We start from the raw sequence: 230,686 nt of genomic DNA on the forward strand, positions 1-230,686 counted from the left end.
CCGTGGCGGCACAATGCGTTATGGCGGGTTTTGAAGCTGATCTGCTGGTTGAAAGTAACGTGTTTGAAAATGTTAAGAAGCCCATCGATAAGATGGATAATACATATACTGCCATTACTGCGCGGGATAATGTTTTTACCAATACTACAGGCAATACAACCGGCAGTGGTACCGCATTTACGCCTCCGTATACACTAACCATAACACCGGTTGCAAATGTAAAAGCTGCGGTTATGGCCGGCGCCGGCGCCACATTAACAGAGGATTGCCTTGGTGTATTGGATATAACGGGTACGCGTGATGGATCTACCCGGCTGGGAGACGAGCCTGCTGCCAATCGCATATCCATTTATCCCAATCCTGCTAAAGGCAAGGCCATAATAGCGGTTACATTGAAAAAGAATGAACAGGCTGTTATTAGGGTTTATGATGCAAATGGTCGCCTGGTAGATAACTTACCTGTTGTTACAGCTTTTACAGCAGGCACGCAAAAAGTTCCTTACAGCCTGGCCGGAAAGGCGCCGGGCATTTATAACGTGTTTGTAACTACCGGCAAAGGCGTACAATCAACTTACAAACTTGTTGTACAATAGAAATATGCGGATTATTCAAGCCCTCAAAACAGGCTACATGACAAAAGCCCCGATGCAAGTCGGGGTTTTACTTTTTATTAACCTTTAAATTTAAATAATAAACATAGGCTTTGCCTTCATTCACTATTACATCGCAGTGCCCGCCGATAGCCCCATCGTCTTTATCGATGCCCGGTTCTTCCAGGATCCGAGTGTCAGTCCCATTTAACCACTTTTTCACATGCTGGTATTCTAAATATATTTATTGGCAGATTTTGTCTTTAATAAAAAATAATTACCCGTCTCATTGATTTTTGTATATTGCATTAATCATTTGTTTATTGACGTTATACTATAAACGTTTAATTTGGGAGCCCACCCCAAATTTGGATTGTTCGAATCAGACAATCAAACATCCTCACTGTTAAAAGACAATTACTTTCAGCCTGCAGCCTGCACCCGTTGGGTGTGCGCTGACGTTGCATGGCATATTGCTAAAGGAATACCGCGTTGGCAGTAACGGTATCCTGCTGATGTGGCATGCCCGTACGATGCCTATTGTTAACCTTAAAAAATCAAACATGAAGTGACTCCTTTAATTACCTGTTAGCATTTTATTTCCGAAAAACTATTGATCGAACATTTTTACACCAAACACTAAACTTTATTTTTTGTATGAAAAAAGTGAATCAAACGCTTCTCCAATGCATGCTTGCCATGATGATTACTTCTTCCGGATACAGTCAGCTTGCACAAACCGAACTAACTTTACAACCCGGCGCCTGTCACGGTAAAGATTCCCGTGTTCAAACTATAAACGGTTCGCCCGCTGTTGCCAATACCAACTATGGTAACTATGATCAGTTGGTTTCTGCTGCCTGGACATTTTCCGGTGCGGTTGGTTATGTAAGGTCGCTGGTTAATTTTACCGATCTGCAATTGATCCCGCAGGGAACGGTTGTTTCTTATGCTTACCTTTCATTATATGGCGTTCCTACTTCTGCGGCTATTTCGCTGGGAAGTTATGGCGCCAATGCCTGCTATGTGCAACGGATAACTTCTGCCTGGGACGAAAGCACGGTTACCTGGAATAACCAACCTTCCACTACCACCACCAACCAGGTTACCTTGCCCGGTTCCAATGGTGTGCAATGGAACTATAATGTTATTGATTTGAACGTTACTGCAATGGTGCAGGACCTTATTAATTTGCCGCCCGCCGATCGTAATGGCTTTTTCATCAGGTTGCAAACAGAAAGCTATTACAGGTCTATGTTGTTTGCCAGCAGCGATTATGCCGATGCTACCAAACACCCCAAATTGCGCATTGGCCTTACTTTCTGTTCATCCCTCGCGGCAAAAAAGTCTGCCAATGAAACCAGTGAAATTGTCAGTGATGTTCCTGGTCAGTCGGGTAAGTTTCAAAATGGAATTGCTGCCCTGGTAAAAACCAATTTACAGGCAGGTAATGTGAAGGTAGATTATGAATTAAGTAAAGAAGGAAAGACTGTTTTGCAAATTGTTTCTATAGACGGCGCCGTTTTAAAAACAATGAATGCCGACGGAACAAAGGGAAAGCACACAACAACTATTACGCTCGATAGTGAGGTGCTGAAAAACAGGATGGCGGTTTTGGTAGTACGTCAGGGTAACAGCGTTTCATCTCATCCATTTGTTATTGCACAATAAGCAGTGGTAATTACCCTTAACCGTGTCATGGTTCGAAACCGTGGCGCGGTTAATTTTCAGGAACAGGAGTGAAAAATCGCCTTGCTCCTTCTCTCCCATTCTCTACCAATGCAGTGATCGTTTTCTTTGGCAGCTTTCGTACCCTGCCGGAGAGATTCAAATTGTTAATAGCAATTGTTCTTCGCAAACAATCCGGATGCGTAACCTCCGGGTTGGCCTTATCGATCAGTGTGTGGTACAGCGCTTTTAAATAATCACTCATGGTATAAATGGAAAACGGGTAAATGCCCGGCTGCTGTGCATTGTATTGAATTTGTTCGGGCATTTCCATCAGCAGTCCCAACGTTTCGGGGTTCTCGAACCGGGTTGTTGTAACTGCGCTATGATCATTTACATACCTGACCGAATCAAATAAAAATATCGGGTAATTGCTCAGTACGCCGCCATCTACCATAACATGCAGTAATTGCCTGTCGTTCGGTTTTTCATATACTTTGCCGTTATCATCCATCAATACGGCCCGGTAGTACAGCGGAATGGATAACGAAATGCGGACCGCATCACAAATACGCATCTGCGGATACGTCTCATGCGAAAAAACACGAAGCATCTGATAGGTAAGGTCGGTACCTGTTATATACAGGTCTTTATAACCCTTTTCGGCACTTTGTGCATGCAGTTCGGCAAATGTGATCTGGCCGTTACCGGTTTTGGCGGCAATCAGGTCTTCCATCCATTTAGCGATCTTTTCTCCTTTATACCACCCGAATTGTTTGCGCACCCGGCTGATGCCACCGACCACCGCCCAGCCGCCATCATTAAATTGTTTTAAAGGGATGTGCGAGGTTAGCTCAATAATTTCACCCGAAGTATAACCCACCGCCAGCAGGGCTCCCTGTATAGCGCCAACAGAAGTGCCGGCCACCCGCTGAATGCCTTTCAAAATGCCCATGCTGTCAAGCACCTGTAAGGCGCCTGCATAAGCAAATCCCTTCACCCCTGCTCCTTCCATTACCAGGTTGCGATATCGTATGGTTTGAGAATAGCTGATACCAAAACCAATGATCAACACAGTTAGCAGGAGAATTTTCTTCATCAGGCTGAATGTTTGAAGTACAAGATAGTTGAATCAATGGGCAATATGTAATGCGAAATACGATATAACAAGGTGTTAAGATTTCAATCGTGCGCTTTATCTCTCCAGTATTCCTTCGTTACCTTCTCTACCATTTCCTGCGTAATTGGTTTTTCCAGGCAATCCATAACCGAGGAATACGCGCGTGCCCGCTCTTTATCTTCTGCCTGCACCACACTGCTTAGCATAATGATCTTTGCGTTTTTCCATTTGTTTGTCGATTCCAGGGAATCCAGAAATTCGAACCCGTCCATCTGCGGCATTCTGATGTCCAGGAAAATGATATCAGGGCAGCCGGTTTGTTGTATCAGGTCCAGGGCCATCCGGCCATCTTCGGCCACCATTATTTCTTTAGCGGCATGAATCTTTTGAAGAAGTATCCTGGAAAGAAAATTTGTAGCCTCATCATCATCGACGAGTAAAATTTTGTTGACTGGATGCATAGCCTTTCGGGAATTAATGCTGCGCAATATGGATTTCTCTTGTTGTTGTAACGGTTCAAAGATAAGCATTGTCAGTCAACTCAATATGCTATAAAATTATTATTCACTTTGTCATGTTATTGCTTTTTTGACGCGGTAAAAAATCCGGCTATTGCTTCCGCCTCTTTAATATTAATGTTTACACCGGTCATATACCGTGAAATTATATTGTTAAGCCTGCATCCTGCTTTCCGTTCATCAAAACAGCTATTTAATTTTCACAAGAATACTTTAATGATCGGCGGGGAAAGCTGCAATTTTCAATAAACAAATCAAACGGCCATTTACTATCTTAGCTTCAAACCCTGCTATGGCTAATTCTATTGCGCAAAAATTGAAGATCAAAGATGGTTTCACCCTGCGCACCATCAACGCGCCGGATGATTTTAAAAAGCACCTCGCTCCCCTGCCGGCTGAAGTAACTATTTCTTCCAGTGCGAAAAACTTCCAGCAAATTCACTGGTTCATTCTCAATAAAGCGCAACTGGATAAAGAACTGCCCAAAGTAATGCCGCTGGTTAAAGGAGAGGTGCTGTGCTGGTGCTACTATCCCAAGGGCACCTCAAAAATTCAGACCGACCTTACCCGCGATAAAGGCTGGGACAATCTTCTTAAGAACGATCAGTTTCATTGGATCAGTCTCATCTCTTTCAACGATACCTGGTCTGCGTTTGCATTCCGCTTTAAAACTGCGGCCGATGAAAAGAAGGCGGCTCAACCCAAGGAAAGACCGGTCCTCGATTATATAGACCCCAAACAAAAGATCGTTCGCCTGCCAGATGACCTGGCAGTAGTATTGTCAAAGAATAAAAAGGCCACCGCCTTCTTTGAGTCGCTTTCGTTTAGCAATAAGAAGGAATATGTGGAATGGATTGTTACTGCCAAACGCCCCGAAACCCGCCAGGAACGCATCACTGGTACCGTGGAGAGGTTATTGAAGGGTTGGAAGAACCCGAGGAATCTCTAAAAGATTTTGAGATTTAGGAATTTCGGGATTTTGAGATTTTATCGTAATGCTCAATTCGAAGGAAATCACAAAATCTCTGGATCTCAAGATCAGAAACCTGCATCTTATCTCTTACTTCAACTCCACTTTCTTCCCGGTTTTAACAGCCTGGTAAATAGCATCAATTATCTTAAGGTCCCGCACGCCTTCTTCTCCATCTACCGGCACTATAGGCTGTTTGCCATCCAGGATAATGGCGGCCATTTCATCCATTTGTATTGTTTGATGGGTAGTATGCGGTTGTGTTAGCTCGCCTTTATTCGTTTTCCCCTTAATAGGGCCATAACCGGTTGCGGGCTGCAGTTCGCCAAATCCTTTATCACCATTTACAAAAAAGCGGTCGAGGTTATTCATATTGTAAGTGGATAAACAGGATGCTACCGCACCACCCGGAAAGCCCATTTCAAATTGTATGGTTTCATCAACCCCTGGTTTAAATTTTTGCGGATTGGTCTTTGTTTCCTGTGCCGTTATCCAAACCGGTTCCTCGCCTATCATATAACGCGCACCATTAATGGAATAGATCCCAATATCCATCATGGCGCCGCCGCCGGCCAGTTGTTTGTTCAACCGCCATTGGGTGGGATCGCCGATCGTGAATCCGCTTAAGCCCTGGAAGAAAAGTATTTTTCCCAATTCCCCGTCTTTGCGCATGCGCACTATTTCAAGCGTTTTGGGTTCGAAATGCATTCTGTACCCCACCAGCAATTTTACATTCGCTTTTTTGCAGGCGTCTACCATCTCCTGCCCTTCCTTTGCGTTCACTGCCATCGGCTTTTCACAAATAACATGCTTACCCGCTTTTGCCACGCGTATCACCTGGTCGTGGTGCAGCCCATTGGGCGTTATCACGTATACTGCATCAATGTCGGGATTATCTTTAATGGCATCGAAGTTCTCGTAGTTGTAACAATTCTTTGCCGGTATATTGTATTTCGACTGCCAGCTGGTGATCTTTGAAGGCGTACCGCTGATAACACCGGTTAGCCGGGCCCGTTTGCAATCTTTCATGGCCTCCGCAACCCGGGTGCCATAGCTGCCCAACCCCATAATAGCTACGCGCAACGGCGGGCCATCATTCGTTTCTGTTGCCTGTTTTTCAATAGATAAGTGTGCTTCGGCCGGTAGCAATGGAAAGGCAATTGCCGCAGCCGCCAGTTTTTGCAAAAAGTGCCGACGAGGATTCATAATGACAAGTTTTAAATAAATTTAAGTAACATATCAATTCAATGTGCTAATTTGATAATGTGCTATTGAGCAGATACTCTGTAATTTGTGCCTGAGGCCGTGCCGAAGGCATTAGCAAATAATGCATATTATCAAATAAACTAATTACTTTTTCCGCTCATCCCTTAAATAGGCTTTTTTCATAAACTATGCCAGGCCTGTCTTCCCTTCGGTCGTTCTGATACTTGCAAGGGGGGCTGTATTTGAATATTACCGCTGTTATACTTTAACTTTAAAAGATATGGAAGAATCTGTACAATTGGCTTATGAACCCGAGCTTTCTGCTAGTGACCATTTTTCTTTTTTTCGCTACAACCGCCATGAGCAATCCCGCCGATACAACGGTTGTAAGAAGATCGTATTTAACGCAACATATCCAGGGCGCTATTACTTTAGACGGAATTCCCAACGAAGCAGCCTGGAATTCGGTAGCATGGAGCGGTGACTTTATTCAATGGAAACCCAATGAAGGCAAAGCACCCGCACAACCCACCCAATTCAAGATCCTATACGATGAAAAGTTTCTGTACATCGCTTACCATTGTATTGATGCGAACCCTGATTCCATTATAAGACGTATGGAACGCCGCGACCAGTTTCCCGGTGATTGGGTGGAAATAAATATCGACAGCTACCACGACCTACGTACCGCCTTCTCTTTTACCCTGTCGGTGTCGGGGGTACGCGGCGATGAGTTTGTCTCCAACGACGGCAATAACTGGGATGTTAACTGGAACCCCATCTGGTTTGCCAAAACACATATTGATGAAACGGGTTGGACGGCCGAAGTGAAGATCCCGTTCAGTCAGCTACGTTATGGTAACGAAGCACAGAAAACCTGGGGCATCCAGGTTACGCGACGCATTTTCAGAAAAGAAGAATTGTCGACCTGGCAATATATTCCCCAAAATTCCGGGGTATGGGTAAGCCGCTTTGGCGAACTGAAGGGATTGAACAATATTCCCATGCATCGCCAGGTTGAAATAGCGCCATATGTAACCATCCAGGCCGATAAATACAAAAAAATTGAGGGCAACCCATTCGCCAAAGGCTTCGATACCAAATTAACCGGCGGGCTCGATGGCAAGTTTGCCGTTACCAATGACCTGATCCTTGATTTCACGGTGAACCCCGATTTCGGGCAGGTGGAAGCCGATCCTTCGCAGGTGCGTATCGATGGCTTTCAGAATTTCTTTGAAGAGCGCCGGCCGTTCTTTATGGAAAGCAGGAATATTTTCGATTACCAGTTGACCGGTTCTGAAGCCGGCGGCGATTATGATTCCGACCTGCTTTTTTACTCCCGCCGCGTTGGTAGTTCGCCGCACGCCTACCCCAACGTGAACGGAAATGAATATGTGAAAATGCCGCTGAATACCTCCATCCTGGGCGCGGCCAAGTTCAGTGGAAAGACCCGGAAAGGCTGGAGCATTGGCGTGCTGGAAAGCATTACCCAAAAAGAAATGGCCACCATTGATAATAATGGCGAAAAAAGAAAAGAGCTGGTGGAACCGCTCACCAGTTATTTTGTAGGCAGACTGCAGAAAGACATCAATGGCGGTAAAACCATTTTTGGCGGCATCTTCACCGCTGTAAATCGGGCCGATGGACTGAATGATCGACTGCATAGCAACGCCTATTCAGGTGGTCTTGATTTTTTTCATACCTGGAAGAACCGGACCTGGTATGTTCGCGGTAACATGGTGTTCAGTCATGTTCAGGGAAGTAAAACGGCTATCCTCAATACACAAACTTCCTTTGAACACCTGTTTCAACGAACCGACGCCCCCGAAGTATCGGTTGACAGTAACCGCACTGCGCTTACGGGTACCGGAGCTACTATCCGGTTTGGAAAAAGTGGTGGTACATCTGGCCCGCATGGCCGGTTGTTTAAATTTGAGACCGGCGTCACCATGCGATCACCGGAGCTGGAGTTGAATGATATTGGCTTTATGCTCACGACCAATGAGATCAATCATTTTACCTGGGCAGGTTTACAATGGCCCAAATCGTTCCTGTTCTTTCGTACGGCCAGGTTGAATTATAACCATTGGTCGAGGTGGGATTACAGTGGCAAATATATTTACCAGGCTTTCAATTTCAACTCACATGCCACCTTTGAGAATAACTGGCAAACAGGTACCGGCACCACCTGGGCTGTGTTCGGCATTTCAAACAATGCATTGCGCGGCACTTCAGCCATTCGCCGTTTGCCCGGCATTTCTCATAATATTTATGTTACCAGCGATTCCCGTAAAAAGTTTTACGTATTCCTTGGCGCCAATAATTTCTGGGGGTTTCAACGCACCATGAAAAACAATGATTTGGAGGTGTCGCTCTATTTTCAGCCCATCAATGCCATGCGCATCAGCCTGAGTGCAAACTATACCTACTCCTGGCGCAAACAGGACCAGTTTGTAAGCAATGTTTCCTTTGGCAATGCCACCCGTACCATTGTTGGTGAAGTAAAACAACATACCTTACGGTTCACCGGCCGGTTGAGTTATAACATTACGCCCGATCTTACCCTGCAATACTACGGACAACCATACATTTCACGCCCCGTATACGATCACTTTGCCTATGTAACCGACCCGCTGGCCAAAAAGCTCAACGACCGGTTCTATGTATTCAGCGATGGACAGATCAGTGAGGCAAATGGTAAATACCATGTTGATGAGCAAAAAGACGGCACGGTTGATTACAGCTTCAGTAAACCCGATTTCAACTTTGTACAGTTCAGGTCGAATTTCGTTATGCGTTGGGAGTATAAGCCAGGATCTGAATTTTACCTGGTTTGGTCGCAAAGCAATACACCCGATGCGGCTGCCGACCTAGACAAAGATGTGCCCGTTCCGAGAAGTTTATTCAGTAATGCCTTTGATAATAATGCGGCAAGAAATATCTTTTTAGTTAAATGGACGTACCGTTTCCTGAAATGAGAAATAAGAAATTAAGAATGAGGAATGAGAAAGTAGTGGTGAGCGGTGAATGGTGAGTGGTGAAATGCGCTGCTCTTACGTTGTGTGCCTGAATTTTGCGTGCAGCGTGAAGCTTTACAGCTTTCCGCTTACAGCTTACGGCTTACAGCTTACGGCTTTCTTCTTACAGCCAATGTAAGGTATTTCTACCTTGTTAATTTGGGTATTTTAACGGTTTTTCCGGTACAAACGATAACGGAGCTTTGTATATGGTTTGATAGATAAAATATTGTAAAAAGCTTAAAACCGCATACAATGTTTTTCCTGAACGTTTCTAAACCGCTTGCCGAAATTCCCACCCAGCTCGACCTCGTATACCTCATACTGGCCTGCGTGGGGCTGCTGATCCTATTGACATGTATCGGCTCCTATCTTTTTGGTTATGGACAGCATTTACAAGGCCGTGTGCAGGAGATAAAAGCATTCGGCGCCGATATGAAAATTTCAGTTATAACCGTCTGTATACTGGTAGGCATAGGCCTGGTAGTGCCAATTGTATGGAAGAGCTTTAATGATACGGTGGGCGCGCTTAACAGATCGAGGCAACAATTGGAGAGTGATAAAAGGTCCATAGAAAAAGAAAGGGACCAGATCAGGAATGAGCTGGAATCGGCCAAATCAAAGATCTCGCGCGACCTGATACTGCTGCTTGAGCTGGAAGGCATTCCCTTTAGCGAGTTCCCTAAAAAGGCAGACCTCACGGTAGGTTATTACGATCATAATTCAGAGTTCCCGCAAATTATAACCCATGATGTGGTGAATGATGGAAAAGTAAAGCGGATAAAGGTCTTTCTTAAAAATATAAACAACGAAACCGAATACCCCCGCCTGGAAGTAGTAAAAGCAAATACCGATCAGAAATGGGTGTTTGAAGATTTCAGGCCCGGCGCCATTCCCGTTTTTGTCTTAAAGAAAGAAATAGTACAATGAAAAATATCGTCCTGATCATCCTGTTATTATGGGCATGCCAGGCGTATGCTCAAAATATAACCGTAACAAATGATGCATCCCCTGCCACCAGAAAAGGGTATTATAACTGGAAGGTGTACCTGGTGGCCAGTTCCACCGTTTTAAGCACTATAAAAGAAGTGGTTTACACCTTACACCCCACTTTCAAATACCCGGTACAAACGGTAAAGGCCAGTACCCGGAACAGAAATTTTTCGTACAGTGCTTCCGGCTGGGGCGAATTTGATATCAAAGTGAAGATCGTATATAACAATTCCAAACGCACGCCGCTTTACCTGGTGCATCATTTGCGGTTCAGTAAAGCGAAGGGGTAAGAAATGGCGAAGCAAGAGGTAGGAAGTAAGAAGTAGGGCATACGAAATACGAAATTCAAGCTCATCTTACCCCCTACTTCTAACTTCTGCTATCTATTAAAACGCAACTCCCCCTAACACACCTGTCTCTTGATTAATAAACTTTCTCCTTCTGTTATAAAACACATACGATGCAGTGGCCAAGCCAAGCGGCAATACCATAAACATCCAGTCGGGTTTACCAATGGCAACAATGGAAAACGTAGCGCCAATAAGGTCGAAGAACAACCCGGCATACGCCCACTCTTTTAACCGGTGAAAACCGGGGATCAAAATAGCCGCCACACCCAACAATTTGGCTACGCCAATGAAAGGAACAAAATACACGGGATAACCCAATTCTTCATGCATGCCCTGTATGGCCATTGGATGACTGATGATATCGGGAATGGCAGAACTCAGCATTAAAAAAGCAAATAATCCGGTAAACACCCAGTAGAAAATGTTAGTTTTTTTCATAACGAATAGTTTAAAGTTGATAATCGTTTTTTGTTTTGTTTGACGGCCATCGTATCAATTGCGTTTATGGTTGGTAGTACGAACGGCCTGATTTGTTATAACAAAACTAGATTCAAAAAACGGCTTCAACGGGGTGTGTTACTGACAATTTAAGGGGTAGTTTGCGACATAGAAAACAGCTGTAAGCAAATACAGAAAACAGCTGTAAGCTATAAGCTGAAAGCAAATACAGAAAACAGCTGTAAGCTGCAAGCTATAAGCTGAAAGCAAATACAGAAAACAGCTGTAAGCTGCAAGCAAATACAGAAAACAGCTGTAAGCTGCAAGCTATAAGCTGCAAGCAAATACAGAAAACAGCTGTAAGCTGCAAGCTATAAGCTGAAAGCAAATACAGAAAACAGCTGTAAGCTGCAAGCTATAAGCTGTAAGCAAATACAGAAAACAGCTGTAAGCTGCAAGCTATAAGCTGAAAGCAAATACAGAAAACAGCTGTAAGCTGCAAGCTATAAGCTGAAAGCAAATACAGAAAACAGCTGTAAGCTGCAAGCAAATACAGAAAACAGCTGTAAGCTGCAAGCTATAAGCTGCAAGCAAATACAGAAAACAGCTTTTTCTCGTTGCCTTTATGCCTTTATGCCTCGTTGCCTTGTTGCCTTAATACAGCTGCAAGCTACAAGCTGCAAGCAAATACAGAAAACAGCTGTAAGCTGCAAGCTATAAGCTGAAAGCAAATACAGAATACAGCTTTTTCTCGTTGCCTTTATGCCTTGTTGCCTCGTTGCCTCGCTGCCTTAATACAGCGCTGATGCGGCCATATAAATAATATTGAATAAATTTATGTAAACACAAATTTTATGACCAACACATCCTCCAACTCATTTTTGGGCTCGGAAGAAGCCCCGATTTCCGCCCCCACCAGCGATGAAAGAACCCTGGCCATTCTCTGTCATGTGCTCACGTTGTTTTTCTGGATCTTTCCGCCCCTGATCATTTACCTTATTAAAAAAGATGAATCTGCATACGTAACGGCACATGCCCGGGAGTCATTAAATTTTCAGATCACCATGACCATCGCCTGCCTTATTCTCTTTATTACCATCATTGGTATTTTCTTATTATGGGTCATTGGTATAATTGTGCTGGTGCTGGTAATTGTTGCTACTATAAGGGCCAGCGAGAATAAGCTATACCGCTATCCTTTTACAATAAGGTTGATCAAATAGCATGGATATGTAAAGTTGAAAAAGCATCCGGCTGCCAGTTTCCGGAGAATGAAAAAGATAGCTTAACTATTGGCGGAAATGCTGAAGCTTAGGTTCCGGTAACCGGGACAATGCAAAAAAAAGATCGCCCTTTACAGAACGATCCGCTTCTTATTATTGATATATCGTTAATACAACAACCTTACCTTAATAGTATCTTTCACTTCCTTCAACAAATTAACGGCTGTATTGGAGATCTTGCGGTCGAGGTCAAGCACCACATAACCAATCTCGTCATTCGTTTTCAGGTATTGACCCAAAATGTTGATCTTGTTATTCGCCAATGTAGTGTTGATGGCCGATAATACGCCGGGCACATTACGGTGAACATGCAAAATGCGATGGGCGCCTTCCTGTGGCGGCAGGCTCAATGGCGGCACGGTGTGCGAACCAATGCTTACGCCCATTTCAAGGTACTGGAACAATTTATTGCTCACATCTTCCCCAATGTTCTGCTGCGCTTCTTCGGTTGAACCGCCGATGTGCGGGGTAAGAATAACGTTTGGCAAACCCTGTAACGGGGTAGTGAATTTATCGCCGTTCTTTTCAGGCTCCCATGGGTATACGTCAACCGCTGCGCCGCTCATTTGTCCTTCCTGTAAGGCCTTGGCCAGCGCTTCCAGGTCAACTACTTCACCGCGGGCATAGTTGATAAGAATAGAACCCTTCTTGAAATTCTTTATTACGTTTTTATTGATCAGGTTTTTGGTGCTGTTGGTTTCGGGTACATGCAGGGTGATGATGTCGGCCTGGCTTACCAGGTCTTTCAGCGACTTCTTTGCAACGGCATTCCCCAGCGGCAGTTTGGTAATGGTATCGTAAAATATTACCTGCATACCCAGGGCTTCCGCCAAAACGCTAACCTGTGTTCCGATATTGCCATAACCTACAATACCCAGCGTTTTGCCACGCATTTCATAACTGCCTTTGGCATCTTTCAGCCAAATGCCTTCATGCGCCGCTTTATTTTTATCCACAATGCGGCGGATCAACAAGATCGATAAACCTATCACCAGCTCTGCTACCGAACGGGTATTGGAATACGGTGCATTGAACACCGCAACACCCTGTTGTTTAGCATATTTTAGATCAACCTGGTTAACACCTATACAAAAACAACCTATGGCCTGTAGTTTTTTAGCAGCATCCAGCACCCGCGGCGTGATCTGGGTTTTGGAGCGGATACCCAATAAATGCACATCTTTCACTTCTCGTATCAGGTCTTCTTCACTTAACGCCCCCGTTATCTTTTTAACGGATGTGTAACCATTGTCTTTAAAGAACTTTACGGCTGTGTCACTGATGTTCTCAAGTAGTAGAATGTTTATCTTTTCCTTGGGATAACTCGTAATTTGTTTGTCGGTCATAATGAATCTCGCTGCTTTTACGTTATCATGTTAAAAGATTGCAAATATAGTTCATAGTTGCAGAAAGTCAGGCATGAAAATAGCATTCATGGGCTGGGTTACTGATCTGTTTTCTGTAACTTCGCAAATTACTGAAACCAAAAAATAAGATTGTCCTGGTGAAAAACTTAGTAAGGTTATTGCTGGTAGTTCTGGCATTACAGAGCTGTGCGCGTGTTAACAATAAAAAGGTTACCTCCGCCCCTGCAAATGATGATACCTCATCGTTACCCGCTCACGCCACTCCATTAACACCCGAAGAGATAAGTCGATACAAGCGGTTGGTCAGTAACCATCTTGATTCTACCCTGAATAAAACGCGGTTCAACGGCAGCGTACTTGTGGCAAAAAACGGACAAATCGTTTATGAAGAATACGCGGGTTTTGTAGATCCCCGCACCAAAAGAGATTCCATCACCCCCACTACCCCCTTCCACCTCGCTTCTGTTTCAAAGACCTTTACCGGTATGGCCACGTTGAGATTGTGGGAAGAAGGCAGGCTCAATGTAGAAGATCCCGTTTCAAAATATTTACCCGGTTTTCCGCTGGAAGGCGTAACCGTGCGGCTTTTGCTGAACCATCGCAGCGGTATTCCCAAATACGACCATTATATGGGCGAAATGGGCTGGGATAAGCATAAAATGATCAGTAACCAGGATGTGCTCGACTTCCTGATCGCCAATCACCAGAAAATACCTATTGGCACGCCCAATCGCGGTTTCAGCTATTCCAATACCAATTATGCCCTGCTGGCCCTGATCATTGAAAAAGTGAGCGGCCTTTCGTATAAAGATTACCTGAAAAAGACCTTTTTCGATCCGCTGGGTATGAAAGACACGTACGTGTTCACCCTCGCCGATTCTGCCCGCTATATGCCTTCTTTCTATTACAGCAACCGCGAATACAGATTTGAATTCCTCGATGCCGTTTATGGCGATAAAAATATTTACAGTACGGTACGCGACCTGTTGAAATGGGACCAGGCCCTGCAAACCGAAGGGTTTTTTAAAAAGGCTACCCTCGACCAGGCTTATGCCGGCTATAGCTTTGAAAAGCCCGGCACCCACAATTACGGACTGGGCTGGCGCATGTACCTGCTGAAGAATGGCAAAAAGCTCATCTACCACAATGGCTGGTGGCATGGCAACCGCACATCTTTCTACCGCATGACCGATGAAAATGCCACGATCATTGCCCTGGCTAACAACGATTGCCGGTATGTGTACAAGGTGAAGGAAATGGCCGATATTTTTGGCGATTATATGCAAAAACATAAACGCTACGATGACGACGAGCCCACCCAGGTTGCCCATGTACAAAAGCCGGTGAAGCGCCGTTCGCATGCCACCGCCTATAAAAAGAAAAGTACCAGTCGCCGCTCCACTGCCAAAAAGTAATTAATTTTCGGGATGCAAATTTTTGCTACCGAACAAATTAGAGCGTGGGACGAATACACCATGCGACATGAACCCATTGCTTCTGTTGACCTGATGGAACGCGCCGCCACGGCCTGTTACGACTGGCTGATGCAGAACAATTACAAAGGCCGGTCGTTCAGTATCTTCTGCGGCAAGGGCAACAATGGCGGCGATGGACTGGTAATTGCCCGCCTGCTGGCACAAACGAATCATGCCGTTACGGTTTACATCCTGGAATTTGGCCATAAAGGCACGGAAGATTTTCAGCTTAACCTGGCCCGGCTGCACGATACCACCGCCGAAATCCGGTTCATTTCTTCAGAAGAAAACCTGCATGCCATCCCTACTTTAGATATTATCATTGACGCCCTGTTGGGGTCGGGTATAAACCGCCCTGCCGATGGGCTCACCGCCGGCCTTATACAACATATTAATAAAAGCGGTAATGAAGTAATTGCCATAGACATTCCCAGCGGATTGTTTGTAGATCACAGCGCCAAAGGGAATATTTTAATAAAAGCCCGGCATACCCTTAGCTTTCAGTGTTTTAAGCCGGCTTTCCTGATGCCCGAAAACCAGGAAAGCATCGGCGCGGTGCACCTGCTCGATATCGGTTTGCACCCCGGTTTTCTGGCCATACAGCCTTCCCCTTTTCAGCTTATTGACCTGGCGATGGTAAGAAAGATCATTCAACCGCGCCAGCCCTTTTCCCATAAAGGCGATTTTGGCCATGCCGCCCTTATTGCGGGCAGCTATGGCATGATGGGCGCCGCCGTGCTTTGCGCCCGGGCCTGTTTGCGCAGTGGTGTAGGTAAACTTACCTGCCATATCCCGGTATCGGGCTATACCATAATGCAGGTTGCCGTACCGGAAGCCATGTGTAAAACCGGCGACAATTGGGACCATGCCGTGCACGACCTGGGAAAATACGATGCTATTGGCATTGGCCCCGGATTGGGCGCGCATGAAGACAATAGCAAACTGTTGAAGGCGGTTTTTGAGCAGAACCGCCGGCCCATGGTCATCGATGCCGATGGGTTGAATACGATAGCGCAGGAAAAAACGCTGTTGAACAGCATACCGCCGGGTTCGGTGCTTACCCCACACCCTAAAGAATTTGAGCGGTTGTTTGGCAAAACCACCAATGACTACGAACGCATACAAACAGCCTTACAGAAAGCCGCCGAATATAATTTGAATATTGTGTTGAAAGGCCGGTACACGTTTATTGCCTCGCCCGATGGCAATGGGTATTTCAACAGTTCGGGCAATCCCGGTATGGCCACCGGCGGAACCGGCGATGTGCTCACCGGCATCATTACCGGTTTACTGGCGCAAAAATATGCGCCGTTACAAGCGGCTATTGCGGGTGTGTTCCTGCATGGCCATGCCGGCGACCTGGCGGCAGCTTATACTTCGCAACCATCCCTCATTGCGAGTGACCTCATTGATTTTTTGGGGCAGGCGTACCAGTCAATGTGCTAATTTACTAATGTGATAATGTGCTAATGGAATACAGCTGAAAGCTATAAGCCTAAAGCTGCAAGCAAATACAGAATACAGATTTTTTCTCTTTGCCTCGTTGCCTTAATACAGCTACAAGCAAATACAGAATACAGCTTTTTTCTCTTTGCCTCGTTGCCTTTATGCCTTGCCTCATTGCCTTTATACCTTTTAGTTATTATGTTTGTCATTTAAAAATGTAACTGCTTCCTATGTTGAAATTGTACCCATTGCTTATTTTTTCCTTTCTTCCCTTTGCATTATTGGCGCAAGAAAAGATTGAACATGTCAAAACCCCTGTCAGCCAGGATGCTGAAACGGTACCGTTTGAACCTGCCAGGCCTATTAAAAAAAACGGCAAATTCGGATGGGTTGATAATAGTACAGGGCAAACATTGATCCCCTTTGAATATGACACCATCATCTACCCAACCGATCTACCCACCCCTTATTTTATCGTAAAGCAAAACAGCCTGTATGGCGTTTTGAATGGGAAGGGGAAAGTTATCATTGAGCCCGCATACCAGCAATTGGAGAACTGGACTGTTTCATTAAGTACTGCCGAAACCGAAAAATGGCCTGCAGGTGACCTTTTGTTTCGGGCAAAAAAAGATGAAAAGTGGGGGATTATCAATAACCATAACAAAGTGATATTGCCGTTTGATTATAGTTTCATCAGGTGCAAATGGAACCTTGTTTTCGTTGCCAGAAAGGAGGATAAATGGGGAATGGTCAATTGGAAAGGAGAAATAAAAGCGCCATTTCAATATGACGAAATGGAAGGTATTTCGATGGAAGGTTACCGGGTGCGCATGGGCAAGCTGAACGGCATTATTACAAATAACGGTAAATTTATTTTGCCCGTGCGGTATAGTACCATAAAACCCTTTATGAATAGTAAGTTGGAATTTGAATACTGGTATCTTGTTACAGGTACGAATTCAAAAAAGGGTTTCCTGAATGCTGAAAAGCTATGGCCGGCCATACCGGTTCAATATGATAATATAGCTGATGTAAATGCAGACAATATCATCATTGCCGTTTCAGCCAATAAATATGGCGTTATCAATGCGCAAAATAAAATATTGGTCCCCTTTCAATACGACCAACTGAAATTTCTTTCGATCGATTATAATAAACCCTTGCTGGCCCGGGTAAAAGGTAAATACGGATTAATTGATCTTGCCAATAAAAAGCGCATTCCTGTTGCATACGACGACCTTCAACCTATCTCCGGCGGGTTTTATAAAGCATGTAACAATGGCCAATGTAAAGTGATTAATGCTGCCGGCCAAACCATTACCAAAGAAGAATACGACAACATCGGCGTGTATATAAACGGGAAAGCCCCCGTATTTAAAAATGGTCAGTTAAGTTATATTGATACATTCGGGGTGGCTGGTAACTTCGTCCCGTCCGATGCCTGCGGTTATACCGATTTACATAAACTGCTGGCCGATCTTACAAAGGCCATGAATGCAAAGAACGATTCCCTGTTGCATGCATTTTGTAAAAACATTACACCCGATAAACATACGGTTTCGTTCCTGAAACGCAGCCGGTATAAAAACCGCACGCTTGTAAATGATATTGAAAGAATGCGGGCATATACACTGGAAAGCAGGCAGCAGGAAATATTCGATGAAATGAAAAGGATCAGCAGCACTGTGCAGGATGCGCAACACACACCCTGGATAGCAGCCTATGTACCAACACAATACGACAGGCTTACGATGCTGGAAAGCGAACCCTTCTGCATCGAGTCCATGACCTGCCTGGTATCCTTACGATCCGGGACAAAAGAAGTGACCATTGACATTGGACGTCTTACGCGCATGGATGGCTTCTGGAAAACCAGTTACGTACCATTTGTTGCAGGAATTCCCCCGGTTAATTAGGTAATATAGAAAAACAGTACCTTCGCCGCCATTTTTAAAGAACCTATTATGAAACTGGAAGAACAATTACAACAACGCAGCAACAACCAATGTGAACTGTGCAAATCGGGCGGTCCTTTAAAAATTTATGAAGTACCACCGGCTCCCCACAGCAATGCCGATGACAATATCCTCATTTGCGATACCTGCCGGGCGCAAATAGAAAAGAAAGCCGAACTGAATGCCAGCCACTGGACTTTTTTATCTGAAACCATGTGGAGCGAAATACCAGGCATACAGGTGGTATCGTGGCGGATGCTGCATCGCCTGAAACAGGAAAGCTGGGCTATGGATAACCTGGATATGATGTACCTCAGCGATGAAACCCTGGCCTGGGCCAAAGCCACCGGTGATCATGAAAACGACGACGCAGTTGAATTACATAAAGACAGTAGCGGCAACCTGTTGCAAAACGGCGATACCGTGATCCTCACAAAACACCTGGATGTAAAAGGCACTTCCATGACGGCCAAATTAGGGACCGTAGTAAAGAACATTCGCCTGGTAGAAAATAATACCGAACAAATTGAAGGCAAAATAGAAGGCCAGGTCATTGTTATACTTACGAAGTATGTAAGAATACATAATGGATAATGTGATAATTGCTAATTAGCGAATGGGCAGCGAGGCAACGAGGCAACAAGGCATAAAGGCAACGAGAAAAAAGCTGTATTCTGTATTTGCTTGCAGCTTATAGCTTGTAGCTTACAGCTGTTTTCTGTATTTGCTTGTAGCTTGAAGCTTGCAGCTTGTAGCTGTATTAAGGCAACGAGGCAAGGAGAAAAAAGCTGTATTCTGTATTTGCTTGTAGCTTATAGCTTTCAGCTCTATTCTTTATTTGCTTTCAGCTTTTGTTTCAGCGGATTTCTTAACTTGCTGTATGCATAACAGTGATCCATACTCAAAGCTTGACAACCCTGCCTGGTGGGCGCTCACGGGTGTTCAACAACAATTCGCTGTTGGTACTGCTCATGTAAAGCGGTACAAACGAGGTATATTACCTTTTGCTGTTTATGAACCCGGTTATGAAGAAAGCATACAATCATTAAATGAATGGTTTCAACCCGGAGAAACCTTTTTTCTTATTGGCGTATTGCCACCCCTTCCCGCTGGCTACACTGTGATCAAAGAATTGCCATGTGTGCAAATGGTGCTTAATAAAGAAGTTGAGCTTCCTGCCGCCGCCATTCCCATTACTCAACTAACGGCTTCTCATAGTAACGATATGTTCAACCTTATTGACAAGGTGCAACCCGGGTATTATGAAAAGGAAACCTGGCAATTGGGGAACTATTATGGTATCTGGCAGCATGATCAACTGGTAGCCATTGCCGGTGAAAGGATGCGCATTGATAATTTAACCGAAATAAGCGCCATATGTACCGATCCTGCTTTTACCGGCCGTAAGTATGCGCAATATTTAATAGCCCATCTTTGCAATACCAATTTGCAAGCAGGAAATATTCCTTTCTTACACGTATTACAAACAAACGAACGGGCGATCAGGCTGTATGAATACCTGGGATTTACAACCAGGCGCATGATCAGTTTCTGGCAAATGATGTATGAAAAGAAATAAAGGCAGCGAGACAACGAGAAAAAAGCTGTATTCTGTTTTTACTTTCAGCTTATAGCTTATAGCTTTCAGCCTGTATTCTGTATTTGCTTGCAGCTTGTAGCTTGCAGCTGTATTAAGGCAACGAGGCAAAGAGAAAAAAGCTGTATTCTGTATTTGCATGCAGCTTTCAGCTGTATTCTGTATTTGCTTTCAGCTTATAGCTTTCAGCCTGTATTCTGTATTTGCTTGCAGCTTGAAGCTTGGATTGATGGTTAGATGGCTGGCCTGCCATCAGGGTAAAAGGGTATTCGATAAAAAATAACGGGTTTGCCCGCTTATTTATATAGAAAAATCTTATCTTAAACCAAACCCGTTATATATAAATCAATTTCGGTTTAATGGGAAAGCACGTTATTGCTACAAACAACCCTCCCGGCGATGTCATTTTAGTGTCGATTGCGAAGAAAACAGGAATTATAAATGCCATCTGGCCAATGGAAGCCAGGCTGCATGGAGTGGCCGGCAGGAAGTGTATAGGTAAAAAGATCCTTTCCTTTCTAACCCCCGAATCCAAAGCGGTTTTCAAATCAACCCTTGCCAAAAAAAGCAAACCCCGCGACACCCGACTTTCCCTCGAATTCAGCTCTAAAAAATTACCTCCGATAACATATACCTGTTCTGTTTGGCATATGCGCAAACAACCGCTGGTACTGGTAATACATAACCAGCCGGTCCCCGAAGCAATAGCCGCAGAACAACCGGCGCCTGGTACAGCCTTTATAGAAAGAAGTATAGCAGAACAATTGATCAGGGAAGCAGAAGATAAATTCAGGCGCATCATTGATAAGATAACCATGCCCATTGCCGCTTATGAAATAGAACCGCCTAAACGTTTTTTGTTCATCAACCCCAAATTCACCGAATGGTTTGGGTATACGATTGAAGACATTCCGGATATTGAACGCTGGAAACAGCTTGCTTACCGAAGCGAAGCCTATTTTCTGGAAAAGCAAAGAGAATGGCGCGATGAAATAAAAAGGATCCAGAACGGTGAAAAGCGCGAATCGCATCCATTTGATATCACTATTTATTGCAAAGACGGCACTCCCAAAGACCTGGAAATGTCTTTTACCATAGATGAAGATCTTTGTTATATAACGTTTAATGATGTTACTGAAAAAAATGCTGTTACCAGAGCATTGCAGGCAAATGAAGAGAAATTCAGGAATATTTCAGAACAATTACCCATTCCCATTTTTGTATTTGATGCGCAGGGAGAAACCCGGTTCCTGAACAATGCCTTTATTGAAACGTTTGGTTATACCAAAGAAGACATTCCCACCAGGCTGAACTGGCTTAATAAGGCTTACCCGGATGTACATGTGCGAAACCATGTGATCACCGACTACGAAAAAGAAACGAAACGTCACCCGGAGAAATCAAGATCAGTGAGCCAGTATGACGTGCGCTGTAAGGACGGGTCGGTAAAGATCATAGAATTTTTTATGTCAATGGGCGATAAAAATGTTTATATCGTAGCCAATGATATTAGCGGGAAAGTAAAAGCCGAACAGGAACTGAAACAATCGCACCGGCAACTGCGCGAACTTTCCTCCCACCTCGAAAACATAAGAGAAGAAGAACGAAAACATATTTCGCGCGAGATCCATGACGAACTGGGACAGCAACTAACCCTGTTAAAGCTCGACCTGTTACAAATGAGCAAAAAGTTGCCACCGGAAGAACAGGAAGTGAAAGCGCAATTGGAACAGGCCGATCAGTTACTGGCAGAAACCATGCGATCGGTGCGCAAGATAGCCACCCAGCTACGACCCAGTATACTTGACAACCTGGGACTGGTAAGCGCCCTGGAATGGCAGAGCCGGGAATTTGAGAAGAACTTTGGCATCCGGTGTATTTTTGAAAGTTTGCTACCTGAACCGCAGTTCACAACAAATCAGTCAAATGCTTTGTTTCGCATATACCAGGAAGCTTTGACCAACGTTGCACGCCATGCAGGCGCTACGCAGGTAGACGCCGTGTTGTCGCAGGAGAAGAACAGGATCGTGCTGGAAATACGCGATAATGGAAAAGGTTTCCGGATGGAAAATATGACGGGCAAAAAAACGCTGGGGCTGAAAGGGATGCATGAAAGAGCATTGATGATCGACGGAGATTTTCGCCTTGAAAGCAGGCCCGGCGAAGGCACCTATATCCAGGTATCCACCCCTATATTCATCACTAACCAGGAAATCACCCAACTGTGACAAAATTTTTAATTGCCGATGATCACAGCCTTATCCGAAAAGGTCTGAGCACATTATTACGGGAAGAATTTCCCGGTGCCGAAATAAGCGAGGTAACCGATTCCTTTGCGTTGATCAAAGAAGCCGTTGTAAAAAAATGGGACCTGATCATTTCAGATATCTCCATGCCCGGCCGCAACATCCTGGAAACATTGCGGCAACTAAAAAAACTATTACCGGCTACGCCGGTGCTCATACTCAGTGTACATCCCGAAGATCAATATGTAGTGCGGGCATTAAAAGCCGGCGCATCGGGGTATCTGAATAAAGAAAGTCATCCCGATGAACTGTTAAAAGCAGTAAAGCAGTTGCTGCAGGGCAAGAAATATATCAGTGCCGAAGGCGCAGAGAAACTGGCCGCTTCGTTAGGAGATGATCCCAACCAGTTACCGCATGAGAAATTATCTGAGCGGGAATTTGATGTGTTAAAGCGGATCGCTTCGGGAAAAACCGTTTCAGAAATAGCCGCCTCCCTTTCCTTAAGCGTGAACACCATCAGCACTTACCGCAGCAGGATCCTGGAGAAAATGGGGATGCAGAATAATGCTGAGCTTACGCTGTATGCTGTTGAGAATAAACTGATTTGAAAAGTAAAGAAATGTCGAATATCGAATATTGAATGTAGAATGTTGAAGTAAAAGAGAAGTTTCAGGTTACTCGTTGCATTTCCTTCTACATTCAATATTGGATATTCAATATTCAATATTTTTATTCCCTTGTAGTAGAAACAACCACACCTGGTAGCCAACTCCCTTACACAAAAACGACAATTGACCCTATTTTTCCTCAAACTATTGTGTCGCATCTTTGCAATCCAAACACGGTATGAATGAACAACAACTTCGGTATCCTCTTAATTGACGATTCTGCTTTATTCATTCATCGTATCAAACAACTGCTAATTGAACGTTACGACCGGATCTCTATTGCAATAGCCGGCTGCTTTGAAGAAGGCTTAACGATGTTCGCCCGAAAAACACCAGATCTTATTTTCCTGGATATCAACCTGCCAGACAGGAGCGGTATTGATCTGCTGGTAGCTATCCGGAAGATGAACAGGCATGTAAAGATCGTCATGCTTACTAATAACGACCCTGGGGAATATTTCGAAACGTGCAAGCGCCTTGGAGCTGATTACTATGTGGACAAGTCTTTGGGTTTTGACTCCATTACAGCCATAATAGATAAGGCCCTGGAAAGCCTTGTAAAACAAAAGTAAACTAGCTATGAACATGAGTGACCGGTTGTCACCCAATGACCCAAAAGCGGGTCAGGAATCGGTGTATTATGCAATTATCGACCAGGAAGGCCGCGTCCTTTCTATGAATATGGCCATGAACAATGAGTTTGGCCCCGGTACCCGGCGGCAGTTGGATTATTTTCAATCCCTGCTTTCAGAAAAGGACCGGGATCTGTTCAATAGCCTGTTGGCAAACAATGATATTAACCTTCAATCATTTCCTATTAATCTGTATACCTATGCCGACCCGGACCGGCAGCAAGCTTTTAGATGGTCTTTTTATCAATTGATTTGCGAAAAAAAATCTAATGAATATATCCTTTGTGCCGGGTATAAAAGCGAACAGGCATTACAGGCAGAAAACGCTACCGCATTGCTGGACGGTACTACCATGTTGAGAAACCAATCCACTACCCTTTCGGATATGTTATTTAAGATGCTGGAGCATGAGCGACTGGTGATAGGACAGGAATTGCATGATAATGTGAACCAGTTGCTCTGTTCTGCAAAATTGCACCTCGATCTGTTACAGGTGTACCAGGCAGATAATCAAAAAGCAAAAAACATAACCATTCAATTGCTCAGGGAAGCGATAGAAGAGATCAAGAAATTATCGCGGGGAATGGTGTTGCAAAAGCTGCAGAAAAATACCCTGCTCGAAAGCGTAAAAGCTTTCATTGAAGACATAAAAGCGATCCACAAAATAAATATCGTTTTCGGCATTCATCATTTTAATGAAGAACCGCTTTCCGACCATAAGAAAATAAATATATACCGCATCCTTCAGGAACAGTTCAGGAATATCATAGAGCACAGCAGAGCCAAGACGGTGGTTATGACCCTCGAAACCGATGAGAAGCAGGTGGAACTTATTATTGACGATGATGGCATCGGTTTCGACCTTAACCACCAGGTAGATGGCATTGGATTGATCAACATCAGAGAGCGGGCAAAACACCTGCATGGGCAATATGAGATCATAACATCGCCAGGCAAGGGATGCCGGCTGCACATCACTATTCCTATATGAAAACCAATATGTGTACAGTGTGTAGTGTAAAGTGAGTTCGTAAAAAACTGTACGAACAATGCAGGTTCATTGAGCATTGTAAAAAATAAAGGCTCCTGATGCATGATCAGGAGCTTTATTTTTAAGTTACCAGTTACCGGGCTCCAGTTACCCGGGTTTAATTCAATAGCTACCCGATTATTGGCAGGCATTCTGCTGTAAGGTCCTGGTAACAGGGAACTGGTAACCGGCAACTAACGGAAACCTACAAGCCGGATCTTCGATTATTGTGTATTTGAAGTGTCTTTTTGGGTAGTAACTGCCTTAGCGTCCCGTGTGTTCTTCTGAACCGCAATAGCACCAAACAAAGCCAGTAAGAAAGAAAAGGCATAGTACCCTTTTTCACTCGGTAATATGGTGGCATTCCATAAACCCACTACCAGTAATACAATGGCCAGAATGGTACAAAACCAGCTTAAACCATAATAAATGTCAGTAACGGGAATGCCTTCCAGTTTATCGCGAACACTTTTTTGTACAGAGATAACGGAAAAAAGTCCGAACATTAAAACCGTAAAATAATATCCCTTTTCATTCAATTGCATTTCTGCGCGCCACAAGCCGATCAAAAAGCCAAGCATACCGGCGCCAAGGGCAATCCAGGAGGCTGCAATGAAGGCGTTTGAGGGTTTTTGGTTCATTGGTTGTTTTTTAAGGTTGATTGAGAGACAGGGGTTAATTAATAATGGTTAAAAATACCAAATTAAAGATAGATTCAAAACCTATAAAATATTCATAAAAATGAAGCGCAGGAACTAAAATACCAGAATACATTACCATGCAAATGGATATACCATATAATATTTTTACCTTTAACGCACTTGCCGTATTCTTCCTTGATAACACTGCATCCGCACTTTGAACACAGCGCCTAATCACATTAAGAAAGCCTTCAAACGGTCACGATCATGAACAAGATCATACAAATTGCAACGGTTGCCATTATTGCTTCTTCTACCCTGCTGTTATCGTGCAGAGAAAGAACGCGACCGATGTTAGCCAAAGAGATCAGCGCCATTAACCTGAAAACGGGCGATGTAGTGCTATGTGGGCCCGACGATAAATCGGTAGGCAAAGTTTCGTTTATTATTTCTGGTGATACCGGTATTGTAAAGCAATTCAATTTTGCCATCGCTTTATTGCATTCATTCGAATATGACGAAGCCGAAAAAGTGTTTGCGCAGATCATCAAACGCGACCCGCATTGTGCCATGGCCTATTGGGGCGTTGCCATGTGTAATTACCATCCGTTATGGACGCCGCCCGAAGCGCCGGAATTACAAAAAGGAAACCGGGCATTGGAAGTGGCCAGATCCATTGAACCCAAAACAACGCGCGAATCGGATTATATTAAAGCGCTATCAGCATATTATAACAATTGGGAAAGAGCAGACCATCGCACCCGCTGCCATGCATATGAAGCGGCGATGAAAGCATTGTACGAAAAGTATCCCAACGATAGAGAAGCCGCGATCTTTTATGCGCTGGCATTAGATGCAGCCGCCGACCCCGCCGATAAAATGTATACCAAACAAAAAAAGGCCGGACAGATCTTACATGGCCTGTATGCCAGTTTACCTAACCATCCGGGCATTGTGCATTATATCATTCATACGTATGATTATCCGGAATTGGCGGAATTGGCGTTGCCTGCCGCGCAGCGGTATGCATCCCTTGCACCGGCTTCCGCCCATGCGCAGCACATGCCTTCGCATATCTTTACCAGGCTGGGCATGTGGGATGAAAGCATCCAAAGTAACCTGGCATCCATAGCCGCTGCCAAATGTTATGCGGAAAGTGCAGGTATGAGAGGCCATTGGGATGAAGAATTGCATAGTATGGATTACCTGGTGTATGCCTATTTGCAGAAGAAAGAAACGAAGCTGGCCAAAGCGCAATGGGATTATCTGAACACCTTCAGTGAAGTGTCGCCGCCCAATTTCAAAGGCGCCTATACATTTGCAGCTATCCCTGTGCGGTATGTGCTGGAGAACAGGTTATGGAAAGAAGCTACGCAGTTGACAACCACACCCGCCGGTTTTCCTATGGAGAAATTCCCCTGGCAACGGGCGATCATTCATTTTGCCCGGGCGCTGGGCTTTGTGCACACCAGCCAGTTAGACAGTGCTAAAACCGAACTGGCCATCCTGAACCAGTTGCGCAATGACCTGCTGGCGAAAAAGGAAACGTATAAAGCCAACCTGGTAGATATTCAGATCAAAGCATCGGAAGGCTGGATCTTTTGGAAAGAAGGCAACACGGCCGCTGCATTGGAAAAGATGAACCAGGCAGCGCAAATGGAAGATAAGACCGAAAAGCATCCCGTAACACCCGGCGAAGTACTCCCCGCCCGCGAATTGCTGGGCGATCTGTATATGGAAGTGAAACAACCCGAAAAAGCACTGGAAGCCTACCAGAGTAACCTGGAGACCCACCGCAACCGGTACAATGGGTTGAATGGCGCCGCCAAAGCCGCAGGCTTATGCGGTAAAAAAGACCTGGCGGATTACTATACCCGGCAGTTAGCGTTTGTAACGGCAGTTAAAAATACGTCGGTGGCGAAGGTGAAGTAATTATGGTGGTGAGGTATGAGCCTAATCAACACGTTTAAATGTCACTATTACATTTTGCCCATCCATTTTAGACTTAAACTTTAGCTCCTTATCGTCGATTTTAAAAATTTTTTTGAGTACGCCGCCTGTATTTAAAGTCATGGTACTATGGGTATATGTCCATTTTATTTTAGCAGATTTATTACCCTCTTGTGAGTCAATAAAAGTTCCATCCTTTAAGAAGGTAAGAAATAGTTCATCCTCTTCTTTCTCTACGTTATATTGTTTGCCTTGAATTTCCATAATGACAGCCTTCCATTTATGACAAAGCAATTCCTTCACTTCCTGTTCTGTCAACTTTGATTGCGCATTGGCATTAAAGGACGCAGCTGCTAATAATGTAAAGAAAATAAATAGATATTTTTTCATAGTATCCGGGATAATAATATGTCGCAATTTACCCTAAAATTGTCGCATTTACAGCCTTGATTATTAAGCAGATCGTGCTAAGTTTACGACCTGAAATCAATACATTTTTATGAAGAGACCGATGAAGTCAGCAATAGGCTTTATATTTATTACATTACTGATAGATGTAATGGGATGGGGACTGATCATTCCTGTAATGGCCGATCTGATTGCTCAATTAAAAGGCATACCTGTTAACCAGGCCAGCACGTATGGTGCTTTTCTGCTATCTGTTTTTGCGATCGCTCAATTTTTGTTTGCACCGGTAGTAGGTAACCTGAGCGACAAGTATGGCCGCAGGCCCGTTCTACTGTTTTCTTTATTGGGTTTTGGCATCGATTACATTATCCTGGCCCTGGCGCCAAGCTATGGCTGGTTGTTCATAGGCCGCATCATTGCCGGTATTACAGGCGCCAGTTTTACAACGGCCACCGCCTATATTGCAGATGTAAGTTTGGATGAAAAAACAAGAGCCAAGAATTTCGGATTGATCGGAGCTGCCTTTGGGTTAGGTTTTGTGTTGGGGCCGGCCCTGGGCGCTTTACTGGCTACGTGGGGAATACGAGCGCCTTTTTATGCAGCCGCAGCGTTGTGTTTGTTGAACTGTTTATACGGATATTTTTTATTACCTGAATCATTAAGTAAAGAAAATCGCCGCCCGTTTGAATGGAAGCGTGCCAATCCATTTGGCTCATTAAGATTTTTGACAACACACCGCGAGATCAGTGGACTGGCGCTTAGCTTTTTTCTGATCTATCTGGGTAGCCAGGCCGTACAGGGCAACTGGAATTTCTTTACGATCTACCGGTTTAACTGGACTGAAAAAATGGTTGGCATCTCCCTGGCTGTGGTGGGTGTTCTGGTAGGCGCTGTGCAGGGCGGGTTAACAAGGGTAATAGTGCCTAAACTGGGTAATGAAAAAAGTATTTACATCGGTTTAAGTCTTTATACCCTGGGATTGGTTTTGTTTGCCTTTGCCACTGAGGGATGGATGATGTTTGCCTTCCTGGTACCCTATTGCCTGGGCGGTATTTGCGGCCCTTCGTTGCAATCGGTTATTTCAGTGCATGTGCCGCCTAATCAGCAGGGCGAATTGCAGGGAGCGCTCACCAGCCTCATGAGCCTTACCACCATCATTGGTCCACAGATCATGAACAATACGTTTGCTTTTTTCACTACTAACAAAGCGCCGTTTTATTTTCCTGGAATACACTTTATGATCGGGTCTCTATGCATGTTGCTCAGCCTTATCATTATCTGGAAAGTGTTGAGCCGGGAGAAGAAAGAACAACAGGAAATATCAGAAGCATTTACAGATACCCGTAAGCTGAGCGATACGCCGGTACATTAAAGTGAGATGAGTATATAAACAAAGGCGCATTTCCGCAGGTGGGATGTGCCTTTTTGTTTAATATGCTTGTTATCTTTACTTAAGTTAAATGCGGCGGTAAAGTCTTGCGTGATTGGTATCTTCGAATTATTCTTTGTATTCCAATTTACTTCTTTTAAATATATTTGTCCATTTAGCGACGAATTATAAGAGTGATATGTAAATTGAACGTTTCATGAGTACTTACTATTTTGTTACTTTCACTTACAACGAGTCTTTAATACAACGCACATACAGCCCGAATTCTTTATCTAATCCACAGCGCATCATATCCTTGTTTTCAAACTGTATTCCCCTACCCCAGATAAAAAGCTTGTTAGTTTTTTGATCTTTTTCTTCTGTTGTACCAGATATATAAATGAACTCACTTGCACCATGAAACCGGCCGTTTCTGTCGCGATAGCCGCCCGCGGGTATGCAGAAATTATTGAAGTTTTCACCATTGCCATTAGCCATCCAGCCTTTGTCGCATTTAAGCCGTAAACCGGCGACAGGGACGCCCACGTGGTTTTCCAGGGCAATCCATTCTTCGTTCGATGGCACATGCCAGCCTTTCGGCGCCAATCCCCTCGCATCGTTTACCGCATGCCAGTTGTACATACGGCCATAAGTTTTTCCTTTGGCAGCATCATTTTCATAATAGCACCACGCCGGCTTACCTTCTTTGCCCGCTTTTTCCCATTCTTCATTTGATTTCACTTCGGGTATCGGATCGCCATTCCTGAATGTTACCACATCCAGGTTGGTTGCTGCCCAAACCTGGGTTCCCATTGTAATGCCAGTTAATTCATTATCACCTGAATTACTTTTAGCTCCTTTGTTTTGGCCACATGCTGTAAGGCAGTACGAACCAAGAACAATAAAGGTTAATAGTTTAAGCAACCTGAGTTGATATGCTTGTTTGTTTGAATGTAGCATTCGGGTTGAGTTGAAGGCTCAATCTTACAACTTTTTTATTAATCTCATGTGTTTAAAAACAAAACACCTTTCGAATAAGATCTGCTCTTATCCAAAAGGTGTTCTAACGCCGGGTTGCGGCTATTAATTTAGAGCTTGTTCAATTGCCAAAGCTGGTTGTTACCATTAGCAAAAGTATATTGTTGGATCAGCGCGCCATTGCTGGTAGAGGCGGCTGTCATCAAGACACTTGCCGCTGTTACGATTGATAATTTTGAAATAACCATCGCCGGTACCTTCAATGGTCCATTGCTGGTTATAACTGCCGGCATAGCCCCATTGTTGTATAAGCGCTCCATTGCTGGTTGAACCGGCGGTTACATCCAGACACATGTTACTATTTACATTCACAATATTGTAGTAGCCATTGCCAACATCGTTTATGATAAACCGCTGGTATTATCAGGATAAAATTCTAAAAGTGTAATGGGTGTACTCACATTTGTCATTGTGAGGTTGGAATAGGTAAGATATTGAACCGTGCCACCCCGGGTGCGGTTGGTTTTCATGCGGATGCCGTTATCCTCCGTGGTTGGCGTTGGGCTGGTTGTGGTAGTGTCTGCAGGCGCCACTTTCTTACCGCAGGCTGCCATTATAAGGCAAACCGCAGGTAATGTCAGGATCGTTTTTTTCATACGTAATCGTTTTGTTCGTTGATTATAAAAAATTACCAAACCATCAATACGCCGGTCATCAGGTGTTATTGATGGTTTAGTTGCAAGCAGAACAAAGATATCCTGAGTACTAAAAAACAGGGTTCAAAAACTGGTCAATTAGGTTTAAGAATTGGTCAAAGGGGCTTTTCCGCTTTATTTACTCCTCACGCCATATGAAAATAAGGCGACCAGCGGCTGGTAGGATTTTAACAGGTGATTTGCTACCTTCAGCCCCGTTTTTGAAAATATAGTATGCCTCCACCCAACCTGAAACACATAACCGATAATGAACTCTGGCGGCTTGTCATGGACAGCGATGTATCTGCCTACGGCGAGTTATATGAACGCTACTGGGAATCGCTTTTTGAAACAGCTTACTGGCATTTGTACGATAAAGCTGCTGCCAAGGATATTGTGCAGGAGGTGTTCGTGTATTGCTGGCAGAAAAGGGAACAGATCCAGATCAAAGAATCTGTTATCGCCTACTTCCGCGCCGCGGTACGCTTTAAAATATTAAACTATCTGAAATCGGAAAGCGCCAGGGAAAAATACCAATTGCTGGCCGGCCGGGCGCTGCCTGAAATTACCAATAATACAGGCGAGCATATGGCCTCCGCCGACCTGGAGGCCAACTATCGGCGTGAGCTGGAGCGGTTGCCCGAAAAAATGCGGGAAGTTTTTATAGATAGCCGCGATTATGGCCTTTCCATTGATGAAATTGCGCATAAACGGGCCATCTCCCCGCAAACTGTTAAAAACCAGTTGTCCGCCGCCCTGAAAAAACTCCGCGAAGGGCTGGGCAATTTTTTTATGGAATAAATTTTCCCTCCGCATAGTACCAACCCTTTTTGAGCATTGTCTAATAAATAGTCAAACACATGAATAAACGGGAACAGCCAATCATAACGTCCTTGCTGGAAAAGCATGCCCTCGGTATTTGCACGCCGGAAGAAATGGCTTTGCTGGAACAATGGTATGCTGCCTTTCCCGAAAAAGAGCCCTTGTGGCGGGGTGAGGAGGAGAAAACGGAGATGAAAGATGCGCTGAAGGCTGCGATCTTTGAGGAGATAGCGCCGGAAAAGGTACACCCTATATCACCAGTAAGCGTAAAAAGATCGCGCCGGATCTTGTGGCAGGCAGCCGCCGCAGCCGCAATACTGGTAGTTACGTTTGTAATGTATAATGTTTACAGCCACAAAAGGAAACCAGACTACGTTGTTGTGTCGGCCCCCGCAGGCAAAGGCATCATCAGGCTGCAATTGCCCGACCAGTCGGAGGTGTGGCTGGAACCAGGTACCCTTATACGTTACCAAAAGGATTTTGGTAATGAAGGCCGGGTAATAGAACTGGAAGACGGGATGGCGTTTTTTTCCGTGCGGAAACATGCCGGGCAACCTTTCCTGGTAAAAACGCCGGGTGGTGTGCAAACAAAAGTGCTTGGCACCGAGTTCACGGTAAAAGCATACACACAAACCGATGAAGTGCAGGTAATGGTGAGTGGCGGCACCGTACAGGTGTCTGACAGCACCCGCATCCTGGGCATACTCAAAGCAGATCAGCAGCTCAGTTACCGGCAGGATGCACATGCCATCAAACGCACGGAAGGCGTATCGGAAGATTGGCGTACAGGCGATCTTGCTTTAAACAACGCTTCCTTTGCAGAAGTAGTCCGCATCCTGGAAAAACGTTACGGATTGACGGTAGTATATAATGTTTCGAACGTTGCATCCTGGCGTTTCACCCTTCGCATCAGCAAACATACCACCGCAGCAGATCTGCTGGAAACGCTGAAAGACATTAGCGGGCTGGCGTATACGCTCAACGATGGCAGGGTGACGATTCAGTAATTCATAATCAGGTTTAATATAATCAAGTGACTCCCGCAAAGCCCCGCTTTGCGGGGCTGGAGAAAGCTATGCCTTAACCTAAATACGATTTATGCGGTATTATTTAACCTACCTGTTGCTAACTATCTGGTTCGCTGTGAATGCACAGCCTGCCAACCCAAAGATCAGTCTCAGTTTTCCGGACACTTCTCTTGAAGCGGCACTGAAACTGCTGGAAAAAGAAAGCCACATCCCGATCTCCTATGAACTCACCCGTGTAAAGGATATCCAGGTGAAGGCGCGCGATTTCAAAAATGTTCTGCCCGAAACCATCCTGAAGGAATTGCTGAAAGGAACCCCGTTGGAATTCAAACAAAAGAACGGCAACATCCTCATCACCCCGCGCCAGCGTACAGGCAAAACAGTCAGTGGTTTTGTTGAAGATGCGGTCAGTGGCGAAAAGCTGATCGGTGTTACGCTAATGGCGCCGCAACATCAGGCAGGCACTGCCACCAATAACTATGGTTTTTATAGTATCACTGTCCCCGGCGATTCATTGTACATCCATCTGTCTTATACCGGTTACCAGTTGGTGGATACGGTAATAAGATTGCATGGCGACGCCCATATAAATTTCAGGCTTCAAACGAGTTGCAGGCAACTGGAAGAGATCACCGTATGTGCGCCGCATGCAACCCCGGTACAACTAACTTCACAAATGAGCTGCATCAACCTGCCGGTATCAAAGGTGCGTTCGATGCCGCGGCTGCTGGGCGAACCCGATCTGCTGAAAACCCTGCAAATGCTGCCCGGTGTTAAACAAGGCACAGAAGCAACCAGTGCACTGCTGGTTCGCGGCGGCACGCCAGACCAGAACCTGATACTGCTGGATGGGGCGCCGCTCTATAACCCCATGCACTATCTCGGCTTATTGTCTACGTTCAATACAAGTGTACTGAAAGATGTAACACTTTATAAAGGCGCCTTTCCTGCCCGTTATGGCGGAAGGCTTTCTTCGGTGGTAGATATTTCAACAAAGGATGGCGATCTGCATCAACTGCACGGCGACTTTTCCGTTGGGCTCCTCTCCACGCAACTAACGCTGGAAGGCCCGCTGAAAAAAGGAAAAACATCCTTCGTGGTATCGGGCCGCCGCTCGTATCCCGATCTGCCATTGGGCCCTGCTGTAAAACAATCATATGAGCTGGAGAAATTCACCCTTTTCTTTTATGATCTTAACGCTAAGCTACATCACAAGATCTCCGATAAGGACAAGCTTTACCTGAGCCTTTATATGGGTAAGGATAAATTCAGGTTCCTGCAGCGAAAAACATATGGAGGTATTCCGCCCAGGGACTACGAAATCACAGATATGGATATCCGTTGTGGCAATATTACCGGCACGCTGCGCTGGAACCATCTCTTCTCGCCCAAACTGTTTGCCAACACCATGTTGATCGGCAGCAACTATACATTCAATACCGGTGTTTTTACATTTGAAGACTTTGGCGGGAGGTATACCAATTCGATCAAATTAAATTCCGGCATCCGCGATTATGGGTTGAAAACAGATCTTGATTACCGCCCCTCTCCTATGCATGCGGTAAAAATGGGCGCCGCTTATATGCTCCGTACGTTCACGCCGGGCGTCGTTCGCAGGCGGCAAACCGACGGCGACGTGGTAACGATCGACTCCCTGAACAATAACCGCAACATCAATGCATCGGAAACAGACCTGTATGTGGAAGATGATTGGGAGATCACACGCCGCCTGAAACTGAATGGTGGTCTTCACTGGAGTTCCTTCATCGTACAGCAACGATTTTATCATTCCCTGCAGCCCCGGGCGAGCCTGCGTTTCCTGTTGCCGGGCCACTGGGCCCTGAAGGCTTCCTACAGCCGCATGACCCAATACATTCACCTGCTGGCCAACAATTCTGTTTCATTGCCAACAGACCTGTGGGTGCCGGCTACCAAAATAGTAGCACCCCAGCAGGCAGACCAATATGCGCTTGGTGTTGCACGTAACCTGTTCCAGAATAAATATGAATTTTCTGCAGAAGTGTATTATAAGAAAATGCGCCATGTGATAGAATACCGGGATGGCTCCGATTATCTCACCAGCAGCAAAGGTGATAACTGGCAGGAACAGGTAACCGCCGGTACAGGGGAAGCATATGGAATGGAACTATTGCTGCAAAAGAAAGCCGGACGGCTTACCGGTTGGCTGGCATACACCTGGGCCACAAGTGAGCGTACATTGGCCGACGTGAATTACGGCCGCACATTCCCCTATAAGTATGACCGCCGACACGATGTTCAACTGGTAACCGTGTATAAGCCATGGAAGAACGTTGAACTGACCGGGAACTGGATGTATCAGTCTGCCATGCCGTTCACCGTTCCTGTAGCGCGGTACGAAAGAGCAAATGGGCCCGGTATTATCCCAGGTCAAACCGTAGAATACGTCAGCAGCCGGAATAATGTACGACTGACCCCTTATCACCGCCTTGATGTTGGCATCAGTTTCATTAAACTAAAAAAGAACGGCAATGTGCGTACCTGGAATATCAGCGTATTGAATGCCTATAATAAACAAAACCTGTTCTTTTATAAAGTGAGTAAATATTCAGCTAACAATGCCACGCTCACGGGCACTGCCATATTACCCATTATGCCGGGTTTTTCCTACAGCTTAAAATTCTAACCATGAAACCAGCACTTTTATTTTTCATCTTACTTATACAGATGATCAGCAGTTGCAAGAAAGATATCACCGTAGCTGTTCCCGAAGAATCGAACAAGGTGGTCTTGAACATGCTTATGAATAAAGACAGTATCATAAATGCGCGGATCACTTTATCGGGCGGGCTGAACAGCACGCAACCTTTGCCAGAGATCAAAAATGCCATAGTGAACCTGTATGAGAATGGCACGTTCAAAGAACTACTTACACCCTATATAATATATGGTCGCACGTATTACCGCGGCAACACCCCGGCGCAGGCAGGCGCCACTTACCGGGTAACGGCTACGATACCCGGGTATGAAGAAGTTTCAGGTAGTGACCATATACCAGATACGGTAAAGGTTGGCGACATACAATTGACTGCTGTGCCGGTCGACAACCGGCTGTTATCCACCATCAGCGTTCAACTGCACGATGATGGGGCTGTACAAAACTACTATCGCATCCGGATGTACTGGCTAAATAGCAGTGGCTGGTATAAAGAAATGGTATATTTTGACGTAGATGATACCGAGTGGGAATTGTTTGGCGATAAAACCCGCCAGGAGTTTTATGTAACAGATGCCCTGTTCAATGGCCGCAATCCGCGGTTTACCTTCCGGCCGGCTGTAAGTGGCCAGTATAATAAGATGGCCGTAGAAATAACATCCCTTACTTATAGCAGCTATAATTACCTGAAAAGCACGTTTATGACGCTGCAGGAAAATAAATATGAGCTGGCGGAAAAAGTGATCGTGTATAACAATATAAAGAATGGCCTGGGAATTATAGGCGGCGTAGCGCAACGGGAATATGTGGTAGAGCGGTAATCCTGAACGGAAATACAACACATTATGAGATCAGTTTTCTTATTCATTGTCGTTTTATCGGGCATTATCATGTCGTTCCTGAACAAAGAGGTAAGACTTTACAAATATTTGCAGCCAGGCGCCGGTACAATGACATTCAATTGTACGTATAATACATTTCAATATAAAGGATTGCACGATACGGTAACTTTAAATTATAAGAAATTCATAGTTGAAAATGAGGCCGCCTATTGCATTGTACGCACGAACGACTCAAATTATCAATATAGTGAACCTGCCAATTTTCTTGGCTCGGCAATACTGTTCAGGAACGACTCCATTTTACTGGCGCCGCTTGGGTGGCTGAAGCCAATTGACAGTCTTACATTAAAAGACTTCAGGTACGCTATTCCGCCAGTAATGAAATTGACAGATTCTGTATTCATTTCATTAAATGACAGAGACATTGTGTTGTCGGATTTTCAGTATGATACGTTGACAATTAATGGTACCCGCCTGGACAATTGCCTGAAGATTAAAACAACTGAAAATTATATAGGCTATTTTGGCCCGTTATATGGTGCTGTGTGGTTGAGTAAGGCTTATGGCATCGTAAAATGGATACGGGCAACCGAAAGGACAGAGATCAGAGATCTTACAAAACCATAGCGGCAAGTAAAGAAAATCTGTTTTTTGCTTATTTATTATTGAATAGCTGAACCATTTTGGTGAGTTCAACTATATTCGAAACGTCTAGTTTTACCATAATGTTGGCCTTATGCGTGCTAACCGTTGAAATATGCAGAAAAAGGATCTCGGCAATTTCTGAAATAATTTTTCCATTCACCAGGTGATTCATGATCTCAAGCTCCCTGATAGTAAGGTTATCGAAAGGAGTGCTTGCCTGGTTGTCTGTATCCTCCCAGGTTAGTATATGCTTCATGTCAGGCCCAAGATATTTTTTATTGCTCAGGATGGCCGCAACGCCAAGCCTGACCTCTGAAGGTTTAGCTTCCTTATTGATAAATCCTTTCACGCCCATGGCCAGGTACTTTTTTGCATAAATGGCCACATTGCTCACCGTGAAGAGCATCACTTTCTGGTCGGGTTTATGCTTAAAGATGTTGTTCAACAGGCGAAGGGAGTCCATACCAGGCATCGCTATGTCCAGAATGACCAGGTCGTATTCTGTGCACTGTATTTTTTTCCAAACACAATTGCCGTTATTGCATTCATCTATTTCCGCGTCTGAGAACTCATCTTTTAAAATAAGACCTAGTCCTGTTCTTACTACTGGATGATCGTCTGCAAGTAAAATTTTTATCATTCGCTACCCCTTGTTTTCAAAAGTTATGGTTATTATATTACCCTGGTCATTACCCGAAACTATGTCAAGCGTACCATGCAGCCTGCCGAGGATCTCAATAATGATCTTGTACCCCCACCCCATTCCGTGGTGCGAAGGATTATAACTTTTATCAAGGATCCGTGCTACCAGTTCCTTTTCCATGGCATCGCCGGCATCGGTCATAATGATTCGGGTGGTGAATGCATCCTGAATGGCGTTAATCGTTATTTCTCCTTCAAAAGTATATTTATTGGCATTATCGGCCAGGTTTCTCAGCACCAGGCTTAACAGGCTGGCATCTGAATAGAGAACAATATGTTCAGGGACCAGGTTACTAAAAGTATTTTTTTGAATTTGAGCTCCCATTTCACCCAATGAGATAATTTCACTTATCATGTTGCGCAACACTATTTTTTCGTGGTTGATGGCAAAGCCCTCTTTTTGCATATTGGTAAACACAAAAAAGCCCTGTGTAAAATCGTATATTTCATTGGTTGCGTTGTCGAACTGGAACAGGATCTGCGACAGTTCCCCATCTGATAATTTTTTATGGTTATTGTACATTCGCCGGGCTAAAATATGCAGGAACCGAAGTGGTGACCGGAGGTCATGCAGAATAGCGGAGATCATTAACTCTTTTACCCGGTTGCTCTCTGATAATTGTTCGGTTCTTTCATCCACCTTTTGCTGCAGCAAGTGCGCTTTTTTTACCTGGTAATTGTACCGTACCCGAAAAAACAATAAAAACGCGCCTGTTGCCAGCCCACCCAGGAGGCACCTGAACCACACCTGTTCATACCAGTAAGGAAGTATGGTTAAATGGAGCGTATTATAGGTATAGTGCGCATAGGGATTCTGACTTCTCACAGTAAGGGTGTACTTACCGCTTCTCATGTTTGTTAATATGAGTTTACCGTCTTCATTCACCGGGAACCATTTATCGCTCAACTCCTTTATCGCATATTCAAGGTGCAGGTTAAACTTGTTACCGAAATAAGGAGTTGAAATTTCAAAGATCAATCGGCTCGAATCCCTTGTCACCTCCAGTTTGTCTTTCAATAGCACCCTTTTATCATCGGCCGTTACAAGGTCTACAAATATTGGTTTATCGGGCAGACTCACATGTACGCTATCAGCATTAAACCGTACCAGGCCATCCAGTGAGGGCAAAGAAAAATGGCCATCCTTTGTTTCAATGCCACAGGGTGTGCACCAACCATTAAATTCATTGGTGCTAAATCCATATGATTTATCAACATAGTAATAATAAACCTGCGGTTGGCTACCGGCTGCATAATCATCCAATTCTTTTTTCGCCACCCTGAACAAACCCTTGTTGGTAGGTATCCAGAAATAACCCTGCCGGTCCTCCATGAAACAATGAACGGTAACAAGGCTTTTCCGGGAGTCCAAAGGCATTTTGATGAAATTATTCTTATAAAATTTATAGAAACCCTGTCCATATGTACCGATCCAGATACTGCTATCCCTCGCTATATGAATAATATCTATAGACATTTTTTCCAGGCCGGGTACCGGGCGCAATGAATGTTTCGAAAGGTCATAGGCAAACAAACCTGCCGATGTTCCAATCCATAAATTATGGCTACTCACTTCCCTGAGGAGATGGATATCTGCCTTCATCAGGTCGTTATCATTGATTAAAATAGCGTCTTCTGTTCCGTGCCGCCTGAATACCTGGTGCTTATTGCTGTAGATAATATCCTTATTATCCCTTTCAATAATGCCGGTAAGATAATAGCCCAGGCTTTTAACGCTGACGAAAGATCGAAGATCCTTATCTGTTCTTTTCAGGGAATCAAATTCCGACAGCCAGATCGATCCATCGGAGGCCTGCATCAGGGCCTGTTTATCGATGGTGTGTATATCAGGGAATGCGATATGATCGTTATTGGTATAATTCAGTACACCTGTGCTGGTGAGTATGCGCCCGCCTGGCAATTCAATCTGGGAAGACTGGCTGTTGATCATAAACCTGGGATCGTTAAAAAAGAGCCTGTCAAATTCATGCAGCTTCAGTACATACAACCCATTCGTAATGGTACCTATGTAAAGCGCCTGGTAGCCTTCATCATAGATCATGCATTTGATGTCTTTGATGGGAATATCAGCCGCCAGTATTTTATAGTCCAATACGTTGTTGACCAGGCGGAGCAACAGGATCGTATCCTTACAAACCATGAGGGAGTGATTGCCATCTCTCCTTATTTTTAAAGAAGCCTGTACCGGATTGTGGTCAGCATTGGCTGTACTGATCAGCAATGGGAGCAGGTTGCCGGCACAACTGATATTTTTTTGTAATACCCCGTTTTTGTAAGCGAACAGGTGATATTGATCATCCATATAAAAATAAATATCCCCAACCATGAATTGAAGCTTCAGGATATGGCGGGAGATTTCCCGTAGTTCGGTTATACTGCGCGTGTTTTCATCCAGGAAGTAACAATGATCTGCATTGTAAAAGTAAGCTTTACTTTCATTTACTGTAGTAAGCGCATAGGACGCCTTCAGTTTTTTGAGTAGTTGTTTATAGGCACCTCCATCGTTTTTAGTTGCGTGTGCTTTGTAAATGCCGGAATAAAAAAACAGGTGATTGTTTGATGTGATCAATTCCCGGTACGGCAAGGCAGAAATAACACTGTCCGTTACGATCTGGTAATCATCGGTGAGGGAGAGAATGTGGCTGCTGTCAAATACCGGTTTAAAAAGTATGTTGCTTTTTCCAGGCTCTCTTTGTGGCAGCGAATATTCGTTCCATAATAAAGCCGGACTATTCTGCGAATTATACTCCCTGAAATTTTTACCATCAAACCTCACTATACCCATTCTCGTGGCCAGCCACAGGAACCCGTTTTTATCAAAGGCCATGGCATTGATACTGTTTTGCGGAAGGGCATTATCGCTGTTGTAATGGGTTATACTATACCCATTAGTGAGCGGTTGCTCTTTTGACGGCAGCCATCGCAACAGACAATATACAATTAATAACAGTGGCCTCGCCCAGGTGCTAATCATAGTGTTGATCAAAGTCAGTTTAGGGTTCTTACAACGGTTAAATATTATAATTAATTATTAATAAACAATGCTCATGGTTATTTTTTTTCAAAAATGATTCAATTAGTTGTTCATTATACAATTGATAAATTTTCTATATCCAAGTAATACTATGAAACAGATTCCCCGGCCTTTCCACTTTTGCACAGTTATGATCTGTTATCATAATAAATCCGTTACCTGATGAAAAACGTTTTTAAAAATGCAAAGTTAACCGCATCCTGTTTACGGTTGTATGGTGTATAGTAATATTATCAATGCATACCAAACAGGCACAAACCTGCCCGCAAAGGGAAATGGGTAATTCATCATACATTTTAAAACAATTACACCCCTAGCCCCAAAAATGAAAAGGCGGCCTCAAATTATTTTTGATGGCCGCCTTTCGTCATTTATCCGCGAGCATTTATAGAGCGTTTTGTTTTATTAATTTCTTCGTTATTGTTTGTTTCCCTGTATTTATTGTAATGAAATATAAACCTGACGAAAGGTTGGCGATATTTATCTGTTGCCCGCTTTGCACATGCGATGCAGTGTAAACGACAACACCGTTAACATCCCTTATTTTAACATCAAAATGACTATTGTGTTTACCGAATTGCAGGGTAACCTGGTTGGCTGCCGGATTAGGCGATACCACTAATGAAATGATATCTTTCGGTTTTGCCAACGGGGTAACGCCACCTTTAGGATCGTGGTCAAGCACTATATGAATGGGAACCGTACCGGAAATATTGTAGCTGCCGAGGGATGCATAGTTGGAATAACCGGTGGTTGCAGGGTCTCCTTCACCCGTACCTGTAACGGAAACGTAATAGCTTCCGGCCGCCAGTGTGGTACTGATACCGGCATTTAAACCAGCCGGATTGGATGATGTAATAACAGTTCCGGTATGGTCGTATAAGGTAGCTAAAATATCCAGCGTTGGATAATGTGCATTGGGAGTAAAGGTGAGGTTAACCGGGCCGCTACTGGTGCTGAAGGAAAACATATCCACATCAGCCGTGCGTTCAATAACACCCTTGTGGCTTACATTACCCAAAGCATTCATTGTTAACAAAGTTGCAGCCGTTGTTGAATTCGTATAATCATCAACGCGGTAGCCTACGCCGAAGCGATGACCTGTCATTATTGCCAGGTCGTTTTCCTGGTTAGTGGCATTGAGATATTCGCCTTTGCTCCATTGTACAAGAGATTTAGAATATCCAACGCCCATTACCGGCGCCCAGTTACCCTGACCGCCATAATATTCTTCACCGGGTCTTCCATCGTGATCCAAACCCAGTGTATGACCGATCTCATGGACTGCTACATCGCCGACGGCTTTGCCTCTGGTGTTGAATGCCCAGCAGGGTGTATCCTCATTCCAGGCAAACGAACCTATATAAGCTACTCCGCCGGCTCCAGGCAAAGCTGTATTCGTAGGTGTAAAGATGCATCGCATTCTTCTGTTTTTGGGATAGGTATTGAAAACGGCCTCACTGGTAGTGATATTCAGGGAAAAAGGGCGAAAGGCTTCGCTTACCAACTCCCAGGTCTCTTGCTTCGCATCTTCTGATATGGTAGCTGGTGCTGCGTTGATAGGATTACCGCTATTCCAATACCTGCTGGAAACATATTGTCCGTCGAAGTCGAGCAACACACAACCATTGCCGCCCGGATAGCTTTGCAGGTCGGCAAGGGCGGCGGCACTCGTTGCCGTAGCAACCTTCGCAGCAGCTGTTGAGGGAGTGGCAGGCTCCATGGCTTCCTGATAATCGATACAAATGATCTTATTGATGTCTGTTTCCTGTACATATACAGCACCGTTGTTATCGGAAGAATACGTATACGCTTTTTTGCTGTCTGGCAACAGGATGTGCCCCTGTACCGATTTGTTCTCAATGTCCAGGTAAAAAGATGAGTTCGGCACATTGGCAATGCTGCCGGCCAGTTTTTCCGATGCTGTTCCGTCAGCGATGCGATAAGTAACGACAGCAGGCAAACTGCGTGTTGGTGATAGTTGTAATTGTAACCGGCCATTGCCATTTGGCTTGCCAGCCAGTTGCCGGCGAAAACTACTTAGCAGGTTGGTACTGTTACCAATTGGGCAGGGCTTTTCCTGTGCATAAGTAAAGGGAGTTACTGCGAACATACATAGCAGCAATAAGAGAAGGTTTAGTTTGTACATAGTTTGGGATTAAAGGGCGAAGATAAAGTGCTGCACACGCGCCGGCTGTCCAATTAGTTGGATTTATGAAATAAATCTTGCATACAATTAAAGGTTGTCAAAATCCAATTAATACTACGATACAGGCATTTTGCAAACGTATATTGCAGTGTGGAGGCATTGAACCAGGAATAGAAATCGTCACACCTTTTCTTCAAGATCATGATCAATAATCGAAATTCACCACGCTTTACCAGCCGGATATTGATAGATGAGAAGGACAAACAGGCATTCGCCCTGGGATTTACATCGGTGGGCGGAAACTTCCAGATCCCTGACGAATATCTCCATAGAGCTTCTGCGCGTGGCTTCTTTAAAAATAACGAGATGGTTGCAGGATACCTCATTAATGATTCGGCCCCGTTTCGCTATGAAATGATCCTTCCTGAGGAGGCACGCATCGACCTTCAAAAGCGCGGTTATCTGGTTGAAGCAACATCGTGCGAGCTCACCTGTATGTGGATGCGGAAGGGCACGCTTACCAGTTTTGAAAGAAATGCTGTGTACGTTCGTTCTACTGTGGATACGTTTCGAACACAGAAACGGTATGTGATCGCCGGATCAGTTGTTGAGGCCCTGGCGCGCATGCAAAAGCAAACGCTCCCGCGAACGATCTATCATGGATTATTGGCAAAGGGAGGCATGGTTGAAATTTACGTTGCCCCGCGATACCTTATGATGATCCGCATTACTGTTGTAGCCCTTATTGCTTACCCCCGCGACCTACTGCACCTCCTAAAGAACAGTATAATTAACTTCTTTGACCTCAGAGACCCATTGTTAAAATAACGGTACCCTATTCTGCCAATCTGCTAAACCTTCAATGGTAAGGTCCGGATCACATTTTTGCTACGATCAAATACTCAACACACAATTAAGGAATTATCATTATCCAAGTAATACTAAAGACGAGTTTCTTTCAATAATTCAATTTTGCACTGCTATTGTGATTATCAAAGCGGTATGCATGCACCCTTTGGGTCTTCCGGATGGATGCAGCTATAGCCGTTAACCAACAGTCACTTTGTTTTATTCACTTTAAATTAATAATTGTACTTTATGAAATGGAAACATTATTCTTTAATGGTTTTATGTTCGACCCTTTTACTGGTCAGTTGTTCAAAAGACGGATCAAATGGTGCAGACGGCACCAATGGTACCAATGGCACTAATGGTAAAGACGGCGCCAACGGTACCAATGGTAAAGACGGTGCCAATGGTAAAACGGCTTTAACCAGAACTACCAAAGAAGCGCCAGGGGCAAACTGCAAGTATGGAGGCACCAAATTTGAAACAGGTATAGATGCCAACAATAACGGAATACTGGATGACAATGAAGTGACTGCTACCCAAACAAAATATGTATGCGATGGGGCCGGTGCTACTTATTCTTCATGGATCGATGTGAACGTGACGGATACCACTTTTAGCAACGGAGTGGCAGTTAACTTTAATCACATACAGATTATACCTGCACCAACATTAACTACCGATATAGTGGACAAGGGAATTGTTTTGATGTATTATAGAAGTAAGGACAGTACAGTAGTTCCTATAGAAAGAGACGGCGCCTATGCAATTACTGATTTGGATTCAGCAGGTACAGGTACCATTTTTTTTAATCCAGGATATGTTTTCAAAGAAAAAAAGATTTCTTTTTTAGTAAGAACCTACACTGGGTGGAATACCTATAATAGGGACGAATTGAATAAAAACGGATCGGCTGTCCGGTATGTTCTGATTCCTGGCATGACTCAGGGTCGCAGCATTGCTGACCTGCAAAAGATGCCTTATGGCGAATTAGCTAAATTATATAACATCGAGGATTAGGGGAACGGCTCAAGGATGAAAATGCCCGCTACAACATCGTGTTGTAGCGGGCTTCCCTTCGGGTTAGTTTCCATCCATTCGAAAAACAGGTTGCCCTTGAAAGTCTATTTTATTAGTGGAATCGGAGCAGATAAAAGGTTATTCTCCTATATCGAATTGCCGCTGGCGTTCGACCCAGAATATATAGAATGGATCCCTCCAGGCGAAAATGAATCGCTGTCAGCATATGCTATTCGCTTATTTACTCCGTATTATTCGAATATGCCCTTTATCCTGATAGGTTTATCACTTGGAGGAATGGTGGCTATCGAGATCGCTAAACAGTTTCCTCCGGTTTGTACCGTCATTATAAGTAGCGTTCCGCTTAGTGGTCAATTACCCCCCTATTATAAACTTGCCGGGAAATTGAATTTACAACGCCATATTCCGGCTGGCTTTTTTAAGATAACCGCCACGGTAAAAAACTCTATTTTCATGAAATCCTGGACCAATAAAAAGCTCATGTGGCGCGTCATCAGGGATGGAAATAGTCGTTTCATCAAATGGGGTATGAACGCCGTCCTTTCCTGGAGGAATGACGTATTGCCCAGGCCGCTGAATCATATTCACGGTACCCGGGATGAAGTATTTCCAGTTAAATATGCAAAACCTACGCATGTTATTCATAAAGGAGGTCACCTGCTTGTATTAAACCATGCGGAAGCGATCAACAAGATCCTTCAGGAAATATTACTCCCGTATCAGGGTGATTGATATCCAGCAATAAATTAAGTTCTTTTTTACCCAGCATTTCAGTCTCCGGAATTAATAGGGGCCCATGGTTTGCCGAAGCTATGCTTTGGATGATCTGGCCGTCGTTTTCAAACAATTTCAGCACCCAGTCAGGAGGATCCTTTTTTGTATTCGAAAAACCGGCCGACTGTATAATCTCTTCCAGTGTATTCAGTTTATCTTTTCGCCAGAAAAGGCCCCTGGTAACACCAATAGCTTTTACTTCATTTTGCTGCATAAATGTATGAACATGATAAAACCAGCGGTTATCCCACCCTGCAATTTCCACATGCATTGAAACCCTTGCGCCGCGTTTAATCGGTTTGCGGTAAATAATTTTTTGCGAACCCAGGGAGGGGGCTAACTTCCTGGTCAATACCGCACGATACAGATCTGTTCGGGCAAACTGTTCCCACCGGGCATAGTCCATATAAATAAGGTATTTATAAGCAGCCATTACCCGAAGTGCATCACAATCAAATGCTTTTACCCTGAATGTTTTAATAAAAGGCCTGTTAACATCAAGCCTCTTTTTAAAATATCGCCGCAAGAATATGCTAACAACATTGTACCAGTAAAACAGCATACATTTTTATTTTATGTGGGTCAAACAATCCCAGGGCAAAGAGGGAAAAAATGGGCGGGGGTGTAATAACGCAAAAAAGACAGCGCTTTAAAACTAAATTATAGTGGATAATTATTCGCTAGTAATAATTGGATTTTTGTCAGCAGTTGCCTTATAACAAATTTTCTATATCCAAGTAATACTAATAAACAGATTCCCCGGCCTGTCCATTTTTACAGTCGCTATGTTCTGTTACCATAGCAAAATCCGTTACCTGATGAAAACCGTTTTACAACAATGCCCGGTCATGTGTTTCCTGCTGATGTCGTATATAGCGATGTTGTCAGTAACTACCGTACAGGCGCAAACCTGCCCGCCGCCCATTACCTCTACGATCACTTCTTTTTCCAATACATATTATCCCGGGCAACAGGCAATTGTAAGCGCAGGCAGTACTGCTGTTGCTATAGGTGCGGCCAACGGAACAATCCCTATCAGTGCGGGCGATGTTTTATTGATCATTCAAATGCAGGGTGCGCAGATCAATGCAGCCAATGACATTACTTACGGAAATGGTGTAAGCGGGCGTGGTTACCAGGATAATGTGCAGTTATTCGCCGGTAATATGGAATATATAGTAGCAACAAATTCGGTTCCGCTGACCGGCGGTACGTTGACGCTGCTGACAGGAACGGTTTATAATTATAAAAAAGCCGATTTTGGCGCCGATGGTCAGTACACGTACCAGGTAATTCGTGTACCGGTATATTACGAACTCATTTTAAACAGCGACATTACAGCGCCTTCATGGGATGGGGCAACCGGCGGGGTAATAGTGATGGCAGTGAAGAACAACCTTACCATGAACGGGCATTCGATCAATGTTACCGGGGCTGGTTTCCGCGGCGGCGGCGGCATACGGCTAGGCGTCACTGGTACCGCCTCCGCCCAGGACTTTGTCATGGTGTCGCCCCCCAATGACAGCGGCTTCCATGCCTCTAAGGGCGAAGGGATTGCCGGAACACCGCGGCTTATTAACCTGAACAATTATGATTCTCTTCAGAAGAATATAGCAGAAGGATATCCCGGTGGAAGTTTCGGCATGGGCGCCCCCGGCAACGCCGGTGGGGGCGGAAGCAATGATGTGCTCATGAATTTAAACAGAAGTGGCGGCGGCGGCATACGGCTAGGCGTCACTGGTACCGCCTCCGCCCAGGACTTTGTCATGGTGTCGCCCCCCAATGACAGCGGCTTCCATGCCTCTAAGGGCGAAGGGATTGCCGGAACACCGCGGCTTATTAACCTGAACAATTATGATTCTCTTCAGAAGAATATAGCAGAAGGATATCCCGGTGGAAGTTTCGGCATGGGCGCCCCCGGCAACGCCGGTGGGGGCGGAAGCAATGATGTGCTCATGAATTTAAACAGAAGTGGCGGCGGCGGCGGTGGTAATGGCGGGGCAGGCGGAAATGGCGGCAACAGTTATGCAACGGCTCAACCCCAACCATCCGGTGGTTATGCCGGCGCTCCATTCGCACAGCGAAGCGCGTTGCGGCTGGTGATGGGCGGCGGCGGTGGAGCCGGCGACAATAATAACGGTACCGGCACCCCGGGTGCCGGATTGGCTTCCAGCGGCGCCGCGGGCGGCGGCATTGTTCTAATCAGCGCCGGCGCCATCATTAACTCCGGGTTGATATTGGCCAATGGCAGTAATGGAAATACAACTGTTAGGACCGATGCATCAGGCGGCGGTGGCGCCGGCGGCAGTGTATTGATCAACGCCCGTAGCGGTCACTCCAACCTCACCGTATACGCGAATGGCGGCAATGGCGGCAGTAATTCTAATAGAGGGGGAGTCCTGGTCCCGTACGGGCCTGGCGGTGGTGGTGGCGGTGGTGTTATATATTCCGACGGAACACTGAATGCAGCCTCTTCGGTAACCGGCGGAAAAGCCGGTACTACATATGTTGTATTTGCTGGGCCCATTACTTTTGGCGCCCAGGCCGGTGCCGGAGGTAGTATATCTATATCCCTTACAGGCCCCGTTATGGCCTTCCCGCCTGGCTGCACGGCTTTACCTATAGAATTCCTGTTGGTAAAAGGAAAAAGGAACGGAACGCAGGTGTTGATCAATTGGGAGGTAACCAATGAAAAAAATGTAACCAACTATATCATTGAAAGAAGTAATAATGGGGCGGATTTTTTTACAGCCGGAATAGTTAGCAAAAAACCGGGTAATGGCGATATCGGCAGGTATAACTTTTCAGATGCCCCGGCCGCTGAAAAGTCGGCTATCTATTACCGGATCGTAGCAGCGGAAGCAACCGGTCATAAGACTTTCAGTAAGATCATTACAGTGAAAACAGCTTTGGCTGAAGGTGCATTGGATCTAAGTCCTGTTCCTGCCATCGGGTATTCCACGATAAAGTGGACATCAACAGGCAACAACAACCTCCATATTACCCTGTTTAATGCAGCCGGCGGTGCCGTACTAAGCCGTCAATACCGGTTAAAAGCAGGCGTTAACGAACTCTTGCTTAACCTGGAAACCTTGCCAGCCGGCATATACATTGTGAAAGCCTCCGATGGCGTCAGTAACGCAAATGGGAAATTGGTTATTCATCAATAGCCATTTCAAAAATAGTTCCAATCGCTTATTCATTTAAACAAATCAATAAAATGTACTTTATGAATTTGAAGAATTGCTCTATGCTGCTTTTGTGTGCGACACTTTTTATAACGGGTTGTTCAAAAGATGGCTCAAATGGTACAGACGGCACCAATGGTACTAATGGTACCAACGGCGCTAATGGTAAAGACGGTGCCAATGGTAAAGATGGCGCCAACGGTACTAATGGTAAAGACGGAGCCAATGGTAAAACGGCTTTAACGAAAACTACAAAAGAGCCGGCAGGTACAAATTGTACGTATGGAGGCACCAAATTTGAAACAGGGATAGATGCCAATAATAACGGAACACTGGATAGCAATGAAGTGATTACTACCCAAACAAAATATGTATGCGATGGGGCCGGCGCTATTTATTCTTCATGGATCGATGTGGAATTGACGGAACTGTTAAAAAATTTACCCGAAGAGGGGAATTATTATTTTAAGCAGTTATTACCTGCAACCGCATTAACTGCCGATATCGTGAACAATGGCACCGTTCTGCTGTATTATAAAAGTAAGAACGGTGTAATTAGTAATATAGTTAATAGCTCTAGTAGTAGCTATAATATTATAGATGTTGATCCCAGCGGACAATCTAATTTTTCGTTTTCAGCGGCATTTGTATTCAAAGAAAAATACCTTTCCTTTTTAGTAAATTGCTGGGCTGGGTATAAGAGTTATATCAATGATAACGGGTCGGCTGTGCGCTATGTGCTGATCCCTGGTATGGTTCCCGGTCGCAGCATTGCCGATCTGCAGAAGATGCCTTATAGCGAAGTAGCCAAATTATACAACATCAGGGATTAGGGAACGAACGGTTCATCGGATGAAGAAGCCCCGACGGTACCGTCGGGGCTACCCTATTTTTGCTGATCCGGCTCAATATACAATTAACGAATTTTCTATATCCAAGTAATACTACTAAACAGTCCCCCCGGCCTGACTATTTTTTACAGGTCTATGATCCGATACTTATAACAAAAATCCGTTACCTGATGAAAATCCTTTTTCAAGAATGCAAAGTTAACTGCATCCTGTTTACGGTTATATGGGGTATATCCATATTTTCAGTAAATACCATACAAGCGCAAACCTGTCCACAGCCTGTTCGAACCTTTATAACTTCCAATACTAATACTTATTATCCGGCACAGCAGGCAATGGTAAGCGCAGGCAGTACTTCTATTGACATAGGTGCGGCCACTTATGGAACAACTGCTATCAGTGCGGGTGATGTTTTATTGATCATTCAAATGCAGGGTGCGCAGATCAATGCTGCGAATGACAACACCTACGGTGATGGAGCAACCGGCCGTGGTTACCTGAATAATGCTGAGTTATACGCCGGAAATATGGAATATATAATAGCGACCAATTCCGTTCCGCTCACCGGCGGTACGTTGACGCTGCAAACGGGAACGGTTAATAATTATAAAAATGCCGCTTTTGGCGCCGATGGCCGGTATACTTACCAGGTAATTCGTGTATCTGTATATTACAGCCTCGTTATGAACGCAGACATTACGCCGCCCAGGTGGGATGGGACTACCGGGGGAGTAATAGTGATGGCGGTAATGAACAACTTTATCATGAACGGGTATGCTATCAACGTTACCGGGGCCGGTTTCCGCGGTGGTGGCGCCGTACGGCTGACTGGCGGTGGCGGTACTACCTCCACCCGGGACTTTGTCACAGTGTCGCCCCCCAATGACAGCATTAGTAGTCTGAAAGGCAACCATGCTTCCAAGGGCGAAGGAATAGCCGGAACACCGCGACTTATTAACAGCAACCATTATGGTTCGCTGCTGCTCAGAACTGACGAAGGATATCCCGGCGGCAGTTTCGGCATGGGCGCCCCCGGCAATGCAGGTGGCGGCGGAAGCGATGATGGTACCCCTATCAATGCCAACAACAGTGGGGGTGGTGGCGGTGGTAACGGCGGCGCAGGCGGAAAAGGCGGCAACAGTTATGGAGTGAATGGGCCGTACGGCGGTTATCCCGGCGCCCCATTCGCGCAGCGAAGCCCGTTGCGGCTGGTGATGGGCGGCGGCGGCGGAGCCGGCGACACGAATAACGGTACCGGCAACCCGGGCGGATTGGCTTCCAGCGGCGCCGCGGGTGGCGGCATTGTTATAATCAGCGTTGGCGCCATCATTGGTCCAGGCCGTGTATTGGCCAATGGTAATAGCGCGAACAGCACCATTGTCAACGATGCATCAGGCGGCGGTGGCGCCGGGGGCAGCGTATTGATCAATGCCCGCTACGGTCATGCGAACATTACCGTATACGCAAATGGAGGTAACGGTGGCAGTAATTTCTGGAATGGCGGGAATCCTCCGCATGGGCCAGGCGGCGGCGGTGGCGGCGGTGTTATATATGCCGACGGAACACTCAATGCAGCCTCTTCGGCAACCGGCGGAGCAGCTGGCACTACTAATAGTGGTTCGGGCACTATTAATTATGGCTCTCTGGCTGGTGCCGGAGGTATATCAGTTACAGGACCGGTTATGGCCTTTCCGCCGGCGTGTATGGTTTTACCCATGCAATTCGTGTTTGTAAATGGAAAAAGGAACGGAACGCAGGTGTCGGTCAACTGGGAAGTAACAAATGAAAAGAATGTTATAAACTATACCATAGAAAAGAGTAACAATGGGCTGGAGTTTTTTACTGCCGGAACAGTAAGCAAGGCGGCGGGTAATGGCGATATCAGCAGGTATAGCTTTTCAGATGCCCCAACCGCTGCTAAGGCGGCTATCTATTACCGGATCGTAGCAGCGGAAGCAGCCGGTCATAAGACTTTCAGTAAGATCATTACAGTGAAAACAGCTTTGGCTGAAGGCACATTGGATCTAAGCCCTGTTCCTGCCATCGGGCATTCCACGATAACGTGGACATCAACAGGCAACAACCTACTTCATATTACCCTGTTCAATGTAGCCGGTAATGCCGTGCTGAGCCGGCAATACCGGTTAAAACCCGGAGCGAATGAATTGTTGTTGACGAACCTGGAAGCCCTGCCAGCCGGCATATACATTGTGAAAGCCACCGATGGCGTCAGAAACGCAAATGGGAAATTGGTAATTCATCATAGCTTTTAGCATCTACATACGACTCAACGATAAAGAAGCCCCGACGGTACCGTCGGGGCTTCCCTATTTTTGACAGAAGAAGTGTTCTTTATTCCTTCGTTATATTGATCAATGCCCTTCTGTTGCGGCTGCGGCCATCAGGATTATCGCGGCCATTGATCAATTCCATCTCAAGCGGACAACAGGCGCCGAAAGATTCAAATGTAATGCGGCTGGCCTTTATACCTTTTTCAATGAAGTAATTGGCGCATGCCCTTGCACGCCGGTCAGAGAGTTTTTTATTGTATTCATCACTCCCCTTCCCGTCTGTATACCCTGATATTTGCAGTGTTGAAGCCGGTAATTGCACCAGCACATTGTAAACCGAATCGAGTTTGTTCACGGCTTCCTCTTTCAGATTGCTCATATCAAAATCGAAATATACAGTAACTACATTCTCTGCATGTAAAATGAATTTTTTATCAATGTACATGTCTGTATTGACCAACTGATCGGTCAGCAGGTTCACTTCTGCGGTGTCATTGATTTTCACCACATCCACTGTGTCGTTATAAAATTCTTTGGTTATGGCGATCCTGTAATTGAAATAATCCTTATGGAGCGTATCAAATAAATATTTGCCTTCGCCATCCGTTTTAATTGTCCAGGTTTTGCCCGATGGGTCTGTTAAAACAATGGAAGCATCGGCGATGGGGCTATTGTCCTTACTGTCACGTACCACCCCGGTTAACCGTTTGTTTTTGGGTGATCTTTTTATAAGATAATTTTCGAGGCAGCAGCCGGTCCCTCTGTCGCTCCCTACAATGGCATTTGCCAAAAGGGTTGAGTCTTCAGGTGCAAAAAAGTAAATATCATCTCTCGATGAGTTAACGGGGTAACCCATATTGCGGGGTACGCCCCATGCGGCATCACTGCCTTTTACCGAAAAGAGATCATACCCACCCATGCCCTGCCGTCCGTTGGTAGAATACACCAACGTACCGCTGCTGGTATGATAAAACGGGGCCTGTTCATCACCGGCTGAATTTATTCCTGAGCCAGCATTAACCGGGCTGCCGGCGCTGCCATCTTCATAGATAGGTGCATACCAGATATCGAATCCACCCGATCCGCCGGGGCGGTCAGAAGCAAAATATAAATAGATGCCATCTGCAGAACAAAATGGTTGCTTGCTGCTAAACCCGTCGATATTAACCTGGGGCAATAAAGCCGGTTTGGTCCATCCGCTATCCCCACGGTTAATAATGTAATAAATATTAGAAACGATGCGGCCTTTTTCTTTTTTCCACTGGGTAAAATAAATACGCAGGCCGTCGGCGGTGAAGCTGGCTACCCCCTGGTTATCTGCAATGCCGGCAACCGGTAAAACAACCGGGGTTAGTTGATCGAGGCTGTCGTTTTTCAAATTAGCATAAAACAACCGGCTGTTATGCGGGTTTACTCCTTTCACCCAGGCAGAATCGGTTTTCGTACTGCTCACCAGGTATTTGTTGCCGCTTACGGCCCTTACTGCAAAAGCGCCTTTTTCAAAGCTGCCGGGTGTATTGATCTTCCAGCTGTTCACCAGGCCGGCGCCGGGGGCCGCCAGTTGTTTGCGTATATATTGCAACGTTTGCAATTCTTTTTCAGCCGCTTCTTTTAACTGGCTGTTGGTTCCTTCGCTTAAGTATTTGCGGATATTTTCTTCCGCCTCATCATATTTTCCCAGGCTGCGTTCACATACGGCGCTCCAGTATAAGGCATCCTTATTATCAGTGCATTTTTTGTATGCAGAGTCGGCATTTATCCAATAATGGGCAAGCCGGTAGCTTTCTGCCTGTTTATAAAGTATGCTTGCGCGTGACCTGTCCTGAGTTCCCTGGGGTGATTTCCCTTTTTTAGCATACACGGTAAATGCCGGTCCGTTTGCATTTGCTGGCGGTTTCAGGTATTGCTCATACAAATAGGCAGCCGTGTAATATTCACCGGCCGCAAAATACTGGTCGGCTAACTGCAACGGACTTTTGTCTTTCACAACCTGTTGACCTTGTAACGGTAGCCAGCAGGCGCTGGCAACCAGTAAACCAAATAAATTACCGGCAAGTGATCTGATCTTAATAGGTATAAATGTGTTCATAGGTTCTCAAAAATTTTAATTTCACTATGATGGGCTAAAGTTTGCTAATGAATTGATTGATCGATTGCCTGATTGTTAGAAACTCTGTAATTGAGACACCCTGCCCAAAATTAATAGCTTTATAATTAGGGATCCCCAGCCATCAAACCATAGAACAATCAAACCATCTTTTAAAGTCTGGCACAACGAACAAAATCAATAATGCTTCGCTGGCCCGACCGTTTTATATAAGAAAGTGTGAGCTCAAAACTGTTTACGTTTTTCGTCATCGATCTTAGTTTAGATGCATTGGCGTCATAGCTCAACCCGATCACAAAATTCTTATAATCAACGCCCACATAAGGAGCTATGGCATCATTGACGCGGTAATAGCCGCCCACCATAAAATCGGTTTCTGCATTAATATTAATTTGTCCATAAAAGCCTGCCATTGCTTCGTATGCTTTACCCTGCAGCATATACAGTGCATGGGGAATTACTTTCGTACGGTCTGATAAATTGAAACTTAAACCGGCATGCATGGAATAACGAACAGGGATTCTGTTGAGATCGGTATTATGGTCCGTGACGATCGGGTCTTTAGGTCTGTTTAAATGATAGGCAGAAAAGCCACCGAAGAAATTCGCTTTCTTTTCGGGCGACGCATCAAAATACAGAATGCCGGCCCCTATATCGGGAACGAGCGAAGACGTTTTATTAAAAGTTTCAGTTGTTGGGTTACTGGCATGGTAACCCGTGATGGGATTCCATTGTTCGCCCCATTTGAATTTTGTACGATCGACCCGGCGACTTATAATGCCACCCTGCAGGGCCATAACGATCCGGTGGTTAAAATCCTTTCCGAATTTCACGCCGGTGTAGGCATAAGAACCGGATAAGGTAAGGTAGTTAAACCCACCATCACCGGCAGACTGGTTCAACAGGTTTATACCCAGCGCAGCATTTTTAGTGGTACGCGTATCGAATGAAACGCCAATAGTGCGGTACAGACTGCTGAGGCTGCCCCACTGATTACGAAAAATGGCAGCCGCTCTGTAATCGCCGTCGGCGCTGCCTGCGAGCGCAGGATTGATATACAATGGATAGGTATAATTCTGTGTAAAGTGCGGATCTGTTTGCGCAACTGTTTTTAAGGCAGTTGTCAGTAACAAACAGGTCGCCAACCAACCGTATCGTTTTATATGTTTACTTTTCATTTTAATTAGTTTAGTGTTCGTTGCAATAAGCCCTGAGCGAAGTCGAAGGGTTAACGGATAAGTGTAATAGAGCCTTTTGTTTTAATCTGTCTTCCATCTCTCAATACAGCTTTTAGTACATACATGTAAACACCCACAGGCTGAGCGGTCCCCTTGTATTTACCATCCCATCCCTGCTGCGTACTGGTAAGTGTAGCAAGGCGTTGACCCCATTGATTGAAAATTTGCATGTCAACAGAAGCGATATAATTTCCGTAAATGAAAAGCTGCTCATTCTTCCCATCGCCATTGGGAGAAAATATATTGGGCACAAAAACGTCTTTGGCCAATGGAAGCACTGTTATTTTAAAGGATTGAGAAACGCCGGAACAACCATTCATGACAGGAATTGTAGTAATGATTGCGGTAAAAGGCGTATCGGATATATTGGTTGCTGTAAAGGAAGGGACCATACCGGTGCCCGAAGCTGACAGGCCAATAGCCGGATTTGAATTATTCCATTGTATGCCGCCTGCCGGATCGTTTACCCTGAAATTATAGGGCGCCAAAACCGTACCGTCGTAAATGGCGGTATCCCTGGTTATATTCATAAGGGATGGTATGGGATTAACCTGCAGGGTAAACGTGGTTGGAATGGCACACTGACCCGAATCAGGGGTAAATGTATAAGTGGTCGTTGTTGTATTGCTCAACGCTGGTGACCAGGTACCTGTAACAGGTATAGCATTGGCAGATGATAACGGCAATGGGGCCAGCGTGGCGCCTGAACATACTGATGCCGCAACCGCGAACGTCGGTGTTACTTTCTGATTAACAATAATAGTTAATGTAGTTGTGGTGGCGCACTGACCAGGTGCCGGCGTAAATGTATAGGTGGTAGTGGCTGTATTATTTAAAGCCGGGGCCCATGTACCCGTAATGCCATTATCGGATGTGGTGGGCAGCGCAGCCAGTGGGGCGCCGGAACAAATGGTATCAGCCGCCGGGAACGTTGGTGTAATTACATTAACGACGATGGTTAGTGTATCTGTTGTAGCACACACACCTGCCGTTGGAGTAAAAGTATAAGTAGTTGTTGCTGCATGATTCAATGCCGGAGACCAGGTACCCGTGATGCCATTGTCAGATGTTGTGGGCAGCGCAGGGATCGTATTGCCGAAACATATTGGCGCCACAGGCGTGAATGTTGGTTTTACATTCGGAATAACGGTGACCGTTAAGGTGGTTGTAATTGCACACTGTCCGGCTGTTGGTGTAAACGTATAGGTGGTAGTTACCGTATCATTCAAAGCCGGGGCCCAGGTACCGGAGATACCATTGGTGGATGTGGTAGGTAAAGGCGGTAAGCCTGATCCCGAACAAATAGGCGCCACTGCATTAAATGTTGGTGTAACGATCGGGTTAACTGTGATCGTAAGTGTCGTTATTGTCGCGCACTGTCCGGCATCCGGTGTAAATGTATAAGTAGTGGTTGCCGTATTATCCAAAGCCGGCGCCCAGGTACCGGTGATGCCATTAGTGGATGTTGTTGGTAGCGCAGTAAGCGCATCGCCGGAACAGATCGGGGCAACGGGGGCGAATGCCGGGGTAATGTTCGGATTAACCGTTATTGTTAATGTGGTGGCATTCGCGCACTGCCCGGCAGTTGGCGTAAATGTATAGGTAGTAGTTGCTGTATTGTTCAAAGCCGGCGACCAGGTGCCCGTGATACCATTATCGGAAGTGGTGGGCAGGGCAGTAAGCGTAGCTCCGGCACATATTGTATCAGCGGTCGTGAACGTAGGTGTTACCTTCGCATCAACGGTAATGGTTAGTGTAGCCGTTCTGGCACACAAACCAGCCGTTGGGGTAAATGTATAGGTAGTTGTTGCCGTATTATTCAAAGCCGGCGACCAGGAGCCGGTAATGCCGTTATTGGAAGTGGTGGGCAGTGATGACAAGGTGGCGCCCGAACAAATGGGTGCAACGGGATCAAACGTAGGTATAACGTTCGGATTGACGGTGACCGTGTATGTCGCCGTTGTCGCACACTGGCCGTTATCTGGCGTAAAGGTATATGTTCCGCTGGTGGTGTTGCTTACCACCGCCGGGTTCCAGGTGCCTGTTATACCATTTGATGAACTGGCAGGTAAAGTAACAACCGGATCTCCTTCACAAATGGTAGTGCTTGTGCCGAAAGGGAAAATGGATGGCACATTCGGATTCACCGTAACGGTGAGTGTTGTTCCTTCAACGCATCCGGGCGATGTGGCGGTAAATATATATGTGCCGGATTGCGTAGGATCAACCACGGCCGGCGACCAGGTGCCGGAAATGCCATTGTCAGATGTATTGGGTAACACCGGAACGGTACCGTTATGACAGATCGTAAGAGACGTTCCAAACGGAAAGGTGGCTGTTTCCTTTGGTATTACAGTAATGTTAATCGGAACCGGTGTACCACAGGTGCCGGCTGCCGGGGTAAAAGTATAGGTGCCTGAAGTTTGATTATTAACAACCGCCGGATTCCAGGTGCCACTGATACTATTTGGTGCATTGGATGTTGGCGGTAAAACCGGCGGCGTACTGCCCTGACAAAAAGGAGCAAAGGGAGTAAATTCCGGAACATTTATCGGGTTTGATAATTGTTGTCCGGTTAATACATTCGAGATGCTGCCGTTAAAATTAAAGATAAAATTGCTATAGATGCCTGCATTCAAACCGGTGATGGTTAATTGCCCCGTTGCGGTTGAGGCAATGGTTACCGGGCCTGTTACTACGCCATCATCGGTATAGGTTACCTGGTAAGTGGTGTTGGGTAGCAGCCCGCTGAACGAAAATGACCCTTCAGAACCATTACAGCTCGATGGGTTATTACTTATTAATAAAACAGGGGTAGATTGCGCCCATGCATTATTACACCAAAGTGTAATAATAAAAAAAATGATTAAGGGTATCGGTTTACGGTTCATTTTTCTACAGATAATTGGATTAATATATAACTGTGTGGCATATGCTCACCTAAACGAATATACAAAAATGAATCATTTACCAAAACTGTTTATTAGTAAAAATTGGATGTTGATTATTCGTAATTTGAGTGTTGCAATAAGTATCAACTGCGTATGAAAAAATACATTTTGTTTATTATATTTTATTTTTGTTATGCATCTTCGCATGCAACATGGTCAATAATTGTTATAGATCCATTGACAAAAGAAATAGGAATTGCCGGCGCATCGTGTACGTATAATTGTTATGGCATAGGAAAGATCATTCCTGGTATGGGGGCGGTTATTGTTCAGGCGATGAGCAATAACCAGGCAAGAGAAAAAGGCGTAGCAATGATCCTGGCGGAAGTTGAGCCCGAACAAATTATTATGGCCATGCGTGCCCCTGCGTTCGACCCGGAAAGACAACAATATGCCATAGTGACCATCAAGTATATTGACAGGCCAGTTACTTACTCAGGAGATTCTATAAAGCACAACAAAGGAGCAATAACAGCAAGCGGTATTTCTGTTCAGGGCAACACGCTGGCCAATGAGCAGGAATTACAGATCATTTTTGAAGCTGTATTAAAAGGACAAAAGGATTCACTACCTATTGCTGACATATTAATGAATGCATTGGAAGCCGGCTCCCTGGCAGGCGGCGACAAAAGATGTGGAGAACAGCGGGCGACAAGTGCCTTTATCATGGTGTCCAAACCAGGTTCCAGGAAATCGTATGTAAACCTGAATATTTTTGGACAAGCCAAAGGAGGACAAAACGCAGTTACTATGCTTCGAAAGAAATTTGAGAAATGGAAGAGGAAGCATCCATAGTAAGCGTGTTGACCTGATCCTTCAAAAAGGCCGAAATTTGTTGGGTAATATTGATTTTAATTATATTTATACCCCGAAAAACATTTTCGGGCAGTAGCGCAGCTCATAGAAAATCATTGCGACGAAGGAGCAATAGATTTTCATGATCCCGCCAACGGCGGGACAAGGGCAAGCGGACTACCTACAGAATGCTGAAAATTTCGGGCAGTAGCGCAGCCCGGTAGCGCACTACGTTCGGGACGTAGGGGTCGCTGGTTCGAATCCAGTCTGCCCGACTAAAAAATGAAGCCCTTCAGATCGTTGGATTTGAAGGGGCTTTTTGGTTCGAAGTTGTCCTGCCGATTTCTGATTATTTCAAATTCTCTTATAGCCATCTCTATAAAGAAAGCTTCATTGCCCTTATTTTGAATATCTTAGAGCAGGTTCGAATCCATTTGAGACCACAGCTTTTAAAGGTCTGCGTAATGCGGGCCTTTTGTCTTTTAGATTACCCAGAGCGTCCCGATCTGGATTGTCAGGACGCTTTCCTACTAACCGCTCCGGGCAGGCGAGGTGCTGCTTATTTGTATAGTGATTTATACCCCAACAATTTGCCAATAGGTGCAAAAAGTTTAAATACCGTTTTTTGAACGATCCAGCTTGGCCTGGCTAAACGGATCTCCTTTTCATGGGCAAGCATGATAAGCGATGCCTGGAAAATATTCGGGGATCCTTTTTTATTAAGTTTCCCGTCTCTTGCCAATGAGAAAAAAGTTTCAAATAAGCTGTCAATTTTTAAAGCGGGAAAAAACTCCTGGATATAGTGCGCTTCACTGTTTCCTGAATTCCAAAAATAATGGGGCACATTTTTAGGAATCGATACAACGTCACCGGGATAAGCGGTTTGTTCCTTCCTATTTATACAAAAGCTAAGTTGTCCTGCCAGCACCTTAAACCTGTTTTCCTGGTAAGGATGTATATGTTCCGGTTCCCTTGCAGGTGTTACCGGGCTAAAGCATTCAATCTGCAATTGCGTGCCATTGGTCTCTGCCCAGGTTTTTAAAAATATCATCCGTTGCCCCGTTCTTGCATTTTCAATATGATCGCCTTGCCGTATCATGATTTTTGTTTTTATACGGTTGTTTACTTATGCAATTGTTTTGAATCGGCAGCTTTGTTTTCGCCTGAAATATGTATGGTGTCCAGTAACTGATATTTCCCGATATGCGGCAGTACGTCACCACCAAGATACAAAAATCCTTTATGCTCTTTTACGGCGCCTGCTTCCGGCATAACCATACCTTTTGTATCGAAAAGTGAACTGAGTATTTTTCCTTCCTTTGAAATGTTCATCACCATTCCAAATTTTTCCGCCTTTGGCTGGAGAAAATTTGGCAGTGCATAAACAAACTTTTTTATGCCTGGTGTTGGATGGATCTTATCCAATGCTTCGTTTCTTTTTGTAGAGTATCTCAACCAATAGCTGCCGTCCTTCCTGATAGAAATTCCGTTGGGAAAACCCGGCAGGTTCTCTATGAAAGTATCCGTTTGTCCTGCCTTTTCCCCTTTTAACCAATAACGAAGTATCCTGTATTTGGCAGTTTCTACCATCAGCACATGGCTTTCATCTTTTGATAATACAACACCATTGCCAAAATAGGTTCCGCTGATCAATGTTTTTACTGTTTTTAATGTCGGGTTGTAACAATATAAACCGCCGAGTGGCCGCATTTCCAAAATGATCTTTCTGCCATATTTTATATCGTAGGCCGATTGCTCCGATGTATTGGAGAAATAGATTTTCCCATCAGATGCTATGTCTAATCCATTTGGAATAAGAAATGGTTTTCCGTTTTCATCTTTGTTTGCCAATACAATCACCTTTTTATCGGGGCTAATACTGATGAGTCCCTGTTTGTGGCTTAATGCAATTAAATTTCCTGACGAATCAAAATGCAAACCTGCAACCCAGGAATGGGCGTTATAGAAAGTTTCAATCCTGCCGGTCGTGTCCATTTTTAAAATGCTTCCATCGCTGAAATCATTTGCTTTCCGATGCACCCCACTGTAAAGATTTCCTGTAAGATCAAAAACAATGTCTTCCGGACCATACCAGCCGTTCAGCGAAATTTTTTGTGTGGCGGCCAATTGCTCATTGAATGCTGTTGTTCCTTTGAAGTCGTTTTGTGGCGCCGGTTTCCAGGCAAGCGGATGGATCGCACACGCGTTAAAGACGATGGGAATGGTGATGCCTGCTGCAATAAGAAGTATTGAGACTTTTTTAAAGCTTTTCATTTTTTTGTGTTTTAAAATTGTAGAACACAAAGAAATGTCAGCATAAGTGCAGGGACGTTTACATAGGTAAAGAAAGCTGTTTACCTATGTAAAGAAATAAGCCGGTATTATTTATTAGCCAGCTGATGGCGGATGCGGCTCAATTGTGTAGCGGAAATACCTAAATAAGAAGCAATATGATATTGTTGTATCAACTGTTCAAGCGTCGGGAATTCCATTTGAAAGATTTTATACCGTTGCGTGGCATCTAACAAAACAATTTCCAATTCTTTTTTCTCTTTTTCGATAAAATAATGTTCTGCCATTTTTCTTGCCAGGCTTTCGAGGTCCGGATATTTTGCATAGAGACCGGTGAGCGCATGATAATCACAGGTAAAGATGACGCACTCCGTTAACGCCTGTTGGGGGATAAGATTCGGCTTACCTGTAAGCAATGACGAATAACCGCCAATACTGCTGGGGCCAACAAAAAATTGTTTATTGTATTCCTGTCCCTGCTGGTTGATAAAAAAGGCACGTACAACGCCCGATTCCAAAAAGGCAATTTTCCTGGCCACTTCATTTTCCCGCACGAAATACTGGTTGGGTGCAAGCCGGTCTTCCTGAAAAAGTGGCAACAGTTCTTCCCATGTTGTTTCTTTCAACGGTGAGATAGCAGTGTAAAAGTTTTTAAGCAGGTTCATAGCAGGCAAGAGCATGATGTTATTTGATTCTAAATAAATTTGATCTTTGCAGGTACTAATATAAGGATAAACCCTATATGTTCGGGCTGGATAAAAACTGATATGAAAGGACAAAATGCTCCACGAACCGTAGAGCAGGGAACATTGACAATAGGTAAATTAGTCTTATGCAAAAGTTAATTTTCGAAACAGAAAGATTAATTATTCGGGAGGTTGAAAACGCAGACTTAGACAGCTTATTCGCCATTTGTGGTAATGATGAATTAATGAAGTATACAGATAATGGTGCTATATCTAAAGAGCTAACAAAAAAATGGATAGAAGTCTCCATTAATAATTATGCAACCAAAGGGTATGGTATGTCAGCTGTAATATATAAAGCTAACATGGAATTCATTGGTTATTGCGGACTTGTATATTCAAAAGATGTTAACGATTACGAGTTAATTTATGCCATTAGGAAAGAATATTGGGGACAGCAATTAACCACAGAAATGGCTGCTCAGATGCTATGGTTTGGTTTTGAAACCATAAAATTGAAAACAATTTTTACATCAATTGACCCCAATAATCTTGCTTCCAAAAAAATTTTACTAAAACTAGGCTTTACGGAATTATATACTAAAGATGGTGAATTTGGGAACCCAACCATTTATTACGAGAAGTCATCCCTTTAATAAAAATGAAACTCTTTTTTTAGTTGCTTTTCAGCCGGGGCTTGCTTCTTTTTAAACTTTATGTTGGCAAAGCCTGAATCAACCTACTATTAAAACAGGTTATTACCTGACTGATATTTATGAAGTAATTGTTTTACAACAAACATACGATTAAGAAAATATATTAATTGGTTCGACAATCTGCCGGCGGACTCCACCGAAGAATAGGTAAAAACCTAGATTTGCAGGCCTTTTTTTATTTCTATTGGGTAGTCGAATTTTATATCCCCCATTCTCCATCAAGAATTATTTTTTCTTTGTTCCCATTCATACAAGGTTGCTTCCAATTCATTAATAAAATCAATAAACGTAAACTGACCTACGGTTGACGGGTACGCTTCTATTCCATATTCCCGGTCATAAGTCACAACCCTGTATTCATTATCTGGTGCTGCATTTTTTGTATCAAAACAGAAATATCCGATATCAGTATTTGTGGCAAACGGAAAGTACCCGACATCAAATGTCTCCTCCTTAATTATACCAGAGATATTTTCATAATAATCCTGGGACCATGAGGCCGTATGACGAAAAAAACATGCTTCATGGCCAAAGTTTAATTCAATGAAGTATTTGTACGACAAAAAGGCTTTGTAGGTTTCAGGCAAGGGATACCCAATTGTGCTCTCAAACGCAACAAATTCTTCGTCTGAGATATTTGCTGGTATTGCTTTCCAATAAACTATTTCATCATTAACCGGAGGTTTGGAGAGATCGATCATCTCTTTCGGAATAAGATAAATGGGGAATTGGAATGCTGCAGAAAACTCACTGTGAGAGGTCAGACTTTTATCAATTACAGATTGAATGTATTGTTGGTGAGGTGTCATAGCCTAAAGATAGATGTTTAACAGAAAATATCCTATTCAGCCATGAGGACTGTATTGTCATTTTATCCAACCACCCTGGAGTTATCGCTCCCCCTCAAGCTTAGGCGCAATGGCTTACATCCTAAACCGTATGAATCTATAACAGCTTCCTGGTTATATCTGTAGTATGTACAATTTCTTCTTCTATTTTCAAACAACCAGCCTTCTCCATCTTTGTAACCGTATCCTTCACCTCCGTTTCCGTTATTATACCGCTGTACTGCTGCACAATCGCCGCCATGGAGGTTGAGCCATTACTAACAAAGTTCACAAACCGTAATACAGCATCATCCCGGTAAGTAAACCCATTCTTGAAATAGATCTTGAAACAATAATTCCCGGATATGGCCTTGTCAACCATTTCAAGCGCCCGCACTAATCTGTCAATTTTCGAATGGTCTTCGTTTAACCGATTTAGTAACTCATATTTATTTCCCTTGTATTCGACAGTATGTCGTTTCATATTACTTTTAAATTTTTCAGGAAAATCTGGAGGGAATTCAGCTGATTTATAAACTGCCACTTTTTCATCAAGTGCCTGTTCAATTTTTTCTTTTATAATCGAAATATCCAACTTATCAATGGTAACAATATCAACTAGTCTTTTCTCACGTCGGGCTTGCACTGTGTCATCAATGAATGGGGCTATGGAAAATCCGTCTAAAAAACTACTATAACCTAAATGATTATACTCTTCATCTTTTACCATGTACAAATTAACGCCATCATCGTAAGGCTCGGCATTTTTTATTTTATTGTTGAATTCCCGCTTTAGATGACAACTATAACAAATTTCCTTTGGCAAGTAAGGGCTATCGCTAGGGATGATCATCTTAGCACAATCAGCACATTGAATGGCCAAATGCCGTTGCTCCCAACCAGGGCAATCATTATCCGGTTCTTTATCAGATGGAAAATAAAAGATCAATCCATATTTTTCATTGGCCATCTTGCCCCATTCTTTTGCAAGTTCAGCCTCAGGCCAGGGTGGTACACTTCCGTTGAACAACCTGATGTCTCCGCCCAGACTAATTGTACCTAAATACCTAATTTCTTTTTTAATAGAAAAGAGTTTTTTTATTATTACATGTAAATTCAAATACAAATACCATCCAGATGTATCGCCATCCCACAATGCTTCCAGTACTGTTGGTTCTCCGCCAGCCATCCTGATGGCCTTATCAAGCGTTTCAAATGAGGTAATATTGATCATTGAAAAGAAATTGCTGTAAAATAAACATTTTACCAATAGCAAAAAACGTAGGCGTGAGCGGTATACAACAATGGTTTTGAGGTTAGCGTACTTGCGCCTGACAATCTTGGCCAGTAGAATGCAATGTAAATTGCTCAGTAATTCCTAAAAACAATATAACAAATTATGTCATTTGAATAACATGTCTAATTCTCTGAAATTCAACAAGATTCTTAAGTAAGCAGTTCGACAATCGTCCAGCCGGCCCGACTAAAAAATGAAGCCCTTCAGATCGTTGGATTTGAAGGGTTTCTCTATTCAATTAATTTCACATCAATTCAGGTTAAAATTTCTATTATCATCATTTTGAGTGCCTTTCGTAAGGTTCGAATCAATTTGGATTGTAAAGAAATTCGATGAGAGAAGGCGCCCTTTCTTCTGAATTAGGGAGAATAGTCAAGGTCTGAGATTACTATTCTACTTTCGCCAAATCTACAATTGCTTTGTGTATAATTCCGAATTGCTCACCAACAACGAAGTCAGTTTATCCATCTCTGCCGGGTTGCTTCTGGCAATGCCAATTAACGTCAACACATGCATTACCCGCTTAATCTTTAGTAATTGTAACAATTTGTGCTGTAGCTCTCTCAAAGCGCCATCAGGTACACTTTCCAACAAACTTCCATAAAAATCAGCCATGCACAAGTCTTCGATGTGCAGAAAATAAAGCAACCAGGCGGAATTAAAATGAATGAACTCATTGATATGAAAGTGTTTCCTGGCGCTATATAGATCCGATAGATACCATTTCGAATTAAATAAGGCGGGCACTTCTTCCGGACGGTCATGCTTTAAAAGCCATTCTGCATAGATAGTCTTGGCCACCAGGTATTCCGGAAACAGTTTCACCGTCTCATGCATTTCTGCTTCAGCAGTTTTTTTATCTCCCAATAAAAGATATGCATTATACAGGTAATTTCTGAATACAGGATTGCGGGGCCATTGGCTGACGCCTTTCTTTAACTCTTCTATTGTTTTTTTAAGTGATTTACGTGACCTGTTATTGTCGAAAAGCTGTTCATATAGTTTTCCTAATTCTTCTTTTTCCTCATTGCCATATAGCCATGTTTGATCTTCAGCAGTTTCTTCCCAATCTACCCCTTTACCTGCATTTTCGATCATTTTGCGAAAATCCAATCCGCGCTTTTTTAATTCGGGTCGTGTAACGGCGCACATATTGATATAGGATATTTCTACATCAAAGCCCGGATAATTATCTTGTGACAGACTATTGATAAAGGATTCCCATTCTTCTTTACTCCAAAAAATGCAGTCTGTTCCATCCTCCTCATCCCAGTCATCTTCACCAAACTCTTCCTCATCCACAAAATCGTCATCATCTTCCGTAAAGGGGTTATCCTCTAAAATGGTATAGTGGTACCTTCCTTCCCCGGCATACTCTTTAAGGCGGGCAAGTGCAACAGGTTGTCTATTCTCTGAACCCACTATCAAATGAGGTAGCCCATTCTCATCACCTGTATGTATTTCAATCAAAGGTATTTTCTCGTCATCTTCTTCAAGTAAATAACAAGTTGTGCTAACAAAATCCGGGTGCTGTGGAATATGATATTCAGCAGCCAGATCATGTCCGGCAAAAATGATATTATGCGCCAGTGAATATTCGACCTCTATCATTTCTGTTTCCTCACTGTGATTGTCAAGCCAATCCTCCAAATGATCCTGAAACATATTAAATTCATAGTAGGTATCTTTAACACCAAGGCATAAAAGATCAACCAAATAGCCTGCATAAGTAAAGTTCCCGTTTGTATGTTTGCGAATGATGATCACATGAGCCATCCGGCTTGTTTCCCAATCGGCATTTACCAGGCAACGGTCTATTTTTAATGATCTTGCACGCGATTTAATATATTTTTCTGCAGAAAGAGGCTGATTCATATAAACAAAAATAAAAGGCTGGCTATTTCAATGAAAAGGGAGTTATCCACAGTGCATGAAAGAGCTGCGAGGTTAAATAATTATAATTACGCTACCTTTGCCGGCGCTAATTCTTACTGTTTCATTATGCCAGACTATAAGCTTTTGCTCGATCGTTGTCAGTATGTAAATAAAATTTCCGCATCGTTGATAGATGAATTTTTAGTGTATTATGCAGCCAGGCAGGATAAGGTGGAACGTGAATTCGAGTCCAGGATATCCCGCTTCAAAGACATTGAAAAGGAAATGCCGTCTGACTGGAAGGGAATGATCTTGGCACAATACATTGGCCAGCGAATTTTTAGAGCGGGGGGCCTTATACATAAATACCTGAATAGTGTTGCTGTTAAAGCGCGTGATGCCGGGGAACAGGAGTTCCTCAGGACTATGGCAACCCATCCCTGGCGGTTTAGTTTCAGCGAGATCCGGGCTAACCCGGCTTCAGACTTCTATGAAATGGAAGATGTTTTTACAGGCGACATTTTTCTGCTGTATTCGCCCTCTGTTACACGGATACTATCAGATCATCCTGTATTGTTATGGTTCAACCTTATAGGTTACAATGGTTCCTGCTGGCAAACCTATGGCCCGGTAACTGCTTTTCGGGGATTCTCTGCAGATGATATCTTTTTTTATGCAACGGAGTTGAATCCTGCTATTGAATCGGATGCTGATCTGATGGCCGATATTGACGACAACCCTATCCGGTATATGGTACTGGCTTGTGGCGCCAATTACCCGCTGGTGGCTCAGCAGGAAAATGAAGTGGTGCAGGTGACCGGTGAAGGAACTTATACCGGATTCGACGTACAGGCATTGAGAAAAGACTTCAGGGTTGAATATGCCGAAGGGGTGTTTAGATTAAGTCATGAGGTTTGGAGTGAGCCGCCGCACTTCGCAGAAACATTCTACGAAGAAACTTCGGGTAAAGTCCTCTTGTTTGCGCTTACGGACCGGGGCTACCGGGAACTGTCGGCCTTATTGATAACACATGGAATGGAAATTTCCACCGAACCCGATATTCGTTTACACATTCCCATGGGTATGGTTATTAAAAAGGTGCTGAAAAAGGCACTGGTCCTTAATCCATACAGCCAATTGTTTGAAACACGAACATCCCCTGAAAGCCAGGCAGAAATGTCTAAAATCAACGGATTCCTGGCCTTGGCACTTCCTTATATCAATGCAGGGCAGCGTCCAGACATAACTGCGCTTGCAAGCGAAGCCGGGATTGACCCGGAACTGGCAGCCGAAATACTTCAAACGGCAATGGGAAGAATTAACGAAATGAGGAAATTTTGATATCGCCATTATGCCAGGCAACTATAACTGTATTTAATACAGCCTGCTACTATTATACTGGCAATTACAATTCTTTGACGCAGTGATCAGCAATGTTCCTTTGTTCAGCAGAGAAACCAATGCCTATGGCTAGTTTTTTACGCTCGTCTCCCGCATAAGGTTGTAAATAACCTTTTTCAAAAATTTGATCCAGCGCCTCACGGGCTGAAGCATCCAGTTTCAATTCCAGGACATAGATGAACCGTTTTGTTTTCACGATAACGTCAGCCCGGCCTTTGCTGCCATGTACTTCTGCGGAGAGATCTATACCAACATTTTTAAATGTGAGAAGGGTAATAATATGAAAAATAAATTCCGTATCTGCACGCCAGAGATCATAGGGTATGCTTCCGATCACGGCATTTAATTCGTTGATGATGCGGTTTATATCCCCTTCTTCAAACGCAGCCCTGAGATCAGCAGTGACCGTTATTGAATATGAATATTTCTTTATTGGTTACGATGTATTGATTATCGTTTACTTTCTTCAATTTAAAATAGGAACCAGGTAACTTTTCGGCCACCCAATCGTTTAACCTGTTGGACGCATTAATTTTATAGCTAAATTCTGCGGTATGCTCCAATTCTCAGCCGGTAATTTTTTAGGAGAAAAAACATATGAGATAAGGCGGGATGGCCTGGTACTCAGTAAATGCAACTATCACGGCGGCTTAACCAGTTCGTGGCACTATCATGAAAATGTATACCTGTCTTTTATATTGAATGGCGGCTGTATGGAGGAACGAACTAAAGAAACTAATGAATACGATACCGGCCAATTTGTGTTTTATAATAAAGGCGAAAAGCATAACAACAAAAACTATCAGCCTGGCTCCTGTATTTTCAATATTGACATAAGTGATGCATGGTTCCGCCAGCATGATGTCCAATTTTCTGATCAGTCCATTGTCTGCATCAATGATCCTTCCTTAAAAATTTTAGTGGTCAGGATGCTAAAAGAATATGCGGAAGAAAGGAACCATTCATTTTTAGAAATAGAATCCCTGCTCATGCAGTTACTATCATCATTGAGCAAAAAAATAGAGAAGCCAGCTAAAGAACCGGTATGGGTTAATCAGCTCCGGGATTTGTTGCATGATCAGTGGCAGGAAAATTTTTCACTCGCAGAGTTATCACGGGTAATTAAAATACATCCCATCAGTATCTCAAAGCATTTTCCAAAATACTTTCAATGCACCCTGGGTGAGTATATCCGCAAAATAAGAATTGATAAATCACTTACGCTCATAAAGAGTGGTAAAGAAAACCTTAGCGGAATTGCACAGACCTGTGGCTTTGCGGATCAGAGTCATTTTATCCGTGTATTCAAGCAGCAAACAGGCTTTCTGCCCAAAAGGTACATGAAGATGTAGGCAAATCTGGTTCTATTTTGTATGCGTTATAAGTAGTTACTTTGCCTTATGAATAAGATTTTCTTTCTACTGCCCATCATCTTTAGTGTGTGTATTGTTTTCGCACAAGAAAAAAGTTACACAACCAAAAGAACTGCGACTGCACCCATTATTGATGGATCACTAAATGATAAAGCCTGGAATGCGGTCAGTTGGGGAAAAGATTTTGTGCAGGCCAGCCCGAAGAAAGGAGACAAACCTTCGCAAAGTACACAATTCAAAATACTGTATGATGCAGCGAATATGTATGTGGCCATCCGTTGTTTTGATAATCCTGATTCCATCACTAAAATTCCTGTACCAAGAGATGGTTTTTCGGGCGATTGGGTGGAGATCGAACTTAATTGCAATGAAGATACCAGCACGGCACATTCTTTTACCGTCACTGCCTACGGAACAAGAGCCGATGAATTCATAGCTAAAGGAGGTGCTTTGTGGGACAGTAAGTGGAACCCGCAATGGGAAACAAAAACAGCCATTGATAGATCAGGCTGGACGGCTGAAATGAAAATACCCTTTAATCAATTCACCCATAATGGATCATTTACAAAAGTATGGGGTCTTCAATTCACCAGGCGAATGGTAAAAGGGGGTGAACGCAGTGCGTGGAAGTTATTGCCTGATATAGAATCCACCTGGATTAATAACTATGGCGTGCTGCATGGTATAGAAAATATTACTGCAAGTCAACTGAAAGCAAAGGCAGTATATAACGATAATAAATTGTATAGCATAGCAGAGCTACAAAACGATTTTAATGTAATTAAAAAGATACTGGAAGGCACCTATCCATCCTTATACCGGTTTTATTCAAAAGCAGTGATGGATAAATTTATACATAACACTTATCAAAGTATCAATAAACCCATGACCGAGTTAGAATATTATAAACTACTTGCACCGCTGTTTGATAAGATAGGAGATGGTCATACCAAATTCTATATGTCGTATGATTACCAGAATTTATCTGCAGTTTCGATTAAAAAATTGCCATTACAACTTTATATAACAGACCAGCAAGCCTATATCCTTCAGAATTATAGTGAAGAAGCAACACTTATACCCGGCACTAAAATCTTATCCATCAATGGCAAACCATTCAGTGAGATTTTGACAGATCTGATGAGCTACTTAACATCTGATGGTTATAATGCAACAAAAAAATATAACAACATCGGCCAGCGATTTGGCTATTTGTATTCATTGTTGGATACAGGCAGTGAAGACATCATTCTTGAAACTATTGCAGCGGGAGGGAAAAAAATAGAAGAGGTGAAAGTAGCGCGGCTCTGTGATAAGGACATTACAAAAAACAGAACAGCCAGGTATCCTGCATCCCAAAGGAATTTTGAATTATCATTCCCGGTTACTAACGCAGCATTATTAACAGTAAAAACATTTACGGATGACAGGGCCTTTATGAAATTTTTTGACACATCCTTTGCAGCGATTAAGCAAAAGAACATTCCTAACGTAATCATCGACCTTCGTAATAACGGCGGTGGTAATGATTATAACGGGGCTTATTTGTTTTCCTATCTCACGAGTAAACCATTTAAGTATTACAGCCGTTTTGAAACAGCCGTGTCTGCTGATCCTCATTCGGTGGACAGCATCCCCTGCTGCATCAGCCATGAAGACCTTAACTTCCTCAATGAAATATCGGTACCCGACAGTGCCGGTGTAAAAGTAATCCGTAACTATAAAGCATCGCGACAAAAAGATCCTGCACTGCTTCATCAGCCTGCTGAAAATAATTTCAAAGGCAATGTATATGTTTTGATCAACGGTGGCAGTTTCTCCTGCTCTAGCGAATTTTGTTCTGTTGCCGATTTTAACAGCAATGCAATATTTGTAGGCGAAGAAACAGGCGGTGGTTATTACGGTAACACCAGCAATATGTTCAGGGATATCATACTTCCCAATACAAACCTTCGATTGAGCATTGCCTTCATCAAATACCTTAGTGCCGTGGAAGGATCCACAGCCGAAATCGGCCGTGGTATCATGCCCGACTATCCGGTAAAACCTACTGCACTCGATATAAAAAACGGAGTTGATAAAGAATTGAAGTTTACGCTGGAATTAATTAATGGGAAAAAATAAGCGAACCGCTATGCAGTTGTGAGCCGACTGTGTCAGCTACCTGCTGAAAATCTTTGTTTCCATTAAACGCCTTAAAAAATGAAGCATTAATACATTTATTGATATTTATTCCAAAAAAAAAGCTGCCTGTTTTTTGGTTCTTGTCATGTCATAAAATATTTATTATCAGGTTTTACAATTATATAAGCATCCTTCAATAAACAGTCTTTCTGGCTTTAACACCAGGCGCTGCAAGGTTTCTTTTAGTTTATATAATGGGCGCCGGTAACCTACTCAATAGAACAGTCTTCCTGATTTTATCCAGGCGCTGCAAGGAAGTGTAACGATTAGACGCCCATAAAAAACTTAATATATTGTATAACCTAATTTGTTTCGTAACTTTTATAAGCCGTGGCCAAACATACCCGGGCAATGCTGGCGAGCAACCCGGTAGGGATAACCCGGCCGATGGAATTATTCAATGCCGGTCGAGTTTTCCTCCGGCATTTTTTATTTAATTCCTGAGCCTATGCCCTTCAAAACGCTTTTCGTATCTGGCCCCACAATGCCTCTTTGATACTCTTTTTGATTTTTCCATACAAACCTTATTCGCCCTAATAGGTGTTTGCCTATTCTTATTATCGCTTTATTCTTTTCCATTCGCCTTCGGTATTCATTGTATTTCATCAGCATGGCCGGATCTTTCATCAAGGCCGTCTTTAAGGCTTCCGTTTTATAGTCTGCCTTTTCTATTGCATTCAGATATTTCTGGGTCCAGCGTTCGTTCTCTAAATTCAATTTCACCCCACTGAACATCAGCGTATGTTTGATGCGATTTTTACACATGGTTTGATCTTGTACCAGCCGGTATCGCTGCCTTACCAACGTGCGCGCCTGTTCCATCTCTATATCCGGTATATAAACGCCCTTCAGGTTGCCCTGTGATAGTTCCCGGCTTAGTTTGCGAGCATCCCGCTTGTCATCTTTTCGCTTGCGTTCCTTGTCACTACTTGGTACATCGGCTGCATTCACAACTATACACGATATTCCCAATTCCTCCAGCGACCTTTGTATCCCAAATCCACAAAATCCCGCTTCATATACCACCCTTACTTTTGCCCCGGGATAATGTTTTTTACAATACCCTGATAATAAGGACGCATCGGGGTTCTGACTAAAGCCCCTTAACTCTATCCCGCCCATCCGGCAGTTTATTTTCCAATTCTTCTTGTGGGCGTCCAGCCCGCAATAGATCGTTTCTCCCGTAAACTGCAGTTTCCTAACTTTACACATGGTTCTTGAGTTTTAAGTGTTTGGATTTTTGTTGACACTTTAATTTAACACTTTAGTTCAAGAACCATTTTTTTCACCTGCTCAACCCTCCTGACTCTGCACCCTTTCATACATAAGACCTACTCACTTTGAATAATTCTTTATTTATTTATAGCAAATACGCTTTGATATTCAATAGTTATTCCCCCTGGGAATCACTTTGCTTCAAATGCGTACACTTAACCGTCCGTTTTCGCACGGTTTTTAAAGCGTGGTGCTTCTGAAAGCCTTGTTCATCAATGCTTAATGAATTGGCATAACCATTGGGGCCGGTTGATCAATGGCCTAAAACCTTAAAACCTGCTTTATGTTTAGGAATTATTTAAAAACTGCATGGCGGAACCTTCAGCATAATAAAGTTTATTCTGCAATAAATATTGGCGGTATTGCCATCGGGGTTGCCACGTTTTGGCTTATTGGCTTATACGTGATCGATGAAATGAGCTACGATCGCTCCTTTGCCAATGCCAATCGCATTTTTCGTGTGGCCCAACATGCAACCTGGCAAAGCGGAAGTATGAATATTGTGCCTACTTCTGCACCATTTGCCAATGCTTTTAAAATAACATTTCCTGAAGTAGAAGACGCTGCAAGAATCGATATTGAAGGCGGCGGGGTAATTAAATACGCCGACAAAACCATTAAAGAAGACCATATCTGCTTTGCAGATAATTCGTTGCTTAATTTATTCGATTATCATTTTTTATATGGCAATAGCAAAACTGCCCTTGTTCAACCTCAATCAATTGTTATAACAAAAACCCTTGCCGTAAAAATTTTTGGCGATGCTTCCAAAGCAATTAATCAAACAATATTGTTTGGCAGTAACAGCTATCCCAATAAGGTTACCGGTGTAATTGAAGATATGCTGGCCAATTCTCATTTGCAATTTAGCGGTTTGCGTTCCTTTGGCGATGCTTTGAATATGGATGGGTGGAACAATACTTATCTATATACTTATCTTCTTCTTAATAAAAGCAGCGATATAACTTCGCTTCTGAATAAATTGCCATCCTTTGAAAATAAGCTGGCAAAACAACTGAATTATACACAATTTCATATAGAGCTTCAGCCGCTTACCTCCATTCACCTGTATTCAAACTTAGACTACGAATTAAGCAACAACGGAAGTATAAGTCGTGTTTATACATTTATAGTAATTGGTATTCTGATATTGCTTATAGCTTTAATCAATTACATGAATCTTTCTACTGCACGTGCTTCAACACGTGTAAAAGAAATAGGAATCAGAAAAGTGATCGGCTCTGAACGCAGGCATCTTATTGTGCTGTTTATTTCAGAAGCGTTGCTTGTTACTTTCATTGCAGCAATACTTGCTTGCTTTCTTGTGCAGTTTAGTTTGCCCTTTTTCAACCAGCTTTCAGGTAAAAATATCGGCATCTGGAATTTTGGCACGGTTAACACTATTGCCTGCATTTCCATTTTTGCATTGATCACGGGTTTTATCAGCGGCAGTTACCCTGCCCTCTTTCTTTCCCGTTTTAAATTAATACCATCTTTAAAAGGGCAGTTGGGCAGCATGCATGGCAATATAATACTTCGTAAATCGCTTGTCGTATTTCAGTTTGTGATCGCAGTTTGTTTAATCAGTGGTTCATACATTATTTATAAGCAAATGCAGTATGTGTCGCAAAAAAAACTGGGGTTTAACAAAGAGCAAGTGCTTACGTTTCATATAGACGACATGAAAGTACGCACCAAAACATCGGAGCTAAAACATGACTTACTCCAAAACGGGCTTATTGAAGATGCGGCCGTTGTGGGCAACCCTATCGGGAACAATGACCTCAATAAAAATGGTTTTCGGTTCGAAAGGAATGGCGAAATTAATTCATCATCTCAACTTGCAAACAAATTGTATGTAGATGAAGATTTTATAAAGACAATGGACATTCATTTACTTCAGGGAAGAAATTTTTCAAAGGATATATCAACAGATAAAGAGGATGCCGTTCTTATTAACGAAACATTGATGAAAACGCTTGGTTATACCAATGCCATAGGAAAGAAAATGCAGTACCCTACCCCATCCGGTACCGTAAATAACATGATTATTGTTGGGGTGGTGAAAGATTTTCATGCATATTCATTGCAGCATAAAATTGAACCAATGGTAATGATGATGCCGCCTAATGATAAGGAAAAGGACAACCTGTACGTAAAGCTGGCAAAGGGTAAAACGGCGCAGGCTATAGCTTATCTGAAAAATACCTATACCCGTTTTGATAAAAAAAATACAGCCGACTTTCACTTTCTCGATGAGAATTTTCAAAAGCAATATGCGGGTGAACAGAAGCAGGAGCAACTATCGCTTTCATTTACTGTGCTGGCATTTATCATTGCATGCCTTGGTTTATTAGGTCTTGTAACTTTCGCCACAGCACAGCGCAAGAAAGAGATAGGCGTAAGAAAAGTGCTGGGTGCTACGGTACAATCTGTCACCATACTGCTAAGCAGGGAATTTGCAAAACTTTTATTTGTTGCGGCTATAATTGCCATTCCTGTTTCCTGGTTTATTATGGACAAATGGCTACAGGATTTTGCCTACCGCATTAATATAGAATGGTGGATGTTAATGCTAACCTGTAGCACAACGATATTCATTGCATTAATTACAGTAAGTTTCCAGGCAATAAAAGCTGCCATTATTAATCCCGCGAAAAGTTTAAGAACGGAGTAAGGTTTCAAGGTCCGAAAAGTTGCCATTTCCTGTTTAGTTCCAATCTTGATTTTCCCAGGGCGCGTTAAAAATGAATTTCTATTTTTTGATCCTACTTTAGGGCTACACTGATCATTTTGCTGTCTGGCTTTGCCAGAAATTTGAATTTGACGGCGGGCATAAATAGTTTGTTGCTACTTATCCTGCCAAACCTGGGCATGGAAGTGGGTTCTCCATTATTTGAAAACAAATAGCGCCTGGTGAATTTTCCTGTATTCATATCAAGCTTTATATAAAAGCAATCACTTTTGTACAGGTTAACTATTTTTTTTGCTTTATCGTTAACAGATGTAACACTGCTATTTCCGGAATGATCGTTCAGCACAAATCCCAGTTGGTTTCCATATTGTATACAGTTGAAAGATGAAAAAAACGGCAGTTGAGCCACCACCCGCGAAAATTGGCCCAAACGGGGGGCGCTATAAAAGTCGGGGCTGCCCTGTCCGCCATTTAATTTACCTATATCAATCATTTCCATTTGTCTTTTAGGTAACATATTTACCCAGCTGATCTTAGCAGCGGCGTTTATTTTTACCGCGATAATATTTCCACAGATGTATATAAACTGGCGTCTGTCAGATGTCATTCCCTGTGAATGATCCGGGCCCAGACTTGCATGGCTCGACCTTTGAATATACTGCTGGTATTCTGCAAACAGGATCAGTGATTGTGAGTTCGGGTCGGGAATGGCATTGGTAAATACATAATGTTCTAAAAAATCATCATCATTTTCCGCTTCAACAGCTTTTTCAGTTTTTCGGCTTTCTTTTTCATCATCATCGTCTTCGTCAAATGTTTTACCGATCATTGAACTGCTTAATTCCCTGGCATCTCCTTCAATGATCTTGCCACTTGCAGGATCGATTGTATAAGTAAATAAGCCGTTCAGTTCATTATTACCGGGACTTTTTGTATAGAACCCTGCCAGCAATATTTTATCGTTCAACGGGAACAGATTCAGGCTGGTAGCATACAAACCGTCTTTTGTTACAGGAATATCATTTTCTTTTTTTCCATTTGTGTTGTAATTAAAAAGCACTACTTTTTTAAAGGCTCTTTTCTTTTTCTTATTGGCCGGCTCAAATTCTTTCCCGGCAATAAATATTTTATTTCCGGATTTTACAACGGCATCCAAATCGAAAGAATTGCCTGCATAATCAAAATGAATATCACCCACTGCACGAAAATTGGTGTCCAGTAATTTTATCTGGTAATTGCTATTGGCGGTTACCAGGCCGGTAGCCAGTATAAAGCAGGATGAGTCGGCCGATAAAGTAACTGCATGATGAAATTCGTCCCTTGCTTTTTCTTTTTCAAAGTTTCCCAGCACGTGCCATGAACTTGTTTTCTTACCGGTAAACTTATCAATGACGGCAGCGCTCAATTCACCCCTTTTTTCTTTATTATCAAACTGGCTTGCAAAAACATACAGCTTGTTATTCAATAATATAACGTTGTCTACGGTACGATTTTCAAGTTCATCTGCCGTGTTGTAGATTATTTCATACTTTGGTTTAAAATGTTCATCATACCTGCAAAGTTGCATACTGAGGCCCATCATGTTCCGCGTCATTATAATTGACTTCTTCAAGAAAAGCTGCATGGTATACGTACCTGATCCATCTGACCCTATGACGCGGGGAAAGGTGGTTATGTCTGAAGGTGCTTTTGCGTTTTCACTAAATTTTACGACAGGTGTCTGGGCAATTGAAAAAATGGAAAAAAGGAGACTGGCATGTATAATCAAAATTTTGATTCCCATTGATAAGGTTTTATATAGGTGAATAAGGCAACAGTACTGTTAAATATACAAACTTATACGAAAATCAACTCACGGTAAAAAATACCTGATAGCAGGTATTTAAACAGGTAGAAGATTATACGAGAGGAATAATATATCTAAGGGTCTGAATTTCAACAATGTTATTAAGAAGCGAGTTCCCGTATAACCGTTGACGGGGAACGAGCAGAAGTTTCGACAAAAGGGAATTTTGCCGCAACTACACTAATATCAACATTTGCCTTTTTACCAGGTCACTTACAGCAACGCATGTTCGGGCAGGATAAGGAGCCTGAAAGTAAGTGCGGAAACCAACCCTTTGTGTTCGGTATAGATTGTTATTTATTTCGCCTTTAGTCAGCGCTATTATCCACTTCAGCAGCTTCATCTGCTCCCTGTAAAATGGTGGCAGCGGTTATCAGGATCGATAATTTATTGAACAGATCAAAGATCCCATTGCCATAATCAGGGAACTTGCCAGCCACACAGGCATCGGCATTGTTACGGATCATACCTTTTATACCATACTGATTCGAATCTACCCATCCTTTAACGGCAGTGCTATTTTTATAGGCATATAACAGGTAACGCATATAAACACCCACGCCCGATGCGTAATCTGCTTTATCAATTCCCTCTAACGGGTTATCGGTTAATGGATACCAGGGCATGAGGATGGAATTCAATTGCATATTTTCAGGAACCCCCTGCATGATCCCCTTTATCAATCGCATAGCGTCAGGTAGTGACGGTTGGAAAGGATAATATTGCACCATAGCGCCCAGTATCAATCCCTGATCACCACACCAGGCTGTATGCACATAATGCCACCATTCCGGCGGAACCGGTTTTCCATTTTTGTAAGTAGCTATCCGTTCCTGTACCAGTCCACCCTTATTGGGAATATTATAGAACAGCCGTTCATATTCTTTAATATCATCGCCAAAGCACCAGGTGGCCAGAAACTTGTATTCCCGGCTAATTTGCGCGCTGGTATTAAGGGTCCTATTCATTCGTAATGCAAAAACCATATAAAGTCCGTTCATCACGGTATCCTGAAAAGGTCCCAGGCTTGAATTAAAAGGATCACTGCAATCATTAATATCACATTGCCATGCACCGCCGGTGATACGGGGCTCTACGGCCGCAAATTTTTCCGGGCAGTTCGCCCACACATTGGGCGCGCCAAATTGAGCCGGCCTCTGGTCGACTTTAATGCCGTTCTCCACTACATTCCAGCATGATCTGGCAATGGCATCAAATTGACTGGTATAATTTTGAAATATTGTTTGATACGCGGAAGAATAAGCCTTGGCACTGGCTATTCCCCACCAGCAATAATCGTCGTACATGGAGCCTGTTGCTGATGCCGGCCAATCATTTACCTCCCCGTCGGGGATACCGTTGTCATTTTTGTAATATTTATAAGTGGCGTTATAGGATTGGTGCGTCCGATCGTAATTCTTATTTACATACGCCAATACAGAATCTACCTCCTGTCGCGTGATCATATTATTGGCCATCGCCAACCGCATGTAATCGAGTGCAGTATCGAATACATTACCGGCCATCCAATAATTGGTTGAACCTTTAAAAACACGGGGAATACCATTGTCCTGGTAATCCTGTTTCAGGATGTCGAACAGCGATTTTGCGGCGCTGAGATACGAGGTTGATTTTTCTTCCGGTGTCATGTTGTAAGTTTTAATAATTTATGGTAATGATTACATACATGGCAACCCTAATGTATTATTTCAGGGTTACCATTAACGTAAGTAAATTACCCACGCTACTATTACCCACTGTACTGTTAAATCACCTTTTTAAAGGGGAAAAAGGACCTGCATTACAGATCGTTGAGGTTGAAGGGTTTTTTAATTTGAATATTTTGAATCCATTCTTAGCAAAAACTTCATTCTTACATTTTGAAGATATTAGAGGGGTTCGAATCCATTTGAAACCCGGTCACATCATTCTACAAATCCAATTGCTCAAGATCAGCACATGGCTTACTTTATGACCAGGTAAATGTTCAAACCCAAGCTGCTCGTAAAACGCTGCAGCGGCCTGGTTAGAAGTAAACAGGCGGAGTATGCAGAAATGAAACTGTGCCTGCTTGATGATCGTGTTCATCAGCAAAGTCGCGCATCCTTTCCGGCATTACTTAAATAAAGCCAAGAACACGTTAGTTATCACCGTCTTTTTACCCTATTTTGAAACAAAGCCTATAATGGAGCTATTTCCTGGCACAAAAGTTATATAAAATATAACAACCCTAAACTGACATCCCTTTCGGCGATACCGCTGAACACGTACATTCCTGTAAATGATTTCAACTTATATAGATATGAAAGACATCCCTGTCACCGTAAAACGTTCGCTGGAGCTCCTCGGGCTTTTTCTGATTGGGTTTATAATTGTAATTGGAAAAATTATCATAATGCCCCTGTTGATGTCCTTTTTCATTAGTATTATGTTGCTACCGTTATTCCGGTTCTTCAGAAGGCTAAGACTAGCAGAAGGTTTAGCTATTTTTTTGCCGATATTATTTATGTTCATCGTTATGGCACTAATAGTATGGTTATTCTACAATCAGATGAGATTTCTCCTGTATGACTTTCAGACAATACAGCAAAATTTAACCACCCATCTTAATAAGTTGAGTTTATGGATCAGCCGGGTGTTCGATTTCTCACCCAAAGAACAAGTGGAGTTTATGAATCAACAAAGCAACAAACTTTTAAACTACGCTGCCAGTATATTTAGCGGCGCAGCCGGTTCGGCCACCGGCACCCTGATATTCCTGGGATTATTGCCCATTTACACCTTCCTGTTAATGATGTACAGGGGTATTTTAATGAAATTCATCTTACTGTGTTTTGAGCCCAAAGAACATGAAAATATACAAGTTGTTACGGGGCAAATTGAAAATATGAGTAAAAGATACCTGTTAGGCTTGTTGATCCAGCTCTGTTATATTACACTTCTGTTATGGGGAATACTGGCTGTTTTCGGTATTAAACATGCCCTGTTAATAGGTATTATCTTCGCTTTCTTAAATCTTATTCCCTACCTCGGCGCATTGATAGGCAACATTATAGGCGTATTGATCACATTGGCTTCTTCTGAAAGTATTGTTGACATCCTGTTTGTGCTGGGTGCTATAGCAGCAGTTCAGTTCCTCGATAATAATATATTAATGCCCCGTATCGTTGGTTCCCAGGTAAAGCTCAATCCGCTTATTTCCTTAATCGGCATTATCATTGCTGGCGCCATGACGGGCGTTTCCGGTATGTTCCTCGCCTTACCGATCATGGCGGTTTTAAAAATTATATTCGACCGCACTGAGCAATTTAAAAAATGGGGCGTGTTATTAGGTGATGAAAGACCAGCTAAAAAACCTATGCGTATGCCAGCTATCCGGCGCCGACAAAAAATATGATCATGAAATGATATGCGTACCTGTATGGAGGAAAATTATTCCTAAGCCCTATGCCATTATTGTGGAAACTAAAGAGTTTGCACCGGATTAATCCAGAAAAGAATTCAATTACTAAAAAAATAAAAAAGTCATGATACTTGAATCAAAATTACCTTTTAAATATTTGATTGGCATTGTTAAGTATGAATTGATAATAGTACTGCTGGTAGGAATAATAACCCATTTTGGCGCCATAAGATTTACTGAATTTCTTCCGGAGATGCCGCTTACCATTCCAGCTTTTCTGGGAACGTCCATTTCAGTACTCCTTTCTTTTAAGATGAACCAGTCTTATGACAGGTGGTGGGAGGCCAGGAAAGTATGGGGTGCAATTGCTAACGATTCGCGAAGTTTCGTGATTCAGTTACAATCTTTTCTGAGTTCTGATCACACTGATATTATTAAGAAAGTCTCCTATCGGCAAATCGCATGGTGTTATTCACTTGGAAGAACATTGAGGGGCAGCCTTAATTCGATTGAAAATTTAGATCATTTGATTACTGAAACCGATCAGGGTCAAATTTCAAAACACAATAATTACAACCTTGCAATATTGCAATTAACAGCAGCAGATATAAAAGAATTACGATCGAATAATGCTATAGATATGCATGGTCATATTCACCTGCAGGAAACAATTATCCGCATGACTGATTCAATGGGAGGTGCGGAGAGGATCAGTAAAACCGTTTTTCCATCTTCATACCGTTTAATTCTTCATTTTATAATTTATCTTTTCGTCGTAACACTGGCAATTTCTTTAAAAGGCACCAATAATATCTTTGTATTACCTCTGCTGTTATTAATTTCTGTTGGATTCTTTAGTATAGAAAAAATAGCATATCATTTACAGGATCCTTTCAGAAATCTTCCGAGTGATATACCTGTAACAGATATAGCAAAAACAATTGAATTAAATATCAGGCAGTTATTAAGTGAAGAAATAACCAGGGTCGAAAGTAAGGTAAACGATTATTTTATAATGTAACCTTTAGTTCCTTCCTGCCAAAAGTTTCTTACTAATGCAGTCTTCAAAATCCTTAAGGAATGCTTTATTGTTACGACAGGATTCAAATAACAATTCCAAATTTGAGGTTTTGAAAAAACCGGAAGTGATCATTCGCGAGAGCGCGGGATTGGCTTCAAGCCAATCGGTTTTCAGTGAGTGGTTTTTTAAGTAAGATATAATGATCTCAACTTTGAAATAAATGGTGATATGTGCTATCCCTTGATTTAATACGGAAAGCTCATGAAACGCTTTTGGATAGTTTTCAGGACTAAACTTCTCGTTGTCCTTAATAATGGTGATAATTGAATGGTTAGACATAATAAAGTGTGGTTGACATAACCCCTGATGGGTAAATCATTAAATAATTTTTGGGTGGGTGTTTTAGGACTATTCCGTCTATTTTAATGTTTGATGCAGGTGGAAGAAAACCGCCCCAAAACTCAATTCAAGACGGCTTCCCGTTGGCTCTATTAGTTTGCCCGAATATCAAACTATTGTTTGCTTCTTAATTCATTTTTGCTAATAGGCACTTTATGTCCTTTCTTATCGATCCAATAATATTTTGAATGCTTGTCAATATAAATGGTTTCACCATTCGGCCCTTCCTTATCTTTATAAACTTTGTCGGTAATAGCATTTTTTCCTTTTGAAGCCAGTTCGGCTGTTTTGTTGCCAGCTTTCACCGCACCTTCTTTGACTTTTGTTGTTACTTTTTTAGTTGTATCCTGTGCATTGGCTGAAGAAAATCCGACCAGCAGGGCCAGGATTGAAATACCTATTAACTTTTTCATGATTTTGATGTGTTGCAATGATTCTTACATCTGATTAATTGTACTATTACTATTGCGCATTACAACATCATGCAAAGCTGAATCTATTAATTCAAAAAATAGTTATACAATTAGATTATTAAGTTATATCATTCACACATTGGCTGCAATCTGAGTCATCTCGGGTATGGGCGATTAGCACTCCCGTTCTGTAAGTATTTATTTAATTTGACCTGATTATCAGCTATCCTGTTCTTTACTTGCTGGATGTCCTTATTCAATTCATCCAATCTGTCTGATTCTCTTCTGGCGTTCCTGGAATCGCTCTTGGCATTACCGGCTTTATTGTTGGCTTTTCTAGCCAATTTCTTATTATCAGAATTATCTCTTAATTTATCTGCGGCGGCTGAATTTTCATTCGCAGATTTTTGAGCCTGCGCTGAAGCGTCTTCTTTATTTTTTGTTTTTTGTTCAAGCTGATTTTGCAGTTTGCCCAGTCTCAATTGGTCTGCGCTAATTTCAGACACTAAGGAAAGCGAATCAGTATTCACCTTTTGCGCAAATACAGACAAACAAAAAAACAACAAACCAATAGAGGTTAATAATAATACTTTTTGCATAATGTAGTTTTAAATGTTTAAAATTTGAGGTGATAATTTCATCACTCAAAGCACAAACCATGATGTTATAACTTAACCGTTGAATAAACTTTACGGAGAATAAAAAAGAAGAGGCTAATTAACATTCCTGTTGTAGTGTCAACCTTACTATATTCCGGGAAAATTTAGCCAAAGATACTCAAAAAGTATTGCGCTTGCTTACATGTGTGAATGATGTAATCTATTTATCTAATTATATAACAATTATCCTTAAAAACAAGTTGACCTTTACACAATAGATTTTAAAAAATAAATTACCGTAAAATGACACTTAACTCAGGATTAAAAGGAAACTGGAATGACCAGAAATTAAAACTGAAGAAGAAATTTCCTGCACTTACAGATAAAGACCTGTTTTTTGAGATAGGCAGGAAAAACGAAATGTTGGCAAACCTTCAGGTTAAACTAGGCAAAACCAAAGAAGAGTGGCAACAAATTCTCGAATCCCTGTAAAAAATAGTTTATGAGGGGGATACTTTATATAGTTGCTTTCATCTTCATAGTTGGATGGCTAGTCGGATTTCTCGGATTTCATGCCGGAGGCGCCTTTCACTTGCTGCTTGTTGCTGCAATTATTGCTGCATTACTAAGCCTAATGCAGGAGAAAACGCTTTAGTTGTCACCAGGCGTGTTTGTGAAGTTTAATAAGCAGGCAATAACCGGTTTTAAATGAATAATGTGTGAATTGTATAACATATTTAAATAATCGTATAATACGCAGGCAAATCAGACTGCTATCTTTGTTCTGGTTTTTCATAGGATATTGGATTAAATCAGGGCTGGATCTTTATCCCGGCCCTTTTTTTATAAAAGCCCCGAACAACTCTTCACATGATGCTACTTTAGAAATGAGACTCAGTCAACTAAATTTTAGTTATGCATAAAGAAAATAAAAACCAGCGCATAGACCATATAGAACTCGAAAAATCAAAATCACACATCATTGTTGAAATTATTGAGTATGTACCTAATTCAGTGGTAATCAAAACAATTATCAAAAAATCAACCGGAAACATAAGTATAATGTCTTTCGACAGCGGAGAAGGGTTAACGGAGAAAACTTCCCCTTTTGACACTTTTGTTCAGATAATTGAAGGCGAGGCCGAGATCGTTATTGACAACGTCACTAATTTACTCCAATCAGGCGAGGGAATTATCATACCTGCTCATTCGCCCAATTTTATAAAACCTAACGGGCGGTTTAAAATGATTTTGACTACGATTAAAAGTGGTTACGAGTAATAAATAAAGTCTGAGTTATATAACTAATAAAACGCGTATGCCTAAAGTAACATTCAATAATAGTAACCATTTGTTTTTCCAGTCTGTAAAAAATTCAGTGGATGCTTATTTTTAGTATCCATGGCTGATCGGCTTTTTAATCATTCATATTACCATGGGGCTTGTTTTATCTATCGTATTTCAACCGGCTCATGTGGTAAAAAAAACTTCTTTATGGGAAATTTATTTTTTATTGCCGGCATTATCCTAATGGTTGGATGGTTGGTGGGATACTTAGGATACAATGTCGGAGGCGCGTTTCACTTGTTGCTTATTATGGCATTTATTGCCATTCTGGTAAGCCTTATCAAGGGAAATAAAGCCTTGTAGAACACTTCAGCGCTTTTTTTTCGCTTCACACATTGGTAGAAACTGGTCCTTCATAGTGTACCAGGAGTTGGTTGCACTTTGCTGGTAACCGTTCCAATTAAGAAACGAAACAATGGATAGAATTCATACACATTTATCGTTGTAACTAAATTACATCCCGGAATCAATGTCAAATATGGAAAGTCTTTTGCAGGCTCCGCCCTTTTTTTAGCCGTAAGTGAACAAAAAGCAGTATAAGAATAACAGGAACATTACAAGCAGCAACAATAATACTCCATTTAAAATAAATTGCTCCCATTTCAAACATCGACAATATCCCCTCTATACAGATACATAGCAAAGAAGCACCCAAAAAAGCATAGGCAATCAAGTTAATGCCTTTGAATTTTGATGAGCGAACAAATATGATGAGTATAGCTATTACCAGATTTGCCGCAAACAGCAACGGCACTCCCAGTTTAACTGGCCATGCGATACCATTCTGGAGAACATCAAGTATAAACAAAAAGAAAGATGATAGCATAAAGCTACCAGCTATTTGAATGATTGTTTTCTGATGCCAGAACGCAAACAGGGATACATATGAAAAAATGACAAGACAAATTGCCACCGGATATTCAGACCAGGTCATGCGCTCATTTATAATAACATCAATAATAAAGGTGGTTGCAGCGCTAGGCAGTAGTATTATGGAAATGATTTCCCAGGTAAACTTCTTCTGGGGTTGGCTCATCGCTCTATTAAATACTGCCAGGCCTTTTGTGTCGGTTGTTATACCCTTTTCCATATCAGATACAACAACTCCACATAAAGGGCAGTATGGCATATCGTCGTTCAGTTCTACACCGCAATTTTTACAAATACTCATGATTGTTAATGCTGGTATTTCGCAAGTTTAACAGATATACCCTGTTTTGTTAAAAACATCAGAAATTGCCTTTCCAGTTCTTTTGATGTCGTAATGTTTCCAAACGTCAATGCCAGTTTGTTACCAAAACCTGCTACCGCACAGTTTACCTTAACTATTTTATTGGGCGGAGGCGGAATGAATATAAATTTATCGATAAAGTTATTTATTTCCGGGTTAAGATCAATTTTTCCAAGGTTGGTAACTACGCCGCTGTATTGTTGTGTACCTATCGTATAAAGTTTTGCCAAAATGAAAGATTTGAAAAAAAGCGGGATCCGTTTAATGAATGCACTTTTTTCACCGCTTACATTTCGTGAGATCATTTTACTAATCAGTTTTTTATCTGTTTCAAGCTGCACCTGGTGGTAAACTGATTTCACTATCTCTTCAAATGTATAATGGCCCAGCCGAAGATCGATCCCGGGCAATACATATAGTGAGAAATTTCGCATAGTAAGAGAAGGGAATATCCTGCGCAGGTTAACCGGAACCTGGATGCGTATAATTTTATTGGCTATGCGTTTATGCAAGGGAGATCGCTGCTCATAAATTTGCTGCAGAGAATGAACATACACTGCAACAAGATATTCTGTAATGCTTACCTGGTGTTCTTTTGCTTTATTCTTAATATCATCAAGTGGCACGATGGCAGTCAATATTCCCAACCTTGGCACCTGATGTAGCGGGAACGGGACATGAAACGCCTTCGCTATTTTCAAGGAATGCGTATCGATCCTTTTAAAATACCTGTTGAATGCGTCTTCATACTCTTCTTTTGACGGTATTTCCTCAGCCCGGTAAAAGGGAAGGCTTTCAGGAACAGGCAACCCGCATCTTTGCAGATAAACGAGCAAGAGGGTTTTTAAAAATTCAAATGCACCGGTTCCATCTGTCAGAATGTGAGAAAACTCTACACTGATCATATTTTCCTTTGCCAGCACCCTGAACATTAGTTCATGTTTCTTAAATGATCTGCAGGGCAATCCCTTGTCGGCTGCTACCATGATTGGAGCCTGGTCAGGTTCCAGGTAATACCAGAAAAACCCGGCTTTTAATTTTACCTTATAATAGGGGAAACGTTCTTCAATGGCATGAACAGATTCTAAAAGTTGTTTTACTTTGACCCGTTCCTTTAATTCAACTGAAATTCTGAAAACAGTGGTGAGTTCCCTGTCTTTTACAGCCGGATAAATTTTGGCAGCATTATCAAGCCGGAGCCAGAAATCGTTCGTATGCTGAATATTGTCCGTCATAGCTGGGTTATTGTATGTACCTTCACCAGAGGGCCGGATCTCATCATCCTTTTTACAAATTTCAGATTTATTAACTATTAAGTTGTGGCAAGTGCAAAAAGCAAATTAATCAATCTTCTCCTGAGCATCATCAATAAAAAAAGATTTCTCAGAAAGCAATTTGCGTCCGGCAGATCAGGTTTGTTCAGTTGTCCAAAACCACCATCTAAAATCAAACGATCCTGTCACGTTCGCGAATTTCAGATAAATAACCGGCATGTGTTTACGTTAAGACCTAAAAACAAAAAGGAAAATGGCAAACACATTCTTTATTTGCACGGAGGGGCCTATGTGCAAACCTTTGTTATTTTTCATTGGGAGTTTCTGGCTGAATTGGTAAACAAAACAGGCTGCATTGTTACAGCGCCTGATTATCCATTGGCGCCAGACCATACTTATAAGGAATCCTTTACTTTAGCTTCGGTTCTTTACCACCAATTGATTGCTGCGGAAGACAATCGTCACCTTATTCTAATGGGCGATTCATCGGGTGGCGGATTTGCCCTGGCCCTGGCTCAAAAATTAAAGCAGGAACATGTAGTTCAACCATGTCAAATTATCCTATTATCACCCTGGCTTGATATAACACTTAGCAACCCGGGTATACATGAGGTGAACGGCTTTGAGCCTTTTCTAGGCATAGAAGGGCTTCGGCAGGCAGGAAAGAAATATGCGGGGGATGAAAGCCCTGATCACTATTTATTAAGCCCGATTTATGGGTCGTTTGAAGGACTCGGAAAAATATCCGTTTTTATTGGCACAAAAGATATCCTTGTAGCCGATACGAGAAAATTAAAGGCACTGGCAGATCAAAAAGAAATCGATATCAATTATCAGGAATATGAGAATATGTTCCACGACTGGATGTTTTTAAATTTCCCTGAATCAAAAAAGGCTAAAGAGGAAATCATCGGTCTTATAACCTAACAGACAGATATATTTCAGCTTAACATGTTGATTGCTGGCTTAACTACTCATTAAAAGCTCAATTCTTCACCCTGAATAATAAAGAAGAGATTCTGCAACTGATGTAGATATAACATATTCTTTACAATAGGTTGATGCGAAAAGTCTAAAGGAAAGTAGTCAGCATCCAACTCAATAGAATAGGTTCTTTCGGGCCTTTTGCGTTGCCATAATTTGAAATAGGTATGATAACTGAATCCCAGGTTCTGCAAGATCTGGTCATTTATTTTTACACGTTCAAACCTTTCAGATTTTGCATTTTCAAATTCACAACCATTATCGTCGTTTTCAAAGCCTATTAGTTTATCCTCTGTATTTCTTTCTCGATTTTCTAAGCAACATACCCTGCGAAGTATATTATCTACCAAAAGATAATTACCAATCCTGAATTCCTCAATTATTACCATTATTTATGTTTTAAAAGTAGGTAATGGAGTGGGTCGAACTTCTCCGCTTTCTTATCGATCCAATATTTTGAATGCTTGTCAATATAAATAGTTTTGCCGTTCGGCCCTACCCTATCCCATACAACATGATGTAAATCTGAATCTATTAGCTCAAACAACTGTTATATAATTTGATAATTATGTTATATCATTCACACATTTGCAGGCATCCGGATTAATAGGGCAATAAGGAAGTTTTTACGTACATTTAAGTCGGGACACCCGTCATTTCCGGCTACCAGATCACTATAATGCTGGCATATATGCATACCGGGGCTAATTAAACAAATATTCTTCTTTGAAACTATACATTAAAAATATGGTTTGTATCCGCTGCAAGATGGTAGTGAAAGAGGAGTTGTCAAAGTTAGGGTTGCATTTTATTTCAGTGGAGTTAGGTGAGGCAGAAGTTTTGGAGAATATTTCAGCCGAACAACATGATCAGATCAGGACAGCGTTGTTAAAATCGGGCCTTGAATTAATGGACGACAAAAAGAGTGTATTGATACAGAAGATAAAGAATGTTATTATTGAATTGGTGCATTATTCAGAGGAACCATTGGCCATAAATTTTTCTGAATTTCTAAGCCAGAAATTAAACTACGATTACACCTATCTTGCCAATCTTTTTTCAGAAGTGCAGGGCACTACGATTGAACAGTTTTTAATCGCTCACAAAATAGAACGGGTAAAGGAATTACTCGTATATGATGAATTGAATCTTACGGAAATCGCTTACAGGATGCATTACAGCAGTGTGGCGCATCTTTCGGCTCAGTTTAAGAAAGTAACCGGTCTCACTCCTTCGCATTTCAAACAGCTTAAGTACAAACGACGCTCCATGTTAGACGATTTATAACCTGTTTACGGTGGCAATGTAAAATAAAACGTGGTGCCATTGCCCGGCAAGCTTTCGACGCCAATTGTGCCCATATGTTGCCTGATAATGGCGGCAGAGATATTGAGCGGAATAATGACACCCGTGTTATCGAGGATGTATGAGCGATATAAAAACACTAATAATTATTTTATCAATAATAATCTGAGTACTACACCTTTTGCAAACATCACGTTGTCGCTTTTGCCTGTATTTTAATGGGGGCCGCGTAACTGACTAATCAATTTTTTCGGCTTATGTCATTAACGGCTCTTCTTTGATGTAGAGAATAATTGCGATTTTTATTACACGCACAAAACTTAATTACTTAATCGTATAGCTTTTAGTAGCCATTTCTGCAAGTCTGAAATAGCCCAAAGCGTAATTTTTGCTATCGGTCTGATTGACAATATTACCGCGGACAGTACTTGGTGTTGTAGGGAAAGGGTTGCCATCATTACCAGAAGCCTGTATTAATTTGAACATGTAATTGTAATAGCTTTTTGAAATTCCGTAAAGTTGTATGTCTATCTTATCCCCTGCTTTTAACTTTTCATGCGAATAAGACTCCTGCATTACATTACCATTACTATGTTCATCATCTTCAATTTCAATCTCCGGGAACGCTGTGTAAGGCTGGGTAACTCTGGTTAGATAGGAATTTACCTCATTTGCATCATCCTTATAGTAAAAAGTCATTTCAATTTGATCACCGGCCTCCCCTCCTTTGTTGTTCTGATCAATATTATCTTCAATTTCAGGAACAGCGGTAAATGTTTCCGATGCAGTATAGGTTTGCCCATTTAAAACAATTTTTAAGTTATAAGTCTGGCCGATAACAGGAAGGAAATTGCTGCAAATATATTGCCCTGTTCCGGGAGTTTCTACAAATTCAAAAACTGTATTTGACGAGTTAGTTACAGTAATTACTGCTCCGGAGACGCTCGGAAATTCGGGGCTGTAATAACCTGTTGTTGTCGACAATACAATCTTTTGTTTATTGCCTGCTGTATTTTTTACCCAGTCTATAGACGCATCTATAACCAATCTTGGCGATGCAGTCTTAAGATCCACAGTAGTAACCTTTTCGCATCCTGTCACAAACAGTGCAGCGGATATAATTATAATTTTTTGTAGTAGTTTCATTTTTGTCTTTTTATAAATAGGTGAGTTGTTTTTAAAATTTTACGTTGTAGGTTACACTGGGAACAATACCGAAAATGGATATTCTTCTTGTCTCATTTGTTCCCGTATCTTCATTCTGTCTAAAAGCGTACGATGCTGCATTGCTTCTGTTGTAAAGATTGTAGATACTGAAATTCCATTCACCCTGCCATCCTTGTTTCCTGTCGGGTTTAGGAGTATAAGTAGCAGACACATCTAAACGGTGGTATGCAGATAAGGAATTTTCATTTCTTGCACCATAACTCGCAACAGTAATACCATGATATTGGTATTTTCCATTAGGAAATGTTGCTGCTTTTCCGCTCTGGAAATTTAGAATAGCCCCAAACGACCATTTCGGAGTTAAAGCATAAGCGCCCGTAACAGATAAATTATGCAATTTGTCATAATTTGCCCTGTACCATTCTCCGTTATTTATACCCGGTTCATCTGCATTTCTGCCTGGTGTCCTTTGTTGTGCTTTAGAAATAGTATAGGAAACCCAGCCCGTCAGCTTTCCTGTATTTTTTTTGAACATCATTTCCAAACCATATGCTCTTCCTTCGCCGTTTAAAAGCACGGTTTCTACTGCATCTATTCCAAGTAGATCTGCGCCGTCAATATAGTCTGCTTTGTTTTTTATTTTTTTATAGAAAGTTTCAGCTTCCAAAGAATATTTACCGTTTTTAAAATTGTGAAAGTACCCCAGTGCTACCTGATCTAAAATTTCCGGTTTAAGGTATTGGTCAGATGGCGCCCATATATCAAGCGGGCTTGCAGAAGCAGTATTGGAAATTAAATGAACATATTGGCTCATTCTATTGTAACTGGCCTTGATAGATTGGTCATTGTTTAACGAATAAGCAATGGCAAGTCTTGGTTCAAAGTTGTCAAAACTGGCTATCTTTTTGTTTTTCCTGTAGTTTATTGTTCCTGTTGGAGTAGCCTCTTCATAAATATGAAGCTCCTTATTGAAAACAACCGGCTGATTATTGGCGTAAGTGTACACTTCCTGCGCCCCTAGTCTTTGAAAGTTACTGTAGCGAAGTCCATATTTCAGTGATAATTTTTCGGAAAGGTTTTGATCAGCACTGATATATACGGCATTTTCAAAAGCATATTTTTGGGCCAACTGGTCCGGATTGATAGCTGAACGCTCTCCAAACGGCCTGATCGTTCCAGGATTAAACTTGTAGTAAATTGAATTTACACCATAATTTAAAGTCAGGTCATTTGACAAATAATGTTTAAAATCAAATTTAAAATTGTAATTTTTTACCTCTGCTTTCCAGTCAAGACCAGCGGATTTTACTTTGATCCGGTAGTCATAATCACTGTAAATGGCAGATGCATTAGAGAAGATCTTATCTGAGAATATATGGTTCCATCTTATATTAAAAAGTTTATTACCGTAGACGTTAATAAAACTGTTATTAAAATTCATGTTGTCGTTACCAAAATATCCTGATACAAAAACATTATTTTTATCATTGAATTTGTAATTAAACTTGGTGTTCAGATCGTAGAAATAGGCTGAATTTGGTTCATTTGCCATTTTCAAAAAAAGATGTGCGTAAGATCCTCTTCCCGCAACCACAAAAGAACTTTTTTCTTTAACAATAGGACCTTCAACAAGCAACCGGCTTGATATTAATCCGATACCCGCGTTAGCATGATACTCCTTGTTGTTTCCTTCTTTTTGATAAATATCCAGTACTGATGATATACGTCCGCCAAAATTAGCGGGAATACCTCCTTTGTAAAGTTTTAGATCTTTGATTACATCAGCGTTGAAAACAGAAAAGAATCCGAATAAATGCGAGGTATTATAAACCACGGCTTCATCAAGCAATACAAGATTTCCATCAACAGAACCGCCCCTGACATTAAATCCCGATGCGCCTTCCTGCGCATTGGTAACCCCGGGAAGCTGTAAGATCGATTTTAAGACATCTACTTCACCCAGAACGGCCGGCATCTTTTTTATCGTGGCAATAGACAGTTTATTGGTGCTCATTTCAGGTTTTCGGATGTTCTCTTTTGTTGTATTGCTTTTAATTACAACTTCACCCAATGTTTTACTGCTTTCTGTCATCCCAAAGTTCCTTTTTGTGTTTTCGATCAGCGTGATAGTTTCTTCTATATTATCAAAACCTACGTGGCTTATGATAACGGTGTAAGTCCCTTTTGGCAATGTCGTGGTATAAAATCCGTAAGAATTGGTAGTAACACCTACTTTCGCTTCTGAAATGTAAATAGTTACGCCAATTAGTGTTTCGGTATTAGACTTATTAGATATTGTGCCGCTAAGAGTAACTTTTTCCTGTGAATACGCATCGCCTGAAAAGGCAAAAAAGAGTACCAGCAGGGATAGGATTCTGCTTCTCATTTTTAATGTTTAGAGTTAAATGTTACGATTTTCAGCTAAAGTAGATTTTTGCTGAACCCGCATATTTTATCTATACAAAATGCCTTACTTTATATATTAAAGCAGCCTTTACATCTAGTAAAATAAATCGTACACTAACCGGCCTCTATTTTTATGTGCTATTTTTTAAACGTTTTGGAGAGATGTGGATTGAAATATCTTTTTGGGGGCTTGTATGTTATTATTTAGCTTTTAGAAAAGGTTTACCACCTATAAATCTTATTTTGGTATATAATTAATGTGCTTTTGTATAGTAAAGGATTTATATTCTTTGCGTATTGCTAATTTGCGGGAAACCTAAAATGGGTTTATGAATAAAACTTTACACAGAAAAACCATGGTTGCCAATTGGATGATTCAGTTGATCATTTCAGAAAAATACCGGTTTCAACGTCATTTGTTATCGATCGCATTTTGTATTGTTGTTTTATATTATAGTCCGGCGGACTATGTAGAACCTTTCGAAACCTATAATCGGCTGGTCATTTTTTTTCAGATAATTTTATTGACCTACGGTAATATGTATTTTTTTGTACCTAAATTTTTGTTTAGGAAAAGATACCTGAGTTATGGTCTTTTTGTGCTTTCAGGCATGATCCTTTCGTTTTACGTTCATGAAGTTTTTTCTTTTTATTTTAAACCTTATTTACTTCCTTACGAGGATGACAGTATCAGCTTTTTTACCTTTTCCTTTATGATCATGATGCTTATTATTGCATCTGCGGCAGTTAAATTATTCCAGCAGTGGATCTCTGATGCGCGACTGATCCATGATCTTGACCTGGCAAAAACCAATGCCGAACTGGAACAGCTCAAGAATCAGATCAATCCGCATTTCCTTTTTAATATGCTTAATAATGCCAATGTTTTGATTGAAGATGATCCTAAAAAAGCTTCGCAGGTTTTGGTGAAACTAAGTGACCTGCTTCGTTATCAGCTTTATGACAGCTCGAGAGATAAAGTTTTATTAACTTCAGAAATCCATTTTTTAGAAGATTTTTTAAACCTGGAAAAAGTTAGACGGGATAATTTTAATTTTTTAATATCCAAAGAAGGTGAATTGAGCGGTGTTCAGGTTCCTCCCTTATTATTTATTTCATTTGTCGAAAATGCTGTAAAACACAATAATGACTCAGCGAAATTATCCTATGTAAATTTGTTTTTCGATGTTCGTCCTACTGAGCTTTTTTTCAAATGCATAAACTCTAAACCCGTTGTAAAAGCAGTTAATAAATCCGGAGGATTAGGTCTGGCCAATATTAAAAGAAGATTAGACCTCCTGTTCCCTTCTTCACATGATCTGAAAATAGAAGACAATTCGGAAACGTACTGCGTTACCTTAACTTTAAAATACCAAAATGAACTGCATAATAGTTGATGATGAACCATTAGCAAGAAAAGCAATCCAGAAACTGGTTTCTCAGACAGAAAATCTGGAGTCTATAGCTTCATTTAATGGCGCAGATGCTACAAGAGAATTTCTGGCAAAAAATGCGGTTGATTTAGTATTTCTTGATATTCAAATGCCGGGAGTGAATGGAATTGAATTTGCCAGAACTATTCCTAAAAAAACTTTAGTGGTGTTTACTACCGCTTTTCATGAATTTGCTTCTGAGAGTTATGAAGTAGACGCTATTGACTATTTGATCAAACCTGTAAAATTAGAGCGCTTTCAAAAAGCTGTTGAAAAGGCACAGACGTATTGCAAATTATTTCATAATGATTATACAAACAGTAATATAGAAAACATAACCGATGATTATATTTTCGTAAAGGCAGACCGAAGAATGTTCAAAGTACATTTTAGTGACATTCTTTTTATCGAAGGTTTAAAAGATTATGTGGTTATTTATTTAGAAAATCAAAAAGTGATTACGCTGATGAATATTAAAACTATTAATGATTTGCTTCCAAAAAATTTCTTTGTCAGAGTCAGCAAATCTTATATAATCAATGTAAATAAAATAGATTCTGTAGATAACAATACCATATATATGGGAAAAAACGAAATACCGATTGGCAATATTTACAGGGATTTCTTTTTTAATGAATTTATAACCAAAAAGATTTTGAATAAGTAATAAAAGGGGGCTTTGCATTTTCTTTAACATATAGTCCTTCTGCACCCTGGTGTTGGATGCTGCATCCCACCGGTAAGCATTGCCCACATCGGTACGGGCATAAAGCAGTACAACAATAAGAAATACCTCACCAAAAAGCCATAAAATACCTGGCTGTTGAATCATTTTAACCCCTGATCTGCAACAAACGGATACTTTTTTATCCCAGGTTCAAGGTAGATTTGGCGCTTAATTAAGTAATGATAATGACAAGGTATTATAAGCCAGAACTGGATATCCTTCGTTTTTGCGCATTTCTTTTCGTTTTTTTTACACACAGATTGGATCTTGCGCCTATCGATCAGGCAGAATATTATTGGGGCTATCATCTTAGCCTCGTTGGTGTTTTCGGGGTTCCGCTGTTCTTCTTTCTGAGTGCTTTCTTAATTACTGAATTGCTTACTAAGGAGCAGGAATTATTTGGAAGAATTAGTGTTAAGTCATTTTATATACGACGAATACTACGTATTTGGCCATTGTATTTCACTTTCTTTTTTGTAATGGTTATAGTTACAAAGTTTTCAGATAAGTTTGGACAAATTTCTTCCGACACACAGTTTGCATTTAGCTTTTTTTCCGGTAATTGGTATATTACATTTAAGGGATGGCTTGCATCTTATCCCATTAATCCGCTTTGGAGTGTTTCTGTAGAAGAACAACTTTACATTTTGCTACCTTTGATTCTCTTTTTTACAGGCAAACGGGGATTGCTCATTTTTTCTTATCTGGCACTGTTCATAGCATATGCAGCTATCATTTATTATGCGCAAAGGCCCACGAAAGGATTTAGCGGCGAATGGACGAATAGCTTTGTGCAATTTCAATTTTTTGCAGCAGGTATCCTTTTCTCCCTTTACATGAAGGGGTGGCAACCTAAATGGCCTGTGATGGTGCGAATTGCGATGTTCGTTGGAGGAATAGTGTGTTGGTTAATCGCATCCATTGCTTGTGAAGTTCATGCAGACGCGCCACATCTTTCAACAATCCTGCAGGCAATTACTGGTTGGTGGCTGATTCTTTCAGGAGTAATATTTTTCTTTTTGTCTTTGTATGGCGCCGAAGAAAAGTACATGCCCCGGGTTTTGGCCTACCTCGGTCGTATATCTTATGGTTTGTACGTTTTCCATATAACGATATTTTGGTTTGTATATCATATATATAAGAAAGAACTGGATGCTTTTAGTAAATTGATCGGTGCGCATGAGTGGCGAAACAATGTGGGTTTCATAATTGCTTTCGTTGTAACTGTCGTTATCGCCATGTTATCATATAGTTTTTTTGAGAAACCATTCTTACGGCTTAAAAAGAAGTTTACATTAATTCGATCAAGAGATTAAACAATGTTTGTCTTACAACATTTCTTTATTTCGTTGGCAGGTCACTGAATGGTGCCAGGCAGGTAACGCTAAAAGCGCCTTTAAATAATTGCATTTGAAGGGGCTTTTTGGTCATACGATCATTTAGTAATTCCTGAATAAGCCGGTTAGTGTAGTCTCACCCAGTATATGATCTTTCATCGCATCGAGAAGCTCAGCTTTTGTCATCCCCTCTTTTGAAGTTAAAATTTTATCCAAAGCATATAATTTGAAATTATACTGATGCGTTCCTCCTGGCGGACAAGGACCGCTGTACCCCTTTTCATTCCAACTATTTAAACCATCTACTGCTTTAATTTGCTCGCCACTTTTTTTCTCCTCAAGATGACTAATTGTGCCGGGTATATTATAAATTACCCAATGTACCCAGGTACCCATTGGCGCGTCGGGATCATCCATAATTAAAGCAAAACTTTTCGTTTTTTCAGGAAATCCCCTCCAGCTAAGCGGTGGCGATATATTAATGCTATCGCATGTATATTTGGCAGGAATGGGCTTCCCTTCTTCGAAAGCTGAGCTGATTAGTTTAAACGTATCTGCAGTTTGCGACCTTGTCACACTTGTCAAAAAAATAAAAATCAGTAAAAAAAAGTGTGTCTTAACACCATTTTGAGTGTTCATATCTGTGTTTTAGTAGACGGTTAATTTTTGGGCATGTTTCTAGTTCAATACATTTCGCACAACTCTTCAATATACATAAATTTTTGCACCAATTTTGGCTGAGTAAGAATTGTTCTTCGATATTGAGTTAGCCATTAACTATTGATTAATTAAATCCAAAAGCAAATCTGCGATATCAAATCTTGGAAAATCTCCACTGTTATTGAGCAAAATAATTACACTTTTATTGTCTGGCTGCCTTAAGAACATGGTATAATAACCAAAATCAGTTCCCGGATGATATATAAGGGTGTGCTTTTTTGATTGGTTAAATAGCTTTCTGTCGATCATCCAGCCGTATCCATACCAGGCATCCCAGTCAACATATTCCGACCTGGGTTCAAATAATCCATTTATTTTTTCTGTCGGCAGCAGCCTGGTTGTGTATAATGCTTCATCCCATTTTAACAGATCAGCTGCGGTAGATATAATTCCACCGGCCCCCGCTACATTTTTTATTTTATAGGCAGGTTCAGGCAAATTGTACCAATAACCTTTTGAATTGATACTATCCAAGGCAAACCCTGAATGATCCATTTTAAGCGGGGTAAAAATTCTTTCCTTTAATGCCTGTCCGTACGTTTTATTTGTAACGTTTTCTATTATAGCTGCCAGGATTACATAACCGGAGTTTGAATATTGAAATACGCTACCTGGCTTAAATGCTAATGAATCACTGCAGAATTTGATGACAATATCAGGGAGAGAAATCTCTCTGGTCATTATTTCATTGAGATAATCTTGCCTGCCGGTATAATTGGGGATGCCCGAAGTATGTGTTAATAACTGCTCTATGGTAATATTCTTATGAATGTAACCAGGAATGAATTTGCCAACAGGATCATATATGCTGATCTTATTTTCAGTGATCAGTTGTTGTATCAGCAGGGAGGTAAAAGTTTTAGTAAGTGAACCAATCCTGAATTGTGTGTTGCTCGTTATGGGTACATTGTTTTCACGATCTGACAAACCATAATTTTTCTGAAAAATTATGTGGTCATCCTGTTTTATAAGCGCAGCGCCGTTAAAGATCCCCTGCTGATGGTAGAAACTTAGCAGCGAATCAATGCGCACGGATTTATCATTTGGTAGTTTTTGCAGCCGTTTTTCGATTTTACCTTTTAGATTATAAGCTTCATTTTTTGCAATTATCTTCGATGCGATGGTATCAGCATTGTAATCAGCCAGAATGGTATTGTAATCTTTCCAGAAATCCCTTTCATTGCTGCCTGGCTGGTATTCAATAAATTTGTTGTTTCCCAGCATTTCATTGTCTGCTATCTCTTTAATATTGACAGTATCAATACCTGTAACAATGTAATCAACCCGGATATCTGCACTGAAATCGTAATAGGCACGGTTGCTTTTAAAGTTCAGCGTGTTGTCGTTTCTTACTCCAGACAGCACCCACTTATTGCCCGGTTTGCTATAATTCACAAGAAAATCATCCCTTTTAATATCTATGTCTATTCCAACCAGTTTCATTAGCGCTCTTGTTCCAGCATCCCCATATTCTGCATAGGGCAAACCCTTCGGGCTTCTCGTAAACCCAATAGAGATAAAGGCCAGGTCATTGACAGCTATGTATAACTTTCCTTTATACAGCGATTTCTTAATACCATCTTTTTGGTCAAATATGATCTCATAAGCCTCAACTCCGTTATAATCGATTATTCGCTGCAATTTAAACCAGTGACTTTTGAGGCCGCTTTTACTGAACAGGTCAGATTCTGTAATATGTTTAACGATGTCATATTCAAAAATATTTTTAGGCTTCAGCCCGAGATCAATCCCATGCGAAGCCTGTTCATCCTGGATCGCCCTCATTTTGTTCAGCCTGAACTGACTTTTCTTTTTGGAATCATAGCCATAATTATAGATATCAAATACGGCTTCAGACAACATAATATGTTCATCTCCCTTTTTGGTATCAATCCTGTAAAAGCCGTTCATAATATGCGGATGGCAATAGTAGTTTAGCGGAATATTGGCAATGGCATTTTGAATCAACTGAACCGGATCTATAGGCTTTATAATTACCTCCTGTAAAACAACAGGCTTTTTTGCCAGTTTTATAATTAAAATTTCTGAGGTATTGATTGAGGATATGCTTAGTTTTTGCGATTCATAACCCAGAAATGAGATCACCAGGGTGTCGGGGTTATAACCGGCGGGTAATTTAAGTAAGAACTCGCCAAATTTATTGCTAAAGGTGCCAGCGTGCTTTGCAGTTATACTTGCATAAGCAAGGGGCGTATTGTTATTATCCAATACTTTTCCAGTGATAATAATGTTTGCAGGTTGCGATAAAAGCGAAGATTGTAAAATAAGAAAAAGGGCAACAAAGCCGGCAGTTTTCATTTTGGTTTTAAATAAAAATAGGCAGACGTTAGTAAACTCTTTGTTAAAACCATTTTATTATTAAAAGAGTATTGGCAATGCCGGGGCAGCCTATATCAAAGTAAATGAACCTTTGTCAAATATAAAATGACATGCCTACTCATAAAACTGAAAAAATTTCCTGCTTTTTTTTCAGTTCCCGAAATTATTTACGTATGGCATACCAGTTGTAGACAATTTTTCTGCAGGCTTTATATGCGCGTAATAAAATCTGACTTTGTATTTAATTCATTCAAAATCATATGTTATGACAGAAAATGTAAAAGCCACTCCATTGCATGACAGGGTTATTATCAAGCCCGCACCATCCACCGAAAAAACACCAGGGGGTATTATCATTCCGGATACTGCAAAAGAAAAGCCGCAGCATGGAATAGTATTGGCCGCCGGTCCGGGTAAGAAGGACGAGCCCACTACCGTGAAAATAGGGGACGAGGTACTGTATGGCAGGTATGCTGGTACCGAATTCCAGTATGAAGGGCAACAACTGCTGATTATGCGGGAGTCTGATATTCTCGCAATCCTTTAATGATAATTCAACCTCAGTGAGTATTATTTCACGAATATTTATTTACAACCGCTAAAAATCAGATAAGCTATGTCAAAACAATTGTTTTTTGATGTAACTGCAAGAACCCGGATGAAAAAAGGCGTTGATATGTTAGCCAACGCTGTTAAAGTAACCCTTGGCCCTAAAGGCCGAAATGTAGTGCTTGAAAGAAAGTTTGGCGCTCCCGCCATAACCAAGGATGGCGTAAGCGTTGCCAAAGAAATTGAACTGGAAGACCCGCTTGAGAATATGGGCGCCCGGATGGTGAAGGAAGTAGCTTCCAGAACAGCAGACCTGGCAGGCGATGGCACCACCACGGCTACCGTTCTGGCACAGGCCATTATACATGAGGGATTGAAGAACGTAGCTGCCGGCGCTAACCCCATGGATCTGAAACGCGGCATAGATAAAGGCGTAGAAGCGATCGTAAAAAACCTGCGTGAACAATCACAAACAATAGGCACCGATGCCGGCAAGATGCGCCAGGTGGCTACCATCTCTGCCAACAACGATGAAACCATCGGTGATTTGATAGCCCAGGCATTCAACAAAGTGGGTAAAGAAGGCGTGATCACCGTGGAAGAAGCCAAAGGAACGGATACAAGCGTAGCTGTAGTAGAAGGAATGCAATTCGACAGGGGATATATTTCTCCCTACTTTGTAACCAATACTGAAAAAATGCAGGCTGAACTGCAACAACCCTATATCCTTATTTATGATAAAAAGCTTTCTGCTATGAAGGATATAGTGGGCATTTTGGAAAAAACAGCCAAAGCAGGTCGTCCGGTGTTAATTATCGCAGAAGATATTGAAGGGGAAGCGCTGGCTACGCTTGTGGTTAATAAGTTACGCGGTACGTTAAAGGTTGCAGCTGTAAAAGCGCCTGGCTTTGGTGACCGAAGAAAAGAAATGTTACAGGATATTGCCGTACTTACAAAGGGTACTGTTATCAGCGAAGAACAGGGCTACACATTGGAAAATGTCGACCTGACCCATCTCGGCTCGGCAGATACTATCACTATCGATAAGGACAATACAACTGTTATAGGCGGTCACGGGGAAAAGGACGCGATCACCGGCCGGATTAATCAAATAAAAGCCCAAATAGCTGTCACCACCTCCGACTATGACAAAGAAAAATTGCAGGAAAGACTGGCTCGTTTAGCCGGCGGTGTTGCCGTATTATATGTGGGCGCTGCCACCGAAGTTGAAATGAAGGAGAAAAAAGACCGTGTGGATGATGCATTGCATGCTACGCGGGCCGCGGTTGAAGAAGGTATTGTGCCCGGAGGTGGTGTAGCTTACATACGGGCCAGCCAAACGTTACAGGATTTGCAAGGCCGTAATGAAGATGAAACTACCGGCATCGCCATTGTAAAACGTGCCGTAGAAGAACCGCTGCGTCAAATAGTTTACAACTGCGGACTGGAAGGAAGTGTCGTAGTTCAAAACATTAAGAAGGGTAAAGATGACTATGGGTTCAATGCCCGCAGTGAACAATATGAAAACCTGATGGCAGCCGGCGTAATAGACCCTGCCAAGGTTTCACGAATTGCCCTGGAACATGCAGCCTCCGTTGCAGCCATGTTACTTACAACCGAATGTGTTATTGCTGATAAACCCAAAAAAGACGCTGTAGTACCTGTAGCTGCACATGAAATGGGAGGAATGGATTATTAAACAATTATATTTTTAAGTAACCTTTAAAAACATAAAACAATGGTAAACAATTTTAAAAATCTGTTCAGCCACCTGCTCAACAGGGTGATGGCCAAGCCTCCTCCCCTGCTCACAATTTGAGTGAAATTTAATTGTTGCTGAAATCTTATTGTATAATAGCTTATTCAGGAGGTAAAGTATGCGATCTCAATTAAGCAGGTTGTACAATCAGTTGCGGCTGCCTTTAAAAAATTATATGCGTACGCTACTAAGGTTTATCCGCAAAAGAGACGATGACGACCATCACTTTAATAACCCCTTTGTTATTTATTAATTGATACACATGAAGAAAATAATGAAAACAAGGAAACAAATAATGAGGAAGGATGGGTTCGGCAGGAATACCGGAAACGTTCATTTAGCCGGAGCTTCCATTTGAATGATACCGTTGATGCCAATTGTATAAGCGCGCATTATGAAAATAGAAAGCTTGTCTAAAATATCATAATATGAAAAGCTTGTTTCGGTATCTGAGGAGTGATGTCTCATCCGGAGTAGTTGTATTCTTTGTAGCTCTGCCACTGTGTCTCGGCATTGCTCTTGCATCAGGAGCTCCACTGTTTGCAGGTATTATTGCAGGTATAGTAGGTGGTATTGTAGTAGGAAGCCTTAGCGGATCTGCCCTTGGGGTCAGCGGCCCTGCTGCCGGGCTGGCAGTTATTGTTTTTAAATCAATCGAAAAGCTGGGCACCTGGGAGGTATTCTTGTTAGCTGTATTAATTGCAGGTATTATCCAGTTTATTATGGGCCTGGCAAAACTTGGCGTTATTGCCTATTTTTTTCCTTCCTCCGTTATAAAAGGAATGCTTACAGGCATCGGATTGATAATAATTTTAAAACAGGTCCCACATGCGCTGGGTTATAATAAGGATTATGAAGGAAATGTGGGTTTTAAACAATTAAATGATGAGAATACCATTTCGGCTTTGCCTGGTGCTGTGTCAGATTTGCTGAATTTAATTTCACCAGGTGCCTTGATCATCACCCTTGTTTCCCTGACCATCCTGTTGTTTTGGGAAATTGTTTTGATCAAAAAGCATAAAATATTTAAAGTATTACAAGGGCCATTAGTTGCCGTAACTGCAGGTGTGTTTTTTAATTATCTGTTTTCATTGGGTAGCGGCGATTTGCGGTTGGGTTCCGACCAGGTAGTCAGCCTGCCTGTGGCAGATGGTTTCGTAGATTTTTTTAACCAGTTTATGCTACCCGATTTTTCAAGGATCGCTGACTGGGAAGTCTATGTTACTGGTTTCACCATTGCGATTGTTGCAAGTCTTGAGACCCTATTATGCGTTGAAGCAACCGATAAATTAGATCCTGAAAAACGTATCACTTCAACCAACCAGGAATTGAAGGCCCAGGGTATTGGCAATATTGTTTCAGGGTTTATCGGAGGGTTACCGATCACGCAGGTAATAGTACGCAGTACGGCCAATATTTCTTTTGGCGCCCGCACCAAACTTTCGACCATTGTCCATGGCATTCTGCTATTGGTTTGCGCATTGCTGATCCCACGCATTTTAAATATGATACCACTCGCAACGCTTGCCTGTATTTTAATTGTTGTAGGTTGTAAACTGGCAAAGCCATCTCTTTTTAAAGAAATGTATAAACTGGGATGGAGTCAATTTATCCCTTTCATGGTAACGGTTATCGGTGTTGTATTTACCGATTTACTGCAAGGCATTGCTATTGGTATGGTCGTGGCTATATTTTATATTCTTAGAAACAATTTCAGAAACCCATTCTACATGATCGAATATAATCATGAGAAAGGACGGGAATACAATATTATTCTGTCGGAAGAGGTAAGTTTTTTAAACAAAGGAAGTATTCTGCAAATGCTGAATCATGTGCCTGTTAATGCCAGGGTTGTTATCGACGGTCGCAATTCAAGAGTTATTGATCATGATGTCGTAGAAATAATCAACAACTTTAAAACAAGGGCCGATGTGAAGAATATCGAACTTGAAGTGATAGGTATTGACAATAAGAAACTTACTTAAAACATTTAAGTTATGCAACAAGAAATGTTACCCTGCCATTTGCAGGTTTTTGAGCTTGATCCTTCCATTGGGTTGCATGCTGTAAACGTTTGAGATAAACTTTTAATAAGTAGTCCTGCAAAATTGAATGGTTGAAGGCTTTTCTATTTTACATACCTGCATTTACCCCGCTTAATGGATATAGTTACCGGAAGAGTTCCCTCAGGTAGAACGTAGCTGCTTTAATTATAAACCCAAAATGATATCTTTATCAATTATTCAGCATCGTTTCGCCACCAACCAAACCGATATGAAAAATTTGTTTTTGCTATCTGTCACCTTAGTTTCTTTTGTTGCCTGCCAAACAAGTACTACCGGAAAATCCTTTATAGCTATTGAAGGAATAGACTCGACCCGCAAGCCGGGCGACAATTTTTTTAATTATGTAAATGCCCAATGGTACGATACCGTACAAATACCGGCGAGCCAGTCGGGCGTAGGCGCCTACCGGTTCATGAACTTTCAGCAGCGCCTCAAGTTGCAAGGTATTCTCGATAGCATATCAAAAAGCAATAATGTGCCGGGTAGCCTGGAACAAAAGATTGGTGATTTCTTTGCTTCCGGAATGGATACCAATATGATCAACCAACGCAGTTTTGAACCCCTCAAAACCGGGTTGAACCGGATCAATGGCATCACTAGTATTTCTGATATGACCTCATTCATAGCAGAAGAAGCCAAACTGTCAACCGTATCTCTCATTGCTTTTGAGGTTTTGCCCGATCAGGAAAACAGCAGCATAAACATGGGACATATTTCTCAATCGGGTATCGGCATGCCCGACAGGGATTATTATTTCAAGACCGATTCCGCCTCCGTTTCTATTCAGCAAGCCTATAAAAAATATCTCGCAGCTCTTTTTACATTGACTGGAACCGATCCCATTTTGGCGCAAAAAAACGCAACGCTTGTTTACAATATTGAAAAACAACTGGCTGCTTCACATAAAACCAATATTGAAACGCGGGATGTAAAAGGTAATTTTCATAAAATGGCCCTGGCTGATTTAAATAAACAACAAGATAATATAGGATGGACAGCTTACTTCAAAACACTGGGCGCCACAATGGATTCGCTGAATGTGGCCAACCAGGTTATTACGCTAAAGTGAACACGCTGCTGAAATCGGTCCCGCTCGGGGATTGGAAAATATACCTGAAAGCGAACTATATTAGTAGTTATGCAGATTATTTGAGCAAGCCTTTTGTGGATGCATCCTTTGAGTATAACAAGGCCCTAACCGGACAAGCTGTACAAAAGCCACGCGGAGAAGTAATGACCAGCGCGGTAGACAACTACCTGGGATATGCACTGGGACAATTGTATGTAAAGCTATATTTCCCCGAATCGGCAAAAGCGCGAATGCTGGAACTGGTGAATAATCTGCAAAAGGCCTTTTCAAACCGGATCGACCAGTTGAACTGGATGAGTGACAGCACTAAGCAAAAAGCCAGGGAAAAATTATTTGCCATTACAAAAAAGATCGGGTACCCTGATAAATGGCGTGATTACAGCCATGTGACTATTGTTAGGAATAAATATTTTGAAAATGTGGTGTCGGCGGCTGCAAACAATTTCCAATATAAGCTGGCCAAATTGGGGAAACCTGTTGATAAAACCGAGTGGTTCACTACCCCCTCCACAGTTACCGCTTATAATAATCCTTACGCCAACGAAATTGTGTTTCCCGCCGGAATTCTGCAATCTCCCTATTTCGACAATAATGCCGATGACGCCCTTAACTATGGGGGTATCGGTATGGTTATCGGACATGAATTGACGCATACTTTTGATGACCAGGGAGCCCAGTTTGATAAAGACGGGAACGTAAAAAACTGGTGGACACCGAAAGACTACGAAAAGTTTAAGGCCATCACCCAACAGGTCATTGACCTATACAACAAATTCACCGTACTGGACAGCATTCATGTGAAAGGCGCGCTTACTGTAGGAGAAAATACAGCAGATATAAGCGGCGTTGCCGTGGCTCTTGACGCTTTTAAAATGACCGAACAGGGACAGGATACCACGAGGATCGGTGGGTTTACACCCATTCAGCGATTTTTCTTTTCAGTAGCCAGGATCTGGCGGGTGAAAATGAAAGACGAATACTTGCGCTACTGGGTAAATAACGATCCTCATTCGCCACCCATGTGGCGGGTGAATGGCCCACTGATGAACACCCCGGCTTTTTACTCAGCTTTTAATGTGAAACCTGGCGAGATGATGTATCTCGACAATGATAAGCAAATCAAAATCTGGTAAATTGGAGCGGCCGGTACTGAAGCAGTTTTAGTGTAAAAATGGTAATCAATTCTAAAGATTCAGCAACGCCTGCCAATTGCCTATGCAGAAGCAGACAAATGGTTTGTAGACCGGCAGGGTAAAAGCATTGAAAAATATGCATCCCGGTAAAAGCAATCACTATTTTTGTTCTACTGAATGTCTCAAAATTTACACAGCAAAACAATAAGCGACACCATTACAGCGATATTCCATACATTTCATTGCCTGTAGCTTATTGATATGACAAATAAGGCAGGAATACCGGAAACGTTCATTCAGCCGGAGCTTCCATTTGAATGATGCCTAAAAACGAAAAAGCAAAAACATCTTTCAGCCTTCTGGTTTATGATCTGATTTCTCTTCGCATAAACCAGTAATATGAAATGGCAAAACACATTACAGTTGCAGCAATCAAACCAGTAATTTGGGGCCAAACGATCAATACGCTTTCCCTGAATGATAATGGAGCCGGAATAGCGCCTGCCATTTGTTCCATTGTAAGCGGCCCCAGGCTTCGCACAGCAGGCATTAGCATTACGGTTGTGGCATCTGTATAAAGCTGACTTGGTGCAAACCGGAGGAAACCCAGTATTAAATTATTATAATCCAGAATGTCAGTTTGCGAAAGAAACGCCGGGTCTGGTAAAAAAGCCTTTACCACCATATTGACTACAATCTTATAAAAGATCGTAAAAAAGAGCCAAATGCCTATTGCTGTAAGCGCCGAAGTGGTCGCTTGTTTAAATTTCACCGAAAGTAAAATAGATAAACTTAACCAAAAGCCCACATAGAGTACCGTTAGCAAAATAAACGTCAGTATCCGTAATACCTCCACTATTTCAATAGAAACCCCTGTAATGACCAATCCACCACCAATCATCAGCAAGCCCAGCGAAAGGAATAATGCAGAAATAACTATAAGAGGGCTTATGAATTTGGCTAAAAGAAAATTGTCACGATATATCGGCTGGGCCAGCAACCTGATCAATGTACCGTTTTGTTGTTCCGAATTTACGGCATCGAACCCAAGACCAATTCCCAATATGGCGCCCAGGAAACTCATGAAAATGTGGAACGATGGAAGGGAGCCATCTGTAGTGGTCAGTATCTTTAAATACAACAGTCCATTGTCTGGTATCGCGGAACTGGCAGCGGGGTTTGTGATATTGGTCATCGACACATACATAGAACCCAAAAATGTGAGCACTATTAACACCAACAAAACTATAAAACGCCAGCTCCTTACCTGATCGCCAATTTCTTTTTTAACGATAACCACAAAGGGTGAAACAGGCTGCTTGTGTTTAGATATGCTACTGGCGCCAACAACTGTAAGCGCATTACTTTTTAATTTTTTTGAAAAAAGACCTTTGAAATATACTACCGGACTTTCCATTGGTTTCATTTTCAGTTAGTGTATTTTCAAAATATCGTTGATAAATTTCTTCAAGACCATATTCTTTCCGCTGAACACCCATGATATCCTGGCCTTTCTCAACAAAAAAACGTACAAATTCAGGGGTGGCATTTCTTGTACAGGATATTTCAATGGTGTTATCGTGCATTTCTATTGCATTTACTCCTTCAATATTTAATAGTTGCTGGTTATATTCTTCTATATTTTGCAGTGGATGGGCAAACGTGATTATGACCACGTGTGCCTCGCGGGAAAATAAATGAGTTGACAGTTTGTCAATATTGTCGCTGGCCAGCAACCGGCCTTCCACAAAAATACCTACCCGGTCACAAACCTGTTGAACCTGGTTAAGGTGGTGACTCGATAATAAAACAGTGATGCTTTGCTGTTTGCTGAGCTCCTTTATAAGGGTTAAAAACTCTTTTACACCAGCTGGATCTATTCCCAGCGTAGGTTCGTCAAGGATGATAACTTCCGGTTGTTTAATGAGTACCTCGGCAAGCCCCAAACGTTGCTTCATCCCCCTGGAATAGGTGCCGGCTTTTTTATCAATAGCCTTTGATAAACCTACCAGCTCCATAAGTTCAACAGCCCTTTCTTTAACCCTGGATTCGGGAATGCCATTTAACCTGCCTATGTATACCAGATTGTCAAGAGCATTCATACCGTCATAAAATCCCATATTATCCGGCATGTAACCAACTTTTTGTTTCACCGCAACAGGGTTGCTGGTAGCATTATAGCCGCATACCGAAACCTTTCCTGAAGTTGGCTCTGTAAGCCCCAGCATCATAAGAATGGTAGTTGTTTTGCCGGCCCCGTTTGGTCCAAGAAGACCATAGATCTCTCCTTTGGAAATTTCCAGGTTCAGATTATCTACCGCCTTCAATGAACCATAAAGTTTAGTCAACCCTATTAATTCAATGACAGGATTTTTCATAATGAAAGTATCTTATCTTCTACCATATTTTCGAATGAGAATATACACTATTCCGATGGCTATTAAAATAATCAGCACACCGAGCCAGCCTGTTAGCCAGGAGGTTGTGACGGTCAACCTGTATGAAACACTGGAAGTAGTATTAGCATTGTTGGCCGTGAAGGTTGTAAGGTAGTCGCCTGCTATGGTTTTATCCGGAACGTTTAAACTTGCGGTTACAGTAACGGCACTACCAGGTTCCAAATGGTCAATTTTGGAAGGTTCGAAGGTGACATTCCATTTTGAAGGCGTTTGTGCAGATAGATCAAGGTTGTCGAGTGGCAAGGTGCCCTGGTTTTTTAAAGAAAGGTAAATGGGCTTCCGCTTGCCTTCCGTTACCTCATCGCTTAACAGGCCGGAAGGCGTTGTTAATTCAAGTGAATACGAACCTTTCACTACCGCTTCAAGGTTCAGTTCCAGCGTCCCCTGGTCAGAGACAGCCTTAACGGGAATCGCGTATTTACCGGGTTTTACAGCAGGTGACGGGGTTAGTTCAATAGAAATGTCCTGTAATTTGTTTGAGTCCAGTTTGAAAGAGGTAACCTGCATCCCATCTATGCGAAAACTGCTACTCCATCCTGGTGGAACAATGGTTTGTAATTCATAAACGACTGACCGGTTCTGACCATTGAAGAGTGAAGCATTGTAGCGAAATGTTTCCTTCGCGGTAGCTTCCAAATTCATAAAACGGGCAGAAAAGCTGGAGGTCTTTACTGGTCCCGGTCGTGCGATAACCGATTGAAAAGGTAATAAAGTGATTGATAAAGAAAAAAGTACAAAAAGAGGGACAAAAAGTCCACGGCCTTCAATGCGCCGGGGTTGACGATGTTGCGCTAACATAAGATTAACAAATAGATTAGATTTATTAATAGAATAAAAGCGCCTCAAAAAAGGCAGGCTAATTTAATGCAGGGAAAATATTTCTTCCAAATAAAAATTAACTTTTTTTGAGTAGAGATGCAAACAATGAATCAATCCATACAGCATTAATTATGAATTACCAATTTACCATTCCGGTAATGGGCGCCATCGGAAGCTTTGACAAAATATATTCCGTTCGGCAAGCTTTGCAGGTCGGTTAGCCGCAATTCATTAAGGCCTGTTTTTAACTGGTATTGCCGGCTCGTACGCCGCCGCCGCCACGTTGATAGCATACCCATTCATGATAAAGTTGTTGGTTACCGCCATCACTATTACTCCCCCGGTAGTCCCATCCCACCTGGGCGGCGTAATGTCGGCGTTCATAACGAGGCTGTAATATACAGGTACACGAATTACCTGGTAAGTATACCGGCCATCGGCGCCAAAAGCGGCATTTTATAATTATTAACCGTTCCCGTTTGCAGCGTCAACGTACCGCCGGTGAGCGGAACGGAATTGGTCGCTATTATATATTCCATATTCCCGGCGTATAACTCGGCATTATTCAGGTAACCGCTACTGCTTACACCATCTCCATATAAAGCCGCTTTCAGTGCAGTATCTGAAAAATCGGTTGGAACAAGAATTTTATTCATGATTTAGTTATATGCATCAATTTTCATGCCCTTGCACATACTTAAAACAATTGTAAAACATCTAATAACGGACCATAAACACAGGAGAATTAATACAGCTATTACAGGTTAAATAAAACATTATGGCAAAAAAATGGGACTTATTTAAAGGTTTCTTTCAAAGCGAAAAAGCCAGCGGATTTATTTTGATCGGGTGTACGCTTATCTCTATGTTAATTGCCAACAGTAATGTAGGGGAAAAGTATGTAAACCTATGGCATAGTCATCTGGATCTGTCTTTTTTAGGGTTGAACTATAGTTACGAGCATTGGGTGAACGACGGTCTTATGGCAATATTTTTTTTATTGGTAGGGCTTGAGATTGAGCGGGAGCTCTACATTGGGGAACTATCGGATTTCAAGCACGCAATATTACCTATACTGGCTGCTGCAGGAGGAATGGTTGTGCCGGCTCTGCTGCATTTTATATTTAATGCAGGAACCAATACTCAAAGCGGTTTTGGAATACCTATGGCGACCGATATAGCTTTTGCATTAGGCATACTTTCCCTGGCTGGTAAAAGGGTGCCGGTTTCGCTAAAAATATTCCTTACCGCATTGGCTATAATTGACGATTTAGGCGCAATAACCGTAATTGCCCTGTTCTATACCAAAAGTTTCAATTTGTATTTCTTCCTTGGAGCCTTAATGGTTTTTCTTATTCTATTCATATTAGGGAAAAAACGTGTTTACTGGCTGCCGATTTATTTAGCAGGAGGAATTGTGATGTGGTATTTAATGTTGAAGTCTGGCGTGCATGCCACTATAGCTGGTGTTTTATTAGCCTTTGCCATCCCTTTTCATAAGGAAGATGATAAAAATCCATCGTATCATCTGCAGCATTTCTTACATAATCCCGTAGCATTTATCATTCTTCCCATTTTTGCACTGGCTAATACAGCAATTATTTTTCCAAAGAATGTTCTGGAGGGTTTTACCAGTAGCAATTCAATAGGAATTATTACCGGCCTTGTGCTGGGTAAGTTTCTTGGCATTTTCCTGTTCACTTTTTTGGCAGTTAAATTTAAAGTAGCCACGCTTTCAACCGATATCACCTGGCGCCAGATAGCCGGTGCTGCCTGTTTAGGCGGAATAGGATTTACCATGAGCATATTTATTACCAACCTTGCTTTTAACGATCCCGAAATAATTAATAATTCAAAGATCAGTATTCTTTTTGCTTCCCTGCTGGCATCTGTGACCGGACTTGCTATTTTGAAGAAGGCCAAAAGCAAACGATTATTACAATTACTATAATACAATGAGGATAGTAACGAGCGTGCCAGGAAATTGCTCATAATGATATTTTCGATGCCGTTCCCCTTCACCGGTTTCATTCTGTATCTGCAGGTGGTTGTGGATCGCATTGTCTACAGCTTATTATAAGAAGGGTCTTTGTACAGTACGATCAATCTTTCTGCTGCGGGCAATGAATAATAACCCCATACCCTGAATTCCAGGATGCCGGTGGATTCCACATTGTTTTTCATCACCACACGCAAACGGCTGGTATTGAGGCCGTTCAAAGGAACCTGATTGAACGCATCTTTTACCAGCGGCACATCTGCTACCCGTACCCAACCACTGTCATTCCGGTATTCAAGGTACGCCGTGGTGGGTGTGCGTACGCCTCCACCATCGTCGAACCAGTAAATGTCCACTTTATCAATCACGCTATTGGCCGGCCATTCGTAGGCTACCCATTGCAGTGAATCAGGGTTATACCAGTTGCCATAAGCGCCGTTGCTTTTATCGTTGGAATGTAACGGTGTAAACCCGTCGTTTACGGCGCCAAGCGTTTCCCAGGGAGATACATAAGAGGTAGAGGCCGTGGCCAGCATGGCCAGGTTTTCCGTTACCGTACTGATCTTCACAACAGTACTATATGCGCTGCTTCCGGAAATAAACACCTGCCGCAATCTATAATAACTGTTGCCGCTATTGCTGGCATGAGTAGTCCGGTAACGCTGTGCCAGGTTCTTTGCCACAGTTGCCACCCTGATGAAATGAATGCTGTCGGTACCATATTCCAGTTCATAATGTGCTATGAGGTCATCGGCCATCGTTTCCCATTGTAATTGATTGGCCCCATCTGTTCGGGTACCGGCAAAGGACAACAGTTTGTAACCAGGGGCCGGCAGGGCTGAATCGGAACCCCATACCCGCCATTCTATGATGCCTGTTGATTGAATATTGCTGCGCATCAACAACCTGATCTTATTGGTACGTATGCCACCCGGAAAAACGGTATTGAATACATCGCGCTGTACGGGAACCGGACCAAGAGAAACCCACGCATTGTCTTTCCAGTATTCGGCATAGGCCGTATCCGGAATACGCACCCCTGTATTATCATCAAACCAATATACCTCCGTTTTATTGATCAGGTACGATTGTGGCCATTCATACTGTACCCATTGAAAAGAATTTGGATTATTCCAGTTTCCATATACACCATGCCCCCGGTCGCCGGAGCCTGCAGGTGTAAAGCCGTCTTTGATAGCCGCCAACGACTCCCAGGGCGATACATATGAAGTAGCTGGCGTCGCGGTCAGGGCAAGGTTTTGTAGAAACTCAGCCGGAACACATTCAGGCGATCCACTGATGGCCATTGCCTCATTGGAGAACAATGCATAAGCAGGATTGACATCGATATTGGAAACATCGGCAGCTCCCTTGCCATCGCATGCTGCACGGCCATTGTTGAAATGGGGTGTTTGCAGGTATACACCGGAGGTGCTACAACTGCCTGTTTCCGCATCGCCTCCTACCACTACGCCGCTGCCCAGGGTTACACCCCATTCCAACGCATTGTGTTTCGCTACCACATTGCCCGATAGGGTGCAATAGTTTAGGATGGCATTATCCGTTACCTGCACGCTGCCACTCAGCGTACCACCAAACACATGGCCGTTACCGCTTACCACTACGTCGTTGCTCAACACGGCGTTTTCAACCCAGGCAGTGCCTTCCACCCGTACATTACCAGTAAGCCTGGCAGCGCCTCGTACAATGGCCTTTGGCCCTACATACACAGAAGCATCCACTGTAGCGCTATTGCTTACCCAGCCGCCACCATTGGCATGGATATGACCTGCCGATCTGAACTCATCTCGGAAACCGGCCTGGTAGCCTTCGGGCGCCGCATTGACAATGCTTATTTCGTAAGGGAATCTTTTTATTTTGGGGAATCCCGCCTCCCATACATAGGTGGTATGTGATGAGGGCGCTCCCGACACCACGAGGTAAAGTAGCGTTTCATCTTCCTTCATGGCAAATGTCACTTCCGCCTCCGATGCAGAATAAGAAGCGCTATAGCGTGCTGTTGTACCATCTGTCTTCACCGCTACAAAGCCATACCGCCAGCCGGCGCCGGCCGTTTCTGCATGGCCCCTGAACTTCACTTTCACTATCCTGTTTGCACAAGTGGGATGCAATGGAATGATGTTGTATCCATAATCCTGCGGCGCCTGGTAATCCGGCACCACGTACCGGGGCAGCGAGTCATTCACACGTTTCAATAAAGTGTATTGCCGCCACAGGTAATGAGGCTCTGCATTCTGCAGGCGGCGACGTTCGGCCCGTATATAAGCACCGGTACCCAACACGGTATGATCGGCAATGACATCGCGCTTAGCATATTCCCATATGAAGTCATTCAACTGGCTTTGTGTCCAGCCTTTCAGCCGGCGATAGGTTATCAGCGGATGTTCATTGGCCGCCGACTCGTGCCAGAGGCGGCTCACCATGCCAAGGCTGTCGAGCTCCTGTATCGTGAGCAGCAGATTGAATGCACAATAGTGGTGACGAGTGGAAGAATACTGGAAGCTGCGTGTAGCCATCCACCGGGGTACATCTTCTTTGGCAAACTGTGGATATACCTGCAGCCGCATGAAATTGGCATGTGTTTCCCAGAACGAACCGGTAGACTGGTTCCTGAAGCCTCCTGCCTTATTGCGGTCGATGTTGTTCTGTCCCTGAAGCGAATGCGTAAGCTCATGACTAAGCACAGCTCCGTCACGTACTGCATTCGGATGAACCCACATGGCCCCGATCACATCATCATAGCTACTGCCAAAGGCCCAGCCTGTAGGGCCTCCCGGCGGCCAGGTATCGTTGATGACAATAATGATCTTGTACTTACCGAGATTGGTGGAAGTATCCTCATTACAGAACCGGATCTCATGAACAAATTTGTCGTAGAGCTTTTCCAGCGTATCCAGTACATGGGCAGGCGTGAACCGGAGGTTGGGATCGGAATAGATTTCCGGATGCTCCCCTACTACCGGTCCCCAAAAGCATACAAAGTTTTCCGATTGTACCGAACGGCTGTACGACCATGTGCTGAGGGCGGGGTCTGTTAGAAATACCCCGGGAATGTACACCTGCTTTTGGGCGCTTGCATGGAGCGCAAGACATAGAAATACAAGTGCGTAGAGGTAGCGCATAAGATAAAGTTTAACTGGAATGAATGGGCAATACAACAACGCACACCGGAGGTGTGTTACAATAAACGATGTGAAAAGTTGGTCATCACGTAACGAAATGAAGATAACGAAAGATGTGATTATAAGAATGCCTGATATTAACTAAAAACATCTGGAAGTTAACCTGTTTGCCATAGTATTACTATGTGCATAACACTAAAAACTAAAATTATTATTAATTATTTCCTCAATCATGTCCTTTGTCAAAGGTTTGTTTTTGTACATATACACTTCTTTAATTCCTTTGGCTTTTAATTCATCGTCGGGATTAAGCGATGTAGTAAGCATTACAATGATTATTCTTTCAGCTTTCAGGTTTTCGAGCTTCTTGAATTCTATAAGAAATTCCCAGCCATCCATAGCCGGCATGTTGATATCCAAAAAGATAACGTCAGGGATGAAACTATTATTTAAGTTATTTTTGTTGTTGCTTAGGATCCGTAAGGCTTCTGTACCTCCATTAGCAACATGAATAACTTCTACCCGCCCTGAACTTTGTAAAATCTTTTTATTAATGAAATTTGTTGGCTCGTCATCATCAATAAGCAAAACAGAATTGATCTTTCTCATTCTTTTTCCTTTTCAGAAATAGTAAATTGAAAATTACTTCCCTTATCCAGTTGTGATTCCACCCATATTTTTCCTCCATGTAATTCCACTATCTTTTTACAATGTGACAATCCTATGCCTGAGCCCTCATACTGCGTTCGATTGTGCAATCGTTGGAAAATGATAAATATTCTTTCCTGATGTTGCTGCTCTATTCCTATTCCATTGTCTCTGAAAGAGAAACTCCATCCACCGGGTATTTTTTGGGAAGAAATTGTTATTACTGGCGGAGCATTATCCCTGTGAAATTTTATAGAATTACTGATCAGGTTTTGAAAGAGTTGCTTAATTTCTGTTGGATAACCGTTCACAACCGGCAAGGCTTCTGTGACAGAAATTTTTGCATTGGCTTCTTCAATAGCGCTGCTCAAATCAGCCATTACCTGGGAAAGTACCGTATTGCAATCCACTTCATGTAATACCCTCATTCTGCCTATCCTTGAATAATCCAGCAGGTCCTTAATAAGTGTCTGCATCCGGTCCGCAGCATGGAAAATATAGTCCAGATAACTATCAGCAATGTCATCCATTTTCCTATAATACTCTTCCTTAAGGAAACCAACAAAGCTGGATATGGTCCTCAGCGGTTCCTGCAAATCATGAGACGCCACATACGCGAATTGTTCAAGCTCTTTATTTTTTGTTTCCAGTTCTTCTGTTCTTTGATGAACTTTCTTTTCAAGATTAATATTTATCTCTTTTATCTGATTCTCCAGTTTCTTTTTTTCCGAAATATCCCTGACAGCTGCCGATACGAGTAAACCATCTTCGGTTTCTAAAGGGCTCAGGCTTATTTCAACAGGAAATTCTTTACCGCTTTTATCTCTTCCATGCAAATCGAACCCTTCCCCCATCTTCCTTGCTTTGGGGTTCTTGAAATAATTAACACGGTGAACCTGATGAATCGAATTATAACGAACGGGCATTAATAGTTCTATATTATAACCGATCATTTCAACCCGGTTATATCCAAACATTTTTTCGGTTTGCGCATTCACTAACTGAATGGAACCCGACTCATTTACAATGATGATTGCATCCGGAGCAGACTCCAACAAATTTCTGAATTTTTCTTCTGCCTTTTTTCGTTGTGAAATATCCCTTATTGCTGCAGACACCAGTAGCCCTTCTTCGGTTTCCAGTGGGCTTAAACTGATTTCAACGGGAAACTCAGCGCCCGTTTTGTGCCTGCCAAACAACTCCTGTCCTTCCCCCATCGTTCTGGCCTTTGCGTTTTCAAAAAAATTCTTCCTGTGGCCCTTATGTCTGCTTACAAAACGATCGGGGATCAACATTTCCACATCCTGTCCCAACAATTCATTTTTAGCATAACCGAATAGTTTTTCTGTTTGCGCGTTGACAAGAATTATTTGTCCATAGGCGTTTACGATCACCATAGCATCGGGAGCCGTTTCCAATAGGGCTTGAGCCTTACTTTCCAAGGTTTTACGATGCATTACTTTTCTTTCAATAACAGAAATGCCAATTATCCTTCCAGAATTGTCCCGAATGGCAGAGTAAGAAGCCGATACTTTTATAAGCGATTTATTTTGTGTGACCCTTTCTGTTTCAAAGGGGGCAGATTGTTCCCCAAACAAAAGATTATCTCTTATATTTTCAAATTCTTTCTGCCTCACCTCAGGCAATAATATTATGTATTGGCTTCCAACGATATTTTCCGGCAGGTAGCCATAAAATTTCTCTACACATGAGTTGCATTGCAGTATTTTACCCGAAAGATCAATGGCAAATATAGCATCATTCGCATGTTGCAGTAAGGATGACCACATGGAGTTTCATTTATAAATATTTAACGTTGCTACAAGCTTACAACCTTTTCCAGGTGCCGATTCAATTTTTACTTCTCCATCATATAAACTCACCCTGCTATTCATATTTGTAATTCCAACACCTTTTCGGTGAAGCTTTGTATCAAACCCCTTACCATTATCATTTATTAATAATATAATCAGGGTTCCTTCTTTCTTTAACTCAATGTTGACTGAACTGGCATTCGCATGTTTTAAAATATTGGTCAGCTGTTCCTGTATAATTCTGTATATGGCAATCTTTACATCTTTATCTATTTTCTTTTCAGGGAAACAATTCATGCAAAATGATATTTTTATTTTTTTTACCAGAACAATGTTTGCGATCATTTCATTGACGGCTTTTTTCAGCCCTATTTCACTGATATCGCTTACAATAAGTGTTCTTGAAAGTTCCCTGATCTCCTTCATAACAAGCTCTATAACATGCATGCTTTTGTTGATCAGTTGATCTCTTACTTCCATATTGGCCAGGGAATGTTCCAGATTGAGTGCTACAGTAGCAAGCATTTGGTTAATATTATCGTGTAACTCGGCTCCAAGGTGCGCCCGATCGCTTTCCAGCGCCTTTAACACCGCTGCTGTTATATTCTTTTGCTCTGCTTTTTTCTGATCTTCTAATTTTTTCTGTAATTTAATTTCTTCTGTTACATCATGTACTTGCGCCTGTGAAGCAACTTTTCCCCAATAATTAATTGGCGAAAAAGCTATTTCAACGATCATTATATCATCATTCTTCTTTTTATGTTGCCATAACTTAACCTGTCCTTCTTTGTTGTCGATTATTGGACTTATAGCTTTGCGCCTGTCTTCCGGCGCCCTTATGTCTATAAGCGTCATTGTTAAAAATTCTTCCCGCCCATAGCCGTAGCATTTTATAGCGGCATCGTTTACTTCAAGGAATTTCAAACTAAAAGGGTCATAAATCAATGAAGGAAAAATGTTCTGATAAAACATCTGTTTATATTTTTCCTCACTAACCAGCAATGCTTCTTCTGCCTTTTTTCTTTCAAGGCTATACTGAATAGCGCGGGATAAAAGATCACTGTTGAAGTTTCCCTTCACAAGATAGTCCTGTGCGCCCTGCTTCAATGCTTCGAGCGCAGTGCCGGTATCGTTAAAACCAGTGAGTATAATAACGGGAATTTCTTTGACAAAGGACTTTATGCCTAAATAGGTGTCAATACCAATACTGTCAGGAAGGCTTAAATCAAGCAAGGCGATATGAAAATGTTGTTTTACTAACGCCTCTTTGGCTTCCACTACCTTATCTGTTGTGAATAACCTATTTACCTGAAGAGAGGATGCATTAAGCATTTTCTTCAATATATAAATATCGGCGGGATTATCTTCTACAAGAAGAATGTCGATGTTATTAGCAGCATACATGCCCAATAGATGATTTGTGCATTTATTTATTTACAAGCTGCTACTAATCAAATAATTTATATGGAGTTGCTTAGAAAGTAATTATTCTAAGATACTGAATTTATGTAATATAAAGTGCCGTGTTTTCCCCCATGTCGTTTAGTTAAGCAAAAAAGGGTGTTTTTCACGTATGAGTTCAATTGAGTCGCTATAAATAAGGGCCATCCCTGAGACGCCAACGGCCGGGAAAGAACGTTCAGCTGTAACCGCTTGCTACCTTTCAGTCATTTTATAATCAGCATACTTAGAATAGGAAGAACAGGTTTACAATGAGCAATGGACAGCTTCTTTAAGGAAATTGAGAATGAAGCGGAGCCGGCCCTTTTATAAAAATTACTTTCGTTGTTTTTTACGTTTCTTTACAGCAAAATCTGTAAGGTATGTATGCGCATTAGAAAATATTTCATTATCCCTGCCACTCATAATGGCAGAGGTGCCTCCCGAAATGCAGTGGTGGCCAAAGCATAGTGCCTCCGAATAGCCATCATCGACGGGGTATATGCTTACTTTCGACTTTATTGTATTCACTTTCAGTTCATGCATCTTTTTTAAGATTTCTGCACGGTTGGCTTCAGTCATCGAAAATACGCCTGTTTTGGGGGCATTCATTCTCTGGTATACCATGTACCTGCACGAATCGTAGGAAATTTTTAATTCGGTTCTGCTTCCATCCATACTGCCACTAAAGGAATAGCTGATAGTAAAATCTTTTGTCCAGGTTTGGGGTAATTCAAACTCGTTCATAGGTACATTATTAATAGGAAGGTGATTTAAAACGATGAGCAGGTAGGGTACAAAAAAATTCATCATAAAACGTTCTTTTTTATTGTGATACTATTTAGGATGCAGCCATTGGCTAAAATGCATAAACGTGCAGTATAATTTTGATTTGCTGCAGCCAGTACGGAAAAGTAAGTTCGATCGCTGTAGTAAAAAAACGATGACCATAGAGCACTGCTTAACGGCCTGGTGTTCTGGCCAGACCTCATTGATTCAAATGATATTTTATGGGATCAAATTTATATTCCACAATCAATTGCAGGAACTTTTTTTCGTCAATAATTTTAAGGTTATCTTTTTTCCTGGCCCGTTCCAATTTTGATCCGGGGTCTTTGCCCGTAACCAGATAATTTACCTTCGATGAAATATTCCCAACAGTTCGTCCGCCCAGATGTTCCACAATATCCCTGGCTTCATCACGGCTATATTTTTTCAATTCGCCTGTGAATGCAAAAATAATCCCCGTTAGGTTTTATGGAGCCCAGGTTGCAGGCTTCGTACGGCAACAATGGCACCTCTCCGCAGGTATTTGTAGCTTCTATTTGCCCACAATTTTTTAAATCAATTTGCATACAAATCATTGCAAAACCAATGACCTGCATCTATTCTGTATATGATTTGCATTTTTTGCGGGTTATTATTCCCATTGACCCCCATCATCATGACTAACACTAATAGATATCATCAACCGGCGTACGGTAAGAAAGCGGTAATATTCCACTCATAATCTGATGGCCTGCGGTGACTTACACTGATACCCGTAAAACCTGACGAGGCTCATTGAACAGGTTCGGTAAATAACGTAATTTGCAAATCAATTGATGCTAGATGCGTAGTTAATAAATTATTCCAATAACTCCACTGTCCGGGCGCCCGCCAACACACTGTAATTCAGTTTAATTGTCCTTATAGGAGATCAAATCGGGAAATGCGATGATAATGATTAATAATTCTTCAATTAGCTGACCATGAACATCGGAACAACAGCATTACGGACGAAGAGGTCTGTAACGCTGTTTAATAACTTTCCTTATGAAGACAGCCGGTGCTTCCATTATTAATAAATCTTAAAAATCACATTATACGGAACCTGCTACTTTGAAGAAAGTCAATCCTTCCCGGCCGGCAATCAGGTTAATGTTTATTAATTCTTTAAATAAACTGATTATGAAAAAGTTTACGCATTTATGTAAACCTTTGTTTCTGTTAACATTTATTCTTCTATACACTTCCACTATCGCCCAGTTTAAAGAAGAATGGGTGGCCATGGACATTCTTGGAAATGATATAGCCACTGATAACAAAGGCAATGTGTATGTAGCAGGACTTTTGGCAGGCGCAGGAACCGGCAGCGATTTTGCCACCGTAAAGTATAATGCAAATGGAGTGATGCAGTGGTTATCGGTATACAATGGCCCCGGAAACAGCGACGACCAGGCACTTTCCCTGGCCGTGGACAAGGATGGCAATGTGTTTGTTACAGGAGAGAGCCAGGGCAGCGGAACCGGATATGATTTTGCCACCATCAGGTACAATGCAAACGGAGTACAGCTGTGGGTGGCCCGGTACAACGGCCCTGGCAATGGAAATGATGGCATATCAAATTTTGTCAGGCCTTCTGTTCCTCAACGGTTAGCCGTGGACGGTTTTGGCAATGTGTATGTGACCGGACCGAGTACGGGCGCAGGAACCGGTTATGATTATGCCACGATCAAATACAATTCAAACGGAGCGCAACAGTGGGTGGCCAGGTACAATGGTGCGGCCAATAGTACCGATGCAGCAAATGCCCTTGCTGTAGACAAGTATGGCAATGTATATGTAACTGGATTTAGTGAGGGCATTGGGACCGGTAATGACTACGCCACTATCAGGTACAATGCTAACGGAACGCAGCAGTGGGTAACACGGTACAACGGTCCTGTAAATGATTTAGATGAAGCAAGAAGCATAGCTGTAGACGTCAATGGCAATGTGTACGTGACAGGAAGGTCAGCCAGGGGCTATTATGAAGACGGCGATATAATACGCCCTGTATCCAACTATCACACCGTAAAGTATAATACAGCAGGTGTACAACAGTGGGAAGCGCTATACGATGTTCTTCCTGAATCTCACCCAAAAGCGCTTGCCCTGGATGCCCTGGGCAATGTGTATGTAACAGGACAAAGCGGAGGAAACACTGACGAAGAAGACTATGCTACCGTTAAATACAATACAAATGGTGACGAGCAGTGGGCGGCGAGGTATACCAGCACCGACTTTGACCATCGTGCATTTGACCTTGCGCTGGACGGCTCAGGCAACGTGTATGTAACCGGGCAGAGTGACGAGAACTATGTAACAGTAAAATATAACACAAATGGTGAGCAGCAGTGGGTAGCAAAAGGTAATGACCTGGGTTTTGGCGCTGTAGCTTTTTCCATTGCCGTGGATGCTTTAAGAAATGTATATGTGACGGGGCACCCTGCAACCATCAAATACTCCCAAACCCTGCCTGTCTGCGGCAACAAGGGCGATAAAGTTCTGGTCTGCCATAAAGGCGGTACAATTTGCATACCCGGTTCCGCTGCTATGGCCCATATCAACCATGGCGATCAATTGGGCGGTTGCGCCGAACAAGTTGCCAGGATTGCCACCGGTCCTTCAGCAGGGATCAATGATTTACCGGCACGTTTCCGGGTTGCTGTTGCGCCGAACCCGGCCGGCGGTATAACTAAAATATCTTACGAATTGCCGGTTGCCGGCCATGTCACCATAAAAGTGTTTGACATCGTTGGCAGACAAATAACAACGCTCGCGGATGCACACAAACCGGCAGGTTCGCACAATATCAACTTAAATGTAACTGCATTAATGAACGGCATGTATTATTTCCGGATAACAGTAAAATCGGCCAAAACAAGCTGGAGTGAAACCGGTAAAATAAATGTGCTGAGATAGCTGGCTTATAATGCCGGTCCCAAAGCCCCGAAAAATGGGTGAAACGGCAAAATGGCGATGTCAATCACAGCTCAGATATTGCACATAGCCTGGCGGTGGACCATAAAGGTAATATTATAGTTACGGGGGTTTCGGCCGGCGATTCCAAAAAGCCAGAGAAAAAGGAAACTACTGTTATAGCGGCCAATGCGGAAATACTGTAAGGTGAAATTCATTTTTAGTGTTTAAGCCTTTTCTATTCGAACTGCGGTGATCTTATATTCCGGCGTTTGCACATAATTATCCCTAAGCGAAGAGGTTAGTTTATTGATAAAAACGAGATTGTTACTGAACGGGCTAAATGCCTCTCCCTTTCTGATGGCCGCATCTGTGTAAACCGGCAATATGGTTTCGCCATATTTGCTGATAACACGTGCATTATCCCCATCTTTTAAACCAAAAGCAGCTGCGTCTTCCGGGTTCACATGAAGCAAATCTGTATGACATATGTCTTTAATGGCTGTACGGTAAGTCATAGTTCCGGCATTGAAATGATATAGTTCCCTGCCAGTAACCAGTATAACCGGATATTCAGTGGTAGCCTGTTCAGGAGTTGGTATAAAATCAATGGCCGATAATTTCGCTTTGCCTCCTTCGCGCGGAAAAGATTCTGTGTGAAGGATAGTTGTTCCGTGATGCCTGGTTGTTGGGCAAGGCCATTGTATACCGCCATTTTCGAGCCGGTCGTACGTTATTCCATATACGGCTGCCCATGTTGATCTTATTTCATTCCAGATATCCTGTGCTGTTGAAAAGTTGAATAATTCACGCCTGCCCATAGCAACCGCCATATTGCATACAATCTCCCAATCGGGCTTTACGTTGGGTGGAACCGGAATTATTTTTCTCACCTTTTGTATTCTTCTTTCGGCATTCATGAAGGTCCCCTCCCGCTCAAATGATGATGCACAGGGCAGAAAAACGTCGGCGAATTTTTCGGCCGTTTCGTTCATAAACATATCCTGCACAATAACAAAATCAAGTTTTTCAAAAGCATGTTTTGTATGATTGGCGTCGGGCATGGTAAAGAATACATCATACCCTGTAATCCACATAGCTTTTAAGCGGCCTGAGGATGCAGCTTCCAGCATTTCAGGCAGGTTTAACCCTTTTCCGGCAGTCAGTGTTGTTTTCCATATACCTTCAAATCTTTGCCGTTCCGTTCTCACAGATGCCATGCCTGTAAATACCGATGGATCGCAACCCATGGCAGCCGCCCCCTGAACATTATTTTGTCCCCGCAAAGGATTAATGCCTGTTCCCGGCTTGCCTATATTGCCGGTAAGCAATGCCAGATTCACCAGCGCTATCACATTTTCTGTTCCTTGCGTATGTTCTGTTAACCCAAGCCCATGGAAACAAATGGAAGGTGATTGCTTTGCAAATAACCTGGCAGCTTCACGTATAAGGCGCGGATGAATGCGGCATATTTTCGCTGCTTTTTCCGGAGTCCATTCACTGATAAAATTTTTAAATAGCTCCCACCCTTCCGTTCTGTTGTTAACAAATGCTTTGTCATACAAATTTTCAGTTACAATAACATTTGCCATTGCATTGAATAAAGGGATATTAGTGCCTGGTTTTAGTTGAAAGTGGCACGTTGCATATTTTGCCAGTTCGGTTTTGCGGGGATCAATTACAATCAGGTTTGCGCCTTTTAAAACGGCCTGTTTTATTCTGGCGCCAATTACCGGGTGACTGCCTGTTGTATTGGCGCCTGCCAAAAGTATCGTTGTTGCTTCATCAACATCATCAAATGAATTAGTAGCTGCACCTGTTCCCAGCACCATGCTCATGGCTTTGGCGGTTGGCTGGTGACATACCCTGGCGCAATTATCTACATTATTGGTTCCAATAACCGTTCGAGCAAATTTTTGAATACAGTAATTGTCTTCATTGGTTGCCCTGGCCGATCCGATAATACCTATACTATCGGGGCCATGTTCCTGCGATATCGACTTCAATTTTTGCGCACAAAATTCAATTGCCTGGTTCCAGGTTACTGTTTCCCATTGGTTTTGCCGCCGTATCATTGGTTGTGTTATCCTGTCGTTTGCATACACATATTCCCAGGCATAACGGCCTTTTACACAAAGATGTCCTTTATTAACCGGGGCATTTTGTACCGGATGAATTCCAACAATTTTCTGATCTTTTACGCCAGCATTTATTTCACAGCCCACTCCGCAATACGCACAAACAGACCGAACTGTTTTCTCGGGCACACCAAACGCTATTGCCTGTTTGTCTTCAATAGCCCCTGTTGGACAGGAATCGGCACAGGCGCCGCAACTTACACATGAACTTTCTGCAAACCGTCCCTTAGAATCGGAAATGATTTTTGATTCTTCGCCACGATCTATAACATGCCAAACAAACTGCCCTTGTAATGCATTACAGATCCTGACGCAACGGAAACAATTAATGCAACGCGACATATCAACCTGTATATACGGGTGCGAGCCATCAATAACTGAAGATGTTTTATTTTCCATTTCCTTTGTTAAACCGTAATAATTTACCCACCGGTGAAATTCTTTTTGCGGGTATTTTATTACTTCATTCAAAGGATAATCCTTTGTCAGCATTTGTATTATGCCTTTCCGGTATTTTTCAATTTCGGCCAAATGTGTTTCTATTATCATACCAGTGGCAAGCAGTGTGCGGCATGAAGGTTGCAAACGATCGACGCCACTTATTTTCACCAGGCATAAACGGCAAACAGATGCAGGATGCAGGCGCTCGTCGTGGCAAAGGGCCGGCACTTCGATATTAATTTGCTTCAACAGGTTTAGTATTGTTTGCCCTTCCTCAAAGGAATAATCTTTATTATTTATGGTAACCTGGTTCACTTGTTTTTTGCATTATATAATTAACCAGATTTCGCAGCGTAGTAATTTTTCCGTAATCCTCTTCAGGTGTATCAATGCCAAAGTGTTCATCCAATGCCACTACAAATTGCAATGCATCAAAGGAATCTATTTCAAGCGTATGCCTGATATCATCATCAGGCTGCAGATTCGCCGGTTCGGTATCGGGAGCAATTTTTTTTAATAATTGCTCCACTACCTGTTTTACTTCGGTTTCGGTCATAACATATCCGGTTTTTGAAGATGATTGTTTATTGCCATCAGCAGCCTGCTGCCGGTAGTTCCATCTGTTGCCCGGTGGTCTGCAGCCAGGGTAACCGTAATTGCGGGTCGCACATCAAGCATACCATGTTCTGTCCATGGTTGTTCCATGATACAGCCAAACCCAACAAGAGCTACCTGGGGCGGATAAATGACGCCATATACCAGCTCTACATTTCCTTCCCCCAGGCTTGTAATAGTGATGGTAGATTCACTTAATTCAGAACTTTTTAGTTTCATCGCCCTTGTCCTGGGAATGATATCATTTAATGCCTGCATTAATTCATCCGGCGTTTTTTTATCGGCATTATGAATGGCCGGAATCATTACACCGCCTGTACGCAACGAAATTGCAAAACCAATATTGATATCGCTTTTTTGTTGAAAACCATTTTGCCAGTATCCATTTAACTCCGGTACCTCAGTTAATGCTTTTGCCACTGCCTTTATTAAAAGCACCACCGGCAGCAACCGTTGTTTAATGGTACGCGTTTTGTTTGCTTCGGCCAGCCACGCCAAAGCATGGCTCATATCTATTTTTGTTTGCAGATAATAATGCGGTATTTCTCTGTTCGATTTGCTCATGGCGGCTGCTACCGCCATGCGAATATTTTCTGTGGCGGTTGGTTTCTTTTCAGCAGGCAACAACTCTTTGGGGGCAATGGCTTTTTCAACATCCTCTTTTGTAATAACGCCTCCCTCACCGGTTCCTTTTATTGTGGTCAAATCAATGCCTTTTTCAACTGCTATGCGCCTGGCAAGAGGCGAAGCTTTAACTGTGCGGGGTATTGTAACCGGCGTAATTTTTTCAATGACTTTTTCTTTTACCGCTTCCTTTTCCAATATGGGAAGCGCTGGTTTTATTGCTTCTTCTTTTCCGTCGGCAATCAGCGCCATGAGGGTACCTACCGGAACCTTTTCGTCTTCTTTGATCAATAACCGGTTAATAAAGCCTTCCTCAAATACTTCGATATCAATAAGACCTTTCTGCGTTTCTACAATAGCAATAATATCTCCCCGCTTTACTTTATCCCCGGGTTTTACCAGCCATTCGCGAAGCGTACCGGCTTCCATATCGGCGCCCAGACTGGGCATGTTAAACTCTATCATGCTGCAACATTCTTTTTACCATACTTACAATATCTTCTTTCTGCGGCAGGGAAGCATCTTCGAGGTGTTTTGGATAGGGCATCGGCACTTCTGCTCCACACAACCGTTGCACAGGTGCATCCAGTTCATAAAAAATATTTTCCATAATACAGGCACTTACTTCTGCTGCAACATTAACCGAGCCCCATGCTTCTTCTACCAGCAGGGCCCGATGTGTTTTTCTGACCGAAGTAAAAATAGTTTCAGTGTCCAGTGGCCGCAACACACGCAAATCAACCACTTCGGCATCTATACCCAATGGTATCAGTTCTTTTGCAGCATCCAATGCTTTATATACTCCGGCGCCATAGGTGATAATGGAAATATCTTTTCCTTCTTTTCTAACGGTGGCATTGGTACTATTTACAATGCCGGCGTTTGCCGGTATTTCACCCTCCATGTTTAACATGGCCGTATATTCAAAAATGATAACCGGGTCGGCGCTTTGCAATGCCATAAGCAACATGCCCCGGGCATCTTCATGTGTACCCACTGACAATACTTTCAAACCAGGAATGTGAGCAAATAAAGGCTCCCAGCTGTGCGAATGTTGCGCGGCTAATTGTTTACCGGTGCCGCAACTCATTCGTATTATAACGGGTACATTTAGCTGGCCACCCGACATATGCAGTAAGGTGGCTGCATTATTAACGATCTGGTCCATAGCCAGCAAACTGAAGTTCACTGTCATTACTTCTACAATGGGATGCATGCCACCTAAAGCGGCGCCAATGCCGGCGCCAACAAACCCTGTTTCTGATAAGGGAACGTCCATGATCCGTTCGTGGCCAAATTCCTGTAATAACCCCTTACTAACTGCAAAAGCACCACCGTAACGGCCTACATCTTCCCCCATCAAAAAAACTTTTTCATCTTTTTGCAAGGCATCGCGCAAAGCCAGTTTCAACGCTTCGCGATAAGTGATTTTTATGGTATTATTTTCATCAATCATACCTGTTCTAATTTCAATGTCAGATATTCGCCAATTAAAATAGCTGCGGAGTACGATATTTCTTCTTCTGTTTTAGCATGCACCCCATCCGAACAATGTTTCATAAAATCATCAATATGAACAATTGTAGACATGCTTTTTATTTATTTGGCCCGCTGTATACAAATTTTGTCAATGCTGAAACAGGCTCCCATGTTCCGGCTTCTGCAAAATCAACTGCCTTCTGCACTTCCTGGTCCACCTTTTTCTCCATCTGTTTTATATCATCATCTGTTGTCAACTGCAGGCCCAATAATTGTTTCTGCAAAGCAGGTATTGGATCTTTCTTTTTCCATTCATCCACTTCGCTCTTCTCACGGTATAATTCGGCATCGAACATGGAGTGTGCACGAAACCGGTAGGTATTGCAAACAAGAAAAAAGGGGCGGCCTGTTCTATGTATTTTTTCCACTGCCTCACGTGCAGCTTTTTCTACCTGAAGTACATCCATCCCATTCACAGCTGCAAATTCAATACCATAAGCCGCACCCTTTTTCTCCAGTTCCTGAACCGCATGCGAGTAACGGATAGCTGTTCCCATTGCATAAAGATTATTTTCACATACCATTAGCAAGGGTACGCTCCACAATGCTGCCAGGTTCATGGTTTCGTGAAAAGCGCCTTCTGCCACAGCGCCATCACCGAAAAAACAACAGGTGATATTATTTATTTTCTGTTTTTTGCAGGCAAGCGCCATTCCAACAGCAATTGGTAAATGGCCGGCTACAATAGCGTTGCCGCCATAGAATCTTTTTTCAACATCGAATAAATGCATTGATCCACCCCTTCCCCTGCTGCATCCTTCCATCTTACCATACATTTCAGCCATAATTTTTCCTGCATCAATACCTCGCGCCAGGGCATGGCCATGCTCGCGGTAAGTGCTTAAGATATTATCCTCAGGCGTTAATGCCTGCATTATCCCTACAGCAACAGCTTCCTCGCCTACATATAAATGCAGGAAGCCGCGTATTTTCATTTTGGTGTATAGCTCTGCCGCTTTCTCTTCAAATCGCCTGATCATCATCATCTGATAAAGCAATTCAGAACCGTGTGCACGGTCGATAGTGGTTGCAGCTTGTATGGCGATTGTATTTTCCATTGTTTTATCAGGATTTTTCTAGTGTTGAAATATCTCCTTCGGGTAAACCCAACTCCCTGGCTTTTAGCAGCCGTCGCAATATTTTTCCGCTTCTTGTTTTCGGCAGCTCTTCAATAAAAGAAATTTCCTTTGGCGCAACAGCAGCGCCCAACTTCTGACGGGCGAATGCCAATATATCCAGTTGTACTTTTTCATTTCCGGTAAATCCGTGTTTCAAAACAATAAATGCTTTTACTATTTCGCCAATCACGGGATCGGGTTTGCCAATAACGGCTGCTTCGGCAACTGCCACATGCTCCATTAGTGTGCTCTCCACCTCAAAAGGGCCAACCATGTGCCCGGAAGTTTTAATAATGTCATCTGCACGGCCCACAAACCAATAATATCCATCGGCATCTTTTCTTGCCAGGTCGCCGGTGAAATACCATTCGTTCCTGAAACACTTTTTATACCGGTCTTCATCATGTATATAAGCACGGAACATGGAAGGCCAGTCCTTTTTTAATACAAGGTGCCCCTGTTTCCCCGGCTCTGTGATTATATTAATAGTTGTATCAGTTATTTCGGCAATGGCCGCTTCGGTGCCCGGCAGGGGTTTACCCATAGAGCCAGGCTTTACTTTCATGGAAGGATAATTGGCGATCATAATGCCGCCTGTTTCAGTTTGCCACCAGTTATCAAGAATGGGCATGCCAAAAGTCTTCTCTCCCCACATTACGGCTTCTGCATGTAACGGTTCCCCAACGCTGCAGATCAGTCGCAGGGATTGCAGGTTGTAAATATCACGAGGCTTTATATTCATGCGCATCAGCCGGCGAATAGCCGTAGGCGCAGTATACCATACATTCACCTGTTGCTTTTCCAGAATGGAATACCAGCGAACGGCATCAAATTCCTCTTCATCAACAACATTGGTTACACCACATACCAATGGCGCAATAATTCCATATGAAGTTCCGGTTACCCATCCCGGGTCGGCGGTACACCAGAAAACATCGCCCTTATGGAAATCGAGCACATTTTTGCCGGTCATGTAATGCATGAGCACGGCATTGTGCACATGCAGGGCCCCTTTAGGCATGCCGGTGGTGCCACTGGTAAAATGCAGCAAAGCAGCATCTTCAGGATCTGTAGGCGGTATAGAAAATTCGTCACCGGCTTCTTCCATTAACCGGGGGAACGACAACACATTTTTATCAATGTGCGCTTCTTCATCGGTTATTAAAATATATTGGAGCGAAGGCAATCTGTTTAACAGTTGCTTTACTTTCTTTTCAAATAATGCCCTGGTTGTTACCAGCACTTTTGCTTCTCCCCTGCTTAATCGTTGAAATACAGGTTCAGGGCCAAACACCGGGAACAGCGGACAATATACCGCGGTAGCTTTAAGCGTTCCCAATGCCGCTATATATAATTCAGGGATGCGGCCTGATAATGTAAAAACCTTCTCACCTCTTTTTATTCCTAAATTTACCAGCACATTTGCGAAGCGCGAAGTGAGGTGTTGCAAACTGCTATACGAAAAATCCTGCGTCGTATGGTCTTTACGTATCCATCTCAATGCAATTGTATTTGCCAGCTCACTGTTTGCATGGCGTTCAATTGCTTCATACGCAATGTTCAATCCTTTATTTTCAGGAAGACCGTTAAGCTCCCCCCTTTCCTGCTGCCAGTTGAATGAACGGTAGCACAAATCATAATTCTGCAGGTTGTTTGCAATAACACCCTGCCCGGTTAATAATTCTGCAGCCATCTTTAATAATTGTATACGTAATCTATACTAATAAATGAGCGCGGCAAATGACCCCCATCATAAGGGTAACTGATATTGGCAGTTGAATACTGAACGCTCAATGCAGAACGCGGTTTCCGGGGTTCGGGGTTCCTTGGGATTGTCGCATTTGCCTTTTGCGTTTTGCTGAAAATCATACAGGCTAATGATGGCCATCATTGAAAGCGCCCGGGAACGGCAGATAACTTTGAATAAAGCAATTTATGAAAACGATTCTGGTTGCCACCGATTTCTCCGATGCAGGCCATAATGCTTCCTTATATGCAGCAGACCTGGCAAGAGCATTTAATGCACGGGTAGTATTATTCAATGCTATTGAACAGGCGCCTGTTCCGGTTTCAGAAGTTCCTGTGCTTACATTGCAAGAAATGGGCATCCGTGCTGAACAGCAACTGAAGGATGAAAAACAGTTACTTACTACCGGAAACTGGCTTCCCATTGAAACTGTTTCGAGACCGGGAACTGCAGCCCAGAGCATTCTGCAAGCCGTTAAGGAAGCAAATGCCGATATCATTATTGCCGGCATGAAAAACACAGGTACCGCCATTCGTCGATTTTTTGGCAGCACAGTGACCGCATTGGTAAATAAACTGCCGGTTCCCCTGCTGATTGTACCCGAAGGAATTCCGTTCATAAAAATATCCACAATAGCATTGGCTAATGAAAGCGATGTTGACCCTGATAGCGATCCCCGCCTGCTTGATGCCCTGCGTGAAATAGGAGAAAGATTTCATTCAAAACTTTACCTGGTTCGGGTGGCTGAAAACCAGTTACGGGAAGCATACGGGGTTTTGAATCGTCCGTTAAAGATAAATAAAATGGTACGAACGCTGGATCCGGTGTATGAATGCATTGAAGGGAAAAATATACCTGAGGCTTTGAATAACTTTATTGAAGCGTACAATATTAACCTGCTGGCATTATTACCTCACCAACACACGCTTTTGGAAAGATGGTTTTATAGCAGTGTAACCCGCTCAATGATCTTTAAAAGCCAGATCCCATTGCTGATTATACCTGAACAGCATAAAAGTTCCGTTATTGATTGTGAACCATGGTGATACTGTTAATCAAAACAGTATAATCCTTAATCAGGGCTTCATCAATAGCATGTTACCAGGCAAATTCAGCTTCCTCTAACTCCAGTTTGTTTTCAACCTGGCTTACTCCCGGAGCCGACCAGGCAGCGCCGGCAGCATCCTCCTGTTCAGCAAAAGACCGTACTTTTCCGGTAAGCGTTACTTTTCCATCCGCCACTTCCACATTAATTTTTCCGGCATCGATAGTAGCGATTCGTTTAAAAGCAGCAACAATTTTTTGTTTAATATTTGCCGGTGTTACAACAGGTTTTATTGTTATGAAGTTATATACCGTCTTCACCCCGGTCAGGTGCTCAACGGCTTTTTTGGCAGCAGTACGCTGATAATCCCATACCACTTCACCTTCCAGCGATACAATCCCGTCTTCTACTTTAACTTTAATTTTTTCATCAGGTACTGATATATTCCATTTCAATGCATGTACAACCGCTTCGGCAATTTCAGTATCCGTTTTTTGAAATTCGGGTGAAATGCCAACCTGTATATCTTCCGCTACTGCTTTTACGCCTGCCACTTTTTTTGCAGCATGTTCCGCTGCCATTTTCTTTGAATAGCTGTCTACCATGCCCGATAAGGTGACAATTCCATTTTTAACCGCCACGCCTATTTCGGCTGCATTTAAAATCGGTTCCCACTTAAGCTGATCCATAACGTCTTTTTGGATCTCAATATCCCTTTTCATAAAATGAAATTTTAAGTTTTAAAATAATGATCAATGATTTGAAATGGTCAAGGCTATCAGATCTTGTTTGAATGGCCGGCAATGAAACCTTCCCTCTTCGGTCGATTTCAGACAGGAATTCGACGCGCGTATTTATTGAGCCATTGCTTAAAGTTCAAAAGATCAGGGTTAAGTTGTTTGGAATAACTAACATCCCTTGTCGTGTTTAATTCATTGGCGAACTCGTCATAAAACTGGAACATATTTCCAAGCTCATCAGCGCCCGGAAATCCCAAACCCCGATACACGCTGGCAGGAATATTATTGTATACGACCCGCTCTCCCAGCGCACCGGCCAAAGCATCGGCCATTTCGTTACCTGTTAATTGTTCCCCGGCTATGCCAATTCGCCGGCCCGCCATTTCAGGGCCTTTTTTAAAAATACCATAGGCGCATTTGCCAATGTCTTCGGCTGCTATACCCGCCATCTTCGAGTGGCCTATCGGCATGGTGAGCGCCAACACGCCATCCTGGCCTCGTTTGGGCCCTGCACCGAAGTAGATAAAATTATCCCAGTAAAAGGATGCCAGCAGAAATGTAGTTGGGATTCCTGCCGCCATAAATAATTTATCCGATTCGCCCTTGCCGTCGAAATGAGGTACCTTGTATTGACCTTGAAGAGTTGGCATCCGATCGTCGGTGAGTGGAATGTATTCACGGGTATCTTCTAAGGTAGACCAGATCACGTGCTTTAAATCGGCCTGCCGGGCCGTATCAGCGAATATAGCAGCTTCCGCTTTTTCTTTTTCTGCTGAATAATGTGCCCAGAAAAAAGTAACGAAAAAGGCGCCGTATGCACCCTTCAATGCATTTTCAACAGACTGGCGATCATCAATATCAGCGGCAACCAGCTCAGCCCCCAATTGGGCTAATTCTTTTGCTTTATCGGAATTGATATCGCGGGTTACAGCCCTTACTCCGAAGGAACTGCTTTGGTCTTGCAGAATAGCGCGTGCAAGCCCTCCACCCTGTGCACCGGTAGCGCCGAATACCGTTATTATTTTCTTTGACCCCATATGATATAATTTTCATATGAAATTTACTGAAAAACATCAACTCAGGAAAAAATACTAAAAGCTTTTCGTGGTATCGAAGTGTTTTAAGAATTAGCGATTGACGGGCTGCTGCGCAATCATTACTCCATTTGATAAGGAAGAATTAATTCCACGCGAACCCCGGCCTCTCCTGTTGTTGCTTTTTTATCAATGATCTTTAATTGCGCAGGGGTATTGGTTTGCCGGCTTAATATTTCCAAACGCTCCTTGTTAATGATGGTTGATAAAGGCCGCTTCTTCTGATGTGGATCTTCAACGCTCTGGAAACCGCGGCCATTGTCATCTATAACACAATGCAGCGCTTTATCTTTCATGTGGATCCTGATGTTGATCTGCCCTTTTTCTTTTTGGCCGGCAATGCCGTGCAAAATGGCGTTTTCAGCAAAGGGCTGCAACAGCATTGGTGGGATCAGGATGTCTTCTTCCTGGTCGTCAATTCCATCGAATTCGATGTGGTATTCAAATTGATTATCGAATAAGGATTGCTGCAGCGTTAAATAACTGGCCAGGGCATCGAGTTCATTTTTGAGCGGCACAAAAGGTTGCCGGGCATTTTCAAGGCTTAACCGGAAGAGCCGGCTTAAGCGCTGTACAAATTCAGTAGCGCCCGCCTTATTTCCCTCTTCTATCAACTTCTGCAGCCCGTTCACCGAATTGTATAAAAAATGAGAATCGATCTGTCCTCTGAGCAATTGCTGCCGCAGGCTTTCCTCTCTTATATTCCTTTTGAATTGCTTCCGCCGCCACATCCATACGCCAAACATACCAATGATGGCGACGCTGCAAATAATACGAACGATGGCTTTCCTTTGCCGTTCCCTGGTATTTTCGCTCACCTGGTGGCTTAACGCCAGCGACTTTATCTGGTTGTCTTTTTCCAGCAGACTGTATTTTGCTTCTAACTCCCTGGCCTGCGCGATGATCGATGAGTCCACTTCTTTTTGATTATACGCAATTGCAGAATCCAGCGCAGCGTAGGCCTGCCAGGGCTTTTTTTGAAGCGCACCATTCTCCGCTTTGGCCTGCCAGATTTTTTTTTGGAGCGCCGGGTTTTTTTCATGAGCAACAAAGCTCAGCGCCGTGTCCAGCAAACGTTCATCCTTTTTATATTGCCCCAGCTTCCGGTAGGTGGCAGCTACATTAAAATAAGAGGTGGCATTCAGTTCATCCAACTCACGGCTGATCTGCATACCCTTCAACTGGTACTGAAGGCCCTCTTGTAAAAAACCTTTTTTGGAAAGAAGCGCTCCCAGGTTTTCATACCGCACCGCGTCATAATAGGGATTACTGAAACTACTGTCCTTCATCAAAGCCTGAAAAAAAATAAGCGCAGAGTCTACCTGGTTCACCCGGTCATAATATGCTGAAATATTCGTGGCAAAAACCGTTTTATGTTTGGGACTGGTGCTTCGGTTGAACCCCTCGAACAAATATCTTTTTTGCATCGGCAGGTCGCCGATCTTTTCATAAATATCATAGAGTTTCATGCAAATGAAAGGAAGGCCGGGTGTATCGATCCTTTTAGCTAACGAATACGCATCCCGGGCATAATGCAGGGCGCTGTCGAGCGATTTGCTCTCGTTCAATACAGCAGCCGTTTGAATTTTACCCGCCAGGATCTGTCTTTCGGTTGTATCTTTTTCCATGGCCAGTTGTAACGATTGATCCACATACAGCCGGGCGCTGTCGAGCTTGTTTTCGATTTGGTAAACTACGGCCATGCAGCGAAGCCAGGAACACATTTCTACATAATTGTCCCTCTTTTTAATGACGGGCAGTATGCTGTCTAATTTTTTTCTGGCCCCGGTTGATTCGAGGTTTTGCAGTAATGGATTGACGTTGTTTTTAAAAAAGGACATAAGTTCACCGGAGGCAGGCAGCTGTTCCCGCTTACTACTGGAATTACAGGCCATACAGATGATAGTTAAGAGGAAGATCCTGTACATAGTGCCCACAACGTTTTAAAATACAAACCAATCATTTCCTTTTTCCGGAGCGACACCGGGATCTGAGTTCCATCCTTTAAACAGAGAATGCCCTCTTTCGGATGATAACGATGGATATACAATTCATTAACCAGGTACGACTTGTGGGTACGAAGGAAGGAGGCACCAGATAATTGTTCTTCGTAATCCTTAAGGGTCCTGGTGGTGACCAACTTCTTTCCGCCATTTATGTAAACAGTAGTACAGCCATTATCAACCTGGAGGTAACAGATCTCCTTTAACTCAACGATCTGTACAAACTGTTGGGTGCGCAATGCGAGGTGATCCTGTAGCTTGTTTTTCCTGAAACTATGCAGGGTGATGGCAATTTGTTCCTGTAGCAGGGGTTGCGCGCTGATGACCCTTTGTAAAGCTTCCGTTAGTTCTTTCTCGTTTAAGGGCTTTAGTAAGTAATCGATGGCCCCGTAACGGATCGCTTTGATGGTATGTTCGGCATGTGCCGTTAAAAAAATGACTTTAGGGTGTGGCGGCGACATCTGTTCCAGGATGTCAAAACCGGTTCCATCTGGAAGATTGATATCGAGTAACAACAGGTCTGGTTTAGTGGCATGGATCAGAACAATGGCCTCATGAACAGTAGCACAGGCGCCTATCACAGTAAAGCCAGGTTGCTGCCGGAGAAAGTCTTCCAGATCTTGCCGGATGCCGGGTAGATCTTCAACAATAATAATTCTGAGGGGAGGGATAGGGTGCATGGTTAGTTTATGTTTAGCAATCGATATTCAATTTAATATTATTTAAGCGTACACGCCGGCCTGAAGGAGCAACGGCGCTTACTTATTGATTATAGTCAAATGTCCTTTGAAAAACGTGTAAGGAGAACCCAAAGTCAGCCATCACGCCACTATTTCTTTGCGAATAATCTCCAAAACCGTGCGAATAATGGAAATCCACCGGCGGATAGCCGGAAAAGCGCAGTTCCTGTTTCATCCGCATTTATTTTTGAATTGCCAACCCTGATCTTCTAACGCTAAACATTATACCATGCCTGCCTTTCAATCAACATTTGAAGAGCTCACCCAATCATGGCAGCTCCGTTTACAGGATGCCGAAGCCGGGGAACCCGATCTGCTCACCCGGGTAGAAACATGTATCCATATCTGTGAGGAAAGCCTGCTGGAGCTCAGGCAATGGGTAATGGAGCATTCCTTTCCCGGCAGGGATTGCGAGATCTACTTTTTCAAGCAGGTAAAACCGGTGATCATGGCCCGGTATATCTATTATCAAAAAATATATCGGCTGCACATTGGTTATTTCAACGGGAGCGGCCTGTTGGCGAAAGAGCGGATGGAACGGGAACTGCAGACTATCGCCCGTTATTTTGCCGATAACGCGGATTTCTATACCTACTACCGTATGGGTTACACCCATCATGATGAACTGTATTTTGTACGGGGTGCCTATAATTGGAAAATTTGTCCGGAGGTCAATCATTTTGACGGCATCTTCTCTACCAGCGGCGATGGAAAGTTGGCGGAACTGATGGCCAATGAGCTGTTGGTGAAATACATAGATACAATACTGAACCCTTCCCTGAAACTCACTGAGCCGGCAACCGTCACTGCCTCCCGGCCGGCAGTTGCTTCCACGCTTCAATGTACTGCCTCCCTTACGGATATCGTTGAGCTGGGGTATGCCTTGCAAAATTGCGGATTCTTTAACCATGGTAAGGCTTCCATTAAGGAGATTATGGCCCTCCTGGCAGATGCATTTAAAGTCGATCTGCAGAAATCCTATCACTTATTTCTCCGACTACGGGCACGTAAAAATCCTGCAAAATTCCTCGATGAATTAAAAGCCGCTCTGCTCCGGCATATTGAAAGTGATGACGATTAATATCCAAATTTTTATTAGCCAACTTGGCTAACTATATCCGGAATATTTCGTAACAGGTATGCATCTGCGGTAGTATGTTACTGCATGCATGCCTTTTTTGTTGCAATTTCTAAACAGTTGTTGCAAAAATAAATGTTAGCCAAGTTGGCTACACCTTGGCTAATCGTTCCGCGCAAACGCACCAGCTTTGTGATCATAAAACAGATCACCATGACAAACACTTTCAATATAGCTGGCGCAGATGGTAACGTAATGGTACCCGTATTGTCTGAAACTGGTAGCCTGATGGCCTACGTACTCTACCCGGACACTACAGGAACACTACAGGAACTCTACTCCTGCATGAGCATCTTCAGAGAATCCTCAGACCATTCCCAGAGAATACCCAGACACTCCAGTACCCTTTTCATTAACACCTCGGGCGGGACCCTGTACCAGGGTACACCCTTTCTTCATAGAAATGCTTTTGGCTGTACCGGTCAGCTAATTATTAATTCACAATCAAAAACTAAAAAAATGGCAAAATCAGCATCATCTGGTGGAACATTACCAGACCGGATCAAGAATGATCCAGCCTTTGAACGCACCCGGGAGAATATAGCAGAGTTTTCGCGTGCCGGTAAAGCCGCTAAACTTATGCGTACTATCTTCCGGGATGTAACCATCAATGCGAAGGACAAGATCACCCAGTCACGCCTCGTGAAGGTCATGTCACGCATAATAACTACCGACCCCGTGAATGAAAGAGGTGCACGTACGGTGCACAATGGCGACCTGCAACAACTGCAGAACTTCAATTTCAACGTACGGGCAGGTATTGCAGATTCCCTGTTTGTGCGCTGCCCCGTGAATTTCAACCGTACGACAGGAGAAGTAACGGTTAACATTCCTGTTTTTATACCACGTAACATGGTGCAGCAGGCCCGGGGTACCACCCATTTCAGGATCGTGGCAGCCGCCGCCGCCATCAACTTCGACACCGAGCAGTACGAGTATGCCATGCAGGGAACGCCTGAATTGCCTTATAACAGCGATCCTACCCAGGCGATTACCCTTACCATGGCATTGCCGGCCAATAGCAGGGATACAGTAGTGGCGGTGCTGGGCATTGAGTATTACCAACGGGTGAACTCCCGCAGCTATGCGCTTAAATCGGGTGATCACAATGCTACCAGCGTCGTTTTGGTAGATAAGGCGGCTTAGGAAAAAAGCTAGTAGTAAGTGGCGAGTGGCTAACTACTCCCGGCAACCATGAACGGCTTACATCCTGTAAGGGAACAGCTGACCCCGACAAGTCGGGGCAGCATACAACTGAAGCCCGTATTCATCTGTTGCCGGCAATCGCCTTATCCTTTGCGCTTGTTTGCCCAAAGCAGGTATGCATATGTTGAAGCCTGCCCCGATGGTACCGTCGGAGCTTCCATTCCTGCCAATAGGCAAACCTTATTGGCCAAAGGCCTTGTGCGCAGGGGCCGCGGCCGGTAAGTTGCACAGGTGCGGTTAAGGCAAATGGTTAGTAGAAGTGGTGTTTTAATTATTAATTAGTCAATTTTTCACTATGAGCAATATCATCAACCGGCTGCAGCATTCCACACCGAAGTTTTTCAAAATACTTCGCAACATAGGGGTGATACTGGCAGCCATAAGCGCGGCGTTGCTTGCATCGCCTGTAGCATTGCCAACGTTCATTACCGACATGGCAGGTTACCTGGCGGTGGCCGGTAGCGTAATGGGCGCCGTAAGCCAAACGGCGGTGCTCAACGAAGATGAATAGCCCTATGGATTGTTTACAAAAAGGGGCCCGCTACAGCGGGACCCCTTTTAAAAAAATCTTGAAGCTGTTACCTTGAATACCGGTTTAAACCGCTCGTAGAAGAAAAGATTGACCAGTAGCAATTCCAGTCCGTAAACAAAATCTTCCACCGGTATGGTCAATACCCTGATGCCAACCGTCTCGGCATTATTGTACCATACCACCGGTTGCTGCAAGCCAGTGCCGGTGAGCAGGCCATTGACAATAAAAAACGGGATCAGTAATAATGGATAAATGGTAAGGAAACGGGGCAGCCAGTTTACTTTACATACAAATTTCAGTGTCAGCAATAGAACACCTGTGCTTATGAAGGTTACTGCGGAATACAACCTGTTGAGATATACCATGCCCGCCGATAGCAACAACAACGATAGAACGAGGATAACGATCTTTTCAGGCCGGTGAGGCCAGCTGATCTTATAAAAGGTAGTGAGGCAATGATAGGTAAACACGCAGGCAAAAGGGATACAGATAAAGAACAATACCTCTTCAACCGGTAGATTATATAACTTATAACCTAACGTATAGGTATCATTGAATCCCCAAACCTTCTGGCAGGTAAATAGCATATCCCACGCAATGAAGCAGGCTGTGGTAATGAAATTACCGGCCAGGAATGCTTTAAAATGTATATAGAACCGGAGGGCAGGGTGAAATGAGAACAGGAAAGGGACAATGACTGAAAAAAAATTGATCAGCAAATAAGTTGCATGCATATCAGTTAACGGAATTATTCATTTTAAAATATTTGAACGGTACCCATAACATACCGAAACATTCTCCCTCTTCTTTATTCAAATGCTTATGATGTACTTTATGCGCGCGGCGGATAGCTTTGAAATAGGCATTATTGGCATTCCTGAAAAGTTTGAACCGTTGATGAATAAAAATATCGTGTACCAGGAAATAAGCCAAACCATATAATGTAATACCAAGCCCCACCCAAAACGCCCAGTTAAAATTATTTTGCATGCCCCACCCCAGCCCGGCTATGCCTGGTAAAGCAAATACCAAAAAGAAAAAATCGTTGTGTTCAAAAAAGCCATGTGACTCCTTACGGTGATGGTCTTTATGTAAGAACCAGCACAATCCGTGCATGATATATTTATGGGTGAACCAGGCAACCCCTTCCATTCCCACAAATGTGATCAGCACAATAAGAATTTGAATAGCTAACATAATGGCATCCTGTTTTGATATTTTTTAAATGATATTCAACTGGTATTTCAGGTTCGACTCCAACATCAACACCAGCTTTTTAAAATTGGGGATACGGATGCGCTCATTGAGTATTTTTTCTGCCGGAAGCCGCTTTATTTTCTTAAAAAGGTTCAAATAATAGTAATATGCAAGATATACGCCCCTTTTAGAGGTTCCCGGCAGCATTTTTATACCCTTCAATGCCTCTGTAAAATCTGCCTCTATCTCTTTTTCAATTTTTTTCTTTTCTGCTGTTGAAAAATTCCTAAGGTTAACTGATGGAAAATAAGTGCGGCCAAGCAGTTGGTTATCGGCCTGCGCATCTCTCAGGAAATTTACTTTCTGAAAAGCAGCACCCAGCCGCATAGCATAGGGTTTCAACTTTTCAAAGGAGGCGTTATTGCCATACGTAAATACGTATAAGCACATGAGGCCTACTGCTTCTGCAGAACCCAGGATATACTTTTTATAATTGTCTTCATTGTAAGTTTGATAATACAGGTCCATTTCCATGCTATCGAGGAAGATGTCGATCCATTTCCTGTTTATCCCATATGCATGAACAACTGCCTGAAATGCATTTAATACCGGGTTCAATGAGATCCTGTTGCGTAACGCCCCGCCCACTTCTTCCCTGAATGCAGCCAGCAACTCTTTCCTGTTATATTCAAGGAAGCTGTCAACTATTTCATCGGCCAATCGAACAAAGCCGTAAATGGCATAGATCGGGTTACGCAATGGTTTGGCCAGGGAAAGGATCCCTAAAGAAAAACTGGTACTGTATGTTTTCGTTGTGAGTTTGCAGCACTCAATAGAAACCTTATCATACAAATATTTCATGGCTCTTGTTTGTTAGGTATTTATTCAAAAGCCCGGCGGCTATTTTGCCGGAAATAACGGCGGGTGGCACCCCGGGACCAGGTACGGTTAGCTGACCTGCATAGAACAGGTTCCTGAGTTGTTTATTCCTGATCTTCGGCTTCAGAATGGCGGTTTGTGATAAGGTGTTAGCCAGTCCATAGGCATTGCCTTTAAAAGAATTGTAATCCTGTATAAAGTTCTTTATGCAATAGCTGCTACTGAATACGATATGGTTTTGAATGGATTCGCCGGCAAAGGCTTCCAGCCTGCTGATCATGATGGAAAAATATTTTTGCCTGGTTGCTTCGCTATCATCCAGGCCTGCAGCAATGGGCATTAGCAGAAAAAGGTTCTCATGACCGGGCGGCGCCACCGAATTGTCGGTTTTTGAAGGACAGCAAACATAGAACAACGGCCTGTCGGGCCATTGGGGCTCGCTGTAGATCTGGCGTGCATGATCATTCAGGCATTCATCAAAAAACAGGGTATGGTGATTGAGCCGGCCGATCTTTTTTGCTACTCCCAGGTAAAAGATCAAACAGGAAGGCGCCATTACCCTGTTATCCCAATATTTTCCATTGTAGTTTCTTTCCCCGGCTTGTAATAAATTCTTTTCAACATGATTATAATCGGCCGCGGCCACAAGTCCGTTACAATAAAATGTTTGTTGATCATGTTGTAAACCGGTTACCAGTCCGGCTTTGGTCATGATCTTTTCAACACCGGCATTAAAATGAAAAACTACCCCGTTCTTTTCTGCAATGTGGTGCATGGCGCTTATAACTTTTACGAAACCGCCCCGGGGATACCAGGTGCCCAGCATTAAACCTGCATAATTTATGAGGCTGTATAAAGCAGGCGTTTGTGAGGGCTGAGCGCCGAGAAATAAAACGGGAAATTCCATCAGGGCGATCAGGCGCGGATTGGTAAAGAACTTTCTGACATGTTTGCTGAACGGAAGGAAAACATCAACCTGTAAACTTTTCCAAATGAGTTTAGCTGATAAATATTCGGTTACAGACAGGGCCGGTTTATACACCAGTTGCTCCATGCCAAAGTGATATTTCTGTTTTGCTTCGTGCAGGAATTTTTCCAATGACCGGGCGCTGCCTGATTCAATGTATTCAAACAGATCGGCCAGGTCTTTGCAGTCAGCCGGAATAACCATGGTTTGCTGCCGGTCGAATACCATCTCAAAAGACGGGTTCAGTAATTGTAATTGGAAGAAATCACTGGCCTGATGCCCCATGTCATTAAAGAATTTCTCCAGTACGTCAGGCATCCAGTACCAACTGGGCCCCATATCGAACGCAAAGCCATTGGAGGTAAGTAATTGCCTGGCCCGTCCGCCTGCTTCGGCATTTTTCTCAAATACATGTACTTCATGCCCTGCAGCAGACAGATAGCAGGCGGCACTCAATCCTGCAAAACCGGCTCCTATGACGCCAATTTTCGCCATCAGGGTATGTTTATATTTTTACTAAAAATTTTAAACATTAATTTTTCAGGACGTTATCCAGGTCCTCCACTGCATGCAGCAGGGTGAGGTTTTTGGGTTTCCTGAAACCATTTACTTGCGCTTTGTCACAGGCTGCATAAACCTTAAGGAAATGAAACTGCCGGCAGGTATTTTTTAATAGTTCCTCATTTTGATCTGCCTCGTTTTTATTAACCAGGAAAAATAAGAGATGGGCTGGATTTATTATGTTTACGGCATCGATAAGTGAATCAAAGGGAACATTAGCTCCCAGGTATATGACCTTTTTGCCTGCCTGCCGTAACAGGTAATTGGCCAGCAAAAGACCCATTTCATGAAAATCATCCTCTGGCAAATAGAGCACCCAGGCGTCTTTTGCCGCAGCGGCTGAATGGGGAACAGGCAGGGCGTCCGTTGCAGTTAAAAACTTCTGTCTGAACAAACCGGTAATAAAATGTTCCTGTGCGGGCGCCAGTACACATGTTGACCACATAAGGCTAAGCCGCTGTAAGGATGGATATATGATATGGATATAGGCATGCCTGAGGCCATACCGCAGCATAGCGTTGGAAAACACTTTATCGAAACTGATCTCATCATATTCAAGCGCCGCCGCTATGATCTGTGAAACATAGAATTCATATTCAGGAGCGGGTCCCTTTGCAGGTGTCATATGCTTTTTGACCAACTGGTTCAATTGCTCATCCGACATGCTGCACAGCTCCGAAATTCTCTTATCGGTGTTCAGCAGGCTTACAATATTCAACAGGCGTCTTAACTGTTCTCCATTATAATACCGGGTATTGCCTTCACTGCGATCTGGTTGTAAGGCATTATACCGTTGTTCCCAAATGCGAATTGTGTGGGCCTTTATCCCGGAAAACTGCTGTAGCTTTGAAACGGAGAAAGAATTCACTTGTTTAAATTTAATTGAATTTATTTAAACAAGCGGAATTTGCCAAATTTAATTTATTGGCATGTTGACTTAATTGAAAAAGTGGTTCTGGGGCATACGTAAATTAAAAAGCCTTCAAGTCTTTGACTTAGAAGGCTCTTTTAAGTTCGAAATTTTCTTGTTGAAATAGAATATTTAAACAGAATAGCATTTTTTATCGCAATTCCGCTCGGGTATAAGTATTCACTAATGCTTAACTTTTGCCCGCGTGTTTAGAAATGTACCCTTTGAAAAAGGAATTAATTATTTTGGCTTTTTGGTTAAACCAAAAAAGCGTAATTTCAAGGATCAATTTAAAATTTTGGTGTATGAAACAGAAAGAGAGCGAACAACAGAAGAAGGAACGGATGATTAAATATGCCGCTTCGCTGGGAGTTACATTAACAGTAAGCGACAAACTTTCTGAAAAAATATACTTCCCCGAGAAAGTAGAAGAAGCTAAACGAATATTGGCCAATACGAAGCCTGATAAAAAATAAATCACTATAAAAATATGGTTAACCATCTGCCGTAGGGGATGGTTTTTTTATGGGCATAGTTCAACTGACATTTGGTTGCGTACATTTTATTTATGCAGTCTGCCCGATTTCCTTATTGTATTTACCTCTGTATTCCAAAGGTGACATTCCTGTAATTCTTCTGAACACTTCTCTGAAAGCTTTTACATCAGAATAACCAACTTCATACATTACTTCATTCACATTTTTGCGGGTTGTTTCCAACGCTTTTTTGGCTGATTCAATTTTTACCCGTTGTGAATATTCAACAGGTGTATTTCCTGTTGCTTTGATAAACCTTCTGTCAAAATGCCGTCTGCCTACTCCAAATTTGGAAGACAAATGCTCAACAGATATTTTTTCATGCAAGTTGTTTTCAATGTACGTTTGTGCTTTTTTCACTACCTCATCTCCGTGTAATTTCTGGCCAGAAAAAATTGTAAATACTGATTGGCTTTGCCTGTCAATTTCAATTTGAAAAATTTTGGAACAATAAATGGCGGTTTGCCTGTCGTAGTATTTTTCTACGAGATAAATAATCAGGTTTAAAAAAGAATAACCCCCACCGTTCGTATAAATTCCGTACTCATCGGTGATCAATTTTTCTTCTTTTAAATTCACATTCGGAAACAAACTTCTGAACTTATCGGCGTGGGCCCAATGCGTAGAACAATTTTTTCCATCCAGCAAACCTGAAGACGCCAGCATAAATGCTCCTGAGCATATACTCGCTATTTCAGCACCGTTTTTATATTGTTGCTCAATCCAGTCTATCAACAATTGATTTCCTTTTGCAGCATTGTTATAGCTGCGAATCAAGGTGGGAGGTATTATGATGAGAGTGGTATTGGTTATGGCTGAAATGTCAACTTCTGGTTGCACAGATATCAAGCCTTCACCATATTTTACTTTTTTTGAATTCCCTGCCAATTGAATAGAAAACAGCTCTTTTTTCCCCGTTTTTCTCCAATACGCATTTGCCCCAGCAAAAATTTCGTAAGCACCTACAATGCTGGCTACAGTGCTTAAGTTGCTTTGTCCGTCAGGAACAATGATCGTGAGATGTTTCATTGAAATTCTTTTGGATAAAGATAGAAAAAAGCCAGGTCCAAATCAACCCTATACAAAGTCTATTTACCCCCCTGTTAAATATAAATATGGACTATAGTTTTGTGTCAGTTTAATCACATTTAAAATAATAAGATGAAGAAATTAAAGAACAAAGTTGCCGCTGTTTACGGAGATGGCAACATAGGTTGTGCTATAGCCAAAGTATTTGCCTCTGAAGGGGCAAAAGTTTTTTTAGCCGGACGAACAACTTCAAAACTTGAAAAGATAGCAGCCGAAATCATATCTGAGGGAGGGGATATAGAAATAACCCAGGTTGATGCCCTCAATGAACCGGCTGTTGAAAAGCACATGAGGGAGATTGTTAAAAAGGCAGGAAAGCTTGATATATCTTTTAACGCCATTGGACTGCCAATGAAAGGTATTCAGGGATCTCCTCTTACCGAAACTTCATTGGAAAGTTTTTCTCTTCCCATCACAACGTATACTCAATCTCATTTCATCACTTCAAAAGCAGCGGCGCAACAAATGATGAAGCAGGGCAATGGTGTTATTATCATGCATACACCCAATGCAAGTCGTATAAGTCCGCCGTTCGTTGGTGGCATGGTGCCTGCCTGGGCTGCAATGGAAGCGCTTTGCCGATCTCTTTCTGTTGAATGCGGACCCCAGGGCGTGAGAGCTGTTTGCTTACTTACTACCGGCATTCCTGAAACATCACTTATTGATGAAGTTTGGGACATCCATGGGAAAGCACACGGAATAACTTTTGAACAATTTCATTCAGTAATGGAGGGCGCTACTCACAGGAAGAAATTAACAACGCTTGCAGAATTGACGAACGCTGCGGTATTTGCAGCTTCAGATGATGGCAGCGGAATTAGCGGAACTATTCTCAATCTCACATCTGGAATGATTGTTTACTAAACTTTCTTTCAACCTGGCATGCTGGCAATGTTTTAATTATTGAAAGAATTGGATTTGAATATCAAAACAAATTAAAATGAATAATCAAGATTTCACAACAACCCTTTTGGTTGATAAAATGCCCCAGGAAGTATTCAATGCTGTTATTAATGTAAAAGAATGGTGGACAAACAATTTGAAGGGAAAATCCCAAAAACTGAATGACGAATTTGAAGTTCGTTTTGGTGATGTGCATTATTCAAAACAAAAATTAATTGAAGTTATCCCAGGTAAAAAAGTGGTTTGGCTTGTTAATGAAAGCAAACTAAGTTTTGTCAATGACCCAAGCGAATGGACAGGAACAAAAATCAGCTTTGAAATTTCTATAGTTGGAAATAGGACGCAGCTCCGATTCACTCATCACGGTTTAGTGCCGAAAATTGAATGTTACGATGGCTGTTCAGATGCATGGAGCCAATATATGCAGTATAGTTTGTTGAGTTTGATAACCACAGGTAAAGGCCAACCAGGATTTCCCCCAACCGGACCACAATGAAGCAGGTAGCGGTTCAAGTCTATCCATAAAACAATAAACGCTTATTGACATAGTTGAATAGTTTATGGTTCCTGGTTATACAGCCAGGAGCTATAAACTATAAAAAAGTGCTGTATAACTGCACTAACTGATTTTCCTGTTTGTAAAAACTTTCTATTTTATCATCAGGAAACCGGTATTCATAAACAAAATTGGGAACTCAGCCCGGTTGCAAGCTTAAATAATTATTAATAAGATTAACTGACCTGTTAAAAATTTGCCTGCTCATTGTCATTCGCTTTGCAAATTTTGTACCGCGCAGCTCAATAATAACTTAATTTACATCGGGAAAATAAACCATACATACCGCCCATATGAGAAAGGGAATGAATCTTGCATCGTTCGACATTTTCAAATATTTAACGTATAATTATTTTAAGGCGGGCGGTGTACAATACATGTTGCTCGACGATGCCACTTTTAAAGTGGCTAATATAAACTTTCCGATACGTAATTTTTTTTATGGAATAGGCATAACCTATGGCGGTAAAGATACCGTTCGTATTGCTAACAATGAATATGTAATAAGCAGGGGCAGTTGTATTGCCATTGGCCCCGGTACTATTTCCCAATGGCTGAATGAATCTACTGCGCTTACGGATACCGTATTGTTTACCCGCGACTTTTTTAAGAACTCCCAGTATGCCGGTTTTCTTGATTCGCTTCCGTTTTTCCTGCCCGGTGGCAATCATGTAATTCAATTAAACGCTGCGCAATTAAAGCAAATGCGGTTGCTGTTCAACACACTCAAAGCATTCAGGGATGAGGAAGCCATTGCAACCGGTATTGTTTACTCCATCCTGATGCTTGCAAAAAAAATGTACCACATCGATCTTACACATACCCTGAATGGGCTTACCCAAAAGCAAAAACTGGTTCGGCAGTTTCAGGGGCTTGTTGTAGAGCATTTCTTAACAGAACGAACGGTTGATTTTTATGCCCGGAAAATGAACATAACTTCCAAATACCTGAGTGAAGTACTATTAGCCGAAATTGGAAAGCCAGCCAAAGCATTGATCGATAAAACGGTTTTCCTGGAAGCAAAAACATTGTTGAGGCAAACAACCATGTCGGTACAGGAAATTGCCAACTGGCTTAATTTCCCGGAAACCACAAACTTTATCAAAGCTTTTAAAAAAAGAGAAGGTCTAACGCCGGCCGCTTACCGGAAGCAACAATAATAGCTTACCGAAAAAAGTATCATTCTTGCCGACATTTGGATAATTGTGTTGATCCTTTTTTGAAGCACCTTTACTGCAACAAAACTAAATAGTATGAACAACTCAATCAGCCCGTTTACCATTAATATCCCTCAGGAAGAAATTGATGATCTGAATCATAGATTAGCGGTATCGCGCTTTCCGGCAGGGAAAACAAATGACTGGAAATGCGGAGTGCCCGTTTCTTATCTGCAAAAAATTGCCACCTACTGGCAAACGCAATTTAACTGGAAAATGCAGGAAGCGTGGTTGAACCAATATCCGCAATACATGGCCAACATAAACGGACAGCCGATACACTTCCTGCATATCCAATCTGAAGACCCCAACGCCATTCCCCTGATGCTTATACATGGATATCCGAGCTCTTATGTTGAATTCATAAAATTAATTGATCCGCTTACGAACCCTTCCGCAAATGATATACGATCAACCGTTTCTTTTCATTTGATCATTCCCTCCATACCGGGCTTCGGCTTCTCCTTGCCTGTGAGCGACCAAAATTGGGACCTGATAAAAATAGCCTCGGTCTTTGCAGAACTGATGACTGTATTAGGCTACGATAAATTTGCCGTGCATGGTACCGATATGGGCGCCGGTATTACGGGCATGTTATCGGCAATAGCAGGTTATCGCCTGCTGGGAACGTACGTAAATACCGATTACACGGCAGTAACAGGTATGGGCATGTTGCCGCAGGACCTGCAATCTTTTTCTGACGAGGAAAAGAAACAGATCGCCGGGTTCAGGGATTATGAAAAATTTGAAACGGCCTATTTGAAAATATTATCCACAAAACCACAAACACTGGCATTTGCACTCACCGATAGCCCTGTAGGTTTATTAAGCTGGATCATGGAGAAATACAAAACCTGGACGAATGCCGGGAAACAGTTGCCTGAAGATGCCATTGAGTTGGACCTTATGCTTACCAATATTTCAATGTATTGGTTGAATAAATTGGGCGCCTCTTCTGCTTATACGTTGTACGATGGCATGAATATGTCGTTTGACTGGAATGCGCAAAGCAGTGATGCCAATACGCAACAATCGTGGGCGCCGCCAAAAGTTCCATCGGCAATGGCCGCGTTTGGTGGCCATGGCGCCCTGCTAAAAAAATTATTGGGACCATTGGGTAACCCCGACAGGTGGAGCTCTTTTGAAGAAGGCCTGCATTTCCCGGCTATGGAATGCCCCGAAGTATTGGCGAAAGATATACACACCTTCTTTGAAGGTGTGGCATGAGTACGACTATTTTAAACTTAAGGATATCCAATCATATTCCCGGCGTGATTTGATTCGAAATAAAAATTCTGCACATTCTGAAAAGTCGATCTTGCTAAACACATACCTTTCATTACCGTAAAAGGTCATTTAGTAAAAATACTAACAGTAAACCTTATTCTATGTGCAAATCAAAAACTTTATCCAAGGCTAAGTCAGCTATAATATTGTCACTGCTTACTTTGTTCATTACAACTGCCAAAGCCCAGGTAAATATCACCGACCTGGGGGGAACAATCAGCGCCCAATTTCAAACAGGTTCCCCGCCCGGTGAAGCATATACCAATTTGGTCGACAATAATGTAAGCACAAAATATCTCACAGTAAACTCCCCGGCCTGGATCCAATACCAGGCCAACGCAGGGTATATAGTAACAGCCTATGCCATCACTTCTGCCAATGATGCCCCCGAACGCGATCCCCTGAACTGGACATTACAGGGGTCGAATGACGGAAACAACTGGAGCACCATTGATACCCGTACCAACCAAGATTTCCCCGAGCGGTTGCAAACGCGCACGTTCACCTTCACTAACAGCACCAGTTATACGTATTACCGGTTTAACATGACCAATAACAGCGGAACCATGCTTCAGCTGGCAGAGATTGAATTACTGGGAACGCCTGCTGCAGGAAGCTGGGCCGCCAGTTGGATCTGGACGGCTGAGCAGGGGCCCTTTAACACCTGGGTATCGTTCCGGAAAAAAGTGACCCTTAGTGCAAAGCCCGGCAGCGCCATCACAAAGATCGCGGCAGAGAATAAATACTGGCTGTATGTGAACGATAGCCTGGTGGTGCGGGATGGCGGACTCGACATTCGTCCCGACCTGAACAACACCTATTACGACGAAATAGATCTGGCTCCTTACCTTAAAAGCGGTGAAAATACCATTGCGGCACTGGTATGGTACAAAGGGGGCGCAGATGGCTATTCGCAGCGAACGGTTGACAACGGCGGTTTTTTGTTCGAATCAAAAATACAGGGCGCCAGTCCGACTTTTATCGCATCGGACAATACCTGGAAAATGAAGGTGAACCCGGCGTTTAACCGGGGTACTTTCAACTACAAATATGCGGTGAGCGGCACCATTACGTTCGATAATGCCACCTTTGGCGATCCTGTTCCCAACGTAGTAAAGGCCGGTTATTACAGGCTCACCGGGAGCGGTAACCCATGGACGAAATGCGCCAATGAATGGGAATCGTTCACACTGCCCGGGGTATGCGATGTAGCCTACGGATCGGAAAACAACCAGCTAAGGCAATGGAACGATCATAAATGGGTGGCCTGGCCGGTAAGTTATGATGCCGGCAACGCCCTGACCGGTTGGCATACTGCTGCGTATAATGACAATAACTGGGGCAATGCCATAACAAAAGGCGCACCGCCCGTTGCGCCCTGGAATAACCTGGTGCACCGCACTATTCCCTTTTGGAAAGATCATGGATTAACCCCTTATAACAAGGCCTTTCCTTCAACGATCAATACAAACACAACTATAACACAGGAGCTGGGCATTAATATTCAGGGAACACCTTACCTGAAAGTGGATGCGCCTGCCGGGGTACGTATAAAGATCATACTAAATGAGTTTTACTGGCAGGAATACATTACCAGGCCCGGGGTGCAGGAATTTGAATGTTTTGCCTGGCAAAACTCCAGCGACCATACAGTGAAATATGAGTTCAGTAATGTAACGGGCCCTGTTACGATCCTTGATCTGAAGTTCAGGCAAACGAGTTACAATACCGCCATTCGCGGAAGCTTTTTCTGCAACGACACATCCCTGAACAAACTATGGACCAAGTGTAAAAACACTTCGCTGGTGTGCATGCGCGATATCTTCTACGATTGTCCCAACCGGGAACGTGGCCAGTGGTGGGGCGATGTTTCGGAACAGATCCTCTACTCGTTCTACCTCTACGACGAGCAGGCCAACCTGCTGGCTAAAAAAGCATTCAGGGAACTGATGCGCACGCAAAAAGCCGATGGCTCGCTGTATACCACCGCACCGGGTACTGCATTCAATCTTCCAGACCAAAATATGGCTGCCGTAGCCATGCTGTGGAAATACTACCAGTATACCGGCGATGCCAGCCTGGTTCATGAGCTCTATCCGCAGGCTAAAAAGTTCATTGAACATTGCGCAGGCACAGCCAACGCAGATGGTATGCTGATACTACAGCCTCAACAGGGTTGGAATCTGTGGAACTGGATCGACTGGGGCAGCAACTTGAATATCGTGGATGGAAGCGCCAACACCGTATGCAACGCCTTATATATTACTTTGCTGGAGGCCATGATAAAGATGGCGGATCTTACAGGGGCTGCTGCAGACAAAACTTATTATCAAACTTTGCTCTATAAGGTTAAAGTTTATTTTAATTACTACTTCTGGAACAGTAGCGCCAATGCCTATGTGTTCCACAACAATAATGGCGTACAATCATCGGTGATCGACGACAGAAGCAATGCCTGGGCCGTGCTGGCCGGCATGGTTGACGATTCACGGAAGCCGGGTGTATTAACTGTATTAAAGAACCGGAACAATGCAAGCCCGTACCAGGAAATGTATATTGAAATGGCTATGTCGATGCTCAATGCCAACGATGCGCTTACCCGCATGCGTAACCGGTATGCTGATATGATCGGTAGCTGGTCCTCCACCTTATGGGAAGAGTTTCCTGCAAGCAACAGTAATAATCACGCCTGGAGCGCCGGGCCGCTTTACCAGTTGAGTGCTTATGTATTGGGGGTAAGGCCTACCCTGCCTGCCTACAATGAATTTATTTTTGAGCCGCAGGTAACCGCCCTCACCAACCTCTCGGCCATCGTTCCTTCTGTAAAAGGCGATATAACTGTTTCCTATACCCGGCACAGTAACACCTTTACACAAACAATCACCAACCCGCTGAATACGGTAGCTATTGTGGGCATTCCCAAAGGAATGCTGGCCGCCGGGGTGAAAGAGATCTGCGCCAACAGGATTGCTGTATGGCGGAACGGCTCGCCAATGGGGAATGTGACAGGTTTAACGTTTGCAGGTGAAGATGACGCGTACATCCGGTTCAGGGTACAGCCAGGTTCCTGGACCTTCAACGCATTTTCCCAGGCCGTATCGGCCAGCGGGCCGGTAGTTTTGTATAGCGATTGCGGTTATGGCGGAAACGCTGTTGCCTTGCCGGTAGGCAGGTACGATCTTGCTGAGCTTATAGCGCGTGGTATGCCCAACGATTTGCTATCGTCGCTCAGGGTGCTGAACGGCTACCAGGCTATACTATATTGGGATGCCAGTTTCAGCGGCAACTCGCTGGTGAAAACGGCCGATACCTGGTGTTTGACAGACGACAACTGGAACGATGCCATGAGCTCGATTATTATACAGGCCACAACAACCCGGATGGCAACCGGTAAACAACAACCTGAGAAAGACAATAACCAGGCGGTAATGCTTTATCCCAATCCTGCCAATGATATGCTCACCGTATACCCGGGTAATTCAGGGTACCGGTACCTGTACATCACCGACATGACCGGGCGTACAGTACTCAGGAAAACCCTGCCGCACGATGCAGCCTGTATAGCTATCGATGTAAGCAAGCTGGGAAAGGGTGTTTATACCGTATTGTTGAAGGGCGGCCCGAATGGGTATGTGCTGAAGAAAGTGATCATAGAAAAGTGATGAGGTAAGAGAGCACTAATCTATTAGCACAATTTTATTTTTTATAGCATATACCACCAGTCCAACACGGCTTTTCACATTCAGTTTTTCAAATAATACATCACGATAGCCGTCAATAGTGTGAATGCTTAAACACATTTTATCGGCAATGTCTTTATAGGTTAATTCGGTGCAGGCCAGTTTTAAAAACTCCGTTTCCCGTTGATTCAGCGAAACCAGTTCTCTTAACGAGGGGCCTGGTTTTTCTTCATGCAAACTATTCAATGCATGGATCAGTTTGCCGGTAACCAGCTCGGTATAATAATATCCTTTTGATACCAGCGACGAAAGCGCCTGCTCCAGTTCCTGTTTACGGATGTCTTTTAATACATATCCCCGCACACCGAGCCGCAGCATCCTGATAATGGCATTTTCGTTTTCGTACATCGACAAGGCCAGGATCTTTATATCTGGATGATGTTCCTTTAACCAGGCGGCCGTTTCAAATCCATCCATTTGCTTCATGTTGAGGTCGAGCAAAACTATTTCGGGCACGTTACTGGCATTAAGCTGGTGAATAAAATCCTGTCCGTTATCGGCTTCAATAACGACCTGGTAATTACTAAAGCCATTGATCAGTTCGGCCAATCCATCTCTGAACAATTTATGGTCATCTACAATGGCCAGTGATATATTTTTCATATGCATAAAAGGTTAATGGTGTATCGTGTCGGCCGTATAGGGAACCGTTAAGAGTACCCGGGTGCCATATGAAGGTACGCTTTTAATGGTCAATTCGCCGCCGATCAGGGTAGCCCTGTTCGTCATATTCTTTATACCGGCGCCATTTCTGTGAATAGGGCCTTTGTTGGTATTGGTGATGTCGAATCCCCGGCCATTATCGGCCATGTCAATAACCAGGTGGGTTGCTGAAAAAACCAACGCCACTTCTACCGAAGTGGCCTGCGCATGTTTCATCACATTGTTTAACGATTCCTGCACAATGCGATAGATCACAATTTCCCGGGAAGCCGTTAGTCTTTTTTCAGTGCCCGAAAGGGTAAATGCCGTTTTATACATACCCGTTTTTTCCAGCATCTCCAATTCAAACTGAATGATAGCTGCCAGGCCCACCTGGGCAATATTAGAGGCGTCCATAGTTTTGGATAAATTGCGCAGGTCAGAAACCGCCTTTTCAATCAGCCTGGTGATATTATCAACCTTTTGGGAAGCCTTTTCGGCATCTTTAAATTCAAGGGCGCTTAGGTTGAGTACGGCCAGTGATAATACCTGTCCAACGTTATCATGTATTTCTTCCGATATATTCTTTAAGGTCTGCTCTTTTATTTCCAGTTGTGTTTTGAGGATCTCCTGGTCGTACTGCTTTTTTATTTCCTGCATGTCGTGCTTGTGCCGTTCCTGGCGGGCCTTATAAACAAATAAAAAAGAAATGATGAAGCAAAGCAGCAACAGCAGCACAATGGTGCCCCCAATGATCATAAAAAAAATATCGTGGTTTTCGGTTGCCATGTTTTATAATGATCAGGCGCCTTTAAAAGCGATCTGGCACCAGGCGCCGATCATAAGCAGTATAAATAACAGGTATTTAAAAATATAGCTAATACTGTACACGCGCCGGGCAAGGGGTAACGAATGTTTGATCAGGTAATTCAACATGCCTTCGGTAATGAGGCTGCCGGTGAAATAAAATAAAATACCCACACAAACCCAAAACATCGGGAACCGGTGCAGATGGGTAACCTGCTGTAATAAAAGTATTTCGCGTAAGTAGAACAGTGACCAGGATAATATCAGCAGCGACTCTATAACGGTGATGAAGGAATTATTCTCATCTGGTTTTTGAACAAAAGCAGAGAACACAGTGCTCAGGACTACGAAAAATGGAATGGAGGTGGTAATGATCTTTTTTAACAGGGCGCCTGTTACCGCATTCCGGTACAGCAAGCCTAAAATAGTATATTCAATGGGGGTATATATATGGAACAGAAATAGATTATTACGCACACCTGTTTTTATCATGTATACGGCTAATGTACTGGTAACCAGGATCAGTACCAGGTACGCAATAACGGTGCTGCCGAAATGTTTATTTTTTCCAGCCGCTATGATATAAAAAATAATAGCTGCCAGTAATAAGATGAAGAATATGATATCTGGTATGTTCATGCTCGTGGAAAAAGGTCATTTATTTCCTGGTTGGTTTTTCGTATTCCTGCGTCAATATCTCAGCCATTTGGGGGTCGAATAAACAAGGTGGACATTTACCAATAGGAGCGCTGTCGGAGTAGAAACGCTGCCCCTGGCCGTAGGTCGAAAAATATAATTTGTTGAATACCGGTTGCATGGCATCGATGAATATTTCAACTTTTGTTCCTTTTTTTAATTTTTGTTCATCTATCGTTGCCTGATAGCCTAACTGCACAGCGCCGGCTGCCATATTTTTCTGGTGCAGGAAATGCGCATAATTGGCTGATCCTTTTTCAAATGTACCTTTGTGGGTTTGTGTAAACGGCTTCCCATCTTTGTTACGCGGCACTACCAGCACATCAAAGTCTTTCTTATTTGCATTGGGAGTTTGTTTTACAGGATATATGTCCAATATCAGTTTGCCGCTTTTGTTTTTAACCAGCCATTGTTGTAGTGCTTTTGCATCGAGTGTTTTATGCAACCGGTAATTATTGCCGGCCGATTGATGTATGCCATTGGTTGACAAAGTGGTTGCTGCAATAAACAAGATCACAACAAATGATGATGCTGCAGGAACTGCCAGCCATAAAAAACGATGTGTGTTGTTCATGGTTAAATGTTTTGAGTGGAATAGTATTACAAAGCTGCGCCTATTTTTTAGCATTTCACCCCCTACTTTCCGGGTATTTGGGAGGGGGGGAGCCGGGAAATACCCGGTTTTCCGGGGCTTGAAGGGATTAAAAGCGGGGGTGTAAATCCAGTTCTTTTCGGATTGTTTACGGCTCTCCCGTAAAGGAACTTTATGACCGTTGAATTGATGACTGCTGTGGTATACATAGGAGTAATGCTGAAAATCCTTATAAAAGAGTAAGCAATTAAAACAAATAATCATGGAAAAAACAACGTTTGCCGAAGTTGAAAAGCAGCTCATGGCGCATCTTTCGGCAGCCAATTTAAGCAAAGAGCACCTGTCGCATGTATCTGGTTCTATTTCCAAAACCTATGCGGCCGGTTTGCGTATTGTAGACTGGTGGATATATGGTATCCCGGCATTTGAAAGGATCGTGGTACAGGGGCAATTGCCTATTGAAGCAGCAGGCACCTTCCAGGAACTGATTGCTAATAAAATGTTTAAAGAGATCCGCATTTTCAGAAAAGGTATACCTGTGCCTCATTTCTTCCAGGTAGATCTTACAATTGAAAAAATAACAGAACAAATGCCGAAAATATGATGTCACAAAATAATGAGTCATGTAAAACCCTGCCTGCGGGCAGGGTTTCCAAAGTAATTCAAATTCATCCGAGTTTGAACTGCAACTTACGTTGTAAGCATTGCTACTCTTCATCGGCTCCGGGAATAAAAAAGGAGCTGGCCTTCGATGCCCTGGCCAATATCATAGGCCAGGCTGCAGAAGTGGGATATAATGTGATCAGCATGTCGGGCGGGGAGCCATTTATGTACCAGTCGCTCGAAGAGCTGGTACGGTTTTCAAAATCGGCCGGTTATTTTAATTCGGTAACCACCAATGGGATGTTGTTAAAAGGGAGCCGCGCCAAAAATATACTTAAATATGTTGACCTCATAGCGGTAAGTATCGACGGGAAGGAGGAGATGCACGATCACATGCGATCGCAACCTGGCGCCTTTAAAAAAATGCGTGAAGGAGTGGCTATACTGAGAGATTCGATAAATTACGGCTTTATTCATACGTTGTTGCCAGATAGCTGGAAAATACTTTCGTGGCTGGCCGGGTTTGCCGTTGATGAAAAAGCCAGCCTGCTGCATTTGCATCCACTGGAAATGTCGGGCCGGGCCACACAACATTTGGGTGGGTTGCTGTTTGATCAAACGGATCTGTATAAGATCTATATCTCGCACTATTATTTAAATACCTATTTTGAAAACGATATTTTTATACAGCTCGATCTGTTGCATCGCAACAATATCAAAAACAATCCCAACTTTGTTTTTCATGAAAGCTGCAAGCCGCAATTGTGCGCCAGCGGGTTTTCGACCATCTTTAAAGAACTGATCATAAACGAAAAGGGCGATATATTGCCCATCGCTCATGGCTGTTCGCCTTTTTTCACCATCGGCAACATTTATTCAGGCGAAAAGCTGCAATACATGATCGGGCGGTTTATGCATGAAAAAATGGGTTATATAATCGATCTTTTCCAGGCTACATACGACAACATTATGCTTGATAAAGAACTGGAAATTGTTAACTGGAGCGAAATGGTGATCCAAAAGAGCCATACTTTGTTTCCCAAAGAGCAATTACTGAACACTCAACCTAATCAATAACTGTTCTCTGCAAGGTGTTACTGCAGCGCCCAGGCCAGCCCGTCGGGCCTTCCGCCTACATCTATGCGTGTAGTTACTTCAAAGGTTTTCAGATTCACAACCGCCACATAATTGTCGGGTGAGCAGGCGACAAAGGCACGGGTGTTGTCCAGGTCAATTAAGAGACCGGCAGCACCAGTACCTACTTTAATCCGTTTTAATTCCCTGCGTGCTTTTACATCATAGATCACCAGTTCACCGGTGCGCAGGCTGGAGATCAGGGCGAGTTTTCCATCATAGGTAATCTTAAGGCGGTTCGCTCCTACTGCTTTCGCCTCAAGTGTTTTAATTACTGCTTTGGAGGCCGTATCTATTATGTAAATGGAACCGTTTTCTGCTGCAACGGCCCAAATTTCTTTTCCATCCGGGGTAATATCAAACCCTTCTACTCCTTTGGCAGTAGAAACAACTGTTTGATCCCACTCCACATTTCCCTTGCTGAACAGGCTAACGGTACCACCTATTGTATTGGTCGTATAAAAATGTTGTCCGTCTTTTGTTACTTCCACCATGTGCGTCCTGCCCTGCCCTGTGCCCATGGCCCAGTCAACCTTCTTTGTTGCGGGATCATACCGGCCTACTGCTTTGGAACCTTCTGCACTAAACCACAATTTGCCATCGGCAAATGCCAGTCCATGCGGTCCCATTAACGGACTGGTATCAATACTATCAATTGTCTTTTGTGCTACCAGGTCAATTACATTCAGCACATGAAAACGGCCGCCACCTGTATTGGACACATAGGCTGTCTTTCCATCTGAAGAAGCAATTACTTCATGTGGATCGGCGCCTACAGGCATCTTTGCAAGCACTTTTAACGATGCAGGATCTACAATGGCTAATGTATGATCGGCTTTTGAAAGCGCCAGTAATTTGCGCGATTGACCGGTTTGCGCCTGCAGATCAGCGGCTGCAGTTAATAACCCCGCGATGCAAAACGCCATCCTATATAGTGCTGTATTCGTTTTCATTTGAATGATTTGAAGTGACTTTTAACTTATACCAATGTACTTATAAATCCTTTATGATTGATATACTAAAAAAATCAGCAGGAATTACCTAAACAGTTTTAGGTAATTATAAAAATCCGCTTTTTTATTTCCAATTACCGACTTTTGCACATGGAAAGCTCTTGCCGACCACTCAAAAATTACATCTTTGGACAATTCGATCAGTTTAAACAAGTTTATTAGCGATACCGGCTATTGTTCCCGCCGGGAAGCAGACAAACTCATCACCTCTGGCCGGGTATTCTTAAACGACCGCCCAGCCGTTCTGGGCAACCGTTACAAGCCCGGTGACACCGTTGAAGTGGATGGCAGCCTCATCACTGCCGCCAAAAAAGAAAAACGCGTATACCTGGCGCTAAACAAGCCGCCGGGCATCACCACCACCACCGAATTACACATCAAAGACAATATCATCAGTTTCGTGGGCTACCCGAAAAGGATCTTCCCCATTGGCCGCCTCGATAAAGACTCTGAAGGCCTCATCTTCCTCACCAACGATGGCGACATCATCAATAAGATCCTGAGAGCCGGCAACAACCACGAAAAAGAATATATCGTACGGGTCAATAAGCCCATAGATCATGCTTTCGTACAACAGATGTCGCAGGGCGTACCCATTCTCGATACCCGCACGTTGCCCTGTAAAGTGCAGATGATGGGCCGCCAAACCTTCCGCATTACGCTTACGCAAGGCCTCAACCGCCAGATCAGGCGCATGTGCGAATACCTCGGCTATGCGGTAGTTGGTTTGCAACGTGTTCGCATCATGAACATCCGGCTCGACAAACTGGCCCTGGGTAAATGGCGTTACCTCAGTGATGCTGAAGTATCGATGTTGATGGAAAGTGTAGCCGACTCAACCAAAACCGAAAGCAAATCGGCCGCTCGCAGGAAGAAAGCTGCTGCGCAAACTCCGCCTCATTCAAACTCCGGCTTTACCCCAAAAGACAAAGCGCCGGCCAATAAGCATAACGCCACAAAGCCCGCAGCTAAAAAAGGTAAACCTCAAACAGGTAAACCGGCAGAGAAGTCCTGGAAGAGCGAAAATGCTGTTTCAAGATCTACACAGGACCGGCAGGGAAAGAACGCCCGCCCAAATAAAAATATGGGTAAAGAAAAGAAAAACCACGAGGGTAGAAAGGAAAAGCGTTCAGGCGCAGAAGGTTCTTTTAAAAATTACCGAAGCAAAGGACGTCGGTAATGTTTTAAGCCTGCTAAATAAACAATGCAGCAGGCGCTAATTCGGATGGATGGTACAAAACATCTCAAAATTGCCATCGATCGGGGTTGTTTTTCCTACAACGTAATAATCATAACCGCCCTGCTGCCGTTCTACATGGGCCAGACTGCCATTAAACTGCCCTTTGATCCTTTTGGTCTTAAATGGATTACCCAATTGTTGTTCATCAGTTATTGAAGTAATAACTAACGTTAACGGTTTAAGCCCAAGCCTGGGTGCATAATAGGCGACCCGGGACAAGTTTACCGGTGGCGGTGGGTTTTTAGGATAAGGTCCATACAGTGCTATCTGGTTATTGTCAGGTACTTTTTCATCATCGCATTCAGAGGCAGATTTACAATCGTATACCTGGTAAGATCCAGGTTTTAGGTCCTGCATATAAGCTGAGATGGTAAACTGAATGTCGTCTTTTTCACTTAGATAACTTAACATAAAGTGAGAATTGGTGTAAGCTGTGGTAATAAGAGGTGCCGGGTCAAGCGTTTTTTTAATTCCATCAGCCATCAGTTCTATCTTCTGGTCGCCATTTGATCGATTCTCTTTTGTTGTCGATTCTTTGCAACTTAAAAATGATAAGGTCAATAACAGAAATAACGATCTGTCGAATATTTTTTTCATTCAGTAAATTTTACAAATCCTGTAGTTTATAATTTTAATATTCTATTACGGAGTCCTTCAATTTTTCACCTGGATTATGGCTGTAGTTTGGCCATAGCCCTAACCGGAAATGTGCCTACTCCTTTAAATTTGGGTGGTATAGCGCTGAATGTGAATCCTTCATCAGGTAACAACTGTAAATTACAAAGATGTTCAACTATCAATATTTCGGCTCCCAATAATATTGTATGAACGGGCCGGTCTTTACCTGTCGTGCAGTCGATATTGTGAGAATCTATGCCTGCCAGCTTCACATTGCAATTTCTTAAATATTCTGCCGCAGTTTTTGTCAGGTAAGGATGGCCTTCATAATACCTTTCGGTATTCCAATTTACATCCCAACCCGTATGAATCAAAACAGCCCGGTCCCTGATCTCGTGATTTCTCAGGTGTTCTTCTGTAATAGCCAATGTGTCGCTGTAGGGTACCCGAATCACGATGCCTTCAAGATCGGTGAAGCATTCTAAATTGATTTCCGAAAGATCTTTTCCATTTTCAAATCTATGAAACGGACAGTCGATATAAGTTCCGGTGTTTGTCACCATTTCAATTTTCCCTATCTGAAACGTTGTTCCTTCCTCATAAAATTTTCGTGAGTCTTCCCTACTCAAATAATCACAAATTATAGGCGCCGGCAAGCCTTTGTAGGTTATAAGCCCGTTCTCAATAGTATGGCTTAGGTCGATTGTCATTTTCTTTCCATGCGATTCATTGATCGGTTTCCGTTTATGTTTTTCATTGAAGATTACTTTATTTAATATTTTAGTTTCTCCCACCATTAGAAGCCTTAGGTCCGCTACGATATAATCTGCAAGCTCCTTGTCCGAAATTTCCTCGCCGGAGATGTCCAGACGGAAATCATTTCCTTTAATGCTTCCCCCGTTGGTAAAATAAATTTCAAAGTCAAATTTCACTCGTTTATCCATACTGATGTTTTAAGGTGAGGAGCCAACAATGGGTTATTGAAGTATCGATTGTCTTTAGCGAAGATAAATTAAAAAAGCCTTGAAAATCCTGGAAGACCTTCATGGCTTTTGGGTATTAAAATCCCTCCTGCATGAAATAAATATTATGCTGTTGGCATTTTAAACGACCAACCATCTAAAACTAACTGTTGTACTGCTTCAAATAGCTTTACATACAAATTGCTTGTTTGGGTATTAACCGCCTCCCAGGTATTGACCTATTCTAAAAACGTTGTTCCCCAGTAACACAGGGTTGCCAGGGTTAGATTGACACTTAATTGTCATTCTTCCCGATTCAAAAGAAATATCGTTTGTTATAACAGAAGGTATTTGCTGACAATAAATTGGCCAGTAACCCATCTCAACCTGTGATTTGATCGCCAATTGCTCTTCGCTGCTGAAATCAGCATCGGAAGTAAGGCTAAGCGATATCCCATCTACGGCAAGAACAGACCCTATCGCATATTTCAGGGCGCCATCAGTGCCAAAATAGGTATCCCACCCGGTGTTGGAATTCCATGGGGGAACCGATTTTGATGCCAGTGCCAAATGAAGCAGCCCCGAATTATACCAGGCGCCTGGTGTAACAGGTATAACAGAAAAATGGTCAAATGTGGCAGAAATTGAAATAGCGCTTTGCGCAAATTTTTTATTAATGAGGAACCCGCACCAGCTTCCGGTCCATATTCCAAAAAAATCAGGATCGATACCGGCTACCCAGGACTTTGATACATCGGGATTGCCATTCATTGAATCAAATGAAAAATCAGCCGATGGAGATGCCTTTAGCGTGTTCGTTAAATCTGAAAATGTTGGTGAATAATCAGGTGCTTTCGCATTGAGTCCCTGATAAGGAGCTAATGCCGCCTGCCCGCTCTTAATAAGCACCTGGCAGGAAAGATCAGTGCGGCCAATATTTGCAACCGAGGGCGCATTAATAACAGCCCATTGAAACCAAACAGAAGGTAATGTGTTTTCGGGTGGTGGTTGGGGTAAACCCTTCACATAGCTATTCCATTTTGCATAGGTAGCCTTACCAATATCTTTTTCAAATGAACTTTCGGGAAATTGCAGTTGATTTACTATTGCTGCGTATTGACCGAAAAAAGTTGGCTGATCGTAATACCAATGATTGTATTTTAAAGTTTTTGGTGGAACCAGATTAAAATACGAGCAAAGACCTTCATCATTTGCCGGAATTGAAACCGGTTGTGACAGTTGAAAATTATTGATCGACAAATGCAGACTATCACATAATTGGTTGTACCAGGCATCCATAATTCCTGTAAAGCTATCACAGGAAAGGTTTTTGATGGTCATAATAAAATGCTTTTATAAATAAGCGCTGGTCTGAGAAGATGGTAATGTATAAGTAGAAAAAGAAGAGGCTGTTACCTGTTTTGGGTGTTGCCTCTTCTTTTTCATACAATTGAAGAACATGTTTGAAGTTAAACTTCCCTCCTGTTTCTTCACCTTTATTCTTTATGATGCGAACTCTTCAGCTAATTCTGGCTTTGGCGCTTTGTAACTCTTCGCAGAAGTATACAAAGAAACGGCCGGAGCGGCTGAATGTCCTGCAAATTGTGATATAGGAAGCACATTTACACCAAGTACAACAGGCACGCCTGGTATACTTGTAGTGGTAATGGTCATATGTCCCTGTTCATCAAAGGTCACCGTATTGGTTGATGAGCTGCCGCCGCCAGCGGAATAGAATGGCCAGAAACCTGCGTGCCCGCTGGAAGTAATGGTTTGCTGATCCAATGTGGAATAAGTAGCGTCGGAAGTTACTGTAATAGTCATGCCAGACCCAATGACGAGGTTAGATGCAAAGCGTTGCATGTTTCCGTTACTTCCGAAGGTATTATCCCAGTTGATAGAGGACTGGCCGCTCCATGGGTTACCGGTTTTGTTGGCATAAGCCAGTCCCATGGCAGATGAATAATACCACATACCAGGTGTATTGGCATACGTCAACACGTGTGTAAACGATGCATTAACCGTTACATGGCTGGAAGCAAATTGCTGGCTGATAGCAGATGTTGTAGTGCTTCCGCCCCACAAACCAAAAAAGCCCGAATTAGAACCTTTTGTCCAGGAAGCGCTTACGTTTGAATTCATGGTGCTGCTATCGAAACTAAACTGTCTTGTGTTGCCGGAAATCAGTTGATTAACCATATCGTTGTAGTTAAGCGACCAGTTGAAAGGAAGCGGAAGCCCGTTTGCATCTGTGTAAATTAATGTCAGTTCATTTTGAGCAGTAGCAATGGGGTCTAATAAGATCGCTGCATAATCTGAAGACCCGATATTGGCAACGTTTGGTGCATAGATCATGGCCCAGGTCCTGAATAAAGTAGGCAGCTGGTTCATGGTTGGCGGCGTAGCCAGGCTCAAAATATAATTTTGCCATTTTTTATAATTGGCAGCTCCTATATCTCCTTCCACATTAACGTTCCTTGAAGGAACCAAAGCAGACATTAATGCTCTGTAGTTGTTATAGAATTGATTACCACCACTGGCCATAAACTGCTGCGTTAGCGATAATGGGGGGAGATTGTTGTAATAAGCCCAGAACGTTGAATTGGCTGCCGCTCCGCTTGCGATTGGTGGCGCCGGCTGAATGATCTGAAACGTATTCGGGCTTTGTCCCATTCCTTGCAGAAAACCATTATACCAGCCATTTTGCAGATCTAAAAACGTGCTCATACCCAATTGTTTTTAAGTTACCCCTACTCGTAAGGCTTTTCGGGATTTGCCCCCGCTGAAAATTATCTGCAGCAGGACAGATTAAGTGGGATCTGAACTCCACTTTTAAAAAAATTATGGTATCGTATTATTACATTATTCCATTGTCGTTACCTGAATAGTATACGACTTAATAAAATGCACTCTTTCCAAATACAAATTGTACAATAGATGGGATGTAGAACCTGACTACTAATGCAGTTAGCCTTTTAAGATAAAATATTCAGTTATAGATGTTCGTGATTAACTGGAGCTCAAACCAGGCAGGTAAATTGATAATATCAACTGTTTAAGAATTCTTAGGAGTTTCAAGATAGGGAAATAATTTCATATATAATACTCCGTTATCGTTAGTAAAATAAAAAAAGGTGTTTTCACGGTATGGGGTAAGTTGTATAAAAAAGCAACCCCGATTCAGTCGGGATGACTTCTTTCATTTCACCTTTCGTGCAAATAGAAGAGGGCGCTTATCTCTTACCGAGTTAAGCGCCCTCTCCCTCTATATTAGAGCGATGTCCCGTTTTTATTTGTTTAACACCATCTTTTTGGTCTCCACTGTTTTTCCGTCAACCACCAGGCTGTAGAAATAAACGCCCGAAGCCAGTTCGCCCCCATCGAGCACTACGTTACCGTTCTGCGCTGTTATGTTATAGTTTTTAACCACTTTGCCATTCGCGTCTTTAACAGTCATGAAGGCTGATTGAAAAGAAGACGGCAGCGCATATTTTATGGTAGTACTGCTTGTGAACGGGTTGGGTGAATTTTGTATTAACAGTTTCTCCTCAGCAGTCGCTATCCGAACATATCCCTGTTTCAAAGCGGTGATCATGGACTTTAGTTCTGCTACTTCAGTTCTTAATTTTTCCACCTCGGGATCAGGATTGGAAGCGGTTCTACCTGTTGAAGCGCCGCGATAAACATTGCCGGCGTTGTCGATTACCAGAACATTACCGGTACCGGATGGAAGATTCTGAAGCCTTACAGTGCCATTAGTATGAAAGTTTGCTGTTGGCACAGCTCCTGTACCGATAGCGTCATTGCCTGGCAGATTAATACCAACCCGGTCTTGCGGACTTACAACGATCATTCTTTTGCGGATAGTACCATTGCCAAATGTGGGTGGAACGCTGTGATTGGTAATAAAAAAACAGGTATCCTGTCCTATGCCCATATCGTACCAGTTTACACCTCCATTGGCGACAGAGGGGCCCTGGTTTAACCTGATCAGCCGTCCCATGGTTCTGCCAGCGCTATTTCCCCAGGTTTGAGACTGGATATTTCCTGTAATGATAAGCGGTAGCAAGGTATCTACTATATCCCTGCTTGCAATAGCGATATAACCGGGCAGGCTACTCGTACCGGCCTCCAGTCCGCCATATTTACCCGTTGTAATGGCAATGCGCCGCTGATTATTGGTCCTGAATATTAAGGCATTATTATCTGTAGTGCCTAAAAAATTTGATGATGAATTGGTGCCTGCATTACCTGTTAACGACCAGCTTTGTGCAAAAAGCGAACCGGTGCTGGTCATTGCAAGACCGAGACTTAAACATGCGGTAAAAATTGTAGTTTTTTTCATGAAGTGTGGTTTAATAGTTTATAATTATAATTACTTCATGAAAATAGCAACATGCACTAACCGTATAAACAGAAAAGTAACAGGTGCGCGCTTATGCACAATAACTGCTGCGTTTTGGCCAATAACTGCAACCTGGCTAATGCCCCAGGCGGCCGAGAAATTCATCCCGTTTGCGTTGTGATACTTCAATGGTTTGACCGTTGATCAATTCAATATATCCTCCTTTTCCCCTATAATATTTTTTTATATAATTGAGGTTAACCAGGTAAGAATGATGCACCCTGCAAAAAACATCCGCCGGCAGCATTTCTTCAAATTCTTTGAGCGTACCTGCTGTTGTAAGGCTTTTATCTTTTACAAAGTCAACCTGTGTGCAGGCGCCTTTTGCCTTGCAGCAGACTATATCGGCAATAGGATAAAAGGTTAATCCATCAGCGGTTGATAATGCTATTTTAGAAAAAGTATAACCAGGTAACTGGTTATGGAAAAAATCCGGCTTGCGGTTGGTATTCTTTTCCCGGATGCGTGTAACCGCTTTCTCTACGGCAATAGTAAGGTCATCGATATCTATTGGCTTTAACAGGTAATCAAGGGCGCTGTATTTGAAAGCCTGAAAGGCATAGGTTTCATAAGCTGTTACAAAAATGGTCTCAAAGTTTATAGGAAGCAACTGGTTTAAAAGGCCAAAAGCATTCGTTTCTGGCATTTCAATATCCATGAATACCAGGTGGGGCTGGGTTTTTCTGATCACCTGTATCGCCTCTGTTGCGTTTGTCGCTTCTGCCTTAACAGTTACATGGGGACAATACTGATTCAGCAATTCTTTTAGAATGGTAATATTTTTAGGCTCGTCGTCTATAATGTTACATTGTATCATAACTACAGTTCCTGTTTATCGGCATTAAAGATTGGAAAATGGATCACTATCCCGGTGCCGGCAGCCATTCCTTCCTTATCGGTATGGTCTGTTATTGCTACAGTTATTTTATGCTTCGCATTTTTATTCATTAAATCAATCCTTTCCTGCGTTAATTGCATGCCATGCGACTGGTATTCGCGGGGGTCGTTTGTTTTTATTATCTGTGCATTTTTCCGTCCGATGCCATTATCGCGGATGGTACAAATAATATAGTTGTCCTTTTTGTTAAAGCTGATATCAACGCGCCCACGATCGTCGTTCCGGTGGTGAATTCCATGGCGGATGGCATTTTCTATATACGGTTGCAGCATCATGCCCGGCATAAATACTTCATCTTGGATAATATCCTCATCAACATGTACGACATAACTGAACATATTATTATACCGCATTTGCTCCAGGTTCACATAAGTAGTAATGTATTTTACTTCATTCGCCACTGAGATAAAAGGTTGAAAGGAATTATTGAGCGTTTGCCGTATTAAACTGGCAAACCTGCTGATATATTTATTGGCGCTCATAATGTCTTTGTCCATTATGAATGCCTGTATGGAGTTCATGCAGTTGAAAATAAAATGCGGGTTCATTTGCGCGCGCAACGCTTTTTGTTCCAGTTCCTGTAATTGTTGTTCTACCTGCTGTTTGGCCTGTTCCCTGCGTCGCATCAACCGGTTCCTTCCCGTAAAAATAAAGGCGGTAGCCAGCATACTTACCAGTACACAGCCTATAATAAACCAGGTTGTTTGCCAGTACGGTGCAGGCACCAGGAGCTGTACTGTATACTGATTACTTTTGAGACCGAATTTGTTAACGGCAAAGAGTTCCAGCGCATATTGTCCGGGTGGTAACGAAATGAACTCAAGGGATGTTTGCGTAGTGGTTTTCCAGGCGGTATCTAACCCTTTTAACCGGTAGTTATATACAATGTGTGCTGCCGATTTAAATGAAATGGCTACATAATCAAGGCGAATGCTGTTATTGCCGTACTGTAAGTTAATTGTGTTTGCCGCCTCAGTTTTCTTTCCATTGATGGCAATATTTAACATTTTTAATTTACATACAGATAAAGAGGTTTGTACCGTTTTATCAAAATAAGAGATGCCTTCCGGAGTGCCGGCATATACCATATTGCCGTCAATTAGTACCGTATTGATCATATCGGCAGCCAGCCCGTCGGCCGATGAATATTGCGTTATGGAGGTGGTGTTATTGTGAAAGTTTATCCTGTTCAGTCCATTATCGGTGCCAACCCAAATGCAACCTGTATCAATGGCCACGCACCGGCCTGTATTACTGCTAAGGCCATTGCTTTCGTTAAAATGCCATTTTACCTGGTTGTCCTTTAAGCCGATCACCCCTTCGCTTCCGCTCGTGACCCAGATGATTCCGTTGCTATCTTCCTTAATGGCCGTTATGCGTGTACGTAAAAGCGGGCTTATGGCGTCGAGATGATCAACTATTGAATCGGACCTTAATAAATAAAGGCCATTTAATGTTCCAAAATACGTTTCGCCCTTCCTGTACAGTAAGCAGGTGGTTCTGCCCATCCACAATACTTTGTGTTGATTTAACTGGGTTAGCCTGGATGTGTATATAGCATTGGACCCTGCAATGACCAACTCGCTGTCGTTCTTAAATACAACCTGTTTAATGGCATTATATGCCCTGAATGGCCTGGGTAAAGAAAAAGGTCGAATTGTGTATAACGTATCTGAACAAGCGGCCACGAGGAGATCCCCTCTTTTTTGAACAGAGATCACGGCATGCCCTTTTGCTTTTGAAACCTGGTTCTTTAAAGAGATCAATTGCGGCGAATTATTTGTTATTTTTTGTACGTATCCCAGGTCGCAACCTGCCCATAAAACACCATTGGCATCCTTTTGCAGGTCGTGCACGGCCAGCTTTTGTGCGCCGGCAGTTGCCTGATGAATGTTTTTAAAAAAGGGAGAATTTAACCGGTATACCCCGTTATTAAGCGTGGTGAACCAATAGCCGCCTTCTTCATCGATCAGGAAATCGCCCACATTACTATTTTCAAGAAAACGTTTTTCTATTTTGCGGCGCAGGAAATTAAACAGGAAAGTGCCTTGTGTTGTATTCAGGCAAATAATGGAATCGTTCAGGTATGACATTGCATTTACGGGTGGCACCGTATAAGAATAATCCAGGTGGTAGTATGCAGATCTTACATTAAGAGCGTTTTCTGAAGTCATTAAGCAGAAAATACGGTCATTGACAATACTTTGCCTTGCTCCGCCTCTGATAACTTTTACAGAATCCTTCAGAACAAAAGACTCTGTATCTGTTGTATAAAATTTGTAGGCACTGAAGAAACAGAAATTTTCAGCGTCGATCGTATCTATTTTTAAAATGGAATTTTTGGGAATCACTTCCTGTCCAATAGCAGTTACAGCACCGGAAGGTTTAATTAAGTGAAATTGCCAAGCGTCTGATAACAGGATTCCCTTTTTGTTTTCCGCTATTCCTGTAACAAACTCCTCAATTTTAATTTTTTTCAGCAACGGATCGTTTTGCTGGTTATAGATCTTCCCCTGCCGGTAATAGCAGATGGCATTTTTGAATGGCATAAACCATACCCGCCCCCGAGAATCTTCATAGATGCGTAAAATGGTATTATCGGGCAAACCATCTTTGGTAGTAAAGTTTTTGAAATGCGTTCCGTCGAAGCGGCTCAATCCTGTTTCGGTAGCAAACCATATAAAGCCTTCCCTGTCCTGGTGTATATCATAAACCGTTGAGCCGGCCAGTCCGTCCTTTACATCATAATGTTTATAGCTGTATTCCTGTGCTATCGCCCGGGAAGAGATGAAATTATGTAACAGAAAAAGAAGACAAAAGCGCAGACTGGTATTGCTAAATGCAACGGTGAACTGCACAATCATGCGATTATATAAAGCAACCATTTTCAGGGGATAGGGTTTAACCAAAAAAAATTATAAAAATTAAAATTACATATTTCGGTTTAACTCCCCGTAAAAAAAGCAGCGAAAGGCTATTTCCAAAAAGTGATCTCCAGTATTTCTCTTAAAGCTTGCTGATTAATTTTAATGCGCCCTAATATTTTTCGTAACCAGGAAAGTAGTGTGTTGTTCGAATGCATAAATATTAGCTTGTATAATAAAAAGAGATCAATCATTTTAAACGCCGCCAGGCTACCTCTGCAATTACTTCCTGTCCGCCCTGGGTTGTATGTGTTACTACATACTTTATTTCATCGCCTGTGTATGTATAGATGCGTTTCTGCCGGGTTCCCTCCCAGTTGGGATAAAAAGCATGCTCTATATTAAACGTAATGGAGCTGCCCTTTTCATCCACCTCATATTTTCCAAAATGCGAATTACTGCCCTGTACCAATGCGGCGCTTTCTTCCGGCGTGCATTTGTTCTTGTCGCCTGATGCAATTTTGGGCCTGACGGCTTTGAGTATTTGTATAGCGTAATTGCCCTTTTCATCAAATATCAACAGGCCCTGGGGGTTCTCGCCATAAGGATGCACCCTGCTGCCATCGGCATAGATGTTATCGACAGATAGTAGCGTCCATGTGCCAATTAACTGTTGTTGCAACGATCTTTTTGAAGGTTGATCTTTCTGTGCGTATAATATAGAAACACTTCCTAATACAAGCAGTAAAGAAATTATTTTTTTCATTTTTTAGTTTTTTGGATAATTTAACAGTACAATATTATACAGATATGCTGTTTGCTTTTCTGTACATTTTTGCACTTATTCTGTAATTTTCCTTAATGAAAGCCGAGAATATATACGTACCATTTGAGGTGGAGTATAAAGAACTTCACAGTTATCCCCGATCAAAAAGAAGCAGGAACTTCTTTGAGCTGATCTATGTGGTTGATGGTACCGGTGTTCAATATATAAATAAACTCAGATTTAACTATCGCAAGGGAAACCTGTTCCTTATTACACCGCAGGATATTCATTCTTTTGAAATAGCCACCCTTTCCCGGTTCTTTTTTATTCGTTTCAGCGAGCATTATGTGAAGTCGTTTAATGCAAAAGATAAAGATGTGATAAAGCGGATGGAGTACATTCTTCAAAATGCCAGCCACCGCCCTGGTTGCATATTGAAAAACAAGGCAGATAAACCATTGATCGCATCCCTGGTTGAAAGTATAATCAGGGAGAATACGAATCAGCAAATCTATTTCAACAAGATCATTGAGCAGATCGTAAACACGGTTATTACAATTGTGGCAAGAAATATTGCTTTGAAGCTTCCCAAGAATATAAAAGAGAATACGGGAGAACCGGTGCTTGAAATACTGCACTACATACAGGAAAATATTTTTGATCCCGGCATGTTGAGAGCAGAAGTAATAAGCGGGCATTTCGGTATCTCGTTAGCTTATTTAGGGCGCTATTTCAAGAAGCAAACCGGTGAAACGTTGCAGCAATATATTTCCAACTACAAAATGCGCCTGGTAGAATCGCGGCTGCTTCACAGTGATATGAGGATAAACGAGATCGTATATGAATTTGACTTTACCGACGAAAGCCATTTAAACCGGTCTTTTAAAAAGTATAAAGGGGTGAGCCCAACGGAGTTTAGAAGATCGAACTGGCAAAAGGCTTCTTAAAGAGTTTCGTAACTTAGTAGGATGACGATCTACGAACAGGTTATGATGCAGGAACTGCAGGTATGGCAGCGGCGGATGATGCGGAAGCCCGGGATCTTTAACAGGCTGTCTAAATCGGTGCAGGATAAGGTGAATAGCTGGATCCCTGAAAAAGTTCATCGGGCCATTACGGTAACGATCAAGCAAATGATCCGCGGTGTGTTGTTTGGCGCAAAATTTACCACACGCGATAAAAAAACGCCGGTTTCTCTGGAAGAGAGTGACAAGGTTGTTGAAGAAAAAATAAAGATCTATCGCAATACCGCTGCGGCTGAAGGCGCCATCACCGGGGCCGGCGGTATCCTGCTTGGCCTGGCCGATTTTCCCCTGTTAATTGCAATAAAGATCAAGCTCCTGTTCGAGATCGCTGCTACATACGGATACTCTGTTAACGATTACAAGGAACGCGTATACATCCTGCATATCTTCCAACTCGCCTTTTCATCTGCAAAACACAGAAAGAATGTATTTATGACAATGAAAAACTGGGATGAAAAGTCGAAAAGTCTGCCTGAGGATATTCACCAGTTCGAATGGCGTCCCTTTCAGCAGGAATACCGCGATTATATTGACCTTGCCAAATTTGCACAGCTTATACCGGTTATAGGCGCACCCGTTGGCGCCGTAGTAAATTACAGGCTGATACGCAAGCTTGGCTTCACCGCAAAAATGGCTTACCATATGCGCTGGGCCGAAGAACAACACCTGGTATGATTCCTTGTGTTTTTCAATTAAAAAGAATACCTGCGTTAGTTCAACCCTACATAAATCAACCTGTTACAATAAAGCAGCAATAATTATTAATATATTGTCTCCTTTATAAGAACCAACCATTTCTATCTCCATTCCCCAATCCTTTCCCCTTTTACTAACAAACGAATAGTACCCTCATTATTTATTGTTCACTCCAAAATTACCAGCATGCAAAACTTAAAACGATTGCTGTTTTTATTTTGCCTGTTTGCGCCATTATGGGTATTGGCACAGGTAAGCGTGTCGGGTACTGTTGTTGATGGTAGCAACACCCCTGTACAGGGCGCATCCGTAAGGCTTAGAAATTCTAACCTGGGTACTTCCACCGATGCCAATGGTAAATTCAGTTTTACCTTCCCGGGCAAAGGCGGAGAGTTAGAAATTTCCTTTATAGGGTTTAAATCCCAGATCGTACCTGTAAGCAGTAATCAGGCTGATCTTGTGGTAAAGATGCAGGAAGATGTAGGCCACCTGGAAGAAGTTATAATAACCGGTTTGGCCACTTCTGCCAAGCGGGCCAACCTGGCTCATTCCGTAGGAACTGTTTCGGCCAAGCAGCTCGTGGGCACCACCTCACAGCCAACTGTTGATGGCGCCCTTTATGGGAAATTTCCCGGAGCGAATATTATTTCCAATTCCGGTGCGCCGGGTGGCGGTATCTCCATAAAATTGCGCGGCATAACTTCCCTGGTGGGCAATTCCCAGCCGTTGTTTATAGTGGATGGCGTTTATTACGATAACTCTTCCATTCAGGGTGGATTGAATTTTATCTCAAAGGCGGCCGGACAAGGCAGCACCAATTTCCAGGACAATCCTTCAAACCGGGTTGCCGATCTTGATCCTGAAGATATAGAGCGTATTGAAATACTGAAAGGCGCTTCTACTGCGGCCATTTATGGCGCCAGAGCTGCGGCCGGCGTGGTGATCGTTACCACTAAAAAAGGGAAATCGGGTAAGCCTAAAATTGAATTTGGCCAATCGGTGGGCTGGCAAATGCAATTGAATAAACTGGGGCAACGTACATGGGATACTGCAAAGGTACGGGCGGCTTACGGGGCCAGCGGTATTGCCGTTTATAATGCCAATGGCGGAAAGGTGTATGACTACGAAGATGAATTATACGGCAACAAGGGATTTATGAGCAATACCCGGCTAAGCGTAAACGGCGGCAATGAAAATACCACCTACTATGCCGGATTAACTTATAGAGATGATGAAGGAATAGTTAAACATACCGGTTATAGAAAAACCTCTTTTCGATTGAACCTCGATCAAAAGATCACCAAATGGCTCGACGTATCTCTTAATTCGAACTACGTTGAATCCAGCGCCGACCGTGGCTTCTTCAATAACGACAATACCAGCACTACATTAGGCGTGTCGTTTGTATCTACTCCTTCCTGGGTTAATTTATATCCCGATGCGAACGGTAACTATCCCAATAACCCCCTGGCGCCTTCTAATTTTATTCAAACCCGCGATCTCATCACGAATAATGAAAAAGTAAATCGCATATTGCTGGGCGGAAGGGTTACGGTTAAACTATTAAATACAGACAAACACGATGTTAGATTGATCGCTTTAGGCGGCCTCGATAATTACACGCTGGAAACAAGGGCCATCTTTCCCGCTGTGCTGCAGTTTCAAAAAGATGGCAATGGTACCAATGGCGCATTGATCTATGGAACAACTGTTGCCCGCAATACCAATATTTCCGGACTGGCCGTATATGATTTCAAACCAGCCGACGACATACAGTTCACCACCCAGGCAGGCATCAATGCTTTTAATATAGACCTTAATACGGTTGTGAATACAGCCACCCAATTGATAGGAACACAAACCAACATTGACCAGGCAGGTTCTTTACAGGCGGAGCAGAATAAAAACATTTCTAAAGACCGTGGCTTTTTTATACAGGAGGAGTTCAATTACCAGGACAAGATAATTGCCACTTTGGGTATAAGGAGTGATAAATCGAGCCGTAATGGCGATGCAGATAAATTCTACTATTATCCCAAGGCATCTTTAGCTATTAATATCCTTCCCTTTACTTCATGGCAAACGTTCAGCCTGTTGAAAGTGCGCGGGGCCTATGGCGAATCGGGCAACTTTGCACCCTTTGGCGCTATTTATACCTCTTTGACGCCAATCAATTTTAGTGGCACTACCGGATCGATAGTAGATCTGACGAGGGGTTCTGAAAACCTGGAGCCGGAACGACAAAAAGAACTGGAATTGGGTTTTGATGGCGGCATTCTGAATAACCGCATCGGGTTGGAATTCACCTGGTATAAAAAAGAGGTAGAAGACCTGATCTTAAAAGTGATAACTCCCGGTTCGGCAGGCTTCTCCAACTCCTGGAAAAATGTGGCGGCTATTCAAAATAAAGGGGTTGAAATTGGTTTGAATGCAGTTCCGGTAACCAATAAAGACTGGCGGTGGAATATGCAGTTGAACTGGTGGAAGAACAAAGCAAAAGTAACCAGGCTCGACGTACCTGCATTTAATGTTGGCGCTTTTGGCGCCACCTTAGGCACTTACCGTATTGAACTGGGCAAATCCCCTACCCAATTGGTAGGAATTGGCGACTCGGCCGTTGATAAACTGGACCCCGTTTCCAGGCTGGCCGTGTTTGGCAATGCGGAACCGGATTTCAATCTTTCTTTCAGTAACAATGTTACCTGGAAGAATTTTGAATTTTCCGTTTTAATGCATTGGAAGAAAGGGGGCGACAATGTGAATTTGAGCACTTTGCTGAGTGATATTTTTGCTACCTCGCCCGATTATGATAAAAGAACACTCGACCCCAAAGGTCAGCTAACGGATGGCGCCTACCGGTTATCTATTTTGGGTGTTACCGCACGTCCGTGGATAGAGGACGCTTCTTATTTCAGGGTTCGGGAAATAGGCCTGAGTTATACATTGCCCCGGGAATGGTTCAATGATGCTGCCAGGGTAAAGGTCGGCTTTTCGGGAAGGAACCTGATCAACATTTTCGATTACAATAGTTACGATCCTGAAGTGTCGAACTTCGGCGTAGATGCTATTTCCAGCAATGTGGAAGTGACCCCATTCCCAACAGCCAAGAGTTTTTATTTTAATGTATCGGTTACTTTTTAATCAGTCAACGCTTAAAAGTTTGTTTATGAAATCTCAAAATAAACTGCACCGGCTTATTCTTCTGCCTGCACTATTTTTAATAGCATTAGGCTGGTCGTCCTGTACTGTTGATCCTATACTTGATCCCAACAACCCAAGTACCAGCGCTCTTACGCAAAATGCTTCATTAGGAGAAATACAAAACCTGGTAGTTGGCGCGGAAGCGGCTATGAGAAATAATTTAAATAATTATTGGGATGCCATTAGTGTGGTGGGCCGGGAATATTACCGTTTCTCCACCTCCGATCCGCGTTTTACCTCCGACCTGCTGGGGAAAGGAAGCGCTATACTCGATAACAACACTTTTTATACAACGAATCCATTCAATGCAAGATACCGCGTAGTAAAGAATACAAATATCCTTATTACCGCCCTGCAAAATACAAAAGCAACTATTACCGATGCACAACGAAAAGCAGCTATCGGTTATGCCAAAACGGTGCAGGCGCACGAATTGCTGATGGTGCTCAACCAGCAATATGAAAATGGCATTCGTGTAGATGTATCAGACCCCGACAGGTTAGGCCCCTTTCTTTCAAAAGACGAGTCGCTGAACGCTATTCAGAATTTATTGAATGAAGCCAATGTTGATTTAAAAGGCAGTGTGGTTGACCTTCCTTTTTCAACTCTATTGTATAGTAAAAAAGCAAGTGAATTTTCTAAGTTCAATCGCGCGCTTGCCGCGCGGGTGGCTGTATACCGTAAGGACTGGGCCCTTGCCAATACTGCCCTCACAGAATCTTTTTTCAGTTTAACCGGCAGTCTTACAGATGGTGCTTATTACCTGTTTTCAACTGCGGGCGGCGACCTGTTAAACCCGGTGTTTTTTCCGCTTAATTCACCGCCGGCCGAAGCCCGGGTAGTGCAGCCCTCCTTTATTACAAATGCTGAAGCTGGTGATACAAGATTAAGCAAAGCGCCGAAACGCACTACTACCGCATCGCAGGATGGTTTATCGAGCGACTATGATTTTTTTGTATACCCAACCAATGTGGCACGGATGCCCATCATTCGTAACGAAGAGTTGGTGCTGATCTATGCTGAGGTGCAGGCACAGTTAAACAATACCAGCAATGCCGTAGCAGCCATCAACAGAGTTCGCAATGCGGCTTCATTGGGAAATTATGCCGGCCCCACCGACCTGAATAGTCTTATTACAGAAATCTTAAAGCAACGGCGTTATTCTTTGTTTGGCGAAGGCCATCGTTGGGTTGATATGCGTAGGTATAACCGGTTAAATGAATTGCCTATCGACAGGGCCGGAGATGATGTGTGGATGCAGTTTCCCCGTCCGGCTACTGAAGTATAAGGTTATAGCCGTATTTAATATTGAGGAACATAAATCATATGCATTAAAGGAAGCGCAAGGAGTTATTTATTCATCCCTTCGCCTGGCCTCTTTAACCTTAATTGACTGATTGTCGAGCATCATTCCGTTTAATTCGCGAATTGCTTTCTCGGCGGCCTTGGTATCATTCATTTTAACAAAACCGAATCCACGGCTTTGGTTGGTAACTTTGTCCATAATGATATTAATGGAGGTTACTTCTCCATACTGGGAAAAATGTTTCTTCAGGTCTTCACCCTGAATGTTGAAGCCTAGATTCGAAACGTAAATATTCATTTTAAAGAATTGAGAAATGAAAAATGATCTGAGGAAAAAAGCAGGAGGTAAAGGAAAGTAGCCTGATTATTCAATTACATAGTGCTAATAAACTCAAATGGTTGCTTTTTAAAGATACAATCTTTTTTGTTGATCGGTAATATTATTTCCCCTTTAGTGATCATGGAATTAATAACAGTTGGTGACGGTGGTGAGATAATATTATCTATTGTTAAATAAACTAAATAAAATATGCAGATGAAACAACAGGAACTATTGTTAGAATGCGTTGTTAGATAATAAATAGTTGTTACCAAATAAATAGTCTACCTTTATTTACTTTGTTGAAGATAATCCCGCCGATCCTTCTTATTTGTTCTCCGGTTTGTAAGCTATAATTTATTTTTCTTAATGACCTGGGCCCCGGGTTATAGCGCATTGTATTGGCCGAATTATTACCATCACCTTTTTATTTACTAAAAAAACATTTGCATGTTAGCATCCCAATCAAAAATTCTTTTTATAAGTACTTTCCCTCCTATAAAATGTGGCATAGCCAGCTTTACAGCGGATCTTATTCATTCAATTAAACCTGAATTAAAAAATGGTTTTCAAATCAACATTTGTGCGCTTGATAAATCGGCTGTTCCCGAATTATATAAATTCCCGGTGAGCATGGTCATGAATGGTCATAAGCTGGATTCCTGTATTGAATCTGCCGATAAAATTAACCAGGATAATACAATTGAGCTGGTATGTATTGAACATGAATTTGGGTTATATGGCGGTGACCTTGGGGCGTTCTTACTCGGGTTTCTGTCAATGCTTGAAAAGCCTTTCATTATCCGGTTTCATACGGTGTTGCCGGCTTCTGATTTGAAAAGGTTAAAACTTGTTCAGGCAATTTCCCTCCTGGCAAATAAAGTAATTGTCATGACAACCAACTCTGCCCGGTTATTGAAAGAAGATTATCAGATAGATGCAGAAAAGATCGTCCTTATTCCGCATGGCACGCCCGGGAATAGTAGTATAGAAGCGGTTGAACTGAAGAGGAAATACGATCTAAAAGACAACCTGGTGCTTACAACATTCGGGTTATTAAGCCCGAACAAGGGAATAGAAAAAGGCATTTTAGCTATGAAGGAGATCAGTAAGATATTTCCACACGCAATTTATATTGTGCCGGGCCTTACACATCCTAACCTGCTACAGGAAGAAGGTGAAAAATACCGTAACTATTTGCAACAAATAATAGATGAAAATAACCTGCAAAAAAACGTTCGGTTGGTGAATGAGTATATACCCACCAAAAAGCTGATGGAATACCTGGCGCTAACAGATATCTATTTGTTTACTTCGAAAGACCCCCATCAGGCAGTTAGCGGCACTTTCCTGTATGCCATGAGTGCAGGTTGCGCTATTATATCCAATTCTTTTGTGTTGGCCAAAGAGATGCTTGATGAGGAAACCGGTGTTATTCTTGAAAGCGGTAAGGAGCAGGAGTTGGCTGAACGTGCGATCTATTTGTTAGAAAACCCAGGTATAAGAAAACAAATGGGGCAACAGGCTTATTTAAAAACAAGAGATACCGCCTGGAAAAAAGTAGCTGAAAAGCATATTGATCTATATGAAAAGATCCTCGAGACCCCATTGGGTAAAACGGAGTTTCTTATACAGGCGATAAGCTAATTTTCAATAACAAATTTTATGGTAACTGAAGACATGTTATTATTCTCCTCAACCACTGATTTATTCTCCAGGTCGCAAATGCCTGACCTGAATTATAAGCATGTAAGTAATTTAACCGATCATACCGGTATTATTCAGCATGCTGTTTTTGCCATGCCTAACAGGAAAGAAGGCTATTGCATCGATGATAATGCACGGGCCTTGTTATGGGCGGTTTGGGCTTGTAAGAACAATAAGAAAGATCAGATTGCAAGTCACCTTCTTCCGGTTTATCTGGGTTTTATTCATTATATGCAAACAGAAGACGGATATTTTAAAAATTTTTTAAGTTATACCAGAAGCAGTTCCGAAAAGCGGGGCTCAGAAGATTCCTTCGGAAGGACCGTTATGGCGCTGGGTTATTTGATCAATGAAGGCCCTTCGCATTTACTGATCAAAACAGGCCGGGAAATTTTTGCAAAAGCTTTCCCTCATGTCAATGTGCTGACCTCCTTACGCGGTATGGCTAATTCAATTATTGGCATTTGCCAGTTTATTAAATCCCATTATCCTGATGACTGGAAAAGAAATGCGGTGATCCAGCTTTCCGATAAAATGGTTCGTATGTATAAGGATAACAGGAATGCTGAATGGCATTGGTTTGAACCGGTACTCACATACGATAACGCCATGTTGCCGCTGGCGTTATTAAATGCCTATGAGGTTACAGAAGATGAGCAGTATCTGGCAATTGCGCTTGAGTCGATGCATTTCCTGGAATCAAAAGTCTTTTATGATAACATCCTAAGGCCAATAGGTAATGCGGGGTGGTATAAACGGGGTGGCCCAATGGCGCAATTCGATCAACAGGGTATCGATGTAATGGCCATGGTGCTTCTTTATCAGCAAGCTTACCGGATCACACAGGAGCAACCCTACCTTACCCGGATGTATAAAAGCTACCAATGGTTCCTGGGTGATAATGACCTGGGCCTTTCATTATATGATTTTTCAACCGGGGGGTGTGCTGATGGCTTGCATAGTAAAGGGATCAATTTAAATCAGGGAGCTGAAAGCACCCTGGCCTACTGGATATCGCATGAGGTAGTGGTTTCAACATTATAAAAAATGAAAATAGCAGTTCTTGCCCCTATAACCTGGCGAACGCCACCGGTAAGTTATGGTCCATGGGAACAGGTTGCTTCTGTATTAACGGAAGCATTGGTGAAGAAGGGAATGAATGTTACATTATTTGCAACCGGAGATGCTGTTACGCAGGCAAATCTGCAATCGGTGTGTCAAAGACCATTGGGTGAATATCCTGCCGATGCAAAAGTATGGGAATGTCTTCACATCTCTAATCTCATGGAGCAGGCTTCCGATTTTGACATCATACACAATCATTTTGATTTTCTTCCCCTCACCTATTCAAAACTGATCAGGTGCCCCGTTATTACAACGATACATGGATTTTCTTCAGAAGAAATTATTCCTGTATATAAAAAATACAACGGCAATTCATTGTATGTTTCTGTCAGCCACAGTAACAGGCACCCTGACCTGCAATACCTGGATACAGTGTACAATGGCATAAACGAAGAACAGTTTCAGTTGGGTTCCGGCGCCGGTGATTATTTATTGTATTTCGGAAGAATGCATCCTGAGAAAGGGGCTTATGAAGCTATTCAAATAGCCCTTCAATCAAATAAAAGATTAATTCTTTGCGGACTGATCCAGGATGAGATTTATTTTAAGGAAAGAATAGTTCCCTGGCTGAACGATACAACCATTATGTACAAAGGAAATGTGGGGCCTGAGCAGCGTAATGAGCTATTGGGAAATGCACAGGCATTGCTGCATCCTATCAGTTTTGAAGAACCGTTCGGGCTCAGTGTTGCAGAAGCCATGATGTGCGGCACTCCGGTAATTGCCTTTAACCGGGGTTCCATGAATGAGTTGATCAGGAACAGGGAAACCGGTTTCCTGGTTCAAAATATAGCAGAAGCGGTGGTGGCTACTGGTAAAATTAAAAAAATAAGCAGACAGGCGTGCCGTGAACATGCCCTGGCTAAATTCTGCAGCCATGTAATGGCTACGCATTACATGGAATTGTACGAAAAAGTGACACGCAAAACTGGGTTGTAACCTCTGGTTAACCGGCTGGTTTTATTGCATTCAATAATGCTTTCAAAGGAACTGTGGCAAATGAAGTTGCATAATCGGATACGGCATAAGGGATAAATAAATTTTCATGGTGAATTATCGTTCCACATGAATAAACCACGTTAGGCACATAGCCATGCCATTCATCTTCATCTGGCATAAGCAGGGGTTCTTTTAACCGCCCCAGTTCTTTGGTTGGGTCGTTTAGATCGAATAAACTTGCTCCCAGGCAGTACTTACGCATTGGGCCTACTCCATGGGTAATTACCAGCCATCCATTTTCAGTTTCTATGGGTGAACCAGCATTGCCGATCTGTACAAATTCCCATGGATGGATGGGTTGCTGTAATAAAGTTGCCGTTTCCCACAAATACAGGTCATCAGAGAACATAATGTAATTATTCACTCCATCGATACGGGATAACATAGCATATTGCCCATTGACCTTCCTTGGAAATAAAGCGAGGTTTTTGTTAATAGCTGCTTTTCCATGAAGCGGTGACATTTTGAAATGCAAAAAATCTTTTGTTTCAATTAAATGTGGTAGAATAAAAGAACCGTCGTATGCGGTATAGGTAGCCATATAAGTGCCGGAGCCGTCTTCGGCGGTAAATTTTATGAACCGGGCATCTTCAATGCCATTTTTTTCGGTAAAGGTTACGGGAAAAATAACCCGTTCCGACAACAAAGATTCAGGTAAAAAATGTAATTCATAGCTGGTGTTTACCATGCTAAGGATATCATACTTTATTTTGTTTTTAGCCATTCCGGTCTCAACATGCTGCAAGGCAGATTTTAAAATCGACTCAATTTCTTTATAAGAAAAGGTATCATGCAACTGGCATAAGATGAGCGCACGAATTTCTTCCGGTAAAATTGAATGTGAAAGCAATTCTGTAAACGCCTTTTTGTTATTCCGTTTCTGTTGTGTAACCCTTCCCTGGTTCATATATTTCCCGGAAGGTTCAAAATGGATATTGCCATTTTTATGAAGTTTTGCCCGTTTGAATACAAGAGAGGATATATGACCTTCGCCGGTAGCTCTAAAACTTACTATTACATTTTTTTCACCGGCTGCTGCACCTGACTGATCGGGGTCTTCCACAATAGAAGGATTAAACAGGGCTGCATGCTCCAGTGAATATTCCATCGTAAAATACGAGCCTATCAGCAATTTCTTTTCATTGGTAACAGTGAGGCGCTCTTCTTCCGGCAATAAATGCTTTACCAGGTCAAAATGCTTTTCAAAAACCGCCCGGATATTATTATAGCGATCACGAAATTCATTGTGAACCTGCTGTAGTAATTCACTCACCTGGTTATCAGGCATCAGCATCACCCTGTTTATCAGTGTTCGGGAACGTTCATCACCGGTATTAAAAAATCGCGGAATTACCTTCCTGACATCAGGATTCAAGCGCACATTCATTCTGCTAACCTGTAGTTTCATATATGGAATTAAGTCCTGTAAAAAGTGAAGTTAGGTCAAATAACCCCATGATTTACTTTGTGTCGTATCAATAACCGGGAATTGATGTAATTTTGTTTTTGGGAGGGAATTGGTTTATGAACAATAAACTAATATACTGGGTGCCCATCATTGGGGTATTTGTGAGTTTGGCGAATTATGAAAAGGAAAATGACCTGGGCGCTTTCTGGAGTTATTACCAGGCAGTAATGATCCTTGCTACTATCTGGATCATAACATTTATTTGGTTTTGATGGTGCTTTTATAGAATCTGTCGTCATTAATTCGATGATATTCTAAAAACATACCAAAATGAATCCAAACAAAGCATTATGGGAAAAGGGTGACTTTACCCAAATAGCCGATACTATGCGGGAAAGCGGTACGGCGCTTGTGGCCAAATTGGGGATCACCCCTGGCCTTACCATTCTAGATCTCGGTTGCGGAGATGGCACTACGGCACTACCTGAAGCAAAATTAGGCGCCCATGTTTTAGGGGTTGATATCGCCAGCAATCTGGTAGAGGCAGGCAACAAGCGGATAAAAGCGGAAGGGCTTACCAATTGTACCATCCAGGAGGGAGATGCCACCGATCTGCATGAACTGAAAGATGAGTCTTTTGACATGGTGGTAAGTATTTTTGGCGCCATGTTCGCTCCAAAACCTTTTGACGTAGCCCGGGAAATGGTACGTGTTACCAAACCCGGCGGAAAAATAATCATGGGCAACTGGATCCCGGGCGATCCCACGCTGGTAGCTCAAATATTAAAGATCAGTTCATCCTACACACCGCCGCCCCCGGAAGGTTTCGTTAGCCCGATGTTATGGGGTGTAGAAAGCCACGTTATAGAACGGTTCACGAAGGCAGGTGTGGCAAAAGAAAATATTTCCTTCATTATGGATCTATTCACTTTTAATGCGCCTTTTCCACCGAAGGAACTAGTAGGCAGGTTCAAAAATTTCTACGGGCCCACCATGAATGCTTTTGAGGCTGCTGAAAAGAATGGAAAGGCTTCGGAGCTGCAGCGTGAACTGGAAGAACTGTTTGAAAGCCAAAATCAAAGCAACGACAAAAACACTACTTCCATACCAGCCACTTTTCTACGGGTAACGGTCATACGATAATGCATAACAGGATTTTATTTGCTACCTTTGACGATTTACTTAAATAATTATGACAGAAGAACAACATATTTTTAAGAAGATCGAGCAGGTGGGTGACCGGGTATTACGGTTAGCGGCTGTTGAACTTTGTAATGAAATTATTGAGAACAGGTACAAGTCGGCTGAGATCATTGACTTCCTGGGGAGCACCCGGGTATTTGCGGTTATAGCCAGGTATAAGAAGATGACGCCTCATAAAAATGATCCCGGCGATAAAGGACATTCAAAACTTTTATCAAACGCCTATGAATATTCAATAGGCGCGCTTTATTATGAGAATAAAGTAAAGGCCATAGAAACTGCAAAAGCAGACCTGGCGCATTTTTACGAAAACCAGGAGATCTACTTTGTAAAAAAGCAGGCGTAATTTACTGCCTGCTTTTTTAACCCGTTTTTATCTTATATTATTTGTATCCCTTCCTTCTTCAATGCCTGATATAACAGTATCATAATAGCGCTTTTTGCTTCACCAGACTTGCTTACATCAATGCACCAGAAATAAACTTTCAGGTCGAATCCGTCGTCGTATACCTTGGTGAACAATACCGACGGCTCCCGGCTTTCATAGATATACCCCGAAGCTAAAATGGCTTTTTTAACAGTGCTTGTTATTACTTCCATATCAGCGTTGCCTTTAACTGTGAGGTCCATTTCAAGCCTTTGCTGATTATTGCTCAACGTCCAGTTTACGATCTGTTGCGACAATACATCACCGTTTGGAATGATCACTTCTGCGCCATCGCCGGTCAACAGGGTGCTTGACCTCAGGCCGATCTCCCTCACCCTGCCCGATTTATCGCCAATTTCCACCACATCGCCAATTTGCAGTGGGCGGTCGAAGATGAGGATGATACCTGAAACGAAATTATTTACAATGTTTTGTAACCCTAAGCCAATACCAACACCCAGGGCGCCCAATACGATGGTGATCTTATCTACGGGTACACCCGAGGCTGCAACAGCCAGCAGGTAGCCAACACACAAGAGAACAAGCCGTGCAATAAGCAGCCGTGAGCGTTGACCTTTGTTGTGTATTTCATCGTCGGAACCGGTATCGCCAAAAAAGTAGCCCACGTATTTCTGCAGCAGGTGAGCGATCCAGATAATAAAGAAAAACAACAATACGCCACCGAGGGTAAAGGAAGCATTACCAATATGACGCGGGTTTGTGAGGAAATCACCCAAAAACTGCAATACGGCTGTATAGATGTTCAAATTGGTAGCAAACACGATCAACCACAGCACCACTGCCAGGAAAAGGATCGGGCGGCGGAAACCGGCAAGCACGGGCTGGTAATTCAGTCGTCCCTGTACATGGCGTCGTAAGCGGCTGGCAACGATCTGCTGCAGTATGGCTTCCAGGCATATTTTACTGAACACGGCCAGGCCGATGGCCTGTGTAAACGCAAAGATGGCCGAACTGCCCAGGATCTGGGCCAGCGAAACACGGCCTGCCATATTACATAACACGCTAATCACGTTCATCACATTATGCAGGATGATCACAAAGCGAAGGAAGCCGCGCATAGGGAGGTGTTGCTGCATTTGGGAAAGAAACAGGATGCCAAACACTACCGACAGCAAATTGAGCAATATAAGCCAGTTGCGTTGCCAAAAACCCGGGTCGGCCATATGATGGGTGAAAGCAAAGCAAATAAATAAAATTACCACGGCAACCCAGTAAACGAAAAGGCGGCGCGGCCACTTTTTCCAGCAGATGATGGTGAGAATGACAAGCATCAGGAACTGCATGGATTCAATATAGACGGAAGGCGCCTGCAGATCGAACAATGGCGCTACCGCAAACATCATTATAAAGGCAGCAACGATGTAGTTATGTGGGAGGTATTCAAATTCAAGGTGGTTGAAACTGTTCATTGCATTCATCCGCCGCAAGGTCCGGATGTTGCGATAGAGCCAGATGAAAAACAGAACGCCGATAAGCAGCAGGTAGAGCCGCTTATGACTGCTGTCTTTAAAATAGTATTTGAGGGCTTTTCGCTCTCCGTCGTACGCTTTGCCAAGCGAATGCCGTGCACTGGCAGAAAGGCGGGTAGTATCCTTTTCCCACAGGAAATTATGTTCTTTACCGAAGATCCGGGCCCCGGAGGTACTTAACAATGCGTTTACCTTATCGAGCAATTGGGAAGTTGTAATAACATTGGAAGAAACCTGGGTTTGCAAATGGTTAATATCCGCCAGGCTTTCCTTTAATTTTTTCGTTGACCCGCGAAACACTTCGCGCATTCCTTTTAATTGGGGGGCGAACTGTTGTCGTAATACCGAGTCGCGCCACAATTGACGCATAACGGTATCCCCAACCAGCGTTTTCATACTGTTGCGCAGGCCAATCAGTTTGTTTTCGGTGCTGTCAAGCACCTCGCGGTCTTCGTTACAATCTACCTGAATATGCAGCAGCAGGGTCTTAAATACCTGGAGGTTACGGAGGTTCAGGGCAGCGCTGTTGTTAAGCACATTGTCTTTTAAAACCGCCAGCATGGAGTCGGTATCAGCCTGCCGTTGTTTTATCAATTTTACCGGCAGCCCCAGTTCGCTTTTGTTCCCGACATTATTCATTACCAGGTATGTTTTTTCAATCTGCAACTGGAAATCGCTGGAGGTAAGTTTGCCTGAGTCGGCAAATAATTCTCTAAGTGCGCCGCCTCTTCTCAAGCGGGCTGTGTCTGACTGCTTTCGCATCGAATCTGGCTGCAGCCGCGTGGAATCTGCTATGTTGCGGGGAAGCCGTTGTGTACGGCTGGTATCCTGTGCGGATGCCGGGTACGCGAATATTAAACCGATTAATAGGATGACCAGGTGGCCTGGGTAGTTTCTCATGAATACTGGGTTTTTGCGCTGCTAAGCTATTCAAAAACTCATCTATAACAAAACATGGTTTATTATGCCGCGTTTTTCCCCATTTATTCACTTATTAAATATTTCATGCTTTCAAAATCTATTGTCAAAGCCTTGTTAAGAAAGAACTCATGAGATAATAACCCATCAATTTTAAATCCAAACGAGTTCTCAAGGGTCTTTGGGAAGGGGCCGTATTGTCCGTGGAGGTTGCTTACACATATATTTCCAAGGCATAATTTTTCAATGTGAAACGGGTAAATATCGTAATGCCCGCCGCCCCCCTGCCCGCTTGATCTTTTGTTTTTCTGAAGGGGTAATTTCAGTTTTTTTACTGTTGATGCAGGGCATGTAAAAGCTGTGTTTCCCAGGCCCGTGTCAATAAAAAACAACATGGTGTCGCTGTCGTTGATACTGCCTTTTGCCAACATATAATGATCGCCAGCTATTGAAAAAGGGATCAGGGAGGCATTAAGGGCATTGGCTGATAGTTGATCGGGGAAGTGCGTGTGTTTGTTCCTGAGAACAAGATCTCCGTTCTTATAATCTATTGTGGATAGGAATTGTGACAGGAAAATTGTGCCTATTACTCCGTCAATTTTCATTCCTTCAAGTTCAATATGCCTTAATTGCAACAATTGAACAGGTATGTTCTTTACCGTGAAGCGGCCAAGTTGAATAGATGAAATTTTTCCGTGTGAAATAGTTGCCTTCTTTCCGCCTCCAAAGTCGCTGATCTCCGGCTTGCCAAATATTTCGGCACCTGCTTCCCTGGCAAAATTTTCGTCCAGGATCAGTTCTCCGGCTCCCGTATCCAAAATAAAGTTCCCTTCATATTGTTGGTTAATTATAACTTTTACAAAAGGCAACGGGTTTGTTACAATAAATTGTATGCGTACTTCGTCAAATTGTTTATCAACCTGATATGGTGTTTGATTTTTAAAACGCGCTAACTTCAACGCCAGGCCTTCCCTGCCAATAGCCCGGAAATAGACTGCGGCTTTATCGAAATCATTTCTGCGGTAATATATTTCCGCTAAAAAATTATTGATCGTGGCAAAGTTGGGTTTTATTTTGGAGGCTTTCAATAACCAGCTTTCGGCTTCATCCAGTTTATTTTGCATTAATAAAATATAGCCCAAGTAAATCAGGGCTTTCCCGTTTTGCGGCTGCTTGTCTATGATATGAAGATATTCGTTTTTTGCCTGACTGAAATTACCCGACTTAAAGTATGCTTTTGCTTTTTTCATTGACTGGGCAGCAGATCCTATTCCCAGTAGTGTTAAAACTGACATCATGATCAATTTCTTTGCCATTGTTGTGTTTTCAATACAAAGAAATTACAGGGATCGCTTACTATATTTACCATAGGTTAAAAAATGAAAGATGCTTTCATTTTTTATTGCTTCTCATTCTGCTGAGGCTTTGTTGCGTAATTCCAAGGTAGGAGGCGATGTATTTTTGAGGGATCCGTTGCATTAAATTTCCCTGATGATCAAGCGCTAATTTGTAACGTTGGGTAGCTGTCATAGTGAGTAACTGTAACTGCTGGTAATGTTTATCAATGTACAGGGCTTGTGTGGCATATCGCCAGATCTTGTCGCCATAGCTGCTTTGGGCAGTAAAATTTACAAAATCACTATATGATGTAGTAAAAATTTCGGTGTCTTCCATTGTTCTTACTTCGTATAAGGTAGGTTTTTGGGTAAGAAAAGACAGGTAGTCAAAGGCGAATTCATCATCAAAAAGCAAGTCTGTGCAAATGAAATTATTTTCATTCCAAATCAAAATGCACACACTTCCAGAAATAATCAAGTTTAAGCTTTTTTCGGTTTTGTTGGCTTTTTTGATAATGGTTTCTTTTTTTATTGTTTTAATACAGCCTGATTGTGCAAGGAAGCTCCATTCTTTTAATGGAACTTCCAGGTACTGGTCAAAAGATCGTTTTATGATTTTTGATATCTCTAAGGTTGTCATGTTACGTTGTTGACATGCTGTAATCGGTTGATTTATTAAAGTGCTGAATGTTCAAAGTCCAATTCACTGGCTTCTTTATGCGGCGTATGTCCGATCTAAAGATTTGTAAAGACTGATAGAAGATAAAGCTCCACCAACCAGCAAAGCAGGTGCGTGACCATCTTTAAAAAAGCAAAGTACGATTGCGCCTAAAAAACCGGCTATTGGCAAAAATATGTAACCTGTTGGAAACGCCTTTCGATTAAGAAGTATATACATAAATAAAGAACCAATAACTCCGTATATGGCTGTTGAAGAGCCGCCACTAATTTTTGCTGACCAGTAGTAATTAACGATTTGTCCGGCCAGGCCAGCCCCCAAATAAATTATGATAAGATAGCGGCCGTAAAAATGTTCCGCTAAAGGTAAAAATACAATAATGAAAATGCCGTTGAATAAACACTGCCATAATCCCATGGGTTGAATGAAAAGAGGCGTAATGAGTCGCCATATTTCACCTGAGAGCAGCGCCTCCTTATTGCGTTCTAAGGCAGTTATTATTTCAGGAAAAACAAATTGCAGGCTAGTTATTACAGCCGTAAAAGATATTATAATTATACTTATTGGAAGTTTGGTAAAATTAATTTCTCTTCCTCTGAATTTGTAAAAATTATACATAAAGAACATGGCGGGCGGCATTACAAATCCGTTGGCTATATAGAATAAAATTTTCATGTTCGGTTGGTGGTGTTATTTTTTGATATGCTTTTGAAGAGAATCCAATTTACAAAACTTGAGGATATATCAGTTGCCATAACCGTCAGATCATATGGTAACATTTGCAGATAAGTCAATGTTATAGTTTCTTTCCATTATAATCAATCTTATATTTACCACCATTAAAGTCGGTTAATTCAATGTAGTTGTCATGCATTTCAAAAGGATTACCTTCTTCAAGGCAAACAAAAATGTCTGCTCCGCTATAGCTCCAAAGTATATTGCCCTTTTTGTCAATTCTCGCAATGGAAGTTTCACCATGCGTAATGTATGAATCCTGGTATTTATGTATTGAAAAGCAAGTAGCCCAGTCTGCTTCTGTCATCCAATTTAGGTTGAGGTCAGGAAGGGTTAAGCTAAAAACAGTATTGCTACACCTGAGTATTAAATTGTCTTCGTCAATAAGTATTGAATCAGGAGTTACTGAAGTTGCACCTGCTGCCACTAGCAAAATGGCGCTGGAAATAGTTACGTAGCTTTTATAAATAATGACTGCATGCTGTGAAGTTGGTATATATTCTTTGCCGGGCTGGTAGATTTTGTGGTATAAGGCTGAATTTTCTGAAGAATTACTGAATAAGGGATCGTCAAAAAAATCAATTGTTAAATCCTTGTGTTGTAGGGTAATTTTCATTTGGAGCTGCTTGTGTTTTTCCAGTATAAGGAGATTAAAAGAATGGGAAGGAATTTCATGGGGTTTATATGAGTTTGTAAATGTATTCTTCAATTTCTGCCTGCCTGGCATTGGCGAATCCCCTGTCGGTACCAACTTTGACAAAGCCGCATTTTTCCAACACCCGTTGCGAGCCTAAATTGTCGAAAGCTACCCGTGCAAAAATTGGCCTGGTGGTTTCTATTTTTAGAAATTCTAGTAGCGCGTTTGATGCAATGCCCTGTCCCCACAATTTTTTGTCAATCCAATAAGTAATTTCGGCATCGCCTTCCATAACAAATTTAGCCACACTGCCTGCAATATGGCCGTCCACCAATATCGTGCGATTATTAATAGTGGGGTCGCTAAGAAGTTTGGTGTATTTATTTATATAAGCGACCTTGTCGGTATGGTCTTTAGGCATAAAAGCCGCCAGGTATCCAGCCTCTTCATCGAGTTGAAATAGAAATAACTGTTCTAAGTCGGCAATTGTGGTTTGTCTAAGTTTTATTTCTCTTTTATCTGTCATATTTATTTGTTAGGCAGAAAATGGAAAAATTGCGAAAAGCGTAAGTTCAAAATTTCAGGGTGTATTTTTTGCCATTCACCTGGTTCTTTATGGTATGATCCTTCACTGCTGAAAAGCAATTCAAAGTCCTCCCCTACAGTCAACTTCATAGCGTCAAAGAACGCTTCTTCTTTAAAATGGATGCCTTCTTCATTGAGTTTTCGTTTGAAGTTTTCAAGTCTGGTGTCTATCCACGTTTTTTTAAACCATGAAGTAAATTTAAAACGATCGTTCTGATAATGAAAGGTACGATTGAATTTCCAGGTCCTCAGGTCCAGAACGTATCCGTTTGAGATGGAATGTAAATGATTATTTCTAAAGTTAAATTCAAATCTATCGTACAGGATGGCGTCGTTATTCACCGGATTGAAGTCGGGGTTGGAATAACCATCGGGTTCACCAAGGGCATCGATAACTTTCTGTTTCGGGTCACCTAATTTAATTGGGCCGAATTGTTTATCTCTAATGAAGTCAAGTAGTTTTATTTCGATCATACATAAATGCCGGTTGGTCAAAAACCTACAGGCGCTATTAAGCTGAAATAAACCAGGCGGCTTTTAATTATTTGAATGATATAAATTATCTATAGTCCCCTTCATTTGTCGGATCCTCCTGAACCAGATCCCTGACAATAACGTCAATTGCACAAGCAAAATTCCTATGATACCTATGAGGATCCAATACTTTTCTGTGTTAAACGTAATCACAAATGTAAAGAAAAGCAATAAACACCCGGCCATTAACGCACGGCTTGCAACGGATAGCGCTGCAAATATTTTCATTTTGAAAAGATGATCTTCCAGCGATTGTTTAAGATTGTCGGCCCTGATAGGGCGTTTCGTGAGCACATAGCCGATCATATTGTGGGTGATGGCCAGCAGCATTGCGCCTGCAATCAGCCCATTGATATATATCGGCTTACGATCGCCATCGAAGAGATCATAATAAACAAAAAGAAAGGCTGTAAAGGCCAGTGTTTCTATGATCAATTGTCTGCGAATTCGTTTTAATACCGGGTGCCTTTTTTCCAGCAGCATGGATTTTAATTCGGTCGTATTTTTGGGCGTTGTATCTACAGCCCGCCAGGCCGAGAGTAAAGCATCCTGATCCATTGTTTATTTTTTTAAAAGTTGCTGAATTTTATTTTTTATCCTGTTCAATTTTACGCTTACATTATTTTCAGTGATCCCGATGATATCTGCGATCTCTTTATGGCTCAATTCTTCGAGGTATAAAGTAATGAGCGCTTTTTCTCCGTCGTTCAATTTCTTAAGCGCTTCAAACAATTGTTCTTCCTGTTGTCCGGGCTCCTGTTGCACTACCGGTTCATCAGGCAATGTTGGCGTGTATATGATAGCTGGTTTCTTTTTACGAAAAGCGACGAGCGCTGTATTAAGGGCTACTTTGTACATCCAGGTACTAAAACCTGCTTTGCCACTGTATGTGGGCAAAGATTTCCATAATTGGAACACGATTTCCTGGAAGAGATCTTCCCGGTCTTCCTTTGCATCCCTGTACAGCCTGCATATTTTATGAATTATTCCCTGGTGCTGATCGATCAGTTGTACAAATTGACTTTCATCCATGATTATCTTTTATAAAAATGATGTAGCTGGCCTTTCAATTCAGCCTCCAGACCGGTAATATCACCTTCTTCATTCTTCTTAAAAGTAAGATGTACGTTTACTTTTTTTCCGTAAAGCTTGAGCCTGGCTTCCGGATAAAGCTCAAAAGGCGGATTAGAGCCTACTTTGGCATAAAGCTGATTGTTTATTAACAGAATATTCAATTCCCTGTTGTCGGCCACATAGCTGCCTGTAAAGGTCTGCAATTCTTCGGCATTCATTTTCATTGCCTGGCCAATTACCGGCAATTCGAATGGCTCCTGGAAAATAATTTTTTCGATATCGTACCATAATTCATTTACCGGCAGTGTGGAAACATTGCTTAAGATTACAACCGATAATTGTTCATCGGGGTACCAGGCCGACAGGGCCGAGCAACCAAATGTTCCGCCGCCGTGATAATAAACACGCCTTTTCCCTGAGCGGAGAAACCATCCATATCCGTAGTTAGGTGTTCTTGGAGTGTAGGAAGTAAATAGCCGATTTTCCAGGTTTTTGCTCCAGACGCCATTTCCGGAAAAGCTATTGTTCCATTTTGTAAGATCTTCTGCACTGGTGTATAGATCACCTGATCCTTTCATCAGTGAAAGATCCCTGTAAGGCGCTCTGATCAGGCTGTCTCCAAGCAGGTGATAGCCTGGGACCAGGCCCGGAATTATTTTTTCAGTTGTATATACACCGGTATTCTTCAAATGTAATGGTCGCACTATTTTCTCTGTAAGAAGTTGTGAATACGGCTGCTTATAAGCTATTTCAAGTATGCAGGCAAGCAGAAAATAACCCGGACTGGAATACTTCATCTCTTTTCCTGGTTCAAATAAGAGCTTCATGGAAAAAATTTCGGCAAGGGCCTGGTCCTTTGAAAACGGCAGGCGGGATTTCAATAACCAGTAGTCTTTAATGCCCTCGTTGTGGGGAATGCCGGAAGTATGCGAGAGCAATTGATGCAAACTAATGTTGCTCCATGCCGTATCTTTTATTGCAGGGAAAAATTTACCCAGGGAATCATTGAGGTGAAGCCGGCCCTCCTCTGCTGCCAGCGCCACCAGCAGGGCGGTAAACTGTTTGCTTATGGAGGCTACCGGGAATACGGCATGCACACTTAAAGGAATATCCAGTTCCAGTGATGCTTTTCCAATGCTTACCTGGTAAAGCACCTGGTTGTTTTTTGATACCATCAGGGTTCCGTTGAAACCCAGTCGCTTATGCTGCAGTTCCAGGTATGCATGCAACAATTTAGCTTGTCCTGTACAAACTACCGAAAATGCGAGCAGGGGGAATAGCCATATTAAACGGGCCATATTTGCTGTTTAGCGGTTAGTTGCAGGAAATTGAGGAAACCTTACATAGACCCTAAAATATTTTTCCCAGGGTTACAAAAAAAAAACCATGTTAATTGGCTACACACTTATCGCCCAAAACTGCACGGTTATACGCTAAAATGACACGTTTATTGGTTGAATTTTAAAAGACACCAGCTGGGAATATATTTGTAACAATTATGCCTTTATTTATCCGTAAACTACTTGTTTTGTTTTTGCTGAGTAATATGGTCTTTGGAAGCCTGATGGCGCGTCAGATCCCTATTCCCGTTGGGTTCATTGTTGGGGCCTTAACATATCATCCTAAAGAGAAAGCAGTAAAACAATTCAGGTCATATAAGTTTGATTCTACCGATGCCATCATTGGCATTGATTTTTCCGATAGTGCGAACGGCAGGTACAAAAAATTTAGTTTCATTATTGATAATGTACATGATTTGAATGAATTTAGAAAAAGCTGGATTTATAAAAATAGTGTAGAACCGGCAACAGATAAGGGTGTTTTCAACGTCTATTATATAAAAAATAAAGTGAAAGAAAAAGCCTGGATTATATTCCCGGAATTGAAGAGCATTGTGACAGATAACGGCCATAATTCGTTTGATACCTCGATTTTATCAACCCTTCATTCAAAATACCCGCTTGTGTATCGTAGGCGCACCGATACGGTGAGAGGTAAGGACGATTTTCTTAAATTTAATGATAGTGTTAAAGCAAATCCATCTTTTCTTTTTTTGATAGAACCATATATGGCATACGAAGGTTCCTTTGATGTTACAATAAAGGCCGGTTCAGGCATTTCTCCGGAAGATGTTGGTGAAAGAATACATAACAAATGCAATAAAATAAAGCCGAAAACGGCCTTTAATGTTTTTTTGAAAGTAGATGAAAATGGCAGTGATGCAAAGCACAAGACCTATTTTGTCAGATGTAACCAGGCTTTGTATGTGCAATTTTCTGATCCTGAGTTGGAAAAAGGCGACTGGACACCCGCCGTGTTTGTAGTACAATCTTATTGGCGGGAATAATGTACAGGCAGTTTTGTCTTAACAGGAGCTGCTGAAGTTTTTCTTTGTCATCTTTGTAGGTTTCCAATTCTCCGATTATGCTTAATGCAACGCTGCGCAAATAATCCGTATGCTCATGGGTATGGTTTATTAGTTTGCTATTAACATTAAGTGTCAGCGAACGAAAGGTGTTAATATATCCCCTGGTATACACCACCAACCTAAAAGCACACTCTTATCAAAGCTTTGTTATTTGCTTTGTCTAAACAAGGCGGGCAGCCAATTTTGATACTTGTGTGGTAATTGGAGAAGATGATAACACTTACCACTTCACCAGTCATGGTGGCGTTTAACTTTTCAGTCATACTACCACAATAGGGGCAACTTAATTTGCTAATGATATCGCAGTACTTATTGATTTCATCAGGTGTGTAGGTTTTGTTTTGCGCTTCCACTCCCTTGGTAATGTTCTGGCTCAATCCGCGTCTATTGATTTCGGCTTTGACTATTGCAATTGCTTCGGGTGTAAGGCCGGAAGCATCCTGGGTTGCAATCCTGGTTAATTCGTCGTCAGACATCCGTTGATATGTCTCTTGCACGAATTTTATGTCCATTCCTGTGCTCATATGGTTAGAAATTGTATTCTCTAAGAAACGAATTAATATTTAAAACTATAAGCTGGTTAGTGAAGTTTTGCCTGAAAGCTGCTGCCCATTTTTGTAATTACGTTGTTCTTTTTTTGTAAATAAACATAAGCATGTTGATGAGCGGGTTTAAGTTTCCCTGATTGTATATATAAAGTTTGGAACAAATTCGCTAATTCCTATGAAATATATTTCATATTCTTTAATTCTTACTATATTAGCCAAATTTTGTCAAGTCAATTTTGAAATAGACATACCATGATTGGTGATAAGATCAGGCAATTGAGAGAACAAAACAATATTTTGCTGCGTAATTTGGCTGCGCAACTAGATATGGATACGGCTACGCTGAGTAAAATGGAACGTGGCAGCCGTTTTTTCAGAAAGGAAGATATTATAACCCTATCCAGGATATTTAAGCAACCGGCCAAAGAGCTGTTAACTCTATGGCTGGCCTACAAGATATTAAAAACAATAGACAAAGAAGAATACAAAGAACAGGCCCTTAAGCTGGCCCTGAAATCAATTCAATAACCGAGCAATTGAAAATATGAGCATAGAAAAATTAAATATGCAATCACCTGACCTGGTAAATGAGAACATTGAAAAACTTGCCGCCTTGTTTCCTAATTGTGTAACCGAAACAGCCCAGGGCAAGAGCATAGATTTCGATCTGCTGAAGCAAGAATTGAATCATGCCGTGGTGGAAGGCAATAAAGAGCGGTACCGGCTGGAATGGCCTGGTAAACGGGAATCAATAGTAGCGGCCAATTTGCCCATTAATAAAACACTTCGCCCCATTAAAGAAGATTCCGTTGACTTTGACAATACAGAAAATCTGTACATAGAAGGCGATAACCTGGAAGTGCTGAAATTATTACAGGAAAGCTATCTTGGTAAGATCAATCTGATCTATATTGATCCGCCATATAATACCGGCAAGGATTTTATATACAAAGACAATTTCACTCAAGACAGTAATGAATATAAAGAGGAAAGCGGTCAAAAGGATGAATACAATCAACGCCTGGTTGCAAATCCTGAAACAGCGGGCCGCTACCATTCTGATTGGTTAAACATGATCTATTCGAGGATAAAGCTTTCCAGGAATTTATTAACCGATGAAGGTATTATATTAATTAGCATTGATGACAATGAATTGATCAATCTGCGGAAAATTTGTGATGAAATCTTCGGAGAATTAAACTTTATTGCTACTTTAATTTGGGAAAAAGGAAGAAAGAACGATTCGAGGTTCTTTTCGCAAGGACATGAATATATTTTAGTTTATGCGAAAGATAAATATAATTTAAAGCAAAAGGATATAAAATGGCGCGAAGAAAAACCCGGTGCGAGAGAAATATACGAAGAGTATCTGCGATTAAGAAAAATATACAACAATGACTTTGAGTCAATTCAATCAGAATTAAAGAAATTCTATTCTAACCTGCCAAACGAACACCCTTCAAAAAAACACGCAAGATATTCGAATGTTGACGAAAGAGGTGTGTGGAGAGACGATAATATGTCGTTACCACGAGGCGGCGCCAGATATGAAGTTATTCATCCCATTACAGGAAAGCCTTGCGCCATTCCTCCCGGCGGATGGCGATATGCAACATTGGAAGTTATGATGCAGAAAATAAAAGATGGTTATGTTGTTTTCCGTAAAGATCATACAGAACCTCCAATTCGAAAAACCTATCTTGTCAGAGGAGATGAAGATGCTTCAAAATATAATGAATCGAATGAAGAAGATGAAGATGACAACGATAATTCGGGTGACTTAGGACTTCAGGTGATTGGCACTTATTTTTATCGCAGCGGGCTACAGGCTACTAATGAACTTCAAAAACTTTTTAATGAACAGAAAATATTTAATAATCCAAAAGATCACGAAATACTGGCGCGCTTGATCGATTATTGTACATGTCAGAATAAGAATGCAATAATACTTGATTTTTTTAGCGGATCTGCTTCTTCTGCCCAGGCTGTTATGCAATTAAATACAATCGGAAATGGTAAAAGGAAATATATTCACGTACAGATACCGGAAAATACTGGTGAAAAAGCTCAAGCCTACAAAGCCGGTTACAAAAATATTTGTGAGATAGGCAAAGAACGCATCCGCCGAGCTGCGAAAAAAATCAAAGAAGAAACGGGTGCTGATATTGATTATGGTTTCCGCGTATATCGCCTTGACAGCAGCAACATGCAGGATGTATACTACAAACCACAGGATTACCAGCAGTCAGCCCTGGATCTCTTTGCCGACAATGTAAAGCCTGATCGAACCGCCGATGATTTATTAACCCAGGTGATATTGAGTTGGGGTTTACCATTGAGCCTGAAAATTGAGCAAATTACCGTTGAAGGCAAGCAAGTATTTAAAGTAGCTGAAAACTCTTTATATGCCTGCTTTGATAAAGGAATAGACGAAGCCTTTGCCAAAGCAATTGCCGAAGACCAGCCCTTACGGATAGTGTTCCGCGATAATGGCTTTAAAGACGACACGGCCAAATCGAACGTAAAGCAATTGTTGAAACAATTGAGTCCTGAAACTGAAATGAAAGTAATTTAATTATGAAGCTACAATTTAAAGAGCAGGACTTCCAGGTACAGGCTGTAAAGGCGGTAGTTGATTGTTTTCTGGGCCAACCCTTAAAAACCAATAGCTTTACCCTGGAGCGTAGCCAGAATATTCAACGCAAGGCGAAACTGGCGGCAGCCGGCGCTACCGAAATTGATTATGCGTTAGAAGAAGAGATCGGCTACCGTAACAGCCCCATACAGATACCCGAGAGTGTAATATTAAATAATATTCAGCAGGTACAGCAACGTAACGACCTTCATGAAAGCCTGCAAATTGAAAGGCCCAAAGGTGCCAAACTTGGCTACAATCTTACTATAGAAATGGAAACGGGGACGGGTAAAACTTATACCTATATCCGTACTATGTACGAACTGCATAAACATTATGGCTGGAGCAAGTTCATTGTTATTGTTCCGAGCATTGCCATTCGCGAAGGCGTATATAAATCCTTCCAGGTTACCCAGGACCATTTCCAGGAACATTACGGTCACAAGATCAATCCTTTCATTTATAATTCGGGCCGCCCGCAGGATATTGAAAATTTCGCCTCTGATAGCCGTATAAGTGTAATGATCATCAATACGCAGGCTTTCAATGCCAGTGGGGCCGATGCCAGACGTATTTACCAGGAGCTTGACCAGTTCGGCACCCGAAAGCCGATTGACATTATTGCCCAAACGAAACCTATACTTATTATAGATGAACCCCAATCGGTAGATGGCGACAAAACATTGAAAAGCATGCAGGACTTTCATCCTTTGTTTACTCTGCGCTACTCTGCTACGCACAAAGTGGAATACAACAAGGTATATCGCCTTGACGCTTTGGATGCTTACCACAAACACCTGGTGAAAAAAATACAGGTAAAGGGTATCAACCTGAAAGGCTCTACCGGCACCACAGGCTATTTGTATTTAGAGCAAATAAGCCTGAGTACAACCAAACCGCCCTACGCTATAATTGAATTTGAAAAGCGTGCAGGTGAAGGCGTTAAAAAAATAAGGCAGAAACTAGGTGAAGGGGCCAACCTTTATGAACTTTCCGGTCAACTTCCTGTCTATAAGAATCACACTATTACCGAAATCAACGGCTACCTGAATAAAGTGGTCATCAACGGGCAGGACATATTCCCCGGCGACATTGTGAACAGCCACGACGAATTTGCTTTCCGCAGGGTACAAATTCGGGAAACGATTTTATCGCACTTTCAAAAAGAAAAACAATTGTTCGATAAAGGCGTTAAAGTACTTTCCCTCTTCTTTATTGATTCTGTAGAAAAATACCGGTTATACAACGAATCGGGAGAAGAGACTTTGGGTGAATATGCCAGTATCTTTGAAGAAGAATATATTAATGTACGGAATGAGTTTTTAGAACTTATACGGCAATTGCAAAACGAAGAAGAGAGACACACAAATACCGGCTATGTTCAATACCTGCAACGAGATGAGGTTCGTAAAGTACATAACGGTTATTTTTCCATTGACAAAAAGGGAAAATCAGTTGAACCCTCCGTTAAAACAGATAAGCAAACAAAAGAAGAATATTCAGACGATATCTCCGCATACGATTTGATCATGAAGGATAAGGAAAGGCTGCTAAGCTTTGGCGAACCTGTGCGTTTTATCTTCTCGCATTCGGCGCTGAAAGAAGGATGGGATAACCCCAATGTATTTCAAATATGCGCCCTGAAAAATGCCGAAAGCGGGAGCCTTACCCGACGGAGACAGGAGGTAGGCCGTGGTATGCGTTTGTGTGTTGATAAACGGGGGGTAAGGCAAGACTTTGAGTTTATTGGAGAACAGGTGCATGAACTGAACAAACTTACAGTCATCGCTTCTGAGAGCTACGAAGCCTTCGCCAAAGGCCTGCAAATGGAGATAGCCGCAACACTGAAAGACCGGCCACAGAAAGCGGAAGTACAATACTTTATTGGCAGGATGGTGACTAATGAAAAAGGGGAAGAACACCGGCTAACCGAAGAGGATGCCAAAAAGCTGAACAAGTGGCTATTCAAGCATGATGTGATCGATGAAAACGATAAGATAACAATAACAGGCCGGGAGTTGATTGAGCAAAGCACCATGCCCCTTCCGGAAAACCTGGAACCTTTCCGGGCTTCTATCGGACAATTACTGCAATCCATTTATACGGGCGAATCTTTTAAACCGGAAGACGAACGCCAGACCATTGTACTGAACCCGAATGCCAATTTCAGGAAAAAAGAATTCCAGGAGCTTTGGGAAAAGATCAACCTTAAAACTATTTATGAAGTTCAATTTGATACAGAAAAACTACTAAGTGATAGCAAAGACCGTATCAATGCCCAATTGCACATAAGCAACCTTGTATATGAATTAAAAACCGGAGAATTGCAGGATGGTACTAAAGAAGAAATGGAAGCCGGCAACCTGGTAAAGGAATCTGCCAGAGAATACCTAAAAATAAATAAAGACTACTTTACCAATGCCACATATGATATTGTAGGCGAAATTGAAGCGCAGACCAACCTTACCAGGCGTACCATCGTAGCCATTCTGAAGTCTATTAAAGAAGAGAAGTTTTTGTTGATGCGCAAAAATCCGGAAGAGTTTATTGCCCGGTGCAGCAAACTGATCAACGAAGTAAAAGCCAGCCTGATCATCAATAATATTGTATACCACAAGATTGAAGAAAGGCATGACGCCAAAACGGTATTTACTAATGATAAGTATGCCCTGCGAAATTCCGAATTGCTTAAAAAACATATCTATGATTACCTGACTTCAGATTCAACTATTGAAGCAGATTTTGCGAAGGCGCTTGAAAACAGCGTGGAAGTGGTTGTATACGCCAAACTACCCAAAAGTTTCAAGATTACTACGCCTGTTGCTGACTATAGTCCTGACTGGGCCATTGTGTTCGACAAAAACAAGGTACGGCATATTTATTTCGTTGCTGAGACCAAAGGGTCAGATTCAGATCTGGAATTGAGAGAGATTGAAAAACTTAAAATACATTGTGCAGAGCGACATTTTGAAACCATCAGTGGTGGTGTTGTGAAATTTTCAAAAGTGAGCAGTTACGACAAGCTTATGGCCATTGTTAATGGATAATAACGATTAATTGTGGATTATGGAAAAGGAGAAAATCATCATTTACAATACCACCGACGGCAAAGTATCGGTTGCATTGTATGCGAGAGAAGGGAATGTATGGATGAACCAAAGTCAACTAGCGGAACTTTTTGACACATCGGTTCCCAATATCAGCATGCACATATCTAACATACTGAAAGAAAATGAGTTGCATGCCAATTCAGTTATTAAGGAATACTTAAATACTGCCTCCGATGGCAAGCAATACACGGTGTCTTTCTATTCGCTGGATATGATACTGGCCATTGGCTTTAGGGTACGTAGTAAAAGAGGTACCCAATTTCGGATTTGGGCTAATCAAAACCTTCGGGAGTACATGATCAAAGGGTTTGTGATGGATGATGAACGGCTGAAAAAACCGGATGGCCGCCCGGACTATTTTGATGAATTGCTGGAACGGATTCGTGATATCCGGTCTTCTGAAAAGCGATTCTATCAAAAAGTACGGGACTTATTTGCTCTTAGCACAGACTATGACCCTACCGACAAAGCAACCCAGATGTTCTTTGCCGAAACCCAAAACAAGTTACTGTATGCTGTTACCGGCAAAACCGCTGCTGAAATTATAGTTACCCGGGCGGATGCCAACAAACCGAATATGGCGCTTACTTCCTGGAAAGGAAGCATTGTACGCAAACAGGATATATTAATTGCCAAGAATTACCTTTCCGAAGATGAAATAGACACGTTAAACCGCCTGGTTGTAATATTTTTAGAAACTGCCGAGTTCCGGGCTAAAAACCGCAACAGCCTCACTATGGGTTTCTGGAAGGAAAATGTAGATAAGATTCTTGAGTTTAATGAACGGCAGGTATTGCACCATGCCGGAAGTATCAGTAATGCACAAATGGAAGAAAAAGTGCAGGAAATATACGAAACGTTCGATAAAAAGCGAAAAGCATATGAAGTAAAACAAGCCGATTTGCAAGACCTGGAGGACCTGAACAAAAAAGTGAGCTCAAAACGAAAAGATCCATAACTATCATATATTTCATTAATGCCTGACCATTGAAACTAATCGATAATGTAAATAACCGACTGGGTGACGACCTGAAAGCCTGCATACAGAAAAATAGTAAGCTTTGTATTGCAGCCTCAACGTTTTCCATATATGCGTATGAGGTGTTGAAAAAGGAACTTGAAAAAATTAATGAACTACGTTTTGTATTTACCTCCCCTACTTTTGTAGAGGAAAAGTTCACTCAGGAAATTCCTAAATTTTATATTCCGCATATTTTTAAAGAATCTGATTTATGCGGCGGAGAATTTGAACTTAGGCTGAAAAACCAACTAAACCAACGAGCAATAGCAAAAGAATGCTCGCGGTGGGTTAAAGAAAAAGTAACCTTTAAATCGAATAAGCACCATCAACTTCCTCTGAGCGGTATCATTCATGTACAAAATCCTGATCAGTCTGCATACGCTTATGCCGGCGTCAACAGTTTTACTACTTCTGATTTGGGTATTACGCACAAAAAGGGTTTTCCAACGCTGATTCAAAAAGCTGATTTTCCACAAAGCGAAGCTTACCTGAAATGGTTTGATCAGATATGGGAAAACGAAGAAGATTTAAAGGATGTAACCCGAAAAGTGCAGGATTACTTTGAAAATGCTTATAAAGAAAACAGCCCGGAATTTATTTACTTCATAACCCTGTACAATATATTCAATGACTTTCTTCAGGATATATCCCTGGACAACCTACCTAATGACCAGATAGGTTTTAAGGATTCGCTGATTTGGAACAAGCTTTACAATTTTCAAAAGGATGCGGTAATCGGAGCCATTAACAAACTTGAAAAATACAATGGCTGCATTTTGGCCGATAGTGTAGGCCTGGGAAAAACCTTTTCTGCTTTAGGGATTATCAAGTACTATGAAATGCGGAACAAAGATGTGTTGGTACTTTGCCCTAAAAAACTGGAAGCTAATTGGAATACTTACCGGCACAATGATAAGAACAATATTTTGGCAGCCGACCGTTTCAGGTATGATGTGTTGTTCCATACCGATCTATCCAGAGATCGGGGTATGAGCAACGGCAGAAGCCTGGAAAATGTAAACTGGGGTAATTACGGACTGGTAGTTATTGACGAATCACACAACTTCCGTAATAACAACCCTTATTCCGATAGGGAAAACCGATACCAAAAGTTACTTCGAAAAGTGATTAAAGAGGGTATTGAAACCAAAGTGCTGATGTTATCGGCTACCCCCGTAAACAACCGCTTTAATGACCTGAAGAATCAACTGGCCCTTGCTTACGAGGGCGAACCGGCGCAGATTGATACAAAGCTGGATACTAACGGCGGCATTGACCAGATTTTCAGGAAGGCTCAACAGGCATTCAATGTTTGGAGTAAATACGATACCGAAGAACGTACCACCACAAAACTCCTGGATATGCTGGATTTTGATTTCTTTGAAATTCTCGATTCCCTCACAATTGCGCGTTCCAGAAAGCACATCACCACTTATTACGACACAACAGCTATTGGTAAATTTCCCGAGCGTAATAAACCTATTTCCATTGAAAGCCGGCTTACAGATGATGGACATGTTACTTATGTGGACATTGCCGAGCGATTGACCATGCTTAATTTATCGGTTTATACTCCCTTAAATTACCTATTGCCCAGTAAGCTGGAATTGTATAGAGATTTATATGAAAGTGAAGTAAGATCAGGAGCGGGTCGGTTATCCCAGATAGACCGTGACAATAGTTTACGGATACTTATGCGGATTAACCTGTTGAAACGACTTGAAAGTTCCGTTGACTCTTTCAGGATCACCCTTGAAGGAATTATCACTCAAATTGAGCAGCTTATAAAAATTATAGCACAGGAAGCAAAAGGGGAATATGAAGGCATACAAGCCAGAATGAATGATGAAGATTTTGATTGGGAAGCGGAATGGGGAGAAGAAGAAATGGTAATAGGCAAAAGAATCAAGGTACATATTGCCGATATGGACACGCGAAGATGGAAGGAAGATCTAAATGAAGATTTGTCAGTGCTGAAACATTTGTGGAATAGTATTGAAAATATAAAAGGCGCAAAGGACTACAAGCTGCAGCAACTCATTAAGTTACTGGATAACAAAATCAATACCCCATTTAATTCCGGCAACCAAAAGGCTATCATTTTTACAGCTTTTGCCGACACTGCCAATTATTTGTATGAAAATATACAGGGCTATTTAAAAAAGAAATATGGCATTCATACTGCGCTGATTACCGGTTCGCGGCGAACCAGCAACGCCAGAAAAATTCCTTCTGATCTCAATCCTCTACTAACCTGCTTTTCGCCTTTATCGAAAGATAAAGCGCTTTTGTATCCAAGCTTTACCGACTCAATTGATTTGCTTATTGCAACAGATTGTATTTCGGAAGGTCAGAATTTGCAGGACTGCGATTATCTTATCAATTATGATATTCATTGGAATCCGGTTCGCATCATTCAACGATTTGGGCGAATTGACCGGATTGGTTCAAAAAATGCTTCTATTACTTTGGTGAATTTCTGGCCAGATGTTACCCTGGATGCATATATTAATCTAAAACAGCGGGTGGAGAACCGGATGTTGATTGGCAATATGGCCAGTACAGGCGATGACAATATCCTGAATACAGATGAAAAGGACCTGGAATACCGAAAAATTCAGTTGCAGAAATTAAAGGAAGAAGTAATTGATTTGGAAGACCTGCGGGAAGGAGTTAGCATAACAGATCTTGGTTTAAACGATTTCAGGGTTGATCTTTCGAATTACATCAAGATGTATGGTGAAATGGCCCATATCCCGGAAGGATTACATGCTGTAGTTAAAGCTACAGAGTTTTTACAACCAGGTGTAATATTTGTGTTAAAAAATATTCATTCAAGTGTGAATATTAATAAGCTTAATCGCCTGCATCCTTATTACCTGGTTTACATAAAAAATTCAGGCGAGCTCTACCTTAATCATATAGAATCCAAAAAGATCCTGGATGCAGTGCGTATGTTATGCAAAGGCCGGCAGGAACCCATTGCCGATTTATGCAAAACTTTAAGCGAAGAAACGGCTGAATACCATGAGATGCAAACTTATTCCCAACTGCTCAGGCAAAGCATAGGTACTATTTTGCAAACCGAAGAAGAAAAAGAAGTACTCAGCCTGTTTAGATCGGGCGGCACCACAGCCCTAACAGATAAATTTCGTGGGATTGAGGATTTTAAACTGGTTTCATTCCTAATAGTTCGCTAAATGGAAATATTCAACCTTCCGCCTGCTACCATAGTGAACAGGGTGATACCCAAGAATGCTTTTGACAGGTACACAACTACCAGGCAAAAGAAACTTTTCACTGATTTAATATTACGTATTACATGGATACATAAACTTTCACCTGAAACAATTAACCTTGAATCAAAAGAAATTATAGAGATCCAGATTTTCAGAATAGAGTTAAAGACAAAGGAAAATATAACCTCCTTACTTGAAGTCATTGACAAAGCCGTTCCCTACCCTATTATTTTTATTGTGGAATATAACGGAAATGTTTATCTATCAACTTCCCCTAAGCATCCTCATCCGGTGAATTCAGACAATTGTATAATTGACTGGACATTTACAACAGATTGGTTTACCCCAGCCAGCAATAGCTACCGTTTGGAGCTTCAAAAAAACCTGGATGCAATATATCAGGAGTTCTGTGTGCAGCTTTCTGGCAATCTTCAATTTGCCAAAAAGTCAATTCAGGAACTTATTGACCATAGCCGTTTAATAGACAGCTTACGTAAAGAAATCGCCAGATTAAAAGCAAGTATTGTCAATAGTCAACAGTTCAAGCAAAAAGTTGAGCTAAATTTGAGACTGAAAGCTGCTGAGATGGAACTTAGGTCTCTTTTGATGGATTCTGCACGGTAGAGATGTTTTCACTTAAAAGGCACTATACTTTTTGAATAAACACAAAACCCGCGCTTCAGGTGGGTTTTGTGTTTTTGTTCTTCTTTGATTATTTGCTGATGGCGAATTGTATGGCTTTCTCCACCGGCGAATCAATCATTAGCTCGTCTTTCAACAGTAAGGGAGGCTGTGCCATGAATCTCGGTTCCTGGCCTCTATGCGGCTGTGCAGCATGTACGAGGAAAGGATGACAGAGGTAAACTGTACCTGCTTTCCCTGTTGCCAGTACCTCCGGTCTTTCAGGCAGCCCTGTTAGTCTGGTGGCAAGCTCCATGAAAGACAATCCCCATTCTCCCAGAGGTTCCAATATGCCGGCTACATCGAGGTGAGAACCGGTACGTATACGAGTTGGCGCATCGTTTTCACTAACATCGGAAAAAAGGAACAGCATCAATAAGGCCCTGCCTTTAGAGCGTATATTGATACGCCACTCGAAATAATTACCAGGATCATTGCCGGGAAAACCGGCGTCTACATGCCATCCTGCATCACCCGGATCTTCCGGTGAAGGAAAGCGCACGGGAAAGGTGCCCATGCTGCGCACTGGCAGCCATTGACCGGAGCCGGCCAACTGATCAAATGCCTGATGCAGCACTTCTGTATTAGCAGCGTCGATAAAAGATTTTTGATGGTACATTCCCAGTCGGATCACAGGTTTGGCCCAGGTAGTGGGATCATTGGGGTCACAACCGGTTTCTTTCCAGAGAATCTTTCTTACTTCTTCGGCGGTAGATGCAGGAAAGGCATTATCTATACGAACAAATCCTTCATAGAGGAATTGCTCTATTTGTTCTTGGCTTAACATCTTGTTTAATTTGTGAGAATAAAATAATTATTGCCTCAAATAAAGGCAACATGTCAGGGCGACAAAAAAAGGAAGTACTTAGAGTGTTGGCGCCATTCTCATAACTGCAAATATAAAAAAAGTGAAAATACTCTTCTCGTTCGAATACACAAAAAAATAAGTGCGGTAAATACTATAGTATAGGCACAAATGAATCGAGCATTTTCATTCCATCCGGCTTGTATAAGTCAAATTTATCCAACTCAGTAGTTAATGTCACTGTATAAACATTCAGCGGGGTTGCAAAATAGTATTGCACAAAATGTAGATTAAAAACTCCCTGCTTGGCGGTGAATTCTATTTTATGATATTCTTTGTTTCCGGTTTTATACAATTTAGATTCCAGGATCTTATAATCTGTAGCCATCGACTCAATTTGTTTCAGGGAAACCTTTACAAATGTATCTAAAGTAACATGCAGTCCCTCCACATTGGAAGCGAGCACGTTTACGTTTTCCCTGAACTTGTCAGTGCTGGCCTCTGGTTTGGAAAAAATGAATAGATCAATTCCCATATTCTTGCTGGTGTCAATGCTCCAGGCTGAGGGATAACTTATTGAATATTTTTCGCATTTAAAAGAACCCCATTCTGTCTGAGCCGCACAAACCTGGAATGCCAGGAGAAAACATGCTAATAAAATCTTCATAATGCTCATTTTAAATTGCTAAGGCAGGTAAAGAAACGAATTTTTATTTGAAAGTTAAAGCCCGGGTGGTGGGATTGCGTGTACCATTATTGTAAACATGCTAACTGAATTTACCGGGTTGTATGTTTTATGTGTTATGTTTTACGCCAATTACCCAGGCAGTGAAATTTATTAACACTATCTTATTCCTGCATTGTTTTTGCCGGTTTATGCTGCCTGATTTTCTTAAGATAGAACCTGGACCTGTTGTTAGATAGAGCTACACTAATATTAAACCAATCACATGAAGAAAACAAACGTACTCATGCTTGCTTTGTTCCTGGCATCATGCGCCAAACAGCAATTGAACGACACCGATATAGCTGCAGATATATCGGATGCAGAAACAGTATCGCTCATAGCGGCAGCTCCGGGCGATATCGGAAATGACATCATTTGCACCAACAATCGCAACAACAAACTGGAGGTATTCAATTACGGCGATGCCAACTGGAACGATGCCGGTTCCCTGCGCTGGTCGTGGATGCCTACTACCGCTTTGGGTTATACCAGTTCAGAGATCAGCTTATGGACAAGCGGTGATCCCACAGGCGACCCAATGGATGTAAAGCGGGTGCTTACCAATGTATGGTCTGGTTGTACAGAAGTAATGGTAACCGTAGGCGGACAATTGGCCACTATTGCAACGTATGCTTCTAACAAAACCAGAGGTACTAAATTATGGGCCGTTAATTGTGGCGCCGGCTCCTATCCGCATGCTGCCGAACTGATACCCAATGGTAACCTGGCGGTAGCTGCTTCGCATGGTGATTGGGTGAAAGTGTTCAGTACCAGCAGCAGCAACGTGGCAACCTATTCATTACCCGGCGCGCACGGTGTTGTATGGGATAATGAATTGCATCGTTTGTGGGTAGTTGGGGATACCAAACTAACGGCGCTGATCATTGGCGGTACCAGAAGTGCGCCTACTATTACAGAAGATGTAGCCCGCGCTAAAACCATTCCCGGTAATGGTCATGATCTCTCCCGCTTTGAAGGAAACGATAACAAGCTGTGGGTAACCAATAGCGGTCACGTATATATCTATGATAAGACCACCAAGGCGCTGGTGAATGCGCCGGGTGCTGCACATCGTAACAAAGTGAAAGCCGTGAGCAACAACAATGCCGCCAGCGGCTACATGATCGTACAAACCAGGCCCGTCACCGAATGTTCGCTGAATACGTGGTGCACCCCTTATGTTGATTTTTATAATGCGTCGGGTGTCTTCCTGGGTTCACGGAAGCGCAACGATGCCGCTTATTATAAAGCAGATGTTTGGTGGCATGATGATCTGCCTGTTCCCGCAGCGCCCATTGCCAATGGAAAATACGCTATTGTGAGCGCGTTGAATGGAAAAGTGATGGCCGTATCGGGCGGTTCCACTGCCAGCAGCGCTAAAATAACCATGTGGCCGTATTCGGCTGAAAACGACAATGACGAATGGAACGTCACTAAAATAGGTGCTACCGGTTATTATCGCATCACCAACGTAAAAAGCGGTCTCGACCTGAATGTGCAGGGCGCCACCTATAACAATGGGGCCAACCTCATTCAGTACGCCTACTCCAGTAGTGCGCCAAACAACGACGAATGGAAAATTACCGATGTGGGTAATGGTGAATACAAAATTGAAAGCCGTTACAGCAGCCAGTGTTTGAATGTGGAAGCGGCTGACCCCGCTGATGGTACTGAAGTAATTCAATGGCCTTATTCCAGTGCATCTCAACGCAAATGGACATTTCAGGCAATACCATAATGCTTTGAAATAAGCATAAGCTTGTAAAGCATTTGCTTGTTGAAATAGATTTGCTTGTGCTGCGAGGATTATCAAAAGCAGCATAAGCATTTCGATAAGCTATTTTAACCAATACGATAATTGGTATTTGTAAAACCGGCAGAAATAATAACTTGGCTGTGAAAACTACATACCAATGCCACGAATTGCCTGCCACGCTGCTATTGCCATAGTTGTTTCGCTCACCGTATGTATTCAGGCTGTTCAGGCGCAGTGGGCTCCCGTACCCGCTGTTGACCTGTCGAAATTCAAACCTTCCGATTTTACAGATGATGAGCTGGATATGCCCTATTACCTGCAGCATTTTCATACGTTTGCCAATGGCGTAGTTGAAACCGGTCCCGACAAAGGGTTTATCAATATCTCTGTATGGCGTACGCCGGATGTTAACAAGACGTATAATGCCCGCATCATGGAGAACATCCTTTCGCTGGCTTATTTCTATTGCACCAATCGTCCCTGGAATATATATTATGCCTCCCCTGCCCTTCGGCCAAGACTGGAAGCGGCTTTAGCGTTCTGGTGCCGTATTCAACATAAGGATGGCCGTTTCAGTGAGTATGGCCCGCAGAAATGGAACCTGCCCGCCACCGCTTTCGGCACAAAATTTATGGGCGAAACACTTCGGCTGCTTAAAGCGGGGCCACCTATTGATCCCGTTATTTTACAAAATACTATTGAAGCAGATAGAAAAGCTATTATGGCAGTGCTTACTTTGGAGGACCTATACGAGCATGGAAAAAATTATTCAAACCAGTTTACCAACGTATGGGCCGGCGCGCTGGCGTATTTGTCGCTTTTTCCGGATGCCGAAATAAGCAGTCGCCTGGTTGCCCGGATACAGCAATCGGCAACAGACTTTCAAAGCCCCGCAGGATTTTTTTATGAAGCAGGCGGTACCGATTTTGGCTATAACTTCAATACACATCATAGTAACCTGTGGGTGGCGTATCACTACAGCCGCGGCACCGGGCTGGCCAGTAACTTTATAGCGGAAGAAAAAAGATATTATAACTGGATAAGCTATAATGCAGTGCCTGAGCCGGGTTCGATAAACTATACCATCAACAGGGCTATAGAAATGCGGCAGAAAGCAACCACTACCGGGAGTTATTTCATGGCAAGCCCACTTGGCGAAGCCGTAGAAGGCATAAGGGCATTCAACAGGAACAGCGTGGAAAAGGAAAAGGCGATTGCAGAAGCAAGGAAAAACCTTGAGCAAACCTGGCCCAATGTGCAGTCGCTTACTACCGGCGCATTCAGCGCTTTTTCTCCCTATGCTTTCCTTCACCGGTCACATTACCAATGGTATCCTTCTCCACAGCAAAAAGAAGCTGCTGTAAAGATGTTGCCTTATATAAAAAGCGACCGGTTCATTCACCAGAAAATGGACACCCGCCACCCTACTGTATTTACCTATGTACGGCAGCCCGGTTATTACGCCTGTTTTAACAGCGGCCCCCAGTTAAAACCACAACAGCGATATGGCGTAGGTCTGTTGTGGCATCCGAAGGCCGGCTCTTTTTTGCAATCGCAAACAGATACTGATGATGCAGCCTGGGGCACAAAACCGGAAGGCGGCAAATTGTATGAGGCGAACACGCTGGATGCTTTGTTTTTAATAAATAATAAAGCCCACAATCCCACGCCTGGCAATCATGATGTAAAAACCGGGACGTTAGCTGTATCCTATAAATTAGGATCAACCGGCAAAAAGTCGATCGTCTTTCGGGACCAGGCAATCGAAATAGCTATTCAACATCCCGGACGTTTTACAGAATACATTCCGCTGTTATTGAACAGTACCGACTCCCTCCGGATCATTTCTCCCGGTAAAGTGGAATTGAAAAAGCCGGGCGGCGCCATCACTATTTTCTATGATGCTGCCGCAAAAGCCGAACTGAAAGAAACAACACTCAAATCGGGTATGCAGCGGGTAATGGTATTGGGTATTGAAAGCAGTGATAAATTGAATTATTCCTTTGTAATAAACTAATAGTATTTACAACAAATTTTTCTGGCTCAGAAGCCTGCTTTCAGTTTTATTACCAGGTTCCTTCCGGCGCCGCTGATACCTGAAGCAAATACCCGGTAATTCTTGTCCAATACATTTTCCAGGGCCACCTGTATGGTGAACTGTTTGCGGATAGCAAGGCTGGTTGATACATTCAGGATCTGCCAGCCAGGCATGCCCTCCTGTGTGGCATATTGCAGGTTATCTTCTCCATACGGATTGTAGTCCTTTAGTTTTTTCTTTCCATTGTACAGTACATACACTTCGCCTTCCAGGAATTTGTACCGGCCTGTAATACCTGTTTTACCGAATACGGGTGGAATATGGTCCATTGGCACGGTTGATTTATCTTCCTGCTTATACCGTCCATGCGTATAGGTTATATGGGAATACAAGCTGACATTCGTTGCAGGCCGAAGCGTAAAGCCGCCCTGAAATCCGTACAGCCATGCACGTGCTTTATTCTGGTTGGCCACTACCGGCGTCATCTGTCCATCATACAGTACACTGGCGGCTTCGTTCAGCGTGAATTTGTCAAGGACAACAGCATTCCGGAACAGCGTATAGAATGCATTTGCTTCCAGTTCGATTAATTTTCCGAAGCGTTTGCTCACATCAAGATCGAATTGATACGTATGCTCTGGTTTAAGGTGCCGGTTGGGCACCACCAATTGCACACCGCCTGCAGATTCGAATACTTTGGCAAGGTCATCGATATTAGGAGCGCGGAAGCCGGTGGAGAAATTAAGCGCGATCCTGCTGCTGGTGATGGGCAAATAGATCAACCCCGCATTGAGACTATAAGCAAAATGGCGTTGCGTGGCATTCGTGAAAGGCAAATGAAGCAGCGCCGTATCGATGAAATTTGCATCCAGGCTAATATAATTGAACCTTATGCCATCGTTCAGAATTAATTTGCCGGGTATGATCCTGAACAAATGCTGTGCGTACACGCCGCTGTAGGTCATATTGTTTTTACCATCAGGATACCTGGTAACCAGGCCTGCTGATTTGGCACCGGTTGTAATATCATAATTGAATGCAGTTGAGTTAAGGATATTGAATTGACCGTCGGCGCCAACACTCAGATCATGTTGTGCCATGCTTTTGCGGAGGTCGAGGTTCAATGCCATTACATCAATACGTTCTATCCTGTTTTCCCGTAAGGGCTTTCTATAAGCACGCTGCATGCGGCTTTCTTCTATGTGTTGATAACTGGCGCCGGCTTTCAACTCGTCAAAAAATCCTTTTATTTGTTTGGACTGGTAATTATAAGATGCCATAAGTCTTTCCTGGGGACCATAATACCATTCAGCCCATCTTAAGGCGCCATTGCGGGTATCGGTGAGCCGGTCGTAGCGCGGTATATCACTGCTGGTAGAATATTGCAAATTCAATTCGTGCGATTGCCCCGGGCTTGCCTGCCATAAAAATTTTTGCAACAGATCGTACTGGCGGTAATCGCTGTACTTCTGCATATTGACGTTATCATTCCGCACAATGGAATCGATGCCGTTGATTTGCGTGATATATTCATTCCGTTTGCCAAATTCAGCATAGCGTGATTTGCGTTGGCCGCCCTGCCGCAGGTTACCATAACTACTAAAGCTGAAAGCCGTGAGCGACGCAAAATTTCGTGTTCCGATATTTACATCTGCATGACCGGTAAATTCATTGAATGCGCTGCTGTAACGGGTTGATACGTTCGTTTGTATTTTTCCCAACAGCGGTTGTTTTGTCTGGAAATGGATCACGCCACCTAATGCATCAGAACCATACATGGTAGATGCCGGCCCCGATAACACCTCTACCCTTTCCAGCATATCGTCATCAACCGTAATCACATTTTGCAAATGACCGGTGCGGTAAATAGCGTTGTTCATTCGTACCCCATCCACTACCAGTAAAATCCGGCTGGCCTCAAAGCCTTTTATAACCGGACTTCCGCCGCCCAACTGGCTTCGCTGAACAAATACCTTCCCGGAATGCTCCAGCAAACCGGCTGTGTTGTTCGACAGGGACCTGGTAATTTCCTTGTTACCGATCACGATCGTTTGCTGGGCTATATGCTTTCTTTTCTCAGGGAATTTATTGGCTGTCACGATCACTTCTTCCAGGTTAGTTGAATCAGCTGGTAACTGCCGGGCATAGGCAGGCGCCCATAACCATCCTGTGAGGGTGATCAGTAAAATAAATTTCATGATGTAAGTTGATCTGGTAAAAAGACCCGTTTGTTGTTTGTGGTTTATGGTTTGTAGTTCATTAATTCGTGAAGTCATTTTTTATTGGAGCCTCGACTTCATGCTGCCTGTAAGATGATCTTAAATCAATCGCGAATCTCAAAGCGCGGCAGCAACAAACAACAAACTACAAACTACAAACCACAAACTAAATTTATTGCTTTACAATCCTGATGTTGGTATGCCCCTGCTCTTTGTCTATGATGATCAACTGATAAATGCCAGCTTTCAGCTTTTGCACATCCAGTTCTTTTGCATGACCGTTCACTCGTTGTGTGAGTATATTCTTTCCATTCATGTCGTACAAGGTTATTGTATGCGCATGCAAAAGTCCGGTTATCGTCAATTTTCCGCTAACGGGATTAGGGAAAGCTTTAATGCCGGATGCCGCCAGTTCTTCCGGTGATGTCACAACAATTTTCTCAGGCTTGTTTTCCGCTTTTGTCAATATTGCCGGTTGTTGTATGCCAAAGATCCGCATCTCTGCCAACTGCAATGTTGAGCCGGATTTGCAGGTGAAGTTGAATTGGTAGTATTTAAATGCTCCTGTTTTCTTGAAAATATAAACTTTTTCCTGGCCCCGGCCGCTGAAAAATTCATTATTGACGGTATGAAGCGTTACCCAGTTAACACTATCTGTTGATGCCTGCAAGGTCCAGTCTTTGGGATCTCTGTTCTGGGCGTCATTGGCAGAAACGATGCTGTACCCACTGGGCATCCAGGTATTGCTGGCTGAATATCGTACCCAGCCCGAACAATTAAATGTCAGGTATTTGGTGCCGTTATCATTATCGATCACTTTGGTATAATCTTCATTGGCAGGCGACCCGGTAGTATATTGTGCATCGAGCACGCCGCCGTCATCTGTAATATCTGTGGTCCCAACCAATATCGGTGTCCATAAGTTGGTTTCCCAAACACCTCTTCCATAAGTGGCCACCCGCAACTTGCCCGAAGATTTTTGGATCTCCACTTCGTTTACAGCCACCAGTGGTAAGCCACTGGCATGCTCTACCCAGTTGGTATCTACATTATCGCGATAATACACCCCCACGTTCATACCTACATAAATGCTTTCACTGGGATTGTTATCTACCACTATCGACCTGGCTACCAGGGCAGGTAATCCGGCCGAAATATTTGTAAAGGTCCTGCCGGTGTCGGTAGATACTAAAACCGAACTGGTAGTACTGTTGCAGGCCAGGAATACTTTTCTGGGGTTCACCGGGCTCACGAAAATAGCATTGATGGAGGCAGGCGCTGTTACTGAATCCCACGTAGTACCGCCATTGTGGGTGCGGTATAATTTGGCGCCAACAGATCCATAAACGTATTGCGTATCTGAAGGTGCAACCTCCAGGCAATTTAACTTACCGCCGATCACAGTGCCGGAAATTTTGATCCAGCTTGTGCCGCCATTAAGGGATTTATAAATACCCGTCCAGCCGCCATATACCGTATTGTGGTTTTTGGGGTGCATAACGAGGGGCGTTACCCAGTTGCCAGCGGAAGGTTGGGTAAGGTTGGTACGTGAACCGCCGGCATTGATGGTTTTGTAAATAGCGCCGTTTTGTGAAGTGCCGATGGCGATGTTGGCATTGGTAGGACTTATGATACAATCCATACCATCAGCGCCTAACCAATCTTTCCACGTGCTGTCTGTTCTCCTGAAAGAGGAACCATTATCCTGTGCACCACCTGTAATTACATCAGGATCTGTTTTGGAACAGGCTATCCGGTAAAATTGTTTAATGCCTAGTCCTGTTGAAAGATCTGTCCAGTCGCCCCCGCTATTGGTGCTTTTATAAATACCGCCATCGCTGCCTGAGAAAATAGTGGCGCCGATCCATTCCAGTGCATGAACGTCGGCATGGTTGTAACCCGTATTATTCGGATAGCTCCAGGCGGTTTGTGCAACAAAGGAAGTACCGCCGTTGGTCGACTTCCAGCAAATAATGCCAGCGATCATCACTTCATTTGCATTAGCAGGATTTACACAAATGGCCATATCATACGTTGCCTGGCCGGAAGTACCGGTGCCCGTAGTTTCATAACCAAAATAGTTTGTACCACTGGCGGCATTACCAACAACAGTAGTAACATAGGTATTACCAGCATCCGTTGATTTGTATAGGCGACCAAACAAACTGCCATTGGCCTGCACTACATATACAACATCAGGACTGGCAGGCGAAACGCCGATCATTGTTCTTCCGGTATTGGTGATGCCATTGGCGGCGGTGATCGCTGTCCAGGTTACGCCATTGTCGGTTGACCGCCATACGGCATTGGCGCCGGCGCCTGCGGCATACATAATGTTTGGATTGGTAGGATGGAATTCGATATCTTCTTTAGTTTCTGTATGAACGTTAGTCCAGCTAACGCCCCCATTAACCGAGCGAAAGATGCCATTGCTGCCGGTGGCGAATACAATATTGGAACTGTCGGGATGCACCAGTACTTTGCGGGAAACGGTAGGTCCGGCTCCCGTTGCGGCCCAGGTAACGCCGGCATTGGATGATTTAATAACCCCACCGCCCTGAATGGCAGCATAAACAACATTTTGATTGGAAGGATCGATGCAAAGATGAAAAATGTTCATCCAGGCCGATGAAGTAAAATCAACGAGTGGTTTCCAGTTAGCGCCGCTGTTAGTGCTTTTCCAGATGCCTCCACCCGGCGAGCTAACATAAATAACAGCCATATTCGAAGGATGAACGGCTACAGAAGTGATCCGGCCTACGCCCGGGTTCCAGCCGCTGGTGTACGACCAGCTATGCGGACCCAGTTCAAGCCAGGTGCCAAAGGTGCCTCTGGCATTATCCAGTTGCCCGCGGCTTTTCATAAGATCCTTTGCCGCTTTGTAACGGGCAGCTTCTGTTTCAGCATTGATCAGGTAACCGTTGTCGTCTGTATGGAATTTTTTTTCATATAACCAGCGTTGGTATTGTTTGTAGCCGGTACCTCTGCCGGTGCCTACGCTGTCGAAATAACGGTTGGCAATGCGCTCAATTTCATTGAGCCGCAGGTCCGTTCTTTCCATTAAAGTAAAAATGTCTGTTTGGGAAGTGGCAGTAAGGCATAATACCGCCATAAGAATGGATAAGGTTAATTTTCTCATGTAGACTTTGTTTTGCCACTGAAAATACTACCAAATACTTTTAGCTCATGAATTAAATATTCACATATGGAATATGTATTATGCCTCTCCCATTCTTCTATTTTCCTAGTATACTCACCGCTGTTACAATCGGGCAAAATGCACTGATCGCGGATACAATGGCTTTGGCCTCGCTTGAAGAAAGCCCGAATACGGATGTAAGAACGCCTGTGATCCTGTCTTCAACCCAGCCAAGCACTTTCGCCGCCATTTCTGCCCAGTATTTAGGATCGGTGAATAGTTTGATAAGAAAATCCTTTACTGCCTGCCAGCAGATTCCTGCAAGATCGGCCAGCTTACCAACGTTTACATCCAGTCTAATATCGCCGAGCGAATATTGCGTACCGGCCAATTCAAAGCCGGCGGTGAAGGTGGCGCCAAAGTTTCCATTTTGCAGGTCGGCATAAATTTTTGACGCTGCATACACGCCGGTATTTATATTCCATGTTCCCAATTTGCCGAGGTCTATAGAACCGATGCCCACATTAATGTTACCAGTAACCGATAAATTTTCGGCAGTAAAGCTTCCGGACAATTTGCCGTTGAAGACCCCACCGAGCGAAGAGCCTGTTACCTCCAGGTTGGCGCCGCTTTCATTGATATCGACAAAAATGCCCTGGCTGGCCCCAAGCAGGGTCAGTTTACCATTTACAAAGAAGTGAGGTTTTTGAAATTTTTCGGGTGCACCTGGCTGTGTAAAGGTAGAGATGGACACCTGCGGTCCGCCAGCGCCCTGTTCGGCTGCTATGCTGAAGAAGTTGTCAGAAACAAGGCTGATCTTATCCATTTGTGCATCTACCCTGATCCCTTTATTAATTATAATGTCAATGTCAGTGTCTAATTTAAATAATAAGAACTGAATGCGGCCGCTGATCTTCATCCCTTGCGGATAGTAAAAGGTGCCAATAGAAACGCCTGAAGGCGACGGCACAAAATAGAACTGCGCTTCCCGCGAAACTTCTATTTCCTGGCTGCTGTTCTTAATCAGTTGCCAGTGTGTAACAGTGGAGCTGCTCCCCGCGCCTGCTTTTTCGGTGATGTACCATTTTCCGTTCTTGGAATCGTTAAAGATCATCATGCCGTCACTGGTACTGGGAAAACTTGCCTGCTTCCCGTAATTCATGAAATCGCTTTGGATCACGTCGCCCTTGAAGTTGTTCAATGCATCTTCGAGTTGTGTGGCCGATGCGCCTTTGGGAACCGTGAAGGCGCCTGCTGTGGTGCCTTTAATAGAGACCTCATCCAATGCAGACTTAATAGGCGCCGGCAATTCTTCATTGGTAACACCCACGAGTTTGTCAACCACATCGCCCAGTGTAAGATTGCTTAAAGCGCCTGCGATCATACTTTCGGCCGGATTAGCTGTATTGATCATTACCGCCAGGGTGCTGTCGAACAAATTGTCGACCATCAGTTCCGCCGCAAAGCCGAAACTGGGTAATCCTTCAAAGGAAATGCCGAGCTCGAGCGCCACACCGCCCAACTGTAAGGGCCCGAAGGTTAATGGCTTTTCTACTTTCAGCGTTCCGGATACGAACACGCCATTGCCCACCACCGTTAGTAGTACATCGAAATCCAATTCATTGTCTTCGAGCAATGTTTTCAACGAAGCGGCCAGGCCGAAGGCAAAACCATCGGGGCCGCCAGTAAGCACCATGATCGTTCCTGTTAAACAGGTATTCTTATAGCCCAGCGCACCGGCGCAAGTGCGTTGATTGACGTCCTCTACAGGTGTAAGGAAGGTCGTGAGCGATACGCCCAACTGGAATTGTTTCTTTTCTGTAAGGTATGCCAGGAAGCCATCCAACTGGGTGCCTTCGGGGATCTTGAGCAGATCGATCAATGCGCCCAGGATCTTGTTCTTTTTGGTAAAGACCGTACTGGTATAAAGAAAGAAACCGGGTTGAATGCCGCGGGCAATGGCGGGCAATTTGATCTTTGATTTGCCGAGCGCTGCCTGATCAAACTGTTCAAAACCCGGGAAAGTAAACGTTTGATCGTTTAATGTTGAAATGGCCAAAGTAAACGTTTGGAAGGGAAACCAGGATGTAAAGGCATTCACACTATCTGATACGCCGCCAGACAGATTGCCAAGCTGATCAACCTCTATTTGCAAACCCACTGCAACACCCCAGCCGCCTGCACCTTTTTGAAGAACAAATGCCAGGCTGCCGATCTTGTCAATGACCGTTCCCAACTGCATATTATAATCATTGCCCTTTTTGACGAGCATGATAAATGATTGCGTAAAAGTCAGATTGAACCCGCTGGGTACATTAATTGGTTGTTGAATGAAAAAGGAGACGATCTCACTGAGCGATACACTGGGGAAATCGCCCCTGATGATAACGTCGCCGGGAATATTGTAACTGGAGGTGAGCGTTACGCCTGCAATCTGGGCCGTGCCGTAAAAGCTACCGCTCAAATCGCCTGATGCCGGCTTCAGGAGGAACAAACCAACATTGCTGAACGTTAATTCGGTTACCCCGAGCGGTATGGTCCATGGTTTGGGTTGCTGCGCCATCAGCAACATAACGGAATAATAATTTCCCGGTGATACGGTCAACTCCAAATTATCAATAGACAGATCGCTTACTTCGGGAATGCCCGGGGCATAAGTTGACATGAATGATGACAACGGCACATCAAATCTTTCTGCCACCGAAGCCATTATCGTAAAGCCGGTCCCTTTTTGGGCATAAATATTAACCGGTACGCCCTGTACTTCCATGCTGCCCTTTACCAGGATGTCGATAGCCCGTGTTGCCGGATCGAACGGGTTTTGCACGGTGAGCGTTGCCGATACCGATTGTACTTCGAAATGCCCGGGCCAGATATTCCAGTCAAGCTTTGGCATGCCTACCGTTATAGAAGCAGCGCGCACATCGAGGCCCTTATCAAATCCGATGGTTACACTGGCACGTTGAATGCCCAATCCGCCCAGGTCGCCTTTTTGAATAGCATCGGGGAAAGAACTTAATACATTATCTATGCCCAGGAGATCTGCGAGCTCGCTGAAATTTCCAATAGGTGAATTCTCAAAATCGGCATACAATTGCGCCGCGTTTGTATCTGGCGGCGTTACCACGGTTACGTCTATCTCCGTTTTGGCACTGGGTATTTCAAATTTCCCGGAATAAGCAACCGTTGTTTCAAAAGTGCTGTTCTTTCCAAACCATTCGGTGCTTGCTGCACTGTATACCCGAAAATGATCGGCGGTGAATGACATGCCGCCCAACTGAAATGCCCCTGCTGCCAAACCGGCTTTTAAATTGATGCCCGGAACTGTTCCTTCCATCTCCCACGGAAATTCTTCCGGTTTCAGCGGAGGCGTTACGATGAAATCATATGGAAGATATATGGTGCCTTGTAATTTCAGATCACCGCTACCGCCAACAAGTGTTTCAAAAACGCTTAAGATGCCGGTGGGCGATAGGTTTGCCCGGAAGTTGATGCCGGCGATCAGGTCCTGGTTCTCGAATGTTTGTTCACAGGTAGTAACCAGGAATTGCGCATTTGTCATTACCAGCTCGTCGAGCGGACTGGTTGGCGTTGAATCAGGCTGCGATACATTAAGATCCGTTGGCAGATCGGGAAAGCTGTTGGAGAATTTCCAGGGAACTGGCGGCGGGGTTGAACCGATAACTGTATATTGAAAGATCGCCTGCACATTTCCTTCAACCAATGTAAGCATACAGGTGACTGGCACCCCGGTTATCGTTAATCTGAATCCACCGGTGCCGGTAATTATAACTACGGCGCCATCGTTTGCAGGGTTCGCCTGCGCATCTGTTATTTCAATTGGTTGGTTATTGAATGCGTAGCGGATAATACCCGGCATCACATTTCCTGCATCTATCGATTGCAGGGTTGCGCCATTAATAGTGATCTTTCTGCCGGGAATGGTGCCGTCATCTGCGATCTGCAATAATGTCCTGATCGGGTTAGCTACCGGCGTATTCAATATATGGGGACTCATTAGGTTGCTGCATTAGTGGTTATAGGATAATTATGTCAGCTTCTTATCGTTTACCATTTTTAGCAGTAAACGATGCTATATAGAATTTTGTATAATTTGTAAACGGAGGTTCGGTGTATATTTTCAACCAAACATCAAAGCAGAAGAAGTTCATAAGCCTGTCTTCTGTACCGAATACAAAAAAGCCGAGGTTGGCATCAAAAAATTCGTAGATGCCTGGAAAGTTGGAAGATGCCGATAGGTCGGGACGGAAGCCAAACGCTATTGCGTGTGCGGTGTCTGCATCGTGCATTTCAACGATAAAGTAGGAAGGCCCGTTCTTTGTTGCAGTGGCCTTCAGCCGGTCAAAGATCTCCAGTCCGGCAAGCATATTGTCTTCCTCAAATTCTTCAACCGCCTGCATCCCGGGACCGTAGAATTGCTTTAAGCGATCATCTTTGAATTTTAGGATCTTTGCCCGTATGGCCGGTTTATCTTCTTTTGTCGCCTTTTTCAACTGATCTACCAACACCCTCAGGTTTTTTTTAAATTGTTCTGTCATGGCTTCTAGTCCAGTCTGAATGTCGAGGTACTTGGGCGGAATGCGGCTTGTGTAGGGCCAAACCAGCGACCTGTTCCGGATCTCGTTAACGAAATCCCTGGGGCCGGGCTGCCCTAGCTGGTAAGCCGTTACAAAATCAATGGCCATGGCAAAACAAACACCCTTACTGTTGTTGACTTTAAGCAGGGGTTCCGTACTTTGATCGATCCAGAGAACGAATGCGCCTTTATTGTCTTCAACAACGTATTTACGCCAGGTCTCTTTATCCATGATTGTTGTATTAGAAGTTTGGGATGTGTGTTATTAACCGGTTTAATTGCCGCCCAGTTGCTGGGTCAGCATAGCCCTGGTTAAACGGGTTACTTCATTACTGATGTCGGTGAGGTGGTTATTGAACTGGCTTTTGATGGCGGCTACTATTTTTTGTTGAACGGCTGAAGTGTTGAGCACTCGCTGCACTACCGGACCAAGATCCGATTGATCGGAAAGGGTGATCTTCATGTTGTCTACAGCAGGCACCTGGAAGTCGATCGAATTAAAAGTTACCACCAATGTACCTGCATCGTCGCCGCCCGGGGTTATAACACTACTGAGCGAAACTGAATTGATCGCCACCGTGATCCCGAATCGCAGCTCGCCGCCAGGGTATGAAGCATAAAAATCAGCGGTAGCGGTCGTTGTATTTAAAGCCCCCAATACTAAGGTCATCTGCAGGGTTGGCGGCGTCAGCAGCATGCGTTCAGCCGGCACTTTTGCATTGGGAAAACCTGTGATGACAATATTCGATAGGGTCACATTGCTGAGGTTAATACCGGCCATCAATGGAAAACTCCCTATCGTCAGGTTCTGTGGCCTGAACGGATTTAAGGACGGGTTCTTATAGTTTTCCAGGAGCGTTTTCACATACCAGTTACTGGCCGGGTTATTCAGGGAATACCGGATGCGGTCAAAAAGGTATAAGTCCACTTTATTGGTGGCTTGTTGTCCCGCATCGCCGGGTAATGGTCCGGTTACTGCGCCTAAACGGGCATCCAGGAAAGTGCCAACCTGTGCGTTGAGGGTGTTTGTTAAGGCATTGATATTGTCTGGCCCATTCAGGGAATCCTGCATTTGCCCAAATACGGCTTCACTGGCGTCGGGCGCGCTCATGAAGTTGGTAATGAGCGTGGAAATAATATCCCTGAAGATCGAATCATTCGAGAGCCGGGCATCTACATTTGCAAATTGCGGCGCCTGGTCGCCGGTTGTCACTAATGTGAGTTTGGTGATGGCCAGGTTTAAGCCAGATCGGTTGGGGGCCACTGTTATTTTTATAGATGCGGTGAAATTCAATTGGGTAATGTCTGCCGAGAAGGTGCCTTCGCCAACGATCTGCACCGGAGGTGCTGCCGGATCGATGCATGTTGCATCATCGGGATTTTGTGATAGACACAGGTTTTGTGTGAGGATGAACGGGGCGCTTAAAGACAATTTGCTTATTTTTTGTCCCGGTTGCAATCCGGCCGGATTTTTTGTCCAGTAGTTGAATTGCATTTTAATATCCGCGGTCACCGCAGCGCCTGGCGCGTCGTAATTATAATTTGTAAAGTCGGTAATGTAAACATTTTCCAGGCCGTTGATGATGACTTTATTCACGCCTTTGGAATCTTTCAGGTCGAGGGAAGGGTCGGGATCTTTTGGATAAGGAATGGCCGGCGTACCGTTGATCTGGTAATATTGATCCGAGATCATATTGGCGATGGTTAACCCATTGCTGCCGCCCAGTTTTCCAATTGTCCAGTTATCTTCCTTCAATGGCAGCAACGGCGCTCCGCCGCTTTGGATACCCGATAGCAATACCGGAAGGAAGTTCTTTGATTTCGGATCATTGGCCGATGTCTTTATAGTGCGAAAAATGAATGCGAATAATTTAGAATTGCCACCCATAAAAAAAATTTAAATTTTTCGGTCTACAGTGTACAGCGCGATCTCCTCCAGGGCATCCCGGTACCTGTTTTTGGGAAAATGTTTTAAATATTCCAATGCATCGAGGGCCTCATGCCGGGCATCTGCATACGATCTTTCAATGGCCTGTGTCGATTTGATGGCCCTGATCTCGTTGCGCAGATCATCTGGCGGTTGCATTTCACCGCGAATGATGCTGCTTACCGGATGCGCTGCTCCCAACTCTTCCATGGCATAGATGATGGGCAGGGTTACGCGGCGTCGCACCAGGTCGATGCCCACCTGCTTGCCGGAATCTTTTTCATCCTGCAAAAAGTCGAACAGGTCATCCATAATTTGAAATGCCCTGCCTACGCGGCGACCATAGAAACCAAGCCTTCTTGCTTCCCCGGTGTGACTTTTGGCCAATGACATGCCCGTTTCGCAAGCCAGCCCGAACATTATGGCGGTCTTTCGCTCTATAACGTCGAAGTAGCGTTGACGAAGGGCCACTAAATTCCAGTTGGGGTCCGTTTCCAACTCGTCGAGCTCGCCGGTACAAATGTTGAATGCGGTATCCAGCACCATTTTAACCAGTCCCATTTCGCTGTTGGTTTCTACGGCGTCTACAAAGGTTCGAATGGCCTGAACGAACTGCAGGTCGCCCACCAGGATGGCGGCATTGGTGCCTCTTTTAGCATTGACAGATGAAAGTCCCCGTCGCAAAAGGGCGTCGTCAATGATATCGTCGTGAATGAGCGTTGCTACATGCAGCATTTCGAGGGAAGCGCTTGCTTTTATAATCTTATGCGACAACTCTTCTTCGCCCCGGATCAGCCGGGCAGATAACAGCAACATCACCGGTCTTATCTTTTTGCCCCGTTTATAGATCTGGTGTTCAGTGTCTGTTAAATGCCTGGCTTGCGGTTCCAGGGCCGTTGTAAGCTCTTCATCAAAACGCACCATGTCGGGGCCCAACAGATTGTCGAGGATGTGATATAAGGGGTTTGCCTTGCCTTTATCACCTGCATACAGTATTGCCCTCGGCACGTCTATTTCATATTTGTCGTTATCCACTGGCGTCTTTATTTGTGTGTTGTGCTATTAAAGGGATTGTACTATAACCTTCTCCAGGATGCTTTGAATGCCTGATTGTATTTTGCTTTGCAGCAAACTCTTTACAAAATGGATGTTTGCCAGGCGTTCCCGTACAATATTGGCGGTTTTGCCATGCCAGGTAGCATCATCCACTTCCATGTAAAAACCGGGGAGGGTAACCTCCGAATGGCTCACCGTCCAGGCGGCTGTTTGTGTATCGTATGTTACAGTGATCGTTGCTTCCATTCCTTTCAGGTCGGCCTGGCAATCTCCCGCCCACAACAACTCAGGTTGTATCCCTTTAATGGCCGTCAGTTCTTCCTGGAAAAGGAACATGCGCTCGCGGATCATTTTACGTTCGTCGGCGTCCAAGATCCTCCACCCGTTTTCAATGGCTACAGCATCGGCGCCGCCGTCTTTGCTATCTGCATCGTTTGCCTGATCGATCATGTTGTTAAATTGTTCGTCAGAGACGGACACCAGTTGCATCATCGGATTGTTCAGCGTGTCATATACCTGGCTGCCCGTCATGTTCGCCGGTTGCTTTTTGTCGTCGCCCGTTTGGTTTACTGTACTTTGGAAAGAGGCGGCAGCATTAGCCGCAGCTTTATACTTATCTGCCAGCGCCGTATTACCGTCGTTACGGGCCTGGCTTTCCATAATGGTAAGCGCGAATGCGACATTTACCTGTTGCGAAGCTGCATTCTGGTTATAGGTGCGTTTATTTGAATATAACGTGGTAGCCGAATTAACGACCGTATTGTTGTTTAAGGAATCATGCGTATCTCTCGACATCTGGGTGGTGATGCCGCCTTGTGCCCATAATTTTCTTAACCTTTCACTGGTTACAAAGGCAGAATTGTACGATTCGCTGTGTTCATTATAGGCAGACATCAACGTTGGTCCATGCATCGTTTCCTGGATAGAATCGCGATGGCTTCTGGCCTGCGTTACCATAGCATCGATCTCGTCTTGTGATAGTGGCGCTACGCCGTTGTTATCTGCCCCACCCTCGCCACATGCTGTTGCATCCAGGTCGCGCATATTTCCGCCGGTATCCAGGGTGATCCTGCTTGCATATTTCGTATTGATCTCGTATCTGGCTTTCAATGCGGCATCGTTCAAACGCAAAGCTATACTGAGCTCATTCCCGGTATGCCTGCAGGCATCGGTGTTTAGCGTGAGGCTGTTCAGTGCGCTCAGGGTAAAATCTTTGAAGCGAAATGAAATATGACCATTTTCATATTCACTGTTTTCCGGCATTTCCGCATGAAACGCCAGGGGGTAAAAAGGGGTATCCTTTAATTGAAAGCTGTTTTGTTCCTGTTGCAAACCGGCGCTCAATCTGGTTTCAAGCGATTGCCAGTCGAATATTTTATCTTTTTTCATAGTTGACTATTTTCAAAAAATTTAATTGATGATTATACAGGAAAGGATACATTAAATCCTTCCACGATCAATGAGTTGCCTTGCGGTACAAGCGCCGCGCCGGGTGTGGCTGACAATTTTATGTTAATGCCTTCTATCTGTTTGGTGACAGTAGCATCTTTCCATACTTCAATGTTTTGCGCAAACTGCTTGGTGATGGCATTTACGATCTTTTCTTTAAATATTGCCGAGAGCAGGTCTACAAAGCCTGCGGCCGCTGCTGCGAGCGTTGAGCCGATGACGCCGCTCCATTTTGGCGCTGCAATAATTTGAACGCTATCAATTTGCCCGATGCTTACCTGTACACTTTCTTCTGCAGTGACGTTTACCGAAAAGGGAATGTCTAATGGATCGGGTCTGTATTGAATGGAAAAGCTGGATATTACCTTGTCCCAGGTACTGGGATTGGAAATAGCATCGATAGCAGTACCGATCGGGCACAAAACTGTTTTTGCGATGGCGGTGCCTACGCCGGATAATTCCCCGTAACCACTGATATCGGTGATATTTATACTTGCTGCTGTTTGGCCATTCTGAATTTTACCGGTTATGCTATTGAATGTGGCCTGAATTTCGGCACTGGCTTTTGCCAAACTATCTCCCTTTGAGTCTGATGCTTTCCATGGTTTGGGAATTTTGGCCACCTGCTCCGCCAAAAGCGTATTAATAATGGATAACCCTGCCTGAAGATAAATGTCTTTTGACGCTGGCGGTGTGTAACTGTCGAGATTTGTTGCCGGACTGCTTTGCATGGAAGTGGCCACTACCAGCTCATTGTTGTTCGTGAGATCCATGATCGGTTCCTGAAAAGTAGTGCTGGTATACTTCGTTGGGATCTGGGGAAACGGGATCGCGTTCAACAGATTATTTATGGTGTTCAACGCATAAGGAATGATCAGCCCGTTCACGATCAGTTTGGTGAATCCGTATTTTGCCCACTTGCTTTCGTCAACCCAAACCGACAGGGCCGTTACATTTAAAACCTTGTTAACTAAGGTGAATTCAGCATACACTTCAATGTTATCAGAACCTGATACCGAAACGCCGGCGACGGTACCGCTCACTTTCAAATTTGGGATCAGCGCCTGGAAGATATTGCCTGCGGGCGGGTGGCCGGTTTGCTGCGTTCCGTCTGCACCGTAAGAAGCCTGCCATTTTGCATCGGAAGGCGGGGCCAGCACCGTTGTTGGGGTATTCTGCATAACCAGTTCCACCGAAACGGAAATGCCGCCGATCTCTTCTGAAAAGGTTTGTTTAAAGATCTTAGATTGTGCTGTAGGGTTAGCAAAAAGACCTGCCAATGTGCTGTTCAAGCCGTTTTGGGTAATTCCTACAGCAATGTCGAAACTTGCCATAATGATATTTTTATATATTGTTAGTTAGTTTGTTTGTAAAGAAAGATTCGGTCCATACAGCTCCTGATTCCCGGTAGGTATCAGGAAACTGATCGTATACCTGGATACTTTTCCCGTGCAGCGGATCTTCGATCATTATACTTTTTTCCTGGTCGCAGTACCCGTTAACAAGGATGTAATGCGCGCCTCCTTTGAACCATTCGAGCCGAACGCCTAACGGCCTTCCCTGGTTGATCTCAAACTGAACCCTTTCAAAAATGGGCTTTCCAATTGTCCAGTGACTAAAGCAATTCACGTATTTCAGTGCAACGTCCAGCTTAAAATTTACATTCCTTTCAAGAAGTTCTTCGTTCGCATAGCGACCATTGCCGGCAACGGGATCAGACGATAAATTATCTGACAATAAACTGTCAGCGATCTCAACCTGGCTGATGTTCATCGTTTGGTAGTAGGTTGCGAGGGCGCTTGCAATGGCGGCCCAACACCACCTTGACTTTAATTGCTCAGGTACTGAAACGGGTAGCCTGCATCCTGTTGCATCGATGATGGGTGGTTGATAGAAAGCGCCGAAGTTTGATCTTTTTGCATCGTCAGGGTCTATGAAGATCTTCATATTGCCGTATTTAAGCCAGGCTGGTACATTGAGGAAAAATGCCATTCAAAGCACTATTAAAGGCAGGGGTTACCGCGCCCTCTATCAAATTGATGATAGGCCCTTTTACCTGACCCAGGATAAAATCTTCCAGGTCATGAAGCAAGCCATTAAAAATTCCCAACCCGTCAATATCGACCTTTATTTTGCCGTAATTCAACCCGGGATTCATGACACTAACATGAGTAAGGCAAAGCTGCTCTCCGATGGTAGCATCAAAATCTCCGGTGGCGTTTACTGTTACAGATGAAATGGTCACGCTTCCGCCGATGCCCACAGATGGTTTAATAAATCCACATCCTGCTCTGAAGCTTCCGCCAACGTGAATACCGAGGTCCGGGACGATGCTTGCGTTTAATTGAACCTTCCCATGCAGTGCCGATCCATCAGGGGTTGCTGTGACGGACGTAATGGCCAGGGAGTTAATGCTGAGGGCGGAAAGCCCGTTGAGGTTATCCAATTCATAACTGGCCACGGCTTCTGCAGTGCAGATGCCCAGGTCAATGCTTCCAATGGTTTTCGAACCGGATGTTACGTGTATCATTGGGTCAAGACCCTTGTATTTAATGGCCGTTACAAGTGCAGTGTTAAGGGCCGGGAGATTTACTTTGATCAATGCGTTGAGTAGATCCTGAAATTGGTTATTGCTCATAGTTTTGGGTTTCATTGATTTGATGCTAAATTATAAGAAGCAGTAAGGCTTTTTGTGCCCTGAAAAAGGGTATTTCGAAGTGATTTTAAGGTGAATAAAAATGGGGCACGGTTATCCTTCGACTTCGCTCAGGACCGTGCCCCATTTATTATTGTTTTTGTAATTTGAATGAATACAACTGTCCGCCAACGTTAACCGTGAGCACATACACACCTGGCGTAAGCGGTAATGGTTGATTTATGGTATACGTACTGAAACCTTTGGGCGCCTGCCCCGTTTCCTGCACCACTACCCTGCCGTATAGATCGGTAAGTTGAAGGATCAGCCTGCTGTTCTCCTGCATATACAGGCCCACTTCCAGTGTATGGTGAAACGGATTAGGCCCAACACGGGTTATGGGTGTTGATGGCGGTGTCAGATTCACAATAATAATATTACTGTATTCAACAGTCCCCGACGTACTTACCATTTTGAGCCGGTAGTATAATTTTGCCGTATTCAACAGGGCCGCGCCTGCATCCCTATGCGCATAACTTTTATCACCGCTTCCTGTAAGGGGTTCAATAATGGCAACGGAGGTAAAATGACGGCCGTCTGTGCTGCGTTCCACTTCAAAGTGATCGTGCTGCCATTCATTGGAGGTTTTCCATTGTACGCTTACATCTGCACCTGATATTCCGGCAGCGAAGGACTGCAGGGTAACAGGTAATACCCAGGGGTTTGTATGAACAATGAAACCACTGAAGCCCGTTACATCTAATGTTATTTGCCAGAGAGCTGTAGTAGCATTCCAGGTAATGTTGGCATCAGGCGGGTTAATGATCATTGAATAAGATGTATAACTGCCCGGCAGGCCGGTTCCGTTGTTGCTGCTGCCACTATACTTTTCAATCCGCAAACGGGCTTTACCTGCATTATCCGTTGGGCCGGTTGGAAGATCGCCTGTACTGCCCGGCGCAGCATTGAATGCATCGAATTCTGCCTGTGAAAAATACAGGGTGACAGCGGCTGTTGCTGTGAACGGATTGACTGCAGGTGTAATTTGATAGTGCCTTTGCACAAACGGCTTTCCATTTACAGTTGGCACGGTGCTTTCGACCCATACTTCACTGGTTACGGTGCCCATTATTGGGCTGGCGCCGGAAGGCGCTACTTTAGAAATTAATCTGCATGATGAGGCATAATATAAGTTGTTGAAGGTATTTACCAACTGTGCCTGGCTGGTATGTGTGGCGGGCAATGTTGGTATGGTTGCATTGAGCAACGCCCCATTGCTGTACACTGTTCCACCACTGTTGGAAACCCTGGCCCGGTAGTATCTTCCATTAACTGTTGTATTATTGGCAATAGTGAGTGTGGCAGTCGTTACACCTGAATAAATACCTGTGTTGGTTAATGTTGTTGGAGAGGTAAACGAGGCATTTGTACTTTCTTGCCACTGATACGTTAGGGAATTGCCTGTTGCGGCTACTGTAAAAACCGAAGGAAGCTCCAGGCATGCGGTAGATGCTGACGGATGGGTTGTAATTACAGGCGGCGGATCGTTATACCGTGCAATATACAGCTCCAGGTCGGTACCTGCTGTTACTGAAATTGACGGTGAAGAAGGCGTAAATGACAAAGTGCCGCCGGCAAAGATGCCGCCCACCCATACATTATTATTGGTACTAACAACTACGTCCATACCGGCATCGGTACCACTGGTTGTACTACCGGCACTGGCTAACTGCGTTGCATTGCCGGTGGCTGCATCTACTTTTACCAGAAAAACATCATCAAAGCCTACCGCAGTAGCGGTTAAAGGTGTAGCAGCTGTTGGAAAAGAAATGGAACCCTGGAACCTGCCGGTTACATAAACACCGGTGGCGCCGGCATCATTTGCAAAGGCAAAATCATTTCCACCGGCTGATCCGCTGGCGCTTTTTACCCAGGCAATGGTATGGGTACCCGGGTTGTACCGCGCATAATACACTTCATCGAACCCGCCGGCGGTATTGGTAAGGCTAAAAGAGCCGCTTACGCTGGCGCTATTGAAATAGCCATTGAAGTAGACAGCCGATGTATTTGCGTCATAAGAAACCGCTAACGCTTCGTCGGCATTGGCGCCGCCTGCAAATAACCCGCTCAGGAAATTACCGGCAAGGTTCATTCGCAATAAACAAATATCGGCCTCCCCTGCATTAGGCAATATCAACGATGGAGAACCGGACCCGTTTGAGTAATAGGAAGCCGTTGCATTGGCGTAAGAGCCTGTTATTACCAATTCATTCTGCCCGGGCAAAAAGGCAATACCGCTGCCGCTCACATTATCATTGCCTACAATGAGGGGCGTTTCCTGTGATGCAGCGCCACCGGTGCTTACCCAGTTGAATGCGCCGGTAACTGCATTGAGCTGGGCCACAAAAAGATCGCTTGTGGCCGAGCTTATATTTCCCTGAACTGTTCTTGGAAAAGCGCCACTGGCGCCAAAATAGGCGGTGGGATTGGCGGTGCGGGTAGAAAAAATACCGGAGATGTATAGGTGCCCGGCATTGTCCATACAAATGGCCTGTCCCCTGTCGCCCGTACGGTCGCCGCCAAATGCACTGGCCCATAGCGTGCTGCCGGTAGCGGCACTCAATGCAAATACAACGCCGTCGGTGCTGCCGCCCACCGAACCAAGCCCCAGGGTCCCAATCACGCTTGGAAATTGCGATTGACCTGTTACATACACCGTGGCGCCATCTGTAACGATACCGAGGCCACCGGCATCGGAAGCCGCGCCGCCAAAATCTATTGCCCACTGGCAAAGACCAGCGGAATTAAATTTGGCAACAAACCCTTCGGTTTGCGTTCCGCCAGCGGTTGCTGCCAGGGTGGCTGTTCCATTACCGAAATTGATAGTGCCATTAAAATTACCTGTCACATATACATTGCCGGAAGCATCTGTGCACATGGCATTTACAGCATCGCTAAAACCGGTGGAGCTGCCGCCATGACGGGCAGCAAAATTCCATTGCTGAGCCGATGCCTGTATGGTTACAAGCATGGCTATAAAAACGAGATAAATACAAATCAGGCGCATAAATAATTATTTTTCCATCCCGACACGATTTCTGCCGGACGATCGCTCATTACTTTTATATGCATTTCAGCATTTGCTGAAATGGGTTCTATGGTTTCTAAAGCGCATTTACCATTGCTGTCGCCTATGATCTTTCCTTTGTAAAGCGGTGCGTACGTATAATGTGTTGCGGGATGAATGGTGGATTGTCCTCTTGGGCTGAGGTAGGAAAAATTTTTCAATACCGGTATGCCGTGCTGCACGAGCGCCGCCGTAACTATACCGGCTTCCCAGCCCAGTAAGTGAAAGATATTGGCCGATTTATTGGCGGCCGACAATATACTGGCTGTAAATGCTTCCTGCTCGCGGTTAACCAGTGATGCCGCCCAGGGAACAACGGTATAAAACTCCCCACCCGGAAAATCGCAGGAGTTCAGCATTTGCTCTTCCGCCATAAATGGCGAACAATAAAATGGCAGCGGGGTTGCCTCGCCATTTTTTTCATTCAACGCTTTGAAAAATAATTCAGCCAGGTAGCTGCTGAAGCAGGCGGCTACTGAATTCGCCGCCGTATTT

The 230,686-nt window shown here is 43.0% G+C and carries 194 protein-coding genes, 1 tRNA gene and 2 pseudogenes (2 of these 197 only partly in view); 88 read left to right on the plus strand and 109 right to left on the minus strand.

Going from position 1 to position 230,686, the window contains the following annotated elements; translation table 11 throughout:
* A protein-coding gene (locus FAM09_RS15865) for a T9SS type A sorting domain-containing protein (RefSeq protein ID WP_208025579.1) crosses the window boundary here: on the plus strand, positions 1 to 593 show its 3' end. It extends 748 nt beyond the left edge of the window; only the last 593 of its 1,341 coding nucleotides appear in the window; its start codon lies off the left edge, out of view; the stop codon is at positions 591 to 593.
* Positions 594 to 660: 67 nt separating this feature from the next.
* Here the strand turns inward: FAM09_RS15865 and FAM09_RS31080 are convergent, their stop codons facing one another.
* Entirely contained in the window at positions 661 to 813 is a 153-nt protein-coding gene (locus FAM09_RS31080; protein ID WP_208025580.1) for a hypothetical protein, read from the minus strand.
* 434 nt (positions 814 to 1,247) lie between these two features.
* On the opposite strand from FAM09_RS31080, the gene FAM09_RS15875 reads away from it, so the two are divergent.
* Positions 1,248 to 2,261 (plus strand): DNRLRE domain-containing protein, encoded by a 1,014-nt coding sequence (locus FAM09_RS15875; RefSeq protein ID WP_136578112.1) that lies wholly within the window; start codon positions 1,248 to 1,250, stop codon positions 2,259 to 2,261.
* A gap of 49 nt (positions 2,262 to 2,310) precedes the next feature.
* Here FAM09_RS15875 and FAM09_RS15880 read toward each other — a convergent pair whose 3' ends face one another.
* Positions 2,311 to 3,357, minus strand: a complete 1,047-nt coding sequence (locus tag FAM09_RS15880) for a patatin-like phospholipase family protein (protein ID WP_136578113.1) — start codon at positions 3,355 to 3,357, stop codon at positions 2,311 to 2,313.
* An 83-nt stretch (positions 3,358 to 3,440) separates the two neighbouring features.
* The gene (locus FAM09_RS15885) at positions 3,441 to 3,839 is read right to left on the minus strand and encodes a response regulator (RefSeq protein WP_136578114.1); all 399 of its coding nucleotides are present in this window, start codon (positions 3,837 to 3,839) and stop codon (positions 3,441 to 3,443) included.
* Positions 3,840 to 4,188: 349 nt separating this feature from the next.
* Between FAM09_RS15885 and FAM09_RS15890 the strand changes: the two genes are divergently transcribed.
* Positions 4,189 to 4,845: a YdeI/OmpD-associated family protein gene (locus tag FAM09_RS15890; RefSeq protein WP_136578115.1), complete on the plus strand. Its 657-nt coding sequence runs from the start codon at positions 4,189 to 4,191 to the stop codon at positions 4,843 to 4,845.
* A 111-nt stretch (positions 4,846 to 4,956) separates the two neighbouring features.
* Here FAM09_RS15890 and FAM09_RS15895 read toward each other — a convergent pair whose 3' ends face one another.
* Positions 4,957 to 6,072 (minus strand): Gfo/Idh/MocA family protein, encoded by a 1,116-nt coding sequence (locus tag FAM09_RS15895; RefSeq protein WP_136578116.1) that lies wholly within the window; start codon positions 6,070 to 6,072, stop codon positions 4,957 to 4,959.
* Between the two features lie 305 nt (positions 6,073 to 6,377).
* On the opposite strand from FAM09_RS15895, the gene FAM09_RS15900 reads away from it, so the two are divergent.
* From FAM09_RS15900 to FAM09_RS15910, 3 genes are all read left to right on the plus strand, one after another.
* A complete protein-coding gene (locus FAM09_RS15900) occupies positions 6,378 to 9,050 on the plus strand; it encodes a DUF5916 domain-containing protein (protein ID WP_136578117.1) in 2,673 nt (890 codons plus the stop codon).
* 294 nt (positions 9,051 to 9,344) lie between these two features.
* Positions 9,345 to 10,019, plus strand: coding sequence for a hypothetical protein (locus tag FAM09_RS15905; RefSeq protein ID WP_136578118.1), 675 nt, complete (start codon positions 9,345 to 9,347; stop codon positions 10,017 to 10,019).
* Positions 10,016 to 10,372 (plus strand): pYEATS domain-containing protein, encoded by a 357-nt coding sequence (locus FAM09_RS15910; RefSeq protein ID WP_136578119.1) that lies wholly within the window; start codon positions 10,016 to 10,018, stop codon positions 10,370 to 10,372. The genes FAM09_RS15905 and FAM09_RS15910 overlap by 4 nt, the downstream gene beginning before the upstream one ends.
* A gap of 96 nt (positions 10,373 to 10,468) precedes the next feature.
* Here FAM09_RS15910 and FAM09_RS15915 read toward each other — a convergent pair whose 3' ends face one another.
* Complete coding sequence (locus tag FAM09_RS15915) at positions 10,469 to 10,870, minus strand: DoxX family protein (RefSeq protein WP_136578120.1); 402 nt, start codon at positions 10,868 to 10,870, stop codon at positions 10,469 to 10,471.
* Between the two features lie 854 nt (positions 10,871 to 11,724).
* Here FAM09_RS15915 and FAM09_RS15920 point away from each other — a divergent pair.
* Complete coding sequence (locus FAM09_RS15920) at positions 11,725 to 12,093, plus strand: DUF4870 domain-containing protein (protein ID WP_136578121.1); 369 nt, start codon at positions 11,725 to 11,727, stop codon at positions 12,091 to 12,093.
* Positions 12,094 to 12,260: 167 nt separating this feature from the next.
* On the opposite strand, the gene serA is transcribed toward FAM09_RS15920, so the two are convergent.
* On the minus strand, positions 12,261 to 13,499 hold the full coding sequence (serA, locus tag FAM09_RS15925) for a phosphoglycerate dehydrogenase (RefSeq protein WP_136578122.1): 1,239 nt from the start codon (positions 13,497 to 13,499) through the stop codon (positions 12,261 to 12,263).
* Positions 13,500 to 13,657: 158 nt separating this feature from the next.
* Here serA and FAM09_RS15930 point away from each other — a divergent pair, with 158 nt between their 5' ends.
* The 9 genes from FAM09_RS15930 (at position 13,658) to FAM09_RS15970 (ending at position 24,530) form a co-directional block, all read left to right on the plus strand.
* Positions 13,658 to 14,935 (plus strand): serine hydrolase domain-containing protein, encoded by a 1,278-nt coding sequence (locus tag FAM09_RS15930; protein ID WP_166437172.1) that lies wholly within the window; start codon positions 13,658 to 13,660, stop codon positions 14,933 to 14,935.
* A gap of 12 nt (positions 14,936 to 14,947) precedes the next feature.
* Positions 14,948 to 16,441: an NAD(P)H-hydrate dehydratase gene (locus FAM09_RS15935; RefSeq protein WP_136578124.1), complete on the plus strand. Its 1,494-nt coding sequence runs from the start codon at positions 14,948 to 14,950 to the stop codon at positions 16,439 to 16,441.
* Positions 16,442 to 16,671: 230 nt separating this feature from the next.
* The gene (locus FAM09_RS15940) at positions 16,672 to 18,357 is read left to right on the plus strand and encodes a WG repeat-containing protein (protein WP_136578125.1); all 1,686 of its coding nucleotides are present in this window, start codon (positions 16,672 to 16,674) and stop codon (positions 18,355 to 18,357) included.
* Between the two features lie 48 nt (positions 18,358 to 18,405).
* On the plus strand, positions 18,406 to 18,990 hold the full coding sequence (locus tag FAM09_RS15945) for a PhnA domain-containing protein (RefSeq protein WP_136578126.1): 585 nt from the start codon (positions 18,406 to 18,408) through the stop codon (positions 18,988 to 18,990).
* 286 nt (positions 18,991 to 19,276) lie between these two features.
* The gene (locus tag FAM09_RS15950) at positions 19,277 to 19,975 is read left to right on the plus strand and encodes a GNAT family N-acetyltransferase (protein WP_136578127.1); all 699 of its coding nucleotides are present in this window, start codon (positions 19,277 to 19,279) and stop codon (positions 19,973 to 19,975) included.
* A 377-nt stretch (positions 19,976 to 20,352) separates the two neighbouring features.
* The gene (locus FAM09_RS15955; RefSeq protein WP_136578128.1) at positions 20,353 to 22,221 is read left to right on the plus strand and encodes a PAS domain-containing sensor histidine kinase; all 1,869 of its coding nucleotides are present in this window, start codon (positions 20,353 to 20,355) and stop codon (positions 22,219 to 22,221) included.
* The gene (locus tag FAM09_RS15960) at positions 22,218 to 22,847 is read left to right on the plus strand and encodes a response regulator (RefSeq protein ID WP_136578129.1); all 630 of its coding nucleotides are present in this window, start codon (positions 22,218 to 22,220) and stop codon (positions 22,845 to 22,847) included. The genes FAM09_RS15955 and FAM09_RS15960 overlap by 4 nt, the downstream gene beginning before the upstream one ends.
* 242 nt (positions 22,848 to 23,089) lie before the next feature.
* The gene (locus tag FAM09_RS15965; RefSeq protein ID WP_136578130.1) at positions 23,090 to 23,479 is read left to right on the plus strand and encodes a response regulator; all 390 of its coding nucleotides are present in this window, start codon (positions 23,090 to 23,092) and stop codon (positions 23,477 to 23,479) included.
* Positions 23,480 to 23,492: 13 nt separating this feature from the next.
* Positions 23,493 to 24,530 (plus strand): sensor histidine kinase, encoded by a 1,038-nt coding sequence (locus FAM09_RS15970; protein WP_166437173.1) that lies wholly within the window; start codon positions 23,493 to 23,495, stop codon positions 24,528 to 24,530.
* 263 nt (positions 24,531 to 24,793) lie between these two features.
* Here the strand turns inward: FAM09_RS15970 and yiaA are convergent, their stop codons facing one another.
* Positions 24,794 to 25,210: an inner membrane protein YiaA gene (gene yiaA / locus FAM09_RS15975; RefSeq protein ID WP_136578132.1), complete on the minus strand. Its 417-nt coding sequence runs from the start codon at positions 25,208 to 25,210 to the stop codon at positions 24,794 to 24,796.
* Between the two features lie 267 nt (positions 25,211 to 25,477).
* Between yiaA and FAM09_RS15980 the strand changes: the two genes are divergently transcribed.
* Positions 25,478 to 27,142 (plus strand): hypothetical protein, encoded by a 1,665-nt coding sequence (locus FAM09_RS15980; RefSeq protein ID WP_136578133.1) that lies wholly within the window; start codon positions 25,478 to 25,480, stop codon positions 27,140 to 27,142.
* A 21-nt stretch (positions 27,143 to 27,163) separates the two neighbouring features.
* Here FAM09_RS15980 and FAM09_RS15985 read toward each other — a convergent pair whose 3' ends face one another.
* On the minus strand, positions 27,164 to 27,550 hold the full coding sequence (locus FAM09_RS15985; RefSeq protein WP_136578134.1) for a hypothetical protein: 387 nt from the start codon (positions 27,548 to 27,550) through the stop codon (positions 27,164 to 27,166).
* Between the two features lie 109 nt (positions 27,551 to 27,659).
* Between FAM09_RS15985 and FAM09_RS15990 the strand changes: the two genes are divergently transcribed.
* Positions 27,660 to 28,940 carry a TCR/Tet family MFS transporter gene (locus FAM09_RS15990; RefSeq protein WP_136578135.1) on the plus strand — a complete coding sequence of 427 codons (1,281 nt, stop codon included), beginning with the start codon at positions 27,660 to 27,662 and terminating at the stop codon, positions 28,938 to 28,940.
* Positions 28,941 to 29,183: 243 nt separating this feature from the next.
* Here FAM09_RS15990 and FAM09_RS15995 read toward each other — a convergent pair whose 3' ends face one another.
* The 3 genes from FAM09_RS15995 to FAM09_RS16005 all read right to left on the minus strand — a co-directional run bounded on the left by FAM09_RS15995 (position 29,184) and on the right by FAM09_RS16005 (position 30,571).
* Positions 29,184 to 29,750: a fibrobacter succinogenes major paralogous domain-containing protein gene (locus FAM09_RS15995; RefSeq protein WP_166437174.1), complete on the minus strand. Its 567-nt coding sequence runs from the start codon at positions 29,748 to 29,750 to the stop codon at positions 29,184 to 29,186.
* 312 nt (positions 29,751 to 30,062) lie between these two features.
* Positions 30,063 to 30,287: an RICIN domain-containing protein gene (locus FAM09_RS16000; RefSeq protein WP_243751686.1), complete on the minus strand. Its 225-nt coding sequence runs from the start codon at positions 30,285 to 30,287 to the stop codon at positions 30,063 to 30,065.
* A 29-nt stretch (positions 30,288 to 30,316) separates the two neighbouring features.
* Positions 30,317 to 30,571 (minus strand): glycosyl hydrolase family 28 protein, encoded by a 255-nt coding sequence (locus FAM09_RS16005; protein WP_136578138.1) that lies wholly within the window; start codon positions 30,569 to 30,571, stop codon positions 30,317 to 30,319.
* 273 nt (positions 30,572 to 30,844) lie between these two features.
* On the opposite strand from FAM09_RS16005, the gene FAM09_RS16010 reads away from it, so the two are divergent.
* The 5 genes from FAM09_RS16010 (at position 30,845) to FAM09_RS16030 (ending at position 36,624) form a co-directional block, all read left to right on the plus strand.
* Positions 30,845 to 31,411, plus strand: coding sequence for an RNA polymerase sigma factor (locus tag FAM09_RS16010; RefSeq protein ID WP_136578139.1), 567 nt, complete (start codon positions 30,845 to 30,847; stop codon positions 31,409 to 31,411).
* Between the two features lie 59 nt (positions 31,412 to 31,470).
* Positions 31,471 to 32,439: a FecR family protein gene (locus FAM09_RS16015; protein WP_136578140.1), complete on the plus strand. Its 969-nt coding sequence runs from the start codon at positions 31,471 to 31,473 to the stop codon at positions 32,437 to 32,439.
* 91 nt (positions 32,440 to 32,530) lie between these two features.
* A complete protein-coding gene (locus FAM09_RS16020) occupies positions 32,531 to 35,125 on the plus strand; it encodes a TonB-dependent receptor (RefSeq protein ID WP_136578141.1) in 2,595 nt (864 codons plus the stop codon).
* Positions 35,126 to 35,127: 2 nt separating this feature from the next.
* The gene (locus tag FAM09_RS16025) at positions 35,128 to 35,976 is read left to right on the plus strand and encodes a DUF4249 domain-containing protein (protein ID WP_136578142.1); all 849 of its coding nucleotides are present in this window, start codon (positions 35,128 to 35,130) and stop codon (positions 35,974 to 35,976) included.
* A 24-nt stretch (positions 35,977 to 36,000) separates the two neighbouring features.
* Positions 36,001 to 36,624, plus strand: coding sequence for a hypothetical protein (locus FAM09_RS16030; RefSeq protein ID WP_136578143.1), 624 nt, complete (start codon positions 36,001 to 36,003; stop codon positions 36,622 to 36,624).
* A 28-nt stretch (positions 36,625 to 36,652) separates the two neighbouring features.
* Here the strand turns inward: FAM09_RS16030 and FAM09_RS16035 are convergent, their stop codons facing one another.
* The 3 genes from FAM09_RS16035 to FAM09_RS16045 all read right to left on the minus strand — a co-directional run bounded on the left by FAM09_RS16035 (position 36,653) and on the right by FAM09_RS16045 (position 42,548).
* Positions 36,653 to 37,282, minus strand: coding sequence for a response regulator (locus FAM09_RS16035; RefSeq protein WP_136578144.1), 630 nt, complete (start codon positions 37,280 to 37,282; stop codon positions 36,653 to 36,655).
* A gap of 3 nt (positions 37,283 to 37,285) precedes the next feature.
* On the minus strand, positions 37,286 to 40,351 hold the full coding sequence (locus FAM09_RS16040) for a ligand-binding sensor domain-containing protein (protein ID WP_136578145.1): 3,066 nt from the start codon (positions 40,349 to 40,351) through the stop codon (positions 37,286 to 37,288).
* A gap of 433 nt (positions 40,352 to 40,784) precedes the next feature.
* Positions 40,785 to 42,548, minus strand: coding sequence for a T9SS type A sorting domain-containing protein (locus tag FAM09_RS16045; protein WP_136578146.1), 1,764 nt, complete (start codon positions 42,546 to 42,548; stop codon positions 40,785 to 40,787).
* A 201-nt stretch (positions 42,549 to 42,749) separates the two neighbouring features.
* On the opposite strand from FAM09_RS16045, the gene FAM09_RS16050 reads away from it, so the two are divergent.
* The 3 genes from FAM09_RS16050 (at position 42,750) to FAM09_RS16060 (ending at position 45,170) form a co-directional block, all read left to right on the plus strand.
* Positions 42,750 to 43,376 (plus strand): hypothetical protein, encoded by a 627-nt coding sequence (locus tag FAM09_RS16050; RefSeq protein WP_136578147.1) that lies wholly within the window; start codon positions 42,750 to 42,752, stop codon positions 43,374 to 43,376.
* A gap of 270 nt (positions 43,377 to 43,646) precedes the next feature.
* Positions 43,647 to 44,417 (plus strand): DUF7151 family protein, encoded by a 771-nt coding sequence (locus FAM09_RS16055; protein WP_136578148.1) that lies wholly within the window; start codon positions 43,647 to 43,649, stop codon positions 44,415 to 44,417.
* A 96-nt stretch (positions 44,418 to 44,513) separates the two neighbouring features.
* A complete protein-coding gene (locus FAM09_RS16060; RefSeq protein WP_166437175.1) occupies positions 44,514 to 45,170 on the plus strand; it encodes an alpha/beta hydrolase in 657 nt (218 codons plus the stop codon).
* Here FAM09_RS16060 and FAM09_RS16065 read toward each other — a convergent pair.
* Positions 45,124 to 45,774, minus strand: coding sequence for an acyl-CoA thioesterase (locus FAM09_RS16065; protein WP_136578150.1), 651 nt, complete (start codon positions 45,772 to 45,774; stop codon positions 45,124 to 45,126). The two genes, FAM09_RS16060 and FAM09_RS16065, sit on opposite strands and share 47 nt — an antisense overlap.
* Before the next feature lie 256 nt (positions 45,775 to 46,030).
* Here FAM09_RS16065 and FAM09_RS31415 point away from each other — a divergent pair, with 256 nt between their 5' ends.
* The 3 genes from FAM09_RS31415 to FAM09_RS16080 all read left to right on the plus strand — a co-directional run bounded on the left by FAM09_RS31415 (position 46,031) and on the right by FAM09_RS16080 (position 51,524).
* Positions 46,031 to 48,382 carry a T9SS type A sorting domain-containing protein gene (locus FAM09_RS31415; RefSeq protein WP_136578151.1) on the plus strand — a complete coding sequence of 784 codons (2,352 nt, stop codon included), beginning with the start codon at positions 46,031 to 46,033 and terminating at the stop codon, positions 48,380 to 48,382.
* A gap of 59 nt (positions 48,383 to 48,441) precedes the next feature.
* Positions 48,442 to 49,233, plus strand: coding sequence for a DUF7151 family protein (locus FAM09_RS16075; RefSeq protein WP_136578152.1), 792 nt, complete (start codon positions 48,442 to 48,444; stop codon positions 49,231 to 49,233).
* Between the two features lie 188 nt (positions 49,234 to 49,421).
* Complete coding sequence (locus FAM09_RS16080; protein ID WP_136578153.1) at positions 49,422 to 51,524, plus strand: T9SS type A sorting domain-containing protein; 2,103 nt, start codon at positions 49,422 to 49,424, stop codon at positions 51,522 to 51,524.
* A gap of 79 nt (positions 51,525 to 51,603) precedes the next feature.
* Here the strand turns inward: FAM09_RS16080 and FAM09_RS16085 are convergent, their stop codons facing one another.
* The 3 genes from FAM09_RS16085 to FAM09_RS16095 all read right to left on the minus strand — a co-directional run bounded on the left by FAM09_RS16085 (position 51,604) and on the right by FAM09_RS16095 (position 57,778).
* On the minus strand, positions 51,604 to 53,631 hold the full coding sequence (locus tag FAM09_RS16085; RefSeq protein ID WP_136578154.1) for an OmpA family protein: 2,028 nt from the start codon (positions 53,629 to 53,631) through the stop codon (positions 51,604 to 51,606).
* A gap of 170 nt (positions 53,632 to 53,801) precedes the next feature.
* Entirely contained in the window at positions 53,802 to 54,827 is a 1,026-nt protein-coding gene (locus FAM09_RS16090; RefSeq protein ID WP_136578155.1) for a PorP/SprF family type IX secretion system membrane protein, read from the minus strand.
* Between the two features lie 50 nt (positions 54,828 to 54,877).
* Entirely contained in the window at positions 54,878 to 57,778 is a 2,901-nt protein-coding gene (locus FAM09_RS16095) for a gliding motility-associated C-terminal domain-containing protein (RefSeq protein ID WP_136578156.1), read from the minus strand.
* A gap of 153 nt (positions 57,779 to 57,931) precedes the next feature.
* On the opposite strand from FAM09_RS16095, the gene FAM09_RS16100 reads away from it, so the two are divergent.
* Positions 57,932 to 58,633: a DUF1028 domain-containing protein gene (locus FAM09_RS16100; RefSeq protein WP_136578157.1), complete on the plus strand. Its 702-nt coding sequence runs from the start codon at positions 57,932 to 57,934 to the stop codon at positions 58,631 to 58,633.
* A gap of 201 nt (positions 58,634 to 58,834) precedes the next feature.
* A tRNA-Pro gene (locus FAM09_RS16105) sits at positions 58,835 to 58,908 on the plus strand.
* Positions 58,909 to 59,192: 284 nt separating this feature from the next.
* On the opposite strand, the gene FAM09_RS16110 is transcribed toward FAM09_RS16105, so the two are convergent.
* The 3 genes from FAM09_RS16110 to FAM09_RS16120 form a co-directional block, all read right to left on the minus strand.
* Positions 59,193 to 59,732, minus strand: coding sequence for a cupin domain-containing protein (locus tag FAM09_RS16110; RefSeq protein WP_136578158.1), 540 nt, complete (start codon positions 59,730 to 59,732; stop codon positions 59,193 to 59,195).
* 23 nt (positions 59,733 to 59,755) lie between these two features.
* Positions 59,756 to 60,907 (minus strand): SMP-30/gluconolactonase/LRE family protein, encoded by a 1,152-nt coding sequence (locus FAM09_RS16115; protein ID WP_136578159.1) that lies wholly within the window; start codon positions 60,905 to 60,907, stop codon positions 59,756 to 59,758.
* A 107-nt stretch (positions 60,908 to 61,014) separates the two neighbouring features.
* Positions 61,015 to 61,605: a Crp/Fnr family transcriptional regulator gene (locus tag FAM09_RS16120; protein WP_208025581.1), complete on the minus strand. Its 591-nt coding sequence runs from the start codon at positions 61,603 to 61,605 to the stop codon at positions 61,015 to 61,017.
* Positions 61,606 to 61,757: 152 nt separating this feature from the next.
* On the opposite strand from FAM09_RS16120, the gene FAM09_RS16125 reads away from it, so the two are divergent.
* Positions 61,758 to 62,267: a GNAT family N-acetyltransferase gene (locus FAM09_RS16125; RefSeq protein WP_136578160.1), complete on the plus strand. Its 510-nt coding sequence runs from the start codon at positions 61,758 to 61,760 to the stop codon at positions 62,265 to 62,267.
* Between the two features lie 278 nt (positions 62,268 to 62,545).
* On the opposite strand, the gene FAM09_RS16130 is transcribed toward FAM09_RS16125, so the two are convergent.
* The 3 genes from FAM09_RS16130 to FAM09_RS16140 form a co-directional block, all read right to left on the minus strand.
* Positions 62,546 to 63,136 (minus strand): SMI1/KNR4 family protein, encoded by a 591-nt coding sequence (locus FAM09_RS16130; RefSeq protein WP_136578161.1) that lies wholly within the window; start codon positions 63,134 to 63,136, stop codon positions 62,546 to 62,548.
* 136 nt (positions 63,137 to 63,272) lie between these two features.
* Positions 63,273 to 64,388: a hypothetical protein gene (locus tag FAM09_RS16135; RefSeq protein WP_136578162.1), complete on the minus strand. Its 1,116-nt coding sequence runs from the start codon at positions 64,386 to 64,388 to the stop codon at positions 63,273 to 63,275.
* A 471-nt stretch (positions 64,389 to 64,859) separates the two neighbouring features.
* Positions 64,860 to 66,326, minus strand: a complete 1,467-nt coding sequence (locus FAM09_RS16140; protein WP_136578163.1) for a tetratricopeptide repeat protein — start codon at positions 66,324 to 66,326, stop codon at positions 64,860 to 64,862.
* Between the two features lie 30 nt (positions 66,327 to 66,356).
* Here FAM09_RS16140 and FAM09_RS16145 point away from each other — a divergent pair, with 30 nt between their 5' ends.
* Positions 66,357 to 67,667, plus strand: coding sequence for a hypothetical protein (locus FAM09_RS16145; RefSeq protein WP_136578164.1), 1,311 nt, complete (start codon positions 66,357 to 66,359; stop codon positions 67,665 to 67,667).
* A 64-nt stretch (positions 67,668 to 67,731) separates the two neighbouring features.
* Here the strand turns inward: FAM09_RS16145 and FAM09_RS16150 are convergent, their stop codons facing one another.
* A complete protein-coding gene (locus FAM09_RS16150; RefSeq protein ID WP_166437177.1) occupies positions 67,732 to 68,064 on the minus strand; it encodes a PD-(D/E)XK nuclease domain-containing protein in 333 nt (110 codons plus the stop codon).
* Between the two features lie 376 nt (positions 68,065 to 68,440).
* Between FAM09_RS16150 and FAM09_RS16155 the strand changes: the two genes are divergently transcribed.
* Together FAM09_RS16155 and FAM09_RS16160 are read left to right on the plus strand one after the other, a co-directional pair.
* Positions 68,441 to 69,079 carry a helix-turn-helix domain-containing protein gene (locus FAM09_RS16155; protein ID WP_166437178.1) on the plus strand — a complete coding sequence of 213 codons (639 nt, stop codon included), beginning with the start codon at positions 68,441 to 68,443 and terminating at the stop codon, positions 69,077 to 69,079.
* 48 nt (positions 69,080 to 69,127) lie between these two features.
* Positions 69,128 to 71,224, plus strand: a complete 2,097-nt coding sequence (locus FAM09_RS16160) for a carbohydrate binding family 9 domain-containing protein (RefSeq protein WP_136578167.1) — start codon at positions 69,128 to 69,130, stop codon at positions 71,222 to 71,224.
* Positions 71,225 to 71,713: 489 nt separating this feature from the next.
* On the opposite strand, the gene FAM09_RS16165 is transcribed toward FAM09_RS16160, so the two are convergent.
* Complete coding sequence (locus FAM09_RS16165; RefSeq protein WP_136578168.1) at positions 71,714 to 72,496, minus strand: IS110 family transposase; 783 nt, start codon at positions 72,494 to 72,496, stop codon at positions 71,714 to 71,716.
* Between the two features lie 346 nt (positions 72,497 to 72,842).
* On the opposite strand from FAM09_RS16165, the gene FAM09_RS16170 reads away from it, so the two are divergent.
* Entirely contained in the window at positions 72,843 to 75,236 is a 2,394-nt protein-coding gene (locus FAM09_RS16170; protein ID WP_136578169.1) for an ABC transporter permease, read from the plus strand.
* 91 nt (positions 75,237 to 75,327) lie between these two features.
* On the opposite strand, the gene FAM09_RS16175 is transcribed toward FAM09_RS16170, so the two are convergent.
* From FAM09_RS16175 to FAM09_RS31585, 3 genes and pseudogenes are all read right to left on the minus strand, one after another.
* Entirely contained in the window at positions 75,328 to 77,037 is a 1,710-nt protein-coding gene (locus FAM09_RS16175; protein ID WP_136578170.1) for a hypothetical protein, read from the minus strand.
* Between the two features lie 371 nt (positions 77,038 to 77,408).
* Positions 77,409 to 78,749 carry a hypothetical protein gene (locus FAM09_RS16180; RefSeq protein WP_136578171.1) on the minus strand — a complete coding sequence of 447 codons (1,341 nt, stop codon included), beginning with the start codon at positions 78,747 to 78,749 and terminating at the stop codon, positions 77,409 to 77,411.
* Positions 78,750 to 79,020: 271 nt separating this feature from the next.
* A pseudogene (locus FAM09_RS31585) lies at positions 79,021 to 79,200 on the minus strand (GNAT family N-acetyltransferase); the annotation flags it as partial.
* A gap of 202 nt (positions 79,201 to 79,402) precedes the next feature.
* On the opposite strand from FAM09_RS31585, the gene FAM09_RS16190 reads away from it, so the two are divergent.
* Together FAM09_RS16190 and FAM09_RS16195 are read left to right on the plus strand one after the other, a co-directional pair.
* The gene (locus FAM09_RS16190; protein ID WP_136578173.1) at positions 79,403 to 80,497 is read left to right on the plus strand and encodes an AI-2E family transporter; all 1,095 of its coding nucleotides are present in this window, start codon (positions 79,403 to 79,405) and stop codon (positions 80,495 to 80,497) included.
* A gap of 130 nt (positions 80,498 to 80,627) precedes the next feature.
* Positions 80,628 to 81,524, plus strand: a complete 897-nt coding sequence (locus FAM09_RS16195) for a bestrophin family protein (protein WP_136578174.1) — start codon at positions 80,628 to 80,630, stop codon at positions 81,522 to 81,524.
* Positions 81,525 to 81,527: 3 nt separating this feature from the next.
* On the opposite strand, the gene FAM09_RS16200 is transcribed toward FAM09_RS16195, so the two are convergent.
* The 3 genes from FAM09_RS16200 to FAM09_RS16210 form a co-directional block, all read right to left on the minus strand.
* On the minus strand, positions 81,528 to 81,863 hold the full coding sequence (locus FAM09_RS16200) for a hypothetical protein (RefSeq protein WP_136578175.1): 336 nt from the start codon (positions 81,861 to 81,863) through the stop codon (positions 81,528 to 81,530).
* 173 nt (positions 81,864 to 82,036) lie between these two features.
* On the minus strand, positions 82,037 to 82,336 hold the full coding sequence (locus FAM09_RS16205; protein WP_136578176.1) for a hypothetical protein: 300 nt from the start codon (positions 82,334 to 82,336) through the stop codon (positions 82,037 to 82,039).
* Positions 82,337 to 82,491: 155 nt separating this feature from the next.
* Complete coding sequence (locus FAM09_RS16210; protein WP_136578177.1) at positions 82,492 to 82,935, minus strand: hypothetical protein; 444 nt, start codon at positions 82,933 to 82,935, stop codon at positions 82,492 to 82,494.
* A gap of 303 nt (positions 82,936 to 83,238) precedes the next feature.
* Here FAM09_RS16210 and FAM09_RS16215 point away from each other — a divergent pair, with 303 nt between their 5' ends.
* From FAM09_RS16215 to FAM09_RS31260, 4 genes are all read left to right on the plus strand, one after another.
* Positions 83,239 to 83,427, plus strand: a complete 189-nt coding sequence (locus FAM09_RS16215) for a CsbD family protein (RefSeq protein ID WP_136578178.1) — start codon at positions 83,239 to 83,241, stop codon at positions 83,425 to 83,427.
* 10 nt (positions 83,428 to 83,437) lie between these two features.
* Positions 83,438 to 83,590, plus strand: coding sequence for a lmo0937 family membrane protein (locus FAM09_RS16220; protein ID WP_136578179.1), 153 nt, complete (start codon positions 83,438 to 83,440; stop codon positions 83,588 to 83,590).
* Between the two features lie 260 nt (positions 83,591 to 83,850).
* Positions 83,851 to 84,216, plus strand: coding sequence for a cupin domain-containing protein (locus tag FAM09_RS16225; RefSeq protein WP_136578180.1), 366 nt, complete (start codon positions 83,851 to 83,853; stop codon positions 84,214 to 84,216).
* Positions 84,217 to 84,336: 120 nt separating this feature from the next.
* On the plus strand, positions 84,337 to 84,585 hold the full coding sequence (locus FAM09_RS31260; RefSeq protein ID WP_243751687.1) for a lmo0937 family membrane protein: 249 nt from the start codon (positions 84,337 to 84,339) through the stop codon (positions 84,583 to 84,585).
* Positions 84,586 to 84,754: 169 nt separating this feature from the next.
* Here FAM09_RS31260 and FAM09_RS16235 read toward each other — a convergent pair whose 3' ends face one another.
* Positions 84,755 to 85,453: a DUF6320 domain-containing protein gene (locus FAM09_RS16235; protein ID WP_136578181.1), complete on the minus strand. Its 699-nt coding sequence runs from the start codon at positions 85,451 to 85,453 to the stop codon at positions 84,755 to 84,757.
* Positions 85,454 to 85,458: 5 nt separating this feature from the next.
* Positions 85,459 to 86,748, minus strand: a complete 1,290-nt coding sequence (locus FAM09_RS16240; protein ID WP_136578182.1) for a hypothetical protein — start codon at positions 86,746 to 86,748, stop codon at positions 85,459 to 85,461.
* Between the two features lie 84 nt (positions 86,749 to 86,832).
* On the opposite strand from FAM09_RS16240, the gene FAM09_RS16245 reads away from it, so the two are divergent.
* Entirely contained in the window at positions 86,833 to 87,714 is an 882-nt protein-coding gene (locus FAM09_RS16245) for an alpha/beta hydrolase fold domain-containing protein (protein WP_136578183.1), read from the plus strand.
* Positions 87,715 to 87,764: 50 nt separating this feature from the next.
* Here the strand turns inward: FAM09_RS16245 and FAM09_RS16250 are convergent, their stop codons facing one another.
* The gene (locus tag FAM09_RS16250; protein WP_136578184.1) at positions 87,765 to 88,160 is read right to left on the minus strand and encodes a hypothetical protein; all 396 of its coding nucleotides are present in this window, start codon (positions 88,158 to 88,160) and stop codon (positions 87,765 to 87,767) included.
* A 337-nt stretch (positions 88,161 to 88,497) separates the two neighbouring features.
* Here FAM09_RS16250 and FAM09_RS16255 point away from each other — a divergent pair, with 337 nt between their 5' ends.
* Positions 88,498 to 89,058 carry a helix-turn-helix domain-containing protein gene (locus tag FAM09_RS16255; RefSeq protein ID WP_136578185.1) on the plus strand — a complete coding sequence of 187 codons (561 nt, stop codon included), beginning with the start codon at positions 88,498 to 88,500 and terminating at the stop codon, positions 89,056 to 89,058.
* Positions 89,059 to 89,063: 5 nt separating this feature from the next.
* Here FAM09_RS16255 and FAM09_RS16260 read toward each other — a convergent pair whose 3' ends face one another.
* The 3 genes from FAM09_RS16260 to FAM09_RS16270 all read right to left on the minus strand — a co-directional run bounded on the left by FAM09_RS16260 (position 89,064) and on the right by FAM09_RS16270 (position 92,629).
* Positions 89,064 to 89,216 carry a HAMP domain-containing histidine kinase gene (locus tag FAM09_RS16260; RefSeq protein ID WP_136578186.1) on the minus strand — a complete coding sequence of 51 codons (153 nt, stop codon included), beginning with the start codon at positions 89,214 to 89,216 and terminating at the stop codon, positions 89,064 to 89,066.
* 184 nt (positions 89,217 to 89,400) lie between these two features.
* The gene (locus FAM09_RS16265) at positions 89,401 to 90,222 is read right to left on the minus strand and encodes a DUF4249 domain-containing protein (RefSeq protein WP_136578187.1); all 822 of its coding nucleotides are present in this window, start codon (positions 90,220 to 90,222) and stop codon (positions 89,401 to 89,403) included.
* 31 nt (positions 90,223 to 90,253) lie between these two features.
* Complete coding sequence (locus FAM09_RS16270) at positions 90,254 to 92,629, minus strand: TonB-dependent receptor (protein ID WP_136578188.1); 2,376 nt, start codon at positions 92,627 to 92,629, stop codon at positions 90,254 to 90,256.
* A gap of 349 nt (positions 92,630 to 92,978) precedes the next feature.
* Here FAM09_RS16270 and FAM09_RS16275 point away from each other — a divergent pair, with 349 nt between their 5' ends.
* The 3 genes from FAM09_RS16275 to FAM09_RS16285 all read left to right on the plus strand — a co-directional run bounded on the left by FAM09_RS16275 (position 92,979) and on the right by FAM09_RS16285 (position 96,125).
* Complete coding sequence (locus tag FAM09_RS16275; protein ID WP_136578189.1) at positions 92,979 to 94,046, plus strand: sensor histidine kinase; 1,068 nt, start codon at positions 92,979 to 92,981, stop codon at positions 94,044 to 94,046.
* Positions 94,027 to 94,749: a LytR/AlgR family response regulator transcription factor gene (locus FAM09_RS16280; protein ID WP_136578190.1), complete on the plus strand. Its 723-nt coding sequence runs from the start codon at positions 94,027 to 94,029 to the stop codon at positions 94,747 to 94,749. Before FAM09_RS16275 ends, FAM09_RS16280 begins: the two co-directional genes overlap by 20 nt.
* A 245-nt stretch (positions 94,750 to 94,994) precedes the next feature.
* On the plus strand, positions 94,995 to 96,125 hold the full coding sequence (locus tag FAM09_RS16285) for an acyltransferase family protein (RefSeq protein WP_166437179.1): 1,131 nt from the start codon (positions 94,995 to 94,997) through the stop codon (positions 96,123 to 96,125).
* A 123-nt stretch (positions 96,126 to 96,248) separates the two neighbouring features.
* Here the strand turns inward: FAM09_RS16285 and FAM09_RS16290 are convergent, their stop codons facing one another.
* Both FAM09_RS16290 and FAM09_RS16295 read right to left on the minus strand, forming a co-directional pair.
* Complete coding sequence (locus FAM09_RS16290) at positions 96,249 to 96,785, minus strand: YbhB/YbcL family Raf kinase inhibitor-like protein (RefSeq protein WP_136578192.1); 537 nt, start codon at positions 96,783 to 96,785, stop codon at positions 96,249 to 96,251.
* A 138-nt stretch (positions 96,786 to 96,923) separates the two neighbouring features.
* The gene (locus FAM09_RS16295; RefSeq protein WP_136578193.1) at positions 96,924 to 99,185 is read right to left on the minus strand and encodes a serine hydrolase; all 2,262 of its coding nucleotides are present in this window, start codon (positions 99,183 to 99,185) and stop codon (positions 96,924 to 96,926) included.
* Between the two features lie 286 nt (positions 99,186 to 99,471).
* Between FAM09_RS16295 and FAM09_RS16300 the strand changes: the two genes are divergently transcribed.
* The 6 genes and pseudogenes from FAM09_RS16300 to FAM09_RS31270 all read left to right on the plus strand — a co-directional run bounded on the left by FAM09_RS16300 (position 99,472) and on the right by FAM09_RS31270 (position 105,803).
* The gene (locus FAM09_RS16300; RefSeq protein WP_136578194.1) at positions 99,472 to 99,753 is read left to right on the plus strand and encodes a co-chaperone GroES; all 282 of its coding nucleotides are present in this window, start codon (positions 99,472 to 99,474) and stop codon (positions 99,751 to 99,753) included.
* Between the two features lie 69 nt (positions 99,754 to 99,822).
* Positions 99,823 to 101,454 (plus strand): chaperonin GroEL, encoded by a 1,632-nt coding sequence (groL, locus tag FAM09_RS16305; protein ID WP_136578195.1) that lies wholly within the window; start codon positions 99,823 to 99,825, stop codon positions 101,452 to 101,454.
* A 312-nt stretch (positions 101,455 to 101,766) separates the two neighbouring features.
* Positions 101,767 to 101,931: an Hsp20 family protein gene (locus tag FAM09_RS31590; protein ID WP_136578466.1), complete on the plus strand. Its 165-nt coding sequence runs from the start codon at positions 101,767 to 101,769 to the stop codon at positions 101,929 to 101,931.
* A gap of 11 nt (positions 101,932 to 101,942) precedes the next feature.
* The gene (locus tag FAM09_RS16315; protein ID WP_136578196.1) at positions 101,943 to 103,499 is read left to right on the plus strand and encodes a SulP family inorganic anion transporter; all 1,557 of its coding nucleotides are present in this window, start codon (positions 101,943 to 101,945) and stop codon (positions 103,497 to 103,499) included.
* Between the two features lie 289 nt (positions 103,500 to 103,788).
* Positions 103,789 to 104,972: pseudogene (locus FAM09_RS31265) on the plus strand (M13 family peptidase); the annotation flags it as partial.
* Positions 104,964 to 105,803 carry a M13-type metalloendopeptidase gene (locus FAM09_RS31270; RefSeq protein ID WP_243751703.1) on the plus strand — a complete coding sequence of 280 codons (840 nt, stop codon included), beginning with the start codon at positions 104,964 to 104,966 and terminating at the stop codon, positions 105,801 to 105,803. The pseudogene FAM09_RS31265 and the gene FAM09_RS31270, both read left to right, overlap by 9 nt.
* 364 nt (positions 105,804 to 106,167) lie before the next feature.
* On the opposite strand, the gene FAM09_RS16325 is transcribed toward FAM09_RS31270, so the two are convergent.
* From FAM09_RS16325 to FAM09_RS16340, 5 genes are all read right to left on the minus strand, one after another.
* Positions 106,168 to 107,229, minus strand: a complete 1,062-nt coding sequence (locus FAM09_RS16325) for an ABC transporter permease (RefSeq protein ID WP_243751688.1) — start codon at positions 107,227 to 107,229, stop codon at positions 106,168 to 106,170.
* The gene (locus FAM09_RS16330; protein ID WP_136578198.1) at positions 107,165 to 108,181 is read right to left on the minus strand and encodes an ABC transporter ATP-binding protein; all 1,017 of its coding nucleotides are present in this window, start codon (positions 108,179 to 108,181) and stop codon (positions 107,165 to 107,167) included. The genes FAM09_RS16325 and FAM09_RS16330 overlap by 65 nt, the downstream gene beginning before the upstream one ends.
* Positions 108,182 to 108,193: 12 nt before the next feature.
* Complete coding sequence (locus tag FAM09_RS16335; RefSeq protein ID WP_136578199.1) at positions 108,194 to 109,060, minus strand: COG1470 family protein; 867 nt, start codon at positions 109,058 to 109,060, stop codon at positions 108,194 to 108,196.
* 252 nt (positions 109,061 to 109,312) lie between these two features.
* Positions 109,313 to 109,465: a hypothetical protein gene (locus FAM09_RS30710; RefSeq protein ID WP_153825456.1), complete on the minus strand. Its 153-nt coding sequence runs from the start codon at positions 109,463 to 109,465 to the stop codon at positions 109,313 to 109,315.
* 29 nt (positions 109,466 to 109,494) lie between these two features.
* Positions 109,495 to 109,737 (minus strand): hypothetical protein, encoded by a 243-nt coding sequence (locus tag FAM09_RS16340; protein WP_136578200.1) that lies wholly within the window; start codon positions 109,735 to 109,737, stop codon positions 109,495 to 109,497.
* 122 nt (positions 109,738 to 109,859) lie between these two features.
* On the opposite strand from FAM09_RS16340, the gene nhaA reads away from it, so the two are divergent.
* Positions 109,860 to 111,032: a Na+/H+ antiporter NhaA gene (nhaA, locus tag FAM09_RS16345; RefSeq protein WP_136578201.1), complete on the plus strand. Its 1,173-nt coding sequence runs from the start codon at positions 109,860 to 109,862 to the stop codon at positions 111,030 to 111,032.
* 113 nt (positions 111,033 to 111,145) lie between these two features.
* On the opposite strand, the gene FAM09_RS16350 is transcribed toward nhaA, so the two are convergent.
* The 6 genes from FAM09_RS16350 to FAM09_RS16375 all read right to left on the minus strand — a co-directional run bounded on the left by FAM09_RS16350 (position 111,146) and on the right by FAM09_RS16375 (position 119,368).
* Complete coding sequence (locus FAM09_RS16350; RefSeq protein WP_136578202.1) at positions 111,146 to 114,223, minus strand: DUF6055 domain-containing protein; 3,078 nt, start codon at positions 114,221 to 114,223, stop codon at positions 111,146 to 111,148.
* 195 nt (positions 114,224 to 114,418) lie between these two features.
* Positions 114,419 to 114,832: a response regulator gene (locus FAM09_RS16355; RefSeq protein WP_136578203.1), complete on the minus strand. Its 414-nt coding sequence runs from the start codon at positions 114,830 to 114,832 to the stop codon at positions 114,419 to 114,421.
* Positions 114,829 to 116,661, minus strand: a complete 1,833-nt coding sequence (locus tag FAM09_RS16360) for a PAS domain S-box protein (RefSeq protein ID WP_136578204.1) — start codon at positions 116,659 to 116,661, stop codon at positions 114,829 to 114,831. The genes FAM09_RS16355 and FAM09_RS16360 overlap by 4 nt, the downstream gene beginning before the upstream one ends.
* A 6-nt stretch (positions 116,662 to 116,667) precedes the next feature.
* Positions 116,668 to 118,089: a hybrid sensor histidine kinase/response regulator gene (locus FAM09_RS16365; RefSeq protein ID WP_136578205.1), complete on the minus strand. Its 1,422-nt coding sequence runs from the start codon at positions 118,087 to 118,089 to the stop codon at positions 116,668 to 116,670.
* A gap of 372 nt (positions 118,090 to 118,461) precedes the next feature.
* Complete coding sequence (locus FAM09_RS16370; RefSeq protein WP_136578206.1) at positions 118,462 to 118,938, minus strand: hypothetical protein; 477 nt, start codon at positions 118,936 to 118,938, stop codon at positions 118,462 to 118,464.
* A gap of 175 nt (positions 118,939 to 119,113) precedes the next feature.
* Positions 119,114 to 119,368 (minus strand): BRCT domain-containing protein, encoded by a 255-nt coding sequence (locus FAM09_RS16375; protein ID WP_136578207.1) that lies wholly within the window; start codon positions 119,366 to 119,368, stop codon positions 119,114 to 119,116.
* Between the two features lie 707 nt (positions 119,369 to 120,075).
* On the opposite strand from FAM09_RS16375, the gene FAM09_RS16385 reads away from it, so the two are divergent.
* Together FAM09_RS16385 and FAM09_RS30715 are read left to right on the plus strand one after the other, a co-directional pair.
* The gene (locus FAM09_RS16385) at positions 120,076 to 121,851 is read left to right on the plus strand and encodes an SBBP repeat-containing protein (RefSeq protein ID WP_166437181.1); all 1,776 of its coding nucleotides are present in this window, start codon (positions 120,076 to 120,078) and stop codon (positions 121,849 to 121,851) included.
* A gap of 38 nt (positions 121,852 to 121,889) precedes the next feature.
* The gene (locus FAM09_RS30715) at positions 121,890 to 122,054 is read left to right on the plus strand and encodes a hypothetical protein (RefSeq protein ID WP_153825457.1); all 165 of its coding nucleotides are present in this window, start codon (positions 121,890 to 121,892) and stop codon (positions 122,052 to 122,054) included.
* Positions 122,055 to 122,075: 21 nt separating this feature from the next.
* Here the strand turns inward: FAM09_RS30715 and fdhF are convergent, their stop codons facing one another.
* From fdhF to acsA, 7 genes are read right to left on the minus strand one after another with little or no spacing between them, the layout of a single operon-like run.
* On the minus strand, positions 122,076 to 124,742 hold the full coding sequence (gene fdhF / locus FAM09_RS16390) for a formate dehydrogenase subunit alpha (RefSeq protein WP_136578210.1): 2,667 nt from the start codon (positions 124,740 to 124,742) through the stop codon (positions 122,076 to 122,078).
* Positions 124,720 to 124,983, minus strand: a complete 264-nt coding sequence (locus FAM09_RS16395) for an acyl carrier protein (protein WP_136578211.1) — start codon at positions 124,981 to 124,983, stop codon at positions 124,720 to 124,722. Before FAM09_RS16395 ends, fdhF begins: the two co-directional genes overlap by 23 nt.
* On the minus strand, positions 124,980 to 126,131 hold the full coding sequence (locus FAM09_RS16400; RefSeq protein WP_136578212.1) for a dihydrolipoamide acetyltransferase family protein: 1,152 nt from the start codon (positions 126,129 to 126,131) through the stop codon (positions 124,980 to 124,982). The genes FAM09_RS16395 and FAM09_RS16400 overlap by 4 nt, the downstream gene beginning before the upstream one ends.
* Positions 126,118 to 127,122 carry an alpha-ketoacid dehydrogenase subunit beta gene (locus FAM09_RS16405; protein ID WP_243751689.1) on the minus strand — a complete coding sequence of 335 codons (1,005 nt, stop codon included), beginning with the start codon at positions 127,120 to 127,122 and terminating at the stop codon, positions 126,118 to 126,120. Before FAM09_RS16405 ends, FAM09_RS16400 begins: the two co-directional genes overlap by 14 nt.
* Positions 127,119 to 127,256, minus strand: coding sequence for a hypothetical protein (locus FAM09_RS30915; RefSeq protein ID WP_166437161.1), 138 nt, complete (start codon positions 127,254 to 127,256; stop codon positions 127,119 to 127,121). Before FAM09_RS30915 ends, FAM09_RS16405 begins: the two co-directional genes overlap by 4 nt.
* Before the next feature lie 5 nt (positions 127,257 to 127,261).
* Positions 127,262 to 128,263 (minus strand): pyruvate dehydrogenase (acetyl-transferring) E1 component subunit alpha, encoded by a 1,002-nt coding sequence (gene pdhA / locus FAM09_RS16410; protein WP_136578213.1) that lies wholly within the window; start codon positions 128,261 to 128,263, stop codon positions 127,262 to 127,264.
* 7 nt (positions 128,264 to 128,270) lie between these two features.
* Positions 128,271 to 130,016 (minus strand): acetate--CoA ligase, encoded by a 1,746-nt coding sequence (acsA, locus tag FAM09_RS16415; RefSeq protein WP_136578214.1) that lies wholly within the window; start codon positions 130,014 to 130,016, stop codon positions 128,271 to 128,273.
* A gap of 242 nt (positions 130,017 to 130,258) precedes the next feature.
* Between acsA and FAM09_RS16420 the strand changes: the two genes are divergently transcribed.
* On the plus strand, positions 130,259 to 131,116 hold the full coding sequence (locus tag FAM09_RS16420; RefSeq protein ID WP_136578215.1) for a universal stress protein: 858 nt from the start codon (positions 130,259 to 130,261) through the stop codon (positions 131,114 to 131,116).
* Between the two features lie 52 nt (positions 131,117 to 131,168).
* Here the strand turns inward: FAM09_RS16420 and FAM09_RS16425 are convergent, their stop codons facing one another.
* The 5 genes from FAM09_RS16425 to FAM09_RS30720 all read right to left on the minus strand — a co-directional run bounded on the left by FAM09_RS16425 (position 131,169) and on the right by FAM09_RS30720 (position 135,867).
* On the minus strand, positions 131,169 to 131,837 hold the full coding sequence (locus FAM09_RS16425; RefSeq protein WP_136578216.1) for a BON domain-containing protein: 669 nt from the start codon (positions 131,835 to 131,837) through the stop codon (positions 131,169 to 131,171).
* Between the two features lie 107 nt (positions 131,838 to 131,944).
* Positions 131,945 to 132,892 (minus strand): NmrA/HSCARG family protein, encoded by a 948-nt coding sequence (locus FAM09_RS16430; RefSeq protein WP_136578217.1) that lies wholly within the window; start codon positions 132,890 to 132,892, stop codon positions 131,945 to 131,947.
* Between the two features lie 119 nt (positions 132,893 to 133,011).
* Positions 133,012 to 134,844, minus strand: a complete 1,833-nt coding sequence (locus FAM09_RS16435; RefSeq protein ID WP_243751690.1) for a histidine kinase — start codon at positions 134,842 to 134,844, stop codon at positions 133,012 to 133,014.
* 11 nt (positions 134,845 to 134,855) lie between these two features.
* Positions 134,856 to 135,632: a LytR/AlgR family response regulator transcription factor gene (locus FAM09_RS16440; RefSeq protein ID WP_136578219.1), complete on the minus strand. Its 777-nt coding sequence runs from the start codon at positions 135,630 to 135,632 to the stop codon at positions 134,856 to 134,858.
* A gap of 82 nt (positions 135,633 to 135,714) precedes the next feature.
* Positions 135,715 to 135,867, minus strand: coding sequence for a hypothetical protein (locus FAM09_RS30720; protein ID WP_153825458.1), 153 nt, complete (start codon positions 135,865 to 135,867; stop codon positions 135,715 to 135,717).
* Positions 135,868 to 135,921: 54 nt separating this feature from the next.
* On the opposite strand from FAM09_RS30720, the gene FAM09_RS16445 reads away from it, so the two are divergent.
* The 3 genes from FAM09_RS16445 to FAM09_RS16455 all read left to right on the plus strand — a co-directional run bounded on the left by FAM09_RS16445 (position 135,922) and on the right by FAM09_RS16455 (position 138,547).
* Complete coding sequence (locus FAM09_RS16445) at positions 135,922 to 136,773, plus strand: RteC domain-containing protein (RefSeq protein ID WP_136578220.1); 852 nt, start codon at positions 135,922 to 135,924, stop codon at positions 136,771 to 136,773.
* A gap of 210 nt (positions 136,774 to 136,983) precedes the next feature.
* Complete coding sequence (locus FAM09_RS16450) at positions 136,984 to 137,976, plus strand: hypothetical protein (protein WP_136578221.1); 993 nt, start codon at positions 136,984 to 136,986, stop codon at positions 137,974 to 137,976.
* A gap of 355 nt (positions 137,977 to 138,331) precedes the next feature.
* Positions 138,332 to 138,547 (plus strand): hypothetical protein, encoded by a 216-nt coding sequence (locus FAM09_RS16455; RefSeq protein WP_136578222.1) that lies wholly within the window; start codon positions 138,332 to 138,334, stop codon positions 138,545 to 138,547.
* Between the two features lie 47 nt (positions 138,548 to 138,594).
* On the opposite strand, the gene FAM09_RS16460 is transcribed toward FAM09_RS16455, so the two are convergent.
* Genes FAM09_RS16460 through FAM09_RS16480 form a run of 5 tightly spaced genes read right to left on the minus strand, consistent with a single transcriptional unit; the run spans position 138,595 to position 143,040 of the window.
* Complete coding sequence (locus FAM09_RS16460; protein WP_136578223.1) at positions 138,595 to 139,302, minus strand: lycopene cyclase domain-containing protein; 708 nt, start codon at positions 139,300 to 139,302, stop codon at positions 138,595 to 138,597.
* Position 139,303: 1 nt separating this feature from the next.
* Positions 139,304 to 139,765, minus strand: coding sequence for a sterol desaturase family protein (locus tag FAM09_RS16465; protein ID WP_136578224.1), 462 nt, complete (start codon positions 139,763 to 139,765; stop codon positions 139,304 to 139,306).
* Between the two features lie 24 nt (positions 139,766 to 139,789).
* Positions 139,790 to 140,626: a phytoene/squalene synthase family protein gene (locus tag FAM09_RS16470; protein ID WP_136578225.1), complete on the minus strand. Its 837-nt coding sequence runs from the start codon at positions 140,624 to 140,626 to the stop codon at positions 139,790 to 139,792.
* Positions 140,610 to 142,106, minus strand: coding sequence for a phytoene desaturase family protein (locus tag FAM09_RS16475; RefSeq protein ID WP_136578226.1), 1,497 nt, complete (start codon positions 142,104 to 142,106; stop codon positions 140,610 to 140,612). The genes FAM09_RS16470 and FAM09_RS16475 overlap by 17 nt, the downstream gene beginning before the upstream one ends.
* A 37-nt stretch (positions 142,107 to 142,143) precedes the next feature.
* The gene (locus FAM09_RS16480; protein WP_166437182.1) at positions 142,144 to 143,040 is read right to left on the minus strand and encodes a MerR family transcriptional regulator; all 897 of its coding nucleotides are present in this window, start codon (positions 143,038 to 143,040) and stop codon (positions 142,144 to 142,146) included.
* Positions 143,041 to 143,387: 347 nt separating this feature from the next.
* Between FAM09_RS16480 and FAM09_RS30725 the strand changes: the two genes are divergently transcribed.
* Complete coding sequence (locus FAM09_RS30725) at positions 143,388 to 143,558, plus strand: hypothetical protein (RefSeq protein WP_153825459.1); 171 nt, start codon at positions 143,388 to 143,390, stop codon at positions 143,556 to 143,558.
* A 90-nt stretch (positions 143,559 to 143,648) separates the two neighbouring features.
* Here FAM09_RS30725 and FAM09_RS16485 read toward each other — a convergent pair whose 3' ends face one another.
* Positions 143,649 to 144,647 (minus strand): GlxA family transcriptional regulator, encoded by a 999-nt coding sequence (locus FAM09_RS16485; RefSeq protein ID WP_136578228.1) that lies wholly within the window; start codon positions 144,645 to 144,647, stop codon positions 143,649 to 143,651.
* A gap of 132 nt (positions 144,648 to 144,779) precedes the next feature.
* Here FAM09_RS16485 and FAM09_RS16490 point away from each other — a divergent pair, with 132 nt between their 5' ends.
* The 5 genes from FAM09_RS16490 (at position 144,780) to FAM09_RS16510 (ending at position 152,332) form a co-directional block, all read left to right on the plus strand.
* Entirely contained in the window at positions 144,780 to 145,571 is a 792-nt protein-coding gene (locus FAM09_RS16490) for an SDR family NAD(P)-dependent oxidoreductase (protein WP_136578229.1), read from the plus strand.
* 76 nt (positions 145,572 to 145,647) lie between these two features.
* Positions 145,648 to 146,106: an SRPBCC family protein gene (locus FAM09_RS16495; protein WP_136578230.1), complete on the plus strand. Its 459-nt coding sequence runs from the start codon at positions 145,648 to 145,650 to the stop codon at positions 146,104 to 146,106.
* Between the two features lie 353 nt (positions 146,107 to 146,459).
* Positions 146,460 to 147,326: a helix-turn-helix domain-containing protein gene (locus FAM09_RS16500; protein ID WP_136578231.1), complete on the plus strand. Its 867-nt coding sequence runs from the start codon at positions 146,460 to 146,462 to the stop codon at positions 147,324 to 147,326.
* 93 nt (positions 147,327 to 147,419) lie between these two features.
* On the plus strand, positions 147,420 to 148,610 hold the full coding sequence (locus tag FAM09_RS16505) for an epoxide hydrolase family protein (RefSeq protein ID WP_136578232.1): 1,191 nt from the start codon (positions 147,420 to 147,422) through the stop codon (positions 148,608 to 148,610).
* A gap of 161 nt (positions 148,611 to 148,771) precedes the next feature.
* Positions 148,772 to 152,332 carry an alpha-L-rhamnosidase-related protein gene (locus FAM09_RS16510; RefSeq protein ID WP_136578233.1) on the plus strand — a complete coding sequence of 1,187 codons (3,561 nt, stop codon included), beginning with the start codon at positions 148,772 to 148,774 and terminating at the stop codon, positions 152,330 to 152,332.
* A gap of 15 nt (positions 152,333 to 152,347) precedes the next feature.
* Here the strand turns inward: FAM09_RS16510 and FAM09_RS16515 are convergent, their stop codons facing one another.
* The 4 genes from FAM09_RS16515 to FAM09_RS16530 are packed head-to-tail and all read right to left on the minus strand — an operon-like array spanning position 152,348 to position 155,129.
* On the minus strand, positions 152,348 to 153,013 hold the full coding sequence (locus FAM09_RS16515; RefSeq protein WP_136578234.1) for a response regulator transcription factor: 666 nt from the start codon (positions 153,011 to 153,013) through the stop codon (positions 152,348 to 152,350).
* Positions 153,014 to 153,025: 12 nt separating this feature from the next.
* A complete protein-coding gene (locus tag FAM09_RS16520) occupies positions 153,026 to 153,841 on the minus strand; it encodes a sensor histidine kinase (RefSeq protein WP_136578235.1) in 816 nt (271 codons plus the stop codon).
* A 12-nt stretch (positions 153,842 to 153,853) separates the two neighbouring features.
* Positions 153,854 to 154,498 (minus strand): hypothetical protein, encoded by a 645-nt coding sequence (locus FAM09_RS16525; protein ID WP_136578236.1) that lies wholly within the window; start codon positions 154,496 to 154,498, stop codon positions 153,854 to 153,856.
* Positions 154,499 to 154,517: 19 nt separating this feature from the next.
* Positions 154,518 to 155,129, minus strand: coding sequence for a hypothetical protein (locus FAM09_RS16530; RefSeq protein WP_136578237.1), 612 nt, complete (start codon positions 155,127 to 155,129; stop codon positions 154,518 to 154,520).
* Positions 155,130 to 155,409: 280 nt separating this feature from the next.
* Between FAM09_RS16530 and FAM09_RS16535 the strand changes: the two genes are divergently transcribed.
* On the plus strand, positions 155,410 to 155,751 hold the full coding sequence (locus FAM09_RS16535; protein WP_136578238.1) for a hypothetical protein: 342 nt from the start codon (positions 155,410 to 155,412) through the stop codon (positions 155,749 to 155,751).
* A 74-nt stretch (positions 155,752 to 155,825) separates the two neighbouring features.
* Positions 155,826 to 156,827, plus strand: coding sequence for a radical SAM protein (locus tag FAM09_RS16540; protein WP_166437183.1), 1,002 nt, complete (start codon positions 155,826 to 155,828; stop codon positions 156,825 to 156,827).
* Between the two features lie 17 nt (positions 156,828 to 156,844).
* On the opposite strand, the gene FAM09_RS16545 is transcribed toward FAM09_RS16540, so the two are convergent.
* Entirely contained in the window at positions 156,845 to 157,837 is a 993-nt protein-coding gene (locus FAM09_RS16545; RefSeq protein ID WP_208025583.1) for a YncE family protein, read from the minus strand.
* Between the two features lie 187 nt (positions 157,838 to 158,024).
* Between FAM09_RS16545 and rluF the strand changes: the two genes are divergently transcribed.
* Positions 158,025 to 159,077, plus strand: coding sequence for a 23S rRNA pseudouridine(2604) synthase RluF (rluF, locus tag FAM09_RS16550; RefSeq protein ID WP_136578240.1), 1,053 nt, complete (start codon positions 158,025 to 158,027; stop codon positions 159,075 to 159,077).
* Positions 159,078 to 159,113: 36 nt separating this feature from the next.
* Here the strand turns inward: rluF and FAM09_RS16555 are convergent, their stop codons facing one another.
* From FAM09_RS16555 to FAM09_RS16590, 8 genes are all read right to left on the minus strand, one after another.
* Positions 159,114 to 159,734, minus strand: coding sequence for a hypothetical protein (locus FAM09_RS16555; RefSeq protein ID WP_136578241.1), 621 nt, complete (start codon positions 159,732 to 159,734; stop codon positions 159,114 to 159,116).
* Positions 159,735 to 159,808: 74 nt separating this feature from the next.
* The gene (locus FAM09_RS16560; protein ID WP_136578242.1) at positions 159,809 to 160,699 is read right to left on the minus strand and encodes a cyclase family protein; all 891 of its coding nucleotides are present in this window, start codon (positions 160,697 to 160,699) and stop codon (positions 159,809 to 159,811) included.
* 234 nt (positions 160,700 to 160,933) lie between these two features.
* Positions 160,934 to 162,058, minus strand: a complete 1,125-nt coding sequence (locus FAM09_RS16565; protein ID WP_136578243.1) for a hypothetical protein — start codon at positions 162,056 to 162,058, stop codon at positions 160,934 to 160,936.
* A 162-nt stretch (positions 162,059 to 162,220) separates the two neighbouring features.
* Positions 162,221 to 163,444: a hypothetical protein gene (locus FAM09_RS16570; RefSeq protein WP_136578244.1), complete on the minus strand. Its 1,224-nt coding sequence runs from the start codon at positions 163,442 to 163,444 to the stop codon at positions 162,221 to 162,223.
* A 562-nt stretch (positions 163,445 to 164,006) separates the two neighbouring features.
* Positions 164,007 to 165,062, minus strand: a complete 1,056-nt coding sequence (locus tag FAM09_RS16575) for a T9SS type A sorting domain-containing protein (protein WP_136578245.1) — start codon at positions 165,060 to 165,062, stop codon at positions 164,007 to 164,009.
* Between the two features lie 136 nt (positions 165,063 to 165,198).
* Positions 165,199 to 165,939, minus strand: a complete 741-nt coding sequence (locus tag FAM09_RS16580; protein ID WP_136578246.1) for a LytR/AlgR family response regulator transcription factor — start codon at positions 165,937 to 165,939, stop codon at positions 165,199 to 165,201.
* Positions 165,940 to 165,941: 2 nt separating this feature from the next.
* Positions 165,942 to 168,905, minus strand: coding sequence for a sensor histidine kinase (locus FAM09_RS16585; RefSeq protein ID WP_136578247.1), 2,964 nt, complete (start codon positions 168,903 to 168,905; stop codon positions 165,942 to 165,944).
* 229 nt (positions 168,906 to 169,134) lie between these two features.
* Positions 169,135 to 169,650 carry a lipocalin-like domain-containing protein gene (locus FAM09_RS16590; protein WP_136578248.1) on the minus strand — a complete coding sequence of 172 codons (516 nt, stop codon included), beginning with the start codon at positions 169,648 to 169,650 and terminating at the stop codon, positions 169,135 to 169,137.
* Between the two features lie 95 nt (positions 169,651 to 169,745).
* On the opposite strand from FAM09_RS16590, the gene FAM09_RS16595 reads away from it, so the two are divergent.
* The 4 genes from FAM09_RS16595 to FAM09_RS16610 all read left to right on the plus strand — a co-directional run bounded on the left by FAM09_RS16595 (position 169,746) and on the right by FAM09_RS16610 (position 175,860).
* A complete protein-coding gene (locus FAM09_RS16595; RefSeq protein ID WP_136578249.1) occupies positions 169,746 to 170,597 on the plus strand; it encodes an AraC family transcriptional regulator in 852 nt (283 codons plus the stop codon).
* Positions 170,598 to 170,618: 21 nt separating this feature from the next.
* The gene (locus FAM09_RS16600) at positions 170,619 to 171,350 is read left to right on the plus strand and encodes an EcsC family protein (protein WP_136578250.1); all 732 of its coding nucleotides are present in this window, start codon (positions 170,619 to 170,621) and stop codon (positions 171,348 to 171,350) included.
* Between the two features lie 207 nt (positions 171,351 to 171,557).
* Positions 171,558 to 174,512, plus strand: coding sequence for a SusC/RagA family TonB-linked outer membrane protein (locus FAM09_RS16605; protein WP_136578251.1), 2,955 nt, complete (start codon positions 171,558 to 171,560; stop codon positions 174,510 to 174,512).
* A gap of 25 nt (positions 174,513 to 174,537) precedes the next feature.
* Entirely contained in the window at positions 174,538 to 175,860 is a 1,323-nt protein-coding gene (locus FAM09_RS16610; protein WP_136578252.1) for a RagB/SusD family nutrient uptake outer membrane protein, read from the plus strand.
* Positions 175,861 to 175,926: 66 nt separating this feature from the next.
* Here the strand turns inward: FAM09_RS16610 and FAM09_RS16615 are convergent, their stop codons facing one another.
* Complete coding sequence (locus tag FAM09_RS16615; RefSeq protein ID WP_136578253.1) at positions 175,927 to 176,175, minus strand: RNA recognition motif domain-containing protein; 249 nt, start codon at positions 176,173 to 176,175, stop codon at positions 175,927 to 175,929.
* A gap of 471 nt (positions 176,176 to 176,646) precedes the next feature.
* Here FAM09_RS16615 and FAM09_RS16620 point away from each other — a divergent pair, with 471 nt between their 5' ends.
* The 3 genes from FAM09_RS16620 to FAM09_RS16630 are packed head-to-tail and all read left to right on the plus strand — an operon-like array spanning position 176,647 to position 179,967.
* A complete protein-coding gene (locus FAM09_RS16620) occupies positions 176,647 to 177,843 on the plus strand; it encodes a glycosyltransferase (RefSeq protein WP_136578254.1) in 1,197 nt (398 codons plus the stop codon).
* A gap of 18 nt (positions 177,844 to 177,861) precedes the next feature.
* Positions 177,862 to 178,947 (plus strand): glycosyltransferase, encoded by a 1,086-nt coding sequence (locus tag FAM09_RS16625; protein WP_136578255.1) that lies wholly within the window; start codon positions 177,862 to 177,864, stop codon positions 178,945 to 178,947.
* Positions 178,948 to 178,950: 3 nt separating this feature from the next.
* Positions 178,951 to 179,967 carry a glycosyltransferase family 4 protein gene (locus FAM09_RS16630; RefSeq protein WP_136578256.1) on the plus strand — a complete coding sequence of 339 codons (1,017 nt, stop codon included), beginning with the start codon at positions 178,951 to 178,953 and terminating at the stop codon, positions 179,965 to 179,967.
* A 7-nt stretch (positions 179,968 to 179,974) separates the two neighbouring features.
* Here the strand turns inward: FAM09_RS16630 and FAM09_RS16635 are convergent, their stop codons facing one another.
* Entirely contained in the window at positions 179,975 to 181,435 is a 1,461-nt protein-coding gene (locus FAM09_RS16635) for a glycoside hydrolase family 130 protein (protein WP_136578257.1), read from the minus strand.
* Between the two features lie 116 nt (positions 181,436 to 181,551).
* Between FAM09_RS16635 and FAM09_RS30730 the strand changes: the two genes are divergently transcribed.
* Genes FAM09_RS30730 through FAM09_RS16645 form a run of 3 tightly spaced genes read left to right on the plus strand, consistent with a single transcriptional unit; the run spans position 181,552 to position 182,984 of the window.
* Positions 181,552 to 181,707, plus strand: coding sequence for a hypothetical protein (locus FAM09_RS30730; protein WP_153825460.1), 156 nt, complete (start codon positions 181,552 to 181,554; stop codon positions 181,705 to 181,707).
* Positions 181,708 to 181,765: 58 nt separating this feature from the next.
* Positions 181,766 to 182,578 (plus strand): class I SAM-dependent methyltransferase, encoded by an 813-nt coding sequence (locus FAM09_RS16640; protein WP_136578258.1) that lies wholly within the window; start codon positions 181,766 to 181,768, stop codon positions 182,576 to 182,578.
* Positions 182,579 to 182,627: 49 nt separating this feature from the next.
* Positions 182,628 to 182,984 carry a hypothetical protein gene (locus tag FAM09_RS16645; protein ID WP_136578259.1) on the plus strand — a complete coding sequence of 119 codons (357 nt, stop codon included), beginning with the start codon at positions 182,628 to 182,630 and terminating at the stop codon, positions 182,982 to 182,984.
* 32 nt (positions 182,985 to 183,016) lie between these two features.
* On the opposite strand, the gene FAM09_RS16650 is transcribed toward FAM09_RS16645, so the two are convergent.
* The 10 genes from FAM09_RS16650 to FAM09_RS16695 all read right to left on the minus strand — a co-directional run bounded on the left by FAM09_RS16650 (position 183,017) and on the right by FAM09_RS16695 (position 192,352).
* Positions 183,017 to 185,455 carry a mechanosensitive ion channel family protein gene (locus FAM09_RS16650; protein WP_136578260.1) on the minus strand — a complete coding sequence of 813 codons (2,439 nt, stop codon included), beginning with the start codon at positions 185,453 to 185,455 and terminating at the stop codon, positions 183,017 to 183,019.
* An 83-nt stretch (positions 185,456 to 185,538) separates the two neighbouring features.
* A complete protein-coding gene (locus tag FAM09_RS16655) occupies positions 185,539 to 186,789 on the minus strand; it encodes an aspartyl protease family protein (RefSeq protein WP_136578261.1) in 1,251 nt (416 codons plus the stop codon).
* Between the two features lie 76 nt (positions 186,790 to 186,865).
* The gene (locus FAM09_RS16660; protein ID WP_136578262.1) at positions 186,866 to 187,450 is read right to left on the minus strand and encodes a Crp/Fnr family transcriptional regulator; all 585 of its coding nucleotides are present in this window, start codon (positions 187,448 to 187,450) and stop codon (positions 186,866 to 186,868) included.
* 75 nt (positions 187,451 to 187,525) lie between these two features.
* Positions 187,526 to 188,164 carry a rhomboid family intramembrane serine protease gene (locus FAM09_RS16665; RefSeq protein WP_136578263.1) on the minus strand — a complete coding sequence of 213 codons (639 nt, stop codon included), beginning with the start codon at positions 188,162 to 188,164 and terminating at the stop codon, positions 187,526 to 187,528.
* A gap of 121 nt (positions 188,165 to 188,285) precedes the next feature.
* Positions 188,286 to 188,840, minus strand: coding sequence for a hypothetical protein (locus FAM09_RS16670; protein ID WP_136578264.1), 555 nt, complete (start codon positions 188,838 to 188,840; stop codon positions 188,286 to 188,288).
* 64 nt (positions 188,841 to 188,904) lie between these two features.
* Positions 188,905 to 189,387, minus strand: coding sequence for a GNAT family N-acetyltransferase (locus tag FAM09_RS16675; protein WP_136578265.1), 483 nt, complete (start codon positions 189,385 to 189,387; stop codon positions 188,905 to 188,907).
* A gap of 2 nt (positions 189,388 to 189,389) precedes the next feature.
* The gene (locus tag FAM09_RS16680; RefSeq protein ID WP_136578266.1) at positions 189,390 to 189,920 is read right to left on the minus strand and encodes a hypothetical protein; all 531 of its coding nucleotides are present in this window, start codon (positions 189,918 to 189,920) and stop codon (positions 189,390 to 189,392) included.
* Between the two features lie 63 nt (positions 189,921 to 189,983).
* Positions 189,984 to 190,538, minus strand: coding sequence for a hypothetical protein (locus tag FAM09_RS16685; RefSeq protein WP_136578267.1), 555 nt, complete (start codon positions 190,536 to 190,538; stop codon positions 189,984 to 189,986).
* 3 nt (positions 190,539 to 190,541) lie between these two features.
* Positions 190,542 to 191,012, minus strand: a complete 471-nt coding sequence (locus FAM09_RS16690; protein WP_136578268.1) for an RNA polymerase sigma factor — start codon at positions 191,010 to 191,012, stop codon at positions 190,542 to 190,544.
* 2 nt (positions 191,013 to 191,014) lie between these two features.
* Positions 191,015 to 192,352, minus strand: a complete 1,338-nt coding sequence (locus FAM09_RS16695; RefSeq protein ID WP_136578269.1) for a serine hydrolase domain-containing protein — start codon at positions 192,350 to 192,352, stop codon at positions 191,015 to 191,017.
* 200 nt (positions 192,353 to 192,552) lie between these two features.
* Between FAM09_RS16695 and FAM09_RS16700 the strand changes: the two genes are divergently transcribed.
* Positions 192,553 to 193,401: a hypothetical protein gene (locus FAM09_RS16700; RefSeq protein WP_136578270.1), complete on the plus strand. Its 849-nt coding sequence runs from the start codon at positions 192,553 to 192,555 to the stop codon at positions 193,399 to 193,401.
* 200 nt (positions 193,402 to 193,601) lie between these two features.
* Here the strand turns inward: FAM09_RS16700 and FAM09_RS16705 are convergent, their stop codons facing one another.
* On the minus strand, positions 193,602 to 194,006 hold the full coding sequence (locus tag FAM09_RS16705; RefSeq protein WP_136578271.1) for a hypothetical protein: 405 nt from the start codon (positions 194,004 to 194,006) through the stop codon (positions 193,602 to 193,604).
* Between the two features lie 276 nt (positions 194,007 to 194,282).
* On the opposite strand from FAM09_RS16705, the gene FAM09_RS16710 reads away from it, so the two are divergent.
* The 6 genes from FAM09_RS16710 to FAM09_RS16735 are packed head-to-tail and all read left to right on the plus strand — an operon-like array spanning position 194,283 to position 204,659.
* The gene (locus FAM09_RS16710; RefSeq protein WP_136578272.1) at positions 194,283 to 194,558 is read left to right on the plus strand and encodes a helix-turn-helix domain-containing protein; all 276 of its coding nucleotides are present in this window, start codon (positions 194,283 to 194,285) and stop codon (positions 194,556 to 194,558) included.
* A 16-nt stretch (positions 194,559 to 194,574) separates the two neighbouring features.
* Complete coding sequence (locus FAM09_RS16715; RefSeq protein WP_136578273.1) at positions 194,575 to 196,605, plus strand: site-specific DNA-methyltransferase; 2,031 nt, start codon at positions 194,575 to 194,577, stop codon at positions 196,603 to 196,605.
* Between the two features lie 2 nt (positions 196,606 to 196,607).
* On the plus strand, positions 196,608 to 199,712 hold the full coding sequence (locus FAM09_RS16720) for a type III restriction-modification system endonuclease (RefSeq protein WP_136578274.1): 3,105 nt from the start codon (positions 196,608 to 196,610) through the stop codon (positions 199,710 to 199,712).
* A gap of 19 nt (positions 199,713 to 199,731) precedes the next feature.
* The gene (locus FAM09_RS16725) at positions 199,732 to 200,733 is read left to right on the plus strand and encodes a virulence RhuM family protein (protein ID WP_208025584.1); all 1,002 of its coding nucleotides are present in this window, start codon (positions 199,732 to 199,734) and stop codon (positions 200,731 to 200,733) included.
* A gap of 29 nt (positions 200,734 to 200,762) precedes the next feature.
* Positions 200,763 to 203,996, plus strand: a complete 3,234-nt coding sequence (locus FAM09_RS16730; RefSeq protein ID WP_136578275.1) for a helicase-related protein — start codon at positions 200,763 to 200,765, stop codon at positions 203,994 to 203,996.
* Positions 203,997 to 204,659, plus strand: a complete 663-nt coding sequence (locus FAM09_RS16735) for a DUF4391 domain-containing protein (RefSeq protein ID WP_136578276.1) — start codon at positions 203,997 to 203,999, stop codon at positions 204,657 to 204,659.
* A gap of 88 nt (positions 204,660 to 204,747) precedes the next feature.
* On the opposite strand, the gene FAM09_RS16740 is transcribed toward FAM09_RS16735, so the two are convergent.
* Positions 204,748 to 205,503: a phytanoyl-CoA dioxygenase family protein gene (locus FAM09_RS16740; RefSeq protein WP_136578277.1), complete on the minus strand. Its 756-nt coding sequence runs from the start codon at positions 205,501 to 205,503 to the stop codon at positions 204,748 to 204,750.
* A gap of 172 nt (positions 205,504 to 205,675) precedes the next feature.
* Entirely contained in the window at positions 205,676 to 206,188 is a 513-nt protein-coding gene (locus FAM09_RS16745; protein ID WP_136578278.1) for a hypothetical protein, read from the minus strand.
* A 283-nt stretch (positions 206,189 to 206,471) separates the two neighbouring features.
* Between FAM09_RS16745 and FAM09_RS16750 the strand changes: the two genes are divergently transcribed.
* On the plus strand, positions 206,472 to 207,986 hold the full coding sequence (locus tag FAM09_RS16750) for a DUF6528 family protein (RefSeq protein WP_136578279.1): 1,515 nt from the start codon (positions 206,472 to 206,474) through the stop codon (positions 207,984 to 207,986).
* 175 nt (positions 207,987 to 208,161) lie between these two features.
* Positions 208,162 to 210,021, plus strand: a complete 1,860-nt coding sequence (locus FAM09_RS16755) for a hypothetical protein (RefSeq protein WP_136578280.1) — start codon at positions 208,162 to 208,164, stop codon at positions 210,019 to 210,021.
* Positions 210,022 to 210,047: 26 nt separating this feature from the next.
* Here FAM09_RS16755 and FAM09_RS16760 read toward each other — a convergent pair whose 3' ends face one another.
* From FAM09_RS16760 to FAM09_RS16815, 12 genes are all read right to left on the minus strand, one after another.
* On the minus strand, positions 210,048 to 212,240 hold the full coding sequence (locus FAM09_RS16760; protein WP_166437184.1) for a TonB-dependent receptor plug domain-containing protein: 2,193 nt from the start codon (positions 212,238 to 212,240) through the stop codon (positions 210,048 to 210,050).
* A 193-nt stretch (positions 212,241 to 212,433) separates the two neighbouring features.
* The gene (locus tag FAM09_RS16765) at positions 212,434 to 215,400 is read right to left on the minus strand and encodes a VPS10 domain-containing protein (RefSeq protein WP_136578282.1); all 2,967 of its coding nucleotides are present in this window, start codon (positions 215,398 to 215,400) and stop codon (positions 212,434 to 212,436) included.
* Between the two features lie 97 nt (positions 215,401 to 215,497).
* Positions 215,498 to 219,418, minus strand: a complete 3,921-nt coding sequence (locus FAM09_RS16770; protein ID WP_136578283.1) for a hypothetical protein — start codon at positions 219,416 to 219,418, stop codon at positions 215,498 to 215,500.
* 43 nt (positions 219,419 to 219,461) lie between these two features.
* Positions 219,462 to 220,229: a hypothetical protein gene (locus tag FAM09_RS16775; RefSeq protein WP_136578284.1), complete on the minus strand. Its 768-nt coding sequence runs from the start codon at positions 220,227 to 220,229 to the stop codon at positions 219,462 to 219,464.
* 42 nt (positions 220,230 to 220,271) lie between these two features.
* Positions 220,272 to 221,885, minus strand: coding sequence for a hypothetical protein (locus tag FAM09_RS16780; protein WP_136578285.1), 1,614 nt, complete (start codon positions 221,883 to 221,885; stop codon positions 220,272 to 220,274).
* Between the two features lie 9 nt (positions 221,886 to 221,894).
* Positions 221,895 to 222,959: a polyprenyl synthetase family protein gene (locus FAM09_RS16785; RefSeq protein WP_136578286.1), complete on the minus strand. Its 1,065-nt coding sequence runs from the start codon at positions 222,957 to 222,959 to the stop codon at positions 221,895 to 221,897.
* A gap of 27 nt (positions 222,960 to 222,986) precedes the next feature.
* The gene (locus tag FAM09_RS16790; RefSeq protein WP_136578287.1) at positions 222,987 to 224,369 is read right to left on the minus strand and encodes a hypothetical protein; all 1,383 of its coding nucleotides are present in this window, start codon (positions 224,367 to 224,369) and stop codon (positions 222,987 to 222,989) included.
* 32 nt (positions 224,370 to 224,401) lie between these two features.
* Entirely contained in the window at positions 224,402 to 225,763 is a 1,362-nt protein-coding gene (locus FAM09_RS16795) for a hypothetical protein (RefSeq protein ID WP_136578288.1), read from the minus strand.
* A gap of 10 nt (positions 225,764 to 225,773) precedes the next feature.
* The gene (locus FAM09_RS16800; protein ID WP_166437185.1) at positions 225,774 to 226,376 is read right to left on the minus strand and encodes a papain-like cysteine protease family protein; all 603 of its coding nucleotides are present in this window, start codon (positions 226,374 to 226,376) and stop codon (positions 225,774 to 225,776) included.
* A 10-nt stretch (positions 226,377 to 226,386) separates the two neighbouring features.
* On the minus strand, positions 226,387 to 227,067 hold the full coding sequence (locus FAM09_RS16805) for a hypothetical protein (protein WP_136578290.1): 681 nt from the start codon (positions 227,065 to 227,067) through the stop codon (positions 226,387 to 226,389).
* Between the two features lie 148 nt (positions 227,068 to 227,215).
* Complete coding sequence (locus FAM09_RS16810) at positions 227,216 to 230,131, minus strand: T9SS type A sorting domain-containing protein (protein ID WP_136578291.1); 2,916 nt, start codon at positions 230,129 to 230,131, stop codon at positions 227,216 to 227,218.
* On the minus strand, positions 230,122 to 230,686 hold the 3' portion of the coding sequence (locus FAM09_RS16815) for an ABC transporter substrate-binding protein (RefSeq protein WP_136578292.1). 560 nt of this gene lie beyond the right edge of the window; 565 of the gene's 1,125 nt are visible here — the last part of the coding sequence; the start codon falls outside the window, past its right edge; its stop codon occupies positions 230,122 to 230,124. Before FAM09_RS16815 ends, FAM09_RS16810 begins: the two co-directional genes overlap by 10 nt.

The sequence above is a fragment of the Niastella caeni genome, assembly GCF_004834005.1.
GTDB classification, from domain to species: domain Bacteria; phylum Bacteroidota; class Bacteroidia; order Chitinophagales; family Chitinophagaceae; genus Niastella; species Niastella caeni.

Excerpts from the sequence above, each read along its gene's own strand:
- FAM09_RS15950 (WP_136578127.1), top strand. The coding sequence starts at position 19,277 with ATGCATAACAGTGATCCATACTCAAAGCTTGACAACCCTGCCTGGTGG.
- acsA (WP_136578214.1), bottom strand. The coding sequence starts at position 130,016 with ATGGCTGCAGAATTATTAACCGGGCAGGGTGTTATTGCAAACAACCTG.
- FAM09_RS15985 (WP_136578134.1), bottom strand. The coding sequence starts at position 27,550 with ATGAAAAAATATCTATTTATTTTCTTTACATTATTAGCAGCTGCGTCC.
- FAM09_RS16615 (WP_136578253.1), bottom strand. The coding sequence starts at position 176,175 with ATGAATATTTACGTTTCGAATCTAGGCTTCAACATTCAGGGTGAAGAC.
- FAM09_RS15970 (WP_166437173.1), top strand. The coding sequence starts at position 23,493 with ATGAGTGACCGGTTGTCACCCAATGACCCAAAAGCGGGTCAGGAATCG.
- FAM09_RS16025 (WP_136578142.1), top strand. The coding sequence starts at position 35,128 with ATGAAACCAGCACTTTTATTTTTCATCTTACTTATACAGATGATCAGC.
- FAM09_RS16200 (WP_136578175.1), bottom strand. The coding sequence starts at position 81,863 with ATGTCTAACCATTCAATTATCACCATTATTAAGGACAACGAGAAGTTT.
- FAM09_RS16165 (WP_136578168.1), bottom strand. The coding sequence starts at position 72,496 with ATGTGTAAAGTTAGGAAACTGCAGTTTACGGGAGAAACGATCTATTGC.
- FAM09_RS16030 (WP_136578143.1), top strand. The coding sequence starts at position 36,001 with ATGAGATCAGTTTTCTTATTCATTGTCGTTTTATCGGGCATTATCATG.
- FAM09_RS16530 (WP_136578237.1), bottom strand. The coding sequence starts at position 155,129 with ATGAACAACACACATCGTTTTTTATGGCTGGCAGTTCCTGCAGCATCA.
- FAM09_RS16595 (WP_136578249.1), top strand. The coding sequence starts at position 169,746 with ATGAAAGCCGAGAATATATACGTACCATTTGAGGTGGAGTATAAAGAA.
- FAM09_RS16770 (WP_136578283.1), bottom strand. The coding sequence starts at position 219,418 with ATGAGTCCCCATATATTGAATACGCCGGTAGCTAACCCGATCAGGACA.
- FAM09_RS16405 (WP_243751689.1), bottom strand. The coding sequence starts at position 127,122 with ATGATTGATGAAAATAATACCATAAAAATCACTTATCGCGAAGCGTTG.
- FAM09_RS16385 (WP_166437181.1), top strand. The coding sequence starts at position 120,076 with ATGAAAAAGTTTACGCATTTATGTAAACCTTTGTTTCTGTTAACATTT.
- FAM09_RS16455 (WP_136578222.1), top strand. The coding sequence starts at position 138,332 with ATGAGCAATATCATCAACCGGCTGCAGCATTCCACACCGAAGTTTTTC.
- FAM09_RS16195 (WP_136578174.1), top strand. The coding sequence starts at position 80,628 with ATGATACTTGAATCAAAATTACCTTTTAAATATTTGATTGGCATTGTT.
- FAM09_RS16020 (WP_136578141.1), top strand. The coding sequence starts at position 32,531 with ATGCGGTATTATTTAACCTACCTGTTGCTAACTATCTGGTTCGCTGTG.
- FAM09_RS30730 (WP_153825460.1), top strand. The coding sequence starts at position 181,552 with ATGAACAATAAACTAATATACTGGGTGCCCATCATTGGGGTATTTGTG.
- FAM09_RS16660 (WP_136578262.1), bottom strand. The coding sequence starts at position 187,450 with ATGACAACCTTAGAGATATCAAAAATCATAAAACGATCTTTTGACCAG.
- FAM09_RS16560 (WP_136578242.1), bottom strand. The coding sequence starts at position 160,699 with ATGGATAAACGAGTGAAATTTGACTTTGAAATTTATTTTACCAACGGG.
- FAM09_RS16450 (WP_136578221.1), top strand. The coding sequence starts at position 136,984 with ATGACAAACACTTTCAATATAGCTGGCGCAGATGGTAACGTAATGGTA.
- nhaA (WP_136578201.1), top strand. The coding sequence starts at position 109,860 with ATGGCAAAAAAATGGGACTTATTTAAAGGTTTCTTTCAAAGCGAAAAA.
- FAM09_RS16575 (WP_136578245.1), bottom strand. The coding sequence starts at position 165,062 with ATGAAAAAAACTACAATTTTTACCGCATGTTTAAGTCTCGGTCTTGCA.
- FAM09_RS16775 (WP_136578284.1), bottom strand. The coding sequence starts at position 220,229 with ATGGATAAAGAGACCTGGCGTAAATACGTTGTTGAAGACAATAAAGGC.
- FAM09_RS16760 (WP_166437184.1), bottom strand. The coding sequence starts at position 212,240 with ATGAAATTTATTTTACTGATCACCCTCACAGGATGGTTATGGGCGCCT.
- FAM09_RS16795 (WP_136578288.1), bottom strand. The coding sequence starts at position 225,763 with ATGGCAAGTTTCGACATTGCTGTAGGAATTACCCAAAACGGCTTGAAC.
- FAM09_RS16620 (WP_136578254.1), top strand. The coding sequence starts at position 176,647 with ATGTTAGCATCCCAATCAAAAATTCTTTTTATAAGTACTTTCCCTCCT.
- FAM09_RS16735 (WP_136578276.1), top strand. The coding sequence starts at position 203,997 with ATGGAAATATTCAACCTTCCGCCTGCTACCATAGTGAACAGGGTGATA.
- FAM09_RS16130 (WP_136578161.1), bottom strand. The coding sequence starts at position 63,136 with ATGACACCTCACCAACAATACATTCAATCTGTAATTGATAAAAGTCTG.
- FAM09_RS16430 (WP_136578217.1), bottom strand. The coding sequence starts at position 132,892 with ATGGGGTCAAAGAAAATAATAACGGTATTCGGCGCTACCGGTGCACAG.
- FAM09_RS16065 (WP_136578150.1), bottom strand. The coding sequence starts at position 45,774 with ATGCTGTTTTACTGGTACAATGTTGTTAGCATATTCTTGCGGCGATAT.
- FAM09_RS16250 (WP_136578184.1), bottom strand. The coding sequence starts at position 88,160 with ATGGTAATAATTGAGGAATTCAGGATTGGTAATTATCTTTTGGTAGAT.
- FAM09_RS16155 (WP_166437178.1), top strand. The coding sequence starts at position 68,441 with ATGGAGGAACGAACTAAAGAAACTAATGAATACGATACCGGCCAATTT.
- FAM09_RS16800 (WP_166437185.1), bottom strand. The coding sequence starts at position 226,376 with ATGAAGATCTTCATAGACCCTGACGATGCAAAAAGATCAAACTTCGGC.
- FAM09_RS16420 (WP_136578215.1), top strand. The coding sequence starts at position 130,259 with ATGAAAACGATTCTGGTTGCCACCGATTTCTCCGATGCAGGCCATAAT.
- FAM09_RS16280 (WP_136578190.1), top strand. The coding sequence starts at position 94,027 with ATGAACTGCATAATAGTTGATGATGAACCATTAGCAAGAAAAGCAATC.
- FAM09_RS16285 (WP_166437179.1), top strand. The coding sequence starts at position 94,995 with ATGACAAGGTATTATAAGCCAGAACTGGATATCCTTCGTTTTTGCGCA.
- FAM09_RS30710 (WP_153825456.1), bottom strand. The coding sequence starts at position 109,465 with ATGAACGCCGACATTACGCCGCCCAGGTGGGATGGGACTACCGGGGGA.
- FAM09_RS16175 (WP_136578170.1), bottom strand. The coding sequence starts at position 77,037 with ATGGGAATCAAAATTTTGATTATACATGCCAGTCTCCTTTTTTCCATT.
- FAM09_RS16395 (WP_136578211.1), bottom strand. The coding sequence starts at position 124,983 with ATGACCGAAACCGAAGTAAAACAGGTAGTGGAGCAATTATTAAAAAAA.
- FAM09_RS16495 (WP_136578230.1), top strand. The coding sequence starts at position 145,648 with ATGAATAATCAAGATTTCACAACAACCCTTTTGGTTGATAAAATGCCC.
- FAM09_RS16300 (WP_136578194.1), top strand. The coding sequence starts at position 99,472 with ATGACAGAAAATGTAAAAGCCACTCCATTGCATGACAGGGTTATTATC.
- FAM09_RS16695 (WP_136578269.1), bottom strand. The coding sequence starts at position 192,352 with ATGGCCCGTTTAATATGGCTATTCCCCCTGCTCGCATTTTCGGTAGTT.
- FAM09_RS16110 (WP_136578158.1), bottom strand. The coding sequence starts at position 59,732 with ATGATACGGCAAGGCGATCATATTGAAAATGCAAGAACGGGGCAACGG.
- FAM09_RS16670 (WP_136578264.1), bottom strand. The coding sequence starts at position 188,840 with ATGAAAATTACCCTACAACACAAGGATTTAACAATTGATTTTTTTGAC.
- FAM09_RS16645 (WP_136578259.1), top strand. The coding sequence starts at position 182,628 with ATGACAGAAGAACAACATATTTTTAAGAAGATCGAGCAGGTGGGTGAC.
- FAM09_RS16160 (WP_136578167.1), top strand. The coding sequence starts at position 69,128 with ATGAATAAGATTTTCTTTCTACTGCCCATCATCTTTAGTGTGTGTATT.
- FAM09_RS15890 (WP_136578115.1), top strand. The coding sequence starts at position 4,189 with ATGGCTAATTCTATTGCGCAAAAATTGAAGATCAAAGATGGTTTCACC.
- FAM09_RS30915 (WP_166437161.1), bottom strand. The coding sequence starts at position 127,256 with ATGTCTACAATTGTTCATATTGATGATTTTATGAAACATTGTTCGGAT.
- FAM09_RS16640 (WP_136578258.1), top strand. The coding sequence starts at position 181,766 with ATGAATCCAAACAAAGCATTATGGGAAAAGGGTGACTTTACCCAAATA.
- FAM09_RS16630 (WP_136578256.1), top strand. The coding sequence starts at position 178,951 with ATGAAAATAGCAGTTCTTGCCCCTATAACCTGGCGAACGCCACCGGTA.
- FAM09_RS16605 (WP_136578251.1), top strand. The coding sequence starts at position 171,558 with ATGCAAAACTTAAAACGATTGCTGTTTTTATTTTGCCTGTTTGCGCCA.
- FAM09_RS16740 (WP_136578277.1), bottom strand. The coding sequence starts at position 205,503 with ATGTTAAGCCAAGAACAAATAGAGCAATTCCTCTATGAAGGATTTGTT.
- FAM09_RS16700 (WP_136578270.1), top strand. The coding sequence starts at position 192,553 with ATGCCTTTATTTATCCGTAAACTACTTGTTTTGTTTTTGCTGAGTAAT.
- FAM09_RS30725 (WP_153825459.1), top strand. The coding sequence starts at position 143,388 with ATGAAACAGAAAGAGAGCGAACAACAGAAGAAGGAACGGATGATTAAA.
- FAM09_RS16440 (WP_136578219.1), bottom strand. The coding sequence starts at position 135,632 with ATGCACCCTATCCCTCCCCTCAGAATTATTATTGTTGAAGATCTACCC.
- FAM09_RS15905 (WP_136578118.1), top strand. The coding sequence starts at position 9,345 with ATGTTTTTCCTGAACGTTTCTAAACCGCTTGCCGAAATTCCCACCCAG.
- FAM09_RS16350 (WP_136578202.1), bottom strand. The coding sequence starts at position 114,223 with ATGCGCTACCTCTACGCACTTGTATTTCTATGTCTTGCGCTCCATGCA.
- FAM09_RS16710 (WP_136578272.1), top strand. The coding sequence starts at position 194,283 with ATGATTGGTGATAAGATCAGGCAATTGAGAGAACAAAACAATATTTTG.
- FAM09_RS16335 (WP_136578199.1), bottom strand. The coding sequence starts at position 109,060 with ATGTTAGCGCAACATCGTCAACCCCGGCGCATTGAAGGCCGTGGACTT.
- FAM09_RS16190 (WP_136578173.1), top strand. The coding sequence starts at position 79,403 with ATGAAAGACATCCCTGTCACCGTAAAACGTTCGCTGGAGCTCCTCGGG.
- yiaA (WP_136578132.1), bottom strand. The coding sequence starts at position 25,210 with ATGAACCAAAAACCCTCAAACGCCTTCATTGCAGCCTCCTGGATTGCC.
- FAM09_RS16035 (WP_136578144.1), bottom strand. The coding sequence starts at position 37,282 with ATGATAAAAATTTTACTTGCAGACGATCATCCAGTAGTAAGAACAGGA.
- FAM09_RS16745 (WP_136578278.1), bottom strand. The coding sequence starts at position 206,188 with ATGAAGATTTTATTAGCATGTTTTCTCCTGGCATTCCAGGTTTGTGCG.
- FAM09_RS15920 (WP_136578121.1), top strand. The coding sequence starts at position 11,725 with ATGACCAACACATCCTCCAACTCATTTTTGGGCTCGGAAGAAGCCCCG.
- FAM09_RS15880 (WP_136578113.1), bottom strand. The coding sequence starts at position 3,357 with ATGAAGAAAATTCTCCTGCTAACTGTGTTGATCATTGGTTTTGGTATC.
- FAM09_RS15940 (WP_136578125.1), top strand. The coding sequence starts at position 16,672 with ATGTTGAAATTGTACCCATTGCTTATTTTTTCCTTTCTTCCCTTTGCA.
- FAM09_RS16705 (WP_136578271.1), bottom strand. The coding sequence starts at position 194,006 with ATGAGCACAGGAATGGACATAAAATTCGTGCAAGAGACATATCAACGG.
- FAM09_RS16325 (WP_243751688.1), bottom strand. The coding sequence starts at position 107,229 with ATGAAACCAATGGAAAGTCCGGTAGTATATTTCAAAGGTCTTTTTTCA.
- FAM09_RS15910 (WP_136578119.1), top strand. The coding sequence starts at position 10,016 with ATGAAAAATATCGTCCTGATCATCCTGTTATTATGGGCATGCCAGGCG.
- FAM09_RS16275 (WP_136578189.1), top strand. The coding sequence starts at position 92,979 with ATGAATAAAACTTTACACAGAAAAACCATGGTTGCCAATTGGATGATT.
- FAM09_RS16355 (WP_136578203.1), bottom strand. The coding sequence starts at position 114,832 with ATGAGAAAGATCAATTCTGTTTTGCTTATTGATGATGACGAGCCAACA.
- FAM09_RS15980 (WP_136578133.1), top strand. The coding sequence starts at position 25,478 with ATGAACAAGATCATACAAATTGCAACGGTTGCCATTATTGCTTCTTCT.
- FAM09_RS16500 (WP_136578231.1), top strand. The coding sequence starts at position 146,460 with ATGAGAAAGGGAATGAATCTTGCATCGTTCGACATTTTCAAATATTTA.
- FAM09_RS16100 (WP_136578157.1), top strand. The coding sequence starts at position 57,932 with ATGAAAAAATACATTTTGTTTATTATATTTTATTTTTGTTATGCATCT.
- FAM09_RS16675 (WP_136578265.1), bottom strand. The coding sequence starts at position 189,387 with ATGACAGATAAAAGAGAAATAAAACTTAGACAAACCACAATTGCCGAC.
- FAM09_RS16005 (WP_136578138.1), bottom strand. The coding sequence starts at position 30,571 with ATGAAAAAAACGATCCTGACATTACCTGCGGTTTGCCTTATAATGGCA.
- FAM09_RS16445 (WP_136578220.1), top strand. The coding sequence starts at position 135,922 with ATGCCTGCCTTTCAATCAACATTTGAAGAGCTCACCCAATCATGGCAG.
- FAM09_RS16590 (WP_136578248.1), bottom strand. The coding sequence starts at position 169,650 with ATGAAAAAAATAATTTCTTTACTGCTTGTATTAGGAAGTGTTTCTATA.
- pdhA (WP_136578213.1), bottom strand. The coding sequence starts at position 128,263 with ATGGAAAATACAATCGCCATACAAGCTGCAACCACTATCGACCGTGCA.
- FAM09_RS16400 (WP_136578212.1), bottom strand. The coding sequence starts at position 126,131 with ATGATAGAGTTTAACATGCCCAGTCTGGGCGCCGATATGGAAGCCGGT.
- FAM09_RS16330 (WP_136578198.1), bottom strand. The coding sequence starts at position 108,181 with ATGAAAAATCCTGTCATTGAATTAATAGGGTTGACTAAACTTTATGGT.
- FAM09_RS16295 (WP_136578193.1), bottom strand. The coding sequence starts at position 99,185 with ATGAAAACTGCCGGCTTTGTTGCCCTTTTTCTTATTTTACAATCTTCG.
- FAM09_RS16050 (WP_136578147.1), top strand. The coding sequence starts at position 42,750 with ATGATCAATAATCGAAATTCACCACGCTTTACCAGCCGGATATTGATA.
- FAM09_RS16435 (WP_243751690.1), bottom strand. The coding sequence starts at position 134,844 with ATGGCCTGTAATTCCAGTAGTAAGCGGGAACAGCTGCCTGCCTCCGGT.
- FAM09_RS15935 (WP_136578124.1), top strand. The coding sequence starts at position 14,948 with ATGCAAATTTTTGCTACCGAACAAATTAGAGCGTGGGACGAATACACC.
- FAM09_RS16475 (WP_136578226.1), bottom strand. The coding sequence starts at position 142,106 with ATGGCGAAAATTGGCGTCATAGGAGCCGGTTTTGCAGGATTGAGTGCC.
- FAM09_RS16790 (WP_136578287.1), bottom strand. The coding sequence starts at position 224,369 with ATGAAAAAAGATAAAATATTCGACTGGCAATCGCTTGAAACCAGATTG.
- FAM09_RS15915 (WP_136578120.1), bottom strand. The coding sequence starts at position 10,870 with ATGAAAAAAACTAACATTTTCTACTGGGTGTTTACCGGATTATTTGCT.
- FAM09_RS16715 (WP_136578273.1), top strand. The coding sequence starts at position 194,575 with ATGAGCATAGAAAAATTAAATATGCAATCACCTGACCTGGTAAATGAG.
- FAM09_RS15965 (WP_136578130.1), top strand. The coding sequence starts at position 23,090 with ATGAACAACAACTTCGGTATCCTCTTAATTGACGATTCTGCTTTATTC.
- FAM09_RS16465 (WP_136578224.1), bottom strand. The coding sequence starts at position 139,765 with ATGTTAGCTATTCAAATTCTTATTGTGCTGATCACATTTGTGGGAATG.
- FAM09_RS16220 (WP_136578179.1), top strand. The coding sequence starts at position 83,438 with ATGAGGGGGATACTTTATATAGTTGCTTTCATCTTCATAGTTGGATGG.
- FAM09_RS16535 (WP_136578238.1), top strand. The coding sequence starts at position 155,410 with ATGGAAAAAACAACGTTTGCCGAAGTTGAAAAGCAGCTCATGGCGCAT.
- FAM09_RS15900 (WP_136578117.1), top strand. The coding sequence starts at position 6,378 with ATGAACCCGAGCTTTCTGCTAGTGACCATTTTTCTTTTTTTCGCTACA.
- FAM09_RS16010 (WP_136578139.1), top strand. The coding sequence starts at position 30,845 with ATGCCTCCACCCAACCTGAAACACATAACCGATAATGAACTCTGGCGG.
- FAM09_RS16490 (WP_136578229.1), top strand. The coding sequence starts at position 144,780 with ATGAAGAAATTAAAGAACAAAGTTGCCGCTGTTTACGGAGATGGCAAC.
- FAM09_RS16600 (WP_136578250.1), top strand. The coding sequence starts at position 170,619 with ATGACGATCTACGAACAGGTTATGATGCAGGAACTGCAGGTATGGCAG.
- FAM09_RS15990 (WP_136578135.1), top strand. The coding sequence starts at position 27,660 with ATGAAGAGACCGATGAAGTCAGCAATAGGCTTTATATTTATTACATTA.
- FAM09_RS16240 (WP_136578182.1), bottom strand. The coding sequence starts at position 86,748 with ATGACGGACAATATTCAGCATACGAACGATTTCTGGCTCCGGCTTGAT.
- FAM09_RS16580 (WP_136578246.1), bottom strand. The coding sequence starts at position 165,939 with ATGATACAATGTAACATTATAGACGACGAGCCTAAAAATATTACCATT.
- FAM09_RS16485 (WP_136578228.1), bottom strand. The coding sequence starts at position 144,647 with ATGAAACATCTCACGATCATTGTTCCTGACGGACAAAGCAACTTAAGC.
- FAM09_RS16810 (WP_136578291.1), bottom strand. The coding sequence starts at position 230,131 with ATGCGCCTGATTTGTATTTATCTCGTTTTTATAGCCATGCTTGTAACC.
- FAM09_RS16075 (WP_136578152.1), top strand. The coding sequence starts at position 48,442 with ATGAATTTGAAGAATTGCTCTATGCTGCTTTTGTGTGCGACACTTTTT.
- FAM09_RS15945 (WP_136578126.1), top strand. The coding sequence starts at position 18,406 with ATGAAACTGGAAGAACAATTACAACAACGCAGCAACAACCAATGTGAA.
- FAM09_RS16365 (WP_136578205.1), bottom strand. The coding sequence starts at position 118,089 with ATGTATGCTGCTAATAACATCGACATTCTTCTTGTAGAAGATAATCCC.
- FAM09_RS16145 (WP_136578164.1), top strand. The coding sequence starts at position 66,357 with ATGAAAAGGGAGTTATCCACAGTGCATGAAAGAGCTGCGAGGTTAAAT.
- FAM09_RS31270 (WP_243751703.1), top strand. The coding sequence starts at position 104,964 with ATGAGTGACAGCACTAAGCAAAAAGCCAGGGAAAAATTATTTGCCATT.
- FAM09_RS16635 (WP_136578257.1), bottom strand. The coding sequence starts at position 181,435 with ATGAAACTACAGGTTAGCAGAATGAATGTGCGCTTGAATCCTGATGTC.
- FAM09_RS16680 (WP_136578266.1), bottom strand. The coding sequence starts at position 189,920 with ATGATCGAAATAAAACTACTTGACTTCATTAGAGATAAACAATTCGGC.
- FAM09_RS16765 (WP_136578282.1), bottom strand. The coding sequence starts at position 215,400 with ATGAGAAAATTAACCTTATCCATTCTTATGGCGGTATTATGCCTTACT.
- FAM09_RS16650 (WP_136578260.1), bottom strand. The coding sequence starts at position 185,455 with ATGAGAAACTACCCAGGCCACCTGGTCATCCTATTAATCGGTTTAATA.
- FAM09_RS16095 (WP_136578156.1), bottom strand. The coding sequence starts at position 57,778 with ATGAACCGTAAACCGATACCCTTAATCATTTTTTTTATTATTACACTT.
- FAM09_RS16125 (WP_136578160.1), top strand. The coding sequence starts at position 61,758 with ATGCAAAAGTTAATTTTCGAAACAGAAAGATTAATTATTCGGGAGGTT.
- FAM09_RS16015 (WP_136578140.1), top strand. The coding sequence starts at position 31,471 with ATGAATAAACGGGAACAGCCAATCATAACGTCCTTGCTGGAAAAGCAT.
- FAM09_RS16750 (WP_136578279.1), top strand. The coding sequence starts at position 206,472 with ATGAAGAAAACAAACGTACTCATGCTTGCTTTGTTCCTGGCATCATGC.
- FAM09_RS16225 (WP_136578180.1), top strand. The coding sequence starts at position 83,851 with ATGCATAAAGAAAATAAAAACCAGCGCATAGACCATATAGAACTCGAA.
- FAM09_RS16755 (WP_136578280.1), top strand. The coding sequence starts at position 208,162 with ATGCCACGAATTGCCTGCCACGCTGCTATTGCCATAGTTGTTTCGCTC.
- FAM09_RS16215 (WP_136578178.1), top strand. The coding sequence starts at position 83,239 with ATGACACTTAACTCAGGATTAAAAGGAAACTGGAATGACCAGAAATTA.
- FAM09_RS16055 (WP_136578148.1), top strand. The coding sequence starts at position 43,647 with ATGAAATGGAAACATTATTCTTTAATGGTTTTATGTTCGACCCTTTTA.
- FAM09_RS30720 (WP_153825458.1), bottom strand. The coding sequence starts at position 135,867 with ATGAAACAGGAACTGCGCTTTTCCGGCTATCCGCCGGTGGATTTCCAT.
- serA (WP_136578122.1), bottom strand. The coding sequence starts at position 13,499 with ATGACCGACAAACAAATTACGAGTTATCCCAAGGAAAAGATAAACATT.
- FAM09_RS16565 (WP_136578243.1), bottom strand. The coding sequence starts at position 162,058 with ATGACCATCAAAAACCTTTCCTGTGATAGCTTTACAGGAATTATGGAT.
- FAM09_RS15885 (WP_136578114.1), bottom strand. The coding sequence starts at position 3,839 with ATGCATCCAGTCAACAAAATTTTACTCGTCGATGATGATGAGGCTACA.
- FAM09_RS15995 (WP_166437174.1), bottom strand. The coding sequence starts at position 29,750 with ATGGGAACCCAGGTTTGGGCAGCAACCAACCTGGATGTGGTAACATTC.
- FAM09_RS16045 (WP_136578146.1), bottom strand. The coding sequence starts at position 42,548 with ATGTACAAACTAAACCTTCTCTTATTGCTGCTATGTATGTTCGCAGTA.
- FAM09_RS16090 (WP_136578155.1), bottom strand. The coding sequence starts at position 54,827 with ATGAAAAGTAAACATATAAAACGATACGGTTGGTTGGCGACCTGTTTG.
- FAM09_RS16210 (WP_136578177.1), bottom strand. The coding sequence starts at position 82,935 with ATGCAAAAAGTATTATTATTAACCTCTATTGGTTTGTTGTTTTTTTGT.
- FAM09_RS16135 (WP_136578162.1), bottom strand. The coding sequence starts at position 64,388 with ATGATCAATATTACCTCATTTGAAACGCTTGATAAGGCCATCAGGATG.
- FAM09_RS16170 (WP_136578169.1), top strand. The coding sequence starts at position 72,843 with ATGTTTAGGAATTATTTAAAAACTGCATGGCGGAACCTTCAGCATAAT.
- FAM09_RS16665 (WP_136578263.1), bottom strand. The coding sequence starts at position 188,164 with ATGAAAATTTTATTCTATATAGCCAACGGATTTGTAATGCCGCCCGCC.
- FAM09_RS16545 (WP_208025583.1), bottom strand. The coding sequence starts at position 157,837 with ATGAAAACGAATACAGCACTATATAGGATGGCGTTTTGCATCGCGGGG.
- FAM09_RS16205 (WP_136578176.1), bottom strand. The coding sequence starts at position 82,336 with ATGAAAAAGTTAATAGGTATTTCAATCCTGGCCCTGCTGGTCGGATTT.
- FAM09_RS16805 (WP_136578290.1), bottom strand. The coding sequence starts at position 227,067 with ATGAGCAATAACCAATTTCAGGATCTACTCAACGCATTGATCAAAGTA.
- FAM09_RS16470 (WP_136578225.1), bottom strand. The coding sequence starts at position 140,626 with ATGAAATATTTGTATGATAAGGTTTCTATTGAGTGCTGCAAACTCACA.
- FAM09_RS16460 (WP_136578223.1), bottom strand. The coding sequence starts at position 139,302 with ATGCATGCAACTTATTTGCTGATCAATTTTTTTTCAGTCATTGTCCCT.
- FAM09_RS31415 (WP_136578151.1), top strand. The coding sequence starts at position 46,031 with ATGAAAACCGTTTTACAACAATGCCCGGTCATGTGTTTCCTGCTGATG.
- FAM09_RS16525 (WP_136578236.1), bottom strand. The coding sequence starts at position 154,498 with ATGAACATACCAGATATCATATTCTTCATCTTATTACTGGCAGCTATT.
- FAM09_RS16720 (WP_136578274.1), top strand. The coding sequence starts at position 196,608 with ATGAAGCTACAATTTAAAGAGCAGGACTTCCAGGTACAGGCTGTAAAG.
- FAM09_RS16520 (WP_136578235.1), bottom strand. The coding sequence starts at position 153,841 with ATGGCAACCGAAAACCACGATATTTTTTTTATGATCATTGGGGGCACC.
- FAM09_RS16120 (WP_208025581.1), bottom strand. The coding sequence starts at position 61,605 with ATGCTCTTGCCTGCTATGAACCTGCTTAAAAACTTTTACACTGCTATC.
- FAM09_RS15875 (WP_136578112.1), top strand. The coding sequence starts at position 1,248 with ATGAAAAAAGTGAATCAAACGCTTCTCCAATGCATGCTTGCCATGATG.
- FAM09_RS31260 (WP_243751687.1), top strand. The coding sequence starts at position 84,337 with ATGGCTGATCGGCTTTTTAATCATTCATATTACCATGGGGCTTGTTTT.
- FAM09_RS16140 (WP_136578163.1), bottom strand. The coding sequence starts at position 66,326 with ATGAATCAGCCTCTTTCTGCAGAAAAATATATTAAATCGCGTGCAAGA.
- FAM09_RS15895 (WP_136578116.1), bottom strand. The coding sequence starts at position 6,072 with ATGAATCCTCGTCGGCACTTTTTGCAAAAACTGGCGGCTGCGGCAATT.
- FAM09_RS16085 (WP_136578154.1), bottom strand. The coding sequence starts at position 53,631 with ATGAACACATTTATACCTATTAAGATCAGATCACTTGCCGGTAATTTA.
- FAM09_RS16270 (WP_136578188.1), bottom strand. The coding sequence starts at position 92,629 with ATGAGAAGCAGAATCCTATCCCTGCTGGTACTCTTTTTTGCCTTTTCA.
- FAM09_RS16655 (WP_136578261.1), bottom strand. The coding sequence starts at position 186,789 with ATGGCAAAGAAATTGATCATGATGTCAGTTTTAACACTACTGGGAATA.
- FAM09_RS16505 (WP_136578232.1), top strand. The coding sequence starts at position 147,420 with ATGAACAACTCAATCAGCCCGTTTACCATTAATATCCCTCAGGAAGAA.
- FAM09_RS16685 (WP_136578267.1), bottom strand. The coding sequence starts at position 190,538 with ATGGATCAGGATGCTTTACTCTCGGCCTGGCGGGCTGTAGATACAACG.
- FAM09_RS16585 (WP_136578247.1), bottom strand. The coding sequence starts at position 168,905 with ATGGTTGCTTTATATAATCGCATGATTGTGCAGTTCACCGTTGCATTT.
- FAM09_RS16725 (WP_208025584.1), top strand. The coding sequence starts at position 199,732 with ATGGAAAAGGAGAAAATCATCATTTACAATACCACCGACGGCAAAGTA.
- FAM09_RS16570 (WP_136578244.1), bottom strand. The coding sequence starts at position 163,444 with ATGAGCACGTTTTTAGATCTGCAAAATGGCTGGTATAATGGTTTTCTG.
- FAM09_RS16515 (WP_136578234.1), bottom strand. The coding sequence starts at position 153,013 with ATGAAAAATATATCACTGGCCATTGTAGATGACCATAAATTGTTCAGA.
- FAM09_RS16235 (WP_136578181.1), bottom strand. The coding sequence starts at position 85,453 with ATGAGTATTTGTAAAAATTGCGGTGTAGAACTGAACGACGATATGCCA.
- FAM09_RS16555 (WP_136578241.1), bottom strand. The coding sequence starts at position 159,734 with ATGAAAAAAATATTCGACAGATCGTTATTTCTGTTATTGACCTTATCA.
- FAM09_RS16625 (WP_136578255.1), top strand. The coding sequence starts at position 177,862 with ATGGTAACTGAAGACATGTTATTATTCTCCTCAACCACTGATTTATTC.
- FAM09_RS16115 (WP_136578159.1), bottom strand. The coding sequence starts at position 60,907 with ATGAAAAGCTTTAAAAAAGTCTCAATACTTCTTATTGCAGCAGGCATC.
- FAM09_RS16425 (WP_136578216.1), bottom strand. The coding sequence starts at position 131,837 with ATGAAAAGGGATATTGAGATCCAAAAAGACGTTATGGATCAGCTTAAG.
- FAM09_RS16180 (WP_136578171.1), bottom strand. The coding sequence starts at position 78,749 with ATGACACCGGAAGAAAAATCAACCTCGTATCTCAGCGCCGCAAAATCG.
- FAM09_RS16370 (WP_136578206.1), bottom strand. The coding sequence starts at position 118,938 with ATGATGAATTTTTTTGTACCCTACCTGCTCATCGTTTTAAATCACCTT.
- FAM09_RS16315 (WP_136578196.1), top strand. The coding sequence starts at position 101,943 with ATGAAAAGCTTGTTTCGGTATCTGAGGAGTGATGTCTCATCCGGAGTA.
- FAM09_RS16510 (WP_136578233.1), top strand. The coding sequence starts at position 148,772 with ATGTGCAAATCAAAAACTTTATCCAAGGCTAAGTCAGCTATAATATTG.
- FAM09_RS16080 (WP_136578153.1), top strand. The coding sequence starts at position 49,422 with ATGAAAATCCTTTTTCAAGAATGCAAAGTTAACTGCATCCTGTTTACG.
- FAM09_RS16290 (WP_136578192.1), bottom strand. The coding sequence starts at position 96,785 with ATGAACACTCAAAATGGTGTTAAGACACACTTTTTTTTACTGATTTTT.
- FAM09_RS15955 (WP_136578128.1), top strand. The coding sequence starts at position 20,353 with ATGGGAAAGCACGTTATTGCTACAAACAACCCTCCCGGCGATGTCATT.
- FAM09_RS16780 (WP_136578285.1), bottom strand. The coding sequence starts at position 221,885 with ATGGGTGGCAATTCTAAATTATTCGCATTCATTTTTCGCACTATAAAG.
- FAM09_RS16340 (WP_136578200.1), bottom strand. The coding sequence starts at position 109,737 with ATGAATAAAATTCTTGTTCCAACCGATTTTTCAGATACTGCACTGAAA.
- FAM09_RS16360 (WP_136578204.1), bottom strand. The coding sequence starts at position 116,661 with ATGTGGTCATCCTTACTGCAACATGCGAATGATGCTATATTTGCCATT.
- FAM09_RS16265 (WP_136578187.1), bottom strand. The coding sequence starts at position 90,222 with ATGAAACTACTACAAAAAATTATAATTATATCCGCTGCACTGTTTGTG.
- FAM09_RS16610 (WP_136578252.1), top strand. The coding sequence starts at position 174,538 with ATGAAATCTCAAAATAAACTGCACCGGCTTATTCTTCTGCCTGCACTA.
- FAM09_RS16690 (WP_136578268.1), bottom strand. The coding sequence starts at position 191,012 with ATGGATGAAAGTCAATTTGTACAACTGATCGATCAGCACCAGGGAATA.
- groL (WP_136578195.1), top strand. The coding sequence starts at position 99,823 with ATGTCAAAACAATTGTTTTTTGATGTAACTGCAAGAACCCGGATGAAA.